The 222,084-nt window shown below is 65.2% G+C and carries 222 protein-coding genes and 8 tRNA genes (1 of these 230 running past the window's edge); 140 read left to right on the top strand and 90 right to left on the bottom strand.

The features are described from left to right. The first annotated feature begins 252 nt into the window (after positions 1-252). From JKF87_RS18620 to JKF87_RS05405, 21 genes are all read left to right on the top strand, one after another. Entirely contained in the window at positions 253-801 is a 549-nt protein-coding gene (locus tag JKF87_RS18620) for an HNH endonuclease signature motif containing protein (protein WP_370874362.1), read from the top strand. After that, entirely contained in the window at positions 798-1,229 is a 432-nt protein-coding gene (locus JKF87_RS05500; RefSeq protein WP_201098064.1) for a hypothetical protein, read from the top strand. Before JKF87_RS18620 ends, JKF87_RS05500 begins: the two co-directional genes overlap by 4 nt. Further along, a complete protein-coding gene (locus JKF87_RS05495; RefSeq protein ID WP_201098062.1) occupies positions 1,226-1,606 on the top strand; it encodes a hypothetical protein in 381 nt (126 codons plus the stop codon). The genes JKF87_RS05500 and JKF87_RS05495 overlap by 4 nt, the downstream gene beginning before the upstream one ends. Then, positions 1,603-1,914 (top strand): hypothetical protein, encoded by a 312-nt coding sequence (locus JKF87_RS05490; RefSeq protein WP_201098060.1) that lies wholly within the window; start codon positions 1,603-1,605, stop codon positions 1,912-1,914. Before JKF87_RS05495 ends, JKF87_RS05490 begins: the two co-directional genes overlap by 4 nt. Next, positions 1,911-2,741 (top strand): hypothetical protein, encoded by an 831-nt coding sequence (locus JKF87_RS05485; RefSeq protein WP_201098058.1) that lies wholly within the window; start codon positions 1,911-1,913, stop codon positions 2,739-2,741. Before JKF87_RS05490 ends, JKF87_RS05485 begins: the two co-directional genes overlap by 4 nt. After that, entirely contained in the window at positions 2,741-2,971 is a 231-nt protein-coding gene (locus tag JKF87_RS05480) for a hypothetical protein (protein WP_201098056.1), read from the top strand. The genes JKF87_RS05485 and JKF87_RS05480 overlap by 1 nt, the downstream gene beginning before the upstream one ends. 89 nt (positions 2,972-3,060) lie before the next feature. Further along, a complete protein-coding gene (locus tag JKF87_RS05475) occupies positions 3,061-3,744 on the top strand; it encodes an ERF family protein (protein WP_201098055.1) in 684 nt (227 codons plus the stop codon). After that, on the top strand, positions 3,744-3,956 hold the full coding sequence (locus JKF87_RS05470; RefSeq protein ID WP_201098054.1) for a hypothetical protein: 213 nt from the start codon (positions 3,744-3,746) through the stop codon (positions 3,954-3,956). The genes JKF87_RS05475 and JKF87_RS05470 overlap by 1 nt, the downstream gene beginning before the upstream one ends. Then, positions 3,953-4,702 carry a hypothetical protein gene (locus JKF87_RS05465; RefSeq protein ID WP_201098052.1) on the top strand — a complete coding sequence of 250 codons (750 nt, stop codon included), beginning with the start codon at positions 3,953-3,955 and terminating at the stop codon, positions 4,700-4,702. Before JKF87_RS05470 ends, JKF87_RS05465 begins: the two co-directional genes overlap by 4 nt. After that, positions 4,702-5,208, top strand: coding sequence for a hypothetical protein (locus JKF87_RS05460; RefSeq protein ID WP_201098050.1), 507 nt, complete (start codon positions 4,702-4,704; stop codon positions 5,206-5,208). Before JKF87_RS05465 ends, JKF87_RS05460 begins: the two co-directional genes overlap by 1 nt. Then, positions 5,205-5,567, top strand: a complete 363-nt coding sequence (locus tag JKF87_RS05455) for an HNH endonuclease (protein ID WP_201098048.1) — start codon at positions 5,205-5,207, stop codon at positions 5,565-5,567. Before JKF87_RS05460 ends, JKF87_RS05455 begins: the two co-directional genes overlap by 4 nt. A 3-nt stretch (positions 5,568-5,570) precedes the next feature. Further along, positions 5,571-5,825, top strand: coding sequence for a hypothetical protein (locus JKF87_RS05450; RefSeq protein WP_201098046.1), 255 nt, complete (start codon positions 5,571-5,573; stop codon positions 5,823-5,825). Between the two features lie 531 nt (positions 5,826-6,356). After that, entirely contained in the window at positions 6,357-7,211 is an 855-nt protein-coding gene (locus JKF87_RS05445) for a hypothetical protein (protein WP_201098044.1), read from the top strand. Beyond that, a complete protein-coding gene (locus tag JKF87_RS05440) occupies positions 7,208-8,827 on the top strand; it encodes a hypothetical protein (protein WP_201098042.1) in 1,620 nt (539 codons plus the stop codon). The genes JKF87_RS05445 and JKF87_RS05440 overlap by 4 nt, the downstream gene beginning before the upstream one ends. Further along, on the top strand, positions 8,824-9,561 hold the full coding sequence (locus JKF87_RS05435; RefSeq protein WP_201098040.1) for a Lar family restriction alleviation protein: 738 nt from the start codon (positions 8,824-8,826) through the stop codon (positions 9,559-9,561). The genes JKF87_RS05440 and JKF87_RS05435 overlap by 4 nt, the downstream gene beginning before the upstream one ends. Positions 9,562-9,801: 240 nt before the next feature. Continuing rightward, positions 9,802-10,113 (top strand): hypothetical protein, encoded by a 312-nt coding sequence (locus JKF87_RS05430; protein WP_201098038.1) that lies wholly within the window; start codon positions 9,802-9,804, stop codon positions 10,111-10,113. 1 nt (position 10,114) lies between these two features. Next, complete coding sequence (locus JKF87_RS05425) at positions 10,115-10,597, top strand: hypothetical protein (RefSeq protein ID WP_236261120.1); 483 nt, start codon at positions 10,115-10,117, stop codon at positions 10,595-10,597. Next, positions 10,594-10,875, top strand: a complete 282-nt coding sequence (locus tag JKF87_RS05420; protein ID WP_201098036.1) for a hypothetical protein — start codon at positions 10,594-10,596, stop codon at positions 10,873-10,875. Before JKF87_RS05425 ends, JKF87_RS05420 begins: the two co-directional genes overlap by 4 nt. Beyond that, positions 10,872-11,291 carry a thermonuclease family protein gene (locus JKF87_RS05415; protein WP_201098034.1) on the top strand — a complete coding sequence of 140 codons (420 nt, stop codon included), beginning with the start codon at positions 10,872-10,874 and terminating at the stop codon, positions 11,289-11,291. Before JKF87_RS05420 ends, JKF87_RS05415 begins: the two co-directional genes overlap by 4 nt. After that, positions 11,288-11,494: a hypothetical protein gene (locus JKF87_RS05410; protein ID WP_201098032.1), complete on the top strand. Its 207-nt coding sequence runs from the start codon at positions 11,288-11,290 to the stop codon at positions 11,492-11,494. Before JKF87_RS05415 ends, JKF87_RS05410 begins: the two co-directional genes overlap by 4 nt. A gap of 121 nt (positions 11,495-11,615) precedes the next feature. After that, positions 11,616-12,572, top strand: a complete 957-nt coding sequence (locus JKF87_RS05405; RefSeq protein ID WP_201098030.1) for a site-specific integrase — start codon at positions 11,616-11,618, stop codon at positions 12,570-12,572. 16 nt (positions 12,573-12,588) lie between these two features. On the opposite strand, the gene JKF87_RS05400 is transcribed toward JKF87_RS05405, so the two are convergent. Continuing rightward, positions 12,589-12,662: transfer RNA gene (locus JKF87_RS05400), tRNA-Cys, on the bottom strand. A gap of 134 nt (positions 12,663-12,796) precedes the next feature. Between JKF87_RS05400 and JKF87_RS05395 the strand changes: the two genes are divergently transcribed. The 5 genes from JKF87_RS05395 (at position 12,797) to JKF87_RS05375 (ending at position 19,359) form a co-directional block, all read left to right on the top strand. Next, positions 12,797-13,426, top strand: a complete 630-nt coding sequence (locus tag JKF87_RS05395; RefSeq protein WP_201098029.1) for a protein-L-isoaspartate O-methyltransferase family protein — start codon at positions 12,797-12,799, stop codon at positions 13,424-13,426. Positions 13,427-13,560: 134 nt separating this feature from the next. Continuing rightward, positions 13,561-15,066 (top strand): TolC family outer membrane protein, encoded by a 1,506-nt coding sequence (locus JKF87_RS05390; protein ID WP_201098027.1) that lies wholly within the window; start codon positions 13,561-13,563, stop codon positions 15,064-15,066. 126 nt (positions 15,067-15,192) lie between these two features. Next, positions 15,193-15,807, top strand: coding sequence for a DUF2497 domain-containing protein (locus JKF87_RS05385; RefSeq protein ID WP_201098025.1), 615 nt, complete (start codon positions 15,193-15,195; stop codon positions 15,805-15,807). Positions 15,808-15,880: 73 nt separating this feature from the next. Next, positions 15,881-18,625 (top strand): valine--tRNA ligase, encoded by a 2,745-nt coding sequence (locus JKF87_RS05380; RefSeq protein ID WP_201098023.1) that lies wholly within the window; start codon positions 15,881-15,883, stop codon positions 18,623-18,625. Then, positions 18,622-19,359 carry a TlyA family RNA methyltransferase gene (locus JKF87_RS05375; RefSeq protein ID WP_201098021.1) on the top strand — a complete coding sequence of 246 codons (738 nt, stop codon included), beginning with the start codon at positions 18,622-18,624 and terminating at the stop codon, positions 19,357-19,359. Before JKF87_RS05380 ends, JKF87_RS05375 begins: the two co-directional genes overlap by 4 nt. Before the next feature lie 141 nt (positions 19,360-19,500). Here JKF87_RS05375 and JKF87_RS05370 read toward each other — a convergent pair whose 3' ends face one another. Further along, positions 19,501-20,199 carry a glycine zipper 2TM domain-containing protein gene (locus JKF87_RS05370; protein WP_201098019.1) on the bottom strand — a complete coding sequence of 233 codons (699 nt, stop codon included), beginning with the start codon at positions 20,197-20,199 and terminating at the stop codon, positions 19,501-19,503. Between the two features lie 188 nt (positions 20,200-20,387). Here JKF87_RS05370 and JKF87_RS05365 point away from each other — a divergent pair, with 188 nt between their 5' ends. Next, a complete protein-coding gene (locus JKF87_RS05365; RefSeq protein ID WP_201098017.1) occupies positions 20,388-21,629 on the top strand; it encodes a class I SAM-dependent RNA methyltransferase in 1,242 nt (413 codons plus the stop codon). A gap of 11 nt (positions 21,630-21,640) precedes the next feature. Then, a complete protein-coding gene (locus tag JKF87_RS05360; protein WP_201098015.1) occupies positions 21,641-22,042 on the top strand; it encodes a hypothetical protein in 402 nt (133 codons plus the stop codon). On the opposite strand, the gene JKF87_RS05355 is transcribed toward JKF87_RS05360, so the two are convergent. After that, positions 22,039-23,103, bottom strand: a complete 1,065-nt coding sequence (locus tag JKF87_RS05355) for a PA0069 family radical SAM protein (protein WP_201098013.1) — start codon at positions 23,101-23,103, stop codon at positions 22,039-22,041. The genes JKF87_RS05360 and JKF87_RS05355 overlap by 4 nt on opposite strands. 398 nt (positions 23,104-23,501) lie before the next feature. On the opposite strand from JKF87_RS05355, the gene gdhA reads away from it, so the two are divergent. Together gdhA and JKF87_RS05345 are read left to right on the top strand one after the other, a co-directional pair. Further along, positions 23,502-24,851 carry an NADP-specific glutamate dehydrogenase gene (gene gdhA, locus JKF87_RS05350; RefSeq protein ID WP_201098011.1) on the top strand — a complete coding sequence of 450 codons (1,350 nt, stop codon included), beginning with the start codon at positions 23,502-23,504 and terminating at the stop codon, positions 24,849-24,851. Between the two features lie 114 nt (positions 24,852-24,965). Further along, positions 24,966-25,550, top strand: a complete 585-nt coding sequence (locus JKF87_RS05345) for a DUF2239 family protein (protein WP_236261119.1) — start codon at positions 24,966-24,968, stop codon at positions 25,548-25,550. On the opposite strand, the gene JKF87_RS05340 is transcribed toward JKF87_RS05345, so the two are convergent. Then, positions 25,528-27,324 (bottom strand): response regulator, encoded by a 1,797-nt coding sequence (locus JKF87_RS05340; protein ID WP_201098009.1) that lies wholly within the window; start codon positions 27,322-27,324, stop codon positions 25,528-25,530. The two genes, JKF87_RS05345 and JKF87_RS05340, sit on opposite strands and share 23 nt — an antisense overlap. Before the next feature lie 125 nt (positions 27,325-27,449). Between JKF87_RS05340 and JKF87_RS05335 the strand changes: the two genes are divergently transcribed. Next, positions 27,450-27,731 carry a type II toxin-antitoxin system RelE/ParE family toxin gene (locus JKF87_RS05335; RefSeq protein WP_201098007.1) on the top strand — a complete coding sequence of 94 codons (282 nt, stop codon included), beginning with the start codon at positions 27,450-27,452 and terminating at the stop codon, positions 27,729-27,731. Continuing rightward, positions 27,706-28,041 (top strand): HigA family addiction module antitoxin, encoded by a 336-nt coding sequence (locus tag JKF87_RS05330; protein WP_201098005.1) that lies wholly within the window; start codon positions 27,706-27,708, stop codon positions 28,039-28,041. Before JKF87_RS05335 ends, JKF87_RS05330 begins: the two co-directional genes overlap by 26 nt. Here JKF87_RS05330 and JKF87_RS05325 read toward each other — a convergent pair. Genes JKF87_RS05325 through JKF87_RS05310 form a run of 4 tightly spaced genes read right to left on the bottom strand, consistent with a single transcriptional unit; the run spans position 28,022 to position 31,311 of the window. Beyond that, on the bottom strand, positions 28,022-28,738 hold the full coding sequence (locus tag JKF87_RS05325) for a DUF4145 domain-containing protein (RefSeq protein ID WP_201098003.1): 717 nt from the start codon (positions 28,736-28,738) through the stop codon (positions 28,022-28,024). The two genes, JKF87_RS05330 and JKF87_RS05325, sit on opposite strands and share 20 nt — an antisense overlap. Continuing rightward, positions 28,738-29,742 carry a cobaltochelatase subunit CobS gene (gene cobS, locus JKF87_RS05320; RefSeq protein ID WP_201098001.1) on the bottom strand — a complete coding sequence of 335 codons (1,005 nt, stop codon included), beginning with the start codon at positions 29,740-29,742 and terminating at the stop codon, positions 28,738-28,740. Before cobS ends, JKF87_RS05325 begins: the two co-directional genes overlap by 1 nt. Before the next feature lie 9 nt (positions 29,743-29,751). Further along, entirely contained in the window at positions 29,752-30,852 is a 1,101-nt protein-coding gene (locus JKF87_RS05315) for an FAD-dependent oxidoreductase (protein ID WP_201097999.1), read from the bottom strand. Between the two features lie 30 nt (positions 30,853-30,882). Then, positions 30,883-31,311 (bottom strand): organic hydroperoxide resistance protein, encoded by a 429-nt coding sequence (locus JKF87_RS05310; RefSeq protein ID WP_201097997.1) that lies wholly within the window; start codon positions 31,309-31,311, stop codon positions 30,883-30,885. 95 nt (positions 31,312-31,406) lie between these two features. Between JKF87_RS05310 and JKF87_RS05305 the strand changes: the two genes are divergently transcribed. Both JKF87_RS05305 and prfB read left to right on the top strand, forming a co-directional pair. Continuing rightward, on the top strand, positions 31,407-33,881 hold the full coding sequence (locus JKF87_RS05305) for a PBP1A family penicillin-binding protein (protein ID WP_201097995.1): 2,475 nt from the start codon (positions 31,407-31,409) through the stop codon (positions 33,879-33,881). A gap of 106 nt (positions 33,882-33,987) precedes the next feature. Then, a protein-coding gene (gene prfB, locus JKF87_RS05300; RefSeq protein ID WP_201097993.1) for a peptide chain release factor 2 occupies positions 33,988-35,110 on the top strand; the annotation gives its coding sequence in 2 pieces (ribosomal slippage) (positions 33,988-34,056 and positions 34,058-35,110; 1,122 coding nt in all). 77 nt (positions 35,111-35,187) lie between these two features. On the opposite strand, the gene JKF87_RS05295 is transcribed toward prfB, so the two are convergent. From JKF87_RS05295 to tyrS, 4 genes are all read right to left on the bottom strand, one after another. Beyond that, on the bottom strand, positions 35,188-35,739 hold the full coding sequence (locus JKF87_RS05295) for a bactofilin family protein (RefSeq protein ID WP_236261118.1): 552 nt from the start codon (positions 35,737-35,739) through the stop codon (positions 35,188-35,190). After that, positions 35,723-36,871, bottom strand: coding sequence for a M23 family metallopeptidase (locus tag JKF87_RS05290; protein WP_201097991.1), 1,149 nt, complete (start codon positions 36,869-36,871; stop codon positions 35,723-35,725). The genes JKF87_RS05295 and JKF87_RS05290 overlap by 17 nt, the downstream gene beginning before the upstream one ends. A 168-nt stretch (positions 36,872-37,039) precedes the next feature. Then, a complete protein-coding gene (gene bcp, locus JKF87_RS05285) occupies positions 37,040-37,507 on the bottom strand; it encodes a thioredoxin-dependent thiol peroxidase (RefSeq protein ID WP_201097989.1) in 468 nt (155 codons plus the stop codon). Further along, on the bottom strand, positions 37,507-38,760 hold the full coding sequence (tyrS, locus tag JKF87_RS05280; protein WP_201097987.1) for a tyrosine--tRNA ligase: 1,254 nt from the start codon (positions 38,758-38,760) through the stop codon (positions 37,507-37,509). The genes bcp and tyrS overlap by 1 nt, the downstream gene beginning before the upstream one ends. A 63-nt stretch (positions 38,761-38,823) precedes the next feature. Here tyrS and JKF87_RS05275 point away from each other — a divergent pair, with 63 nt between their 5' ends. From JKF87_RS05275 to ahpF, 5 genes are all read left to right on the top strand, one after another. Continuing rightward, a complete protein-coding gene (locus tag JKF87_RS05275) occupies positions 38,824-39,117 on the top strand; it encodes a hypothetical protein (protein WP_201097985.1) in 294 nt (97 codons plus the stop codon). An 80-nt stretch (positions 39,118-39,197) separates the two neighbouring features. Further along, on the top strand, positions 39,198-39,761 hold the full coding sequence (locus JKF87_RS05270) for a DOMON-like domain-containing protein (RefSeq protein WP_201097983.1): 564 nt from the start codon (positions 39,198-39,200) through the stop codon (positions 39,759-39,761). After that, positions 39,758-40,960 (top strand): exo-beta-N-acetylmuramidase NamZ family protein, encoded by a 1,203-nt coding sequence (locus JKF87_RS05265; protein ID WP_201097981.1) that lies wholly within the window; start codon positions 39,758-39,760, stop codon positions 40,958-40,960. The genes JKF87_RS05270 and JKF87_RS05265 overlap by 4 nt, the downstream gene beginning before the upstream one ends. Positions 40,961-41,065: 105 nt before the next feature. Further along, positions 41,066-41,629, top strand: coding sequence for an alkyl hydroperoxide reductase subunit C (ahpC, locus tag JKF87_RS05260; RefSeq protein ID WP_201097979.1), 564 nt, complete (start codon positions 41,066-41,068; stop codon positions 41,627-41,629). 135 nt (positions 41,630-41,764) lie between these two features. Then, on the top strand, positions 41,765-43,351 hold the full coding sequence (gene ahpF, locus JKF87_RS05255) for an alkyl hydroperoxide reductase subunit F (RefSeq protein WP_201097978.1): 1,587 nt from the start codon (positions 41,765-41,767) through the stop codon (positions 43,349-43,351). A gap of 3 nt (positions 43,352-43,354) precedes the next feature. On the opposite strand, the gene JKF87_RS05250 is transcribed toward ahpF, so the two are convergent. From JKF87_RS05250 to JKF87_RS05230, 5 genes are all read right to left on the bottom strand, one after another. Further along, positions 43,355-43,633 (bottom strand): hypothetical protein, encoded by a 279-nt coding sequence (locus JKF87_RS05250; protein ID WP_201097976.1) that lies wholly within the window; start codon positions 43,631-43,633, stop codon positions 43,355-43,357. Positions 43,634-43,640: 7 nt separating this feature from the next. Beyond that, positions 43,641-44,150, bottom strand: a complete 510-nt coding sequence (locus tag JKF87_RS05245) for a GNAT family N-acetyltransferase (protein WP_201097974.1) — start codon at positions 44,148-44,150, stop codon at positions 43,641-43,643. A gap of 73 nt (positions 44,151-44,223) precedes the next feature. Beyond that, entirely contained in the window at positions 44,224-45,051 is an 828-nt protein-coding gene (locus JKF87_RS05240) for a transporter (RefSeq protein WP_201097972.1), read from the bottom strand. An 83-nt stretch (positions 45,052-45,134) separates the two neighbouring features. Continuing rightward, positions 45,135-46,409 carry an NAD(P)/FAD-dependent oxidoreductase gene (locus tag JKF87_RS05235; protein WP_201097970.1) on the bottom strand — a complete coding sequence of 425 codons (1,275 nt, stop codon included), beginning with the start codon at positions 46,407-46,409 and terminating at the stop codon, positions 45,135-45,137. Between the two features lie 34 nt (positions 46,410-46,443). Continuing rightward, complete coding sequence (locus JKF87_RS05230; RefSeq protein ID WP_201097968.1) at positions 46,444-47,094, bottom strand: alpha/beta hydrolase; 651 nt, start codon at positions 47,092-47,094, stop codon at positions 46,444-46,446. A gap of 157 nt (positions 47,095-47,251) precedes the next feature. Here JKF87_RS05230 and JKF87_RS05225 point away from each other — a divergent pair, with 157 nt between their 5' ends. From JKF87_RS05225 to JKF87_RS05180, 10 genes are all read left to right on the top strand, one after another. Beyond that, positions 47,252-47,740: an Rrf2 family transcriptional regulator gene (locus JKF87_RS05225; RefSeq protein ID WP_201097966.1), complete on the top strand. Its 489-nt coding sequence runs from the start codon at positions 47,252-47,254 to the stop codon at positions 47,738-47,740. Beyond that, on the top strand, positions 47,737-48,876 hold the full coding sequence (locus JKF87_RS05220) for a cysteine desulfurase family protein (protein WP_201097964.1): 1,140 nt from the start codon (positions 47,737-47,739) through the stop codon (positions 48,874-48,876). Before JKF87_RS05225 ends, JKF87_RS05220 begins: the two co-directional genes overlap by 4 nt. Next, positions 48,876-50,342, top strand: a complete 1,467-nt coding sequence (sufB, locus tag JKF87_RS05215) for a Fe-S cluster assembly protein SufB (RefSeq protein ID WP_201097962.1) — start codon at positions 48,876-48,878, stop codon at positions 50,340-50,342. The genes JKF87_RS05220 and sufB overlap by 1 nt, the downstream gene beginning before the upstream one ends. 152 nt (positions 50,343-50,494) lie before the next feature. After that, entirely contained in the window at positions 50,495-50,824 is a 330-nt protein-coding gene (locus JKF87_RS05210; RefSeq protein ID WP_201097960.1) for a GIY-YIG nuclease family protein, read from the top strand. 94 nt (positions 50,825-50,918) lie between these two features. Further along, positions 50,919-51,668 (top strand): Fe-S cluster assembly ATPase SufC, encoded by a 750-nt coding sequence (gene sufC, locus JKF87_RS05205; protein ID WP_201097958.1) that lies wholly within the window; start codon positions 50,919-50,921, stop codon positions 51,666-51,668. Continuing rightward, complete coding sequence (sufD, locus tag JKF87_RS05200) at positions 51,665-52,687, top strand: Fe-S cluster assembly protein SufD (RefSeq protein ID WP_201097956.1); 1,023 nt, start codon at positions 51,665-51,667, stop codon at positions 52,685-52,687. The genes sufC and sufD overlap by 4 nt, the downstream gene beginning before the upstream one ends. Continuing rightward, entirely contained in the window at positions 52,687-53,904 is a 1,218-nt protein-coding gene (locus tag JKF87_RS05195) for an aminotransferase class V-fold PLP-dependent enzyme (RefSeq protein WP_370874292.1), read from the top strand. The genes sufD and JKF87_RS05195 overlap by 1 nt, the downstream gene beginning before the upstream one ends. A gap of 4 nt (positions 53,905-53,908) precedes the next feature. Further along, the gene (locus tag JKF87_RS05190; protein WP_201097951.1) at positions 53,909-54,298 is read left to right on the top strand and encodes an SUF system Fe-S cluster assembly protein; all 390 of its coding nucleotides are present in this window, start codon (positions 53,909-53,911) and stop codon (positions 54,296-54,298) included. Between the two features lie 136 nt (positions 54,299-54,434). Beyond that, positions 54,435-54,824: a HesB/IscA family protein gene (locus tag JKF87_RS05185; protein ID WP_201097949.1), complete on the top strand. Its 390-nt coding sequence runs from the start codon at positions 54,435-54,437 to the stop codon at positions 54,822-54,824. A gap of 1 nt (position 54,825) precedes the next feature. Further along, positions 54,826-55,179, top strand: a complete 354-nt coding sequence (locus tag JKF87_RS05180; RefSeq protein WP_201097947.1) for a TfoX/Sxy family protein — start codon at positions 54,826-54,828, stop codon at positions 55,177-55,179. A gap of 26 nt (positions 55,180-55,205) precedes the next feature. On the opposite strand, the gene JKF87_RS05175 is transcribed toward JKF87_RS05180, so the two are convergent. The 4 genes from JKF87_RS05175 to JKF87_RS05160 all read right to left on the bottom strand — a co-directional run bounded on the left by JKF87_RS05175 (position 55,206) and on the right by JKF87_RS05160 (position 60,060). Further along, the gene (locus tag JKF87_RS05175) at positions 55,206-55,958 is read right to left on the bottom strand and encodes a lysophospholipid acyltransferase family protein (RefSeq protein ID WP_201097945.1); all 753 of its coding nucleotides are present in this window, start codon (positions 55,956-55,958) and stop codon (positions 55,206-55,208) included. A gap of 32 nt (positions 55,959-55,990) precedes the next feature. Continuing rightward, the gene (locus tag JKF87_RS05170) at positions 55,991-57,040 is read right to left on the bottom strand and encodes a GGDEF domain-containing protein (RefSeq protein ID WP_201097943.1); all 1,050 of its coding nucleotides are present in this window, start codon (positions 57,038-57,040) and stop codon (positions 55,991-55,993) included. 71 nt (positions 57,041-57,111) lie between these two features. After that, positions 57,112-58,680, bottom strand: a complete 1,569-nt coding sequence (locus JKF87_RS05165) for a DEAD/DEAH box helicase (RefSeq protein WP_201097941.1) — start codon at positions 58,678-58,680, stop codon at positions 57,112-57,114. Positions 58,681-58,890: 210 nt separating this feature from the next. Beyond that, entirely contained in the window at positions 58,891-60,060 is a 1,170-nt protein-coding gene (locus JKF87_RS05160) for an MFS transporter (protein ID WP_201097939.1), read from the bottom strand. Between the two features lie 118 nt (positions 60,061-60,178). Here JKF87_RS05160 and JKF87_RS05155 point away from each other — a divergent pair, with 118 nt between their 5' ends. After that, positions 60,179-61,075 carry a LysR family transcriptional regulator gene (locus tag JKF87_RS05155; protein ID WP_201097937.1) on the top strand — a complete coding sequence of 299 codons (897 nt, stop codon included), beginning with the start codon at positions 60,179-60,181 and terminating at the stop codon, positions 61,073-61,075. Here the strand turns inward: JKF87_RS05155 and JKF87_RS05150 are convergent, their stop codons facing one another. After that, entirely contained in the window at positions 61,076-61,258 is a 183-nt protein-coding gene (locus JKF87_RS05150; protein WP_047413801.1) for a DUF3606 domain-containing protein, read from the bottom strand. Between the two features lie 117 nt (positions 61,259-61,375). After that, entirely contained in the window at positions 61,376-61,930 is a 555-nt protein-coding gene (locus tag JKF87_RS05145; RefSeq protein WP_201097935.1) for a hypothetical protein, read from the bottom strand. A 187-nt stretch (positions 61,931-62,117) separates the two neighbouring features. On the opposite strand from JKF87_RS05145, the gene JKF87_RS05140 reads away from it, so the two are divergent. Continuing rightward, positions 62,118-62,984, top strand: coding sequence for a 50S ribosomal protein L11 methyltransferase (locus JKF87_RS05140; RefSeq protein WP_201097933.1), 867 nt, complete (start codon positions 62,118-62,120; stop codon positions 62,982-62,984). Here JKF87_RS05140 and JKF87_RS05135 read toward each other — a convergent pair whose 3' ends face one another. Then, positions 62,985-63,743: an SDR family NAD(P)-dependent oxidoreductase gene (locus tag JKF87_RS05135; RefSeq protein WP_201097931.1), complete on the bottom strand. Its 759-nt coding sequence runs from the start codon at positions 63,741-63,743 to the stop codon at positions 62,985-62,987. Positions 63,744-63,859: 116 nt separating this feature from the next. Between JKF87_RS05135 and JKF87_RS05130 the strand changes: the two genes are divergently transcribed. From JKF87_RS05130 to JKF87_RS05120, 3 genes are read left to right on the top strand one after another with little or no spacing between them, the layout of a single operon-like run. After that, positions 63,860-65,665, top strand: a complete 1,806-nt coding sequence (locus tag JKF87_RS05130; protein WP_201097929.1) for an aminopeptidase P family protein — start codon at positions 63,860-63,862, stop codon at positions 65,663-65,665. Positions 65,666-65,678: 13 nt separating this feature from the next. Continuing rightward, positions 65,679-66,047: a CidA/LrgA family protein gene (locus tag JKF87_RS05125; protein ID WP_236261117.1), complete on the top strand. Its 369-nt coding sequence runs from the start codon at positions 65,679-65,681 to the stop codon at positions 66,045-66,047. After that, entirely contained in the window at positions 66,044-66,736 is a 693-nt protein-coding gene (locus tag JKF87_RS05120) for an LrgB family protein (RefSeq protein WP_201097927.1), read from the top strand. Before JKF87_RS05125 ends, JKF87_RS05120 begins: the two co-directional genes overlap by 4 nt. Here JKF87_RS05120 and JKF87_RS05115 read toward each other — a convergent pair. Both JKF87_RS05115 and JKF87_RS05110 read right to left on the bottom strand, forming a co-directional pair. Further along, a complete protein-coding gene (locus tag JKF87_RS05115; protein WP_201097925.1) occupies positions 66,702-68,468 on the bottom strand; it encodes a patatin-like phospholipase family protein in 1,767 nt (588 codons plus the stop codon). The two genes, JKF87_RS05120 and JKF87_RS05115, sit on opposite strands and share 35 nt — an antisense overlap. A gap of 47 nt (positions 68,469-68,515) precedes the next feature. Continuing rightward, positions 68,516-69,988 (bottom strand): D-alanyl-D-alanine carboxypeptidase, encoded by a 1,473-nt coding sequence (locus JKF87_RS05110; protein ID WP_201097923.1) that lies wholly within the window; start codon positions 69,986-69,988, stop codon positions 68,516-68,518. A 293-nt stretch (positions 69,989-70,281) separates the two neighbouring features. On the opposite strand from JKF87_RS05110, the gene JKF87_RS05105 reads away from it, so the two are divergent. Beyond that, positions 70,282-70,776: a phasin family protein gene (locus tag JKF87_RS05105; protein ID WP_201097921.1), complete on the top strand. Its 495-nt coding sequence runs from the start codon at positions 70,282-70,284 to the stop codon at positions 70,774-70,776. A 109-nt stretch (positions 70,777-70,885) separates the two neighbouring features. Here JKF87_RS05105 and JKF87_RS05100 read toward each other — a convergent pair whose 3' ends face one another. Next, positions 70,886-71,398: a nuclear transport factor 2 family protein gene (locus tag JKF87_RS05100; protein WP_201097919.1), complete on the bottom strand. Its 513-nt coding sequence runs from the start codon at positions 71,396-71,398 to the stop codon at positions 70,886-70,888. A 175-nt stretch (positions 71,399-71,573) separates the two neighbouring features. Between JKF87_RS05100 and clpS the strand changes: the two genes are divergently transcribed. The 3 genes from clpS (at position 71,574) to JKF87_RS05085 (ending at position 76,010) form a co-directional block, all read left to right on the top strand. Next, on the top strand, positions 71,574-71,903 hold the full coding sequence (gene clpS / locus JKF87_RS05095) for an ATP-dependent Clp protease adapter ClpS (RefSeq protein WP_201097917.1): 330 nt from the start codon (positions 71,574-71,576) through the stop codon (positions 71,901-71,903). 13 nt (positions 71,904-71,916) lie between these two features. Beyond that, positions 71,917-74,223: an ATP-dependent Clp protease ATP-binding subunit ClpA gene (gene clpA / locus JKF87_RS05090; protein ID WP_201097915.1), complete on the top strand. Its 2,307-nt coding sequence runs from the start codon at positions 71,917-71,919 to the stop codon at positions 74,221-74,223. A gap of 101 nt (positions 74,224-74,324) precedes the next feature. Next, entirely contained in the window at positions 74,325-76,010 is a 1,686-nt protein-coding gene (locus tag JKF87_RS05085; RefSeq protein WP_201097913.1) for a class I SAM-dependent methyltransferase, read from the top strand. Here JKF87_RS05085 and JKF87_RS05080 read toward each other — a convergent pair. Together JKF87_RS05080 and JKF87_RS05075 are read right to left on the bottom strand one after the other, a co-directional pair. After that, on the bottom strand, positions 76,007-77,140 hold the full coding sequence (locus JKF87_RS05080; protein WP_370874299.1) for a GNAT family N-acetyltransferase: 1,134 nt from the start codon (positions 77,138-77,140) through the stop codon (positions 76,007-76,009). The two genes, JKF87_RS05085 and JKF87_RS05080, sit on opposite strands and share 4 nt — an antisense overlap. Before the next feature lie 8 nt (positions 77,141-77,148). Then, positions 77,149-77,607, bottom strand: coding sequence for a RidA family protein (locus JKF87_RS05075; RefSeq protein WP_201097911.1), 459 nt, complete (start codon positions 77,605-77,607; stop codon positions 77,149-77,151). Positions 77,608-77,716: 109 nt separating this feature from the next. Here JKF87_RS05075 and JKF87_RS05070 point away from each other — a divergent pair, with 109 nt between their 5' ends. Beyond that, positions 77,717-78,607, top strand: a complete 891-nt coding sequence (locus tag JKF87_RS05070) for a hypothetical protein (RefSeq protein WP_236261116.1) — start codon at positions 77,717-77,719, stop codon at positions 78,605-78,607. A gap of 145 nt (positions 78,608-78,752) precedes the next feature. Here the strand turns inward: JKF87_RS05070 and JKF87_RS05065 are convergent, their stop codons facing one another. Genes JKF87_RS05065 through JKF87_RS05055 form a run of 3 tightly spaced genes read right to left on the bottom strand, consistent with a single transcriptional unit; the run spans position 78,753 to position 82,105 of the window. Beyond that, positions 78,753-79,496, bottom strand: coding sequence for a polysaccharide deacetylase family protein (locus JKF87_RS05065; RefSeq protein WP_201097907.1), 744 nt, complete (start codon positions 79,494-79,496; stop codon positions 78,753-78,755). Between the two features lie 36 nt (positions 79,497-79,532). Further along, positions 79,533-80,828 carry a nicotinate phosphoribosyltransferase gene (locus tag JKF87_RS05060; RefSeq protein ID WP_201097905.1) on the bottom strand — a complete coding sequence of 432 codons (1,296 nt, stop codon included), beginning with the start codon at positions 80,826-80,828 and terminating at the stop codon, positions 79,533-79,535. A gap of 8 nt (positions 80,829-80,836) precedes the next feature. Further along, the gene (locus tag JKF87_RS05055) at positions 80,837-82,105 is read right to left on the bottom strand and encodes a DNA polymerase IV (protein WP_201097903.1); all 1,269 of its coding nucleotides are present in this window, start codon (positions 82,103-82,105) and stop codon (positions 80,837-80,839) included. Positions 82,106-82,210: 105 nt separating this feature from the next. Between JKF87_RS05055 and JKF87_RS05050 the strand changes: the two genes are divergently transcribed. Both JKF87_RS05050 and JKF87_RS05045 read left to right on the top strand, forming a co-directional pair. Next, a complete protein-coding gene (locus tag JKF87_RS05050) occupies positions 82,211-82,576 on the top strand; it encodes a response regulator (RefSeq protein ID WP_201097901.1) in 366 nt (121 codons plus the stop codon). Continuing rightward, the gene (locus JKF87_RS05045) at positions 82,573-83,934 is read left to right on the top strand and encodes a PleD family two-component system response regulator (protein WP_201097899.1); all 1,362 of its coding nucleotides are present in this window, start codon (positions 82,573-82,575) and stop codon (positions 83,932-83,934) included. Before JKF87_RS05050 ends, JKF87_RS05045 begins: the two co-directional genes overlap by 4 nt. A gap of 98 nt (positions 83,935-84,032) precedes the next feature. On the opposite strand, the gene rpmG is transcribed toward JKF87_RS05045, so the two are convergent. Then, on the bottom strand, positions 84,033-84,200 hold the full coding sequence (rpmG, locus tag JKF87_RS05040; RefSeq protein WP_008262536.1) for a 50S ribosomal protein L33: 168 nt from the start codon (positions 84,198-84,200) through the stop codon (positions 84,033-84,035). 125 nt (positions 84,201-84,325) lie between these two features. Between rpmG and JKF87_RS05035 the strand changes: the two genes are divergently transcribed. Continuing rightward, positions 84,326-84,892 carry a hypothetical protein gene (locus JKF87_RS05035; RefSeq protein ID WP_201097897.1) on the top strand — a complete coding sequence of 189 codons (567 nt, stop codon included), beginning with the start codon at positions 84,326-84,328 and terminating at the stop codon, positions 84,890-84,892. A 1-nt stretch (position 84,893) separates the two neighbouring features. Here JKF87_RS05035 and JKF87_RS05030 read toward each other — a convergent pair whose 3' ends face one another. Genes JKF87_RS05030 through rnr form a run of 3 tightly spaced genes read right to left on the bottom strand, consistent with a single transcriptional unit; the run spans position 84,894 to position 88,321 of the window. Then, positions 84,894-85,307 (bottom strand): DUF5990 family protein, encoded by a 414-nt coding sequence (locus JKF87_RS05030; RefSeq protein ID WP_201097895.1) that lies wholly within the window; start codon positions 85,305-85,307, stop codon positions 84,894-84,896. A 3-nt stretch (positions 85,308-85,310) separates the two neighbouring features. Then, the gene (locus JKF87_RS05025) at positions 85,311-86,015 is read right to left on the bottom strand and encodes an NUDIX hydrolase (protein ID WP_201097894.1); all 705 of its coding nucleotides are present in this window, start codon (positions 86,013-86,015) and stop codon (positions 85,311-85,313) included. Further along, the gene (gene rnr, locus JKF87_RS05020) at positions 86,012-88,321 is read right to left on the bottom strand and encodes a ribonuclease R (RefSeq protein WP_201097892.1); all 2,310 of its coding nucleotides are present in this window, start codon (positions 88,319-88,321) and stop codon (positions 86,012-86,014) included. Before rnr ends, JKF87_RS05025 begins: the two co-directional genes overlap by 4 nt. Before the next feature lie 105 nt (positions 88,322-88,426). Between rnr and JKF87_RS05015 the strand changes: the two genes are divergently transcribed. Together JKF87_RS05015 and JKF87_RS05010 are read left to right on the top strand one after the other, a co-directional pair. Continuing rightward, complete coding sequence (locus tag JKF87_RS05015) at positions 88,427-89,827, top strand: pyridoxal-phosphate dependent enzyme (RefSeq protein ID WP_201097890.1); 1,401 nt, start codon at positions 88,427-88,429, stop codon at positions 89,825-89,827. A 4-nt stretch (positions 89,828-89,831) separates the two neighbouring features. Next, positions 89,832-90,995 carry a cystathionine gamma-synthase gene (locus JKF87_RS05010; RefSeq protein WP_201097888.1) on the top strand — a complete coding sequence of 388 codons (1,164 nt, stop codon included), beginning with the start codon at positions 89,832-89,834 and terminating at the stop codon, positions 90,993-90,995. Positions 90,996-91,051: 56 nt separating this feature from the next. On the opposite strand, the gene JKF87_RS05005 is transcribed toward JKF87_RS05010, so the two are convergent. The 5 genes from JKF87_RS05005 to JKF87_RS04985 form a co-directional block, all read right to left on the bottom strand. Further along, a complete protein-coding gene (locus JKF87_RS05005; protein WP_201097886.1) occupies positions 91,052-91,306 on the bottom strand; it encodes a hypothetical protein in 255 nt (84 codons plus the stop codon). Continuing rightward, positions 91,290-91,532: a S1 domain-containing protein gene (locus JKF87_RS05000; protein WP_201097884.1), complete on the bottom strand. Its 243-nt coding sequence runs from the start codon at positions 91,530-91,532 to the stop codon at positions 91,290-91,292. The genes JKF87_RS05005 and JKF87_RS05000 overlap by 17 nt, the downstream gene beginning before the upstream one ends. Before the next feature lie 45 nt (positions 91,533-91,577). Continuing rightward, positions 91,578-91,790, bottom strand: a complete 213-nt coding sequence (locus JKF87_RS04995) for a cold-shock protein (RefSeq protein WP_201097883.1) — start codon at positions 91,788-91,790, stop codon at positions 91,578-91,580. A 177-nt stretch (positions 91,791-91,967) separates the two neighbouring features. Then, entirely contained in the window at positions 91,968-92,663 is a 696-nt protein-coding gene (locus tag JKF87_RS04990) for a TorF family putative porin (RefSeq protein ID WP_201097882.1), read from the bottom strand. Between the two features lie 38 nt (positions 92,664-92,701). After that, on the bottom strand, positions 92,702-93,634 hold the full coding sequence (locus JKF87_RS04985) for an NAD(P)H-dependent flavin oxidoreductase (protein WP_201097881.1): 933 nt from the start codon (positions 93,632-93,634) through the stop codon (positions 92,702-92,704). 317 nt (positions 93,635-93,951) lie between these two features. On the opposite strand from JKF87_RS04985, the gene queF reads away from it, so the two are divergent. Continuing rightward, a complete protein-coding gene (gene queF / locus JKF87_RS04980; protein ID WP_201097879.1) occupies positions 93,952-94,413 on the top strand; it encodes a preQ(1) synthase in 462 nt (153 codons plus the stop codon). A gap of 65 nt (positions 94,414-94,478) precedes the next feature. Here the strand turns inward: queF and JKF87_RS04975 are convergent, their stop codons facing one another. Continuing rightward, positions 94,479-94,838: a hypothetical protein gene (locus JKF87_RS04975; protein ID WP_201097877.1), complete on the bottom strand. Its 360-nt coding sequence runs from the start codon at positions 94,836-94,838 to the stop codon at positions 94,479-94,481. A 315-nt stretch (positions 94,839-95,153) separates the two neighbouring features. On the opposite strand from JKF87_RS04975, the gene JKF87_RS04970 reads away from it, so the two are divergent. Beyond that, positions 95,154-95,978 (top strand): DUF817 domain-containing protein, encoded by an 825-nt coding sequence (locus JKF87_RS04970; protein ID WP_307417467.1) that lies wholly within the window; start codon positions 95,154-95,156, stop codon positions 95,976-95,978. Here the strand turns inward: JKF87_RS04970 and JKF87_RS04965 are convergent. Both JKF87_RS04965 and JKF87_RS04960 read right to left on the bottom strand, forming a co-directional pair. Further along, a complete protein-coding gene (locus JKF87_RS04965) occupies positions 95,950-96,612 on the bottom strand; it encodes a DedA family protein (RefSeq protein ID WP_201097872.1) in 663 nt (220 codons plus the stop codon). The genes JKF87_RS04970 and JKF87_RS04965 overlap by 29 nt on opposite strands. Before the next feature lie 71 nt (positions 96,613-96,683). Next, a complete protein-coding gene (locus tag JKF87_RS04960) occupies positions 96,684-97,292 on the bottom strand; it encodes a nitroreductase family protein (RefSeq protein WP_201097870.1) in 609 nt (202 codons plus the stop codon). Positions 97,293-97,337: 45 nt separating this feature from the next. Here JKF87_RS04960 and JKF87_RS04955 point away from each other — a divergent pair, with 45 nt between their 5' ends. Together JKF87_RS04955 and cysE are read left to right on the top strand one after the other, a co-directional pair. After that, positions 97,338-97,976 carry an NUDIX domain-containing protein gene (locus JKF87_RS04955; RefSeq protein ID WP_201097868.1) on the top strand — a complete coding sequence of 213 codons (639 nt, stop codon included), beginning with the start codon at positions 97,338-97,340 and terminating at the stop codon, positions 97,974-97,976. Between the two features lie 20 nt (positions 97,977-97,996). Further along, positions 97,997-98,818, top strand: coding sequence for a serine O-acetyltransferase (cysE, locus tag JKF87_RS04950; RefSeq protein WP_201097866.1), 822 nt, complete (start codon positions 97,997-97,999; stop codon positions 98,816-98,818). Between the two features lie 7 nt (positions 98,819-98,825). Here the strand turns inward: cysE and JKF87_RS04945 are convergent, their stop codons facing one another. Next, positions 98,826-98,984 (bottom strand): hypothetical protein, encoded by a 159-nt coding sequence (locus JKF87_RS04945; RefSeq protein ID WP_201097864.1) that lies wholly within the window; start codon positions 98,982-98,984, stop codon positions 98,826-98,828. Positions 98,985-99,237: 253 nt separating this feature from the next. Between JKF87_RS04945 and JKF87_RS04940 the strand changes: the two genes are divergently transcribed. Further along, a complete protein-coding gene (locus tag JKF87_RS04940) occupies positions 99,238-99,447 on the top strand; it encodes a DUF3126 family protein (RefSeq protein WP_017504669.1) in 210 nt (69 codons plus the stop codon). A 247-nt stretch (positions 99,448-99,694) separates the two neighbouring features. Continuing rightward, positions 99,695-102,187, top strand: a complete 2,493-nt coding sequence (locus tag JKF87_RS04935; RefSeq protein WP_201097863.1) for a glycoside hydrolase family 3 protein — start codon at positions 99,695-99,697, stop codon at positions 102,185-102,187. A gap of 151 nt (positions 102,188-102,338) precedes the next feature. Here the strand turns inward: JKF87_RS04935 and JKF87_RS04930 are convergent. From JKF87_RS04930 to JKF87_RS04900, 7 genes are all read right to left on the bottom strand, one after another. After that, positions 102,339-102,428: transfer RNA gene (locus JKF87_RS04930), tRNA-Ser, on the bottom strand. Positions 102,429-102,514: 86 nt separating this feature from the next. Beyond that, positions 102,515-103,456 carry an NUDIX hydrolase gene (locus JKF87_RS04925; RefSeq protein WP_201097862.1) on the bottom strand — a complete coding sequence of 314 codons (942 nt, stop codon included), beginning with the start codon at positions 103,454-103,456 and terminating at the stop codon, positions 102,515-102,517. A 3-nt stretch (positions 103,457-103,459) separates the two neighbouring features. Continuing rightward, entirely contained in the window at positions 103,460-104,101 is a 642-nt protein-coding gene (locus tag JKF87_RS04920; protein WP_370874291.1) for a YfbR-like 5'-deoxynucleotidase, read from the bottom strand. Between the two features lie 90 nt (positions 104,102-104,191). Next, a complete protein-coding gene (locus tag JKF87_RS04915; protein WP_201097859.1) occupies positions 104,192-104,992 on the bottom strand; it encodes a methyltransferase type 11 in 801 nt (266 codons plus the stop codon). A 73-nt stretch (positions 104,993-105,065) separates the two neighbouring features. Then, a complete protein-coding gene (locus JKF87_RS04910; RefSeq protein ID WP_201097858.1) occupies positions 105,066-105,926 on the bottom strand; it encodes an AAA family ATPase in 861 nt (286 codons plus the stop codon). Between the two features lie 62 nt (positions 105,927-105,988). After that, on the bottom strand, positions 105,989-106,183 hold the full coding sequence (locus JKF87_RS04905; protein ID WP_201097857.1) for a hypothetical protein: 195 nt from the start codon (positions 106,181-106,183) through the stop codon (positions 105,989-105,991). Positions 106,184-106,208: 25 nt separating this feature from the next. Further along, positions 106,209-106,634, bottom strand: coding sequence for a hypothetical protein (locus JKF87_RS04900; protein WP_201097855.1), 426 nt, complete (start codon positions 106,632-106,634; stop codon positions 106,209-106,211). Between the two features lie 158 nt (positions 106,635-106,792). Here JKF87_RS04900 and flbT point away from each other — a divergent pair, with 158 nt between their 5' ends. Then, positions 106,793-107,215 carry a flagellar biosynthesis repressor FlbT gene (gene flbT / locus JKF87_RS04895; protein ID WP_201097853.1) on the top strand — a complete coding sequence of 141 codons (423 nt, stop codon included), beginning with the start codon at positions 106,793-106,795 and terminating at the stop codon, positions 107,213-107,215. Continuing rightward, positions 107,175-107,537: a flagellar biosynthesis regulator FlaF gene (gene flaF / locus JKF87_RS04890; RefSeq protein WP_201097843.1), complete on the top strand. Its 363-nt coding sequence runs from the start codon at positions 107,175-107,177 to the stop codon at positions 107,535-107,537. Before flbT ends, flaF begins: the two co-directional genes overlap by 41 nt. A gap of 104 nt (positions 107,538-107,641) precedes the next feature. Here the strand turns inward: flaF and JKF87_RS04885 are convergent, their stop codons facing one another. From JKF87_RS04885 to JKF87_RS04850, 8 genes are all read right to left on the bottom strand, one after another. Next, positions 107,642-108,442: a hypothetical protein gene (locus tag JKF87_RS04885; protein WP_201097841.1), complete on the bottom strand. Its 801-nt coding sequence runs from the start codon at positions 108,440-108,442 to the stop codon at positions 107,642-107,644. A gap of 1,043 nt (positions 108,443-109,485) precedes the next feature. After that, on the bottom strand, positions 109,486-110,286 hold the full coding sequence (locus JKF87_RS04880) for an exopolysaccharide biosynthesis protein (RefSeq protein WP_236261115.1): 801 nt from the start codon (positions 110,284-110,286) through the stop codon (positions 109,486-109,488). Between the two features lie 65 nt (positions 110,287-110,351). Then, positions 110,352-110,537 carry a DUF3008 family protein gene (locus JKF87_RS04875; RefSeq protein ID WP_201097839.1) on the bottom strand — a complete coding sequence of 62 codons (186 nt, stop codon included), beginning with the start codon at positions 110,535-110,537 and terminating at the stop codon, positions 110,352-110,354. Between the two features lie 30 nt (positions 110,538-110,567). After that, on the bottom strand, positions 110,568-111,737 hold the full coding sequence (locus JKF87_RS04870) for an isovaleryl-CoA dehydrogenase (protein WP_201097836.1): 1,170 nt from the start codon (positions 111,735-111,737) through the stop codon (positions 110,568-110,570). Positions 111,738-111,780: 43 nt separating this feature from the next. Beyond that, positions 111,781-113,184, bottom strand: coding sequence for a lysozyme (locus tag JKF87_RS04865; RefSeq protein ID WP_201097834.1), 1,404 nt, complete (start codon positions 113,182-113,184; stop codon positions 111,781-111,783). A gap of 81 nt (positions 113,185-113,265) precedes the next feature. Continuing rightward, positions 113,266-114,684 carry a magnesium transporter gene (gene mgtE, locus JKF87_RS04860; RefSeq protein WP_201097832.1) on the bottom strand — a complete coding sequence of 473 codons (1,419 nt, stop codon included), beginning with the start codon at positions 114,682-114,684 and terminating at the stop codon, positions 113,266-113,268. 65 nt (positions 114,685-114,749) lie between these two features. Further along, a tRNA-Leu gene (locus tag JKF87_RS04855) sits at positions 114,750-114,834 on the bottom strand. 95 nt (positions 114,835-114,929) lie between these two features. Further along, positions 114,930-115,193: a FliM/FliN family flagellar motor switch protein gene (locus tag JKF87_RS04850; RefSeq protein WP_201097829.1), complete on the bottom strand. Its 264-nt coding sequence runs from the start codon at positions 115,191-115,193 to the stop codon at positions 114,930-114,932. A 54-nt stretch (positions 115,194-115,247) separates the two neighbouring features. Here JKF87_RS04850 and lipB point away from each other — a divergent pair, with 54 nt between their 5' ends. The 4 genes from lipB (at position 115,248) to JKF87_RS04830 (ending at position 118,826) form a co-directional block, all read left to right on the top strand. Beyond that, positions 115,248-115,964, top strand: coding sequence for a lipoyl(octanoyl) transferase LipB (lipB, locus tag JKF87_RS04845; RefSeq protein ID WP_201097826.1), 717 nt, complete (start codon positions 115,248-115,250; stop codon positions 115,962-115,964). 130 nt (positions 115,965-116,094) lie between these two features. Beyond that, the gene (locus JKF87_RS04840; RefSeq protein ID WP_201097824.1) at positions 116,095-117,579 is read left to right on the top strand and encodes a hypothetical protein; all 1,485 of its coding nucleotides are present in this window, start codon (positions 116,095-116,097) and stop codon (positions 117,577-117,579) included. A 98-nt stretch (positions 117,580-117,677) separates the two neighbouring features. Further along, positions 117,678-118,172 carry a peptide-methionine (R)-S-oxide reductase MsrB gene (msrB, locus tag JKF87_RS04835; protein WP_201097822.1) on the top strand — a complete coding sequence of 165 codons (495 nt, stop codon included), beginning with the start codon at positions 117,678-117,680 and terminating at the stop codon, positions 118,170-118,172. A gap of 48 nt (positions 118,173-118,220) precedes the next feature. Further along, on the top strand, positions 118,221-118,826 hold the full coding sequence (locus JKF87_RS04830) for a hypothetical protein (RefSeq protein ID WP_201097821.1): 606 nt from the start codon (positions 118,221-118,223) through the stop codon (positions 118,824-118,826). A gap of 42 nt (positions 118,827-118,868) precedes the next feature. Here JKF87_RS04830 and JKF87_RS04825 read toward each other — a convergent pair whose 3' ends face one another. Beyond that, positions 118,869-119,792, bottom strand: coding sequence for a zinc-binding dehydrogenase (locus tag JKF87_RS04825; protein ID WP_201097819.1), 924 nt, complete (start codon positions 119,790-119,792; stop codon positions 118,869-118,871). 135 nt (positions 119,793-119,927) lie between these two features. Between JKF87_RS04825 and JKF87_RS04820 the strand changes: the two genes are divergently transcribed. Then, entirely contained in the window at positions 119,928-120,308 is a 381-nt protein-coding gene (locus JKF87_RS04820; RefSeq protein ID WP_201097817.1) for a winged helix-turn-helix transcriptional regulator, read from the top strand. Positions 120,309-120,339: 31 nt separating this feature from the next. Here JKF87_RS04820 and JKF87_RS04815 read toward each other — a convergent pair whose 3' ends face one another. Both JKF87_RS04815 and JKF87_RS04810 read right to left on the bottom strand, forming a co-directional pair. Beyond that, the gene (locus JKF87_RS04815; protein WP_201097814.1) at positions 120,340-120,492 is read right to left on the bottom strand and encodes a hypothetical protein; all 153 of its coding nucleotides are present in this window, start codon (positions 120,490-120,492) and stop codon (positions 120,340-120,342) included. A gap of 169 nt (positions 120,493-120,661) precedes the next feature. After that, positions 120,662-120,736, bottom strand: a tRNA-Thr gene (locus tag JKF87_RS04810). Between the two features lie 110 nt (positions 120,737-120,846). Here JKF87_RS04810 and JKF87_RS04805 point away from each other — a divergent pair. The 14 genes from JKF87_RS04805 (at position 120,847) to JKF87_RS04740 (ending at position 129,504) form a co-directional block, all read left to right on the top strand. After that, positions 120,847-121,041, top strand: coding sequence for a hypothetical protein (locus JKF87_RS04805; RefSeq protein WP_201097812.1), 195 nt, complete (start codon positions 120,847-120,849; stop codon positions 121,039-121,041). A 117-nt stretch (positions 121,042-121,158) separates the two neighbouring features. Then, on the top strand, positions 121,159-122,448 hold the full coding sequence (gene murA, locus JKF87_RS04800; protein WP_201097810.1) for a UDP-N-acetylglucosamine 1-carboxyvinyltransferase: 1,290 nt from the start codon (positions 121,159-121,161) through the stop codon (positions 122,446-122,448). Then, positions 122,438-122,923, top strand: a complete 486-nt coding sequence (locus JKF87_RS04795) for a DUF2948 family protein (protein ID WP_201097808.1) — start codon at positions 122,438-122,440, stop codon at positions 122,921-122,923. The genes murA and JKF87_RS04795 overlap by 11 nt, the downstream gene beginning before the upstream one ends. Then, positions 122,920-123,387, top strand: coding sequence for a UPF0262 family protein (locus JKF87_RS04790; RefSeq protein WP_201097806.1), 468 nt, complete (start codon positions 122,920-122,922; stop codon positions 123,385-123,387). Before JKF87_RS04795 ends, JKF87_RS04790 begins: the two co-directional genes overlap by 4 nt. Positions 123,388-123,490: 103 nt before the next feature. Beyond that, the gene (gene infA / locus JKF87_RS04785) at positions 123,491-123,709 is read left to right on the top strand and encodes a translation initiation factor IF-1 (RefSeq protein ID WP_008261544.1); all 219 of its coding nucleotides are present in this window, start codon (positions 123,491-123,493) and stop codon (positions 123,707-123,709) included. A 12-nt stretch (positions 123,710-123,721) separates the two neighbouring features. Next, positions 123,722-124,297: a Maf family protein gene (locus JKF87_RS04780; protein ID WP_201097804.1), complete on the top strand. Its 576-nt coding sequence runs from the start codon at positions 123,722-123,724 to the stop codon at positions 124,295-124,297. After that, entirely contained in the window at positions 124,294-125,337 is a 1,044-nt protein-coding gene (locus JKF87_RS04775; RefSeq protein ID WP_236261114.1) for a ribonuclease E/G, read from the top strand. The genes JKF87_RS04780 and JKF87_RS04775 overlap by 4 nt, the downstream gene beginning before the upstream one ends. 3 nt (positions 125,338-125,340) lie before the next feature. Beyond that, positions 125,341-125,505, top strand: a complete 165-nt coding sequence (locus tag JKF87_RS04770; RefSeq protein ID WP_201097802.1) for a DNA gyrase inhibitor YacG — start codon at positions 125,341-125,343, stop codon at positions 125,503-125,505. Between the two features lie 63 nt (positions 125,506-125,568). After that, a tRNA-Phe gene (locus JKF87_RS04765) sits at positions 125,569-125,644 on the top strand. A gap of 521 nt (positions 125,645-126,165) precedes the next feature. Further along, positions 126,166-127,050, top strand: coding sequence for a tonB-system energizer ExbB (exbB, locus tag JKF87_RS04760; RefSeq protein WP_201097800.1), 885 nt, complete (start codon positions 126,166-126,168; stop codon positions 127,048-127,050). Between the two features lie 5 nt (positions 127,051-127,055). After that, positions 127,056-127,490: a biopolymer transporter ExbD gene (locus JKF87_RS04755; RefSeq protein WP_201097798.1), complete on the top strand. Its 435-nt coding sequence runs from the start codon at positions 127,056-127,058 to the stop codon at positions 127,488-127,490. 14 nt (positions 127,491-127,504) lie between these two features. After that, on the top strand, positions 127,505-128,218 hold the full coding sequence (locus JKF87_RS04750; RefSeq protein WP_201097796.1) for an energy transducer TonB: 714 nt from the start codon (positions 127,505-127,507) through the stop codon (positions 128,216-128,218). A gap of 123 nt (positions 128,219-128,341) precedes the next feature. Then, positions 128,342-128,418, top strand: a tRNA-His gene (locus tag JKF87_RS04745). A 99-nt stretch (positions 128,419-128,517) separates the two neighbouring features. Further along, positions 128,518-129,504, top strand: coding sequence for an aldo/keto reductase (locus JKF87_RS04740; RefSeq protein WP_201097794.1), 987 nt, complete (start codon positions 128,518-128,520; stop codon positions 129,502-129,504). Positions 129,505-129,579: 75 nt separating this feature from the next. Here the strand turns inward: JKF87_RS04740 and JKF87_RS04735 are convergent, their stop codons facing one another. Both JKF87_RS04735 and JKF87_RS04730 read right to left on the bottom strand, forming a co-directional pair. Continuing rightward, entirely contained in the window at positions 129,580-130,002 is a 423-nt protein-coding gene (locus JKF87_RS04735; RefSeq protein ID WP_201098203.1) for a DUF2147 domain-containing protein, read from the bottom strand. Positions 130,003-130,149: 147 nt separating this feature from the next. After that, the gene (locus JKF87_RS04730; protein ID WP_236261113.1) at positions 130,150-131,394 is read right to left on the bottom strand and encodes an acyltransferase family protein; all 1,245 of its coding nucleotides are present in this window, start codon (positions 131,392-131,394) and stop codon (positions 130,150-130,152) included. Positions 131,395-131,417: 23 nt separating this feature from the next. Here JKF87_RS04730 and JKF87_RS04725 point away from each other — a divergent pair, with 23 nt between their 5' ends. Then, entirely contained in the window at positions 131,418-132,347 is a 930-nt protein-coding gene (locus JKF87_RS04725; protein WP_201097792.1) for a LytTR family DNA-binding domain-containing protein, read from the top strand. 190 nt (positions 132,348-132,537) lie between these two features. On the opposite strand, the gene ligA is transcribed toward JKF87_RS04725, so the two are convergent. After that, on the bottom strand, positions 132,538-134,868 hold the full coding sequence (ligA, locus tag JKF87_RS04720) for an NAD-dependent DNA ligase LigA (protein ID WP_201097790.1): 2,331 nt from the start codon (positions 134,866-134,868) through the stop codon (positions 132,538-132,540). Positions 134,869-135,010: 142 nt separating this feature from the next. Here ligA and JKF87_RS04715 point away from each other — a divergent pair, with 142 nt between their 5' ends. The 3 genes from JKF87_RS04715 to JKF87_RS04705 all read left to right on the top strand — a co-directional run bounded on the left by JKF87_RS04715 (position 135,011) and on the right by JKF87_RS04705 (position 137,502). Beyond that, positions 135,011-135,979 (top strand): M28 family peptidase, encoded by a 969-nt coding sequence (locus JKF87_RS04715; protein WP_201097788.1) that lies wholly within the window; start codon positions 135,011-135,013, stop codon positions 135,977-135,979. After that, the gene (locus JKF87_RS04710; protein WP_201097786.1) at positions 135,976-136,488 is read left to right on the top strand and encodes a hypothetical protein; all 513 of its coding nucleotides are present in this window, start codon (positions 135,976-135,978) and stop codon (positions 136,486-136,488) included. The genes JKF87_RS04715 and JKF87_RS04710 overlap by 4 nt, the downstream gene beginning before the upstream one ends. Positions 136,489-136,821: 333 nt before the next feature. Further along, on the top strand, positions 136,822-137,502 hold the full coding sequence (locus tag JKF87_RS04705) for a sugar transferase (RefSeq protein ID WP_201097784.1): 681 nt from the start codon (positions 136,822-136,824) through the stop codon (positions 137,500-137,502). A gap of 4 nt (positions 137,503-137,506) precedes the next feature. Here the strand turns inward: JKF87_RS04705 and JKF87_RS04700 are convergent, their stop codons facing one another. Continuing rightward, positions 137,507-138,400 (bottom strand): siderophore-interacting protein, encoded by an 894-nt coding sequence (locus JKF87_RS04700; protein WP_201097782.1) that lies wholly within the window; start codon positions 138,398-138,400, stop codon positions 137,507-137,509. A 188-nt stretch (positions 138,401-138,588) separates the two neighbouring features. Between JKF87_RS04700 and JKF87_RS04695 the strand changes: the two genes are divergently transcribed. The 4 genes from JKF87_RS04695 to JKF87_RS04680 are packed head-to-tail and all read left to right on the top strand — an operon-like array spanning position 138,589 to position 143,886. After that, positions 138,589-140,697 (top strand): TonB-dependent receptor domain-containing protein, encoded by a 2,109-nt coding sequence (locus JKF87_RS04695; RefSeq protein WP_201097780.1) that lies wholly within the window; start codon positions 138,589-138,591, stop codon positions 140,695-140,697. Beyond that, positions 140,697-141,629, top strand: coding sequence for an alpha/beta hydrolase (locus JKF87_RS04690; RefSeq protein ID WP_201097778.1), 933 nt, complete (start codon positions 140,697-140,699; stop codon positions 141,627-141,629). The genes JKF87_RS04695 and JKF87_RS04690 overlap by 1 nt, the downstream gene beginning before the upstream one ends. Continuing rightward, a complete protein-coding gene (locus tag JKF87_RS04685) occupies positions 141,626-142,747 on the top strand; it encodes an ABC transporter substrate-binding protein (RefSeq protein WP_201097775.1) in 1,122 nt (373 codons plus the stop codon). Before JKF87_RS04690 ends, JKF87_RS04685 begins: the two co-directional genes overlap by 4 nt. Before the next feature lie 26 nt (positions 142,748-142,773). Next, the gene (locus tag JKF87_RS04680; protein WP_201097773.1) at positions 142,774-143,886 is read left to right on the top strand and encodes a YncE family protein; all 1,113 of its coding nucleotides are present in this window, start codon (positions 142,774-142,776) and stop codon (positions 143,884-143,886) included. A 42-nt stretch (positions 143,887-143,928) separates the two neighbouring features. On the opposite strand, the gene JKF87_RS04675 is transcribed toward JKF87_RS04680, so the two are convergent. Continuing rightward, on the bottom strand, positions 143,929-144,699 hold the full coding sequence (locus JKF87_RS04675; protein WP_201097771.1) for an ABC transporter ATP-binding protein: 771 nt from the start codon (positions 144,697-144,699) through the stop codon (positions 143,929-143,931). Further along, positions 144,696-145,763, bottom strand: a complete 1,068-nt coding sequence (locus JKF87_RS04670) for a FecCD family ABC transporter permease (RefSeq protein WP_236261112.1) — start codon at positions 145,761-145,763, stop codon at positions 144,696-144,698. Before JKF87_RS04670 ends, JKF87_RS04675 begins: the two co-directional genes overlap by 4 nt. A 79-nt stretch (positions 145,764-145,842) precedes the next feature. Between JKF87_RS04670 and JKF87_RS04665 the strand changes: the two genes are divergently transcribed. Next, positions 145,843-146,586: an alpha/beta hydrolase gene (locus tag JKF87_RS04665; protein ID WP_201097769.1), complete on the top strand. Its 744-nt coding sequence runs from the start codon at positions 145,843-145,845 to the stop codon at positions 146,584-146,586. Here the strand turns inward: JKF87_RS04665 and JKF87_RS04660 are convergent. Further along, on the bottom strand, positions 146,583-147,950 hold the full coding sequence (locus JKF87_RS04660; RefSeq protein ID WP_201097767.1) for a sigma-54-dependent transcriptional regulator: 1,368 nt from the start codon (positions 147,948-147,950) through the stop codon (positions 146,583-146,585). The genes JKF87_RS04665 and JKF87_RS04660 overlap by 4 nt on opposite strands. After that, positions 147,947-149,773 carry a sensor histidine kinase gene (locus JKF87_RS04655; protein ID WP_201097765.1) on the bottom strand — a complete coding sequence of 609 codons (1,827 nt, stop codon included), beginning with the start codon at positions 149,771-149,773 and terminating at the stop codon, positions 147,947-147,949. Before JKF87_RS04655 ends, JKF87_RS04660 begins: the two co-directional genes overlap by 4 nt. Positions 149,774-150,016: 243 nt before the next feature. Here JKF87_RS04655 and JKF87_RS04650 point away from each other — a divergent pair, with 243 nt between their 5' ends. The 4 genes from JKF87_RS04650 (at position 150,017) to JKF87_RS04635 (ending at position 157,719) form a co-directional block, all read left to right on the top strand. Next, a complete protein-coding gene (locus tag JKF87_RS04650; protein WP_201097762.1) occupies positions 150,017-151,318 on the top strand; it encodes an MFS transporter in 1,302 nt (433 codons plus the stop codon). Between the two features lie 153 nt (positions 151,319-151,471). Next, complete coding sequence (locus JKF87_RS04645) at positions 151,472-153,949, top strand: TonB-dependent receptor plug domain-containing protein (RefSeq protein WP_201097760.1); 2,478 nt, start codon at positions 151,472-151,474, stop codon at positions 153,947-153,949. 60 nt (positions 153,950-154,009) lie between these two features. After that, positions 154,010-156,193 (top strand): acylase, encoded by a 2,184-nt coding sequence (locus JKF87_RS04640; protein ID WP_201097758.1) that lies wholly within the window; start codon positions 154,010-154,012, stop codon positions 156,191-156,193. Next, positions 156,190-157,719, top strand: coding sequence for a CRTAC1 family protein (locus JKF87_RS04635; RefSeq protein WP_201097756.1), 1,530 nt, complete (start codon positions 156,190-156,192; stop codon positions 157,717-157,719). Before JKF87_RS04640 ends, JKF87_RS04635 begins: the two co-directional genes overlap by 4 nt. Positions 157,720-157,798: 79 nt before the next feature. On the opposite strand, the gene JKF87_RS04630 is transcribed toward JKF87_RS04635, so the two are convergent. Together JKF87_RS04630 and ggt are read right to left on the bottom strand one after the other, a co-directional pair. Further along, positions 157,799-160,270 (bottom strand): zinc-dependent metalloprotease, encoded by a 2,472-nt coding sequence (locus tag JKF87_RS04630; RefSeq protein WP_236261111.1) that lies wholly within the window; start codon positions 160,268-160,270, stop codon positions 157,799-157,801. Positions 160,271-160,298: 28 nt separating this feature from the next. Beyond that, entirely contained in the window at positions 160,299-162,059 is a 1,761-nt protein-coding gene (gene ggt, locus JKF87_RS04625; protein ID WP_307417442.1) for a gamma-glutamyltransferase, read from the bottom strand. Positions 162,060-162,398: 339 nt separating this feature from the next. On the opposite strand from ggt, the gene JKF87_RS04620 reads away from it, so the two are divergent. Both JKF87_RS04620 and JKF87_RS04615 read left to right on the top strand, forming a co-directional pair. Beyond that, on the top strand, positions 162,399-165,419 hold the full coding sequence (locus JKF87_RS04620) for a TonB-dependent receptor plug domain-containing protein (RefSeq protein WP_201097752.1): 3,021 nt from the start codon (positions 162,399-162,401) through the stop codon (positions 165,417-165,419). A gap of 73 nt (positions 165,420-165,492) precedes the next feature. Beyond that, positions 165,493-166,944, top strand: a complete 1,452-nt coding sequence (locus tag JKF87_RS04615) for an amidohydrolase (protein ID WP_201097750.1) — start codon at positions 165,493-165,495, stop codon at positions 166,942-166,944. Positions 166,945-167,016: 72 nt separating this feature from the next. Here the strand turns inward: JKF87_RS04615 and JKF87_RS04610 are convergent, their stop codons facing one another. Next, positions 167,017-169,050 carry a TonB-dependent receptor gene (locus tag JKF87_RS04610; protein ID WP_201097747.1) on the bottom strand — a complete coding sequence of 678 codons (2,034 nt, stop codon included), beginning with the start codon at positions 169,048-169,050 and terminating at the stop codon, positions 167,017-167,019. 302 nt (positions 169,051-169,352) lie between these two features. On the opposite strand from JKF87_RS04610, the gene JKF87_RS04605 reads away from it, so the two are divergent. Beyond that, complete coding sequence (locus tag JKF87_RS04605) at positions 169,353-170,078, top strand: DOPA 4,5-dioxygenase family protein (RefSeq protein WP_201097745.1); 726 nt, start codon at positions 169,353-169,355, stop codon at positions 170,076-170,078. A 91-nt stretch (positions 170,079-170,169) separates the two neighbouring features. On the opposite strand, the gene JKF87_RS04600 is transcribed toward JKF87_RS04605, so the two are convergent. Next, positions 170,170-171,483, bottom strand: coding sequence for a dipeptidase (locus tag JKF87_RS04600; RefSeq protein ID WP_201097743.1), 1,314 nt, complete (start codon positions 171,481-171,483; stop codon positions 170,170-170,172). 332 nt (positions 171,484-171,815) lie between these two features. On the opposite strand from JKF87_RS04600, the gene JKF87_RS04595 reads away from it, so the two are divergent. Together JKF87_RS04595 and JKF87_RS04590 are read left to right on the top strand one after the other, a co-directional pair. Further along, entirely contained in the window at positions 171,816-172,178 is a 363-nt protein-coding gene (locus JKF87_RS04595; RefSeq protein ID WP_201097741.1) for a DUF3088 family protein, read from the top strand. Positions 172,179-172,748: 570 nt separating this feature from the next. After that, the gene (locus tag JKF87_RS04590) at positions 172,749-173,969 is read left to right on the top strand and encodes a dipeptidase (RefSeq protein WP_201097739.1); all 1,221 of its coding nucleotides are present in this window, start codon (positions 172,749-172,751) and stop codon (positions 173,967-173,969) included. Between the two features lie 51 nt (positions 173,970-174,020). On the opposite strand, the gene JKF87_RS04585 is transcribed toward JKF87_RS04590, so the two are convergent. Beyond that, positions 174,021-176,261, bottom strand: coding sequence for an acyl-CoA dehydrogenase (locus tag JKF87_RS04585; RefSeq protein WP_201097737.1), 2,241 nt, complete (start codon positions 176,259-176,261; stop codon positions 174,021-174,023). Positions 176,262-176,486: 225 nt separating this feature from the next. On the opposite strand from JKF87_RS04585, the gene JKF87_RS04580 reads away from it, so the two are divergent. The 4 genes from JKF87_RS04580 to JKF87_RS04565 all read left to right on the top strand — a co-directional run bounded on the left by JKF87_RS04580 (position 176,487) and on the right by JKF87_RS04565 (position 179,838). Then, on the top strand, positions 176,487-176,636 hold the full coding sequence (locus tag JKF87_RS04580) for a hypothetical protein (protein ID WP_201097735.1): 150 nt from the start codon (positions 176,487-176,489) through the stop codon (positions 176,634-176,636). Positions 176,637-176,694: 58 nt separating this feature from the next. Next, complete coding sequence (locus JKF87_RS04575; RefSeq protein WP_201097733.1) at positions 176,695-178,065, top strand: class II 3-deoxy-7-phosphoheptulonate synthase; 1,371 nt, start codon at positions 176,695-176,697, stop codon at positions 178,063-178,065. A gap of 151 nt (positions 178,066-178,216) precedes the next feature. Further along, positions 178,217-178,798, top strand: coding sequence for a prephenate dehydratase domain-containing protein (locus JKF87_RS04570; RefSeq protein WP_201097731.1), 582 nt, complete (start codon positions 178,217-178,219; stop codon positions 178,796-178,798). 317 nt (positions 178,799-179,115) lie between these two features. Beyond that, positions 179,116-179,838 (top strand): chorismate mutase, encoded by a 723-nt coding sequence (locus JKF87_RS04565; RefSeq protein WP_244999672.1) that lies wholly within the window; start codon positions 179,116-179,118, stop codon positions 179,836-179,838. Positions 179,839-179,896: 58 nt separating this feature from the next. Here JKF87_RS04565 and panC read toward each other — a convergent pair whose 3' ends face one another. After that, entirely contained in the window at positions 179,897-180,763 is an 867-nt protein-coding gene (gene panC, locus JKF87_RS04560; protein ID WP_201097727.1) for a pantoate--beta-alanine ligase, read from the bottom strand. A 75-nt stretch (positions 180,764-180,838) separates the two neighbouring features. On the opposite strand from panC, the gene JKF87_RS04555 reads away from it, so the two are divergent. From JKF87_RS04555 to secF, 10 genes are all read left to right on the top strand, one after another. Beyond that, positions 180,839-181,495: an SPOR domain-containing protein gene (locus JKF87_RS04555; protein WP_201097725.1), complete on the top strand. Its 657-nt coding sequence runs from the start codon at positions 180,839-180,841 to the stop codon at positions 181,493-181,495. A gap of 118 nt (positions 181,496-181,613) precedes the next feature. Beyond that, positions 181,614-182,450 carry a division plane positioning ATPase MipZ gene (locus JKF87_RS04550; RefSeq protein ID WP_201097723.1) on the top strand — a complete coding sequence of 279 codons (837 nt, stop codon included), beginning with the start codon at positions 181,614-181,616 and terminating at the stop codon, positions 182,448-182,450. 19 nt (positions 182,451-182,469) lie between these two features. Next, entirely contained in the window at positions 182,470-182,892 is a 423-nt protein-coding gene (locus tag JKF87_RS04545) for a J domain-containing protein (protein WP_201097721.1), read from the top strand. A 107-nt stretch (positions 182,893-182,999) separates the two neighbouring features. Further along, positions 183,000-184,430 (top strand): serine--tRNA ligase, encoded by a 1,431-nt coding sequence (serS, locus tag JKF87_RS04540; RefSeq protein WP_201097719.1) that lies wholly within the window; start codon positions 183,000-183,002, stop codon positions 184,428-184,430. After that, complete coding sequence (gene surE, locus JKF87_RS04535; protein WP_201097717.1) at positions 184,430-185,224, top strand: 5'/3'-nucleotidase SurE; 795 nt, start codon at positions 184,430-184,432, stop codon at positions 185,222-185,224. Before serS ends, surE begins: the two co-directional genes overlap by 1 nt. Further along, positions 185,221-185,865, top strand: a complete 645-nt coding sequence (locus JKF87_RS04530; RefSeq protein ID WP_201097715.1) for a protein-L-isoaspartate(D-aspartate) O-methyltransferase — start codon at positions 185,221-185,223, stop codon at positions 185,863-185,865. Before surE ends, JKF87_RS04530 begins: the two co-directional genes overlap by 4 nt. Before the next feature lie 109 nt (positions 185,866-185,974). Continuing rightward, positions 185,975-187,051 (top strand): M23 family metallopeptidase, encoded by a 1,077-nt coding sequence (locus JKF87_RS04525; protein ID WP_307417436.1) that lies wholly within the window; start codon positions 185,975-185,977, stop codon positions 187,049-187,051. Between the two features lie 104 nt (positions 187,052-187,155). After that, entirely contained in the window at positions 187,156-187,473 is a 318-nt protein-coding gene (gene yajC, locus JKF87_RS04520; protein ID WP_201097713.1) for a preprotein translocase subunit YajC, read from the top strand. 35 nt (positions 187,474-187,508) lie between these two features. After that, a complete protein-coding gene (gene secD / locus JKF87_RS04515; protein ID WP_201097711.1) occupies positions 187,509-189,101 on the top strand; it encodes a protein translocase subunit SecD in 1,593 nt (530 codons plus the stop codon). Then, on the top strand, positions 189,101-190,090 hold the full coding sequence (gene secF, locus JKF87_RS04510; protein WP_201097709.1) for a protein translocase subunit SecF: 990 nt from the start codon (positions 189,101-189,103) through the stop codon (positions 190,088-190,090). The genes secD and secF overlap by 1 nt, the downstream gene beginning before the upstream one ends. Before the next feature lie 71 nt (positions 190,091-190,161). Here the strand turns inward: secF and JKF87_RS04505 are convergent, their stop codons facing one another. Then, positions 190,162-191,367, bottom strand: coding sequence for a pyridoxal phosphate-dependent aminotransferase (locus JKF87_RS04505; protein ID WP_201097707.1), 1,206 nt, complete (start codon positions 191,365-191,367; stop codon positions 190,162-190,164). 122 nt (positions 191,368-191,489) lie between these two features. Here JKF87_RS04505 and JKF87_RS04500 point away from each other — a divergent pair, with 122 nt between their 5' ends. The 8 genes from JKF87_RS04500 to JKF87_RS04465 all read left to right on the top strand — a co-directional run bounded on the left by JKF87_RS04500 (position 191,490) and on the right by JKF87_RS04465 (position 199,238). After that, positions 191,490-192,203 (top strand): TVP38/TMEM64 family protein, encoded by a 714-nt coding sequence (locus tag JKF87_RS04500; RefSeq protein ID WP_201097705.1) that lies wholly within the window; start codon positions 191,490-191,492, stop codon positions 192,201-192,203. 109 nt (positions 192,204-192,312) lie between these two features. Next, entirely contained in the window at positions 192,313-192,723 is a 411-nt protein-coding gene (locus tag JKF87_RS04495) for a hemerythrin domain-containing protein (protein WP_201097703.1), read from the top strand. 203 nt (positions 192,724-192,926) lie between these two features. Further along, positions 192,927-193,967 (top strand): rod shape-determining protein, encoded by a 1,041-nt coding sequence (locus tag JKF87_RS04490; RefSeq protein ID WP_201097701.1) that lies wholly within the window; start codon positions 192,927-192,929, stop codon positions 193,965-193,967. Positions 193,968-194,115: 148 nt separating this feature from the next. After that, complete coding sequence (gene mreC / locus JKF87_RS04485) at positions 194,116-195,267, top strand: rod shape-determining protein MreC (protein ID WP_201097699.1); 1,152 nt, start codon at positions 194,116-194,118, stop codon at positions 195,265-195,267. Next, positions 195,264-195,782, top strand: coding sequence for a hypothetical protein (locus JKF87_RS04480; RefSeq protein WP_201097697.1), 519 nt, complete (start codon positions 195,264-195,266; stop codon positions 195,780-195,782). The genes mreC and JKF87_RS04480 overlap by 4 nt, the downstream gene beginning before the upstream one ends. Further along, the gene (gene mrdA, locus JKF87_RS04475) at positions 195,779-197,767 is read left to right on the top strand and encodes a penicillin-binding protein 2 (RefSeq protein WP_201097695.1); all 1,989 of its coding nucleotides are present in this window, start codon (positions 195,779-195,781) and stop codon (positions 197,765-197,767) included. The genes JKF87_RS04480 and mrdA overlap by 4 nt, the downstream gene beginning before the upstream one ends. Beyond that, positions 197,764-198,921 carry a rod shape-determining protein RodA gene (gene rodA, locus JKF87_RS04470; RefSeq protein WP_201097693.1) on the top strand — a complete coding sequence of 386 codons (1,158 nt, stop codon included), beginning with the start codon at positions 197,764-197,766 and terminating at the stop codon, positions 198,919-198,921. The genes mrdA and rodA overlap by 4 nt, the downstream gene beginning before the upstream one ends. A 65-nt stretch (positions 198,922-198,986) precedes the next feature. After that, positions 198,987-199,238, top strand: a complete 252-nt coding sequence (locus JKF87_RS04465) for a hypothetical protein (RefSeq protein WP_201097691.1) — start codon at positions 198,987-198,989, stop codon at positions 199,236-199,238. A 101-nt stretch (positions 199,239-199,339) separates the two neighbouring features. Here JKF87_RS04465 and JKF87_RS04460 read toward each other — a convergent pair whose 3' ends face one another. After that, positions 199,340-200,692 carry an MFS transporter gene (locus JKF87_RS04460; protein ID WP_201097689.1) on the bottom strand — a complete coding sequence of 451 codons (1,353 nt, stop codon included), beginning with the start codon at positions 200,690-200,692 and terminating at the stop codon, positions 199,340-199,342. A 210-nt stretch (positions 200,693-200,902) separates the two neighbouring features. Between JKF87_RS04460 and cyoA the strand changes: the two genes are divergently transcribed. The 8 genes from cyoA (at position 200,903) to JKF87_RS04420 (ending at position 208,818) form a co-directional block, all read left to right on the top strand. After that, complete coding sequence (gene cyoA / locus JKF87_RS04455; protein ID WP_236261110.1) at positions 200,903-202,132, top strand: ubiquinol oxidase subunit II; 1,230 nt, start codon at positions 200,903-200,905, stop codon at positions 202,130-202,132. 13 nt (positions 202,133-202,145) lie between these two features. Continuing rightward, the gene (cyoB, locus tag JKF87_RS04450; RefSeq protein WP_201097685.1) at positions 202,146-204,149 is read left to right on the top strand and encodes a cytochrome o ubiquinol oxidase subunit I; all 2,004 of its coding nucleotides are present in this window, start codon (positions 202,146-202,148) and stop codon (positions 204,147-204,149) included. 3 nt (positions 204,150-204,152) lie between these two features. After that, on the top strand, positions 204,153-204,779 hold the full coding sequence (gene cyoC, locus JKF87_RS04445) for a cytochrome o ubiquinol oxidase subunit III (RefSeq protein WP_201097682.1): 627 nt from the start codon (positions 204,153-204,155) through the stop codon (positions 204,777-204,779). Beyond that, on the top strand, positions 204,776-205,171 hold the full coding sequence (cyoD, locus tag JKF87_RS04440; RefSeq protein ID WP_201097680.1) for a cytochrome o ubiquinol oxidase subunit IV: 396 nt from the start codon (positions 204,776-204,778) through the stop codon (positions 205,169-205,171). The genes cyoC and cyoD overlap by 4 nt, the downstream gene beginning before the upstream one ends. 64 nt (positions 205,172-205,235) lie before the next feature. Further along, a complete protein-coding gene (locus tag JKF87_RS04435) occupies positions 205,236-205,928 on the top strand; it encodes an SURF1 family protein (protein ID WP_307417433.1) in 693 nt (230 codons plus the stop codon). Continuing rightward, positions 205,925-207,253, top strand: coding sequence for an ATP-binding protein (locus tag JKF87_RS04430; protein WP_201097678.1), 1,329 nt, complete (start codon positions 205,925-205,927; stop codon positions 207,251-207,253). Before JKF87_RS04435 ends, JKF87_RS04430 begins: the two co-directional genes overlap by 4 nt. After that, the gene (locus JKF87_RS04425; protein ID WP_201097676.1) at positions 207,243-207,779 is read left to right on the top strand and encodes a response regulator transcription factor; all 537 of its coding nucleotides are present in this window, start codon (positions 207,243-207,245) and stop codon (positions 207,777-207,779) included. The genes JKF87_RS04430 and JKF87_RS04425 overlap by 11 nt, the downstream gene beginning before the upstream one ends. Positions 207,780-208,131: 352 nt before the next feature. Further along, entirely contained in the window at positions 208,132-208,818 is a 687-nt protein-coding gene (locus JKF87_RS04420) for a YciC family protein (protein ID WP_201097674.1), read from the top strand. 22 nt (positions 208,819-208,840) lie between these two features. Here JKF87_RS04420 and JKF87_RS04415 read toward each other — a convergent pair whose 3' ends face one another. The 8 genes from JKF87_RS04415 to JKF87_RS04380 all read right to left on the bottom strand — a co-directional run bounded on the left by JKF87_RS04415 (position 208,841) and on the right by JKF87_RS04380 (position 219,114). Then, positions 208,841-209,467, bottom strand: a complete 627-nt coding sequence (locus tag JKF87_RS04415) for a response regulator transcription factor (protein ID WP_201097672.1) — start codon at positions 209,465-209,467, stop codon at positions 208,841-208,843. Further along, the gene (locus tag JKF87_RS04410; RefSeq protein WP_201097670.1) at positions 209,464-210,522 is read right to left on the bottom strand and encodes a sensor histidine kinase; all 1,059 of its coding nucleotides are present in this window, start codon (positions 210,520-210,522) and stop codon (positions 209,464-209,466) included. The genes JKF87_RS04415 and JKF87_RS04410 overlap by 4 nt, the downstream gene beginning before the upstream one ends. A 61-nt stretch (positions 210,523-210,583) precedes the next feature. Beyond that, on the bottom strand, positions 210,584-211,282 hold the full coding sequence (locus JKF87_RS04405) for an MgtC/SapB family protein (RefSeq protein ID WP_201097668.1): 699 nt from the start codon (positions 211,280-211,282) through the stop codon (positions 210,584-210,586). Between the two features lie 16 nt (positions 211,283-211,298). Further along, a complete protein-coding gene (locus JKF87_RS04400; RefSeq protein ID WP_201097666.1) occupies positions 211,299-212,102 on the bottom strand; it encodes a hypothetical protein in 804 nt (267 codons plus the stop codon). Between the two features lie 139 nt (positions 212,103-212,241). Next, complete coding sequence (locus tag JKF87_RS04395) at positions 212,242-212,499, bottom strand: hypothetical protein (protein ID WP_201097664.1); 258 nt, start codon at positions 212,497-212,499, stop codon at positions 212,242-212,244. Between the two features lie 69 nt (positions 212,500-212,568). Then, positions 212,569-215,265, bottom strand: a complete 2,697-nt coding sequence (gene mgtA / locus JKF87_RS04390; RefSeq protein WP_201097662.1) for a magnesium-translocating P-type ATPase — start codon at positions 215,263-215,265, stop codon at positions 212,569-212,571. Positions 215,266-215,474: 209 nt separating this feature from the next. Further along, positions 215,475-215,645, bottom strand: a complete 171-nt coding sequence (locus JKF87_RS04385) for a hypothetical protein (protein ID WP_201097660.1) — start codon at positions 215,643-215,645, stop codon at positions 215,475-215,477. Between the two features lie 331 nt (positions 215,646-215,976). Next, a complete protein-coding gene (locus JKF87_RS04380; RefSeq protein ID WP_201097658.1) occupies positions 215,977-219,114 on the bottom strand; it encodes an autotransporter domain-containing protein in 3,138 nt (1,045 codons plus the stop codon). A gap of 326 nt (positions 219,115-219,440) precedes the next feature. Between JKF87_RS04380 and JKF87_RS04375 the strand changes: the two genes are divergently transcribed. Continuing rightward, a complete protein-coding gene (locus JKF87_RS04375) occupies positions 219,441-220,691 on the top strand; it encodes a glycosyltransferase (protein WP_201097656.1) in 1,251 nt (416 codons plus the stop codon). A gap of 142 nt (positions 220,692-220,833) precedes the next feature. On the opposite strand, the gene JKF87_RS04370 is transcribed toward JKF87_RS04375, so the two are convergent. The 3 genes from JKF87_RS04370 to JKF87_RS04360 all read right to left on the bottom strand — a co-directional run. Further along, a tRNA-Asp gene (locus tag JKF87_RS04370) sits at positions 220,834-220,910 on the bottom strand. An 81-nt stretch (positions 220,911-220,991) separates the two neighbouring features. Continuing rightward, positions 220,992-221,068, bottom strand: a tRNA-Asp gene (locus JKF87_RS04365). 172 nt (positions 221,069-221,240) lie between these two features. Beyond that, positions 221,241-222,084 carry the 3' portion of an AbgT family transporter gene (locus JKF87_RS04360; RefSeq protein WP_201097654.1) on the bottom strand. It continues 713 nt past the right edge of the window, so the window shows 844 of its 1,557 coding nt (coding positions 714-1,557); the start codon falls outside the window, past its right edge — the gene reads right to left on this strand; the stop codon is at positions 221,241-221,243.

The following is a 222,084-nucleotide window of genomic DNA, read 5'->3' as shown; positions in this document are numbered from 1 at the left end:
AAATCCGCTTCCGGTGACCCCGTCACGCGATAAACCACCACGCCCGCCGCCATGCCCTTGCATGCCTGGGCTGCGCGGATAGCTGCGTCCCGGCTCAACAGGCGGCGCATGTGGCCCTGCACCAGCCTCCCGGCTGACCTCTGGTAGGGCTGAACGCAGTAAATCGTTCGCATCATGCACAGATGGATTGCCGTTCGGCGGGCAGTTGTCGAGTCTTGAGGCATAGGCCTACGTCCGCTTTTGTCGGGCCGGATGTGCACCACGTGCAAATATTGTTTGACATCAAATGTGCATGTCGTGCACAATGTCTCCATCAACGGAGACAGACACGTGGCAGACGCCGTCACCAAGGAATGGATCGAAAGTCGCTCGGAGCCTGAGCTAAACACAGGCTGTCTGCTTTGGAGCGGGCCGACGTTTCGTAACGGCTACGGCCGGGCCAAAGGCGGGCTTGCGCATCGCGCGTCTTGGGTTGCTTCGCACGGACCAATCGCCCCAGGCCTTCACGTCCTGCATCGCTGCGACACCCCTGCATGCGTCAATGTAGGTCACCTTTCCCTCGGAACTCACCGCGACAACATGCGGGACATGACGCGGAAAGGGCGCGCCCGTCGTGCTGGAATCTTGGGACGTCTTGGTGAGAGCCACCCCCGCGCCCGGCTGGATGTCCGGCTAGTTCGTCTCATTCGAGCCCGGCAATCAGCGGGCGAGCAGATGAAGGCAATCGCCTCCGACCTCAACGTCCACAAGGACACCGTCCGGTCAGTAGTGACTGGACGCACGTGGAGCCACGTCAAATGACCATGTCGCTTCCCACCACCCAACGCCGCCCCGGAAAGCACGAAGCCGCGCTTCGTCTCCTGCCGGAAGGCGCACAGATTGCCGATCAGGTCTGGTCCGGATCGAATGGCCCGGCTGACACCGACGCCCGCCGTGCCGCCCTGCATCACGGTTCAGCCGCCGCCGCGCTTCGCTACTTCGAAGAGGTAGGGGGCAGGGCAGGGCATCAGCCCGGCGACGCTGACTATCGCGCCGCCCTTCGTCGCCTGATGTCGCTGGAAGACGGTTCGGCCGCTTCGAACTGCGACCAGTATATCGCCATCGCCAAGGGCGAGGCCCTGACTTCGTGGCTGGCCCGCAAGGAGATCGGTGAGCGCAAGGCTGCTGAATGGCGCCGTGAGCTGACCGTCTCCAAGGCCGCCATGTTCTCGACGGCGGTGGCGGCATGAGCGCGCAAGCCGACGCCAAGAATTACGCATGGAGCGGCGGCAAGTGCCGCGTTCCAATGTGGATGGGTGGCTGCCCTGCCGGTTTCTGCGGCGAACCTGCAAACGGGCCGCAGTTGCCGCGTGAGGTCCTGTGCCGGGAGCGTGGCTGGCAGAGGGGCGACGCTCCGTATTGCCACGGCCCCTGCTGCCCAAACCATGGCGGTCCCAAGGATGGCGATCCGATCCTGTTTCAGGACGGTCAGACGCCCCGAGGCTACGTCATGTGGTGCGCCGTGTGGTCCGACTTCGAAAACCTTCAGGAGTCTCCAGCCGGTTTCGACGGAAACGCAAACGTCGCCATCCAGAACCTGCGTGCAGCGTCGGCGGTGGCGGCATGAACCGCGCCCAATGCATCAACACCCTGAAAGAGGGCGCGGCCATGTCGGCAATCGACGCGGCCATTGAGGAAATCCGCAACGAGCAGCAGCTCTGGGGCCACCTCAACCACCCTGAAGAAGACGCCTTCACCCGCGAAATCCTCGGGACGTTGATCGAGCTTCAGGTCCGCTCCGTCGAACGCGCCGTCCGTCTTGGCGAGGCCATGAACTGCCGCCTCCGCGCAACGAACGACGACAGCTTTTCCCCTGACAACAATCCATCCGGTTCGGCCCTGGCTGTTCCGGCGCAGCAGGAGCTTGCCGCGTGACCAAATCCACCATGACCATTGATGAGTTCGCCTATTCACTGGATGCGCAGGGCGTCAGCTACGAGCGTGAAGGCTCCACCTTTGTCGTGAAAGGCTCCCTCGACCTCAGCAGCCTGACGACCCTGCCGGAAGGCGTGTCCCTGTCGGCGGGCGGCTCCCTCTACCTCAGCAGCCTGACGACCCTGCCGGAAGGCGTGTCCCTGTCGGCGGGCGGCTCCCTCTACCTCCGCAGCCTGACGACCCTGCCGGAAGGCGTGTCCCTGTCGGCGGGCGGCTACCTCGACCTCCGCAGCCTGACGACCCTGCCGGAAGGCGTGTCCCTGTCGGCGGGCGGCTCCCTCTACCTCAGCAGCCTGACGACCGAGGAGCAGATCTACAAGCGCCAGACCATCCGCCTTCGCGATATCGACGGCTACACGATGCGGCTGATCACAAGCCGCGCTGTCGGCGGGGTCACGCTCTGGAGTGCCCAGTATTTCAAGGGCGATCCTGATGCTGACCCCCGATGCTATGTGGCTCAGGAGGGCGAGACCTACGCGCACGGCGAAAGCGCCGAGAGCGCTTTGCGAGACCTGCGCTTCAAGATCGCACAACGAGACTTCGACGTTGACGATCTCGTGTCGAAGATCAAGGCGCGCGGCACTGTCGAGTTCAACGACTATCGCCTGCTGACCGGCGCCTGCGAGGCGGGCACCAAGGCTCATCTGCTGTCCTTCGGCATTGATCCGGACAAAACTGAATCCCTTCCGCTCGCGCAGGCACTGGAGATCAGCCGGTCGGGATATGGCGGCGAGACATTCGCCCGCCTGGTCGCGGAGGCTGCGTGATGGGCCAAGTTCTCCCTTTCCGCCGACCGGCCCACGCCGAGAGCCTGATCAAATACACCGCCCGCCTGTCGTGGCTGGACCGTAATGGCCACCAGCACGTCGAACGGTTTGCCGCTTGGACTTCGGTCGAGGCGACCCGATCAGCATGGCGTCGGGCCCGGTCCCTTCGCCTTTCCGGCGAGGCGCTGACCTTCCGCACCCAGCACACCGAACAGGCCTTCGTCGCATGACCGAAGCCGCAACCCTTTCCCCAGCAGCCAAGGCCTCCGTGACCGCCAATAACGGCGCGGAGGGTGCTGCCGACCATTCGGAGCAATCCATGAGCACCCTGACCATTGAGCGCGACTATGGCCTGATCTGGGAGGGCGACCGGCCCGCCATCGCCAAGGCCTATGTCGCCGCGCAGAAGTCGATGGAGGCCATCAAGAAGGCCGCCAAGAACGAGCACTTCAAGACAAAGTACGCCGACCTCGCCGAGGTGGTGGAGGCCGTCGTGCCTGCGCTGAACGAACATGGCATCGGCGTCATCCAGAACGCAGTCAATGACGGGGAGTGGGTGTCGATCACGACGACCCTGCTCCACGAGGGCGGTTCTTCAGTCAGCAGCACTCTTCGCCTGCGTCCGTCCAAGACCGACCCCCAGGGCGTCGGCTCTGCGATCACCTACGGTCGTCGCTACTCCCTGCTGGCGATGACCGGCGCCGCGCCAGAAGACGATGACGGAAACGCATCGTCAGGCCCGCGCGAAAAGCAACAGCAGCGCGAGCCAGACTTCCCCAGCGCAGCAGCTCAGTTCGCCGCTGACCAACTGCGCCAGTGCAAAACGAAAGACGAGTTCACCCACTTCTGGGAGAGCCAGAAGACCGGCCTTCGCGAGGCGTTGGACGACGGCAACTTCGCCCATGTGATCGGCGTCATGCGCACCGAGGCGAAGCGATTTGCCGACGCCCCGGCTAACACCAGCACCGAAGAAACACCCTTCGATCAGAAGGAAGCCGCCTGATGTTCTACGTGAACTCCAAGGGCCAAGACGTTGTGATTGCCGACATGGCTTACCCGCATCTCGCGAGCGCTCTGGCTAAGCTGGTCCGTGAACAACGCGACGGCCTGCGTCAGACGGAAATCGACGCGATGACGGCTGAGCTGGAACGCCGCGACGAAGCATATGCCGCCGAACAGGCAGAGCAGGCCGCGAAATCGGAGGCGGCAGCATGAGCGCCGAACCCATCCATCTGAGCAACAATCCGCCCGTCGAAACGCCCTTCGACATCATCGTCGAGAGCATCAATGACGCCCTGATCGAGGCCAAGAACTGGGCTGATGGCACGGTCGCCGAAACCCAGGAACAGGTCGATGAAATCGCCCGCCTTATCGACGACCTGACGGGCAACGCCAAGGCGCTGGAAGCTGAGCGGGTCAAGGAGAAGAAGCCGCTCGACGACCAGATCGACGCCATCCAGAGCCGCTACAACGTCTATCTGGCACCGCTGAAGAACAAGGCACCCGGCAAGGTTCCGACCGCCATTGATGCTTTGAACGCCGCCAAGCGTCCGTTCCTGATCAAGCGCGAGCAGGAGATCGAGGCCGCGCGTGTGAAGGCTGCAGAGGAGGCGGCCGCCAAGGCGAGAGCCGCCGCTGAAGCGCTCGCCGCCGCCCGCGCCTCCGATCTCGAATCCCGCGAGGTCGCGGACCAGGCCGTCAAGGAGGCCGAGGACGCCCAGAAGGTCGCCAAGATCGCTGCGAACGACAAGGCGCACGCCCATGGCGGCGGACGCGCTCAAGGGCTGCGGACCCGCACGGTCGCAGACATCACCGACCTGAACGCCGCCGTCCGCCACTATTGGCTGGAGAACCCCGAGCCCTTCCGCGCCCTCGTGCAGAAGCTGGCGGACGACGACGCTCGCCAGAACCGGCGCGGGGCAGAAGACAAGGGCGTGGCCTTCCGCGAGGAGCGCTTCTGATGGCTTCTCACCCCACAGCCTTTGAATGGACCGGCGAAGTTCTGGCCCCCACGCATCCGGTGCTGGCCAAGAACCGTTTCGTCCAAGGTCAACGCTACCTCATGGCCGAGGTGGAGCATCGCTCGGGCAAGTCGCACGATCACGAGTTCGCGTGGCTGGCCGAGGCGTTCAAGAGCCTGCCGGAACATGTGGTCGAGGCCTTCCCAACGGTCGAACACCTGCGCAAGCGCGCTCTGATCGACGCCGGATATTTCACAGAGACGCAGATCGACGCCGGAACCAATGCGGCGGCACTTCGTGTTGCAGCACACCTGCGCACCAAGTCTGACTTCGCCGTTGTCGTCGTTCGCGGACCTATGGTCGTGGAGCGCGTCGCCAAGAGCCAATCCCGCCGCTCTATGGACAAGGCCGAGTTCCAGGCCAGCAAGACGGCCATTCTGGAAATCGTGTCGGACCTGCTGGGCGTTGATCCTGACGTTCTGGTTCAGCAGCGAGAAGCCGCATGACCCGCACCGTTGATGAGTGGGTCGGCAAAAGCCCTGACAGCCCGATCCCGGCCCGCGTCCGCGCCCGAGTGTTCGAAGCACATGGAGGTCGCTGCTACCTGAGCGGCCGCAAGATCGCAGCCGGTGAAAGCTGGGAGTGTGATCACGTCATCGCCCTGGTGAACGGCGGCGAGAACCGTGAGTCCAACCTCGCCCCGGCCCTTCGCGAACCGCACCGTCAGAAGACGACCCGCGATGTCGGTATCAAATCCAAGATCGCCCGCATTCGGGCCAAACACATCGGGACCTGGCCAGAGAGCCGTTCGAAGCTGCGTTCGCGCCCCTTCGCTCAGTCCCGCCCCACAGATGGAGGCCGCTGAACCATGCGCGTCGTAACCTTCACGAGCGCCGCAGATGGCGCCATTGCCCGTATCGAAATGCCGATGCCGACGAAGGGCGGCAAGATGAAGCTGACCTGGAGCCCGGTCGTCATCCACGCCCCGACCGAGGACGAGGCCCGCACCAAAGCCGAGGACTTCTACGCCTCTGAGCTGGAGCGTCTGTCCACCAAGGAACAGAACATCGCCGCCGGTCGCGTCAAAGCCGCCGTCTCTCGCGCCAATGGTGCAGACCAATGAGCGGGTCGTCTCTCATTCAATCGCTTGAAGCGGCAGAGGGTGGGTCGCGGGAGTTGGATATCGCTTTCGGTCAGGCGCTCGGCATCATCGATGCTGACCTCGTCTACACTGCTCCGGATGGTTCTCGGATAGCGCGCGGGAACTGCGACCCTTGGCCTAACTGGACAACCAGCCTGGACGCGGCTGTGGCGGTGGCTGAGCGGGTGCTGCCCGATTACGAAGCGTCAGTCGCCCAACGCAAACCGCGCCATGGGGAGACGTGCGCAGAGTGGTGGCACGCCAGTTTGTTCAAAGTCCGAACGGGTGTTGTCTTCGGCTCTGGTCCGGACACTGTCTCGTTCAAAGCCAAAACCCCAGCCCAAGCCCTCTGCATCGCCATCCTTCGCGCAAAGGAGGGCGGACAGTGATCTACGGCTCCGTCTGCTCCGGGATCGAACCCGCCTCCGTTGCCTGGCATCCGCTGGGCTGGAGGGCCGCCTTCCTGTCCGAAGTCGAGGCGTTCCCTCACTCTCAGAATGAAAAGGTCGCCGCATGACCACCCAACCCCCTGTCGGCCCTCTGGATAGCGAGAGCGTTAAGCTGCTCGTGAAGGGGGATGTGCTTCGGTGCATCAAAGGCTCCGATGAGAGCCCCGCCATCGTTACCGGAGAAGTCGTCTCATTCATCCGCCCCTCGGGATCGGGTGGCGTTTCGAACTGCATCGTAACGACCGCCGACGATAGTTTCGGATATCGACCCGGACGCTTCACCTTCATCGGTCGCCCTGACGCAGACGGTTGGATGCTGTGGAGCGGCGGCGTGAACCCGGTGCCGGGGATGCGCGTGGAACTGAGGCTGAGGTCAGGAATAACCTCGGGCGCGTACTTGCCTGAGGAAATCGACTGGGAGCATCCGCGCTTTCTCGCCTTCCGCTTCTCATCGCAGGCGGGTGAGGGGGCTGTTGAACATGGATGGCAAAGCCCCCTTCTTGATACCGCCGCTGAGTACCTAAAGCTGCAGTACGGCGCATCGCATGGTCTAGACCATCCAATCGACAGGGCGCGTATTCTGTCAGCCCTCACCACCACCCCTCCGACCGATCCGCGCTTGGATCGTTTGAAGCTGGCGATCTGCGGCGGTGAAGACGTGCCGGGCGCAATCGCAGCGGTGACGGTCGAGGACTGCGAGCGGTTCCTTGTTGAAGAGCGCCAGCGTCACGAGTGGTCGGACACCAAGCAGGCGCGCTTGGATAGGGCGATAGAGGCGTTGGAGACGATTGACGCGGGCGGCCCCAACGCCGGTCCGGTCATCAAGAAAACTTACGCCCACGGATTCGACCAAGGAACCGCATGGGCCGGTCGTGTCGCTCGCCAAGCCCTCGCTGCCATTCGTGGAGAAGCACAATGACCACCACTGAAACGCGCCTGGTGCCGGAAGACCTGAAACTGGTCATCGCGCACACAATCATCGAAGAACTGCGCGCCCAGCATCCCGGCATCGAGCAGATCGACAACGAGCGCGGCGATCTCTGGATTCCTGGTGGTTCAACGCCTCAGTCGTCTGGCTGCATCGTTGATATCCATTCGATCGCACAGTCGGTCGAAGGCGAACTGAGCGCCATGCTGTCCGCCCTCCCACCCCGCGAGGAAGCCTCGGAAGGTTCGGGCGCATGGTCGAAAGACGACATTGAGGACCTGATTTCCGACGCACTGTCGGACAGCTTTGATTTGGACTGGGATGCTGGGGACGGCGCCAAGGCAGTTCTGAAAGCCATTGAGAGAGAGGGGCTGCTCGCCGCCCTCCGCGCCCATCCGCAGCCGGAACAGGGCGAGGCGCGCGGAGAGACGCGGGAGACGGTGGCGCTTCATTTGAAGCTGCTCGACACACTCAAGCCCTTTGCTGAGGTAGCTGAGAAGCTGAAGCATTGTCATGTGGTGGAGATTTGCGAGCCCACGCCCGACAACCCGTCGCGCAACATCATGCCTATGCCGCGTGAGTGGTTCGAACGCGCTGGTGACGACTTAGAGGCCATTGCTATCCGTCTTCACGCTGATGGCGCGCTGTCCGAAGGTCAGGCCTCAAAGCTGACCGGCATGGGCCGCATCGAAATCCGAAGGGAGGTTGATCGCCTCGCCCCTGTTGCCGGGGAGGGGGAGGTCACGCTTAACTGGCGCAAGGTCGAAACGAAGGCCTTGGAGGAATGGCGGGCCGAGTTCGGTGATTATGCTGTCATAGTCACTCACGGACACGACAACGTCTGGTCCTACCGGGTCAACAATGCAGGGCATCTTGGCTTCGCGTCGGCTGATGAAGCCAAGGGCCAAGCCCATGCCGCGTTGATGAAGCACCTTTCAGCCCGCCTCGCCAAGGCGCGGAAAACAGTCGCCCTCTATGACCGCCCATCTGCCCCAGCCCGATCCGAGGCCCTGGACGAAGGGGCGGCGGGGGAGCCTGTGGCGGGCTGGCGCTATCGCAGAAAGGGGCGCTCTGACACGCGCTGGACGCTCTGCGATGGAGAGCCGCGCATCAGGGACACGCACGACGTTCAGCCCCTCTACACCCACCCATCCCCGACACCCGCCGCCGATGCCATGCACTCGGAGCCTGACGATCCGACCGAAGAAATGATCCAAGCGGGGCTGAAGGTAGATTTCAGCAACGAAGACGAGCGCGGCGCGGTCATCAATCTGTGGCACGTCATGAAGGCTGCGGCTCCGCCAGCCGCCGATGACGACAGGGTGAGGGTGGCGGTCGAGGCGTTGGAGAGCATTGTTCAGCAGGCTGAGATTGCCGACGACCCGAACCATCACACGCTTGGCTTCATATTGAATCGCGCCAACGTCGCACTCAACACCATCTCCCACGATGGTGGGATGGCCCTCACAGTTACCGAAGAGGAAGTCTCTGTTCTCCTCGAAGTGATGTCCTACGCAGGAGATGAGGTCACCAATGCCAGCGCGGCAAATAGCCTGTTCCTGAAGGCCGAAGCCCTCGCCGCCCTGAAAGCGGGGGTGATCCAATGACCCCGCGCGAGAAGGTGGAGTTGAAGCCGTGCCCGTTCTGTGGCGGTCCCGCTGAGCGGGTGACGATCATGTCCCGTGTGGGCGTTCGCTGCGCCGACGCATTGTGCGCCGGTTCGCATCGGCTCCCCACTGAAGGAGAGGATTCGGCGGACCTCTGGAACCGACGCACCGCCCTCGCACCCGGCTCCGGCGATCCGATTTCTTTGCAGAAAGTGCAAACAAATGCTGGCGATCCTGATTTGCAAAAAATGCAATTCGGCTCCGGCGATCATGCTGAACTGGCGAGGCTGGCTGAGGCGGCGACGCCGGGGCCTTGGTCGTGTGTTGAGGGTTCTACCGCCTACCCAGAGTGCGACGACAGGGACTTCTGGGCAGCGATCCTCTCGCCAGCCGGAAAAGAGGTCGTCACTCTACATGAGCGAAGCGTCCTTGATGACCGCCGCGACTACGACTTCGACGCCGCCTTCATCTCCGCCGCCAATCCCGCCACCGTCCTAGCCCTCCTCGCAGAGATCGCGGCGCTGCGGGGTGATGTGAAAGTGGCGCGCGCTGACCTTGATCACCTGGAGGCGCATTTCCGTCAGCGCGACTTCGAAGCCGCCGAAGCAGAGCGCAAGCTGGCTGAGGCGAGGGGATGGATCAAGAAGCTGGACTGCGAGTGCGATCCGGCGTGGTCAACGCGTCAATGTGGACGCTGCACCTTCCTTTCAAGCACGGAGGCCGAACGTGGGTGAGGCAAACACATCGTTCGGCTGGGCGGTCCTTTACCCTCATGATCGCGGGTTCGGATCGCCGGGCGCGCCCGCAGTAGATAGCGTATCGCTCACGCGGGAATATGCCATGCAGCAGTTTGTTGCTGCTTGGCGGACATCAAATCACGACGGGATGACGCCATCTTCTGTCTGGCAGCGCGCCTATCGTCGTGGCTGGCGGCTGTCCCGTGTCGCGATCACTCCAGCCTTCGGAGCTGTCCAATGACCGACCCTATGGAACTGGTTGAGCGGCTGGAGAAAATCACGGCTAAGCCAGCTGGACCGGGCGGAATCATTCGCGCGAAGAAGCGGGATTTGATCGAAGCCGCCGCCTGCATCCGCGAGTTGGTGGAGTGGAGGCCGATTGAAACCGCGCCTCTCGACAGAACAGAGGTGGTCGTGATGGACGGGCTAGGCGTCTATGGCGGTGCGTGGTTCCACCCACGCGAGGCTGAATGGATCGACTGCGGCGGCTGCGTGCCCACCCATTGGCTCCCGCTCCCGCCCCCTCCCGCTGACAGAGGAGGGGTGTAGGATGGCCCGATACGCAGCAGACACGACCGTCAGCCAAGACCGCAGCCGGAACGAGATCGAGGCCACGCTGAAGCGCTACGGCGCCACCTCGTTCATGTATGCGACCGAGGAACAGGCCGCCATGATCGGATTTCGGATCAGCGACCGGCTGGTGAAGTTCGTCTTGCCGATGCCGGACCCCAAGGCGCGTGAGTTCACCCATACGCCTGCAAAGGGACAGGTCCGCAGCCAGGCCGAGGCTACGAAGGCGTGGGAGCAGGCCGGACGCCAACGCTGGCGCGCGCTTGCTCTTGTGATCAAGGCGAAGCTGGAAGCCGTCGCGGCGGGCATCACGACCATCGAAGACGAGTTCTTGGCGCACACGGTTCTGCCTGACGGCTCGACCGTGGGCCAGTTCATGCAGCCCCAACTCGCGATAGCCTATGAGCGCGGATCTATGCCGACGACTCTCATGCTCGCCAACCCAGACAGGAGCAAGCTATGAGCGCCGCACAACGCGAAATCCAAGCCGTCGTGATCATGAAGTACGACGCCGCTGGCGACCTCAGCGTTCACATTGCTGATCCGAACGGATCGATCGTAGTCCTGACCGTGGACGAAAGGACGCCTGACGACCTCGTGTATGAGCATCTTCATCGTGAGGAACCGGCAGACGTGCTTGCACATGCGCCGCGCCCCTGGGGCAGCTCTCAGGACGACTTCCACCAGCAGGCCGAAGTGAAGTTCCATCACGCGACCCACGGCCTACAGGTGGTCGAATGATCTCCACCGTACTGATCTGCGTGACGCTCGCGATGTCAGATGGGGATAGCGGGCGTTGTGTCACCTCAGACGGCGAGCGTCACCGCGTCCGCCTGGCTGGGATTGATGCCGGTGAGGTCGCGCCGTTCACCCGGTGCCGCCAGCGCCCCGACGTCTGGGCCTGCTCGCCGGTCGCCCGCGCGTCAGCGGATCGGGCAACCCAGCGCGCCCGTCGTCTCGCCGCCAACGGGGCCCGGTGTTCCGTGACCTCGACCGATCGATACCGGCGCAACGTCGCAGTCTGCACGGTCAACGGTCGTGACCTGGGCCGAACCCTTGTGCGTGAGGGTCTGGCCATCAGCGAAACCAACTTCGGCGATCCTTACCGACGTGAAGAGGATCAGGCCCGTCGAGAGAGAAGGGGTGTTTGGGAATGAGCGCTCGTTTTCGGAAAACAGAACTGACCCGCGCCGCGCTTGCCATGCGTGAGGCAGGGGTGGAGAACTATGAAATCACCTTCGATGACGATGGAAAACCCGTCGTGAAAGTCCGGCCGATGACGGCTGCAAATGACGCCGGCCATGACGTGGCAAGCGAGATAGAGGCGTGGGCGCGTGAAAACTCGAGCGACGCTGCCTAAGGGCGTCTGGTTTACCAAGAAGCGCCTCGCGAGCGGGGAGGTGGTCAGATACGGCTATCTTGGTCGGGGTCCTGGCATGGAGGCTTTAGGCCGGGAGGGTTCGCCCGACTTCCATATTCGCTTGGCTGAACTGCTGCGCCGCACGCCGACCGAGGGGAAAGTCGCTTTCCTGATCTGGCGCTACAAGTCATCGGCTGAGTTCGAAAAGTTGCGTCCGTTGACTCAGCGCGACTATCGCCGCCAGTTGGACAAGGTCCAGGCGAAGTTCGGCAAGCTGTCGATTGGCGCAATGAACGCGCCGCAGATCAGCGATCACATCTATCGTTGGCGGGACGATATGGCCAAGGCGTCTCCCCGCCAGGCGGACTATGCGATCTCGGTCCTTGCTGCGATGCTGACGTGGAGCGTTCGGCGCGGGCTGATCGACCATAACCGGGCTGCGGGCGTCAGTGACGTGTATGCCGCCAACCGGCGCGAGAATGTCTGGACGCCTGAACAGGAGGCCGACCTGCACGCCAAGGCGTCTGACCCGTTGCGATGGGTCGCGACCGTCGCGGTCGAGACGGGACTATCTCAACAGGATCTGTTGGTCCTCCCTAAGTCAGCGGTTCAAGGCGAGGTGCTTGTTTCGCGCAGGTTGAAGAACGGAACGCCGGTCGCGATCCCGATCTCCCCCAGGCTACGGACCGTCCTGAACGAGTTTCCCGCGACTGATTCGGTGATGCTGCTCAACAAGGCGGACGGAAAGCCATGGGACTTGAAGGGCAACGGCCTCCGCGCCGCCTTCCGTGATTCGTGCGCGGAGGCCGGGATTACAGGTCGGACCTTCCATGATCTCCGGGGCACATTCATCACTCGCAGGCGCACCTTGGGCTGGACCGCCGAAGAAACTGCCCTGTGCAGCGGACATAAAGTGAAGGGGGAGGAGGGGGCCCAGAGCGCTTATGTCGACCGCCTGAGTGTCGCTATCGCCAACGCAAATCGGCTCTGGCGCAGATATTACGGGCCGAACGGCGAACAAAACCTGCAAACTGAATTGCAAACTGAAAGCAAGAAAGCCGCCCCGAAGGGCGGCTAACTCGTTGAAATCGCGATGGAGGCCTGACCGGGAATCGAACCCGGGTGCAAGGATTTGCAGTCCTCTGCGTCACCACTCCGCCATCAGGCCGCTTTGTTCCCCGTTTTTTGCGGGGGCGGTCATCGCGAGGGGCGTTCGCTATCAGATCGGATTGTCCGCTGCAACGCACGGACCTATAAGCGCGGCAGAATTCCTCCCGGATCATCGTCAAAGGCTGTTTACAGATGGATTTCACCGCAGAGCGCAAGGCTATGGTCGACTCGCAGGTGCGGGTGAACGACGTGACTGAGCGCGCGATTCACTTGGCCATGCTGGCCGTGCCGCGCGAATCATTCTGTGCGTCGGACCGCGCCTTCGCCGCCTATTCCGAAGAAGCCGTCGTCATCGCGGGCGAGCGTCGCTTGATGCCGGCGCGTGATGTGGCCAAGCTGCTGCAGGCCGCCGATGCGCGCGAAGGCGAGAAGGCGCTGGCCATCGCGGCCCCTTACGCCGCCGCCGTCCTGGCCCGCATGGGCCTGAGCGTCACCGCGCAGGAAGCCGATCAGGCCGTATTCGATGTCGTGGGCGAGGCCCTGGCCGCCGAAGGCGTGGCCACGGTGGTTGCGCCGTTGGACCAGCCGACGGGCGAGGGCTGGGACGTGATCGTCTGCGAGGGCGGCGTCGCCGCCCTGCCGGAAAGCTGGGGCGCGGCGCTGCGTCCGGGCGGTCGTATCGTGGCGGTCGAGCGTCGCGGCGCCATCGGCAAGGCGGCCCTGTATGTGAAGGGGCGTGAAGGCCTGTCACGCCGTGAACTTTTCGATTCGTCGCCTGCGGTTCTTGCAGCCCTGACGCCGGCTCCTACCTTCGCGCTGTAATCGTTTTTGCAGCCGCGAAGGAAATCGCGGCCGCGAGCGTGAAAAAAACTTAACTGGCGTATGGTCGAGTGAGGCCGCAGTTACGCTGGCGTAACATCGGGCGCTCCTGGGGGAGCGTCAGGCAAGGACGGACAATGTTGAAACGCTCGCGTGTGCTGGCCTCGGCCGCTGTGGTGGCTCTTGTGAGCGGATTGGGCGCGCCTGCATGGGCCGAAACCCTGCAGGAAGCGATTGCTCTGGCCTATCGCACCAATCCCAACCTGTTGGCCCAGCGCGCCAACCAGCGCGCTCTGGACGAGACGGTGGTGCAGGCGCGTTCGGGTCTGCGCCCCACGCTCAGCGCCTCGGCCGGCGCCAATTACACCCGCACCTGGGCGCCGGACACGACCGTCAACGGCGTGACCATTGCGGGCGACACCGACACGAACGGCGGCAACGTCGGCGTCAGTGTCTCGCAGAACCTGTGGACCGCAGGCCGCACCACCCGCGCCATCGACCAGGCCCGCGCCAATGTGCTGGCTGGCCGCGAGAACCTGCGTGATATCGAACAGACGGTCCTGCTGTCGGTGATCCAGGCCTATGTGAACGTGTCGCGCGACATGGAGATCCTGCGCATCCGCCAGGAAAACCTGACCGTGCTGCAACGCCAGCTTCAGGAAACCAGCGCCCGTTTCGAAGTGGGTGAGATCACCCGCACCGACGTCGCCCAGGCCGAGGCCTCGCTGGCGCAGTCCGAGGCCGACCTGGCCAACGCCCAGGCGCAACTGTCGTCGTCGCGCGCGGCCTATGCCGCCGTGATCGGCCAGTCGCCGACTGATCTGGAGGCGGCTCCGGCCCTGCCTGCAGTGCCGACGGACTTCGACGCCGCGATGGAGACGGCGCTGGGCCGCAATCCGGGTGTTCTGGCCGCCATCTACAACCAGCAGGGCGCCGAGGCCGCTGTCGCCGCCGCCCGTTCCGAGTATCTGCCGTCGGTTCGCGCCACCGCCTCCTACGGCGGTTCGACCAATGATCTTGGCGATCTGGGCGAACTGACCGACCGTCGCAGCTTCCAGGCGGGGGCGACCCTGTCGGTGCCGCTGTTCACCGGCGGCCTGAACCAGTCGCGCGTCGCCCAGGCGCTGGAGCGCGCCAACGCGGCCCAGATCGGCGTTGAGGGTCAGCGTCGTGCGGTGTTGCAGGACGTCAGCACGGCCTATGCGCAGGTTCTGTCGACCCGCTCTGGCGTCGCGGCGGGCAACGAAGCGGTTCGCGCCGCATCGGTCGCCGCCGAAGGCGTGCGCCAGGAGGCCCAGGTCGGCCTGCGCACCACGCTGGACGTGCTGCAGCAGGAAGTGACCCTGCGTTCGGCCCAGACCGCTTTGGCCAACGCCAAGGCGGCCGAATATGTCGCGCGCGCCTCGCTGTTGAAGGCCATGGGCCAGTTGGAAGGTCCGAACCTGAATGCGGATCTGGACGTCTATGACGCGAAGGCGAACTATGACCACGTCCGCAATCGCGGCGCACTGCCTTGGGACGGCGTGATCGAGGCGCTGGATCGCGTGGCCTCGCCCCCGATCGTCGCCGCCAGCGACGCGCCGGACGCCCCGATCGACACCCAGTTGAAGGGCGAGGTTGTGCGGACCGCCCCGCGCAACTGAAGCTTTGGGGGCTGAAGTCCCCTAAAACGCCCGTTGATTCTGACGGGCGTTGATGCGACGACAACAGATCGGCGTCGGGTTTTCGCCCGGCGCCGTTTTTCTTCCGGCCTTCCACAAGGTTTAGACATGACCGATCAGTCCGCTCAGGAACCCACGATGGAAGAGATCCTGGCGTCGATCCGCCGGATCATTTCTGAAGACGAAGCCCCGGCTGAAACCCCGCCTGCAGCCGTGGCGCCGGAACCCGCGCCCGAGCCGGTCGCACCTGCTGAACCCGCGCACGAGATCGCGGCCGAAGCCATCGAGGACGATGTGCTGGACCTGACGGACCGTTATGAGGCGCCCGCTGCGGAAAGCATCGGCGATCTGGACGTTGTCGACGTCACGCCTGAACCGGAGCCCGAACCTTACTACGCCGAGCCCGAGCTGGCGCCCGTCTATGCCCGCGAGCCTGAGCCTGCGCCCGCCCCGGAACCCGCGCCGACTTATGACGCCCTGGTCGGCGAAAGCGCCGCCGCCAGCGCCGCGTCGGCCTTCGCCGGCCTGGCCGCCAGCTTCAAGAAGCCGGAACCCGCGCCAGCCGCAACGAGCGATCTGCCCTTCGTCAGCGGCAACACGGTCGAGGCCATGGTCGGCGAAATGCTGCGCCCGCTGTTGAAACAGTGGTTGGACGCCAACCTGCCGGGGATCGTTCAAGACGCTGTGCAAAAGGAAGTCGAACGCATCGCGCGCAGCGCCTAGCCCTTCAGTTGACCGCAGACTATTTGAGGGGCGGCTCCCGCAGGAGCCGCCCTTTCTCATTCGAGACCAGATGATGCTTGAGAAGACCTTCGAACCCCAGGCCGCCGAGCCACGCCTTTACGCCCAATGGGAGGAAAGCGGCCTGTTCGCGCCGCGCGCCGCCGCCCAGACGGACGGAGCGGCCGACGCCTATTCGATCGTCATTCCTCCGCCGAACGTGACGGGCAGCCTGCACATCGGCCATGCGCTGAATAATACGCTGCAGGACATCCTGGCGCGTTATCACCGCATGAAGGGCAAGGCCGTGCTGTGGCTGCCCGGCACGGACCATGCGGGCATCGCGACCCAGATGGTGGTCGAGCGCCAACTGGCGGCGGGCGGCAATATCGGCCGTCGCGACATGGGCCGCGACGCCTTCATCGAGAAGGTGTGGGAGTGGAAGGCCGAATCGGGCGGCACCATCGTGCGCCAGCTGCGCCGTCTGGGCGCGTCATGCGACTGGTCGCGTGAACGGTTCACGCTGGACGAGGGGCTGAACGCCGCCGTCCGCAAGGTCTTCGTGCAGTTGCACAAGGACGGCCTGATCTATCGCGACAAGCGTCTGGTGAACTGGGACCCCCATTTCCAGACCGCCATCTCGGACCTGGAGGTCGAGCAGCGCGAGGTGGACGGCGCCTACTGGCACTTCGCCTATCCGTTGGCCGATGGCGTGACCTATGAACACCCCGTCGCCTTCGATGAGGGCGGCAAGGCCACCGAGTTCGAAACCCGCGACTTCATCGTCGTGGCCACGACCCGGCCCGAGACCATGCTGGGCGACACCGGCGTAGCGGTTCACCCTGAGGACGAGCGTTACGCAGGTCTGGTGGGCAAGTTCGTGACCCTGCCGATCACCGGCCGCCGCATCCCCATCGTCGCCGACGACTACGCCGATCCGACCAAGGGTTCGGGCGCGGTGAAGATCACGCCTGCGCACGACTTCAACGACTTCGGCGTCGGCAAGCGGGCAGGGCTGGCGGCCTTGAATATTCTGGACGCCTTCGCCCGCATCGTCGCTGATGACGTGCCGGAAATCCCTGCTGAACTGGTGGGGCTGGACCGCTTCGCTGCGCGCAAAGCCATCGTCGCCCGCGCTGAAGAAGACGGCTGGCTGCGCGAGATCGAGAAGACCAAGCACGTCGTCCCGCACGGCGATCGCTCCGGCGTGGTCATCGAGCCGTGGCTGACGGACCAGTGGTACGTTGACGCCCACACCCTGGCCCAGCCCGCGCTTGCCGCAGTCGAGACCGGCACGACGGTGTTTGAGCCGAAATCCTACGAGAAGATCTACTTCGAGTGGCTGCGCAACATCGAGCCGTGGTGCATTTCGCGCCAGCTGTGGTGGGGCCACCGCATCCCGGCCTGGTACGGTCCGAACGGCGAAATCTATGTCGCCGAGACGGAAGCCGACGCCCGCGAACAGGCGATGGCCGACTATGACTCCGAAGTCGTCCTGACCCAGGACGAGGACGTTCTGGACACCTGGTTCAGCTCGGCCCTGTGGCCGTTCTCGACCATGGGCTGGCCCGAGAAGACCGAGGATCTGGAGCGGTTCTATCCGACCAGCGACCTGGTCACGGCGGCGGACATCATCTTCTTCTGGGTCGCCCGGATGATGATGATGGGCCTTCATTTCATGGACGGCGAAGTTCCCTTCAAGCGCGTGATCATCAACGGTCTGGTCCGCGACGAGAAGGGTCAGAAGATGTCGAAGTCCAAGGGCAACGTCATTGACCCGCTGGGCATCATCGACGAGCTGGGCGCCGACCCGTTGCGCTTCACCATGGCCATCCTGTCGGGCACGCGCGACATCAAGCTGTCGAAACAGCGGATCGAGGGCTACCGCAACTTCGGCACCAAGCTGTGGAACGCCGCCCGCTTCAGCCAGATGAACGAGGCGCGCCGCGTCGAGGGCTTTGATCCCGCCGCCGTGGAACAGACGATCAACCGCTGGATCCGTGGCGAACTGACCAAGGCCGAACGCGCCGTGTCCGAGGCCATCGAGGGCGGCCGGTTCGATGACGCAGCAGGGGCGCTTTACCGCTTCGTCTGGAACGTCTTCTGCGACTGGTATCTGGAACTGGCCAAGCCGGTCTTCAACGGCGCCGATGAAGCCGCCAAGGCCGAGACGCGGGCCATGACCGCCTGGACGCTGGACCAGACGCTGAAGCTGCTGCACCCGGTCATGCCCTTCATCACTGAAGAGCTGTGGGCGGAACTCGGCAAGGAAGGCCCGGCGCGCGACGGTCTGCTGATCGGCGCCGAATGGCCGGTGCTGCCGGACGCCTTCGTCGACGCCTCGGCCGAGGCCGAGATTGGCTGGCTGGTCGATCTGGTCGGTGAAATCCGCGGCCTGCGGGCGGAGATGAACGTGCCGCCGTCGGCCAAGCCGCCGCTGGCCTTCGTCGCACCCGACGCCGCGACCGCCGAGCGGATCACCCGTCACCGAGACCTGATCCTGACTCTGGGCCGTGTGTCCGAGGTCGGTTCGGCGGATGCTGCGCCGACGGGCGCCGTGACCTTCGTGTCCGGCGGTTCGACCATCGCCCTGTCCTTGGCGGGCATCATCGACCTGACCGCCGAACGGGCGCGTCTGGAGAAGGAAATCGCCGCCTTCGACAGCGATATCGGCCACGTGAACAAGAAGCTGGGCAACCCCAACTTCGTCTCGCGCGCCGCACCGGAAGTGGTGGACGAGCAGCGCGCCAAGCTGGCCGAAGCTGAGGCCGGCAAGGTCAAGCTGCAGGCCGCGCTGGCGCGTCTCAGCGAGATCGGGTGAAGACCCGTATCGACCAGCTTCTGGTCACGCGCGGTCTGTTCGACAGCCGCGCGCGGGCCAGGGCGGCGATCGAGGCCGGTCTGGTCGTCGCCGATGGCGTTACGGTGCAAAAGCCGTCCGAGCAGATCGCCGAGGACGCGGTGCTGGAGGCCCAGCCCGCGCATCGCTGGGTCGGGCGCGGCGCCTTGAAGCTGGATCACGCCCTGGGTCTGTGGCCGATAGTGGTCGAGGGCCGCGTGGCGCTGGACGTCGGGGCCTCGACCGGCGGCTTCACCGAGGTCTGTCTGGATCGTGGCGCGGCCAGGGTTTTCGCCGTCGATGTCGGCTTTGGCCAGATGCATGACCGGGTCGCCAGCGATCCGCGCGTCGTCAATCTGGAGCGGACCGATGCGCGGGACCTGACGAATGAGGTGATCCCGCAGGCGCCGTCCCTGATCGTGTGCGACGCCAGCTTCATCAGTCTGTCGAAAGTGCTGCCTGCGGCCTTGGCTCTGGCGGCGGACGACGCCGATCTGGTGACGCTGGTCAAACCTCAGTTCGAGGCGGATGGCCCTGGCGGCGTCGGCAAGAAGGGCGTGGTCAAGGACCGTGAGGCCCAGACGGCGGCGGTGCAGCGCATCGCGGACTGGCTGGAAGGCGTCGGCTGGGCCGTGCAGGCCACGACCGAAAGCCCGATCACCGGAGGCGACGGCAATGTCGAGTTCCTGCTATGGGCCAAACACGGCCTCAAGTAGCGCGACCACGCGGTAGGCCCAGCAACATGCGCCTCAAGCAGCGCGTCCGCGCGATAGGCGCCCACAAAAATGGAGAAACCGCCGAAGGACTGATCCTCCGGCGGTTCCCGTCACGTCGTCGATCGACAGGGGGGCTGATTATTAATCGACGACGCGATAGCGGCCGTACTGGTCGGGGCAGGTCCGCACATAGCGGGTGTCGCGACGACCATCCGGCAGACGGATTTCGCTCTCGGCGAGACGGCATCCATCTGAGTTCTGATAGGACTGAACCGGCTGCGACCGGTCGTTGTAATAGCCGCGGTCATCGCGGGCGTAGTCGTTACGGTCGTACTGGTCGTAGCCGTAGCTGTAGCCCTGATCGCCCGCGTAACGGTTGTCGTAATAGCCGTAGGTCTGCTGGCTGTAGCCATACTGGGGCTGGGTGTAGACCGGCTGGCGGTTGTAATAGCCGCCGCCCTGATAGCCCTGGTTATAGTAGCCGTCCTGACGATAGTCGCAGTTGTCCGCGCTGCTGCGGCCTACTTGAGAGCCGATCAGGGCGCCGACGACGCCGCCCAGGACGCTGCCCTCGGTGCGGCGGCCGCGTGCAGCCAGTTGCGAGCCGATGACGGCGCCCGCGCCGCCGCCGATGACGGCGCCCGCGCCGGTGCGGCCCTGACGTTGGGTCTGGCACGGATCATACTGATAGCCGCGGTTGTCATAGTTGTACGGGCGGCCATAGGCGCCGGTGCCGTAGTTCTGGGTGTAGCCGTAGTAGCTCTGGGCTTCGGCGGCCATCGGCGCGGCCAGGCCTGCGAAGGCGAGGGCGGCGGCCAGTGAGACAATCTTCGTGCGCATTTGGTTTGAACCCCTTCGAGGATCGGACGCGTTCCGTAACCGGAGAACGGCTGAACCCCGTGTCTGTTGCAGTGAGATGTAGATGACCGAAGCTGAACGCTATTTGAGCGGATTGTTCATCTTCGTTCATCTTGCGGGTGAAATTGGCTGGGTTGGCGTGATGGGGCGGGACGGCTAGAAGCCCGCCGATGGAAATCTTGAGCATCGACCGCGTCGGCGGGCAGGGCGACGGCGTCGCCAATACGCCGAACGGCCCGGTCTTCGTGCCCCTGACGCTGCCGGGCGAGAGCGTCCGGGCGGTGGTGACAGACGGCCGCGCCGAACAGATCGAGATCGTGACCGCCAGCGCGGACCGGATTGCGCCGGTCTCGCCCCAGTATGGTGATTGCGGCGGGTGTTCGCTGCAGCACTGGGCGGCTGAACCGTATCTGGGCTGGAAGCGCGAACAGGTCCGGCTGGCCCTGGCGCGCGAGGGTATCGAGACCGAGATCGAGGCGACGGTGGCGACGCCAGCGGGTACGCGTCGCCGGGTGGCGCTGCATGCGCGGCGGATGCCGGACGGACGGGTGGCGTTGGGCTTCAAGGCGCGGCGGTCGTGGCGTCTGGTCGAGGTGACGGCCTGTCCCATCGCCGATCCGCGTATCGTGGCGGCCATCCCGATGCTGGCCGAGGTCGCGGCGCCCCTGCTGGAGCATCCGAAATCCGCGCCGACCCTGCATGTGACCTGGACCCTGTCGGGGCTGGATGTGGACGTGACGGGGGTGGAGCGTCGCACGGGCGGCCTGTCCGGCGACGCACAGATGCGGGCGATTGCGGCGGCGCAGCGGGCCGATCTGGCGCGGCTGAGTCTGGCGGGCGACGTCATGATGATGACGCGCCAGCCCAAGGTGGCGTTCGGTCCGGCGACCGTGCCCCTGCCTGCGGGCGGCTTCCTGCAGGCGGTGCCGGAGGCCGAGGCGGCGATGGTGTCGCGCGCTCTGGCGGCGGTGAAAGGGGCCAAAAAGATCGCCGACCTGTTCTGCGGGGCGGGCACCTTTACCTTCCCGTTGGCGACCGTGGCGCCGGTGATTGCGGCGGATGCGTCCAAGCCGGGTATTGACGCGCTGAAGATCGGCGTCGGTTCGGCCAAGGGGATGAAGGCGATCACGGCGGAGGCGCGCGACCTGTTCCGCCGTCCGCTGACGCCGTTTGACCTGAAGGGTTGCGACGCCATCGTGTTCGACCCGCCACGCGCCGGAGCGATCGAACAGACGGCCCAGATCGCCGACACCAAGGCCAGCGTGGTCGTAGGCGTGTCGTGCAATCCGCAGACGTTTGCGCGGGATGCCCGGGTGCTGATCGACAAGGGTTTCCGTCTGGAGACGGTGACGCCGGTGGACCAGTTCCTGTGGTCGGCGCACGTCGAACTGGTCGGTGTTTTCAGACGATAGGCGATGAGCACATGAGCGATCAGGATTTCGAAGAGGACGGCGGCGGGTTCGACGCCGACGACTGGAGCCGGCTGAAGCCGTTCACGGGCGCGGTGGCGACGCTGGACGATGTGCAGGCGCGCCGGGCGGTGTTCGCCCTGGGCGAGACGGACGATCCGCGCGTGATCGACATGGACCTGCCCCAGCCGGTGATCTGGTGGGAGGAGGACGGCGAACAGGCGGCGGTCATCGTCCAGGCCGAGACCCATCTGGGCAATGACGGCGAGGAGATGCAGGTGCTGGGCCTGATCCTGCCGGATGGGGAGGGGGCCGTAGCCCTGATGGAGGACGTCGATCTGGTCGATGACACCGACCCGACCTGGCGCGACCTGGTGACCCGGGCCATCGATCCGTCGGCGGCCGACGAGGACTAGCCGAAAAGCTCCAACTGAGGCCGGGCCTCGGGCGGGACGCGGAACTGGGTTTCGTCCAGCAGGGGGCGGGGCGTGTCCAGACCATAGCGTTTGATCGCAGCCTTGAAGCGAGCGGCGATCAGGTCGGCGACGGGGCCTGAGCCCTTCATCCGCTGCGAGAAGTCGGGGTCATAGTCGCGGCCCCCGCGCGTCTGGCGGACCAGTGACATGACGCGGGCGGCGCGGTCGGGCCGGGCGTCGGCCAGCCATTCGCGGAACAGATCCTTGATCTCCAGCGGCAGGCGCAGGGTGACATACATGGCCGAGGTCGCCCCGGCCTTGGCGGCGGCCTCAAGCACAGACTCCAGCTCATGATCGTTGAGGCCGGGAATGACGGGGGCGAACCCGACCCCGACCGGACAGCCTGCGTCGGCCAGCTTGCGGATCGCCTCCAGCCGTTTGGCGGGGGTTGAGGCGCGCGGCTCCATCGTTCGGGCCAGACTGCGGTCCAGGGTGGTGATGGAGACCATGGCGGAGGCCAGTCCCTGTTTGCCCATCGGTCCCAGAATGTCGGCGTCGCGCCCGATCAGCACCGACTTGGTGATGATGGTGAAGGGATGGTTGTAGCGCCGCATGACCTCAAGGATCGAGCGGGTGGATTTCAGTGTCCGCTCAACCGGCTGATAGGGGTCGGTGTTGCCGCCTATGTGGATTCGCTTGCATCGATATTTGGGTGCGAGGAACGCCTGTTCCAGCAGACCTGCGGCCTCGGGCTTGAAGAAGATCCGGCTCTCGAAATCCAGGCCCGGGGATAGGCCCATCCAGGCATGGGACGGACGGGCGTAACAGTAGATGCAGCCATGTTCGCAACCTTTGTACGGGTTGATGGAGCGGTCGAAGCCAATGTCCGGACTGTCGTTCCGGGCGATGATGGTACGCGCGTGTTCGGGGGTGAGGACGGTGCGCAACGGCGCGGGCGCGGCGTCGTCGCCGGTCCAGCCGTCGTCGAAGGCCTCGGACTGATTTGTCTCGTAGCGGCCGGTCGCATTCGAACGCGCGCCTCTTCCCTTTGCGGCTTCCATGTCCTGACGATGGAACGAGTTTCAGAACAAATCAAGAACATTCTAGACGTGCAGAGGCGAGCCCTCCGGGCGAGGATGACGGGTTGTGGTGTGTGCGTTGTTTGCTTTCGTCATTCCGAGTCGTCGCTGCGCCCTGAATGACGAAAGAAGCGAAGCGACACCGATCTTTCCGCCGCCGCACGTTGATTCGACGGTGCGCCCATCAGTCTCAAACTGTGCCCCGTTTTTGCCGCGCTGCACCTAAGGTTTTTCGCAGCTTCCGACCGACTAAAGCGCGGGTTTCGGCATAAAATCTCGTTTCAAGTCAAAAAAAGACGGGAAGATCGAAATTTTTTAGCTATGCAGCACGCCGAACGGCGTCGGCTCCCCCTGACGCCGCCAGCCCTACGGAGTGTGACTTGACCCAGATCGACGAAAAGCTGGAGCCCATCCTGGCGGAAGTGCTGCGCCGGAACGCGGGCGAAGCCGAGTTCCATCAGGCGGTGCGCGAAGTGCTGGAAAGCCTGGGCCGGGTCGTCGCCAAACATCCGAACTATGCCGACGACGCCCTGATCGAACGCATCTGCGAGCCGGAACGCCAGATCATCTTCCGCGTGCCGTGGGTCGATGACGCCAACCAGGTGCAGATCAACCGCGGCTTCCGGGTGCAGTTCAACTCGGGCCTGGGTCCGTACAAGGGCGGCATCCGCTTCCACCCGTCGGTGAACCTGGGGATCATCAAGTTCCTGGGCTTTGAGCAGATCTTCAAGAACGCCCTGACCGGCCTGCCGATCGGCGGCGGCAAGGGCGGATCGGACTTCAATCCGCGTGGCCGTTCGGACGGCGAGATCATGCGCTTCTGCCAGTCCTTCATGACCGAGCTGTACCGCCACCTGGGCGAATACACCGACGTGCCCGCTGGCGACATCGGCGTTGGCGCACGCGAGATTGGCTTCATGTTCGGTCAGTACAAGCGCCTGACCAACCGCTATGAGGCCGGCGTCCTGACCGGCAAGGGTCTGGTCTATGGCGGATCGCGCGCCCGCACCGAGGCGACCGGCTATGGCACGGTCTATTTCGTCGAGCGTATGCTGGGCACCAAGGGGATCGCGATGGAGGGCAAGCGCGCCATCGTCTCCGGCTCGGGCAACGTGGCCATCTATGCGATCGAGAAGGTCCAGGCGTTCGGCGGCACGGTCGTCGCCTGCTCGGACTCCAACGGCTATATTGTCGATGAGAACGGCGTCGATCTGGACCTGGTCAAGCAGATCAAGGAACAGTCGCGCGGTCGGATTTCCGAATACGTGACCTTGCGCGGCGCGGGCGCCCACTATGTCGAGGGCGGCTCCATCTGGGACGTGCCGGGCGACATCGCCCTGCCTTGCGCCACCCAGAACGAGCTGACCGGCCACGACGCCCGGCAACTGGTGGCCAACGGCGTGCTGGCGGTGGGCGAGGGGGCGAACATGCCCTGCACGCCGGAAGCCGTGCGCATTTTCCAGGAAGCGGGCGTCATGTTCGCGCCGGGCAAGGCCGCCAACGCCGGCGGCGTCGCCACCTCGGCCCTGGAGATGCAGCAGAACGCCTCGCGCGACAGCTGGAGCTTTGAGGACACCGAGGCGCGTCTGGCGGGCATCATGCATTCGATCCACGACCGCTGCGCCGAGACGGCGGACGAATACGGCGTGCCGGGCGACTATGTGCTGGGCGCCAACATCACCGGCTTCGTGCGGGTGGCCGAGGCCATGCGCGCCTTCGGCGTGATCTGATGAAAAGACGGACGGCGGTGCGTCATGGCGCCGCCGTCCTTGCCCAGTCTGCCGGGCTGATTTGACGGCATGATTTTATCCGGGCAATTCGGAGCCTCGAACGAGGAGCCGAACATGATCCCCACTTTCGACATGCAGTGCGCGGCCTTTGCCGGCCAGCGCCTGATCGCCGAAGGCCGGCCGCAGGAGGTGCTGGCTGCAGTCAAGGCGGCGACGGACGCAGGCGAGGACGTGCTGGTCTTCGACCTGGCGAGCGGTCATGCCGTCGAGTTCGATCTGCGCGGCGATCTGGAGACGGCGTTGGCGCGGCTGCCTGGCGCGGCGCCTGAGCCCAAGAAGGGGCCGGGGCGGCCCCGGCTGGGGGTGACGGCGAGGGAGGTGACCCTGCTGCCGCGTCACTGGGACTGGCTGGCCGGTCAGCCGGGCGGCGCCTCGTCGGCCCTACGCAAGATGGTCGAGGCGGCGATGCGCGAGGCCGAGGGGCCGGATCGGGCGCGCCGCGCGCAAGAGGCGGCCTATCGGTTCATGACCGCGCTGGCGGGCGACCTGGCCAACTATGAAGAGGCTGTGCGGATGTTGTTCGCAGGCGACCGCACCGGGTTTGAGGCCGCGACAGTCGACTGGCCCCAGGGCGTGCGCGAGACAGCGCGGGGCTTGGCGGAGCCCAGCTGGGCGGTCAGGCCGCCAGAGGCTGTCTGAAGCTCTGCTGCACCACGCGGTGGAGGTCGTCGATCTCTATGGGCTTGCGCAGAACCCCGTCGGCCCCCGCCTGCATGTAGCGGGCGACGTCGTCCTCGAACACATTGGCCGTCAGCATATGGACCAGGGCGCGGGGGCGACCAGCGGCGGCCTCGGTCGCGCGGATGGCGGTCAGGGCCGTGATGCCGTCCATGACGGGCATCATCGCATCCATCAGCACCAGGTCGAATGAGGCTTCGGACAGGGCGTCCAGCGCCTCCTTGCCGTTCTCGACAAAGGCCAGGTTGATGTCGAACGGCTCCAGCAGCAGGGCCAGCAGCTTGCGGTTGGCGGGGTGGTCCTCGGCGATCAGGATGGACGGGCGGTCGTCCGCAGGCAGGTTTGCGGACCGGTGCGGCGCCGGGGGCAGGTCGATCTCGACAGGCAGGGGGACGGCGTGGACCGTCGCGCGCTCCGCCGTGAAGCCGAACCAGAAGACGGCGCCGTGCGGCTGGGCGGCGCGGACGCCCAGATCGCCGCCCAGGGCCAGGACGCTGGCGCGGCAGATGGCCAGCCCCAGACCTGCGCCGCCGACGGCGCGCCCGGCGTCAAGCTGCTCGAACGGCTGGAAGATGCGCTCGCGCTGGTCTTGCGGCACGCCCGGACCCTGATCGTGAACCTCGAAGCTCAGGGCGACGGCGCCGTCCGATGCGGGCTGGGCCTGTGCGACGATGCGGATCACGCCGTTCGGCGTCAGCTTCAGCGCGTTGGACAGGAAGTTGATGATCACCTGTTCGACCTTGGCCACGTCCGTTTGGACGACGAAGTCCTCGGGGCGGCCCAGCAGCTCCAGCTCCAGCGACAGGTTCAACTCCTCGACGCGGGCGCCCCAGACGCGGACGATGGCCGTCAGGGTCTGGGCCAGATCGGCGGGCGCCATCTGGACCTCGGACTGGCCGGATTCGATCTTTGAGATGTCCAGCGCGCCATTCAGCAGCCGTAGCAGCATGCCGCCCGCATCCGCCATGTCGTCGATCATGCCCGCCTCCGCCGAGGGCAGGCGGCGGCGTTTCAGAACCTCGGCCAGACCCAGGACGACGTTCAGGGGCGTGCGGACCTCGTGGCTGATCATGGCCAGAAAACGGGACTTGGCCTGATTGGCGCGCTCGGCGGCGGCGCGGTCGATCTCGGACTGGGACAGGGCGGCCTGAAGCTGCTGCGACTGTTCGGACATCTCCAGCATCAGCCGGACGGTCTCGCGGTCGGTGCGCCACTGGCGCCAGGCGGCGCTGACGACGCCGAGCGTCAGCATCAGGACCGGCATCTGCAGGGTGGCGCTGACGCCGGGTTCGATGAAGGTGATCCAGAAGATGGCGGCCATGGGGGGAACCACGGCGGCGGCGAAGCTGAGGCGGCTGGCGTGGGCCTGCAGGGCGCCGACCATCAGCACGCCCGAGATCAGCAGGATCAGGTGGATATGAAGGTCTGGCAGCAAACGCCAAGCGGCCAGCACGAACAGGCTGTTGTGCACCGCCAGCGCCAGGGTGATCGCCTCGGTCCAGCGCTTGAGCCTGAGACCGCCGCCCGGCGCATCCGGCTGCGCCAGACTGCGCCGGGTCACACGCCACAGCATGACATAGAGCGGCCCTTGCACGGCGAAGAAGCCGATGCCCCAGACCCAGCCGCTGAGCCATACGGTCAGAAAGATGACTGCAGCGACCGACGCCAGCCGCACTGGAAACAAGTCTCTGTACCGCTCCGCGTAGGCGCGAACGTACTCAGTGCTGTCAATCATGAACCAGGCCCCACTCGAACAGTGTCGTAGGGCGGGAGTCCTTAAAGAGCGATCAATCGCGGTGTGATGTTGAAGGTGAGGTGACAGGTTGTCCTGCGTAACGTTATGCGTTATATTCGCCCTCTATGATCCGCAGTTTCCGTGATCGCGAGACGGAAAAGGTCTGGACCGGCCAGCGGTCGCGGCGGCTGCCTGCTGATATTCAGGACGCGGCGTTGCGAAAGCTGCGTGCGCTGGACGCCGCCGAGGTTGTCGACGACCTGCGTCTTCCGCCCGGCAACCGGCTTGAGGCGCTGTCGGGCGATCGCAAGGGGCAGCACTCGATACGGATCAATCAACAATGGCGGATTTGTTTCCGCTGGAGTTCAGGAGGTTGCGACGATGTTGAAATCTGCGACGACCATTGACCGTCAGGACGGCCGTTCGGACGATTGGCTGAAAAACCCGACGCCCGGCGATGTGCTGTTGGAGGATTTCCTCAAGCCGTTGGGCATGAGCCAGACCGCTCTGGCCAAATCCATCGGCGTGCCGCCGCGCCGGATCAACGAGATCGTTCTGGGCAAGCGCGCCGTCACGGCGGACACCGACCTGCGCCTGACGCGCTATTGGGGGCTGAGCGAAGGGTATTTTCTGCGGCTGCAGAACAGCTATGACCTGATGGAGCAGCGCCGGAAGATGGGCGATGCGCTGGAGATGATTACGCCGAGGGCAGCGTAATTTCTGTTGGATCAACTTCGCCTTCGTGAGACGCGAGAGCAATTCTTGCGGGTAGGCCGAAGGCCACTTCAAAAAACAGCTTTAAGAACTCGACATGCTCAATCGCTCGATCAATTTCGGCATCTAAATCGTGAACAGCATCAGAACCTTCTTCCCATAGGCTTTGAGCCCATGCCGCGATCGAAGTTGTAATAATGCCGCGCGACAGGAGTTTGTTGATGCGAGTTCGTCGCCCTCCATCTGATTCACCTAGGTTCTTTAGTGCAACATCTAGGCAAGCGCGGGCGCCGCTCATAATACCCGCAGGGTTTCGTTTATTTATCGCGTCTTCTTGTATGAAAACAAAAGCATTCCGGATTTTTGAAGGGAGGTTTTTGTCGTGGGTAATGTCAGACTTATTTTTGGGGAATGTCGTTACCGAAGTGTCGTAAAGCGATCTGTCTACTTCGGCCGATGAAGTTGACTTTAATATTCTATCTATAGTTCCGGCTGACTTGGATTGTATTTTAAGTCCAAATGAAATTTTGCAATTGGGGCAAACGGCGGCGGCTGCAGCTATTGAAGCGGATGTAGTGGAGGTCTCGACTCGTAAGGTAAAGTTATTTGGCATTGACCACATCGCCAAAGGTGCTGTGACATCCATACGTTCTATATGGCTGCAGTTTGGGCACCGTAGACGAATTGGGATGTTGGCCATCACCCCACCTTCACCCGCGTCGCCGCTTCGGGCAGGTCTTCGCCGAAGGCGCGCTGGTAGAACTCCGCGATGGTGGGGCGTTCCAGTTCGTCGCACTTGTTCAGGAAGGTCAGGCGGAAGGACAGGGCCACGTCGCCGCCGAAGATGATGGCGTTCTGGGCCCAAGTGATGACCGTGCGCGGCGACATGACGGTGGAGATGTCGCCGTTCATGAAGGCGTTGCGGGTCATGTCGGCGACGCGGACCATGGCGGCGATGCGGCGCTTGCCCTCGGCGTCCGACCACTCGGGCACCTTTGCGGCGACGATCTCGGCCTCGACGTCGTGGTCGAGGTAGTTCAGCGTCGTGACGATGTTCCAGCGGTCCAGCTGGGCCTGATTGATCTGTTGCGCGCCGTGATACAGGCCCGTGGTGTCGCCCAGACCGATGGTGTTGGTCGTGGCGAAGAGGCGGAAATGCTTGTTGGGGCGGATGACGCGGTTCTGGTCCAGCAGGGTCAGGCGACCCTGCGCCTCCAGCACGCGCTGGATCACGAACATGACGTCCGGGCGGCCCGCATCATATTCATCGAAGACCAGGGCGACGGGGCGTTGCAGCGACCAGGGCAGGATGCCCTCGCGGAACTCGGTGATCTGCTTGCCGTCCTTCAGGACGATGGCGTCCTTGCCGATCAGGTCGATGCGGCTGACGTGGCTGTCCAGGTTCACGCGCACCAGCGGCCAGTTCAGGCGGGCGGCGACCTGTTCGATATGGGTCGACTTGCCGGTGCCGTGATAGCCCTGGACCATGACGCGGCGGTCAAAGGCGAAGCCTGCGGCGATGGCGATGGTCGTCTGGGGATCGAAGCGATAGGCCTCGTCGATCTCGGGCACATGGCTGTCGCGCTCGTTGAAGCACGGCACGGTCATGTCGCTGTCCACGCCGAACGCTTCGCGAAGCGTCACGCGGCGGTGGGGTTCAAGCGTCAGCAGCGGATCGGGGGAGGCGTCGAGCGGCGAGGTCATGGCCCCCGATTAGCGCAGTGGGATCGGGTGGTCGAGGCCCATGCCGACACGAAGCGCACGGTTGATCAAACCGGGGAAACGCGTGGCGATGGGCGGCAGGGTTCGCTTGGCCGTATTGGCGAGGAAACCGTCGTCCGTGACGAACCGGGTGATGGCGCGGATGGTCTTTACGACGGCGGCGTCGGCGGGACGGCGCAGGCGGTCATAGTCGTCGATGCGGCTGGTTTCGCCATTCAGGAAGTCCGCCGCGCAGGCTGAGAAGACCCAGGCGTCCTCTATGCCCAGGTTCATGCCGCGTCCGCCGATGGGGGAATGAATATGGGCGGCGTCTCCGCCCAGAGCGATCCGACCGACGGACAGCCGATCTGCGATGCGGTGCGACACCGTGAAATCGCTGCGCCAGCGGATTTCACCCAACCGCCAATGCCTGGGGATGCTGTCGATCAGCGGCTGGCCGAAGGTGAACAGCCGCACGGTCTTGCCCGCATAGGGCAGGCAGATGAAGGCGCGGCCGACGCCGAAATTGACCCAGACCTGATCCGTGGGCGGCCCCTCGATCTCTGCATCCATCAGATGCCAGGCCTGGGACGCGCTGTCGCCGGGGAAGCTGATGTTCAGGGCGTGGCGGGTGACGGAATGGGCGCCGTCGGCGGCGAACAACAGCGGGGCGGTCAGCGCCTCTCCATCCGCCAAGACGGCGGTGACGGCGTCGTCGGTCCGGCGGAGGTCGGTCAGGACGCGCCCGCGTTCGACGGCGACACCCAGAGCAGACAGAGCCGCGATCAGGTGCGCCTCCGACCGGGCCTGGGGCAGGATGGTCATGGGATAGGCCGACCCCATCCGGCTCCAGTCCGGCGTGACGGTCGCAAGCGGTCGGCCGTCGTAGAACAGGCGGATGCCATCGACCCTGTTGCCCTCGGCGACCATGGCGGCGGCGACGCCGCTGTCTGTCAGAAGTTCAAGGGTGCGCGGGCTGACGGCGAGCGCGCGGGAGGTGGCGTGCGGCGCGGCGTCTGCGTCCAGAATGCGCACGGAGACGCCGCGACGGGTCAGGAAGAGGGCGGCGGCCAGTCCCACGGGACCGGCCCCTATGATCAGCACTGGCGGCATGGCGGGCCTCCGCTCTTCCTGAGGGGCGTGTCAGACCGCCGTCAGCTTCACATCGACATTGCCGCGCGTGGCGTTGGAGTAGGGGCAGACCTGGTGCGCCTTCTGGATCAGGTCGTCGATGACCGCCTGCTCCAGACCGTGATCCGAGATCTCCAGTTCGACATCCAGGTTGAAGCCTTCGCCCCGGGTGTTCTTGCCGAAGCCGACGCCTGCGGTGACCTTGGTGTCAGGGCCGACGGGCGTACCCGCCTTGCCGCTGACCAGACGCAGGGCGCCCAGGTAGCAGGCCGCGTAGCCGGTGGCGAAAAGCTGTTCCGGGTTGGTCCCGTCGCCGCCCTTGCCGCCCATTTCCTTGGGGGTGGACAGTTTTACGTCGATCTTGCCGTCGTCGGTCGCCGAACGGCCGTCTTCGCGGCCGCCGCCGGATGCAGTGGCGTGGGCGCGGTACAGAACTTCCATGGTCTGGCTCCTATCAATGGGAATGACTGAGATGGGCGTCTAACGACCCAGCGGAAGGGGCGTTGCAAACAAGGCGCGGCGCGGGCTCTAGCGGAATGGCCCCGACGCGGGCTAAAGCAGGCTTTCGAGACGCGTCGTCGGAGTACGAAGTGAAGATTGCGGAACGCTGGTTCGTATGGGCGGGCATGGTCTTGTTGGGCGGCATCGCCCTGGCGGGGCTGGTTGTCGCCGTCTATGCGGCGTGGCTGTTCCACGACCTGCCGGATGCGTCGGAGCTGGCGGACTATACGCCGCCGACCGCCACGCGGGTCTATGCCGGCGACGGCACCCTGATCGGCGAGTTTTCAGACGAGCGGCGGATTTTCGTCTCCTACGACCAGATCCCGGCGACGGTGGTTCACGCCTTCCTGGCGGCGGAAGACAGCAACTTCTTCCAGCATGGCGGCATCGACGTGGGCGGCATCGGCCGGGCCTCGATCAAGAACGTCTTCAACCTGGCGTCCGGTCGGCGGCTTGAGGGCGGATCGACCATCACCCAGCAGGTGGCCAAGAACGTCCTGCTGACCAACGAATCCAGCCTTAACCGCAAGCTGAAGGAAGCCATCCTGGCCAGCCGCCTGGAGGCCAGCCTGTCCAAGGAGCGGATCCTTGAGCTGTATCTGAACGAAATCTTCCTGGGCTATCGGTCGTACGGCATCGCCTCGGCGGCCTATAACTATTTCGGCAAGTCGCTGAACCAGCTGACGCCGGACGAGGCGGCCTTCCTGGCGTCGCTGCCCAAGGGGCCGAACAACTATCATCCCAAGCGTCACCCCGAAGCGGCCTTGGGCCGTCGCAACTGGGTGCTGGGCGAAATGGGCCAGAGCGGCTGGCTGACCCCGGCGCAGGTCGCCGAGGCGCGCGCTCGGCCCCTGACGACCCAGGATGCGCCCAAGCGGGCCGAATATCAGGACGCCGACTTCTTTGTTGAAGAGGCCCGTCGTCAGGCCGCCGCCAATCCCAAGTTCGGCGAGCAACTGCGCGCGGGCGGCTTCTATATGCGCACGACGCTGGACCCGACGCTGCAGACGGCGGCGCGCGAGGCCCTGATGCAGGGGCTGGAGAACTATGACCGCCGCCACGGCTGGCGCGGGGGATGGGGCACTACCGACTTCGCCGACGGCTGGCAGGCCGCCGCGCTGAAGGAGCAGGCGCCGCCCGAACGCCGCACCTGGGAAGCCGCCGCCATCGAGAGCGTCAGCGGCAACAGCGTGCGCATTATCACGGCCAAGGGTAATGAGACGGGTAATCTGATCCCCGGCGACGCCGCCTGGGCCAACGCCAATCGCCAGCTTCGTCGCGGCGAATTGATCTTCGTCGAGAAGAAGGGCAGCCAGTTCGCCCTGAAACAGGTGCCGCGCGTCAACGGCGCCCTGGTGGCGGTCGAGCCCCAGTCGGGCCGGGTGCTGGCGATGGTCGGCGGCTATTCCTATGCGCTGTCCAGCTTCAACCGCGCGACCCAGGCCAAGCGCCAGCCGGGTTCGGCGTTCAAGCCCTTCGTCTACGCGACCGCGCTGGAGGGTGACTTCAGCCCGGCGTCGATCGTGCTGGATGCGCCGATCAGCTTTGCGGGCGGTCCGAACGGCCAGCGCTGGACGCCTGAAAACTACAGCCGCCAGTATTATGGCCCGCAGACCCTGCGGCGCGGGCTGGAGCTGTCGCGCAACGTCATGACCGTGCGTCTGGCCTCGACGGTCGGCATGAATAAGATCGTGGCCCTGTCGGACAAGATGGGCATTCCCGGCCTGACGCCGAACCTGTCGGTGTCGCTGGGCGCGGGCGAGGTGACGCCGCTGGAGATCACCACGGCCTACGCCGCCTTCGCCAACGGCGGGCGCCGGGTGAACCCCTATCTGATCGACTACGTTCAGGACCGTCACGGCGAGACGATCTTCCGCGCCGACGACCGCACCTGCCGCGAATGCGGCCGCGGCTTCTCGGGCCAGGAATCGCCGCGCCTGCAACCGCGTGGAACCCAGGTCATCGACCCCATCACCGCCTATCAGATGAGTTCGATGCTGGAAGGCGTGGTCCAGCGCGGCACCGCCGCCAGCGCGCGCGGCCTGGGCCGCTGGGTCGCGGGCAAGACGGGCACCACCAACGAGTATCGCTCTGCCTGGTTCGTCGGCTTCACGACCGACATCGTGGTCGGTGTCTTCATCGGCTTTGACGACAACCGTTCGCTGGGGTCCGGGGAAGCGGGCGCCTCGGCGGCTGTGCCGGTGTTCACCCAGTTCATGCAGACGGCGCTGAAAGAGCGTCCGGCGCGTCCGTTCGTGCGGCCCAAGAATGCGATCTTCCGCGTGGTGAACGGCATTGAGGAAGCCTTCCGTCCTGGCACAGAGCGTCAGGCCCCGGCGGTCGAGGCGCCGACCGCGCCGGTCGGTCCGCAGAATTACAACGACGTCATCCGGCGCGAACAGGAGGCGCGCACCAACGCGGGTGCCTCGGCCCCGCCGCCGACCCAGGCCGCCCCGCCGCCCATTCCTCAACGCCGCGAACCGGCCGAGGACTTGAGCGGATTGTATTGAGGCCTTAGGTAGGGATTTCGAACGGCGCGTCTTCGGGCGCGCCGTTTTCGTTCTTTGTCGCCCTGTCGCACAGACCTCAGGGCTTTTTCTGTCGCTGGAGATTGCGATGAGACCGGATGTCGAGGCCATGAAGGCCGACATCGAGCAGAGCGTCGCTCTGCTCAGGAGGCGTCTTTGACTGGGATGTCGCTCTAAGGAAGCTCGATGAGCTGAACGCGCGGGTCGAAGACCCGACGCTGTGGGACAAACCGGACGAGGCCCAGGCCGTCAGCCGCGAACGCTCGCAGCTGGAAGGCAAGATCAACACCGTCAAGGCGATGGAGCAGGACCTTGAAGACGGGGTCATGCTGGCCGAAATGGCGGACGAGGAAGGTGACGAAAGCGCGCTGGAGGACGCCCGCGAATCCCTGCGCGGCATCAAGGAGCGCGCGGCCCGCGCCGAACTGGAAGCCCTGCTGTCCGGCGAGGCTGATTCCAACGACGCCTATCTGGAAGTGAACTCCGGCGCAGGCGGCACCGAGTCCAACGACTGGGCCGGAATGCTGCTGCGGATGTATTCGCGCTGGGCCAAGGCGCACGGTTATGAGGTCACCATCGAGGCCCACGAAGAGGGTGAACAGGCGGGCGTGAAGTCGGCCACCATCCTGATCGAAGGGCCCAACGCCTATGGCTGGCTGAAGTCGGAATCGGGCGTGCACCGTCTGGTCCGCATCAGCCCCTATGATGCGGCGGCCAAGCGGCACACCAGCTTCGCCTCCATCGGGGTGTCGCCGGTCGTGGACGACACGATCGAGATCGACATCAATCCGTCGGACGTGCGCACCGACACATATCGCGCCTCGGGCGCAGGCGGTCAGCACATCAACAAGACGGACTCGGCGGTGCGCCTGACCCACACCCCGACCAATACGGTCGTGGCCTGCCAGGCGGGCCGGTCGCAGCACCAGAACCGGGAAATGGCCTGGAAGATGCTGCGGGCGCGCCTGTACGAACTGGAGCTGCAGAAGCGTGAAGCGGCGGCCCAGGCTCTGGCCGACGCCAAGACCGACATCGGCTGGGGCCACCAGATCCGATCCTATGTCCTGCAGCCGTACCAGATGGTGAAGGACCTGCGCACCGAGGTCGAAACCTCGGACACCCAAGGGGTTCTGGACGGCGATCTGGACCAGTTCATGGGGGCGGCCCTGGCGGCGCGTGTTGGCGAGACGCGCGGCTCCAGCGTCGATTGATCGACGTACAGGCTGAACGAAAAAAGAGGCGGCTCGGAAACGGGCCGCCTCTTTCAATTCGCGCGCCGGATGGCGGCCTATTCAGCGGGAACGGGCGCTGGCGTGTTCTGGGCGGCGGGCGTAGTCAGGACGGGCGTAACCACGGGGCCAGATGGGGGGCCAGACGCGGGCGCTGGGGTTGGGGCAGCGACTGTAGCCGGTCGCTGAGCCTGGGTGACACGGCCTTGAAAGTAGGCGCCGACGTCGATCGACAGCTGTTCCGCCGTGATGTCGCCTTCCAGATGGGCGGTGGACACCAGCTTGACCTGCTTGCCCTTGACGCCGCCCAGAACACGACCCCGCACCTCGATGGCGTCGGCGGCGATGCTTCCCTCGACCTGGCCGGTCTCACCGACGATCAGATGGGCGACGCGCACATCGCCCTTGACCTGACCGTCGATCTGGAGATCGCCGCCGCCGGTGATCTGGCCTTCGAAGACCAGGTCGGCGGACAGGGTGGACAGGCTGCGCGGCGACGCCTCGGCGACCTCTGCGCTGGGCGGCGGCGGCATGTCGGGCAGGGGCGGGATCACCGTCGGGCCGGGACGAAAGGCGCGGTCGCTGGCGGGTTTGCTAGTCTTGTTGAACAAGTTGATCTCCTGCTCTGAGGAAGCGTGCGGGATTCTGGGGACGGCCGTTAAGCCAGACTTCGTAGTGAAGATGGACGCCTGTTGAGCGCCCGGTGGTGCCCATGGCGCCCAGCCGCTGGGCCAGGGCGACGGGCTGGCCGGTTTCGACGCCCAGGGTGTTCAGATGGGCGTAGCGGGTCTTGACGCCGTTGCCGTGGTCGATCTCGACCGTATTGCCATAGCCTGAGCGCACACCGGCGAAGGATACGACGCCCGGCGCGGTCGAATAGACCGGCGTGTTCAGCCCGTCGGCGAAATCCTGGCCCTCGTGGATGGCGGGGCGGCCGTCGAATGGGTCGATGCGCACGCCGAAGCCGGATGTGGTGCGCGAGCCCGTGGGGCGGTTGAAGGGCAGCGTGTCTGCGGCCTGGGTCAGGTTGCGCAGGTTGTGCAGGGACCGGGCGGCGTAACGGATTCGCACGGCGAACGGTTCGTCCACATCCAGAATGGCGGCCAGGGCGCGGGGATCGCGCGCCTCGATCAGGGGGCCGCCCAGAGCCTGATTGGCGTCGGGCGTATAGGCGGCGGGGTTCAGGCCGGCCAGGCGAAAGGCCAGGCGCAGGCGCTCGCCGCGCGTCTGGGCGAAGGTTTCGGCGCGGTCCAGCAACCGTTCCTGATCCATGCGGACGGCGATGAGGCGTTGGATCGGATTGGCGCTGGTCGAGGGCGGCGCCGGGGCCAGCGCCTCAGCCGCGCCTTCGACGCCGTTGAGGTTCTGCATCACCAGGGTCAGGGCCGCGTGACGCCGCTCTATCAGGTCCAGCGACTGCTCCATGCCGCCGCTGGAGGCGGACATTCGCGCCACAGCGCTTTCCAGACGGGCCTGAAGGTCGGCGTTCAGCCGCTCTGACGCCGCACGCGCCTGCATCACCTGGGCGTCGGCGCGCTGAGCGCTGATCAGATTGAAGATGAAGCCGCCGGAAGCGATCGCCAACCAGATCAGGCCCGCTAGAGCCGCAACGCCGATGAGAATCTGGCGCCGAGTGGTCAGCGCCCAGGCGCGGATGTCGTCATGGGTGCGCAGATAGAGATAGCGAATAGGCAGCCGTCGCTCGACAAACGACCCCTGCTGCGGCTGTTCCGTCTCTTGCATGTGCAACGCCCCCACGTTGAGAGGCGCAGTTATTCAGGCAAACGTGACAGCTGCAATATGGTTTGCGCGCCGCACAGGCGGAAACCGGCGTCGGCGGGCCGTTCCGGGGCGTAATTCTTCTGATCGACAGCCAGAGAAACTGTCGCCTGACCTGTTCCGACGCAGATGTCAGGCCAGGGTGCGGGCGGCGTCTAAAACGGCCTGGGCGTGGCCTGCGACCTTCACATTGCGCCAGACGCGGGCGACCTTGCCCTCGGCGTCGATCAGGAAGCTGGCGCGCTCGATGCCCATGTATTCGCGGCCGTACAACTTCTTCTGCACCCACACGCCCCAGGCCTCGCAGGCCGCGCCGTCCTCGTCAGAGGCCAGGATCAGGTTCAGGTCGTGCTTGGCTTTGAACCTGTCGTGCTTCTTCACCGTGTCCTTGGACACGCCAATGACGGACACGCCCAGGGCGGCGAAATCAGCGGCCAGGGCGGTGAAGTCCAAGGCCTCGCGCGTGCAGCCGGTCGTGTCGTCCTTGGGGTAGAAATAGACCACGGCAGGCTTGCCTTTGAGGGCAGCAAGCGAAACCTGCCCACCGTTGTCGGCGGGCAGGTCCAGGGCAGGGGCGGACTGTCCTTCGGTTGCAGCCATCAGACGGGCTTCACCAGAACGATCTTCTTCTTGCCCGCCGCCAGTTTGATGAGCCCGTCCGTGACATCGGCTTCGGTCAGAAGCTGGGCGCCGTCGGCGATGGCGACGTCGTTCAGGCGAAGGCCGCCGCCTTGGGCCAGACGCCGGGCCTCGCCGTTGGAGGCGGTCAGGCCGGCCTTGGTGACGACCGCGGCGATCATGGCGCCGAAGACTTCGGACGCAGGCAGTTCAACGGTCGGCAGGTCGGCGGACAGCTTGCCCTGTTCGAAGGCGGTTTCAGCGGCCGCGCGCGCGGTGGCGGCGGCCTCTGCGCCGTGCAGCAGGGTGGTGGCGGCGTCGGCCAGGGCCTTTTTGGCGTCGTTGATCTGGGCGCCTTCCAGCGCTTCGAAGACGGCGATCTCTTCCAGCGTCAGATCAGTGAACAGGCGCATGAAGCGACCGACGTCGGCGTCCTCTGCGTTGCGCCAGAACTGCCAGTAGTCATAGGGGCTGAGCTGTTCGGCGTTCAGCCAGATCGCACCCTGCGCCGTCTTGCCCATCTTGCCGCCCGAGGCGGTGGTCAGCAGCGGTGTAGTCAGGCCGAAGGCGGCCTTCTGGTCCACGCGTCGCACCAGATCGACGCCGGAGGTGATGTTGCCCCACTGGTCCGATCCGCCCATCTGCAGGGTGACCTTCAGGCTGCGGTTCAGCTCAAGGAAGTCGACCGACTGCATCAGCATGTAGTTGAACTCGAGGAAGGTCATCGGCTGCTCACGCTCAAGGCGCAGCTTGACCGAGTCGAAGCTCAGCATCCGGTTGACGGTGAAGTGCGTGCCGAAGTCGCGCAGGAACTGGACATAGCCGTAGCCCGACAGCCAGTCGTCGTTGTTGACCATGACCGCATCGGTCGGGCCGTCGCCGAAGGTCAGGAACTTGGAGAAGACGGTCTTGATCGTGTCGATGTTCGACTGGATCGTTTCTTCGGTCAGTTGCGGACGCGAGGCGTCCTTGCCGGTCGGGTCGCCGACCTTGGTCGTGCCGCCGCCCATCAGGACGATCGGCTTGCCGCCCGCCTGCTGAAGCCGACGCAGCATCATGATCTGGATCAGGCTGCCGACGTGCAACGACGGCGCCGTCGCATCAAAGCCGATATAGCCCGCCACCACGCCGTTCGCCGCCGCTTCGTCGAGTTCGACGGGGTGGGTCACTTGATGGATATACCCGCGCGCCTGGAGGGTGCGGAGGAATTCGGACTTGAAGGCAGGCTCGGTCATGGTCGATTACATGTAGGAGAGGGAGCGGTCGTGTAGCACGCTCGACGAGCGGAGCGAATGAAGATGGCCGGCCAAATCAGAAATCCCGCAGCCCTGCGCCTGTTGATCGGCTGGGCGGTGGTCGCGGTGGTGATCTTCGGCGGGCTGGCGGCGGCTGGGTTTTTGCCGCCTCACCCCGGGTTCGGACAGGTGTTCATGCCGGCGGCCGCGGCGGTCCTGCTGCAGGGCGTCGTGGCCCTGATGGCGGCCAAACGCGGGCGGGCCAGGCTGGGCTGGATCATCCTTCTGGCCCCGCCGCTGGCCATGCTGGTGATCGTGATTCTGTTCGTGGCCCTGTTCGCCTTCGGCGTCAGCTGAGGTTCTTGCCCCGGTCATGATGTCGCAGTCGGCGCACATCGGGGCTGGATAGGGGGCGGGCCGCGTGGCAGTCAGGCGGCATGAGCACAGCCGCCGCCACCTTGACGCCGCACGCCGCATCCCAGGCGAACGTGATCCGCAAGATCACAGTCGAACTGAACCGCACAGATCCCAAGCATCTGCATCTGCGGTATCTGCTGGAGGGCGATATCGCGCGCTTGTTTGTGCCGCGAGACGATGAGCCGATCCGCACGGACGAGCTGTGGAGACGGACCTGCTGCGAAGTCTTTGTGCGGGCCGAAACGGGCGAGCGGTATTACGAATATAATCTGGCGCCCTCGACGCGCTGGGCGGCCTATCGCTTCAACGGCTATCGCAACGAGATGGCCGATGTCGAAGTGGCGAGGCCGGTGATTTCGACCGAGGTCGAGGACTGGGGGTTCGTGCTGAGCGCCGATCTGGACATGGACCAACTGCCCCATCTGCCCGGCGATGCAGCGTGGCTGATTTCTTTGTCGGTGGTGGTCGAGGACCTGGACGGGAACGTCGCCTGGTGGGCGCTGACGCATCCGTCGCTTGAGCCGGATTTCCACAATCGCGCGTCGTTTGTCCTGACCCTGCCAGAAGCCGGAGCATCGGCATGAATTTCGGTCTCGACCGCCTGCTGTCCGATGACGCCCTGCGGGCTGAGCTGAAGGGGCGGCGCGTGGCGCTGCTGGCGCATCCGGCGTCTGTGACAAAGGACCTGACCCACGCCATCGACGCCCTGGCCGCCTGTCCCGAGATCAGGCTGAGCGCCGCCTTTGGACCTCAGCACGGCATGAAGGGCGACCTGCAGGACAATATGATGGAGAGCCCGGATTATCGCGATCCGGTCCACAACATTCCTGTGTTCAGCCTGTATGGCGAGGTGCGCAAGCCCCGCGACGAGTGGATGGAGACGTTCGACGTCATCCTGATCGACCTGCAGGACCTGGGCTGTCGCATCTACACCTTCATCACGACCCTGCTTTACGTGCTGGAGGCGGCCGAGAAGCACGGCAAGACGGTGTGGGTTCTGGATCGGCCCAATCCGGCCGGACGGCCGGTCGAGGGGCTGACGCTGCTGCCCGGATACGAAAGCTTTGTCGGTGCGGGGCCCATGCCGATGCGACACGGCATGACCATGGGCGAACTGGGCCTGTGGTTCGTCGATCACTTCAAACTGGACGTCGACTATCGCGTGATCGCGATGCAGGGCTGGGCGCCGGTGCAGGGGCCGGGTTTCGGCTGGCCGCTGGGCGAACGGTCGTGGGTCAACCCCAGCCCCAATGCGCCGAACCTGTCGATGGCGCGGGCCTATGCCGGGACAGTGATGCTGGAGGGGGCGACCCTGTCGGAAGGGCGCGGCACGACGCGGCCGCTGGAATTGTTCGGGGCGCCGGACATCGACGCGCGGGCGGTGATCGCAGAGATGCAGTCGCTAGCGCCTGAATGGCTGGAGGGCTGTACCTTACGGGACATGTGGTTCGAGCCGACCTTCCATAAGCACGTCGGCAAGCTGTGCAGCGGGGTGCAGATTCACGTCGATCAGCCGTCCTATGACCATGCCGCGTTCAAGCCGTGGCGGGTGCAGTCGCTGGGCTTCAAGGCGATCCGGCGGCTCTATCCCGACTATGATCTGTGGCGGGACTTCCCCTACGAATATGCGTTCGGCAAGCTGCCCATCGACGTCATCAACGGCGGCCCCGGCCTGCGGGAATGGGTGGACTCAGCGACGGCGACGCCTGCCGATCTGGATGCCGCAGCACTGCCGGATGAGGCGGCGTGGAAAGAGACGCGCAGGCCGTTCCTGCTGTACTAGGGCTATAAGTAAAATCTATTGATCATTAGAAAATAAGTGATTGGGCTTATTTGGTGCGGTGCGGTAGGTAGCGAGTCTCCTAACCACCCAGCCGATGGATTTCACATGGCCCTCATCAACACGACGATCAAACCCTTCGCGGCGACCGCTTACAAGGAAGGCAAGTTCGTCGACATCACCGACGCCGACGTAAAGGGCAAATGGGCCATCTTCTTCTTCTATCCGGCCGACTTCACCTTCGTCTGCCCGACCGAGCTGGAAGACCTGGCTGACTCCTATTCGACCCTGCAGGGCCTGGGCGTGGAAGTCTTCTCGGTCTCGACCGACACCCACTTCAGCCACAAGGCCTGGCACGACACCTCGCCCGCCATCGGCAAGATCAACTACTACATGGTCGGCGACCAGTCGGGCACGATCACCAACAACTTCGACGTCATGCGTCCGGGCGTCGGCCTGGCCGACCGCGCGACCTTCCTGGTCGATCCGGAAGGCGTGATCCAGTTCATGGAGATCACGTCGGAAGGCGTGGGCCGTAACGCCGCCGAACTGCTGCGCAAGGTCAAGGCTGCTCAGTACGTCGCCGCTCACCCCGGCGAAGTCTGCCCGGCCAAGTGGGAAGAAGGCGAAGCCACTCTGGCGCCGTCGCTCGACCTCGTCGGCAAGATCTAAGCACTAAGCCTATCTGGGTCCGGCCTCGCGCCGGACCCAACCGGCCCGTGATCGGGGCCGCATGATCCCGCGACCGCCTCGCCGTGACGGCTTGCAGGCGTCGCATCCTTCCCAACCGATTTCGAGGAGCCCGCCATGCTGGACGCCAATCTGAAAACTCAGCTCGAGGGCTACCTCAAGAACATCGTCCACACGGTCGAACTGGTCGCCTCGCTAGGCGCCGGGCCGAAGTCGCAGGAACTGAAGGCCCTGCTGGAAGACATCGTCTCGGTCTCGCATGGCAAGGTCGAGATGGGCCGCGACTATGACGACGGGCGCCAGCCCAGCTTCCTGATCCGCCGCAAGGGCACGGACATCGGCGTGCGGTTCGCGGGCATACCGCTGGGCCACGAGTTCACCTCTCTGGTGCTGGCCCTGCTGCATGTCGGCGGCCACCCGTCCAAGGCCGCGCAGGATGTGATCCAGCAGGTCAAGGACCTGGAAGGCGACTATGTCTTCGAGACCTATTTCTCGCTGTCCTGCCAGAACTGCCCTGACGTGGTGCAGGCGCTGAACCTGATGAGCGTGCTGAACCCGCGCATCAAGCACGTCGCCATCGAAGGCGGCCTGTTCAAGGACGAGGTGGACGCGCGCAAGGTCATGGCCGTGCCGACCGTCTTCCTGAACGGAGAGTTGTTCGGTCAGGGGCGGATGGAGCTGGAGCAGATCGTCGCCAAGATCGACAGCGGCGCTGAGAAGCGCGCGGCCGAGAAGATCAAGGCTAAGGACCCCTTCGACGTTCTGATCATCGGCGGCGGACCCGCTGGCGCCGCCGCGGCCATCTACACCGCGCGCAAGGGCATCCGCACCGGCATCGCCGCCGAGCGTTTCGGTGGCCAGGTGCTGGACACCATGGCGATCGAGAACTTCATCTCTGTGCCCCATACCGAAGGGCCGAAGCTGGCGGCTCATCTGGAACAGCATGTCCGCGAGTACGAGGTGGACATCATGAACCTGCAGAAGGCGGCCAAGCTGGTGCCGTCCAAGGTTCCGGGCGGCCTGCATGAGGTGGTGCTTGAGAACGGCGCGTCGCTGAAGTCGCGCACGGTGATCCTGTCGACGGGCGCGCGTTGGCGCCAGATGAACGTGCCGGGCGAGGACCAGTACAAGAACAAGGGCGTGGCCTATTGCCCGCACTGCGACGGGCCGCTGTTCAAGGGCAAGCGCGTGGCGGTGATCGGCGGCGGCAACTCCGGCGTCGAGGCGGCCATCGACCTGGCGGGCATCGTCGCCCATGTGACCCTGATCGAGTACGACAGCGAACTGCGGGCTGATGCGGTGCTGCAGCGCAAGCTGGCGACCCTGCCGAACGTGCGCATCGTCACCTCGGCCCTGACGACCGAAGTGCACGGCGACGGCGAGAAGGTGACGGGCCTGTCCTACAAGGACCGCAACTCGGACGCCCAGCATGACGTCGACCTGGAAGGCGTCTTCGTCCAGATCGGCCTGGTGCCGAACACGGAATGGCTGCACGGCGCGGTCGCCCTGACCACGCGCGGCGAGATCGAGGTCGATCATCGCGGCGAAACCAGCCAGCCGGGCGTCTTCGCGGCGGGCGACGTGACGACTGTCCCTTACAAGCAGATCGTCATCGCCATGGGCGAGGGCTCCAAGGCGGGGCTGTCGGCCTTCGACTACATGATCCGCACCGAACCGGCCGTCGAGGCTGTCGAGGCGGCCTGAGGCCTAGTCGGGCCGTGCGAAACGGTTTCGCACGGTCCGAAAGATTTCGACCCCGATGGCCCAGGCCAGGGTGACGACGAAATAGACCCAGCGCAGCGTCAGTACGATCAACAGCGGCGCCGCCCACAGCACGGCCCAGATGTTGTAGGGCAGGTCGGAGTGGGTGACGGCGGCCAGAATTAGCGCGATCACGAACATCGGCAGGGTCAGCAGCAGATAGTTAAAGACCGTGATCTTGCGCCGCAGCCTGGCCCATGGCCGGTTGGGTGTGGTTTCGGTCATTGCGCGCTCAGGCCGTCGGCTTGATGAGAGCATACATATGGCTGGGGCCCGCGACTTCGCCCAGTTGAGGGCGCGCCTCCCAGTTGGCCAGGGTGGCCTCAAGATGCAGCCCGGCTTTGCGCAGAACGGCAGCAGACCCGAGGTTGCCCGGATGGCATGTCGCCCAGACGCGATAGATGTCGGGCTGGGCGATGGTCCATGCGACGACAGCAGACGCCGCCTCTGAGGCGAAACCCTGGCCCCAGAAGGCGTCGCCGAAGATATAGCCGATGCTGGCCTGAGGCGGCGACAGCTTCAGCTCCACATTGCCCAGCATCCGCCCTGAGGCCGTCTCTATGACGGCCCACGGAAATGCGGCGCCGGATCGCCAGCAGTCCTGACAGCGCACGGCGAACGCGAGGCTGTCCGCGACGTGCTGATGCGTCTTGAAGGGCATGAAATGGGTTGCCCGCGCACTGCCCGCATAGGTGTGGAAAATCGCATCGGCGTCAGACCGAACAATGGGACGAAGACGCAACCGCTCCGTTTGGATTTCGTCTGGCGCGCGCATTCGATGATGATGCGCTTTGGAAGCGTCTGTCCGCAACGTCTCAGAAGCGCCGGGCGACCCCGACGCCGAACTCCACATCCGGGCTGTCGTTGTTCAGGCCGAAGTTGAGGCCGAAGTCGATCTGGGCGTCGGGCAGGGACGGGGGCGTCCAGACGGCGGTCAGGTCGAAGGTGGACTGGGTGACGGCGTCGATGGGATCGTCGTCATGGCTGAACCAGACCTCTGCGCCCAGGTTCCATAGGCCGAAGCCGCGCCCGACGCCCGCGACCATCGTATAGGCGGCGTGGCGGCCGTCACCGTCACTGTTGGAGACCCAGTCGAACTCTGGCGTCAGGCTGAGGCTCCAGTCGTCGTTCAGAGGGATGGAGACGGGCAGGAGGACTCCGCCTTCGAAGCCGTCTGCACGGATGGCGCGGGCCCCGGTCGGGGCGGTGACGAAGCCGGAGAGGGCGACCGACAGGCCGGAACCGTCAGGGTTCTTCAGTGAATGACGCAGGCCGATGCTGAGGTCGCCGATGCCTTCCGCCGTATCACGCGCGCCGGTCGCCCGGTCAGTCGTGCGCTCGCGATTCCAGGTCGTGACGCCCAGTTGCAGCTCGGTCAGGCTGGTCAGGCCATAGCGGATGAACAGGTCGCCTGCGTCCCAGGTTTCGGTTTTGGTCGTCGCATCGCTTTGAAGCGCGCCGTCGAACAGGCCCAGTTCGACCTGCCAGCGACCTTGATCGAGGACGCAACTCGGCGTGCCCTTGCCGGGGCGATCGGCGCAGAAATCGCGCAAAGGGGCGTCTTGTTGAGCCGATGCAGGCGAACTGGCCAGATTCAGCGCGGACGCCGCCAGAATCGAAACCAGAAGCAGGTGTGTCGCCATCACACAGGGTGATCACGTCGAACCCTGATATTGCAAGCGTCGCCATTTCAAAAATCAGGGGGGGCTTCGGGCGCCACTGACGATCAATGCAGCTTGAGGCGCCCCGAGACCCGACGGTGAAGCAGGCGCGACAGAGCCAGAATGGCGGTACGGCTGACGCCTAGGATCGCCCGGTGGTGGTCCAGATGCAGCGCCATATAGGCCCATTTGGCGATCAGGCCCTCGATCAGGAAGTTGGTGCCGCCCAGCCCGCCCATCAATGAGCCGACGCCCTTGTCCCCGCCCAGTGACACCAGCGAGCCGCGATCCTGATAGACATAGGGACCGGGATCGCGCGACGGATTGGCCAGGGCCTTGGCCAGATAGGCCGCCTGCTGCGCCGCCGCCTGGGCGCGGGCGGGGACGGGCTTGCCGCCGGGGCCGGGCGCCTCCGCGCAGTCACCCATCGCATAGATGTCGGGCGCGGATGTGCGCAGACGGTCGTCGACGATGAACTGGTTCAGGCGGCCGATGGTCAGGCCCAGGTCGCGGTTATGATCCGACGCCTTCACGCCGGCGGCCCAGACGATCAGGTCGGCCGGGACTTCGCCCTTTGAAGTGTCCAGACGATCGGCGCGGACGGCGTTGACCTTGGCGTCGGTCAGCAGATGCACGCCCTTGGCCTCCAGCGCCTTGGCCGCCTTGGCCGAGACGCGTTCGGGCAGACCGCCCAGGATGCGGGGCGCGGCCTCGATGATGGTGACGGCGAGATCGAACCTCTGGTCCGGCGTCAGACCGGCGGACAGTTCGTCGTGGCCCTCGATCAATTCGGTGGACAGCTCCACCCCCGTCGCGCCTGCGCCGACGATGGCGATGTTCAGGGTCCGCTCGTCCGAATAGGCGGTGGACAGGAAGGCCGAGGTCAGGCGCTTGTTGAAGGCCTCGGCGTCCGCGACGTTTTCCAGCAGATGGGCGTGCTCGGCGGCGCCCGGCGTATTGAACAGGTTGGAGCCGCTGCCGATGGCCAGCACCAGCGTCTGGAAAGACAGGGTGCGCGGCGCGACCAGCACGGCGCCGTCCTCGTCACGGATTTCGCCCAGGGTCAGGCTCTTTGCCGCAGGATCGAGGCCCGTAAGTTCGCCGAATGCAAAGCTGAAATGATTGCGGCGCGCCAGCACCGGATAGGACAGGCCTTCCTGGTGCGAATCCAGCGAACCTGCGGCGACTTCGTGCAGGCTGGGCTTCCACAGATGGAAGATCGAACGGTCGATCAAAAGGACGCGGCGGCGTCCCTCGCGCGGGCCGAACCTGCGGCCCAGGCGGGCGGCGAGCTCAAGCCCGCCAGCGCCGCCGCCGATGATGACGATGTCATGTTGCATCCGGGCCTCCTGAAGGGATGACCCGGATGTGGGGTCAGGCCGGGTTTTCTTCCAGCCGCTTGTCCAGATAGGCGCCGACGCGACGTTCGACCGCGCCCATGTGGTCCTGCCAGAAGTGGCTCGCGCCTTCTTCCAGTTCGTAGTCGATGACGATGCCCTTCTGGGTGCGCAGCTTGTTGACCACGCGCTCGACCTCGACCGGGGGGACGATGGTGTCGGCGGTGCCGTGCAGGAACAGGCCGGACGCCGGGCAGGGGGCCAGGAAGCTGAAGTCGTACATGTTCGACGGCGGCGAAACCGAGATGAAACCGTCCGTCTCCGGGCGGCGCATCAGAAGCTGCATGCCGATATAGGCGCCGAACTGATAGCCCGCGACCCAGGTTTGGCTGGCGGCCGGGTTGTTGGCCTGCAGCCAGTCAAGGGCGGTGGCGGCGTCCGCCAGTTCGCCGATGCCGCTGTCGAACTCGCCCTGCGACTTGCCCACGCCGCGCGAGTTGTAGCGCAGGGTGGCAAAACCGCGTTGCAGGAACAACTGGTGCAGCGTCACCGCGACCGGGTTGTTCATATGCCCGCCCGCCTTGGGGTGCGGGTGCAGAATCAGGGCGATAGGCGCGTTGGCGCGCTTGCCGGGGGAATAGCGGCCTTCGATGCGACCGGAGGCGCCGGGCAGGATGACTTCAGGCATTTTGGCTCTGGAATCCGTTCAACTGTCATTTCGCGGCTGCGCAATACTTGACTACTGGGGTAGGACTTTCTAGGTCCATCCGGCGCGCGCCGCCTTCGCGAAGGCGCGGGTTCTAGCACAAGAGCCCCGAAAAGCGCGTAATTTTTAAGGGTGCGATATGCGTCTGTCGACCAAGGGACGATACGCCGTAATGGCGATGGCCGATCTGGCGAAAAACGGGCGCGGCGAAAGCGGCGAAACCCGGGCTGTTTCGCTGGCCGAAATCGCCGCGCGCCAGGAAATTTCCCTGAGTTATCTGGAGCAGTTGTTCGCACGGCTGCGAAAGAGCGATCTGGTCAAGAGCGTGCGCGGACCCGGCGGCGGCTATCGTCTGGCCAAGGGCGCGCATGAGACGGTGGTGGCGGAAATCGTTCTGGCGGTCGATGAGCCGATCCGGGCGACCCGCTGCGTGGCGCATGGCTCGCCCAAGGGCTGTATGCTGGCCGGCGAACGCTGCATTACCCATAATCTGTGGGAAGACCTGGGCGACGAGATCCATCGCTATCTGGCGGGCGTGTCGCTGGAAGACGTGGTGATGAACCGCACGGGCCAGCGCCGCCGCAATGTCGAAGCCCCGACACCGGATGCTGTGAGCGTGGCGGCATGACCGGCGTCTATCTGGATTATAATGCGTCGGGTCTGGTGCGGCCCGAGGTCCTGGATGCCATGACCAAGGCTCTGGCCGACAACGGCAATCCGTCGGCGGTCCATGCAGCGGGACGACGCGCCCGTGCGCGGGTCGAGACGGCGCGGGCGCAGGTCGGCGAACTGGTCGGGGCGGACCCGACGGCGGTGGTCTTCAACTCGGGCGGCACCGAAGCCAATGCGCAGGGCATCGCCAGCGCCCTGGCGGCGGGTTGCGAGCGTCTGATCGTCAGTGCGACCGAACATCCGTGCGTGGCCGAGACGGCGGCCAATGCGGGGGCGCCGGTCGAGGTGCTGCCTGTCGATGAAAACGGCGTGGTCGATCTGGACTGGCTGGCAGCGGCGCTGTCGCGTCCGGGCCGGGCCGTGGTCGCCATCCATCATGCAAACAATGAAAGCGGCGTCATCCAGCCGATCGCCGAAGCGGCGGCCCTGGTGCGGGCGGCGGGCGGCTGGCTGCACGTCGACGCCATTCAGTCTGCGGGCAAGATCGCGGTCGACATCCGTGTGCTGGACGCCGACAGCCTGACGCTTTCGGCGCACAAGCTGGGCGGGCCGCAGGGCGTCGGCGCGCTGATCCTGAAGGAAGGCGTGTCGGGCGTTCGCATCCTGCACGGCGCCGGACAGGAGCGCGGCCTGCGCGCCGGCACCGAGAACGTGCCGGGCATCGCGGGCTTTGGCGTCGCCGCCGACTGCGCCGCGCGTGATCTGGAGGCGATGGGGTCGCACGTCGTTTGGCGTGATGACGCCCAGGCCAAGGTGGCGGCGGCGGGCGCCGTCATCATCGGCGGCGGGGCGCCGCGTCTGCCCAACACCTTGTTCATGGCGGTCGAAGGCTGGGACAGCCCTCAACAGTTGATCACGCTGGACCTGACGGGCGTCATGGTGTCGGCGGGTTCGGCCTGTTCGTCGGGCAAGGTGAAACCGTCCAAGACCATCAGCGCCATGGGGCTGAACACCCTTGCGACCGGGGGCGTGCGCGTCTCTGGCGGCTGGGGAACAAGTGAAAACGACTGGGTGCGGTTCGCCGACGCCTGGGTCGCTGCGTACAACAAGCATAAGACACGCGCCGCTGAGCGCGTGAGAGAGGTCGCCTGATGGCCGCCGTCAAGGAAACCATCGACGCCGTCGCCGCACTGGAAAAGTACGAGCACGGCTTCACGTCGGACATCGAGACGGAATACGCGCCCAAGGGCCTGAACGCCGACATCGTGCGCTTCATCTCAGAGAAGAAGGGCGAGCCGGAGTGGATGCTGGAATGGCGTCTGGCCGCCTATGAACGCTGGCTGGCCATGGAAGAGCCGACGTGGGCGGCGGTGAAGTATGAGCCGGTCGATTATCAGGACCTGTTCTATTATGCGGCGCCCAAGCAGAAGGAAGGGCCCAAGTCTCTGGACGAGGTCGATCCCGAGATCCTGGAAGTCTACAAGAAGCTGGGCATCCCGCTGAAGGAGCAGGAGGTGCTGGCGGGCGTGCAGGGTGCACCCAAGGTCGCCGTGGACGCCGTGTTCGACAGCGTGTCGGTGGTCACCACCTTCAAGGAGGAACTGGCCAAGGTCGGCGTGATTTTCATGCCGATTTCCGAGGCCTTGCGCGAATATCCTGACCTGGTGCGTCAATATCTTGGGTCGGTGGTGCCGGTCTCGGACAACTATTTCGCGGCCCTGAACAGCGCGGTCTTTTCGGATGGATCCTTCGTTTACATCCCACCGGGCGTACGCTGCCCGATGGAGCTGTCGACCTATTTCCGCATCAACGCCAGCCAGACGGGCCAGTTCGAACGCACCCTAATCATCGCCGACAAGGGCGCTTACGTCTCCTACCTTGAGGGCTGCACGGCGCCGATGCGCGACGAGAACCAACTGCATGCGGCGGTGGTCGAGATCGTGGCTCTGGACGACGCCGAGGTGAAATACTCCACCGTCCAGAACTGGTATCCCGGCGACGCCGAGGGCAAGGGCGGCATCTACAACTTCGTCACCAAGCGCGCGGATTGCCGTGGGGATCGGTCGAAGGTGTCGTGGACGCAGGTGGAGACGGGGTCTGCCGTCACCTGGAAATACCCGTCCTGCATCCTGAAGGGCGAGGAAAGCTCGGGCGAATTCTACTCCATCGCCATCACCAACGGGCATCAGCAGGCCGACACCGGCACCAAGATGATCCACCTGGGCAAGAACTCGAAGTCGCGGATCATCGCCAAGGCCGTGTCGGCGGGCAAGTCGGACTCGACATATCGCGGCCTGGTTTCGGTGCATCCCAAGGCGACGGGGGTGCGCAACTTCACCCAGTGCGATTCCTTGCTCATCGGCAAGGAGTGCGGCTCACACACCATCCCCTATATCGAGGCACGCAACGGCTCGGCCCAGCTGGAGCACGAGGCGACGACGACGCGCCTAAGCGACGACCAGTTGTTCTACGCCCAGCAGCGCGGTCTGTCGGAGGAGGAAGCGGTGGCCCTGCTGGTCAACGGCTTCGTCCGCGACGTGATGCAGAAGCTGCCGATGGAGTTCGCCGTCGAGGCGCAAAAACTAGTGGCGATCAGTCTGGAGGGATCAGTTGGCTGATCCTTTACACCGTCACCCTCGGGCTTGTCCCGAGGGCCTATTTGTCCATCGCGTGAACGCAAGAGATTCCGCCCCCATTGCCAAGCTTCGGCGCATCGCTTCTTTTCGGCGATGGACCCTCGGGACACCCCCGAGGGTGACGGAGGATTGGGATGGAGCGTCCGTTTATCGCCGTTTATATCGTGACGAACAAACCGTACGGCACCTTGTACGCGGGCGTCACCAGCGACCTGTATCGGCGCGTGCGGCAGCACAGGGACGGAACCTTCGACGGTTTCACCAAGGAGCATGGTCTTTCGCAATTGGTGTGGTTCGAGCCATTCGAAATGATGATTGCCGCGATCAAGCGAGAGAAGGCGATCAAACGCTATCTCCGCGACTGGAAGATCAATCTGATCGAACGAGACAACCCGCACTGGGCGGACCTTTCTCTGGAATGGGATCGACCAGCGGTCTGGATGCATGGTCCGGCGAAAGAGTAGTCGCACCGCCCAGTCGCGCTGCGGATAGATGGGCCCTCGGGACAAGCCCGAGGGTGACGGATTTTATTGCGGCGGCGTCGCCGAGAGTTTTCGAATGCTGAAGATCAACAACCTCCACGTCTCCGTCGGTGAAAAGCCGATCCTCAAGGGCCTGACGCTCGATGTTCCGGCGGGCGAGGTGCACGCCATCATGGGACCGAACGGCGCGGGCAAGTCGACGCTGGGCTACGCCCTGTCGGGACGGCCCGGCTATGAGGCGACCGAGGGCTCGGTTGAATGGGCGGGCGAAGACCTGCTGGAGCTGGACCCGGCTGAACGCGCGGCCAAGGGCGTCTTCCTGTCCTTCCAGTATCCGATCGAAATCCCCGGCGTCCCGGCCCTGACCTTCGTGCGCACGGCGCTGAACGCCCAGAGGCGCGCGCGGGGCGAGGAGGAGGTGGCGGCCCCTGCCTTCCTGAAGCTGGTCCGGGAAGCGTCCAAGGCGCTGAAGATGGACTTCGACATGCTGAAGCGGCCGCTGAACGTCGGCTTCTCGGGCGGCGAGAAGAAGCGGATGGAGATTCTGCAGATGGCCCTGCTGGAGCCGTCGCTGCTGATCCTGGACGAGACGGATTCCGGCCTCGACATCGACGCCCTGCGCATCGTGTCGGAAGGCGTGAACGCCCTGCGTTCGCCCGACCGCGCCATGCTGGTCATCACCCATTATCAGCGCCTGCTGGACTACATCAAACCGGACCGGGTGCATGTGCTGGCCGGGGGCCGCATCGTGGCCTCGGGCGGGCCGGAACTGGCGCTGCAGCTGGAGGCGGAAGGGTACGACAAGTATCTGCCCGAAGCCGCATGACAGCCGTTTCCCGGATTGACCTGACGGACGCCTCCACCTTCCCGACACGGCGGGTTGAGGCATGGAAATACAGCGACCTGAAACGCTGGCTGCGCGAGGCGCCGCCGGCGTCACCGCAAGCCGAAGTGTCGTCGCCCGGCGCGTTCGACGCCCTGGGCGGCGAGGCGATCCTCTTCGCCAACGGTCGCGCTGTGGGCGTGACGGACTTCATCGCCTCGGGCGAACAGACGCTGCGCCTGCGCTATGTCAGCGACGCCGTCGGCACGGGCCACACCGCCAGCGCACGGGTGTCGGCGCGGGCGGGGGCGCGGCTGCTGCTGCTGGAAACGCATGAGGGCGCGGGCTCAGCCTATGTCGCCCACAACCGGCTGGAGCTGGATGTGGCGGCGGGCGCGGAAGTGACGCGGGTGGTTCTGGTCGAGGAGCCGGAGGACGCCATCTCCATCACCGAGGCCGATGTGCGCGTCGAGGCGGGCGGCGTGTTCCGTCAGACGGTCGTCACGACCGGCGCCAAGTTGCAGCGGCTGGAAACCCGGGTGAAGCATTTCGCTCAAGGCGCCCACGCTCAGGTCGACGGCCTGTATCTGCTGAACGGATCGCGTCATGCGGACCTGACCTCGGTCGTCAGCCATCTGGCCGCCGACGGCACGACCAGCCAGTTGATCAAGGGCGTGGCGCGCGAGACCGCGCGCGGCGTCTTCCAGGGCAAGATCGTGGTTGAGCGCGGGGCCGACGGCACCGACGCCCGCATGGCGCACAATGCCCTGATCGCCTCCGAACGGGCCGAGATCGACGCCAAGCCGGAGCTGATCATCTATGCCGACGACGTGCAGTGCGCGCACGGCAATACGGTGGGCACGCTGGACGAAAGCGCCCTGTTCTACATGCAGCAGCGCGGCATTCCGGCCGACGAGGCGCGCGCCCTGCTGACGCAGGCCTTCCTGATCGAGGTCATCGACCGCATCGACCACGAGGGCGCGAGAGAGGTGGCGAGGGAATGGCTGACGGCTCGCCTATAATGACGTTCGACCCCTACGCCGTCCGGGCGCAGTTCCCGATCCTGTCGCGACAGGTGAACGGCAAGCCGCTGGTCTATCTGGACAACGCCGCCTCGGCCCAGAAGCCGCGCGCGGTGATCGACGCCTTGGTCGCGACGATGGAGGGCGGCTACGCCAACGTCCATCGCGGTCTGCACACCCTGTCGAACGAGGCGACCGAGGCCTTCGAGAAGGCGCGCGAGATTGTCGCGCGGTTCCTGAACGCCGAGACATCCGAACAGGTCGTCTGGACCAAGGGCGGCACCGAGGCGATCAATCTGGTGGCCAATGGTCTGGGCCTGTCGATCCAGCCGGGCGACGAGATCATCGTCACCGAGATGGAGCACCACTCCAACATCGTGCCGTGGCATTTCCTGCGCGAGCGGTACGGGGCGGTGCTGAAATGGGCCCCGATCAAGGACGACGGTTCACTGGACATGGCGGCCTATGCCGACCTGCTGGGGCCAAGGACGCGCATGGTCGCGGCCACCCACATGTCCAACGTCCTGGGCACCATCAATCCGGTCGCGGAGATCACGCGCCTGGCCCATGAGGCGGGCGCGCAGGTGCTGATCGACGGCTGTCAGGGTGCGGTCCATGGGACGCCGGACGTGCAGGCCATCGGTTGCGACTTCTATGTGATCACGGGCCACAAGCTGTTCGGCCCCACCGGCATCGGTGCCCTGTATGGCAAGGCCGAGGCGCTGGAAGCCCTGCCGCCCTATCAGGGGGGCGGGGAGATGATTGAGCGGGTCGAGCAGGACCGCATAACCTACGCAAAGCCACCCCATCGGTTCGAGGCGGGGACGCCGCCGATCCTGGAAGCCATCGGCCTGGGCGCGGCGCTGGACTGGCTGTCGCAATACGACCGCGCGGCGGTGCAGGCGCACGAACATGCCCTGTATCAGCACGCGCTGGACCGGCTGCAGGGTCAGAACTGGCTGCGGGTTCTGGGGCAGGCCGAGGGCAAGGGCGCGCTTCTGACCTTCGCCGTCGAGGGCGCGCACGCCCATGACATGGCCCAGATCATGGACCGTTACGGCGTCGCCGTGCGGGCCGGGACCCACTGCGCCGAGCCGCTGGCGAAAAGATTGGGCGTGACCTCAAGCACGCGCGCCTCCTTCGCCCTATATAACACCATGGAGGATACGGATGCCTTCGTGGACGCGCTGATCAAGGCGCGGAACTTCTTTGTGTAACGCCATGACCGATAACACCATTCAGGACAGCGACGCCTTTCAGGCCGCCTGGGATGAACCCCAGAAGAGCGCCCTGTCACAGGCCGAGCTCGACAGTCTGACCGAGAACCTGATCGAGGCGCTGAAGTCCGTCTATGACCCCGAAATCCCGGTCGATATCTATGAACTGGGCCTGATCTATCGCGTGGACGTGTCGGATGACCGCGACGTGGTGGTCGACATGACCCTGACGGCGCCGGGCTGCCCGGTGGCGGGCGAGATGCCGGGTTGGGTCGAGACGGCGGTGGAGAAGGTCGAGGGTGTGCGCAGCGCCAAGGCCAATCTGGTGTTCGACCCACCGTGGGATTCCTCCAAGATGAGCGACGAGGCGAAACTTGCGCTCAATATGTTCTGATGTTTGTCACCAATAACGCCGTCACCCTCGGGCTTGACCCGAGGGCCGGGTTGTCCGCCGCTCATACGCAAACGCCGTGCGACGGCGCATCCGATCCTCGGGTCAAGCCCGAGGATGACGGAGAAGGGAAGGCCCGATGACCGAACTTCAAGCCACATCCCGCCCGCGCCGTCCGCGCCCCAAGGCCGTCACCCTGACCGACGCCGCCGCCGACCGCGTGCGCGAAATTCTCGATAATGCCGAGAACGACCACATCGGTCTGCGGATCGGCGTCAAGAATGGCGGCTGTGCGGGCCAGGAATACACCTTCGCCTATGCCGACGAGATCGGGCCGCTGGATGAGGTGGTCGAGGACAAGGGCGTCACCATTCTGATCGAGCCCAAGGCTGTGCTGTTCCTGATCGGCACCGAGATCGATTACGAGACGACACGCCTGGCCTCCAAGTTCGTGTTCAACAATCCGAACCAGACCGACGCCTGCGGCTGCGGCGAGAGCGTGACGATCGTGCCGGTCGCCAGCGCCTGAGGTGGCGTTCGATCCCGACTTCAACGAATGGGTGCGCGAGCATTTCGATGCGTTGGGGCAGCTTGAGATCAAGCGATTGTTCGGCGGGGCAGGGGTCTACGCCGGCGGCCTGATGTTCGCTCTGCTGGACGACGGCGTGGTCTGGCTGAAGGCGGATGACGATCTAGCCGAGATGTTCGAAGCGACGGGATCGCGTCTGTTCACCTATCCAGCCAAGGATGGACGCACGCTATCGCTGGGCTATTGGAGCCTGCCGGAGACGGCGCTGGACGATCCCGACGAGGCGGTGATCTGGGCGCGACGTTCTCTGGACGTGGCGCTACGCAAGGCGGCGGGCAAGAAGCGGAAGAGGTGACCCTGCCTGCTGACTGATCGGCGCAGCTATTTCTTCGGCGCATCCATCAGGACGGCGGGCGTGACGGGATTGCCGGTGGCCTGGGCGACCAGTTCGGCGGTGCGGGCCTCGACGACGGCTTCCAGACGTTCCAGGAACTCCTCCTTTTTCAGACCGACCGGGATCGGGTCGAGGAATTCCAGCGTCGCCACGCCGGGGTGTTTCTCATACTTCTCCTCGGGCCAGAACAGGCCCAGGTTGGTCGCCAGCGGCACGACGGGCATGTCGAAGTCGCGGTACATGTGCCAGACGCCGGAGCGGTATTTGTACTTCTGGCCGATGGGGGCCAGGTGGCCCTCGGGGTAGATCAGGATCTTGCGGTTCTCGGCCTTGGCTTCGGCGGCGCGCATGGCCAGCGCCTTGCGGGCTTCGTGGCCGCCGCAGGAGTTGACGACGATGGCGCCCAGCTTCTTCAGCACCCCGCCCAGCAGCGGAAACTTCTCCAGATGGTCGCCGGTGACGAAGGCCAGGTCGTCGAACTGGTCATAGGTGGCGAAGCCGTCGCCCCAGCTCTGGTGTTTTGACGCGACGATGAAGGCACCCTGCGGCAGACGCTCCTTGCCCCGCACGTCCAGCTTGATGCCGGCAAAGACCGACATCGCCTGCACCATCCGCTTCACATAGCGGCGGATGACCCAGCTGGCGGGCCCGCGTCCGGGCGCAAGGGCCGCGAAGGCGGCAGTCAGCCCGTAGCTGATCGACAGGATCCAATAGACGATGTTGAAGACGAGGCTGCGCATAATTGAACTATGCTCAGAAAAGTTCGCTTTTGTCAGGCGGCATTTTTCAGCGGGGGAGCGCTGCTGACCTTATTTCGTCCACCGCGCTTGGAGGCGTACAGGGCGGCGTCGGCCCGTTCCAGCAGGGAGGCGGCGCTTTCGCCCGCCTGACGCTCTGCAAATCCTGCGGAAATGGTCACCGCGCCCAGATCATCATTGGTCGAGCGACGGCGCAGGCCACGTGATGAGACCTCCTGGCGGATGCTTTCCAGTGCGGACATGACCGCACCGCTGCTTTCGCCCGGGAAGATGATGGCGAACTCTTCACCGCCGAAACGGGCGGCGAAGCGACGGCCGACGCAGATGCGCGACAGGACGGTGGAGACATAACGCAGCACCTGATCACCGGTCTGGTGGCCCCAAGTGTCGTTGAACCGTTTGAAATGGTCGATGTCGAGAACGGCCAGACACAGCGGCGTCTTGGCCTCCACTGCGCAGACGGCGGCCAGTTGCTCGTCGAAGGCCTTGCGGTTGGCCAGATTGGTCAGGGCGTCGGTCATGGCGTCGCGCCGCACCTGGTCCAGATGTTCGCGCAGACGGGCGACTTCCTGATTGGAGTTGGCCAGACGTTTTTCGAGAATGGCCGTTTCGCGGCGCACGCGGCGGGTCGCGGTGCTCAGATCGCCGACAATATCTTTCAGCACCGTGGCCTGATCAGCCGCCTCCAGCGATTCAGATGCGCCAGCCAGGGTCTGACCATAGTCGAGTTGGGTCTTGTGAGCCTTGGTGATGGCCTCGGCGACGCTGGACAGTTCGCGATCCAGTACGGCGCCGGCGTCGCGGATTTCTTCCGACAGGCGCCCGCGCGGCAGGAACTGCGCCGCCAGCATTTCGGATGTCTCGTCTGAAATAGGCGTCGCTTCGGCCAGCAGTTTCTGGATCGCCAGGCCCAATGGCCCTTCGGGATCGCCCAGATAGTGCAGCCAGAGTTCGAAATTCAGCGGCGTCGGCCAGACGCCCGACTTTTCCATCTCGACGATGACGTTGCGCGCCAGAGCATAGGCCTCGGGCCCGCGCACAACAGTCTCGACCTGATTAGACATTCGTCTCTTCCCCACGGGCCCCATTCTGAGGCCCCTGGGGAAAGTTCTAATCCGCGAAACGTAACGCCGGGTTAAGCGGGAATGACGACCGGGCGGCGCAGGAAGGCCGGGATGTCATCGCCGAAACCGCGGACGCCCTGGCGTTGAGCCTCTTCCTTGGCGGGCTTGCGGTCGCCGCGGCGGTCCGATTGCAGCAGTTGCGGTTCGCGGTCGGGACGGGGGGCGCGCGCCTCCGCCGGTGCGACAGCTTCCGCGACGACAACTTCCACGACGGCGGGGGTTTCGACCACGGCTACGGCAGCCACATCCGGCTTGGCTTTGCGGCGGCTGCGGCTGCGGGGCGCTTCGATGGCGGGAGCTTCAGCCTGGGCGGCGGCGAAGGGGGCGGCTTCGGCCTGAGCCGGTTCCGCAGCGCGCGAACGGCTGCGACCGCTGCGTTCGCCGGAGCGTTCGCGCCCGCCGGAGCGTTTGTCGTCGCGACGGTAGTTGTCCTTGATCGCGGCGAAGTCGATGCCGTCCAGAACCAGTTCTTCCGGGTCCTTCTTGATCAGCTTCAGCACCTTATCCAGCGACTTGTCGTCGGACGGGGTCACGATCATGAAGGCCTGACCCAGACGTCCTGCGCGGCCGGTGCGGCCGATGCGGTGGACGTAGTCGTCGGCGTGGTGCGAGACGTCGTAGTTGAAGACGTGGCTGACGTCGGGGATGTCCAGACCGCGTGCGGCGACATCAGAGGCGACCAGAATCTTCAGATTGCCGGCGCGGAAGTCGGCCAGGGTCTTCATCCGGTGCGCCTGGTCCAGGTCGCCGTGGATGGCGGCGGCGTCAAAACCGTGCGTCTGAAGGGACTTGGCGACGATATCGACTTCGGATTTGCGGTTGCAGAAGACGATGCCGTTCTTGACGTCAGAGCGTTCGATCAGGGCGCGCAGGGCGGTGCGTTTGGCCTTGGGATCGCTGGTCGGGATGCGGACCAGATACTGGGTGATGGTGTCGGCGGTCATCGCCGGACGCGAGGCCTCGATCCGGGTCGGATCCTTGAGGAAGGCGGTCGTTAGGCGGGTGATCTCCGGCGGCATGGTGGCCGAGAAGAAGAGGGTCTGGCGACGCGGCGGCGTCAGTTTGAAGATGCGCTCGATGTCAGGGATGAAGCCCATGTCCAGCATGCGGTCGGCTTCGTCCACGACCATGATCTCCACGCCCGTCAGCAGCATCTTGCCGCGTTCGAACAGGTCCAGCAGACGGCCCGGCGTGGCGATCAGGACGTCCACGCCCTTGTTCAGCGCCGCCACCTGGTCGCCCATGGAGACGCCGCCGATCAGCAGCACCCAGGTCAGCTTGGTGCCCTTGGCGTATTTGGCGAAGCTTTCGGCGACCTGGTCGGCCAGTTCGCGGGTCGGGGCCAGCACGATGGCGCGCGGCATCCGGGCGCGAGCGCGGCCCGTCGACAGGCGGTCAACCAGCGGCAGGGTGAAGGCGGCGGTCTTGCCGGTGCCGGTCTGGGCGATGCCCAGGACGTCGCGGCCTGCCAGGGCGACCGGAATCGCCTGTTCTTGAATGGGGGTGGCGGTCGTATAGCCGGTATCGGCGACGGCCTGCAGCGTCGTGGGCGAAAGGCCCAGTTGGGTAAATTCGGTCATGAATCCTTAGGGAGAGAAAAGCGTCTGCGTGCATCAAGCAACGGAACCGCCCCTCTGTGGGCGAGCGGGCGGCGCGTATCGCAGACCTGTCCCGAGGCTGGGTGCGATATAGAAGTCCCTTCGCCAAAGTCAAGTATTCATGGTTTTTGCGCCTGCTGAGCAGCGCAAAAGACCGCACGATCTGCGCGAGCAGACCGTGCGGAACCTGGGTCAGCAGGCGGCGGAGGCCGCAACAGGCGCGCGTTTGCGGCTGAGGATCAGGACCAGCGCCAGACCTAGTCCCGCCGAGACGGCTCCGGCGATGGCGACCGCCGGATAGCCCAGCCCGCCTGCGATCACGGCACCGCCGACCGCTGCGCCGATGGCGTTGCCGAGGTTGAAGGCGCCGATGTTGACCGATGAGGCCAGATTGGGCGCGTCCGCAGCGGCGGCCATGACCCGCACCTGTAGCGGCGGCACCAGGGCGAAGCTGGCCACGCCCCAGATGAAGATGACCACCGAACTGGGCGCCGCGAACGGCATGATGAAGGCGAAGACGACCAGAATGGCGGCCAGCGAGGTCAAGGTGATGATCAGGGTGCGGTCGACTGACTTGTCCGCGAACTTGCCGCCCAGCCAGTTCCCGACCGTCAGGCCCAGGCCATAGATCACCAGCATGGCAGTGATGAAGCCGATGGAGGCGTGGGTGACGTCCCGCAGGATGGGGGCGATATAGGTGAAGACGGTGAACATGGCGCTGGAGCCGATTACGGTCAGGACCAGGGCCGACAGCACGGGGCCGCGCCCCAGAACCTTCAGTTCCGCCAGCGGATTGCTGTCCGTCGGCGCCGGCAGTTTCGGCAGTGTCAGGCGAAGCGCAATCATGACGATCAGGCCGATGGCGGCGATGGCCCAGAAGGAGGCGCGCCAGCCCAGCACGTCACCGGCCCAGGTTGATAGCGGCACCCCCAGGACGGTGGCGATGGTCAGACCCATGAACATGGCGGCGACGGCGCCCGCCTGACGGTTCGGCGGCACGAGGCTGGCGGCGACGATGGAGCCGACGCCGAAGAAGGCGCCGTGGTTCAGCGAGGTGATGACCCGTGCGATCAGCAGGGTGTTGTAGTCGGTGGATATTGCGGACAGCAGATTGCCCAGGGTGAAGATGGCGACCAGCCCGATCAGCAGGGCACGGCGCGGCACACGGCCCGTCGTCAGGGTCATCAGCGGCGCACCCAGCATGACGCCCAGGGCATAGGCGCTGATCAGCAGACCTGCCGTAGGAATGGAGACGCCCAGATCGGTGGCGATGACGGGCAACAGGCCCATGGGCGCGAACTCGGTCACGCCGATGCCGAAGGCCCCGGCGGCGAGGGCGAGAAGGGGAGGGTTCAGCTTCATATGTGGCAACCTTGGCGGAAAGGCCGGGGAGGGGTTCATCTAGGCCGGACAGATGGACGCAGGGCCGCATCGGCGGTAGGTCGTCATCAGGCCAAGGATTTTTGATCTGGACGCAAAGATGCAGACGAATGGAGCGGATCGGGCGCGGGAACTGGAGGTTTTTGCGGCCGTGGCGCAAAGCGGCAGCTTCTCCGCCGCGGGGCGCGCCCTGGGGCTGACGCCGTCAGCGGTCAGCCGGACGATCGACCGGATCGAGGCTCGGCTGGGCGTGCGGCTGATGTTGCGCACCACGCGGGTGCTGACCCTGACGGCGGAAGGCCAGGCCTATCAGAGCGCGGCGCGTCGAATTCTGGCGGATCTGGACGACGCGGAGCAGAGCATCGCCGATCAGGGGGCGCCGCGCGGCCGCATCCGGGTCAGCGCGGCCCTGGCGCACGGGCGTCTGGTCGTTGTGCCGCTGCTGGGCGAGTTCGTCAGGCTTTTCCCGCACATTCTGGTCGACATCAATCTTACGGATGCCGTGGTCGATGTGGCGGCGGGGCAGGCGGATGTGGCGATACGGTTCGGGCCGCTGGCCGACAGTCCCCTGACCGCGCGGCGACTGGGGGAGACGGGACGGATCATCGTCGCCTCGCCCGAATATCTGGCCCGACGCGGCGTGCCACAGGTTCCGGAAGACCTGCTGGATCACGACTGTCTGAACTTCAACTTTCGCCGCACCGAACCCGTCTGGCCCTTCCGCAGGGACGGGCGCGACTATGCCCTGACGGTCAGGGGATCGGTCGAGGCCAATAATGGCGAGACCCTGACCCAGTTGGCGATGGACGGCGTGGGGGTGACGCGCGTTGGCGCCTTCAGCGTGGGGGATGCGGTCGAAAGCGGGCGGCTGGTCCCGCTGCTGGAGGCGTTCAATCCCGGCGACCGCGAACCGATCCACGCTGTCTTCGTCGGCGGCGCCAACATGCCGGCGCGGGTGCGGGTGTTTGTCGACTTCCTGGCCGAACATTTGCGCTGATCAGCGCTTCTTGCCCAGTTCGGCGGCGATGTCCTTGGTCATGCGGCCGACCTTGCGGTGGGCGGCGGTGATCTGGTCGCGGGTCACGCCCCAGCGCTTCATCCAGTATTCGACGGCCTGACGCTCGGACAGGTCCAGGCGGTCCTTGTCGATGAAGCCGCGTTTGTCTTTCAGTCCCGCCATATGTCGTCTCCGTCTCAATCTGTCTTGCGGCCCATTGCAGCCGCCTGCGTGGACCTTAAACGCAAATCGCCGGACGGAGTGCTCCGCCCGGCGATCCGGTTCGTCGGTAATCTGAAATCAGCGCTTGCCGAAGATCCAGTCGCCCAGCTTGGCGAACAAGCCCTTGCTTTCGGTTTGGGGCGCAGGCGTCGCAGCGGCAGGGGCTGGCTTGGGTGTTTCGACGACCGGGGCCGGCGTCGGCGCAACAGGCGCGGCTGCGGCGACGGCGGGCGTGACGACAGGCTTGGGCGCCTCAACGACGGATTTGGGCGCAGCCGGGGCGGCGGGAGCAGCCTTGACGGCTGCCTTGGGCTTATCCGCCGTGGGTGCAGCGGCCTTTACGGACTTGGGCGCGGCCGTTTTCGGCGCGGCTGGTTTTGCAGCAGGCTTGGCGGCGGTTTTCGCAGCGGCCGGTTTCGCAGCGGCCGGTTTCGCAGCAGCCTTCGGCGCGGCGGTCTTGGCCTCAGCCTTGGGTTTGGCTGGCGCCTTCGCAGCGGCGGCCTTTGCAGGCGCGGCCTTGGCGGCGGTGGTCTTCGCAGCGGCGGGTTTGGCCGCAGCAGCCTTGGGCGCAGCCTTCACAGCAGCCGGTTTCGCCGCCTTGGGCGCCGCAGTTTTCTCAACAGCAGCCTTCACAGCGCTCGACTTCGGCGCGGCTTTAGGCTTGGAAGCGGCAGGCGCCGCCTTAGGCGACGCAGGTTTAGACGTAGTTGGTGACTTAGCCATGTATTCCCCGACCCCTCGGTTTGATCAAAAACGCGGCGGCGACGGTAGGACCATGCGCCAGTTCGCAACGATTCGTCATATTAGCGGTGTTTGAGAAATGTCCGAGTCTGCAGTTCAGATAATCGCACGCGGTGCGCGAGCCGCGGCTGAAAGCGCCGCCGAGGCGGTTGACGCCGACGTGCTGCTGGAAGGGGCGACCTATTCCATCCTCGAGGAAGACGAGGACAAGGGAATCTGGCGCATCGACGGCTTCCCGACCACGAATGACGAGGCCGAACGCATGGCCGCCATCCTGCGGGATCACGGGGGGCTTGAGGTTGTGGTCGAGAAGCTGGCCGACGCCGACTGGCTGGCCATGTCGCTGTCCGGGCTGCCGCCGGTCGAGGCCGGACGCTTCTTCGTCTATGGCGCTCACGATCAGGGCAAGGTGCCGGAAGGGCGCGTGAACCTGAAGATCGATGCGGGTGCCGCCTTCGGCACGGGCCATCATGGCACCACCGTCGGCTGCCTGGAGGCCTTCGACAATCTGTTGAAGACCGAGAGCTTCCAGAAGGTTCTGGACGTCGGCTGCGGCACGGGCGTTCTGGCCATCGCTGCGGCCAAGACGGGCACGCCGATCGCCGTCGGCACCGACATCGACGAACCCTCGGCCCGCATCGCCAATGAGAACGCCGAGATCAACGACGCCAGGTGCGACTTCTATTTCGCCGACGGCCTGAGCGATCCGCGGATCGCCCAGCACCTGCCGTATGATCTGGTGTTCGCCAACATCCTGGCCGCCCCCCTGGTCGAACTGGCCCCCGAGATCGGCGCCGCGCTGAAGTCGGGCGGGGTCGCCATCCTGTCGGGTCTGCTGCGCACGCAGGAGGAGCGGGTGCTGGACGCCTACCTGCCGCTGGGCTTCGTGGTCGAACAGACCATCCACCATGACGCCTGGAGCGCCCTGCAACTGCGCAAGGGCTGATCAGAACTCGCTCGAGTCGGGTTGGCCGTTCGAGCCGTTCAGGCCGCCGTCCACGGGCATGACGTGTCCGTGGACGAAGCTGGCGTCGTCTGACGCCAGGAAGGCGATCACCGCAGCGATCTCTTCAGGCTGTGCGCCGCGTCCCAGAGGGATGGCCTTGGCGAAGGCGTCCATCAGCGGTTTGTCCTCGTTCATCTCGGCGGTCAGGTTGGTGTGGACCAGGGTCGGCGCCACGGCATTGATCCGAACGCCGTCACGTCCGCTGTCGCGCGCCAGGGCCCGGGTCAGCTGGGTCACCGCGCCCTTGGACATGTTGTAGCCGACCATCGAACCATCGCCGCCCAGACCGGAGATGGAGCTGGTGTTGACGATGCAGCCCTTGGTCTTCTTCAGTTCGGGATAGGCGGCGCGACAGCCATAGAAGACGCCGTCGACATTGATGTTCATGACCTTGCGATAGTCATCAAGAGAGACTTCGGTGACCGTCCCCTCGCACAGGACGCCCGCGTTGTTCACGATAACGTCCAACTGACCGAACCGATCGACGGCGGCCTTCACCATGGCCTCGACCTGATCCAGTTTGGACACGTCGACCTGGTGGGCGACGACGTTGTCGCCGTAGAAAGCCGTCATGGCCTCAGTGTTCAGATCCGCGGCCAGCACATTGGCGCCTTCCGACGCAAACCGCTGAACGGCGGCCTGGCCGATGCCTGAGCCAGCGCCAGTGACAATTACAGTTTTTCCGGTGAAGCGAGCCATCGCTTTGTCCTTTCGTGTTTTGGGATGCCCAAGGTCAACAGGACGGGCGGCAGGCTGTTCCAAGACAAGTTGTCCCATGTCTTGAGCAGAAGGCGGCAGGGGCCTAGGGGATGGCCATGCGCCAGACCTTTGACGAAACCACCGATCCGTCCTTTGGAGCCAAGCACCTGCCTCTGCTGCGGGCCGAAATGGCCAAGCAGGGCCTGGACGGCTTTTTGATCCCGCACGAGGACGAGCATCAGAACGAATATCTGCCCGACGCCAACGAGCGTCTGGCCTGGGCGACGGGCTTCACTGGCTCGGCCGGGGCGGCGGTGGTGTTCCAGGATCGGGCCAGCATGTTCACCGATGGCCGCTACACCGTGCAGGTGAAGGCCCAGACCGATCCGGCCCTGTTCGAGCGGCGCGACCTGAACGATGTCGCCGCCTATCTGGAGACGGCGGCCAAGGGGGCTGTGATCGGTTATGACCCGCGCCTGCACAGCCCCGACGCCTTGATCCCGTTGAAGCGCGCGGCGCAGAAGGCAGGTGCGGAACTGAAGGCCGTCGCGGTCAACCCACTGGATCTGGCCTGGGGCGATGCGCGCCCGGCCCAGCCGACGGCCCCCGTCGTGCCGCATCCGGATGTCTATTCCGGCGAGAGCCACGCCTTGAAACGGGCGCGGATCGGCGAGGCCGTGGCGGATGCGGGAGCGGACGCGGTTCTGCTGACGGCGCCGTCCTCGATTGCGTGGCTGTTCAATGTTCGCGGGGGCGACGTGATCCGTTCGCCGCTGCCGATCGGTCAGGCCCTGCTGGCGACGGATGGCACGGCGCGGCTGTTCCTCGACCCGGCCAAGGTGACCAATGAACTGCCGGAATGGCTGGGCGACGCGGTGCAGATCGTGGCGACCGAACGTCTGGCCAAGGCGTTGGAGGGTCTGAGCGGCCAGAAGGTGCTGGTTGATCCGGCCCTGTCGTCCGCCTGGTATTTCGACCGTCTGGAGCAGGCGGGGACGACGGTGGTGCGCGGGGCGGACCCCTGCGCCATTCCGCGCGCGTCCAAGAACGCCGTTGAGATCGAAGGCAGCCGCAAGGCCCATATCCGCGACGGCGCCGCCCTGACGCGGTTCCTGCACTGGGTCGATACGGTGGTGCAGGACACCCTGCCGGACGAGCGCACGGTGGTTAAGGCGCTGGAGCGGTTCCGCGAAGAGACCGGCGCGCTGAAGGATCTCAGCTTCGACACCATCGCGGGCGCAGGGCCGAACGGCGCCCTGCCGCACTACAAGCCCGTCGGCGGCACGATCCGCCATGTCGAAAAGGGCTCGCTGCTGTTGGTCGACGGCGGCGGCCAGTATCTGGACGGCACGACGGATGTGACCCGCACCATGGCTGTGGGAGAGCCGACGGCGGACCAGAAACGCATGTTCACCCTGGTGCTGAAGGCGCACATCGCCATGGCCACCATCCGCTTCCCCGCGGGGACCAGCGGCATGGCCCTGGACGCCATCGCTCGCGCGCCGATGTGGAACGCCGGGCTGGATTACGACCACGGCACCGGCCACGGCGTCGGCTCCTATCTGGGCGTCCATGAAGGGCCGCAGCGGATCGCGAAATGGGGCACGGCCCAGCCGCTGCTGGAAGGCATGATCCTGTCGAACGAGCCGGGCTATTACCGCGAAGGCCACTGGGGCATCCGCATCGAGACCCTGCAGGTGGTGACGCCTGCGACGGTTCCCGAAGGCGGCGAGCGGCCCATGCACGGCTTCGAGCAACTGACTTTTGCGCCGCATGATCGCCGCCTGATCGACGCGGACATGCTGACGGCGGACGAGCGGGCCTATGTCGACGCCTATCATGCCGAGACCCTGGCCAAGGTCGGGCCTCTGCTGGAGGGCGAAGTCCTGGCCTGGCTGACGCAGGCCTGCGCGCCGCTGTGACCGGCCTGAGCGCATGACCATGATCGGCGCCATCGCCCTGCTGCTGGTGTGCCAGTTGGCGGGTGAGGCGATCCATCGGCTGACGGGTCTGCCCCTGCCGGGGGCGGTGATCGGCATGGTGCTGCTGGTCGGGTGGCTGGCGTTGGTGCGCAAGGAACGTCCGACGCTGGAGGCGGTCACCGGCTGGCTGACGGCGCATCTGTCGATCATGTTCGTGCCGGCGGCTGTGGGCCTGATCGACGAAGGCGCGGCCCTGTCGCGTTATGGCGTAGGCATTGTCGTGGCGACGGTGATTTCGGTTCTGCTGACCCTGTCCGTGACGGCGCTGGTGTTCCGCTGGGCCGTGCGGCGGTTTGGCCCTGACGAGCAGGAACAGGCATGAGCGGCCTGATGTCCTCGCCGATCCTGTGGCTGACGGCGACCCTGATCGTGTTCGAGGGGGCGGACAGGCTGTCGCGGCGCAGCGGGCGGCATCCGCTGTGCCATCCGGTCCTGCTGGCGACGCCGGTACTGATCGGGGTGCTGTTGCTGACGCGCACGCCCTATTCGACCTATTACAGCGCGACCCAGATGCTGGTCTTCCTGCTGGGACCGGCGGTGGTCGGGCTGGCGGTTCCGATCTGGGCGCAGCGGGCCGTGATCCGGCGGCTGGCCGTGCCGATCGGACTGGCGCTGGCGGCCGGGGCGGTGACGGCTGTGGTCAGCGCGGTGGGCATACTGGCCCTGTTCGGCGCGCCGCGTGAAATCCTGGCCTCCATCGCCCCGCGCGCCACCACGACCCCGGTGGCGATGGAGATGGCGCAGCAGTTGGGCGGCGTACCGGCATTGGCGGCGGTGATCGTCCTGTTCGCCGGCGTGTTTGGCGCGATGGTCGCTACGCCCCTGCTCAACGCCCTGAAGATCGACGATTTCCGCGCGCGCGGGTTCGCCACCGGCGTTTCGGCGCACGGCATTGGAGCGGCGCGGGCGTTTCAGGTGGATGCGACGGCGGGCGCCTTCGCCAGTCTGGGCATGGCGCTGAATGCAGTGGCGACCGCTACGCTTCTGTCGGTTCTGGCGCTTCTGATCTGACCGTCTTGTTGTCGGCGCAGTGCCGTAGCTCCGTCACACGGCAGGGCAGGTCGGCCAGCGCCGCCTTGGTCGCCTCATAACCCGACGCGACGGGCGCATCATAGGCCTTCCAGTCGCGGATGTCGGTCGTGCCGGTCTTGGGCAGGATCAGCACATCGGCGTCGGCGCGAGACTGCTCCATTTCGGTGTCTGTGGTGATGGTGGCTGACCGCATCAGGATCGAGACGATGGGCGGCCCTCGCTTCCAGGCGCCGGACGCGATCCATTTCCACCAGGACGGCGGGTTCTCCAGCGATTGAGGATCGACCCCGCGCGTCTGGGACATGTCCACGCCGATGATGGGGCCGCTGTTCAACTGGCGCATCACGCTGGTGGGGAAGTTCTTCAGCACCGCCCCGTCCACCAGCACCTGTTCATCGATGACGACCGGCGGCAGGACGCCCGGAATGGCGATGGAGGCGCGCATGGCCTTGCGCATCAGGCCGCTGCGGTGAACCACGATCCGACCTGAAGTCAGGTTGGACGATACGGCGAAGAAGGGCAGGGGCAGGTCGGCGATGTCCACGTCGCCATAGGCCCGCTCCAGCAGGCCCGCGACCTTGCGCGCCCGCGACATGGCGATCAGCGGCAGGGTGATGTCGGCCAGGGGGTCAGACTCAACAAAGGCCCGGCGGATTTCGTAGTCCAGCCGCTCGAACGACCAGCCCAGCGCCGGGCCCGCCGCCACCACGGCGCCCATGGACGAGCCGCCCAGAAAGTCGAGCGGCACCTTGGCCTCTTCCAGCGCCTTGACCGCGCCGATGTGGCAATAGGCGCGCGCGCCGCCGCCCGACAGGACCAGACCGACCGCCGTGCCGGTGACGACGCGGGCCATGCGTTCGGCGTCAGACGCCAGCCCTTCGACACAGTGGAACCAGCGATCCGGCTCCAGCGCATTCAGCCAGACACGGGTGTTGGCCGGCTTGGTCATGCGCGGGTCGCGCAGCAGGATCAGGTCGGTCAGGCGGCGGTTGTCGCCAAACCCGACGCGGCGCGGCAGATTGGCGGGCGGGGCCATGAGGGCGCTGCCGACAATGAACAGCCGGTCCACCTGACGGGTGCACAGATTGGCCCAGGCGGGCTGATCCTGTTCGGCGACGTAGAGGACATAGTCGTGGTCGTCCTCGACCCGGCTGAACCATTCGGAGGCCGAGGACAGGGCCGACTGGTCGATGACCTTGCAGGTGAAGCCCAGCGCCTGGATGGCGGCGGCGATCCGTTCGACGAAGGCGCGGATCGGCTGGGGGCGGGCGGAAACGAAGCCGAAGACGCTGGGTTCGGTCGCGCCGCCCGCACGCTCGCGCGCGCGATGGATCATCAGGCGTGACAGTTCGACCATCAGGTCAGGTTCGCTGCGGGCCGCCTCGAAGAAGGCTTCGCGCGGCAGGGACAGGATTTCGGTGTCGCGAAGGGCCACGACGCTGGCCGTGTGGGGCGTTCCCGCCAGCATGGCCATTTCGCCGACCGGCTCGCCGGATCGGACCACGCCCAGGAACTGTCCCGGTTGGCCCTGCTCCATGCGGAAGACGCCAAGGCGTCCGCTGCGGACCAGATACAGGGTGTCGGACTCGTCGCCCTCGGCGAACAACTGCTCGCCGCCAGTCAGGGCGAACCAGCTGGCGCGCCCCATCATCTTGCCCTCGAATATGCGCGAGAGGGCGGCTTCCAGGGTGTCGGGACGAAGCGTGGCCATGCGCCTATCTAGGGCCGATTCCGCCGCCTCGCCACGACCTGCGCCAACTAATCGGGCCGCACGACCATGCAGGTGACGCGGCGTTCAGCCAGGGCCTCACAAGCCGATTTGGCCGAGGCCTCGGTCAGGCCGGTGAAGCGCGACCGATACCAGTCGCCCGCCGTCTGGACCTTGCGCTCGGCGCCGGTGAACTGCGGGCGGAACCGGCGGTTGATTTCGGTCAGCCAGTCCTGAGCCAGACGTTCTTCGCGGAAGGCGCCGACCTGCACGGACCAGCGACCGGCGGGCGCGGCGCGGGTTGCGGCCGCACGGGCTGGCTCGCGCGCAGGCGGCGGGACCGCGCGGGCAGGGGCGCCGTTCAGGGCGGCGGTGACATTGGCGGGCGATCGGTTGGCCTGGGCCTGTCCCTGAGCCTGGGCGGTGGCGGCGTCGCGCTGGCGGGCGGCGGCCAGCTCGGACGGCGAGGGGCTGACGCGCGTCGGCAAATTGGCGGGCGCGGGCGCCGCCGTATAGGCCACGGCGTTGTAGGGAATGGCGTTGCTGGAGCTGTTGGAGCCGATGCCGTCTTCATCGTTGCTGTTCAGCGAGGCGTAGGCGATGGGGGCGTCGCCGGTCGTATCGTTGCTGATGCCGAAGCCGCGTTGTTCGAAGAAGGTCTGGGCGACCTGAATGGTCTCCCCCTGGGCGCGACGGCGCTCAACCTCAAAGCCGGTGTCCATCAGTTCGGCGACGTGGGCGTTGCGGCTGGCGGTCGAACGGCCGCCCATGACCACGGTGATGATGCGACGACCGTCGCGCACGGCGGTGGCGGCCAGATTATAGCCCGAGGCGTTGGTGTAGCCCGTCTTCAGTCCGTCATAGCCGCGGCCCGTCGCCAACAGGCCGTTGGTGTTGCGGTATTCGCGACCGTTGTAGGCCCAGTCATGCAGGCCGAAATAATGATAATACTGCGGATAGTCGCGCATCAGGGCGCGGGCCAGGATCGCCTGGTCGCGGGCCGAGGTCAGTTGGCGCGCATCGGGCAGGCCGTTGGCCGTGGCGTAGCGGGTCTGGGTCATGCCCAGTTGCTCGGCCTTCAGCGTCATCATGTTGGTGAAACGAGCTTCGGAGCCGCCGATGTGTTCGGCGATGGCCACGGCCATGTCGTTGGCGCTGCGCACGGCGGTGGCGCGCATGGCGTTGTCCAGGGTGATCGTCTGGCCAGCAGGCAGGCCCAGTTTCGACGGCGGCTGCGAGGCGGCGCGTGACGAGACGGTCAGGACGTCGTCCGCCTTGACCCGGCCCTGCGACAGGGCCTCGAACGTCAGATACAGGGTCATCATCTTGGTCAGGGACGCCGGATAGCGGCGGCTGTCGGCGTGGCGGGCGAACAGGACCTCGCCTGTTGTGGCGTCAAGAACGATGGCGGCGTAGCGCGCGCTCTCTCCAGATTGAGCCTCGATCGGTCGAACGTTCGTGCCGAATGCAATCAGGCTGAACGCCAGAACGGCGAAGAAACCACGACGGAGATAAGCAACCATGAGCGTGTACGACCCTCAATGAGCAGGGTTTGCGAAAAGGCCCCCAGCCCTACGCGAAGCAAACGCTAGCATAGGCTGTGCGGGTTTCGCGGTGGTTAACGGTCCGTCAACGGGAATTTGAACCAGCGAGCAGGGTTATCAATGATCATATTGTGCATTGCACAAACTGAGGTTGACCTTTCTTCGCACTTGCAGCATAAGGCCGGTGCGCGGGGCGTCGCCTCGCAAGAATTTCGTGACGATCCCTTCCGCAACAGCCTGCCCCCGCAGGCATTCATACCGGAGAGACTTCCATGGCTGACACCGCCGCTGACACCGTGAAGAAGACCGCCGATCAAGCCGCCGCCGCTGCCGCATCTGTCGGCGCCAAGGTCAAGGCTCAGGCTGAAAGCGCTCAGGCCGCTGGCGCACAGGCCTTCCGTGAAGGCATCGACAAGTCGGTCGCCTCGCTGACCGAACTGAACGCCCACGGCAAGAAGAACCTGGACGCCTTGGTCGAGTCCGCGACTGTCGCCCAGAAGGGCGCCGAAGCCCTGTCGCAACAGGCGCTCGGCTTCGCCAAGACCGCCTGGGAAGAAAACCTGGCCGCCGGCAAGGAACTGTCGACCGCCCGTTCGGTGCAGGAGTTCTTTGAACTGCAATCCGCCTGGGCCAAGAAGTCGGTGGAGCGTTACGTCGCTGAACTGGCCAAGACCAACGAGATCGTGACCGCCACGGTTAAGGACAGCATCAAGCCGATCAACGAGCGCGTCACCGCCTCGGTCGAAACCTTTCAGGCTGCCCGCTAAGTTCTGATCTTTTGGGCCTGGATCGGTTTCGATCCACCCCAGTTGATCGACTGATTTAGTAGCGTACCAGAAGCCCCTCGGAGCAATCCGGGGGGCTTTTGTCTGGCCGCTATTCGCTGGCGGGCGCGTGGTCGATGCTGAAGGCGCGGGCCAATCGCCACTGATCGCCTTCCAGACGCCAAAGCACCGAGAAGCGGGCGCGGCCCACAAGTTGCTCGGGGCCGTCGCCGTGACGTTCGTAGAAGACGTGACTGCCTTCCTCGACCGCGCCGACGCCGGGGATGGCGTAAACCCGCATCGTGCCGGGGACGAGTTCGCGCCTCGAACGATAGGCGTCCGGCGCCTTGGCCGCTTCGCAGCCCTTGGCATAGCCGTCGACGAAGGTGGTGCGCGTGGCGGTCAGACCGCCCCTGTCGTGATAGAATTCGAGATCCTCGGTCACCAGATCAGCCAAAGCGGCGGGATCGCAAAGGTCGAACATGGTGGTGAACAGGGCCGTGTCGCGCGCGGCGATGATCGTGGTCAGTTCAGGCTGGTCGGGGATCCGGATCGCCTCAGTGGCAGCCGGAGTCTGTGCCCCGCTCAAGGACAGGGCGGTTGCGAACAGTGCGGCGATAAGCATCGGCGGCGTCTCATACAGCAGGGATCAAGCCCTTTTGGTGCGTCTGGAACGCGCGAAAGTCCCGTGAATCTTTGGTCACTTCCGTTCGTCACGAAAGCCGTGACTGGACGCCGCTTCAATTCAGTTCATCATTCCCTATCTGATAGCCAAGACGACTCCCCATTACGGAATACGAATGCCCATACAAAGGCCCGGTGAAACCGGGGGCGGTCAAGGAACCGCCACCGTCACCGAAACAAAGCCGAAGCTTCAGAAGCCCTCGCTGTATCGAGTGCTGATCCTGAACGACGATTATTCGCCGATGGAATTCGTCGTCTATGTGCTGGAGCGGTTCTTCCAGAAGAGCCGAGAAGAGGCCACCCGCATCATGCTGCATGTGCATCAGCATGGCGTGGGGGTGTGCGGCGTCTTCACCTACGAGGTCGCCGAGACCAAGGTCGCGCAGGTCATCGAAACTGCGCGCCGCCACCAGCACCCTCTGCAATGCACGATGGAAAAGGACTGAGAGGAGCTTCCCAATGCCTTCATTTTCCCGTCCTCTCGAAGAAACCCTGCACCGCGCGGTGGGCTACGCCAACGAGCGGAGGCATGAGTATGCGACGCTGGAGCACCTGCTGCTCTCGCTGATCGACGACCCGGATGCGTCCGGCGTCATGCGCGCCTGCAACGTCGATCTGACCGCGCTCAAGGCTGCGCTGACCCTGTATGTCGACAATGATCTGGCCGCTCTGGCCACGGCTGACGGCGAAGACGCCAAGCCGACCGCGGGCTTCCAGCGCGTGATCCAGCGCGCCGTGATCCACGTCCAGTCGTCAGGCCGTGAAGAAGTGTCCGGCGCCAATGTGCTGGTCGCCATCTTCTCCGAGCGCGAGAGCCACGCCGCCTATTTCCTGCAAGAGCAGGACATGACGCGCTATGACGCGGTCAACTTCATCGCCCACGGCATCGCCAAGAAGGCGGGCGCCACAGAGGCCCGTCCGGCCAAGGGCTCCTCGCCTGAAGAGGCCGAGGATGCGTCCGCCGTCAAATCGGGCGGCGAGGCGCTGGAAGCCTATTGCGTCGACCTCAATGAGAAGTCGCGCCAGGGCAAGGTTGATCCGCTGATCGGTCGTCAGGCCGAGGTGGACCGCTCGATCCAGATCCTGTGCCGCCGGACCAAGAACAACCCGCTGCTGGTCGGCGACCCCGGCGTCGGCAAGACCGCCATCGCCGAAGGCCTGGCCCGCAAGATCGTCAATGGCGAGGTGCCCGACGTCCTGAAGGACGCCACCATCTACAGCCTGGACATGGGCGCGCTGCTGGCCGGCACCCGCTATCGCGGCGACTTCGAAGAACGCCTGAAGCAGGTGGTCAAGGAGTTGGAGAACCACGAGAACGCAGTCCTGTTCATCGACGAGATCCATACGGTGATCGGCGCGGGCGCGACCAGCGGCGGGGCGATGGATGCGTCCAATCTGCTGAAGCCCGCCCTGGCTTCCGGCACCCTGCGCTGCATGGGTTCGACGACCTACAAGGAATATCGCCAGCACTTCGAGAAGGACCGCGCCCTGGTGCGCCGCTTCCAGAAGATCGACGTCAACGAGCCGACGGTCGAGGATACGGTGAAGATCCTGAAGGGGCTGAAAACCTATTACGAACAGCACCACAAGGTCCGCTACACCGACAGCGCCATCCGCACGGCGGTCGAGCTTTCGGCCCGCTACATGACGGACCGCAAGCTGCCGGACAAGGCGATCGACGTGATCGACGAGGCTGGGGCGTCACAGATGCTGCTGACCGAATCCAAGCGGAAAAAGGTCATCGGCCAGAAGGAGGTCGAGGCCGTCATCGCCAAGATGGCCCGCATCCCGGCCAAGTCGGTGTCCAAGTCCGACACCGAGAGCCTGCGCGAACTGGAAACCGACCTGAAGCGCGCGGTCTTTGGTCAGGAGCAGGCCATCGAACAGGTGTCTGCGGCCATGAAGTTGGCGCGGGCGGGTCTGCGTGACCCGAACAAGCCGATCGGCAGCTTCCTGTTCAGCGGTCCGACCGGCGTGGGCAAGACCGAGGTGGCCAAGCAGCTTGCCGCCACCCTGGGCATCGAGATGCAGCGGTTCGACATGTCGGAATACATGGAGCGCCACACCGTCAGCCGCCTGATCGGGGCGCCTCCGGGCTATGTCGGCCATGACCAGGGCGGGCTTCTGACCGACGCGGTCGACCAGCACCCGCACTCTGTCGTGCTGCTGGACGAGATCGAGAAGGCGCACCCGGATGTGTACAACATCCTGCTGCAGGTGATGGACAACGGCATGCTGACCGACGCGGTCGGCAAGAAGGTCGATTTCAGGAACGTCATCCTGATCATGACCACCAACGCCGGGGCCGCCGACAACGCCCGCGCCTCCATCGGCTTCGGCCGGGGCAAGGTCGAGGGCGAGGACGACAAGGCCATCCAGCGCCTGTTCGCGCCCGAGTTCAGGAACCGCCTGGACGCCATCGTGGCCTTCAAGCCGCTGGGCGCCGAAACGATCCGCTCGGTGGTGACCAAGTTCGTGCTGCAGTTGGAAGCCCAACTGGCGGACCGCAACATCACCATCGAACTGACCGACGAAGCTGCCGACTGGCTGGCCAAGAACGGCTTCGACGAACTGTATGGCGCGCGTCCCCTGGCGCGGGTCATCCAGGACTCGATCAAGAAGCCGCTGGCCGACGACATCCTGTTCGGGCGCCTGACGCGCGGCGGGCACGTCAAGGTGCAGTTGAAGGACGGCAAAATCGACTTCGACATCTCCAGCGCCAACGGCGTTCCGGCCAAGTCGGAAGAGGAAGAAGAGACGGCCTGAGTTCGGCCTGACCCAACCTTCACGCAAAGAAATCAGGCCCGGGCGGAAACGTCCGGGCCTTTTTTCATGCGCGACGCGGCGGCGGGCGGCATAGTGGGCGGATGGGGGAAACGATCCAAAGAAATCAGGCCGCTGATGCGCTGGTCGCGACGGCGGAGCGGGCGCTGGCGGCGGGGGACCTGAACGGCGCCTTTGCGGCTTACAAGGCCTGTCTGGCGCAACACCGGGACCATCCGGGGGCAGTGGCGGGCATGGGGCTGTTCCTGGCGCGGCATGGCGAGGCGGCGACGGCGACGCAGTTGCTGAGCCGGGCGATGGAACTGGCGGATGCGGATTTGCGGGCGCGGGTTGCGCCTGCGCTGGCGGGTCTGCTGGCGGAGTTGTCGCCGCGCGCCTGGCATCGGCAGTTGGACGTCGACCTGAACGCGTGCTTCGCCGCGACGACAGTGGAGCCGCAGGGACTGGCGCGGGTGACGGCTGAAACCCTGTTGCGGAAACAAGGCGGATTTGACGGATCGGCAGCGGCGCTGGCGGTGATGGGGGGCGATCCGCTTTGGCTGGCCTTCCTGTCGCGATGCGTAAACGTCAGCGCGGAAATGGAGGCGCGGCTGAATGCCGTGCGCGCGGCCCTGCTGGCGGCGGAGGATATGGAAGGCGAGACGCTGCGTGCCCTGGTCTGCGCGCTGGGGCTGAGCGGGTTTGCGTCGGAATATGCCGCCCAGGTGCCGTCTCGCGCGAGTGATGCGGTCGGCCTGATCGCCTCAATGTTCCGCCCTCTGTCAGTGATTGAGGCCACGGCGCTGGGGCAGGATGGGCCGATGCAGGCTCAGTTGGTTCTGCGCACCGTCACCGAACCGGAGAGGGAGCGAACGCTGCGCGAAACCCTGCCGACTCTGACGCCGGAGGGGGAAGACGCCGTCTCCGTCGCCGTGCGCGAACAGTATGAGGCCAATCCCTATCCGCGATGGAGCGCGCCGCCCGCGCCATCGCCGCGCGCCCTGCGTGATGCGGTCGTCGCCTTGCCGGGGCTGGACCGGCGGGCGTTCGGCGGACAGACGGAGCGCCTGCTGGTCGCGGGCTGCGGCACGGGGTTCGAGCCGATCGACCTGGCCCGCATGGACCGATCCCTGAACATCACGGCGATGGACCTGAGCCGCGCCAGTCTGGCCCACGGCGCGCGGGTGGCCGATGAACTGGGGCTGACGAATGTCCGCTTCGTGCAAGGGGACATTCTGGCCCTGGACTTGGTCGAGGAACGGTTCGACATCGTCACTTCGACCGGGGTGATCCATCACATGGCGCGGCCACAGGATGGTCTGGCGAAGCTGGCGTGCGTCACGCGGCCGGGCGGGGTGATCCGCCTGGGCCTCTACAGCGAGCGGGCGAGGGCTCTGGTGCGGCTGGCCCATGACGTGATCGCGGAGAGGGGCTGGCGGGCGACGGATGGGGACATTCGCGCGTTCCGCACCCATGTGCTAGCCCTGCCGGATAGTGAACCGTTGGCGGCGCTGAAACAGAGCGCGGACTTCTACAGCCTGAGCGGCTGTCGCGATCTGGTCTTCCATGTGCAGGAGCATCGCTACACCCCGCCGCAGTTGGCTGAACTGGTCGAAGGCGCAGGGCTGCGTCTGGTCGGGTTCGAGGCGCCGCCCGAGGCCGTCGGGCGGTTTCGCGAAATGTTCGGGGCGGCGGATCCGCTGGATCTGAATCTGTGGGACCGGCTGGAGGCGCAGCATCCGACCCTGTTCGCCGGCATGTATCACCTGTGGGCGCAGAAGCCCGTTTAAGCGCGCTTATAGGGCGACAGATCGTCGGTCATGGCCGCCATTTCCGCCTGCATCGCCGGACGTTCGCCGTCCAGATAGCGGGCGACGGGTTCACGCAGCGCCGGATCGGCGATGAAGTGGGCGGAATAGACGGGGGAGGGCAGATAGCCGCGTGCGATCTTGTGCTCGCCCTGCGCGCCCGCCTCGACGCGGGACAGGCCGCGTGAAATGGCGAACTCGATGGCCTGATAATAGCACAGCTCGAAATGCAGGAAGGGCACGTCCTCCAGCGTCCCCCACTGGCGGCCATAGAGGGCGTCGCGGCCGATGAAGTTCAGTGCGCCCGCGATGGGCGTGTCGTCGCGGAAGGCCATGACCAGGGCGATGCGGTCGGCCATCGTCTGGCCCACGCGGGTGAAGAAGTCGCGCGTCAGATAGGGCTGGCCCCACTTGCGCGAGCCGGTGTCCATGTAGAAGGCGAAGAAGGCGTCCCAGTGCGCCTCGGCCAAGGCGTCGCCGGTCAGGACGCGGATATCCAGATCGGCCTGGGCGTCGCGACGCTCGCGCTTGATGGTCTTGCGCCGGTTGGCCGACAGGGCGGCCAGGAAGTCGTCGAAGGTCTGATAGCCGTCGTTGCGCCAGATGAACTGGATGTCCTGGCGTGGCAGCAGCCCGGCCTCGGCCATGGCCGACCATTCCGTCTCCACCGGGAAGTTGACGTGCAGGGACGAGACGCCCAGCCGTTCGACCAGGGTCAGGGCGCCCTGCAGCAGGGCCTGACGCACGGTCGCGGCGTCGATGTCGGGATGATTCAGGAAGCGCGGGCCGGTCGCAGGCGTGAACGGCACGGCGCCCAACAGCTTGGGATAATAACGCCCGCCCGCCCGTTCGTAGGCATCGGCCCAGCTGTGGTCGAAGACGTATTCGCCCTGGCTGTTGCCCTTCAGATAGAGGGGCATGACGCCGAGCACGGCGTTGTCTTCGTCACGCAGGGCCAGATGGCGCGGGGCCCAGCCCTGACGCGGCGCGGCGCTGCCTGACGCCTCGCAGGCGTGCAGGAAGTCGTAGGAGACGAAGGGATCGCCGGTGGGACGCGCGCACGCGTCCCAGGCCTCGCGGCCTATGTCGGCGATCTGGTCGTGAACCGAGATCTGAAAGATCAGCGGATCTCCACGATCGCGTCGATCTCGACGGCGAAGCCCAGCGGCAGCTTATAGACGCCGACGGCCGAACGGGCGTGCTTTCCCGCGTCGCCGAAGACCTGGACCATCAGGTCCGAGCAGCCGTTGATGACGGCGGGGATGGCTTCGAAATCAGGACCGGCCTGAACAAAGGCGCCCAGTTTGACGATGCGGACGACGCGCTCCAGGTCGCCGTCCACGGCGGCCTTGATCTGGGCGATCAGGTTGATGCCGCACAGGCGGGCGGCCTCGGCGGCCTGCTCCGGGGTCACGTCGACGCCGACCGTGCCCTTGATCCCGCCATTGGCGTCGTTCGACAGCTGGCCCGAGATGGTGATCTGGTTGCCCGAACGGACGAAGGAAACATAGCTGGCGACCGGCTTGGCCGGTTCAGGAAGGGTGATGCCGAGTTCGGCGATGCGGGCTTCTACGGTCATGGGGGCTCCTTTTATCTGTTCGCGGTTTAGCGCGGGGCAAGGGCGGCGTCACCCGTTTGACGGGTTAAAGCTTCGCCAACCGTCATGTGCGATGTTGGCGAACATGGATATGCACCTGACCCCCGACGTTGCTGCCTTCCAGGCCGTGCTGGACAGGCTCTCTCCTGAAGATCGCGCCCGCGTGGACGCCGCTCTGGTCCCCGCCGCCGCAAAGGCCGTGGAGGCCGCGCCGCACTGGGACTTCGAGCTGCCCGCCAAGGCGGTCGATCTGGTGCTGGGGGCGGATGCGTCCAACGACGTACGACGGGGGCTGGTGGCGGCGTGGACGCTGCAACTGCCTGACCGTGTGCGGGCCATGGCCCTGCCTGCCGAGGTGATGGCCCAGTATCCTTACTGGATCGAGCAACTGGCCGCCTTCCTGACCAAGGCCCAGGGCGACTATGACTTCGACCACTGGTCAAAGGATGTGCGCTTCTCCTTGGCCCTCAGCGTGCCTGCGGCCAAGAGCCAGGTGATCGATCTAAGCTCGCCGGTCGGACCAGGCCAGATCATCACCCATGTCCGTGAGGGCTGGGGCCTGAAGCCCCTGTTCCGTTATCTGGCGGCGGGCGCCAAGCGCGAGCCGTGGCTGGAGGTGCATACCGAAAGCCGGTGGCTGCGCGGCTTCAACGAGGACGGCTGGAACGAGGCCTGGGCCACGGCGGCGGAGCTGTGCCGCGGACGGCCTGAACTGGCGGGAATGATTGGCTCCAGTTGGTTCTATGATCCGCCCCTGACCGAGATCAGTCCGCGTCTGGCGCACCTGCGCCTGAACCCTCTGAACGGCGGCGCCTTCATGGTGCATCAGGGCCCGGCGCCGATCCACACCGAACGTGCTGGCACGGCCTCGGCGTCGCGGAAGGCGCTGATCGACAGCGGCGAATACACCGCGCGGTCGTGGCTGATGGTCTGGCCAAGGAAGGAACTGATCGCCTGGGCGGACAGGCGCAAGGCGGTCTAACTCCTTGATCCAAACTGCGCTGCATCGTCATCCTCGGGCTTGACCCGAGGATCAGGCGTAGTTCGAATTCTGTGGGCCTCATGCGCAATGCGGCGGACGACCCGGCCCTCGGGTCAAGGCCGAGGGTGACGATGTTTTCGTGTGGTCAACCCGCCGTCGCCAACCGCCACGCCGCCGCAACAGGCTGGATATCCAGATTTGCGGCCTTGGCTAGCCGGATCAGACGATCGAGGTTCTCAGGGCGGCAGCCGTAGGGGGTCGGGGCGTCGCTGACGTCGTGGCCATAGGCGATCAACCAACCCTTTGACGCCGCCGTCTCCTCGATTAGCTTCTCAAGATCATAGCCTGGCAGGCGGCGGCTCTCCAGGCCGATGGCCTGAAGCAGGTTGCGGTCCGCTGTCCCTGCGTTGACGCCATCACGCACCCCGCGTCCGCACAGGAAACGGTTGTCTATGACCGGTTTGGCCTTCAGGGCGCAGTCGCCGAACGGATAGGCGAAGGTCTGCATCTCATAGCCGTCCAGACGCTCGGCCACCCAGGCGGCGTTGCGGGCCAGACTGGCGTCCAATTCGACGGGCGACAGGGTCAGGGTCGAGACGTGCTCATAGGTGTGGCAGCCGACCTCGTGCCCGGCCTCATAGAGGTCTTGCAGGTGTTCGACCTCGAACTGCGGCAAGGCCATGTTGCGACCGCCTGCCAGACCGCCGCAGACATAATAGGTCGCAAGCACCCCGTGCTCGGCCAGGATCGGCCCGGCCTCGGTCCAGGCGGATGCGGGGATGTCGTCGAACGACAGGCTGAGCACGCCGCGCGCAGGTCGGACGGTCATGGGCCGCACGTCGAGATAACGGCCTGCGCGACGACGCATCTTGTCGATAAAAGCGTTCATGATGCCCTTATGCATCGTTGAGCTTAAGGCCGGGTTTCAGACGGTGACGGGCTGAGCCGTCAGTCCCCGCACGCCGAAGACGCGGCGATAGCGTTCGATCTCGGCCGGATCGCCCACCGCCTTTTCCGGATTGTCCGACAGTTTGACGGCGGGGCGGCCACCTGCCGCGACCACCTTGCAGACCAGGGAGATCGGCTCAAGTTCGGGCGCGAAGGCTGGCGAGCAGTCGCGGAAGTCATTGGTCAGATTGGTGCCCCAGCCGAAGCTGAGACGCGCGCGGCCGTGGAAATGGGCGTGGGTCGCCTCGATGCCGTCGATGTCCATGCCATCCGAGAAGATCAGCAGCTTCTCGCGGGGATCACGGCCATGCGATTTCCACCAGTCGATCAGGCGCTCGCCCGCCGGGATGGGCGGGGCGGAATCGGGACGGAAGCCGGTCCAGTCGGCGACCCATTCCGGCGCCTGCTCCAGAAACGCCTCGGTGCCGAAGGCGTCAGGCAGGACGATCAGCAGATTGCCCGCATAATGCCTGCGCCATTCGTCCAGCACGGCGTAGGGGGTCTGGGCCAAAGTGGCGTCGTCCGGGGCCAGCGCGGCCAGCACCATCGGCAGTTCGTGGCCGTTGGTGCCGATGGCTTCCAGATCATTCTCCATTGCGTGCAGCACGTTCGAGGTGCCGATGAAGGACGATCCCAATCCTTCTTTCAGGGCCTGAATACACCAGCGTTGCCACAGGAAGCCGTGACGCCGCCGCGTGCCGAAATCCGACAGGGCCAGATCGGGCAAGAGCCGCAGACGCTCGACCTTGGACCACAGCCGGGTCTTGGCGCGCGAATAGAGGATGTCCAGCTCGAACCGCCCCAGACGCCGCATCCCGACCCGGCAACGCAGTTCGTTCAGGATCGCCAGCGCCGGGATTTCCCACAGGGTCACGTCGGCCCAGGCGCCAGAGAAGGTCAGCACATACTGCCCATCCTCCACCGACAGGTCATACTCGGGCAGTTGATAGTCGGTCATCCAGGCGATGAAGTCGGGCGAGAAGATCTGTTTCACGCCATAGAAGCTGTTGCCTGCCAGCCAGACCAGCTCCTTGTTGGTGAACCGCAGGGTGCGGGCGTGATCCAGATGGTCGCGCAGCACGCCGATGTCGATCTCTTCCGCCAGCCTCACGCGCTTGGTGCGGTTGATGACCTGAAAGGTGACCGGCACGTCGCGATGCTCGCGCCAGATCATCTGCAGCATCAGCAGCTTATAGAAATCCGTGTCCAGCAGGCTGCGAACAATCGGGTCCAGGCGGAAGCCGTGGTCATAGGCGCGTTTGGCGAGGTCCATGATGCTTCCTATGACTTCAGCGCGCGTCCCGCCACCACGGCCTTGTCGCCGAACTTCTCGCGCAGCTTGTCGATGGCGCGTTCGGTCTTCAGGGCGCGGGTTTCTGTGGTCTGGAACAAGCCGGAGGGCGCGTCGCCAGCGTCCTGAATGTCGGCCATGCCGATGCCGATCAGGCGGTAGGGCAGGCCCAGTTCGGGTTTCAGCAGGTCACGCCCGGCGGCGAACAGGGCGCGGGCGGTCTGGATCGGCTCAGGCAGGCTGATGCGGCGGGTCAGGATCTTGAAGTCGGTGCGGCGCAGTTTCAGCACCACCACGCGGCTGGCCACCCCGTCGCGTCGCGCCTTGGATGCCAGCTTCTCGCACAGGGGCCAAAGCTCGGCCTCCAACGCCTGCGCCGCGATCAGGTCTTCGTTGAAGGTGGTTTCGGCGCTCATGCCCTTGCGGTCGTGGGTCGGGTTCACGGCGCGGGCGTCGCGGGCATGGGACAGGTCGTGAAGGCGCAGGCCGGATTCGCCGTACCGCTTGACCAGATCGCGCACGTCGGCCCGCGCCAGATCGCCGATGGTGGCGTAGCCGTCGCTGCGCAGGGCCTTGCCGAACACCGGGCCGACGCCGGGCAGCGCGGTGACGGGCTTTGGGGCCAGCAGGGACTGGGCGTTGGCCCGGCCCACGACCGAGAAGCCGCGCGGCTTGTCCATCTCTGACGCCATTTTCGCCAGGAAGCGGTTGGGGGCCAGTCCGATGGAGACGGTCAGGCCGGTCTCATCCTCGATCTGTTTCTGGAAGCGGATCAGCTGGAAGGCGGGCGGGCCGCCGTTCAGCCGCTCGGTCCCGGAAAGATCGACCCAGGCCTCGTCCAGCGACAGGGGCTGGATCAAGGGCGTCAGCTTGCCCAGCGCCCCCAGGATGCGTTCAGATTCAAAGACGTATTTGGTGAAGTTCGGCTTGATGACCACAGCATCGGGGCAGGCCTTCAGCGCCTTGAACATCGGCATGGCCGAGCCGACGCCGTACTGGCGCGCGACATAGCAGGCGGTGGAGACGACGCCGCGCTTGCCGCCGCCGATGATGACCGGCTTGTCGCGCAACTCGGGGCGGTCGCGCTTCTCCACCGAGGCGTAGAAGGCGTCGCAGTCCATGTGGGCGATGGACAGCTGGTCCAGTTCGGGGTCGGCGACGATCCGGCGCGATCCGCACAACGGGCAGCGGCGATCAGGCGGGCCAGCAGGGTCTTCGCCGGTCCACAGGCAGTCGCGACAGATGGCCTTTATGGCCACGCTTAAGGTCTCCGTAAGGTTGGCTTCATCCCAACTTAAGACTGCTTGTCCACTATCGCATCCAACGAAGCGTTCCGCGTATGGGGGAGCGCAGGTCAGGTGATGATGTCCAAGAAAGTCCTCATCGTCGAGGATAACGAGCTGAACATGAAGCTTTTTCATGATCTGCTCGATTCTCAGGGGTATGAAACCCTGCAGACCCGCGAGGGACTGCAGGCTTTGGCGCTGGCGCGCGCGCATCTGCCCGATCTGATCCTGATGGATATCCAGTTGCCCGAGATATCTGGTCTGGAGGTCACCAAGTGGCTGAAGGATGACGAGGAGCTGCACCACATCCCCGTCATCGCCGTGACCGCCTTCGCCATGAAGGGCGATGAGGAACGCATCCGCCAGGGCGGGTGCGAGGCCTATATCTCCAAGCCGATTTCCGTGATGCATTTCCTCGAAACAGTCCGGCAGCACCTGGGATGAGCGCGCGGGTCATGGTCGTGGACGACGTTGAGGCCAACGTCCGTCTGCTGGAAGCCAAGCTGACGATCGAATATTTCGACGTGGTGTCCTGTCACGACGGTCTGACCGCGCTGACGCTGGCGGCGGAGACCCAGCCGGACCTGATCCTGCTGGACGTGATGATGCCGGGCATGGACGGATTCGAAACCTGCCGCCGCCTGAAGGCCCAGGCCGAGACGCGCCATATTCCTGTGGTGCTGGTCACCGCCCTGGATGGTCGGGAAGACAAGATACGCGGACTTGAGGCAGGCGCCGACGACTTCATCACCAAGCCGCTGGATGATGTGATCCTGTTTGCGCGGGTGCGCTCGCTAAGCCGCCTGAAACAGGTGATGGACGAGCTGCGCGAGCGTGAGGAAAACAGCCGCCGCATGGGCGTCAGCACCGACGGCGACAGGCGTCTGCGCGCCGAGGGCGGTCGGGTTCTGGTCGTCGATGACAATGAAGCCCAGGCCAAGAAGATCGCCGACCAGTTGGGCGTCGAGCATCGCGTGGCGATTGAGGCGAACGCTGACGCGGCGATAAAGGCCGTGCGCGGACCGCTGGACCTGGTCATCGTCAATGTGGCGGCTGACACCTTCGACGGCCTGCGAGTGCTGGCCCTGTCCAAGTCAGGCGATGCGCGCCGGGCGCCGGTGCTGGCCGTTGTCGATCCGATGGATCGGGCGCGCATGGTCAAGGCGCTGGAGCTGGGGGCCGCGGACGTGGTCAACCGGCCCATCGACCCGGACGAGCTGTCGGCGCGCGCGCGCACGCAGATCCGCCGCAAGCGCTACACCGACTTCCTGCGCGACAAGCTGGATTCCAGCCTGGAGCTGGCCGTCACGGACGCTCTTACCGGGCTGCATAACCGCCGCTACATGACTGGCCAGTTGGACGCCCTGGTGAACCGGGCCGTGCATGGCGGCAGTTCTGTCGCCCTGCTGGTGCTGGACATCGACCACTTCAAGCTGGTGAACGACGGCTTCGGTCATGATGCGGGCGATGAGGTTCTGATCGAGTTCGCCGTGCGTCTGGCCACCAATGTGCGAGCCGTGGACCTGCCGTGCCGTCTGGGCGGCGAGGAGTTCGTGGTCGTCATGCCGGGCGCAGATCTGGAGGACGCAGGACGCGTCGCCGAGCGGATTCGCCGGGACGTAGCCTCTCAGCCGTTCCGCATCATGGGCGGAAAGGAAATGCTGACCATAACCATCTCAATCGGCGTGGCGGCCACCTGCGGGCCTCATGACACGCCGGAACTGCTGCTGAAACGCGCCGACGAGGGCGTGTATGAGGCCAAGGCCAAGGGCCGCAACATCGTCATCGCCAAGGCCGCCTGAAGTCCCTTCGGCGGCCACGACCACAGCCCATGTCGGACAAAGAAAAACGCCCGGCTGAGTGATCAGCCGGGCGTCGTATTTTCTAGCAGATCAAGTGCTTACTTGATCTTGCCTTCCTTGAAGTCGACGTGCTTGCGCACGACCGGGTCGTACTTCTTGACGACCATTTTCTCGGTCATGGTGCGGGCGTTCTTCTTGGTGACATAGAAGAAGCCAGTGTCGGCGGTGGAGTTCAGACGGATTTTGATGGAAGCCGGTTTGGCCATCGGAATACCTCTACGACGGCGACAGCCGCTTAAAATAAGAGGCGCGGAACATACTCAGACACGGCCTAAAGTCAACGGGCGTGATGCCACGTTGATAGGGGATTTCGCACATATAGGCTTGGAGCATGAAATTAGCATACGCGCTGGCCGCGACGGCCCTGGGTTTCGCCCTTTCATCCTGCGCTGGCGGGGCTGAATCCCCGAATCCGCAAGACGCCTTCTTCTCAAACCTGACCGCCCTGTGCGGCCAGCGATTCGAAGGGCGGGTCGTCACGACCGATCCCGCCGACGCGGATTTCGCCAACAAACGGCTGTTGATGCATGTCCGCGACTGTTCCGACGCAGAGATTCGCATTCCGTTCGCCGTGGGTGATGACCGCTCGCGGACCTGGGTTGTGACCAGGGGAGATGTCGGCCTGCGCCTGAAGCATGATCACCGACATGAGGACGGCACGACAGACGTGCTGCACTGGTACGGCGGCGATACGGTGAACGAGGGCACGGCGAAACGGCAGGAGTTCCCGGTGGACGCGGAATCCATCGCGCTGTTCAACGCCAATAACGCGACGGTTTCGACGACCAACACCTGGGCCATCGAGGTCCATCCACATGAGACCTTCGCCTATGAACTGCGCCGTCCGAACCGGCATTTCCGGGTCGAGTTCGACCTGACCAAGCCGGTCGCAAGCTAGGTCAGGCAGCGCGCCAGGGCTGGAGGGGACGCACCGTCGCACAGGCGGGCGTCCCATCCTTGCCGCGTCCCGGCAGAACGATCTCCAACACGACGCCGTCACGCGCCTGAGCCAGCAGCGCGGCGGGGATGTCGTGAATGTCGATCTTGGCGCGGCGGCTCCATTCGCTGCCGTGCTGGCCCGCCGAGGCACCGATGCAGATATAGACGAAGCGGCGGGTGGGGCCTTCACGCCGCACGAACGGGCCGGTGAAACGGTTGTCGTCCGTCAAGGTGATCGGCGCGTCGAAGCTGAGCGGGGCGTCGCCGGCGATCCGGACCTCGACCGGGGCGTTGGTCTTGTCCTGCAGGCTGTAGGCGACGTCGGGGACCGGGTCCCGGATCGTCAACCGAAGCGTGATGGGCTGGCCCGCCATGTGTCAGTCCCTGTGTTCGACCACATGCTGGCCGCGCACCATGCGAACGAAGGGCAGGGGGCGGTCGGGATGCTCAAGCCGTTCGGCCAACTCCCCCAGCACGAAACGGGTGATGGCGGGCAGGTCCAGCGTGCGGGCCTCGTCCAGAGGCAGCCAGGCGATCTCGTCCAATTCGCCAGAGCCTGACGTCGGTTCAGGCGTCAGCAGGGCTTCGGCGGGGGCCATGAAGAAACGGGCGTCAAAGCGGCGCGTGCGGCCCGGCGGGGTGATGGCGCGGGCGATGTAGGACAGGACCGACAGATCGGGCAGGGCGCCCGCCTGGCGGTATTCCCGCCAGGGCCCGGCGACGGCGGCGGGCGGGGCGGGGCGGCCCAGGATCAGGCCCGTCTCCTCGAACGTCTCGCGCACCGCCGTCAGGGCCAGGGCGCGAGCGCGGCGTGCGGGGGTCTCGGCAGCCAGGCGGCGCGCGGCATCGGACGACAGGTCGCCAGCGGATGCGGCGGTGAAGTCCGACCGGTCAATTCGTCCGCCGGGAAAGACCCATTTCGATGCCATGAAGACATGGCCGGGCGCACGCCGCCCCATCAGAACCTCAGGCTTCGATCCGCCGCGCGTCAGGATCAGGGTGGCGGCGTCCTTCGGGCGCTGGGCGCCGCCGACGCGCGGGGCGTCGGCCAGATCCTGTGCAGCGTCGAAGGGCCGGTTCATTTCCGCTTGCCCTTCCTGACGCCCTTCAGGCCGCCAGAGGGTTTGGAGCCGTTGCGGGGCTTGGGGCCGCCAGGACGGTTCTTGCCGCGCATGGGCGGCCCGTCGCCGCCCCTTCCACGGATGCCGTAGCGCGGGGCCGGGGCGTCGGGATCGCGGGGTTCGGGCTCGCTGAGCATTTCAAAGACCAGTCCGCCGGTGACGGGCGTGGCCTCGCGCAGCTTGACCTCGACCATCCGGCCCAGGGTGAAACGCTTGCCGGTGCGTTCCCCGACCAGGGCGTGGGCGCGGTCATCGTGGGTGAAATATTCGCTGCCCAGGGTCGAGACGGGGACCAGACCATCGGCGCCCGTGTCCTCCAGCCGGATGAACAGGCCGAAACGGGTCACGCCGGTGATGCGCCCGGCGAAGGTCGCGCCGATATGCTCCTCAAGGAAGGCGGCGATATAGCGGTCCATCGCATCGCGTTCAGCGGCCATAGAGCGCCGCTCGGTCGAGGTGACCTGTTCGGCGATGGCGGGCAGTTCGGCGATCTCGCGATCCGTCAGCCCATCCTTGCCCAGATTCAGGGCCCGGATCAGGCCGCGATGCACAATCAGGTCGGAATAGCGCCGGATGGGCGAGGTGAAGTGGGCATAGCGGTCCAGGTTCAGACCAAAGTGGCCCACGTTCTCCGGCGAATAGATGGCCTGCATCTGGGTGCGCAGGACGACCTCGTTGACCACGTCGGCGTGTTCGGTGTCGCGCGTCTCGTCCAACAGCTTGTTGAACCGCTTGGTCGTGCCCGGCTCGCCCTTGTTCCACGGCTTGCCGATGGTGTGCAGGAAGTCGGCCAGGTTGAAGATCTTCTCCTGACTGGGCGCATCGTGGATGCGGTAGATCAGGGGCGTCTTTTTCTGCTCCAGGGTCTCGGCGGCGCAGACATTGGCCTGGATCATCATTTCTTCGATCAGCCGGTGCGCCTCAAGCGAGGTGCGCTTCTCGATGGAGGCGATGCCGCCGTCAGGGGCCATGCGGATGCGGCGCTCGGCGGATTCGATCTGCAGCGGGCTGCGCTTCAGGCGGCCCTTCAGCATGGCGTGATAGGCGTTCCACAACGGATAGAGGATGGCCTCCATGATCGGGCCGGTGGCGTCGTCTGTCTGGCCGTCGATTGCGGCCTGGGCCTGTTCGTAAGACAGTTTGGCATGCGACCGCATCAGGCCGCGCACGAACTTGTGGCCCGTCTTTCGTCCGTCCTTGTCGAAGACCATGCGCACGGCCATGCAGGCGCGGTTCTCGCCCTCCTTCAGGCTGCACAGGCCGTTTGACAGCACCTCCGGCAGCATCGGTTCGACGCGGTCGGGGAAATAGGTCGAGTTGCCCTTTTCGCGGGCCTCGCGGTCCAGTTGGGAGCCGGGGCGCACGTAGGCGGCGACGTCGGCGATGGCGACCCAGACGATCCAGCCGCCGGGGTTCTTGGGATCTTCGTCGCGGGCGGCATAGACGGCGTCATCGTGGTCGCGCGCGTCGGCGGGGTCGATGGTGATGAAGGGAACCTCGCGCAGGTCCTCGCGGCCCTTCAGCGTCGGCAGTTCCTGATCCTCGGCCTCACGCTCGACGGCCTCGGAGAAGCCGGTCGGGATGCTGTGGGCGTAGATGGCGATCAGGGAGGCGGCGCGGGGGTCGTCCTCCTTGCCGATGTTCTCAAGAATCTTGCCGCGCTTGGGGCCATAGCGATGCTCGCCCTTTTCGATGGCGGCCAGGACCAGATCGCCGTCGCGCAGGTCGCCGGACTGGGCCTGGGGCACCAGCAGCACATCCTTGGAGCGGCGGTCGACCGGCTCGACCCGCGTCTCGCGCGCCGATTTGCGGATCACGCCCAGAACACGGTTCGTGCCGATATCGAGTTTCTTGATCAGCCGGGCCTCCCAGCCTTCGGCACCGCGCTGGAACTTGACCAGCAGACGGTCGCCCATGCCGGGGGCGGCCTTGGTCTTGTCGGGGATCAGCAGGGCCTGGGGCGCATCGGGGCTGGCCTCGACCAGGCGGACGTAGAGTTCGCCGTCCACATCGCGTTCGATCACATCGGCGACGCCGACGGGGGGCAGGGCGCCGGCTTCGGAAAAGCCCTTGCGGCCGCGTTTGCCCAGCCTGCCTTCGGCCTCCAGCTCGCGGATCATTTCGCGCAGGGCCCGGCGGTCGCCGCCCTTTAGCCCGAAGTGGCGTGCGATATCGGTCTTCTCGGCCGATCCGGCCTCTCGCAGGAAGGCGACGAGGGTGTCTTTGTCGGGGAGACCGGCGGGCGGCCTCTTGGGTGATTTGCTCATTATGTCTTTCGTAGCGCGGAACCGCGCCCTTGGGTCAAATCTTGCATGAGTTGACCGAGTGATTGCGGAGCTTCAGCTTCCGCTGAACCCCGAATGGAGTCGTTGATGTCCCTATCCGCCCCCGCCCTGAGCGCGCCTGTGAAGTCGCCGCTGGATCTGATCGGCAAGACGCCGATGGTGGAGGTGACGAAGATCGACACCGGGAAATGCCGGCTGCTGCTCAAGCTGGAATCCCAGAACCCCGGCGGATCGATCAAGGACCGGATTGCGGTCGAGATGTTGGATGCGGCGGAGAAGGAAGGCTTCCTGAAAGAGGGCGGCACCATCGTCGAGGCGACGGCCGGCAATACGGGCCTGGCGCTGACACTGGTCGGCCGGGCGCGGGGATATAAGGTGCTTCTGGTCATTCCTGACAAGATGTCGAAGGAAAAGATCCAGCATCTGCGGGCCATGGGCGCCGATGTACGCCTGACGCGCTCGGACGTTCCGCACGGGCATCCTGAATATTACACCGACATGGCCGAGCGTCTGGCCCAGGGCATTCCCGGCGGCTTCTACGTCAACCAGTTCGCCAATGACGCCAACGCCGAGGCCCATGTGAAGACCACGGGGCCGGAAATCTGGAGCCAGACGGGCGGCGACATCGACGCCCTGGTTGCGGGCATCGGTTCGGGCGGCACGATCACAGGCACGGCGCGCTATCTGAAAAGCGTCGGCTCCAAGGCCGAGATCATTCTGGCCGATCCGGTTGGTTCTACCCTGGCAGGCATCGTCAACGACGGCGTGCCGGGGCCGGAGGGCGGTTACACCGTCGAGGGCATTGGTCAGAATTTCGTGCCGGACACGGCGGACATGAGCCTGATCGACAAGGCCTATTCGATCTCTGACGCCGAGGCGATCAGCACCGCGCGCGAACTGCTGTTGAAGGAAGGGATTCTGGCGGGCTCGTCGTCGGGCACCCTGATCGCCGCCGCCCTGCGCTGGTGCCGCGAGCAGACCGAGGCCAAGACCTGCGTCACCTTCGTCTGCGACACCGGCGCCAAATATCTGTCCAAGGTCTACAACGACGCCTGGCTGGCCGATCAGGGCCTGGGCGAGCGTGAAATCCACGGCGACCTGTCGGACCTGATCAACCGCAAATACGAAAAGGGCGACGTCGTGGTCGCTGGGCCGGACGACACCCTGGACACCGCCTTCAAGCGGATGAAGGGTGCGGACGTGTCCCAGCTGCCGATCATCGACGACGGGCGTCTGGTCGGCATTCTGGACGAAAGCGACCTGATCCAGGTGATGAACACCGACGAGATCACGCGCAAGGAACGGTTCGCCAAGCCGGTCGCCTCGGCCATGACGCGGGATTTGGACACGGTGCAGGTCAAGGAGTCGCTCGACGCCCTGATCCCCGTCTTCGACCGTGACCGCGTGGCCATCGTGCTGGACGGCGAGAAATTCGTCGGCCTGATCACCCGCACCGACCTCATCAACCACCTCAGCCTGAATCGCTAAGTCGATGACTGACAAGAAGAACAGCCAAGGGTTTTCGACCCGCGCCATCCATGCCGGTCAGCATCCCGACCCGACGACGGGCGCAGTGATGACGCCGATCTACGCCACCTCGACCTATGCCCAGGAAAGCCCGGGCGTGAATAAGGGGTATGAGTATGCGCGGGGCAAGAACCCGACGCGCGAGGCGTTTGAGGTCTGTATCGCGGACTTGGAGGGCGGGACGCACGGGTTCGGCTTCGGCTCGGGCATGGCGGCGACCTCGACCGCGCTGGAGTTGCTGGATGCGGGCGATCACATTGTCACAGGCGACGACCTTTACGGCGGCTCGTGGCGGCTGTTCGAACGGGTGAGGCGTCGCACCATGGGGCTGGACTTCGCCTATGTGGACCTGAGCGACATCGCGGCGGTCGAGGCGGCGATCACGCCCAGGACGAAGATGCTGTGGGTCGAGACGCCCACCAACCCGCTGATGAAGCTGGCCGACATCGCCGCCCTGTCAAAGGTGGCCAAGGCCCATGGGCTGCTGCTGGTCGTGGACAACACCTTCGCCACCCCCTTCTGCCAGCAGCCGCTGAGCCTGGGCGCGGACGTAGTCATGCACTCGGCGACCAAATATTTGAACGGCCATTCGGACATCATCGGCGGGGTGCTGGTCACCGGCGATGCCGACCTGGCGACGCGGATCAAGTTCCTGCAGAACTCGGTCGGCGGGATCATGGGGCCGTTCGACGCCTTCCTGGCCAATCGGGGTCTGAAGACCCTGGCGCTGCGGATGAAGGCGCACTGCGAGAACGCCCTGACCATCGCTCGCTGGCTGGAGACGCGGGCAGGGATCGCGAAGGTCATCTATCCCGGCCTGATCGCCCACCCGCAACATGAGCTGGCCGCACGCCAGATGAGCGGCGGCTACGGCGGGATGGTGACGGTGATCCTGGACGGGGATCTGGAGCGCACCAAGCGTGTGCTGGAGCGGGTTCAGGTCTTCACTCTGGCGGAGTCTCTGGGCGGCGTCGAAAGCCTGGTGAACCACCCGGCGATCATGACCCATGCCAGCGTGCCCAAGGAAGTCCGCGAGGCGGGCGGCGTGACGGATAATCTGATCCGTCTTTCGGTCGGCGTGGAGAATGTCGAAGACCTGATCGCGGATCTGGATCAGGCGCTGGGCTGACAGTGCTTCAGGTCGTCATCCTGGCCGCGTGGCGAGGATGACGACGGAGTGCAGCCTCAACCCGGAAGCGCGGTCTGGTGGCCGGTGACGGGCGGCAGCTTCTTCTTGGGAGCGGCGCGCTTCACCGGGGCCTTTGCGGCCTTGGGCAGGGCGGCGCGACGCGCGATTTCGGTATCGATGACCGGGATGATGTCGGAGGCGGCGATCACCTGCGTCGAGGCGCCATGCTCGACCAGACGCGCAGCATTGGCGCGCAGGGTCACAAGGTCTGCATCGGTCATTGCGGGGATCATGTCAGCGAGCGGGGTCATGGCGGCATCCGTTTTGAAAACGGCGTCGGGGCCGGCGCGACAGGCGCCAGCCCTTCAGCTGATTGAAGGCGATTTCCACCGTCACACGGTCACCCAGCAGCGAGACGCCCGTCTGGGCGCCCAGCGAGGGCAAGACCGTGATCAGATGGCCGTTGTCCAGGCGGACACGGCGACCGCCAAGCGGCAGCAGGCGCGTGATCTCGCCGTCAAAGGCGATGGCGCCCATCCGGGTCGTGGGCGGTTCGTTCGTGTTGGACGCCTGGAGCTTGTCCTACTCCGCCGCCTTGAGACGGCCGGCGGATTCCTTGCCCGAGCGCGAGTCGCGCTCGATTTCGTAGGCGATTTTCTGGCCTTCGTTCAGCGAACCCACGTCGGAGGTTTCGACAGCCGAGGCGTGGACGAAGACGTCCTTGCCGCCGTCATCGGGTGCGATGAAGCCGTAGCCTTTGGTGGGGTTGTACCATTTAACAGTGCCGGTAGCCATTTGGAGACCTCCGTCTGGCGTTGACCGCAGGGAGGGATCCCTGGTCGGCCTGTCGGGTCTGAATGGGATCGGCTTTTGGACCTCGGTGCGTAGATGCAAAGGGAGCAGCGGCGTTACGCAGTGAGATCGACCAGCCCTAGATGGGAAGCCGACAACCCATGCGCAAGGGGGCGCCGCTCAGAACGCGTATGAAATCTTGGCGACCAGGGCGTCGCCGTACTGTTCCCCCGCCGAATGGGCCGAGGTGTCGTAGTAGCGCAGGTCCAGATCCAGCTTTTCGGTCAGGGCGTAGGTCACGCCCGCGTTCCAGCCGGTGTAGTCGGGGCCGTTGTCCTGTTCACGGCGGCCCACGGCCAGGGTGCCGTCCAGTTTCGGCGTGAAGGTCCAGCCCACGCGGCCCTCGACCCAGACGAAGCCCTCGTTCGATCCGGCGGCGTCGGGCGAATACTGGACCTGCAACCGGGCGCGGGCAGGGCCTATGGAGCGGCTGATGTTGCCCGTGAACTCCCAGGTGTCGTCGTCATAGCCGTCGTCGGCGCCCGCGCGGTTCTTGTAGGCGACGTTCAGATCGAACTGATAGCCGAAGGCCTCGGGCTGATAGCCTGCGACCATGTTCAGTTCGACCTTGGAGCCGCCGGCCTTGATCGTTTCAAAGCCCGGACCGGCGTAGAACAGGCCGTTGGCGCTTTCCCATGTCGCCGAACCGAAGGCGTAGGGGTCTGTCTGCGACTTGGAGACGTTCTTGGACCGGTTGTCCGAGCCTGCGCCCACCTGGAAGTCCCAGTCGCCGCCCGCCTGCGCCAGGGCAGGCGTGGCGAAGGCGGCCAGCACAAGAGCGAAACCGAGCGGGGCGGGCGAGGCGATGCGGATCATGAGGGCTCCAACGCGCGGCGGGCGTGTCAGGCTCCCTCTTAGCGAGCGGGCGCCTTTTTCGCGAATTCTTCCGTCGCCTGAGCGAACTCTTGCCGCAGACGGCCCACCAGTTCGGCGGTCGGCAGGACGTCGTGGATGGCGCCTGCGCCCTGGCCCGCGGACCAGACGGTCTTCCACGCCTTGGCCTCGTCGCCCATGTCCAGCTTGTGCTCGGGCAGGTGTTTGGGGTCGATGCCGTTCTCGACCAGAGACTTGCTCATGAAGTTGGCCGGGATGCCGGAAACGGCGGGTGTGTGGACGATGTCGGTCGAGCCGCTGTCGATGATCATCTGCTTGTAGGCCGGCGCCGCCAGGGCCTCGGTCGTGTTGATGAAGCGGGTGCCCATATAGGCGAAGTCGGCGCCCAGCATCAGGGCCGCCGCCACGTCCTGGCCGGTCGAGATGGCGCCCGACAGGATGATGGTTCCGTCAAAGAAGCTGCGGACCTCGTTGACCAGAGCGAAGGGGTTGATGATGCCCGCATGGCCGCCCGCGCCGTTGGCGACCAGGATCAGGCCGTCGACGCCCGCCTCTACGGCCTTACGGGCGTGGCGGATGTTGGCGATGTCGTGGAAGACCTGACCGCCATAGCCATGCACCGCATCGACCACGTCGCGCACCGCGCCCAGCGAGGTGATGATCAGCGGCACCTTCTCCTCGACCGACACCATCATGTCCGCCATCAGACGGGGGTTGGTCGGGTGGACGATGTGATTGACGCCAAAGGCGGCGGCGTCCGGCGTCAGCCGCGCCTTGATCTCGTGGATCCACTCCCGATAGCCCTCGGTCGTGCGCTGGTTCAGGGACGGGAAGGTGCCGATGACGCCCGCATTGCAGGCTTCGACCACCAGGTCCGGGCCGGAGACCAGGAACATGGGGGCCGAAATGATCGGCAGGGTCAGGCCCTTTTGCAGCGATGCGGGAATAGCCACGAGCGTCTCCTTGGTTTTCTTTCGCTACGGATAACCGGCTGTCGCCGGGTAAGGCAATGGATTGCGTGCGCCAAGAAAAAACACAGTCTGAATAGTCTGAATCGTCTGAAATGCGCGGCCTTGCAGACTGGCGCGGCCAGCTTAACCCAGGTTCGCGCCGCCGTGCGTTGATTGGGGTGTCGTGAAATCAGGGGGCTGAAATCGAAAGGCTAAATCTTCGCATTTCCGCGTCTTGAGGCGGGTTTCGGCGCGGACCTGGCCCATCCGCCGCGCAAAGGAGGATTTTCATGGATGACGCGAACGCCTAAATGGCGGGCATGACGCATTACACCGACAACCTGAGCCAACTGGGCGCCCAGACCGCGGCCCCGACCAGCCCCGAAACCGCCGTGCTGGAGCGGGTGCCGAACCCGCACGCGGACACCCTGTATCTGGCCCGGTTCACGGCGCCGGAGTTCACCAGCCTGTGCCCGGTGACCGGCCAGCCCGACTTCGCCCACATCGTCATCGACTATGCGCCGGGTGACTGGCTGGTCGAGTCAAAGAGCCTGAAGCTGTACCTGACCAGCTTCCGCAACCACGGCGCCTTCCACGAGGACTGCACCGTCGCCATCGGCCGCAAACTGGCCGACCTGCTGCAGCCGAAATGGCTGCGCATCGGGGGCTACTGGTACCCGCGCGGCGGCATCCCCATCGACGTCTTCTGGCAGACGGGCGTGGCGCCGGAAGGCCTGTGGCTGCCCGATCAAGGCGTGCCGACCTATCGCGGGCGGGGGTGAGGGGCGGCGTCTGTTCTGTACGGGGCGATGCTTTCACATTGAAACGCAACGGCATTTCGAATTGGTTATTGTCGATAGGCAGGCATTGTCCAGTTTGGCGACAAAGGCTCGAAATACCCAAGGCGGCGCCACTGCTTAAGTGCTCTATCAAACTCGGCCAGTTCCCATTCCGGCTCTTCCCATCCGCGGGGAACGACGAACAGTAGTTTGGAGCCCTGCTCAGAGACGTATCCATATCCCCAATGTCTGGCGTGAGCGAACTCGCCGCCGATGGGTTTTGAGGGCCAGTCTTCTGGACGGGCCCGGCGCCATTCGATGGCTAAATGCCAGTGCTTTTCGATCTGTCGCTTCAGGTAGAACCACCTGAAAAGCCCTGCTGGACTAAACGGCGCTACCCAATAGAGGCCCGGAGCTTGTCTGGTCATCGAGCGAGATGATGGTTCGTAATCGATTTGGCCGCAATAATAATACCGCTGTTCGTGGAGGCGGCGAAGCGAAGTCGGATGATGGGATTTCTGTTCCTGCCGATGACCGCCCCCTCATCCGGCCCATCGGGCCACCTTCTCCCGCAAGGGGAGAAGGGAAATGACTCCGACTTTGCGTGAGCGGCATCAGACCCTAGGGTTTGCGGCATGCATGACCCTACGCCTGATGGTCCTCGTTCGCCGAAGCCTGCCTCGAGAGAAAGCGCGCGCAATCGGCTACCGCTCGAAACCTGGGGGCGCGACCTTCTTGAGCGGGTGCAGGCGCGCGCGGATCAGAGGACGTGGAGCCGGTACGGGCTGGAGTTCCTGTGGTTCGGGCTGAAGCAGGGGTGGGCCTGTCTGTTCGGCGGGCTGATGCTGGTGCTGATCATGGGCACCTGGCTGCTGTGGCCGGAGGGGGCGGTGGTGTCGCGCTATGACTTTCTGGTGGTCGGAGCCCTGGTCATTCAGGCGGCGATGCTGGCCTTCCGGCTGGAGAGTTGGGAGGAGGCGCGGGTCATCTTCCTGTTCCACATCGCCGGCACGATCATGGAGCTGTTCAAGACGGCGCATGGGTCGTGGGTCTATCCCGAGGATAGCCTGCTGAGGATCGGCGCCGTGCCGCTGTTTTCGGGCTTCATGTATGCGGCGGTCGGCAGCTACATCGCGCGGGTGCAGCGCATCTTCCATATCCGGGTCAGGCGCTATCCGCCGCTGTGGACGACCTGGGTGCTGGCGGCGGCCATTTACGTGAACTTCTTTGCGCACCACTGGCTGCCGGACGTGCGGCTGGGGCTGTTCGTGGCGACGGCGCTGCTGTTCGGGCGGGGCTGGTTCTATTTCACGGCGGACCGCAGGCGCAGGTCGATGCCGCTCCTGCTGGGCTATGGGCTGGTGGCCCTGTTCATCTGGTTCGCCGAGAACCTGGGCACCCTGGGCCGGGCCTGGACCTATCCGGGGCAGGCCGACGGCTGGGAGATGGTGTCCCTGGCCAAGCTGGGCAGCTGGTTCCTGCTGATGATCATTTCGGTGGTGCTGGTGTCGATCGTGCACCGACCGGAAGAGGAGGCGGTCAGCGGCTCTCCAGCGCCCCGCGCATGACGGCCGACTTGCGGCTCATGCGCGATTTCACCGCACGATAGACGATGGCGACCACCAGAATGGCCACGGCGATGGCGCCGATCAGCAGGGTGGGGCCGTGGGCTTCGCTGAGCAACTCCATCTTCGCCAGGCCCTGGGCCGCCAGATAGCCCGGCGCCAGCATGGCCAGAACCCAGACGATGCCCGAGGTCACATTGCCGAACTGGAACGACCGCTGGCGCATCCGCAGCATCCCCAGCGTCAGCGGCACGAAGGCGCGCAAGGGGCCGAAGAAACGGCCCACGAAGATCGACAGAACCCCGTAGCGGCGGCAGTACAGACGCGTCCAGGCGATGCGGCGGCGGTGCGGCTTGAACATCGGGCGCTGCAGGAAGCGGATGCCCAGGTGGCGGCCCGCCCAATAGCTGACGGCGTCGCCCAGCACGGCGCCGACGACGCAGCCGATGATGACATTGGCCGGGTCCAGAACCCCCGCCGCAATCAGACCGCCCGCCGCGACCAGCAGACCGGTCGCCGGCACGAAGGCGCCGATGACCGCCAGGGACTCTAGAAAGGTGATCAGGCCCAGGAGTACGCCGGCCCACATATGATTGCGGGCGATGAAGTCGCCCACGGCTTGCAACAGGGAATCCATACTGAGGCCTTGGGGGAGGAGGCGGCGGCGGTCGAGACTAAACCGACGTGAAGCGACTTTATGCCGCCGAGTTACGGCAAGCGTGTGACCTTCGTGGCGATTTCTGGGCGGGGACGCTCCAGAGGTGGTTCGGTCAGGGTTCCGATGTGGATGAAGCCGGCGACCTTTTCGCCGTCCTTGACGCCGAACAGGGCGGAGCCTTCAGCGTCATAGGCGTACCAGTCCGTGATCCAACTGGCCGAATAGCCGAAGCCGCTGGCGGCGTGTTCCAGGTTCATGCAGACGGCGCCCGCCGACAGCTCCTGCTCCCAGATCGGCTTGGCGTCGGGGATGGGGGTGGAGATGACCAGGATGGTGACCGGCGCCGTCGTCAGCTTGGCCAGCACGGCCTGATCCTTGGCGGGCTTGTTGCGGACCTCGGCCAGGACCGCCAGGCGTTCAGCGATTTCAGCACGCGTCTGCGGACCCAGAACCACGAACCGCCACGGGAACAGCTTGCCATGATCCGGCGTGCGGGCGCCCAGCAGCAGGATCTCGTCCAGTTCGGCGTCGGTCGGGCCGGGGGCGGTCAGGGACTGCGCCGGGGCCGAACGGCGCTGGGCCAGTCGCCGACGGAACTCAGGCGACGGGACGGGCAGGGGAACGGCGTCGTTCAGGGCGTAAACGGGCAACTGGGTCATGCCGCCTAGCTAGGCTTTTGACCCCCGATCCGCCATACCCGCAGCATGAACAATACGCCGAAACCCGTCGACGAACCGCAGTGGGCCAAGGGGCTGGTCAAGCCGCCTGCATGGCGTCGCGAGAGCGAGCGGACGGTGTTCGAGAACCCCTGGATGCGCCTGACCCAGCATCAGGTCGTGGCGCCGACGGGGCTGGCCAGCGACTATACGATCATGCAGCCCAAGAATGTCGCTACCGGGGTGCTGCCGATCCACGACGACGGCACGGTGGTTCTGGTCGGCCAGCAGAGGTTCGCCCTGGGCACATACTCCTGGGAAATACCCGAGGGCGGCGCGCCGGTGGGCGAGGATCCGTTCGACGGGGTGCGGCGGGAACTGGCCGAAGAGGCCGGGCTGGAGGCCGCCCACTGGGCGCCCGCCCTGACGATGGAGGTGTCGAACTCGGTCACGACCGAGATGGCCTACACCTGGCTGGCCTGGGGGCTTGGCCCCGTGCCGGTCGCGCCTGATCCCACCGAGGTCATCACCATCGTGCGTGTTCCATTTGCCGCGCTGCTGGAGGAAATCGGGCGGGGGACTGTGCGCGACGGCCTGACGGTGGCGACGGCTTACCGCGCCTACCATATGGCCCAGAACGGGGAACTGCCCGAAGCGCTGGCGCGCGCCCTGCTTGGGCGCGTATGATGACCCCGAAGGAGCCGATCATGGCCAAGCTGGAAATCGTCGCGGAAAACGACAGCGTGTGGCGCCAGTTGCGCGCCTCGGCCGAGGCTGCGTCGCGCGAAGAACCGCAGTTGGGTTCCCAGATGAACGCGGTCGTCCTGTCGCACGATGACCTGTCCGGCGCGCTGAGCTTCCAGATCGCGCGCAAGCTGGCCGATGGCGAAATGAGCGCCATGTCGGTGCGCGAAGTCTGCCTGTCTGCCTTCAAGGCTGATCCCAGCATTGTCGAGGCCGCCGAGGCCGATCTGCAGGCCGTCGCCGAGCGCGACCCGGCGATCCGCAACCTGTTGCAGCCCTTCCTTTATTTCAAAGGCTTCCAGGCGTTGCAGGGCTGGCGCGTGGCGCATTGGCTTTGGGGGCAGGGGCGCGAGACGCTGGCCTTCCACTTCCAGAGCCGCATCTCCGAACTGTTCCAGCTGGACATCCATCCGGCGGCGCGTCTGGGCAAGGGGCTGTTCCTGGACCACGGCACCGGCATCGTCATCGGCGAGACGGCGGTGGTCGGCGACGACGTCTCCATGCTGCACAATGTGACCCTGGGCGGCACCGGCGCCGAACGCGGCGACCGTCACCCCAAGATCGGCAATGGCGTCCTGCTGGGCGCGGGGGCCAAGGTGCTGGGCAATATCCACGTGGGCGATTTCGCCAAGGTGGCGTCCGGTTCGGTGGTGCTGAAGGACGTGCCGACGGGCTGCACCGTCGCAGGCGTTCCGGCCCGTCTGGTCAACTGCCCCACAGGCGCAGAACCCGCCCGGACGATGGACCACACCCTGGCCGAGGTCGTGTACGACTTCGTGATCTGAAGGCCGTTTATGGCTTCCTGCGGCTGAACGTCACGACGCCGAAGCCCAGCGCCAGGCCAACGATGATGCCGATGGCCATGTTGTGGATCAGGGCGCCGAAGATGATGCCCAGGCACAGGCCCAGCGGAAAGCCGATGGCGACCTTCACTCTCTCGTTTTTATTCATGTCGCGCTTCTCGAAAATCGACGGGTCTGTGGATCAGCAGATCGCAGACGCCTTGGTCAAGCGGATCGTGGCGAGAGTCGTGCAGTTGCGCCGTCCTGACCGTCTGGGCTTCGCCATTGCCATGGCGCCATTATAGGCGCTCTGTCGGCAGGGGATGGCATTCCAGGTGCTGCGGAAAAATTCATCTGCCAGTTCCCCTGAAGGCCCGACTTCTCTAGGGTCCGCCGCCAATCCAAGGACTATGAGGCCACCCGTGAAAGACACCGACCTGAAGCGCATCGAGGCCCACCTCAAGCGCACCTTCAACACCGGCGGCATCATTGTGAAGGCCCGTCCCAAGCAGAACGACTCGGCCGAAGTCTACGTCGGCGACGAGTTCATCGGCATCGTCTTCGAGGACGAGGACGAAGAAGGTTCGTTCATGTTCGAAATGGCGATCCTGGCTGAGGACCTGCCGGCCTAAGCCGCTCAAAAATCTGATGATCCTTCACCGTGCGTCAAATGGCGCGGTGAATGTTTGAGAACGTTCTCAAAAATCGCTTGACGATACCCCCGTTCGCCGCCCTTATCGTAAAGGTAAGGGCGGCGGATCGATCGCTCGGGAGCAGACGCGCCGCGTGGTCGGGCAGGGATGGGAGCATTCCGCCGCTGCGGGCCTGTGCCTTCCGACACAGTCCGCACGTCCTCGTTCTGAAACACGAGGAATATTCATGCGTCGCACAGCCGCTTCCCTGATTGCCCTGACGATCGCCCTGGGCGGCGCCTCTTCGGTGCTGGCCCAGACCATTCCGGTGCCCGAGGCCGCCCGCGCCAATCCCGCCATCTGGCCGCGCGCCGCCACGCCGGACGCCATCAGCGACGCCCAGACCGACGCCTTCGTCACCGACCTGATCCGGCGCATGACGCTGGAGGAGAAGGTGGGGCAGCTGATCCAGGCGGACATCTCCTCGATCACGCCGGAAGACCTGAAGACCTATCCGCTGGGCTCGATCCTGGCGGGCGGCAGCTCCGGCCCGTGGGGCGACGACAAGGCCGCGCCGCCGAAATGGCTGGAGCTGGCCCAGGCCTTCCGCGCCGCCAACGCCGCGCGCGGCGGCACGGTGATCCCGCTGATCTACGGCATCGACGCCGTTCACGGGCACAACAATGTGCCGGGCGCGACCATCTTCCCGCACAACATCGGCCTGGGCGCCGCGCGCGATCCTGACCTGATCCACCGCATCGGCGTGGCCACCGCGCTGGAAGTCGCCGTGACCGGCGCCGACTGGACGTTCGGCCCGACGCTGGCCGTGCCGCGCGACGACCGCTGGGGCCGCACCTATGAGGGCTATGCCGAGAACCCGGAGGTGCAGCGCGCCTATGCCGGGCCGATGACCCTGGGCCTGCAAGGTCCGCTGGTCGCCGGTCAGCCGCTGGCGCCCGGCCATATCGCGGGCTCGGCCAAACACTTCCTGGCTGACGGCGGGACCAACGGAGGAAAAGACCAGGGTGATTTCACCGGCACGGAGCAGGAGCTGATCGACATCCACCTGGGCGGCTATGTCCAGGCGATCGATGCGGGCGTTCTGTCCATCATGGCCAGCTTCTCCAGCTGGAACGGATACAAGCATTCGGGCAACGACACCCTGCTGCGCGACGTGCTGCACGGGCCGCTGGGCTTCAAGGGGTTCGTCGTCTCGGACTGGAACGCCCACGGCCAACTGCCGGGCTGCACCAACGAAAGCTGTGCGCTGGCGGTCAATGCGGGCATCGACATGCTGATGGCGCCCGACAGCTGGAAGCCGCTGTACGCCAGCACTCTGGCGCAGGCGCGCTCGGGCGAAATCCCCGCCGCCCGCATCGAAGACGCCGTGCGCCGCATCCTGACGGCCAAGGTCAAGGCCGGCCTGTTCAACGCCGAACGCCCCGTCGAAGGCCGGTTCGAAGAGCTGGCCTCGCCCGCCCACCGCGCCTTGGCGCGTGAAGCGGTGCGCAAGTCGCTGGTTCTGCTGAAGAATGAAGGCGTCCTGCCGATCCGCGCCAATGCACGGGTTCTGGTCGCCGGAACCGCCGCCGATGACATCGGCCAGGCCTCGGGCGGCTGGACCCTGAGCTGGCAGGGCACGGGCAACACCAACGCCGACTTCCCGCAGGGCCAGTCGATCTGGGCGGGTATCAATGAGGCCGTCAGCCAGTCGGGCGGTACTGCGGCCCTCAGCGCCGACGGATCGTTCACGACCAAGCCGGATGTGGCCATCGTCGTCTTCGGCGAGAGCCCCTATGCAGAGTTCCAGGGCGACGTCGACAATCTGGCCTATGTGCCGACCGCGCCGCTGGAGACGTTGAAGCGCCTGAAGGCGGCGGGCATTCCGACCGTCTCGGTCTTCCTGTCGGGCCGCCCGATGTGGACAAATCCTGAGATCAACCAGTCCGACGCCTTCGTCGCCGCCTGGCTGCCGGGCACGGAAGGGGCGGGGGTCGCCGACCTGCTGATCGGCGACCGTGCGGGCAAGCCCCGCCACGACTTCACCGGCAAGCTGTCATTCAGCTGGCCCAAGGACGCCAAGGGCGAGCCGTTGAATGTCGGCCAGCCCGGCTATGACCCGCAGTTCGCCTATGGCTATGGCCTCAGCTACGCCCATCCTGCGCGGGTCGGGCGTCTGTCCGAGGATAGCGGCGTCGCCGTCGCAGCGGCCAATCTGGACCGCTATTTCGTCGATGGCCGGTTCGTGTCGCCGTGGGGTCTGCTGCTGAACGATGCAGGCGGCCAGACGCGCCCCGGCACGGCCAAGTCCGCCTCCAGCCCGCGCAGCGGCGTCACCTCGCGCCCCATCGACGATCTGGCGCAGGAAAGCGGCCAGCAGTTCGCCTATGCCGGAACGGGTCCCGCCAGCGTCGAGATCTGGGGCACGCCGGTCGACCTGATCCGTCAGGCCAATGGCGCGGTGGCGCTCAGCTTCCGCTACCGCATCGACGCGGCGCCCAGTGATACGGTGCGTCTGTCGCTGGGCGGCGGGGCGGTCGATGTGACTAATCTGCTGAAGTTGGCCCCGGCCGCCCGCTGGCAGGTCGCGCGCATCCCGCTGACCTGCTTCCGCACCGACGGCGGCGACCTGTCCCGCGTCGAGGTGCCCTTCCATCTGGCCACGCCCGGCTCGCTGACCATCTCGGTCTCCGAGATCAAGCTGGACGCCAGCCAGACCGAGACCCGCTGCCCGACTTAAGCCGCAGCAGATTCTGACATGAGACGGGCCGCGCAGACGACTGCGCGGCCCGTTTTCATATGAAACAGCGCACGCTCAACCTTGCCTGCGACGCTGGGCGAGAGGCCGCGCGGACGGTGGTGCGGCGATCAGTTTTACGGGATTGGTTGAATGGCGGAGAGGGTGGGATTCGAACCCACGGTACCCTTCCAGGCACGCCGCATTTCGAGTGCGGTACATTCGACCACTCTGCCACCTCTCCGCGGTGTTCAAGTCGCTTGGTCGAGCGAGGGGCTTCTCTAATCGGAGCCGTGGCGTATCGCAACCCGTTCTTGAAAGAAATCCGAACTATCTTTGTGCGGGCAATGACAGGCCCGGCGCCGCGCCGGTTTGAGGGTCCACGCCCTTGAATCGAAACAGTTCGGCGGGGCGGCCGCCGGTGGCCGAAGTGACGTGTCCGGTCGGTTCGACCAGGCCCGTGCGCTCGACCCCGCGCCGGAAGTTCTGTTTGTGCAGGGTCAGGCCGGACACGGCCTCTGCGGCGGCCTGAAGCTCGGACAGGGTGAAGGCGCCGGGCGTCAGTTCGAACAGGACCGGGCGGTATTTCAGCTTGCTGCGCAGCCGTCCCAGGCCGGTGGCCAGGATGCGGCGGTGATCTGAGGTCATCGGGCGGCCTGCGGTGTCTGCGGGCGCCGCCGCGTCGCGGTCGCGGAAAGCCTCGGCGACCAGGCGCGCCTCGTAAAGCAGCTCATGGCGCTCCAGCACCCGCTCCTCGTTCCAGCGGTGTTCGGGCGTCAGGGCGAACAGGGCGCGGGCGCGGGCCAGGCGCTGGGCGTCGCCGGCGGCCCAGGCGGTCAGGCCCTCGCTGATGTAAGCGTTCAGGGCGGGATCGACGGCGCGACGGTCCTCCCACGGGAAGAAGTCGAACAGCGCGTCCCAACGCGAGTCGTGGGTCTGGCCCTCTGCGGCGTCGGGCGTCAGGGCCAGATAGCCGACTGAGACTTCGCGCTTCTGGTCCGGGCCGGGGGTGGCGCGGGGCGAGGCGCGGCCCGCGTCGCCGAAGGTGTAGAGCTGTTCGACGAACCCCAGCGGGAAACCCGTCTGGTCGGTCACAAAGTCCCTGAGGGCGCGCTCGAACGTGCGGTCGCGCGCCGGATCGAACGGGCCGAAGGGCAGGGCGCGGGCGCCATCTTCGCCCGCCGTGGTCAGGACGACGGCCCGGCGGTCCCTGAGCGTCATGACGACGACCGACAGGCCGATCCGCACGCCCTGTTCCGCCGAGCCCGCCATGATCTATTCCGTGTGCCAGGCGTCGTCGGCGGGGATCAGTCCGACCGCCTTGGCCAACACATTATAGCGCTCGAGATAGAGCGTCTGGGCCTGGGAGGCGGGCAGGGGCTTGATGGTCAGGCTGTAGCCTTCGGGCGGGGCGCCGAAAAAGCCGAGCGATTCCTTTTCGGTGAAGCCCGCCAACTGTGTGGCCTCGAAGAAGGCGCAGGCCTTGTCGGCCTTCTTGATCAGGGTCTTGATCGTCTGCGGCGTCTTGGGCGGCAGGCCGTAGCGAACGTGGATGGCCGCCTCAAGCCGCGCCTCGAAGTCCTTGTAACCCGAGCCCAGCGCCGCCTTGAACGGCGAGATCATGTCGCCGATCACATATTCAGAGGCGTCGTGCAGCAGGGCGGCGAGACGCCATTTCGGATCCAGGCCCGGCTTGATGTGGGCGGCGATCTCTTCGACCACGACGCTGTGCTGGGCGACCGAGAAGGCGTGTTCGCCGATGGTCTGTCCGTTCCACCGGGCGACGCGCGCCAGGCCGTGGGCGATGTCCTCGATCTCGATGTCGAAGGGCGAGGGGTCGAGCAGGTCCAGGCGACGGCCGGACAGCATCCGCTGCCAGGCGCGGGGTTCGTTTTTCTTCCTGGGGCGCTCGGCCAATGGTTCGATCCTGTTCGCTTTCGGGTCGGTCAGGTGACGCAAACAGGGGACAGGATCAAGGCAAGACGCCCTTTTGGAGTGGAAAACCCTCTATTCGCCGACGTTCTGGGTCACCAGATCCTTGGCGGCCTCGAACACGCCCTCGTCACGGGCCTTGGTGCGGACAGTGGCGATGACCAGAGGGCCGCCGGCGGGGCCGCGGGCCTCAAAGCCGACCCGGCGCCAGGGGCCGGTGTCCCCCGAGTCGTCGGCCAGAACGAAGGTCATGCGGGTGGCCTCGCCCGGCGCCTGGGTGCGGACCAGGGTCCGGTCGCCGTGGGCGTCGATGTCCACGATGGGGGCTTCGGCGCGTTTGCCCTGACCATCCTTGGCCGCGATGTTGATGCCGCCGATGCGGACCGTGGCGTTGTCGCCCTTGGTCTCGATGTGCAGTCCCGGCAGGCTGACGGTTGCGTCCTCGCCCTTGGCCTGAATGTTCACGCCCGGCGCCTGGACCGAAGCGTCGTTCGAGCCATTGTCGGCGACCCGGACGTTGGCGCGGGCGTTGGCGTTGGGGATGTCGGCCGACAGGCGGGTTTCGTAGTCGCGCAGCACCTCGGGCGCGGTTTTGCCGTCCAGACGCGCCAGGTACAGGACCACTTCAGCGCCGCGCGGCCCGCCATAGGTGCAAGAGCCGCCGCCGGGGTCGGCCGAGCCCTTGCGGGTCAGCACGCCGACCGCGTCCGGGCATTTCAGCGTATCGACCACCTTCAGCACGCCCTTGGCGTCCGAATTGGTGGTGGTCGCGGTGATGCGGATCGAGTTTTCACCGTCGCAGGCGGTCAGACCGGCCGCCAGCCCCAGGGTCATCAGGGCGGGGATCAGAAGACGAGTCGGTTTGGTGACGTCCATGGTTGCTATTTCGCGCTTGAACGACGTTCGATCCAGTGAAATCGCGGTAATGCCGGGGGCGGATTTGCGTGTTTCAGGCGCCGGGACGACCGCCTTCGCGACGGCCCAGGAAGGCCAGGCGCTCGAACAGATGGATGTCCTGTTCGTTCTTCAGCAGGGCGCCATGCAGGGGCGGGATCAGCTTGTTCGGCGTCTTTTCGCGCAGGGTCTCGGGGTCGATGTCTTCGACCAGCAGCAGCTTGAGCCAGTCCAGCAGTTCGGATGTGGACGGCTTTTTCTTCAGGCCCGGCGTGTCGCGGATTTCGTAGAAGGTCTTCAGCGCCTCCGACACCAGGCGCGGCTTGATGCCGGGGAAGTGGACGTCGACGATGGACGACAGGGTCTCGGCGTCGGGGAAGCGGATGTAGTGGAAGAAGCAGCGGCGCAGGAAGGCGTCGGGCAGCTCCTTTTCGTTGTTCGAGGTGATGATGACGATGGGGCGCACCTCGGCCCGGATCGTCTCGTCCGTCTCCTGAACATAGAACTCCATCCGGTCGAGTTCCTGCAGCAGGTCGTTGGGGAACTCGATGTCGGCCTTGTCGATCTCGTCGATCAGCAGCACGGGGCGAACGGGGGCGGTGAAGGCCTCCCACAGCTTGCCCTTTTTCAGATAGTTGCGGACGTCGTGGACCCGCTCGTCGCCCAGTTGGCTGTCGCGCAGGCGGCTGACGGCGTCATATTCGTACAGGCCGTTATGCGCCTTGGTTGTGGATTTGACGTGCCAGGTGATCAGGGGGGCGTCGAAGGCCTTGGCGATCTCATAGGCCAGGACCGTCTTGCCGGTGCCGGGCTCACCCTTGATCAGCAGCGGGCGTTCCAGCGCCACAGCGGCGTTGACCGCGACCTTCAGGTCATTGGTGGCGATATAGCGGTCGGTGCCTTCGAAACGGCTCATGCAAACCCACTCCGTCTGTTTCAGCGGAGTGGGTAGCGGATCAAAACGATCCTGAACAGCGATCAGGTGATCCGTTTGGCCGATACGGGGTCGCTGGCCGGGAAGGTTTCTTCGATGCCTTCGTCAAGAAGGGCCTCCTGGCGGCTTTCGCACTTGCGGGTTTCCTCGTTCAACTGGTCCGGTTTGCCGCCTTCATCCTTGGTGCGCGAGGCGTGGGGCGTGTCCTGGTTGGAGTCGCGTTTGGTGTGGGAATCCATGGTTCGTCTCCTTTTAGGTGGGTTGTTAGGGTGTTTCGTCGGGGCCGTAGCCCAGGTCCTCGATGTCGTCGTCCGACAGGCGTTTTGATTCCCAGTGGGCCGCGCTGGCCTGGGCGCCGCGCTCGTTCTCCATCAGGCCGGAATAGACCAGTTCGACCTCCTCCGGCCCGCGCAGGTCATTGCTGGCGGCGTCCGACTGGTTGCGGCGTTCGCCGTCCACGCCCAGCAGGGCGTCGGCCTCCGCCTCGATGCCGTCCAGAGCGAGCTGATCGTCCAGCTCGATATCGTCTTCGTCGAACGGTTCTTCGTCCGCGTCGCCGTCGGCCTGGGTCACGTCCAGAACCTGATCGGCCTCGTCCAGCAGGAAATCGCCGTCGCCTTCATCGTCCAGATGGGTCTCGTCGAAGGTCTCCGACTGTTCCTGATCGTCCTGATAGTCATTGTCCGACATGGCGTGTTCCTCTCCTGTTGAGGAAACGTGTCGTCCGCCCGCGGCGTTCCAGCGTAGCTGTTAGACAAGAGATGGTTAACCCTGTCTGTTTAAGGTGGATTCGTTCTGGCGGCCCTAAACCGGGGGCGACTTAAGCCAGGTCGTGAGGGCCGCCATCCATGGCTTTGAAACTATCTCTGAAGCCGGGCGAAAAGTTCGTGCTCAACGGCGCTGTCGTCCAGAACGGCGACCGGCGCGGCGTGCTGGTTCTGCAGAACAAAGCCAGCGTCCTGCGCGAGAAAGACATCATGCAGGTCGAGGACGTGAACACGCCCGGACGCCGCATATATTTCCCGATCATGATGATGTATCTGGATGAGGCGGGCGCCGCCAAATTCCACGATGAGCTGGCCCTGCGCCTGAGCGAATTCATGGGCGCCACGCGCAACACCGACATCCTGGCCGAATGCGTCTCGGTGTCGCGTCACGTGCTGGCGCGCGAATACTACAAGGCCCTGATGGCCGCCCGTAAGATCGTCGACTACGAAGAAAAGGTGTTGGATGTCGCTTCAAGCGTACACCGCAGCGGCGACCAGGGCTGAGACCCCTCGCGACCTGGAATACCGGCTGTTCGGCCAGGTGACGCGCGCGCTTGTTCATGCCGCCAGCGTCGATGCGACCGATATCGCGACGCGCATCGACGCCCTGGACTGGAACCGCCGCCTCTGGTCGGTGCTGGCCAACGACTGCAGCGACCCCGGCAATGTGCTGGGCAAATCCATGCGCGCCCAGATCATCTCGCTCAGCCTGTTCGTGAACCGCCATTCCTCGGCGGTGATGCGCGGGGAAGAGAGCTTTCAGGACCTGATCGACATCAACCGCATGATGATGCAGGGCCTGTCAGGATCTCAGCAGGCGGCGTGAGGCCGACGGGCGGCCGTTTCGATCTACGCTAAGGTTGGAACGGTGCGCTGGGCTCTTCGGCCCGGGAGGCTCTACGTCGCCGCGGCCCTAACGCCAGTTAGGGGCTAGCGGACTTCGCCATCCCGTTGCGGCGCCACAGCGCGGTAGAGACGATCCTGTTGTCCAAAGATGACGCTGATGCTGCGGGGGGCGCTGCGCTCGCTGCAGTCGAGCACTACGGCGCGCTCGCCAACCCACAGTGCGCGACCTTTGCAGGAAGGGATCGCGGACTGAAGATAGAGCTGGGCGTCGGCGGAATAGCCGCGCACCTCATACCTCTTCACGGTGTATGCGACTGTCTGGGCCAGGGTCACAACGGCGAGGAGAGCGGCGGCGATGGCTGCGATGCCGGCGCGCAGGCTCTTTTTCGTGCGAAAACGCAGCGCGGGCTGACCGAGCAGACCGACCAGCACCAGGCCGCTTGAAGACACCGCGGCCGCTGCGCCCTGGTCGGCTTCGCCTTGGGCTAGTCCCAAAAGGCCGAGGGCGAAAATAAGGGCGGCGATGATGAACGCAATCCGGCCAATCCAACGCCAACGCCCTCCAAGGCCGCCGATGACCCAGGCGGCCAGAAGCGCCATGGCCAGCGGAATAGTGAAGAAGAGAAGCGATAGTCCCGACATTACGACGTCAGTGATCGTTGCGAGTTGGAGGAAGTTCAGACCCCAGCGATCAAATACCGCCTGATTTGCAAATATTGACAGGGCGAACGATGCGGCGGTGACGACCGAAAAATACTCAGTCAGCCGTTTGGCAAGATGAAATCCCTCAGATCTGGCAACCGGGAAATTGGTCGGCCTCGCCCGCTTCCTGTCGCCATTGTCGTCAGATTCTATTGCCCTGCCTTGCTGCAACTGGTCAGTCATGATTTCCCCGATAGATGAGGAATGGTAGCCGAAACTGCCGCAGTATGAGAAGCGTGATCGGCCGGTTCATGAAAGACAAACGGGTCTGACGATGCCTGGCTTTTTACCACGCTGAGCCGTCCCGATGAGCCGCTCGACGAAGCTGGTTTTCGCCACGCGTGGTGGACCAACTCCGAACCTTCGCAACGTCACCCGTGATGGGGGATGCCCGGCGCCAGCCAGGGGGGAGCGGCCATTGTGAAACCGCTGCTCAGGATGCATGATCAGCTAGCTTAAGGGTGAGAGAAGTTTGTCATCGCTGCTAGAATTGAACCTGCCAAAGCCGTCAGTCGCGGCAATCTGACCGTCAACGGCGCCGTCATGGCGATGATGTTCGGCGTCCCGCTGCTCGCTTTTGCCACGACCCTGCTCCTTGGGTTTGATGGGCAGACGGCCGTGCCGGTGGCGGGGCTTGTTTTCTTAGCAAGTTGGCCCTTGGCTTGGCTCACATGGTCCCTCCTCATAGTTCGGTGGAGGGTTTGGGCTTACGAGCGAGTTGACGACCTAGCCGAGCTAAAAATGCGCGCGGTAGCTGCTGGTTTGATCTGGCGCGATGGGCATTTCTTCGAGCGAACGGAAATCCGCACAGAGCATCAGCGAAAACGTATTCGCGAACTTGAGCAGGCTTGGGCAGCTAAGAGCGGCGACCGGGGTTAGACGTCTTCTCTCTATGAAAGCGGACGCAAGAGCTTTGCGAAATACGCAATGCTGATCCGTCGTCCCGACCGGTTGACGAGCGGCCCGTGGCGTCCCACCTTCGACTTCCCTGTTCAACAGTCGAAAGGAGGTGATCCAGTGTCTCATTGTCATCAATCGCGTGCGGTGGCCGCGACTCTGGTCCTCGGAGAGGTCCGGGCCTGACCTTTTGGTGTGCGCTAACGCCCTTCGGGCTGCTTGAGCGCTTTTCAGGCTGAATGTTGCGGTCCGGCCGTTCGCGGTCAGACAATGGAGGGCTGCTGCGGCGACGCGGCGGCCCTTTGTTGTATCTGGAGCCGATCAGCCGATCAGCCGATCAGCCGGGTGACCCAATGGGCCAGGTGGTGGACGCCCTCGACGACCGTGGTCCAGATCAGGATCATATAGAGGGCGCAGGCGCCCGTCATGGCGGCGCCCAGCAGGATGGCGACGCCGTCGCGCTGCATCATGCCTAGGGCGAACAGCACCAGGGCGACGCCGGGCAGGGCGTCGCCGAACGGGATCGGCAAGGCCATGATCAGCGCCAGAACCACGCAAACCAGCCCCGTGAAGGTGTCGGCGACATCGCCGGTCAGCAGGGCCAGGCGCGGGCGGGTCAGGCGCTCAATCCCCTGAACCATCTTCAGCACGCTGAGGCCGTGCGGACGACGGCGCACCATGCGGCGGACGCGGTTGGTGAAGACGTAGCGACGGCGGCCGATCCTGATCTTGAAGGTCAAGACCCAGCGACGCAGCCACTCGGGCGCGGCGAAAGGCTTGACGATCAACGATGCGAAGGCGGCGCGCGATACTGAGGATTGGAGCATCCAGCGCGGCAGCCAGACGCTCTTGCGCTGAAACGCCAGTTCCAGCGACATCAGGATGATCGGAATGGCGAAGACCGCCTTGCCGCCGGGCGGCCAGGGCAACAGGGCCAGAAGCGACAGGATCAGGATCATGGCCCCGAAGCCGCGCTCTCCGAACGCCGCGACCAGTTCGGCCATGGTCAGCTTGGCGCCGGGCGCGGAGCCAAGGTCTTCCAGCACGTCGGAAAACCGCCTCAGGTCGTCAGTAGGGGGCGGCGGGACGGCGGACATCAGACGGGGCGCTCTGCTAGGGGTGGCGCCCATCTAGGCTGTCGTGGACTGCGCCGCCACTTACAGAACCGCAACAAAGTCAAATAATTCGCGGTGTGTCAGTTCGACACATGATCGGGCTTGCCCTTTCGTTTGGTCGACGCGAGGTCTTCCAACTCGGCCTCGGTCATGGATTTCTCCATGGATTTGGAGGCGCCTTTCAGGTCTGACTTCGGCGTATCGCCGCGCTTGGCCGACAGGGCGGCGCCGGCGGCCTTCTGTTGTGCTGCGGATTTGGCGGGCATGGGATTTCTCCTTCCGCCCGGAACAAGCCCTCAGCTTCCCAGCAGTTCCCGACCGATCAGGAAGCGACGGATCTCGTTGGTGCCGGCGCCGATGTCGTAAAGCTTGGCGTCACGGACAAGACGCTCAACCGGCCATTCCTTGGTGTAGCCCGCGCCGCCCAGGGCCTGAACGGCCTCAAGCGACACCTTCACGGCGTTTTCGGAGGCCAGCAGGATCGCCCCTGCTGCGTCATAGCGGGTGGTCTTGCCCTGATCACAGGCGCGCGCGACGGCGTAGACATAGGCCCGGGCGCTGTTCAGGGCGACATACATGTCGGCGACCTTGGCCTGCATCAGCTGGAACGAGCCGATGGGCTTGCCGAACTGCTTGCGGTCGCGGACGTAGGGCAGGACCACGTCCAGCGCGGCCTGCATGATGCCCAGCGGTCCGGCGGACAGGACCGCGCGCTCATAGTCCAGGCCGCTCATCAGCACGCCTGCGCCGCCGCCCAGCGGGCCCATGATGTTCTCTTCCGGCACTTCGCAGTCCTCGAACACCAGTTCGGCGGTGTCCGAGCCGCGCATGCCCATCTTGTCGAGCTTCTTGGAGACGCTGAAGCCCTTCATGCCTTTTTCGATCAGGAAGGCGGTGCAACCCTTCGATCCGGCGTCAGGATCGGTCTTGGCGTAAACGACCAGAGTGTCGGCGGAGGGGGCGTTGGTGATCCAGAACTTGGTCCCGTTCAGGACGTAGCGGTCGCCCTTCCTTTCGGCGCGGGTGCGCATCGACATGACGTCCGAACCCGAACCGGCCTCTGACATCGCCAGCGAGCCGACGTGTTCGCCGCTGATCAGCCTGGGCAGGTATTTGTGCTTCTGCTCGGGCGTGCCCCAGCGGCGGATCTGGTTGACGCACAGGTTGGAGTGGGCGCCGTAGGACAGGCCGATGGAGGCCGAGGCGCGCGAGACCTCCTCCATCGCCACGACGTGTTCGAGGTAGCCCAGGCCCAGGCCGCCGAACTCTTCCTCGACCGTGATGCCATGCAGGCCCAGGCCGCCCATCTCGGGCCAGAGTTCGCGCTTGAACTCGTTCTTCTCGTCGATCTCGGCCGCCAGCGGGGCCAGGCGATCGGCAGCCCAGCGGGCCGTGACGTCACGAATGGCGTCGGCGTTCTCGCCGAGACCGAATTCCATGGATTGGGGCGCGAAGGGAATGCTCATGCCCAAAGCCGTAGCATCGAGCATTCCTTTTCGTAAAGCGCGCTTATCGGCGCTCGGCTCGGCCCCAGCGTTGATACAGGTTCCAGCCCGCCACACCGACGCAGGCCACGGCGATCAGGGCCAGAACCCAGCCGATGGTGGCGGAATCGCGCGCTTGCGTAACCGACGCGCGGCGAAAGGCGGCGATTGCGGTCCCCAGAGCGATCAGGCCCAGCCCGCCCATGGCCAGGAAGGTCCATGTCTCGCCCAGGCCCGACCGACGAGGCAGGGCCTTGCGGGGATTATAGGGGCGCTCCGGGCTCTTGGGGGCTGCAGCCTGAGTGGCGGGATCGAACCGGGCCGCCTGTCCGCCGGTGGAGGTCTCTGCATCGTCAGGCGCCGTCAAGGCCAGTGCGGGGCTGTCCAGCGATGCGAGCGGCGAGGCGACGATCGGCGACTGACCTTCGACGGCGTTCTGGAAGCTGTTCAGGGTGTCGTTCGACGTCGAGGCCGCCTGGGCGGTCACGGCGTTTTGAACATCATTGGCGGCGACCAGGTGCGGGGCCGCAGCCTCATCCTTGACGGTCGGCGGCACGCCGGACGGATCACCCGCCAGAATCCCTGACGGCTGGTCGAAATGCGGCAACGGCCCAACGACCTTCTGACCGAAGGGGGAATAGCTGTGGAAGGCGGACTTGGTCGAAATCGTCGTCGCCTCGACCGGGTCAATCGCGAGGGGGGCGGGTTCAGCCAGATTCGATGCGGTCTCTTCCTCGACAGGCGTCGGCGCGGGGGCGTCGGGATCGAGCGGGAAGGGGGCGACGTCCTCGGCGGCGGCCGAAATGGTGCTGTCGGGCGCGTGGGGCGCGGCCTCGTCCAGAGGGAAGGCGGCGGCCTGCGGCGTGTCGGACGACAGGGCCAGGGGCGTGGAGACCAGGGTTGCGGGCGCCGCGTCGAAACGCACCACATGCGGCAAATGCGGGACGGGGACGGCCAGCAGGTCGGCCAGGGCAACGGGGGCGCCGGGGCGGGCGAAGAACAGGGCGCGTTCGGCGGCGCGACGGCGCGGCGGGCCTTCTGCTGCGGCGTCATCGGCCCAGCCGGTCATGGCGTCGGCGGCCTCGGCAGGCGCGCCTGCATTCAGCCGGGCCAGGACGTCAGAGGTCTTGAAACGCTCGACCCCGACCGAGAAGGCGAAGCTGGCGATGGAATCGAACTGATGCTGGTTCAGCGGCGTCTGGATGGCTTTGACCGCGCGGACGACCGGGATCAGGTCGTGCTGCAACAGCAGTTCGGCGTCGCTCTCGGAGATCGTCAGGCCTTCGCGGGCGGATTGGGTGTGGCCATAGCCGATCATCCAGCGGCCGTCGTTGCGCTGAACCGCACGAGGACGGAAGCCCTCGAAGCTCTTGATCAGGATCACGCCCTCGCGGGACACCTTGGTTGGTTTCTGGACGACGTCGGACACAGTTGACCCAATTCGAGACGGGCGCGCAGCCCCCGTAGCGAACACAGCAAGGAGGGCGCCTCTGCTCCGCGCCCGCCCGGATCAGAGCAGGACCAGCGTGGCCAGACCGAGGAAGATCAGGAAGCCGAAGAAGTCCGTCGTTGCTGTGACAAAGACAGCCGAGGAAACGGCGGGGTCGAACTTTAGTTTCGACAGGGTTAACGGCGTCAGCACGCCCACGCTGGCCGCGACTAGCAGGTTCAGCACCATGGCCACCGCGATGACGACGCCGATGCGCCAGTCCTCGTCACGGAACCAGACGGCGGCGGCGACGCCGATCAGGGGCGCCAGGACCAGGCCATTGGCCAGGCCCACGACCAGTTCGCGCAGGAAGGTCCGCATGGCGTTTGCCGAGTTCAGCTCGCGCGTCGCCAGGGCGCGCACGGTCACGGTCAGGGCCTGGGTGCCTGCGTTGCCGCCGATGGCGGACACGATGGGCATCAGCACGGCCAGGGCGACGATGGCCTGGATAGTGCCCTCGAACAGGCCGATGACGCTGGCGCCCAGGGCCGCCGTGGCCAGGTTGATGGCCAGCCAGGGCACGCGGCTGCGCACGATCTCGGTGACCGACGAACCCCGGTCCTCGTCCGAAACACCGGCCAGACGCAGGATGTCCTCGCGGTTTTCTTCCTGAATGATGTTGACGATGTCATCGACGGTGATCTGGCCCACCAGACGCCCGCCAGCATCGACGACCGGCGCCGAGATCAGGTGATATTTCTCGAAGATGTAGGCGACTTCTTCCTGATCCTGATCGACGGCGATCACATTGACCGGCTCCATCAGGTCGGTCAGCTTTGCGATGCGCGGCGCGCGCAGCAGGCCGCTGACCGAGACGCCGCCGACGGGGCGGTTCACGGGATCGACCACATAGATGTCGAAGAACAGTTCGGGCAGGTCGTCGCCCTGACGGCGGATGTGGTCGATGGTGTCGCCCACTGTCCAGAACTGGGGCGCGGCCATGACCTCGCGCTGCATCAGGCGGCCGGCGGACTCTTCCTCGTAGCCCAGGCTGCTCTCGATGGCGGCGCGGTCGTTTTCCGGCATGGCGGCCAGAACCCGCTCGCGCTGGTCGTCCTCCAGGTCCTCGACCACGGCGGCGGCGTCGTCGGAATCCAGTTCCTGAAGCGCTTCGGCCAGGGTGCCGTGCGGCACGCGCTCCAGCACCTCTTCGCGAATGCCGTCGTCGAGTTCGGGCAGGGTCTCGGCCAGCAGCTCCGGCGGCAGCCACAACACCACGACGGTGCGGTGCTCCGCCGTCAGGAAGCCCATCAGGTCGGCGACGTCGGCGGGGTGCAGGTCTTCCAGCAGCGAACGCAGCCGCATGCCGTCGCCGTCGTCAGCGGCGTCCACGACTTTTTCGACGAATGAAGGTGTGAGGACATAGTCCTCATCCAGGGCGGCGTGGTCTTCGGTATCAGGCGCTTCGGCTGGATTGAAGGCGTTGTCCGTGGTGCTCACGTTGTCGCCTCCGTTGGTAGAATGTCCAGCCGTAGTTAGCCGATGAATCGCCCTGTTTAGCCAGATGGTGCGGTCGAGAAGACTCGAACTTCCACGGGTTGCCCCACAGCGACCTCAACGCTGCGCGTCTACCAATTCCGCCACGACCGCTCGCATCGGAGGGCGGCGAATAGACGAAGCCGCCGGAAAAGAAAAGCGGCTTTATTGCGCTTATCGTTGTTAGTTTGGTCGAAAGGCGCGCCGAACTAGACCGCACCGGCCATGAAGTCATACAGATCGGCCGGTCGGGTGACCGTGATTGCGATGCGGTCGTCGCGAATTTCGATCTCGCCGCGCGCAACCGGGTGGTTGTTGGCCAGAATCCAGACCTCGTCATGTTCCGAGGCGTCGAGTGGAATCACCGCGCCGCGACCCATGCGCAGAAGCTGGGACATGGGCAGCACCGATCGGCCCAGCACGACAGAGATTTCAACGTCTACGGCTTCGATCTGGCTCAAGGTCTTGCTCATTCAGGCGAACGCCGCACCCTTGCGCAATCGCCGTAGGGTGCACATTGAAGCGTCATGCTTGCCGACCCGTTAAATTCCGAGCTTTTAAAGCTGCACCGCGACGACGATCGACCCGCCGAATGGGCCGTGTCGCGCGACTATGTCCCCTATGACGCCGCCGAGGCCTTCATGGAGGCGCGCGTGGCCGCGATTGCGGCGGGCGAGGCGTCCGAACTGGTCTGGCTGCTGGAGCATCCGCCGCTCTACACTGCCGGGGTTTCCGCACGGGACGAGGACCTGCTGGATGCGGGGCGGTTCCCGGTTCATCGCACGGGCAGGGGCGGGCAGTTCACCTATCATGGGCCGGGCCAGCGGGTGGCCTATGTGATGCTGGACCTGAACCGGCGCGGCAAGGACGTGCGCGCCTTCGTGCGGGGGCTGGAGCAATGGTTGATCGGCGGCCTGTCCGAGTTCGGCGTCGAAGCCGATGTGCGCGAGGGCCGCGTCGGCGTCTGGGTCGAACGCAAGGGGCCGGGCTGGGCGCGTGAGGACAAGATCGCCGCCATCGGCGTGAAGGTCCGCAAATGGGTCAGCTTCCACGGCATCAGCCTGAACGTCGAACCGAACCTGGAGCATTTCGGCGGCATCGTGCCGTGCGGGATCCAGGAGCATGGCGTCACCAGTCTGGTGGACCTGGGCGTGCTGGCGACGCTGGATGAGGCGGACGCGGCGCTGAAGACCAGCTTCCGCCGCCTGTTCGGCGATGTGCAAGAGGCCGCCGCGCCCTTCTGACGCGCGTTTCATCGCCGCAGATCGGGTGACATTCCGGCGAAAACGCGGCGGCGGACTTGGCAAGGCGGCGACGCATGAGGTTTAACGGCTCCACCAAAGCTTCCCCCAAGCAGGCTCAGGAGACCGACCTATGAACCGCATGACCGCCGCCGCATCGGCTGCCGTTCTAGCGCTGACGCTCGCCGCTGGCGCCGCCGTCGCGCAGGATTTCCGCGCTTTGGCGCAACAGGACCTTCAGGCTGCGCACGACGCCCTGGCCGCCAACCACCCTGCCGCCGTCATTCCCGGCCCGGCCAGCGAAACCTTCCGCAGCTGGATCGACGCGGGTCTGCAGGACGCCCAGTCCAAGGCGCCGCGCGTCAACAGCGGCGACAGCCACGCCTATCTGATGCGCTACTACGCCAACGGGTTCCGCGATTCGAACATCGCGATCCGCCCGACCTATGAAGGTCTGGGTCCGTTCTTCGCCACCGGCTGGCCCGGATTCGCGACCGCCTGGCGCAACGGAGAATATGTCGTCTCCTATGTGAAGGAGGGCGTGCGCAACGCCCCGCCGCTGGGCGCGGTTCTGGTCAGCTGCGGCGATCAGAGCGCGGCCGACATGGCCAGCACCCGTCTGGACAAGTGGGAAGGCGACCTGACCACCGAGGCCGGCCGCGTCCGCACCGCGCCCTATCTGCTGTGGAACCGCAACAACCCGTTCACGGGCGGCGTGCCGACGGTTCAGTGCAAGTTCAAGCAGGGCCGCCGCGACCGCGACTACACCCTGGCCTCGCAACCGGCTGACGCCGCCTCGCTGGAAGCCGCCTATCGCGCCAGCGTCTATACGCCGGGCTCGGTTCCGCTCTCGATCGAGACCGTCAACGGCCGCCCGTGGATCAGCGTGCACAGCCTGGCGGACAACGCCGGTTGGGACGCCTTCTTCGCCGCCATCGAAGGTCAGCTGAGCACGATCCGCGGCCCGCAGGGCTTTGTGCTGGACCTGCGCGGCGCCAGCGGCGAGTCGATAAACGCCACCTCGCGCGGCTATGGCCTGGCCAACCGCATCTGGACGCCCGAGTTCACCGTCAGCCGCCAACCCCCGGCGGGCTCCATCACTTATCGCGCCACCCAGGCGAACCGCCAGTGGTACGCCGACACCCTGGGCCGGATGCAGTCAGACCCGCGCTTCGTGCAGGAATCGGGTCCGGTCATCGAACAGACGGCGGCCATCGTCGCCGCCTTCGACTCGGCCCTGGCGGCGGGTCAGCAGACCTTCACCCTGCCGGGCCGCCCGTCCGTGCCGGATGAAGGCGTCGCCAATCCAGTCGCGGGGCCAGTGGTCGTTCTGGTCGACGGCGGCTGCACCAGCGGCTGCCTGGACACGCTGGACCTGCTGACGCGGCTGCCCAACGTGCGTCTGGCCGGTTCCGTCACGGCGCAGGACACCATCTTCATCGAACCGACCGTGCAGCGCCTGCCGTCCAACTACGCCGACCTGTCCTATGGGCATAAGGCCTGGACGACACGCGCACGCGCCAACAACACGCCCTTCACCCCGGCCGCCGGCCTGGCCTACACCGGCGTGACCACGGATGAAGCGGCTGTCCGCACCTGGGTCGGAACCCTGTTCTAGGGGGCGCTGGTCCGCCCTGAGCGGATCGGGTTTGAACTTCAGCCAATCCGGGCCGGGCAGGGGTGGAACCTCGGCCCGGCCCTTCCCATTTGAGAACCATGACCGACACCGCCACACCCCACGACGATCTGCGCTCGCCCTCGGGCTTCGACCTGACGCCGCCCAATGACGAAGAGCGTGCGCGGCTGGAAGCGGACTTGGACGCCGAAGAGAAGCGCGTGCTGCTGTCTCACGGCACCGAGGCCCCCTTCTGCGGCACCTTGCTGGGCGAAAAGCGCGTCGGCGTCTTCTGCTGCCGCGAATGCGGTCTGCCGCTATTCCGCAGCGCGACCAAGTTCGAGAGCGGCACAGGCTGGCCCAGCTTCACCAAGCCGGTGGACGAGAGCCATGTTCATGCGATCCGGGACACCAGCTACGGCATGATCCGCGTCGAGACCCAGTGCGCCCGCTGCGGCAGCCACCAGGGCCATGTTTTTCCTGACGGCCCCCCGCCGACAGGAAATCGCTACTGCATCAACTCGGTAGCGCTGACTTTTGTTGCAGAAGGTGAGGCGTTGCCTGATCCGCTGCATCGGGGTGACGGAACGGCCTGACCTTGGCCTTAATCGCTGTGCTAGGATGCGCCTGAAGGAGACGTTCCCATGTTGATCGCCGGCCTGCTTGCAGTTGTGGCCCTGACCGACCCTGACGGGGTGGTGGCCACCGCGCCTTCGAACGCCCTGGACGTGGCGGCGGCGATGGCCGCGCCTTCCGCTGTCGCCGTGGCGGTTCCGACCGCCCAGGATGCGGCGCCGCACGGCCTGACGACAGAACAGCAGATCCAGAACTGGATCGCCTCGCGTACGCCGGGCGCCAGCTTCGACGAACCGGTCGATTCCGGTCCGGCGCCTGAGCGCAAGATGCACGGCATGGTCGAAGCGGGAATCGGCACCGGCGGCTATCGCAACTATGGGGCGGCGGTTTCTCTGCCCCTTGGCGAGAATGGTCGTCTGGATCTGGCCTATCGTGAGGGCAAGAACGACTATTGGGGCATGCCGGGGCTGTATGGTTCGCCGGGCTTGTATGGTTCGCCGGGCTTGTATGGCGCGCCGGGCTGGTATGGACGCCCAGGCTACTATCCCGGCTATGGCATGGGCCGTTACCGCGTCGAGGACTCCACCAGCCGCACCGTGTCGGTGGGCCTGAGCTGGAGCAAGGACGGCGACAAGGACGAACGCCGCGACCGGCCGTTCTTTCCGCCCTATTGAGCATCCAGGGATGGCGGCCGTGACGTTCGTTGCGGGTTGATGTCACGTCTTGACTGTCAGAACCGCCTTGCCGGTCAGGGACCCTGTTTGAATTGATTTCAGGACTTCGCTGGTCTGGCTCCAGTCCTCGATCCTTGAGATGTGTGGGTTCAACACGCCCTTCGCGACCAGGGTGACCAGCTCTTGCAGGTCTGCGGCGTCGTCGCCCTCGACCTCGCTGTAGACGAAGTGTTTGAGCGTCATGCTGGATCGATCAGGGAAGAAGCTGAAAAAGTCGATCTGGGCAGGCTGGCCGCTGGCGGCGCCGAACCACAGAATCGTGCCCTTGCGCGTCAGTTTGGCGAAGGCCTGCGTCAGCACGCCGCCCCCGATCGATTCGAGAATGGTCTCGAATGGCTCAGTCGTCTCATCGAGCGAATAGATCACCTGGGCGCCGCGCTGGATCAGGGTGTCGACCGGTTCTCCGGGGCGGGCCAGTGCGGTGACGGACGCTCCCGCGTTCAACGCCAGTTCGACAGCGAAGTGCCCCACGCCCCCGGTTGCGCCGGTGATCAAGACGCGCTGGCCTTTCCTGATGGCGGCCTCACGCACCAGGCGCAAGGCGACCAGACCCGCTAGGGGCAGGGCGGCGGCGGTTTCTGAACTGACATTGGCGGGAATCGTGGTGGTGAACTGCGGTTTTGCGGTCGCAAGCTCTGCGCCGCCGCCGCCATCAGGCGCGTGAACCATGACCCGTTCGCCAACGGCTGGCCCATGGCCGTCGGCCGCCGCCTGGATCACCTTGCCAGCGAAGTCGATGCCGACGCGCCATTGCGGGTTAGGGACGGATAGCCACAGGAAATCGGGTCGGTTGAGGGAGAAGGCTTCGACGGAAACCAGCAGTTCGTCGTGGGCGAGCGCAGGCTCATCGGCATTGGTCAGTTCAACCAATCGATCCGCATTTCCGGTCGCAACTAAGGCACGCATCTCATTACATCCTTATCGGTCAAAAATGTCGCCAATGGAGATAGAGTATCCATTGGTGGTGTCTGTAACCGTAGGAGAGTGAGTTTCTTCTAGGAAGAAGGCACTTTGAAGTGGTACTGTTTCCACGTGGAAACCATGCGCCCCATCAACGAAATTCCCGTGCAGATTGGCGACGAAGACCGGGCTCTGGCCCGCGAGATGATCGACCGGATCGGTGATAAATGGACCCTGCTCATCATCGCCACCTTGGGGCAGAGCGAGCAGATGCGGTTCACGGAACTGCGCGATTCCATCGAGGGCGTCAGTCAGAAGATGCTGACCAAGACCCTGCGTCAGCTGGAGCGTGACGGACTGATAAGCCGAAAGGTCTATCCAGTGGTGCCGCCCAAGGTCGAGTATCGACTGACGCCGCTTGGCCATAGTCTGCTGGCGCTGGTTACGGGCATCTGCAGCTGGGTGAGCACCCATCTGCCTGAGATCGAAGAGGCCAGGCGCGCGTTTGCCTCGAACGAGTAAACGCCCACGGAGTCCTGGGGCGCCGCTGGTTTCAGGGCACCAGTCCTGTCACGCTTCCTACGCCGTCGCCCTTGGCTTCTTCGTCGGGCAGGATGCCGTCGTGTTCGGCGCGGTCTTCGAGATCGTCCGCCTCGTGCTGAAGCTCTTCGATTTCGGCGGGCGAGGGGGTGTCGGGCTGGGTCATCGTGTTCTCCGTTGCCCAAACAAAACAATCGACGCCAGCAGCCGTTCCAAACGCAATCTCGGCTGAGATCGCCGTTGAGACGACGGGCGCGCCCTGATGCGCCGCACAGCAACCTTGGCCCGGAAACGCAAAAAGACCCGGCGAATGCCGGGCCTTTTCAGTTCTCAGATGGTGCCGCCGGGGGGAATCGAACCCACGACCTCAGCCTTACCAAGGATGCGCTCTACCACTGAGCTACGGCGGCCCCGACTGAGGAAGCGGCCGTATAGCCAAACAGATCGGGGGAGGGAAGCGGCTTTTTGATCTTACGAAAGAAAGTTTGGAAATAGCCCGTCATCGCGGCATCATCCGGCCATGACTCAACCTCCGCATGACGCCGATACGCCCCTGAATCCCGTTTCCGGGGCGCCTGGCGATTCGACTCCCCAGACTGAAGTGGCGCGCGCCAAGGCGGAGAAGGCCATGCGTCTGGCCGCCGCCCTTCGCGACAACCTGCGTCGTCGCAAGGCGCCGCAGCGCACGCCGTCAGCGCCCAAGCCGCGTAACTGAAGTCGGCAACGCAAAGTCATCGCCGCAGGCCCACGCATCCCTTTGGCAAGCGGCTGACGGCTTGCTAGAGAACGATCCCCCCCGAGGCGTTTCCTTCGGGCGCGCTTCAAGGACGTCATGGACAGCATCGCCATTCAGGGCGGCGCCCAGCTTTTCGGGGACATCCCCGTCAGCGGCGCCAAGAACTCCGCCATCAAACTGATGGCCGCCTCGATCCTGACGGATCAGCCGTTATTGCTGACCAATATGCCGCGTCTGGCGGACACCCGGTTCCTGGGGCAGTTGCTGCGTCAGTTCGGCATCGAGGTGACCGAGCGTGACGGCGCGGACGGTCAGGAGAGCCTGTTCCACGCCAAGGACCTGACCTCGACCTTCGCCCCCTATGATCTTGTTCGCCAGATGCGGGCCTCGTTCAACGTGCTGGGGCCGCTGCTGGCCCGCACGGGAGAGGCCAAGGTGTCGTTGCCCGGCGGCTGCACCATCGGCGCGCGTCCGGTGGATCTGCACCTGCAGGCGTTGACGGCGCTGGGCGCCGAGATCGAACTGGAAGAGGGCTATGTGACCGCCCGTGCCCCCAAGGGCCTGAAGGGCGCCGAGATCGAGTTCCCGTTCGTTTCCGTGGGCGCCACCGAACACGCCCTGCTGGCGGCTGTGCTGGCGCAAGGCACGACGGTTCTGCGCCGCGCCGCGCGTGAGCCGGAAATCGGCGATCTGGCCCACTGTCTGACGGCGATGGGCGCCAAGATCGAAGGCATCGACACGGACGTTCTGACCATCACCGGGGTGTCGTCGCTGAACGGCGCGACCTGGTCGGTGATTCCCGATCGGATCGAAATGGGCTCCTACGCCGTTGCTGCGGCCATGGCGGGTGGGGAAGTGCGTCTGACCAAGGCGCGTCCCGAGTTGATCGGCTCTCTGACCGACAAGATGATCGAGGCGGGCGTCGAGGTGTCGCCCACCGCCGACGGCGTGCTGATCAAGCGTGACCCGAAACAGCGGCTGAAGGCCGTCGATGTGGAGACCGCCATCTATCCCGGCTTCGCCACCGATCTTCAGGCCCAGTTCATGGCTCTGATGACGACCGCCGAGGGCGTCAGCACGGTCCGCGAGACCATCTTTGAGAACCGCTTCATGCACGTGCCGGAGCTGGCGCGCCTGGGCGCCGACATCTCGGTCCATGCGGGCGAGGCGCACGTCACAGGCGTCGAGGTTCTGCACGGCGCGCAGGTCATGGCGACGGACCTGCGGGCGTCGATGTGCCTGGTGATTGCAGGGCTGGCGGCCCAGGGCGAAACCACAGTCGGACGCGTTTATCATCTGGATCGCGGTTTCGAGCGTTTGGAAGAAAAGCTCGGCGCCTGCGGGGCTGAGATTCGCCGGATAAAGGGAACAGGTGATGAGCACTGATATCGACGGCGTCCCGCCTGTTCCCAGCACGCCGGTCGAGCCGCTGCGTCTGCTGGCGGAGGACGCCGACGATCTTCAGATCATTTCCGCCGCGCTTCAGGACGCCATCCTGCGGCCTGTCGACATCGTCTGGGAGAAGCAGGCCCGCACCCTGACCATCGCCTTCAGCCGCTTCTGCTGGGAGTGCGGAGGCACGCGCGTCATGTGCGCCATGCAGTTCGGCGACGTGCAGGGGGTCAAGAGCCGCCGCCTGTCGCGCAGCCCGGACGCCTCGCTGGAACTGCTGGCGCTGGATTTCATCCCGACCGAGACGCCCGGAGGCAAGGTCATCCTGATGTTCGCGGGCGGCGGCGACCTGCGGGTCGATGTCGAATGCCTGGACGCCGTGGTGACGGATATTTCGGAACGCTGGCCGGCGCGGATCGCCCCGACCCATCTGGATGAGGTCCATCTGGATAATGGAGATGCAGCATGAGCGGTCCTCACAGACTTTCCTCGGTCGAACTGGACGCCGCGACGCTCCCGGCGGCGACCGCAGAGATCGAGCATGAGCGCCGCGTGGCCATCTTTGATCTGGTGGAAAAGAACAGTTTCGAGCCGGTCGGCGCCGAGGGCGGCCCGTATCAGCTGAAGCTGTCGCTGCAGGACAACCGGCTGGTGTTCGACATCACGGCGACCGAGTTCACCCGCACCTACGCCATCAGCCTGACGCCGCTGAAGCGGGTGGTGAAGGACTATCTGCTGATCTGCGACAGCTATTACGAGGCCCTGCGGGGCTCGTCCGCCAGCCAGATCGAATCGGTCGACATGGGCCGTCGCGGCCTGCACAACGAAGGGGCCGAACAGCTGGAGACACGGTTGGAAGGCAAGATCGTGGTCGATCATGAGACCTCCAGGCGGCTGTTTACGCTGCTCTGCGCCCTCTACCGTCGCGGCTGACCTCGACTATCTCTACGTTTTCGGGCATTAGGCCCCTCCATTCCGCCCCACGCGCCCGCCCGGCATGGGGTTGAACGCATTTCAGACGGGCGTGAGAGGCCGCATGGCTAAGGAAGAACTGCTCGAGTTTCCCGGCACCGTCAGCGAACTGCTGCCGAACGCCACTTTCCGCGTGACGCTCGAGAACGACCACGAGATCATCGCTCACACCGCAGGCAAGATGCGCAAGAACCGCATCCGCGTGCTGGCCGGCGACAAGGTCCTGGTTGAGATGACGCCGTACGATCTGACCAAGGGTCGCATCACCTATCGCTTCAAGTAAGGACAGGCCGAGTTGGCCCGTCCTGAACTTGTGCTGGCGTCGTCAAGCCCGCGCCGCATCGAACTGCTGGCGCAGGTCGGCATCAAGCCCGACCATATCGACCCTGCCGATATCGACGAGACGCCGCTGAAAGGCGAAACGCCGCCGCGTCTGGCGGAGCGTCTGGCCACGTCCAAGGCGCAGGTCGTGGCGGCCCGTCGTCCTGAGGCCGTGATCATCGCCGCCGATACGGTCGTGTCGGTCGGCCGCCGCTTTCTGGAGAAGGCGGCCGATGAGGCGGAGGCGACCCGTTTCCTGAAACTGCTGTCGGGCCGCAATCACCGCGTCTTCACCGGCGTGGCGGTCATTCGGGACGGCAAGCTGTCGTCGCGGGTCAACGAAACGCGCGTGACCTTCAAACCCCTGTCCGACCATGAGATCGCCGCCTATGTCGCCAGCGGCGACTGGCGCGGCAAGGCGGGCGGGTACGGCATCCAGGGGCCTGCGGGCGCCTTTATCCAACGCATCGTCGGCAGCCATCCCTCCGTGATGGGCCTGCCGGTCTATGAGGCCGTCCAACTGCTGAACGGCGTCGGCTGGCGGGCATGACCCCGCTGAGCGGCGATCTCGAGGTCTTCCTCGACGAAACGCCGGGTGAGACGCGCGGCGCCGTGATGCGGGACGGCCGCTACACCCATCTTCTGATTCATCGTGAGGGCGATTGCCCGCAGACTCGCCTCGGCGCCCGATCCGTCGGGCGCGTGACCGAGGTCAATCCGGCCCTGCGCGGCGCCTTCGTCGACATCGGCGCCGATTCGCCGGTCTTCCTGCCCTTCCCCCGCAACGACCGCCTGACGCAGGGGCAGCGTCTTGAGGTTGTCGTCACCGCCGAATCGCGCGGCGGAAAGGGTGCGGCGGTTCGTCGCCTCGGGCCGGGGGAGGGGACGCCGCGTCTGCTGGAGCCCGCCCCCTCCATTGCGCTCCAGTTGCAAAGCTTCGCGCCCGGCGTGGAATCAGTGACGGGAATCGAAGCGATCGACGCCGTGCTCGAGGCCGAAGACGAGGCTTTGAGCCGCGCGCACGCCTTCGCCGGCGCCGGAATCGACCTGTCGATCGAGCGCACGCGCGCTTTGGTCGCGGTCGACATCGATTATGCGCCGACGGCGGGACGAGACCCGAAACAGGGAAGGGCGATCGCGAATCGCGAAGGCCTGCGCCAGGCCGCGCGGCTGACCGAACTCAGGAACTGGGCCGGGCTGGTCGTGATCGACCTGGTCGGCGACGGGCAGGACGGCGAGGCGCAGTTGAAGGCCGCGCGGGCTGTCTTCGCCCATGAACCTCAGGCGGTGTTTGCGCCGATCAGTCGTTTCGGCCTGTTGCAGATCGCCTTGCCCTGGCGGCGGACGCCGATTGAAGAGCGGCTGCTGGGCGCGGATGGGCGCCCCACGGTTCAGACGCGCGCGATTTCCCTGGCGCGCCGTCTGCGTCGTCAAATGCTGGCGGACACGGCTTCGCCGCGTTTGTTGATACGTTGCGCCCCGGAAGAGGCGGCCATCGCTGGACCGTTGGCGGCGCGGCTGGGGCCGCGTGCGGGCGTTCTGGGCGACGCCGCCGTCGCCGCGGGCCGCGGACATATAGAAGAGAACTGACCCATGGCTTCCTGCCCCATCTGCCGCAAGGCCGAGCCCGATCCCAAGTACAAGCCCTTCTGCTCGCGCCGTTGTTCCGAGGTCGACCTGCAGCGCTGGTTCACTGGCGCCTATGCTATTCCGGCCGCTCTGGACGAGAGCGCTGAAGATGATGTGGAAAAGGATTGAAACGGCGCTGGACAGGCCGAAAAGCCTCGCCTATAGACCCGCCTCTCGCGACGACGCGTCGGCGCCTGGATAGCTCAGCTGGTAGAGCAGCGGATTGAAAATCCGCGTGTCGGTGGTTCGAACCCGCCTCCAGGCACCATCTCTCAACGACTTTTGAGGTCGTTGCGTTTTTCCTAAAAATCGTAGCAGAAATGGTCGCCCTCCCGCCACGCTTGGGGAAGGCGATTGCCGCTATCTGACGCCATGGGGAACGATTTCTCCGGTATCAGGCGTTTTCGAACATCCTTGCTCCGAAGTTCGGCCAAACATCATTAAAATGTCGCGTGATGCTGCTCAGATAGGCCTGTCGCGCACGACTTCACTCCATGTATCCCGTTAAGTGAAATCGGGCGCTTCGCCCTTGACGCTCCGGTAAGGGTTCGTCAAAGGGGTTGAGACGCCTTATCAATAGGGCGTCACGGATTTCAGGAGGCGTGCTCTCCGACGGTTCGACATCGGAGGCTGGACGGGCAACCGCCCACGTCTCTTCTAAAAGATTTCAGCTCCCATGCTCCCGAGCGGACAGGGGGGCTGAAGGAAACATTTCAGGTTGGGATGCGGTCGCTGACTATGGCCGCATCTTTGGTTCCACGAGTCAGACCAAGCAGGAACTGGCGAACTATGCTGAACAGCAAGAAGACGAATATCCTCCTCGCCATGGCCGGCGCCGCCGCCCTTATGGCGAGCTCGCCGGTTCTGGCCCAGGCCCCGGCCGAGCCGACCCCGGCAACTGCACCCGCCGCTGGTGCAGCAACCCCCGAAGCTGCTCCGGCCGCTGACGCTGCTCCTGCTGAAGAAGCAGCTGCCTCGCACCACGGCGGCGGCATCACGCCGATCTCGATGTTCATGGAAGCGACCGTGATCGTTAAGGTCGTCATGATCGGCCTGCTGCTGGCGTCCATCTTCTCGTGGACCCTGCTGCTGATCAAACTCTTCGAGTTTGGCTCGCTGAACCGCAAGACGGACAACTTCCTCGAGACCTTCCGTGGCGCTCGCACGATCTCGGACATGCGCGCCATCGCGACGCAAGAAGAGTTCGACGGCAACCCGCTGGCTGACATGGCCGCCGCCGCCACCGAAGAAATCGAACTGTCGCGTCAATCGGGCCTGTCGGTCACCGGCGATCACCTGGACTCGGCCCTGGGCCGCGCCACCGCCGCCGTGAACGCCGTTCAAGCCGGCCTGGCCAAGCGCCTGTCGGGCGGCCAGCAGTTCCTTGCTTCGGTTGGTTCGATTGGTCCGTTCGTCGGTCTGTTCGGCACCGTGTACGGCATCATGAACTCCTTCATCGGCATCGCGGAATCCAACACGACCAACCTGGCCGTCGTTGCTCCGGGTATCGCTGAAGCTCTGCTCGCCACCGGTATTGGTCTGTTCGCCGCTATCCCGGCCGTTGTGTTCTACAACTACTTCAACACCCGCATCGCTGGTTACGGCACGCGCGCCGACGGCTTTGCTGCTGAACTGTTGAACGGCATCTCGCGTCAGCTCGACAAGGGGGCGTAATAGGCATGGCCGCCAAGATCAAAACGGGCGGCGCTGGCAACCAGGTTGAGGCAAACAGCGATATCAACGTTACGCCTTTCGTTGATATCATGCTCGTCCTCCTCATCATCTTCATGGTTGCGGCACCGCTCGCCTCCGTGTCGGTGCCGGTGGAACTGCCTATCGCTGTCGCCAAGGCGGCGCCGAACCCGCCCAAGCCGGTCTATATTTCGATCCAGACAGACGGTTCCGTCTATGTGGGCGACTTCCAGACCAGCGTCGGTTCTCTGGGTGCGGATCTGAGCGATCAGATCGGCGCGCGGAACCCGGCTGATGAGCGGATCTTCATTCGTGCCGACCAGAACACCCGCTACGGCGATTTCATGCAGGTCATGAACGCTCTGCAGGATAACGGCTTCTACAGCGTCGCCCTGGTCGGCGAAGACCAAGCGACGAGTTGAGGTGCGGAGATAGTATGACAGACGTCGAATATCATCGCAGTCGTTACGACATCCCGAAGCAGAAGGGCTTCATGGGGGTTTCCTACCCCGTGCTGATCGTCTGCCTCCTGATCGTCACCATTCTGTTCGCGCTTCTTCTGTTCTTCCTGCAACAGTCGAAGTTCAAGCTGAAGGAGTTCAACTACGTCGACGAGGCCGTGAAGGTTGAGTTGGTTGCGCCGGTTCCGCCGCCGCCGCCACCCCCGCCGCCGCCGCCTCCGCCCGACACGCCGCCGCCGCCGAAGCTTCAGGTGCGTCCGCCCGTGGTCAACACGCAAGCGCCGCCGCCTCCGGTCACGCTGCCGATCGAGCCGACGAAGAAGGAAGACCGCGTCGAATATACGGGCCCGCCCGTTATCGTCCCCGGACCTCCGCCTCCGCCCGCTCCTCCGGCTCCGGCCCGGCCGGCCACGATCACGAACGTTTCGTGGTCGCGTCAGCCTCGCCCGGAATTCCCGGCTCGCGCTCAAGAGCGTGGGATCGAGGAAGGCACCGTGGTTCTGCTGTGCTCGGTTGAAGCCAATGGCGCCGCGACCAACTGCAGCATCGTGTCGGAAACGCCGTCCGGTGCAGGCTTCGGCCGCGAAGCTCTCTCGTCCATGCGTTCGGCTCGTTTTGCGCCGGGCACCGTGGATGGTGTGGCTCAAGGTGGACAAGCGCGCTTCACGGTTCGCTTCCGCCTCGGATAAGACTGATCGAAAGATCGCGAGAACGCCCCGGTTTCGGCCGGGGCGTTTTTGTTTGTATAAGGCGCACTCTGTGCTTGATCGGGCCGTAAGGCCTCGCTACAGAACGCGCCTCGCGATGAGCGGGCCGCCTTAGCTCAGTTGGTTAGAGCGCCGGTTTGTGGAACCGGAGGTCCTCAGTTCAAGCCTGAGAGGCGGTACCATCTCGAAGCGTCCACGGGCCTTGTCAGGCACAGGGTGGACGCCCATCTCCTGATCGTCGGCATGATCGCCGATCCCCCACATCGACAGGAGAGCGCTTCATGAAGACGCGCAAACTGGGCCGCAACGGTCCTGAGGTTTCAGCCATCGGCCTGGGCTGCATGGGCATGAGCGCCTTCTACGGCGGCTCTGACGAAGCCCAATCCATTGATGTCATTCACCGGGCGCTGGAACTGGGCGTCACCCTGTTCGACACAGCGGAAATGTATGGGCCGCACACTAACGAGGTTCTGGTCGGCAAGGCGTTGAAGGATCGGCGCGACCAGGCCTTCATCGCCACCAAGTTCGGCATCAACTACAACGAGGATCGCTCGCGGCTGCTGGTGGACGGCAGCCCAGGCAATGTGCGCCGTGCGGTCGAAGGCAGCCTGCAGCGCCTCGGCGTCGATCACATCGACCTGTATTATCTGCACCGCGTCGACCCGGACACGCCGATTGAGGAAACGGTCGGGGCGATGGGCGAACTGGTCGCCGAGGGCAAGGTGCGCTTCCTGGGCCTGTCGGAGGCCGCGCCGGATACGCTGCGCAAGGCCCATGCGGTCCACCCGATCACCGCGCTTCAGACCGAATACTCGCTGTGGAGCCGTGAACCGGAGGACGAACTGTTCGCCACCGTCCGCGAACTGGGCATCGGTTTCGTACCCTACAGCCCGCTGGGCCGTGGCTTCCTGTCCGGCGACATCAAGTCGATCGACGATCTGGCTGCGGATGATTTCCGTCGCACCAACCCCCGTTTCGTCGGGGAGAACTTCCAGAAGAACCTCGATCTGGTCGACGCCGTGAAAACCATCGCCGAAGACAAGGGCGTGACGGCCGCGCAACTGGCCCTGGCCTGGGTTCTGGCGCAGGGCGAGGATCTGGTTCCGATCCCCGGCACGCGGCGGGTGGCGACGCTGGAGCAGAACGCGGCGGCGGTCGATCTGGTGCTGACGCCTGAAGATCTGGCGCGCATCGAGGCGGTGTTCCCCAAGGGGGCGGCGGTGGGCCATCGCTATGCCGAGGCGGCGCGGGCGGCCCTGAACCGCTGATCATCGGTCAACAGGCATGAAAAAAAGGCCCGGTCGGATCGCTCCGGCCGGGCCTTTGTGTGTCCGGTGTGCGGCCTACTGGATGCGAGTCCAGGTCTGGTTCTTGCACAGAGGGGCGACGATGCAGCCGCGCAGGCGCAGGCTGTTGTCGCCGGTCATGGTGATGGTGCCGCGGTATGTGCCGCCGTCAGCCGGATTATAGACCGAACCGCCGCGCCATTCCGTCGGGCCTCCCGTGAATCCGGTCAGCATGGGCAGATTGCGAAGGGTGCGGCCGCGCTGGGCTGCATCACGGTTATGGACATCCAGGGTGTTAGGATCGGCCCGAATGTGGTCGGAGGTCACCAGCGTGCCGCACAGGGCCTGTCCGCAGTGCGCGATGCGGACCTGGCCGCCATTCGTCGGCGTCTGCCACAGGCCGGTCGGATCGCCAGCCAGGGCAGGCGAGGCGAGCGCGGCGGCCAGTGCGGCGGCGGCCAGCATGATCTTGGTCTTCATGGTCATTCCCTTTCCTGGACCGGTCTGCGCCGGGCCTGTTGAAGAACACGCTGATCCTGGTTTCGGTCCAAAACAAGACGGAAATGGCGACCGGAAATCACGAATTGACGGGACGTTACGTCAACTTTCCAGTCGCCATTCAAGGCGTCAGGCCGTGACCGCAGGCGAGGATCTGGCGGCCGCGCCCGGCTTCACGCCCAGCAGCAGCCCCAGCCAGCCGAGCCGCCGTGCGACCTCATAGGCGGCCAAACATCCCAGGGCGGTGATCAGGATGACCAGAACAGCCTCCAGACCCAATGGCAGCTTGAGCAGGGCCAGATTGTGCGCCGCAACCACCGCCACCGTCTGGTGCACGATGTAGAAGGGGAAGACGCCGATCGACAGATAGCGCAGGACAGGACCGCCATGGTTCAGCCAGCGGGCGCCGAAGCCCAGTATGGCGGCCATGAAGCCCGCCTGATCCAGCACATAGACGAACCGCATGGCCTGACGCAGCTGCTCGGGCGGCGTGGCGTCGCCCCGATAGACCCAGGCGTAGGTCGCCCAGCCGGCCCATCCGCACAGGCCGACGATCAGGGCGGGCCAGCGAATGCGGATCAGCGTCTGACGCACCTCTTCAGAGCGGGCGATCAGATAGCCGAACAGGAAGGCGCCGAAGCTGAGGGCGTGGTTGTACCAGTCGTCGGTCAGCGCGTGGGTGATGTCGAAGCGGGGCGCCAGGAACCAGCGGATCGCGAACAGATACAGGATCGGCCAGACGATCACGCCCCAGCCGCTGAACAGCCGCTCCGTCCCCGCCAGAAGCCCCGGCCGCACGCCAGGAATGGCGATCAACGCCGCCAGGATCAGGCTATAGGGCAGCAGATAGGCGATGAACCACAGATGGTTCCAGGTCGGCGTCGTCAGGCACCCGTCCGCATCGCACCAATGGCCGGTCGATGTGGCGTAGCGGATCCAGAAGTCCTTCAGCACGGCGCTGTGTGCGGGGTCGGCCATGCCCAGGCCCTTGGCGGCCTCCACGACCTCATAATAGCTTTGGGGCGGAACGATCACGAACATGCCGAACAACAGGGGTGGCAGCAGGCGCAGGGTGCGTGATCCCGCCAGCGCCCATCCGCTTTTGCCGCGTGCCTGAAAACCATCGGCCAGGAACCGTGTGGCGCAGCCAGACACCAGGAACAAAAGCGTCAGCCGCCACGGGCTGGTCAGCATCATGATCGGCTTCAGCACCTCGATCTGACGCGGGCTGTTCACATGCCAGTCCCAGGGCACATAGAACATGCCGACGTGATAGAGGATCAGCAGCATGAAGGCGCCGACGCGAATCCAGTCCAGATCGTATCGCCGGTCCGACATGCCGGGCGGCGACGCGAGCAGGGGCGGTGAAGACATGCGAGAGTTCCTTGGCCAATGATATGAGCCGCGTACTCGCGGATGAGCGGGCGGATCAGCAATCGTCAGGGGGCGCGCGGCCGTCTGGCCGGGATGATGTCGGCCTTGCGGGGACGAACGGCGCGCCTGCCGTGACGAGCGGCTGGGGGCGGATCAAGGGGCGACTGGATGCGCGTGTCTTTTGGGCCTGCGCCTTGGGGGTGCTGGCCTTCTCGCTGGTGGATACGACGGTCAATGTGTTGAGCGCCCAGGCCGACAACCCGAACATCGCGAGTTGGAAGCCGATGCTCTGGGAGGTGTCCAGCAGCATCGCCATTCTTGCGACCATGTGGATTCCCTGGGGCGCGATCAGTCTGGCCCCGCCGGATGAGGCGGCTGGCGAGGGGTGGCGGCCGAAGGTGCGGTTCGCCCTGATCCATCTGGCGGGCGTGCTGACGTTTTCCGCCCTGCACGTCATCGGTTTCGTCATGCTTCGAAAGCTGGGTTACGCCCTGATGGGGGCGGGTGAGTACGAATTCGGCGACGCCTTCATTTATGAACTGCGCAAGGATCTGGTGACCTATGGGCTGCTGGCGGGCGCATTCCTGCTGAGCGCCTATCTGCGGCGACGGCGCAATGAGGCGGTGCGGCCGGTCAGCTTCGACATCCGCGACGGCGCCCGGATCATCCGCGTGCCTCTGGCCGACATTCTGGCGGTCAGTTCAGCGGGGAACTATGTCGAGTTCCGGCTGGCGGACGGACGGCGTCCGTTGATGCGGGCGACGCTGGCGGCGGTGGAGGCGGAACTGTCGCGGTTCGGTTTTGTGCGGGTTCACCGCTCATGGCTGGTCAATACTGAGCGCGTCACGGGCCTGCGCCCCGACGGATCAGGCGACTGGACGGTGGAGCTGGGCGCCGTTGAGGCCCCGCTGTCGCGACGGTACCCGGCGGCGCTGGAGCAGTTGCGCGGCTGAATTTGATCGTCGATCAGGTGGCCAAACTCACACTGGTCGTCATTCCGGGGCTGCGCGGAGCGAAGAACCCGGAACCCAGGGCCGCGACCGTGCCGCTGAACGCATCCATGCCGGATGCGAGCCTCCTGGGTTCCGGGTTCGTCCTTCGGACGCCCCGGAATGACGGCTCAGAGCTGACTGTCGATTTAATCTAAGCGATCAGGGCCAGCCACTCGTCTTCGGTCAGCACCTGGACGCCGTGTTTTTCAGCGTCCTTCAGCTTTGACCCTGCGCCGGGGCCGGCGACGACATAGTCGGTCTTTTTCGACACTGAGCCCGACACCTTGGCGCCCAGGCTTTCGGCCCGAGCCTTGGCTTCGTCGCGGGTGAAGCGTTCCAGCGAGCCGGTGAAGACCACGGTCTTTCCCGCGACCGGGGTGTCCGCCTTGGGGCGTTCCGCGTCGACGATTTCGGTCATCTCGGCTTCCAGCGCGGCGACGACTTCCAGATTGTGTGGCTCATGGAAGAAGTGGGCCAGCGCCAGGGCCGCCACAGGCCCGACGCCGGTGACGGCGCTGATCTGGTTCAGCATCTCCGACGGGCCTTCGTTGCGCGCGATCCCGGCCAACCGCACCAGACCGGCCCAGTCGTTCGTCATGGTCGCCAGAGAGCGGCGGGCGGGGGCGGCCATGCCGGGGAAGGCGAGGGCGATCTTCTGGTCCATCGGGGCATCCGGCCACGGATCATCGGCGGGCGGCGTCGCCTCGGCCATCAGGGTCAGGACACGGGGCGATATGGCGTGCGCGCCCGCAAGCTCGGTCCAGGCATCGGTCTGTATGCCGTTGGCGGCCTGCAGACAGGCGGCCTTCAGCGCAGCCCAGCTTTCGAAGGCGCGGGCCAGGACGATGGAGGTCTGTTCGCCGATATCGCGCACGCCCAGCCCGAACAGGAACCGGTCCAGTGAAATGGTGCGGCGCGCGTCGATGCCCGCGATCAGGTTGCGGATGCTGGTCTCGCCATAGCCGTCGTCCTTCTCCAACTGCTTCAGGCGCTCAGGGTCGCGAGCCAGACGGAAGATGTCGGCGGGCTCCTTGATCCAGCCGCGGGCATGGAAGGCGATCAACTGCTTCTCGCCCAGTCCCTCGATGTCGAAGGCGCGGCGGCCGACGAAATGCTTCAGGCGCTCAACGATCTGGGCGTCACAGATCAGACCGCCTGTGCAGCGGCGCTTGACCTCGTCACCTTCGCGCACGGCCTCTGATCCGCAGACCGGGCATTTGTCTGGGAAGACATAGGGAACCGCGTCTGCGGGGCGCTGGTCCAGCACGACGCCCAGAATCTGCGGGATGACATCGCCGGCGCGTTGCAGGCGCACGGTGTCGCCGATCCGCACGTCCAGACGTTCGATCTCGTCCTCATTGTGCAGGGTGGCGTTGCGCACGACCACGCCGCCGACCGTCACCGGGTGCAGGCGCGCGACCGGGGTCAGGGAGCCGGTGCGTCCGACCTGGATGTCGATGCCTTCCAGCACGGTCGTGGCCTGCTGGGCCGGGAATTTGTGGGCGATGGCCCAGCGAGGGCTGCGGGCGACGAAGCCCAGGCGGCGCTGCCAGTCGATGCGGTCGACCTTGTACACGACGCCGTCGATGTCATAGCCCAATGCGGCGCGGTCGCGCTCCAGTTCGCGATAGACGGCGATCAGCCCCTCAGCGCCCTCGACCCGTTTCGAACGGGCGTTGACGGGGAAGCCCCAGGCTTTCAGCTTCTGCAACGCCTCCCACTGGGTTTCGGCGAAGTCGCTGGAATGCTCGCCCCAGGCATAGGCGAAGAAGTTCAGCGGGCGGCCCGCCGTGATCTTCGCATTCTTCTGACGCAGCGAGCCGGCGGCGAAATTGCGCGGGTTGGCGTAGGTGCGACGGCCCTCGGCCTCGGCGTCGGCGTTGAAGGCCGCAAAGGCGTCGTTGGGGGCATAGACCTCGCCCCGCACCTCGATTCTGTCAGGCCAGTCGTCGCCCGCCAGCGTCTGTTTGACGTCGGCGATGGTCTTCAGATTGGCGGTGACGTCCTCTCCCGTGCGACCGTCTCCGCGCGTGGCGCCAATGGTCAGCTTGCCCTTTTCATACAGAAGGTTGGCGGACAGACCGTCGATCTTGGGTTCGGCGACGAAGGCGATGGGCTCGTCGGCGGGCAGTTTCAGGAAACGCGCGATCCGGGCCACGAAATCGCGCACCTCGCCCTCGTCGAAGGCGTTGTCCAGCGACAGCATCGGCACGCCGTGGCGGACCTCGGTGAACTGGCTGGAGGCGACGGCGCCGACCTTGTTCGACGGCGAGTCCGGGCGCACCAGATCGGGGAACCGCGCCTCGATCTCCAGATTTCGGGCGCGCAGGGCGTCATAGTCTGCGTCGGAGATCTCGGGCGCCGCCTCGGCGTACAGGCCGTCGTGCCGGGCCATCTCTGAAGCCAGCCAGGCCAGTTCGTCCGCCGCCGTCTGAGGCGTCAGGTCATCGAGGGGAATGATGTCGGGAATCGCGCGGGCCATGATTTCCCCTGTCTAACACCAGCACGAACGCACGCGCAGGCTCGGCGATCCGCCAGCGCGATTTCTGCGTTTCATGACCGATCCGTATGCTGACGCCGCCGTGTCGGGCGGCTAGGTTCGCGGAACTGGTTCTGGAGGCTGCATGAGACATTCCGCCCTGCGACTGGCCCTGACGGGCTGTGCTGTTCTTGCGCTGTCGGCCTGTGTCACCGAATCGCCGAAGGTGGCCGTGGTTGAACAGCCCGCAGTGATCGCCGAGGCGTCGCATGAGCAGTTGCTGGCCGATGTCCGCATCCTGTCGGCCGACGACATGGAGGGGCGCGACACCGGGTCGGCGGGGGGCGAGAAGGCGCGCAACTATATCGTCAGCCGTCTGGACGCGATGGGCGTGCAGCCCGCGCCCTTCGGCCGCTTGCAGCGCTTCGAGGCGCCGGGACGCACGCGCGAAGGCGTGAAGACCTTCAATGGCGTCAACATCATCGGCTTTATTCCCGGCACGCGGGTGGCGGATCGCTACATCGTCATCACGGCCCATTATGACCATGTCGGGATCAACGGCGGTCAGATCTTCAACGGCGCAGACGACAACGCCTCGGGCGTGGCGACCATGCTGGAGCTGGCCGCGCGGCTGAAGGCGAACCCGCCGGAGCACAGCGTTCTGATCGTCGCTCTGGACGGAGAGGAGCGGGGCCTTCTGGGCGCGCGTGAGTTCGTGGCCTCGCCGCCCGTGCCGCTGGCGGCCATGAGCCTGAACCTGAACTTCGACATGATCTCACGCGCTGAGACGGACGGGCATCTGTGGGTGACGGGGACGTATCAGAACCCGAACCTGCGCCCGATACTAGAGGCCTTGCCCGCCAATGGCGCGGTGTCGCTGGCCTTTGGCAAGGATACGCCCCAGGACAAGGAAGAGGACAACTGGGTTGACGCCTCCGACCATGCCGCCTTCCACGAGAAGGGGGTGCCGTTCCTGTATCTGGGCGTCGACTATCACCCCGATTATCACCGCCCGTCTGATGATTTCGAGCGGATCACGCCCTCTGTCTTCATCAGCGCCAGCGAACTGGCCATCGCCGCCTTCCACGCACTCGACAAGGCTCTGGACCGATGAAGCGTCGACTTCTACCCGTACTGGCCCTGGCGTTGCTGGCGGCCTCTTGCGACCGGTTTGGCGGGCCTAAGCCGGATAAGGCAGCGGCGCCCGCGGCCCAGCAGGCCTATCGCCATGCGCTGTCGGGCGATGTGTCAGGCGAGTACCGACCTCTCCAGCCGATTCAACTGGGTGATGCGGAGTTGGAATCCATCTTCGTCGGCCAGGTGTCGGCGCTGAAGGCGTGGGAAGAGGGCAAGGGCGGCGCATCGCCGGTTACGGTCACCTTCAAGACGGCTCAGGGCGCGGTCCGCGTCGGGCCGGAATCCTATCAGATCACGGATGACGTCTTCCGGTTCAGCGGCGTCTCAGCAGGCGGGCAGACTGTCGCCTTTGTCGGCAAGCTGGATCAGGGCGACCTGGCCACGGCACGGCGCAACCTGGGTGACCAGACCGCAGTGCTGACGGGCACGCTGACCGTCGGAAAAACCGGTATTCCGGTGCGGCTGGGCCTGTGGGGCGGCGACTGAAGTCAGGCGACGAGGCGGGCGGTCAGATAGGCCGCACCTGCGACAAGGCCCCATAGCAGCAGGCTGATGACGATCAGGACGGCAAGGGTGGTTCGCGCAGACCATTTGGCGCCGCCTGCGGGGTTGCCCCGAGGTGGTTGTGATTGAGCGGTCCGGCGCGGGTCGCGCTGGCGTGGGACACGACCTGATTTCAAAATGCAACCTGGAGTGTGATGCTGTTTAGCACCTCCAGGCAGGACTACAAAGGGTCTTGGCGAATCGCATCGCCACAGTTGCAAATCTGTCAACCTTAATGAGATAGTGGCCTGACGTGGGGTAGGTCGGGAGTGTGACATGCCATCGGTGGGGGCGATACGCACGGGGATCTGTGCGCCTGCAGGTGCGTCGCCGCGCCGGATCGTGTGGTCCGATGTGCTGATGCGGGCGCTCGATATCGCCATTGCGACGCTGGCGCTGGTGCTTGTGGCCCCGACGATGGTGTTGATCGCCATTCTGGTCCGTCTGCAGGATGGCGGTCCGGCCCTGTATCATCAGCCGCGGATTGGGCGCGGCGGAGTGGTGTTCGAGTGTCTGAAGTTCCGCAGCATGAGCGTGGGGGCCGAGCGGAAGCTGGATCAGCTGATCACCCGCACCGGCCTTCAGCAACTGGAATGGTCGTTGACGCACAAATTGCGGGACGACCCGCGTGTGACGCCGCTGGGGCGGCTGTTGCGGGTGTCCAGCCTGGACGAACTGCCCCAGCTTCTGAACGTGCTGCGCGGGGACATGTCACTGGTCGGGCCGCGTCCGATCGTAGCCGACGAGATATGGCGTTACGGCAAACGCATCCGTCATTACGCCGCCGTTCGCCCCGGTTTGACCGGCCTGTGGCAGGTGAAGGGGCGCAATGACGTGCCGTACAGACGGCGGGTGGCGATGGACGTCACCCTGGTGCGGAGGCGCTCGGTCCGCACCTATTGCGTCATTCTGTTGCTGACCATTCCGGCGGTGATCCGGCGGCAAGGCGTCTATTAGGGCCTCACTCCAGCACGCGGCCTTCGCGCCAGTAGCCCATGGCCGCGACGCTGCGCTTTGACAGGCCGCGCTCGTTGACCAGACGGCGCCGGATGTCACGCACGACGGCGGACTCGGCGGCGATCCAGACATAGAGACGGTCTTCAGCCGCCAGGGTTGCAGGCAACCAGTAGATTTCCGTGTCCACGTCTGGATCGGTTTCGGCGGGCGCGGCGTCGGGCTGGGCGGCGGTCTGCAGGTTCAGGGCTTCGACGCCGTCGATCAGGGTCTGGCCGACACGCGCGACGTGGCCGTTTTCGCGTGAGGTCCAAAGGGCCTCGACCCAGTCCGGCAAAGTCTGGCGGTCGGCGGCGAGAGGCGTTTCGAAAACGGCGCGGACGCGGGGTTTGACCGGGCGGGCGTCCAGTTTCTCGATGATGCCGATAGCGGCGGGCAGGCCGGTTTCGTCGGCCACCAGGACGACATCGTCGATGTGGGGCGACGGCTTCCACTCGAATCCGACCAGATCCCCGCCCAGGACCGGGGCGCTGATCGACAGGCTGTCGCCCGCTTGAGCAGTGGTGGCCCAGCGTGTCGCAGGCCCGCTGTCGCCATGCAGGACAAACTCGATGTCCACCTCGACCGGATCGCGGCGCACGGCCCGGATCGTATAGGTCCGCATCGCAGGGCGTTCATCGTCCGACAGTGCGCGATAGGCGGGGTACCAGTCGTCCTGGCCGGCCAGACGCTGGGCCAGACGGGGCGCCGCGCGATCTGCGGCGAAGAACAGTTTGACGCGCTGATCCGGCGCGAAGGTGGTCAACGGCTCGATATCGCCGCCGAATGTGAAGCAGGCGAGGGAAGGGCTGACATCCCGCCGGGACTTCAGCGTGATGTCAAACAGGGCATAGGCGGACATGGCGGGCCTCTGGATACGCAACTTCTAATGCGAGTAATAATCAAAAGCAGATAGGCTGTGCTGAATCCCAGCGCAACTCTTCTCGTCTTACTGATGGCTGTCGCGGGCATGAGGAGGCTGAGACGATCTGCCAGGTTGCAGATGCGAACCATTTGCAGTACCGCAAGCGCCTCTGTTGGGAACACGCCATGATCTCCGCCTTCCGCACCCTGCTTCTCGCCAGCGCCTGCGCCGCCGCACCGACCTTGGCTTTTGCGCAGAGCCAGCAGGCGTCACAGGTGGATGATGTGGTCGTGACCGCCTCTACCCGAGCGCAATCCGTGGCCAGGGCGCCAGCCTCCATCTCGGTCGTGACCAGCGAACAGCTGGAGAACAAGGCCTATGTCGATCTGTTCGACGCAGTGCGCGACGTTGAGGGGGTTTCCGTCAGCGGCGGATCCAACTTTCAGGACATCCTGATCCGGGGCTTGCCGGGGGCCTACACCCTGACGCTGGTGGATGGACGACGCCAGTCGACGCGTGAGGCGCGGGTCAACGGCAATGGGGGGCTGGAGCAGAGCTTCACGCCCCCTGTCGGTGCGATCGAACGGATCGAAGTCGTGCGAGGTCCGATGTCGTCGCTCTACGGATCGGACGCCTTGGGCGGCGTGGTCAACATCATCACCAAGAAGGTGCCTGCCCGCTGGGGGGGCTCTGTCGGCGCCGACTATGTGTCGCAGGAAAGCGGCCGGAGCGGCGACTGGCATCAAGGACAGTTCTATCTGGCAGGACCCGTCGTGTCCGAGAAACTGGGCCTACAGTTCTGGGGGCGGTCGCTGAACCGGGACGAAGACCACATCTATAATGCGCCCAGCAGCACGGGTTCGATGGGGTCGGATGAATATAATCTGGCAGGCCGCATCGCCTGGACGCCGACGACCAGCCAGGAAATCCTGCTGCAACTGGATACAGCCAAGATCGAGCGCACCAGCACGGCGGGTCTGACGGTGGCTCCGACAGGGCGCAGCGTCCGCAACAACCACAACCGCGACAGCGCCTCACTGAGCTGGAACGGCGACTGGAGCTGGGGAACCAGTGCGGTTTCCGTCATGCGTGAAGAGGCCCAGCGTGTGACCTACACGGCGGATGCCACGGGCAGTCTGATCCGAGGCGGGCGTGCGCCCGAGATCACCAACACGGTCTGGGACGTCCTGTTCAACGTGCCGCTGAACGGTACGCCGTTGGGCGATCACAATCTGGTCTTCGGTGGTCAGGTCAATCAGAACAAGCTGGTCGATGTGAACCCCGGCGCCCGAAACAATGTCGCGGCCACATTCGAGGTCTGGCAACGGGCGCTGTTTGTCGAAGACGAAATCGGTCTGACGGACGATCTGGCCCTGACCCTGGGTCTGCGTTGGGATGATCATAAACGTTACGGCGATCACTGGAGCCCGCGCGCCTATCTGGTCTGGACGCCCAGCGAGACCCTGACGCTGAAGGGCGGCGTCTCCACCGGCTTCCGCGCGCCGGAAGTACGGGCCGTAGCCGACGGCTATGCCTATGAGACCGGCGGCGCCAACTGCAACTATGGCGCGGGCCTGTGCGGGGTGATCATCGGTGATCCCAACCTGAAGCCAGAGACCAGCACCAGCTATGAGGTGAACGCTCTGTGGCGGCCAAGCGCGAACCTGTCGCTGAACGCCACGCTGTTCCTGACCGACTTCAAGGACAAGATCGCCGACGACCGGGTTTGCGGGCCGGACCTGAACAACAACGGCATATGCGACGTCCCCAGCGAGGTCGCGCGCTGGGACCAGGACCCGCTGTATCAGCTCTATTACTGGTACAATGTCAGCGACGCGCGGATTCAGGGTGTCGAATTCGGCGGCGTTTGGAAGGCGACAGACGCCCTGACCGTGAAGACCAACTACACCTTCACCGATTCCGAGCAGAAGGGTGGGTTGTATGCAGGCCAGCCCCTGGGTCGGACGCCAAAGCACATGGCCAACGCCCGCCTGGACTATAAGGCGACGGACCGCCTCAATCTGTGGGGCACGGTCACCTATCGTGGCGAGGAGATCAACGCGGGCCTGCGTGTCGGCACGAATGGCCAGCCGGTGCTGGAAGGCGCGCGTCAGGTGGGGCGGCGCTATCCCGACTACACCCTGATCGACATTGGGGCGTCGTGGGCTGTGCGTAAGGACGTGACCCTGAAGTTCGGCGTCTACAACGTCGGCGACAAGGTGCTGGAGGTCCGGGACTATGACTATCAGGGCGATGGTCGTCGCTACTGGTTCGGCGTGAACTACAACTTCTGATGCGAAGCGCCCGTCTTATTCTTGCGTCGGCCCTGTTCGCCTTGATGGCGGGGGCGGCGCTGGCGCAGCCTGCGCCGCGCGCGGTGGGACCGACCATCGCCGATGTAGGTTCCGCCTATTATCGGTTCGAGCAGGTGTCGGTGACATCCAGCGACGGCGCCCGCGTCTATCGCGTGCAGATCGGCGTGCCGCGCAAGGCGCCGGGGCAGGGGGGGTATCCGGTCGCCTATCTGCTGGATGGCGATGCGGCGATGGCGCGGCTCGACGAGACGCTGCTGGGGCAGCTGAATGCGGGCGATCCGCCGGTGATCGTCGCCGTCGGCTATCAGGGGGATCGCCAGTTCGATGTTCTTGCCCGCGCCTATGACTATACGCCGCCTGCGCAGGACGGCGCCTATGTGGTCGATGCCGCGGGGCGGCCCGGCGGCGGGGCGGACGCCTTTCTGACGCTGTTGCACGACCAGATCGCGCCAGAGGTGACGGCGCGCGTCAGGACCGACCCGGCGCGCAGCCTGTTGTGGGGACACTCGTATGGCGGGCTGTGCGTGCTGCATGCAGCCCTGACCCGGCCGGACGCCTATGGTCGTTTCGTCTCCGTCAGCCCGTCTCTGTGGTGGAACTACGGGTCGGTTCTGGCCGAGGTCGATCCGTTCCTGAGCCGCCCGCATCCCACCGCCCTATTCCTGACCTTGCTGGTCGGCGAAGAGGAGGTCGCAGGCCGGGGCGGCCGCACGCGCACCAATCCCATGTGGTCCTCTGTCCCCTCGGGCGCGACGCGCGATCTGGCGCAACGACTGCATGTCGCGGGTGTCGATGTGCGCTTCGCTGAGATTCCCGGTCAGGGGCACGGCGGAATGCTGTCCGCCTCGCTGATCCCAACCCTTCTGTCCTTCGCAGGCGTCGCGCCTGCACCCGGAGATGTGCTTTCATGAACCTGTCGCGACGTTCGACGCTGGCCGCATTCGGCGGTCTGGCCTTTCTGGCCGCCTGCGGTCGTGAGCAGGCGGGGCAGGGCGCGACGGCGCTCAAGGATCTGCGGGATCGTCCGGTGCGGCCGCTTCCGCCGGGAGGCAAGCTGACCATCGATGATGGCCGCTATCTGATCGCCCTGTCGCTGATCCACCCGGACCCGGTGTCGCTGCTGGCGGCGTGGTCGGGCGACATCAACCGCATCAGCCCGGACATGTACGAGGCCTTCCTGGCCAAGTCGCCGCAACTGGCCACTCTGCCCAAGACCGCGCAATCGGGCGGCGAGTTCAATCTGGAGGCCATCCTGGCGGCCTCGCCCGCCGTGTCGGTGGTGTCGCAGGATTCGGGCCCCACCGACGCCCAGGCCGCGCAGCTGGAGGCCGCAGGCGTCTCGGTCGCATTCATCGACTTCTTCTCCCACCCCTTCGAGAACCAGGCGCGCAGCCTGAAGCTGCTGGGCGGGATCATTGGCCGCACGGCGGAAGCCGAGGCCTTCAACGCCTTCCGCCAGACGCGTCTGGACGCCATCGCCGCCAAGGTCGCGACCATCCCCGAAGACAAGCGCCCGACCGTCTTCCTGGAAGCCCACGCCATGATCACGCCGGACTGCTGCAGTTCGCCGGGCAAGGGCAATGTCGGCGACTACATCGCCTTCGTCGGCGGGCGGAACATCGGCGCGGACGTGCTGAACCAGCCGTTCGGCAAGCTGAACCTGGAATATGTCATCCAGCGCGACCCCGACGTCTATATCCCGACCGGCGGCCCACACCTGGCCAAGGCGGGCGGCTTTGTCGTCGGACCCGGTTTCACGCCTGAGCAGTCGCAGGCGGGTCTGCGCCGGGTTGTGTCGCGCCCCGGCATCTCGACCCTGAAGGCGGTGCGCGAGGGCAGGGTCCACGGCCTGTCGCACCAACTGATCAACTCGCCCATCGACGTGGTCGCCGTTCAGGCGCTGGCCAAGTGGATCCACCCCGAACTGTTCGGCGATCTGGATCCGCGTGCGACGCTGAACGAGATCAACAGCCGCTTCCTCGCCGTTCCCTATCGCGGCGACTACTGGGCCGATCTGAAGCCCGCATGACCGCTATTTTCCCAAGGAGATCGACTATGACCTTCCACAGAAGCCTGCTGACGGCGGCTGCCGCCGTCGTGCTGATGGCCGCAGCGGCGCCTGCCGTCGCCTACACCGTCCAGGGCGCGCCGGCTGCAACCGCGACCTCGGCCCCGACCATTGACCGCTCGGTCAAGGTCGCGCCGGGCGGCGTCTATGAGATCGTCTTCAACCCCGCCGACAAGACGGTTCTGGTCGCCGCCGTCGGCCCGCGCGGCGAGAACCGCGCCGCCATCGCGCGCCTGGACGCCACGACCCTGGCGCCCGGCGCCTCCATCGACGTGTCGTCGGACGCCCTGTACGGCCTGGGCTTCAACAGTCGCACCCAGACCCTGTACGGCACCGCGACCCGCACCGGCACGGTGGCCGCCATCGACGTGCGCGCCAACCGCGTGATCGCCACGATCAAGGATGGCGACGAAGACTCCGCCCACGTGCGCGAGGCCATCGTCGATGAGGTCAACAACAAGGTCTATGTCACCATCGTCGGCGGCGACGCGGGCGACGCCAGCCGCCCGAACCAGGTCTGGGTCATCGACGGCGCGACCAACAAGCTGGAACGCAAGCTGGACGTCACCGTCGGCAGCCTGACCGGCGCGGCCATCGATAACACCCACAACCGCCTCTATGTCGTGGGCATGGGCTCCAACACGGTCGGCGTCATCGATCTTGCCACCGGCGCGACCACCGCCACCTATCCGACCGGCAGCGACCGCGCGACCAACGTCGCTGTGGACGAGGCGGGCAGCCGCCTGTTCATCGCCAGCCAGGGCAGCGGCGACCTGACGGTGATGAACGCCAATACCGGCGAGATCATCCGCAAGGTGCCGACAGGCGAGGGCGCGCTCAGCGTCGCCTACAACCCCGGCAACGGCCAGATCTATGTGTCCAACCGTCAGGCGGGCACGGTCACCGTGGTGAACGGCGCCGACTATTCTGTGCTGGCCAACCTGGCGACGGGCACCTTCCCCCAGACCATCGCCATCGATCGCGCCACCAACGCCGTCTATGTGACGAACAAGGCGCGCGGTCTGCCCCGCAACGCACCGGAAGGCACGCCTGTGCCGGTCGATCCGAACGGCGACACGGTGACGATCATCCGCCCGTAAGAGGGGTTCAGGAGGCCGGGGAGACCCGGCCTCTTTTGCGTTTCAGAGGACCGCGTCGACCATGACCTGGATCAGGCCGCGTCCGCAGTTCTCGACGCGGGCCTGAACCTGCCACACGTCAGCCAGGACTTCTGGCGTGATCGCCTGCTGAGGGGCGCCCTCGATCTTCACGGCGCCATCCGACAGGACGACGATGTGGTCTGAGGCGCGGGCGGCGGATTGCAGGTCGTGCAGCACCATGATGACCACGGCGTCGTTCTCGCGCGCATAGGTCCGCGCCAGGGTCAGCACATCCAGTTGGTGGCGCAGGTCCAGGGCGCTGGTCGGCTCATCCAGCAGCAATACCTTGGGCCGCCGCACCATGGCCTGGGCCAGGCCGGCGATCTGACGCTGGCCGCCCGACAGGCGATCCAGCCGCCGCGACGCCAGCTCCGCAGCGCCGACCTTGACCAGGGCCTGCATGGCCTGGTCCGCCGAATGGGCGTGCGATCCGGCGACGGGTGACGCCTCCAGCGCCGCGATCACCGTCTCCAGCACCGTCAGGGCGACATCCTGCGGCAGGGTCTGGGGCATATAGGCGACGTGGCGCGCCCGTTCGCTGATCGACATGGCGCCAAGGTTCAGGTCGCCCAACCGCACATCGCCCCGGGCGGGCGTCAGGCCAGCGATGGCGCGCAGCAGGGTGCTCTTGCCCGCGCCGTTCGGGCCGACCAACGAGACCACCTGTCCGGCGGCTATGGGCGCCAGCGACAGGCCGTTGATCACCGTGCGGTCGCGATAGCCGACCGTCAGGTTCTGCACCGAAAGGCTCACCCCTTGGCTCCATTGCGGAAGATCAGCAGCAGAAAGACCGGCACCCCGATCACCGCCGTCACGATGCCGACCGGCAGCAGGGCGCCGGGCACAAGCGTCTTGGACGCCGCCGACGCCAACGACATCAACAGCGCCCCGCTCAGGATGCTGGCGGGCAGGAAGACGCGGTGATCCTCGCCGACCAGCAGGCGCGCGATGTGCGGCGCCACCAGACCGACGAAACCGACCACGCCGACGAAGGCCACCGCCGTCGCCGACAGCAGGCTGACGCGAAGCAGCGACAGGAACCGCAACCGCCCGACATTGACGCCGAAGCTCATGGCGCGATCCTCGCCCAGCCGCAGGGCCGTCAGCGCCCGCGCCGCCAGCACCGAAAACGGCGTTGTCAGGATGATCACAACCGCCATGAAGGCCACGGACCGCCAGGTGGAGCGCGACAGCGACCCCATGGTCCAGAACACCAACTGCTGCAGCGCCTCCTGCGACGACACATATTGGACCAGCGCCGTCAGGGCGTTGAAGGCGAAGACCAGGGCGATGCCGAACAGGACAATGCTCTGCACCCCGCCGCGCTGCGCCCTGGCCAGGGCCTGCAGGGCCAGCACCGATCCGAAGGCGAAGACGAAGGCGTTGATGGTCGTCAGGGTGTCGTTCGAGACGAAGGGCAGGCCCAGGCCCAGCACGATGGACAGGGATGCGCCGAACGCCGCCGCCGCCGAAACGCCCAGGGTGAAGGGGCTGGCCAGCGGATTGTTCAGCACCGTCTGCATTTCCGCCCCAGCCAGCGACAGGGCGGCGCCGACCATGATGGCCATCAGGGCGTAGGGCAGGCGGATCTGCCAGATGATCGCCGTCTCTGACGGCGACAGGACCGAGGGCCGCACCAGGCCCTCAAGAATGCGCCAGGGCGACATCGACGACGGCCCAACCATCACATCCAGCGCAAGCGCAGCGACGCAGCCGACCGCCAGCGCCAGCAGTACCATACGGCGTTTGGCCTGCAATCGGCCATGATGGGCGACGGCTTCGACGGGCGTTGTCAGATGAGCGGTGATGGGGGTCAATCGACTGCGACGCCGTCCTGCACGAGATTAATAGTGCGTCGCATTACAGCAGTGGGCCGTCTTGGGCTAGAACGACCTCATGACACAGACCGCCGATCGCGAATGGACACCCCATCAACCCGCCCGCCAGCAGGCGCGGGACATCGTGACCGCCGATGGGCGCCGCTATCGGATTGTCGTCTCGACGCCCGAGGCGCCTGCGCCCGCACAGGGTTATCCGTCGATCCTCGTGCTGGACGGGGTGCAGCATTTCGCAGCCATGAGCGACGGCGCATCGGCCCTGAGCCGTCGTCCGCAGAAGACCGGGGTCGAGCCGATGGTCGTCATCGGCGTCTTTCATGGTGATGGTCAGGCGTTGGACGCCGACGCCCGGTCGCGCGACTACACCTCGGTCGCGCCGCCGCAGGGGGAACTGGTCGGCAAGGCGTTTGGCGGGGCGGACGCGTTTCGACGGACGCTGAGCGACGTGGTGCTGCCGCTGGTCAGCAACTACCTGCCGCTTGATCCCAGCCGCCGGGCCCTGTTCGGTCATTCGCTGGGCGGGCTATTCGTGCTGGAGGCGCTGGCGCAACAGCCTGACCTGTTCACCCGCTGGGTCAGCATCAGCCCGTCGTTGTGGTGGCGCGACGACCTGCGGCTTGAGGGCGGCGACGCCCTGCTGCTGGGCATCGGCGAACGGGAGCAGCGCCGCGACATGGTCGGCCGGACTCAGGCCTTCGCCCAGAGGTCGTCGGCCCGACTGCTGATTGCGCCTAACGCCGATCATGGTTCGGCGCCTCTGGCCCTGTTGCCTGACGCGCTCAGGCACGCAACGGCGCGTTAGCTGCTCCTGGTCGGGCGGCGATAGTCGTTCGGGTCGATGTCGTGGCGCTTCAGCTTGTCGTACAGCGTCTTGCGCGCCACCCCCAGCAGGGCCATGGCCTCAGTCATATTGCCTAGCGTCGACTGCAGCGCCTCGCGGATCACCATGGCCTCGAAGGCGTCGACCCGCTCCATCAACGGCGCCTGGGGCTGGGTCGGCTGGACGCCGCCTGCCGAGGGCAGGTCCAGCACGGCGCTGACGGCGAAGTTTCTCAGTTCGCGCACATTGCCCGGCCAGTCGTGCTCGACCAGCCGCCGCCGCACGCTGTCGGACATGGCGTAGTCCTTGACGCCGATCCGCCTGGCCGCCTGTTCCGCGAAATAAGCGAACAGGAGCAGGACGTCGGAGCGTCGCTCTCGCAACGCCGGCACCCGCAGCCGCACCACGTCCAGCCGATAGAACAGGTCCTCGCGGAAGCTGCCTTCCTTGACCGCCTCATGCAGGTCGCGCTTGGCCGCTGCGACGACGCGCAGGTCCACCGGGCGCGGTTCGCCGCCGCCCAGCGAGGTGACCTCGCGTTCCTCCAGCACCCGCAGCAGTTTGACCTGCAGATTGGGGCTCATGCTGTCCACCTCGTCCAGGAACAGGGTGCCCTTGTCCGAGGCTTCGATGCGGCCAGTGTGCTGGGGCTGGCGATAGCCGGAGCGGTCGGGCGCATGGCCGAACAACTCAGCCTCGGCGAAGGCGTCCGGCACCGCGCCGCAGTTGACCGCCACGAAGGGCCGTCCGCGCCGCCGTCCCAGCCGATGCAGCAACAACGCGACCAGTTCCTTGCCGGTGCCTGTCTCACCCTCGATCAGCACGTCCAGGTCGGCCTTGGCGACGTGGGAGATGGTTTCGCGCAGCCGCACCATGACGGGGCTGTCGCCGATCAGGGGGCTGTCGGTGTTGATCAGGGTGGCGGTTGCGGCGCGAAGCGCGCGGTTCTCCATGACGCTGCGCCGCGTCTCCAGCGCCTGTCCTACGGCGCCGACCAGCCGTTCCAGCGGGAAGGGCTTGGTCAGGAAGTCGAACGCACCGTCCTGTAACGCCTGCACAGCCATCGGGATATCGGCATGGCCGCTGATCAGGATGACGGGGATCTCGGGGTCGATGGCGCGGATGCGGGCGAACAGCTCCAGCCCGTCCATGCCTTCCATGCGGATGTCGGACGCCACCACGCCGGGGAAGTCGGGCGTCAGCGACGCCAGACCGCGTTCGGCGTCAGGGCAGGGCAGGACGGCAAGGTCTGCAAGCTCCAGCGCCTCGGTGATGGCGCGGCGCAGTTCGGCGTCGTCCTCGACAAACAGGACGGGCGCAACAGGCGAGGGCAGGGTATCGGTCATGCGCGTCTCAGGGTGATGCAGAAGGCGGCGCCGCCCAGCCGCGAGGGAGCGATGTTCAGGGCGCCGCCGAACTCGCGGGCGATGTCCCGCGCGATGCCAAGGCCCAGTCCCAGACCGTCCGGCTTGGTGGTGACGAAGGGGGTGAAGATGGTGCGGGCGATGTCCGGCCCCAGGCCGGAGCCATTGTCATGGACGGTGACGTAGATCCGCTCTGGATCATCTGTGCGGACATCAATGGCAACCCGCGCTTCAGTCGTGTCGGTCAAGGCGTCGCGGGCGTTCTGGATCAGGTTGATCAGAATCTGCTCCAGCCGGATGCGGTCGGCGGTCACCTGAACATCCTGGGCCAGACCCGCCCATTCCAGCGTCACGCCATTGGCCCGCAGACTGTCGGCGATCAGCAGCAGGGCGCCGTCCACGGCCTCGGTCAGGCTGACCGCCTGTATGGCGGGGGTGCCGCGTCGGGCGAAGCGGCGCAGTTCGGTGGTGATCTTGCCCACACGGTCCACCAGTTCGACGATGCTGGTCAGATTGCTTTTGGCCCGGTCAACGTCCTTGCGGTCGATGAAGCGGCCGGTGTTTTCGGCGAAGGCGCGGATGGCGGCGATGGGCTGGTTGATCTCATGCGCGACGCCGGTGGTGACCTGGCCGATGGTGCTGAGGCGGTTGGCCTGGGCCAGTTCCTCGCGCGCCGCGCGCCAGCGGCTGTCGGCGGCCATGCGGCGCTGGGATTCCGACTTCAGCCGATCGTTGGCCTGGCGCAGTTCGGCGGTGCGGGCCGACACCTGATCCTCCAGCATCTGCCGCATGTCGGTCTGGGCCAGACGGCGCATATGGATGCGCCAGAAGACCGCGAAGGCAAGAGCGCCTGCGCCGATCAGGCTGAACAGCGTCAGTCGCGCATTGCTGGCCGCGCGGGCGCGAGCGGGCTCCAGCGGTTCGAAATGCATCAGACGCGCGCCGTGCAGGGCGGCAGGCGTCTCTGCAATCCGATAGGGGCCGTCATGGTCCGGCAGGGTCAGATAGCCCTCGGCATTCGGGTCCAGGTCCACCTGATCCAGCGACAGGCTGCCGAATTGCATGGTGCGGTGGATTTCGGCCTGTTCGGCGGGCGTGGTCGGACGGGTGGCGCGGAACCGCCACGGGTCATGACCGGTGATGATGACGACCCCGTGGGATTCGATGATGGCGGTGCGGCCGCTTTCTCTGTCCCATAGGGTCTCCAGCTTGGCGAAGTCGATCTTGACCACGATAACGCCCAACGCCCGACCGTCCTCGTCGATACGGCGGGCGATGAACAGGCCGGGACGTCCGGTCACGGCGCCGACGGCGAACAGTTCCGCCTCGCCATGCGCCATCGCGCCCTGGATATATGGGCGGAAGCTGAAGTTCTCGCCGACGAAACTGCCTGGCTCGTTCCAGTTGCTGGCCGCCAGGGTGTCGCCGTGGCTGTTGGTGACATAGATGGCGGCGGCGTCCGTGCGCTGGGCCAGAAGCTCCAGCTTGGTGTTCAGGCTTTGCACGGCCCTGGGTGATCCGCCGGACAGGGCGGCGTGAACATCGGGGTATTCGCTGAGCACCAACGGCAGCAGCCTGAACTTCTGCAGTTCGCTGGCCAGCATCTGGGCGTGTTTTTCCGCCTGGTCCCGCGCGGCGGCGTCGGTCTGCTGCTGTGCGGCGGTGTGAACCCATTGCGCCGACATCCAGATCGCCAGGGCTGCGGCCGCCGCCAGCCCGAGACCGGTCAGCGTCAGGAGGCGATAGCGGGCAGCCAGGGCGCGCCGCAGGATGTGTATGGGAATACGCACAGTGTGCGGGAGCATATGCGTGTCGTTCCACACAGTCTATGACCGTAATGTGGCGGGTCTATGGGGGAAAAGCTGAGCTAAAACAAAGAGATCGCGCCTAAATCGGCGGCATGCAGAGTTTTATTTCGAGGCGTAGGCGTTTCCGCGCACAGTGATGGTCGATCAGCGGCCCGAACGTGCCGCGCCATCCGCAAAGGCGCCGAAGCTTCGCATGACCATTGTTCCTCAGTCCGCCGTCGTTCAGTCCGGATCGCCCGCATGAGCGGCGCGTCATCGATTGTCGCCATGACCCCGGCGCGGCGGCTGCGCAACATCGTCGGCGGTTCGGCGGGCAATCTGGTCGAGTGGTTCGACTGGTACGCCTATGCGGCCTTCGCCCTGTATTTCGCACCGATCTTTTTCCCGAGCGAAGACCCGACCGCCCAGTTGCTGAGCGCGGCGGGCGTTTTCGCCGTGGGCTTCCTGATGCGTCCCGTCGGGGCGTGGATCATGGGCGTCTATGCCGATCGCAAGGGCCGCAAGGCGGGCCTGACCCTGTCGGTCAGCCTGATGTGCGCCGGATCTCTGATCATCGGCTGCACGCCGGGCTATGCGGACATCGGACTGGCCGCGCCTGCGCTGCTGCTGTTCGCGCGCCTGCTTCAGGGCATCAGCGTCGGCGGCGAATATGGGTCGTCCGCCACCTATCTGTCGGAGATGGCCACGGCCAGGAACCGCGGTTTCTGGTCCAGTTTCCAGTATGTGACCCTGATTTCCGGCCAGCTTCTGGCGCTGATCCTGCTGATCGTGCTGCAGCAGGTGATGGATAAGGAGGCCCTGGCCAGCTGGGGCTGGCGCATACCCTTCTTCGTCGGCGCCGCTCTGGCCGTGGTGGTCTTCTGGCTTCGTCGCCGTCTGGACGAGACCAACGCCTTCAAGGCCGAGGACACCCAGGCCGCCCCGCGCTCCAGCGCGACCCTGTTGATCCGCAAGCATCCGAAGGAAGCGTTGCTGGTGTTCGGCCTGACCGCCGGCGGCACCTTGGCCTTTTATACCTACACGACCTATCTGCAGAAATTCCTGGTCAATACTTCGGGCTTCTCGAAGGAGTCCGCGACCCAGATCAGCGCGGCGGCCCTGTTCATCTTCATGCTGCTGCAGCCCGCTGTGGGGGCGCTGTCGGACAAGATCGGGCGACGGCCGGTGATGATCGCCTTTGGGGTGACGGGTCTGCTGTTCACCGTGCCGATCATGTCCGCACTGGCGACGGTCGATAACGCGTGGGCGGCGTTCGGCCTGGCCCTGGCCGCCCTGGTCATCGTGTCCGGCTACACCGCCATCAATGCCGTGGTGAAGGCCGAGCTGTTCCCTGCGCACATCCGGGCCCTGGGCGTCGCCCTGCCGTACGCCCTGGCCAACGCCATCTTCGGCGGGACCGCTGAGTATGCGGCCCTGTGGTTCAAGTCGATCGGGAATGAAAGTATTTATTTCTGGTACGTGACTGGAATGATCGGTCTTTCTTTAATTATCTTCGTTTGCATGCGTGACACCAAGCATAACAGCAAGATTACGCATGAGTAGAAATTCTATAGGCGCTTATAGTTATATCTGAGTTGCAAGTTTCGTCTTGAGTGTGGATTTGACGCTCCCGCCAATCAGTATTTGGCCTGAGCATTCCTGGGGGAAAGAACTATGTCGAGTCGGTGCAGTAACGCGTATCTGAAGTTGTTTGCATTGGGGTCGGTCAGCAGCCTGACCCTGATGGCGGGCGCCGCCATGGCGCAGGACCAGTCGGCTGCGGAAGTGGGCGATGTGGTCGTCACCGGCATCCGGGGCGGCGCGCCGCGCACCGCGATCGAAAGCCCCACCCCCATCGACGTGTTCAACGCCGAACAACTGAGCCAGGGCGCCCAGACCGGCGTGTTCGAGTCGATCCGTTACCTGGTGCCCTCGTTCAACCTGCCGACGCGGGCAGGGGGCGGCAGCGCCACCGTCATCGCCACCGGCTCGCTGCGGGGTCTGAACCCGGATCAGACGCTGGTTCTGGTGAACGGCAAGCGCCGCCACCGCACCGCCCTGATCAACTCGGTCTCGACCCTATACAATGGTTCGGTCGGCGTCGACCTGAACATGCTGCCGTCGTCGGCCATTTCGCGGGTCGAAGTTCTGCGTGACGGAGCCGCGGCCCAGTACGGCTCGGACGCCGTCGCAGGCGTGATCAACGTCATCCTGAACAAGAGCGCAGAGGGCGGCCAGATCTCGGTCAGCCATGGCCAGAACTTTGATCGTCAGGACGGCAAGTTCGTCAACGTCGACGCCGACATCGGCTTTGCGCTGGGTGAGAACGGCTTCGCCAACCTGTCCTACAGCTACATGGACCGCGGCGCGTCCAACCGCGCCGTGCCGATTGCGGATTCGGTGCGCCTGTACCCGCTGGTCAACGGTCAGCCTGACCCGCGCGAAAAGACCATCGACCGTCTGGTCACGACGAACTACGGCCAGATGCCGCAGGAATCGAACGTCTTTGGCATCAACGCCGAATACCGTCTGAACCCGGATGTCGAGCTTTACGGCTTCGGAACCTATGGCAAGCGGGTGTCGGATCTGAACTGGACCTTCCGTCCGGCGACGGATGTTCTGGCCCTGCCGGAAATCGCGCCTGACGGTTTCCGCGCCCAGACCGTCATCAAGGACGAGGATTATGAACTGGTCGGCGGCGCGCGCGGCACGCTGCGAGGCTGGGACTGGGATCTGTCCACCAGCTACGGCACGAACATCTCCGACTGGGAGAACAACAGCTTCAACGCCAGCCTTGGTCCGAGCAGCCCGCGCCACTTCTACATCGGCCAGCTTCGTTCGGCGGAATGGGTCAACGCCCTGGACGTGACGCGCGGGTTCGAACTGGACAATGCAGGCGATCTGCAGGTCTCGTTCGGCCTTCAGCATCGCCGTGAAAACTACCAGATCAAGCAGGGTGACGAGGCCAGCTGGATCCAGGGAACATATGTCCGTCCGGTCGGTCAGCCCGGCGCAGGTCAGATCCTGGCCCCCGGCAGCCAATCCACGCCGGGCTTCCGTCCCGAAGACGAGGCCGACGTCAGCCGCAACAACTACAGCGTCTATGGCGAACTGGGCTGGAACCCGAATGAGCGGCTCTATCTGGGCGCCGCTGTCCGCTACGAGAACTTCGACGACTCGGCGGGCGACACGACCATCTACAAGCTGAGCGGCCGTTACGAGTTCAACGACTGGTTCGCCGTTCGCGCCTCGTACAACACCGGCTTCCGCGCGCCGAGCCTGGCTCAACAAGCCTATTCGGCGACGACCAGCCAACTGCGTGACGTGGTCGGCAACGGGATCCTGGTGCCGCTGTTGCTGAAGAACCTGCAGGTCAACTCGCCCGAGGCCATTGCGCTGGGCGCCAAGCCGCTGACGCCGGAGCTGTCGAAGAACCTCAGCGCAGGCTTCACCCTGACGCCGTGGCGCAACTTCGCCCTGACCCTGGACGCCTATCAGATCGATGTTGATGACCGGATCGCGGTGACCTCGACCTTCTCCCCGCTGGACACCCGTCTGTCGGCGGACGGCGTGACCACCATCGGCAAGCAGATCCAGAACATCCTAGTCGCCAACGGTCTGTCGCCGGAAATCAGCGGCCAGTATTACACCAACGCCATCGACACCCGCACCCGCGGCGTGGATCTGGTCGTCACCTACAAGCTGCCGACCGACAGCTATGGCCTGTTCGATTTCAGCCTAGGCTATAATCACAACAAGACAGAGATCACCGGCATTGTCGCCAACCCGCCCCAACTGGCGGCCTTGGGCAATATTGAACTGTTCGACCGCAGCAAGCGCGCCGCCCTGACGGAATCCCTGCCCAAGTCCAAGGTCTCGGCCAACGCCAACTGGTCGCTGGGCCGTGTCAGCGCCAACCTGCGGGCCACGCGTTTTGACAGCTTCGTCACGCGCAACGCCACCAACCCGGCCCAGGACCGCAACATTGATGCGGAGTGGATCGTGGATGCGCAGGTCAACTATGACCTGAACGAGCAGGTGCGGTTGAGCACGGGGGTGAACAACCTGTTCAACAAATATCCGACCCAGGTGGATGCGCCGTCTGCGGCGTTGGGCACCAACCAGTACAGCGGCCTTGCGCCGTTCGGCTTCACCGGCGGATCATGGTTTGTCCGCGTCGCCTACAAGTGGTGATGAATGGGGGCGCGGCCGTTCGGCTGCGCCCCTCTTCTTAGTGTTCGGGGAGAGTAGAATATGATGATCATTCGCCGCACCTTCATGGGGCTGGCCGCCGCCGCCCTGGTTAGCGTGGCCTCAGGCCCGGTGCTGGCCCAGACCGGCGCACCCACGACCGGCGCGGCGACGACGCCTGCCGTGGCGGCCTACAAGCCGACCACCAACGAGATCCTCTGGGACACCTATGGCGTTCCGCACATCTACGGGACTGACCGGAACGCGGTCTTCTACGGCTATGGCTATGCCCAGGCGCAGAGCCACGCCAGCGCGATCATCCGTCTGTATGGCGAGGCGCGCGGCAAGGGTTCGGAATACTGGGGCCCGGAGTATGAGGAAACCTCTGTCTGGCTGCTGACCAACAGCGTCCCGGCGCGCGCCAAGACCTGGTACGACCAGCAGACGCCAGCGTTCCGCGCCAACCTCGACGCCTTCGCCGCCGGCATCAACGCCTATGCGACCGCCCATCCCGAAGCCATCGCCGAGGACGTGCGTCAGGTCCTGCCGGTCACGGGCGTCGACGTGGTGGCCCATGCGCACCGTCTGATGAACTTCGTCTATGTCGCCTCGCCCGGCAAAACCCTGGGGGAGGGTGATCCGCCCGATCTGTCCGAGCAGGGATCAAACTCCTGGGCCGTCGCGCCCAAGAAGACCGCTGACGGTCACGCCCTTCTGCTGCAGAACCCGCACCTGCCGTGGGCGACGGACTATTTCATCTATTATGAAGCTCATCTGACCGGCCCGGATTTCGAAATCTACGGCGCCACTCAGATCGGTCTGCCCATCGTTCGTTTCGCCTTCAATCAGCAGATGGGCATCACCAACACCGTCAACGGCATGGTGGGGGCGACCAACTACAAGCTGACGCTGCAGGACGGCGGCTATCTGTATGACGGCCGCGTGCGCCAGTTCCAGACCCGCCGCACCAGCTATCGCGTGCGTCAGCCGGATGGTTCGGAGTTGGAGAAGCCGCTGGTCATCCGCTCCAGCATTCACGGCCCGGTGTTCGACCGGGCGGATGGAACGGCTGTGGCCGTGCGGGTCGCGGGCCTGGACCGGCCCTATATGCTGCAGCAGTATTTCGACATGGTCACGGCCAAGGACTTCGGCGCCTATGAGACGGCGCTGAAACGCCTGCAGGTGCCGACGTTCAACATCGTCTATGCCGACCGCGACGGCCATATCGACTACACCTTCAACGGCATCGCGCCCAAGCGCAGCGAAGGCGACATCAACTTCTGGTCCGGCCTCGTTCCCGGCGACAGCTCGCGCTACGTCTGGACGGAGACGCACCCGCTGGAAGACCTGCCGCGCGTGACCGATCCGGTCGGCGGCTTTGTTCAGAACGCCAATGATCCGCCCTGGGTCGCCAGTTGGCCGGTGACGATCAAGCCGGACGACTATCCGTCCTATCTGGCCCCGCGCACGCCGGAATCCCTTCGCGCCCAGTATGCCGTGGCGGCCATCGCCGAGAACAACGGCATCACCCTGGATCGTTTCAAGGAACTGAAGCTGGGGCAGGACGCCGTCATGGCGGACCGTGTGCTGACCGATCTGGTTCCCGCCGCACTGGCCGATCCTGATCCAGAAGTTCAGGCGGCCGGGCGTCTGCTAGCCAACTGGAACCGCACCTTCGACGCCGACAACCGTGCGGGCCTGTTGTTCGAGGAATGGGCGCGTCTGTTCGCCGGGCCGAACTTCGCCGGGCATGGCGGGTTCGCCGTACCGTGGTCGGAACAGCGTCCGATCAGCACCCCCTACGGCGTGCGCGACACCACCGCCGCCGTGGATCAACTGAAACGCGCCATCGCCACGACGAAGCAGAAATATGGCGCCATCGACCGCCGCTACGGCGATGTGTCCCGCTTCATCCTAGACGGCGTGGACGTGCCCGGCAGCGGCGGCTTCGGCAATCTGGGCGCCTTCCGCGTCATGACCTGGTCGGACCTGAATGCTCAGGGCGTCCGCACCCCGAACCACGGCGAGACCTGGGTGGCGATGATCGAATTCTCCACACCCGTGAAGGCTTATGGCCTGATGAGCTACGGAAACTCGCGCCAGCCCGGCACGACGCACCACAGCGACCAGCTGCAGGCCCTGTCGGATCACCAGTTCCGCGAACTGTGGCTGCGCCGCGAACAGGTCGAGGCCCATGTCGAACAGCGCGCGCCGTTCACACCCACCCGTGGAGGAAGCCGTCGATGAGCAATGATCGCAAGCGTAACTGGCGTCTGTACGGCGCCACTTTGCTGACGCCGATGGTCCTTGCGGCGACGGGGGCTCAGGCCCAGGAGCCCGCCTTCACCTCGATCCAGCCCGAGACCTTCGGCGTCGTCGGTTCGCTGTCGACAGCCTGGGCCGATTTCGACAACAGCGGCAGCCTGGGCTTCGCTGTCTCGCTGAAAAGCGGCGAGGTGCGCCTGTACCGCAACGACAACGGCGTCTTCACCAACATCGGGGCGGAAGTCGGCCTGCCTCAGGCGGGCAGTGATGAAATCCGGGGCCTCAGCTGGGGCGACTACAACGCCGACGGCTTTGTCGATCTGCTGGGCGGGTCCAACGTCGTGCCGGTCGTTCCCGGCCAGAACCGCTCCTACGTCTGGAAGAACGAAGGCGGCAAAAAGTTCGTCGAGGTCGCCGCCGAAATCGGCCTGACCATCCCCGAGCGCGTCAGCCGCCAGGCCAACTGGATCGACTTCGACAACGACGGCAAGCTGGACCTCTATGCGTCCAACCGCTCGGGTCCGAACCAGCTTTACCGCAATGAAGGCGGCCAGTTCGTCAAGGTGGGCGGCGGGGGTGGGGTGAACGATCTGCGCCCCACCGTGGGAAGCTGCTGGTTTGACTATAACCGTGACGGGCGGCTGGACCTGTTCCTGGCCAACCAGTCGGGTGCGACCGACGCCTTGTGGCGCAACGACGGAAATGGCGTTTTCGTCGATGTCGCGCCGGCGCTGGGGCTGGATGCGCCCGGACGCGATCGCAGCGAGGGCGGCGTCGGCTGCGCCATCGGCGACTATAACAATGACGGTCTTTTCGACGTCTTTGTCGCGGTTTACGGGGCGAACCTGCTGTATCGCAACAATGGCGACGGCACCTTCACCGAGGTGGCGGCGCAGGCGGGCGTGAACAATGACGGACACGCCGTCGGCGCGGCCTGGGGCGACTATGACAACGACGGATACCTGGATCTGTTCGTCGCCACCTATGAAGGCGAGCCGGGATCGCAGACGCCGCTGAACCTGCTGTATCACAACAACGGCGACGGCACCTTCACGCAGGTCCTGACCAAGGACAGCCTGCTGAACGCCGCCGACCACAGCGTTGAATGGGTCGATTACAATGGCGACGGCGCGCTGGACCTGTCGGTGACGCGCGGTTACGGGCCGGTTGGCGGGCACTTCCTGTTCCGCAATGATCTGCCGGCTGAAGCGCGCGCCCGCAGCCTCAGCGTCACGGTTCTGGACGCCGCGGGACGCACCATCGTGCCGGGCGCTGAGGTCCGGTTGTACGACCAGACGGGCAAGATCCTGGCTTTGCGTCAGGTCCCCACAGGCGGCGGCTATAACGCCCAGAGCGCCATCCCTGTCCACTTCGGTCTGAAGACGCTGGAGCCGGTGACTGTCGAAGTCACCTATATGAGCAATGACGGGCCCAAGGTGCAGCGCGTCAACGGCGTTGATCCTCGCGACTATGCGGGCAAGAGCCTGCGGGTCACGCGTCAGGACTGATCAGTCGGTTCAGACAACAAGAAAGGCCCAGGTGTTCGCCTGGGCCTTTTTCGTTTTCGGCAGGGAAACCGAGAGGCGGCTACAGCCAGTCTCCGCCGCCAATTGGCGCGCCGGGCGGCACGGGCTGGGCCGCGGGCAGGGTGTCGATCAGTGCCTTCAGGCTTTCAGGCGACCCGTTCAGGGCGTCCGCCAGATAGGCGCACTGGGCGGTTTCCAGCCGATCGCCCCGGCAGCGTTTCAACTGGTCGCTGAAGCGGCGCGCGCTGTCGCGGACGGCGCCCTGAGCCGTGGACGACAGGTCCTTGCTCTGCATCAGATTGGCCAGATAGGCGGCGTAGCGGGCGCGGGCGACGCGGCGCAGTTCGGCCTCTCGCGGTGACAGTTGTGCGCCCGCGCCGACCGTGGCCGACACACGGTCCAGCACCTCAGTGAGACCCAGCTGGCCGGGATCGCGGCGCTGCTGCTCCACCAGCCGGTTCAGCCGTTCGGGCGCCAGCAGCGTCTCCAGCACGACCTCCACAGCGGCTGCGGCGGCCGAGGATGGGTCGAACACCGCGTCCGTCTTGCCCTCGAACAGCTCGATCTGGGTCTGCCGGTCGCTGACGCCCGATTGGGCCGAGGACAGCAGGTCGATCAGGTCGTCGCGCAGATCCAGCGTCTGGGGCGACAGGGCCGTCATCAGGGCGTCCAGGGCCGCTCGTTGCTGGGCGGCAGGCGTGGGCTCGGCGCGTTCTCGCCCATCGCCATTGACCGAGTAAGCGTAATCCACCCCGCCGATCTGACGTCCGACCGCCGTGGTCTGATAGCGGTGATACAGATAGATGGGGACGATCACGCGGCGCAGATCAGAGGTCGGTGCGCCCGCCGGCAGATTGTTCAGGCCGAACCGCGCCAAGGCTATGCGGCGCACGGCCATGACATTGGCGAACTCGGCCACCGGGTCTTCGCCGTTGTCCCACATGGCGCTGTAGGGTTGCAGGCTGCCCAGCGGGCGGGTGTCGGTGTCGTTCAGGAAGCGATAGCCCTTGGCTTGGGCTTCAGATGCAAGGGCGGCGCGACGGGCGTTGGCGTCTTGTCCCGGCGCGTCGCCGTACAGCCAGTTTACGACGTAATCGTCCCAGGCGCCGACGCCGGTCGTATAGGCGCGGCTGAAGTCGAGACGGTCGCCGTCTGCGATCACCCAGGGGGCCGGATAGTCCATGACCGAGGCGCGGCCCTCGAAACGCGAGGCGGCGAAGTTGTGGGCGATGCCCAGGGCGTGGCCGATCTCGTGCGCCGCCAGTTGGCGCAGCCGGTGATAGGCGAGGCGGTCGGGATCATCCTGCGCGCCCGTGCCGCTGCGGTCGGCGCCGACCAGACCTTCGAAGATCATCTTGTCCTGGCGATCGCGCAGGGAGCCCAGCTGGACCACGCCGCGCACGATCTCGCCGGTGCGCGGATCATTGACGCTGGTCCCTGTGGACCAGCCGCGAGTCTCGCGGTGGACCCAGGAGACGATGTTGTAGCGCGCGTCCATCGGATGCACGCCCTCGGGCAGAAGTTCGACCCGGAAGGCGTCGATATAGCCGGCCTTGTCGAAGGCTTCGGTCCACCATCCACCGCCTTCGATCAGGGCCTGGCGAATGGCGGGCGGAGCGGCGCGGTCCACATAGAAGATGATGGGCTTCTTGACCGTAGATCGGGCGGCGGTCGGGTCGGTCTTTTCCAGACGGAAGCGCCGCGACAGTCGGCTGACGACGGCCTGATCCAAGTCGGCGGCGAAGTCGGTCACCATCACCTGGGCCGAGGTGCCTGAGCGTGGGTCGTGGGGGACGGGCTGGAACCCCTCATCCGGCAGGCGGATGAAGGAGTGTCGGACGGCCAGCGTCACTGACCGGGGGTCCGGCGTGACGCGGTTCAGGTCTGCGCCGGGCTCATCGCTGGTGAAGGTCTGAACCGTTTCGAACTCGACATTGTCCGGAAAAATCAGGGTCTGGCCGATGTCCACGTAGCTGAGGGTCGGGGCCAGTTTGAAGGCGCCCAGCCGCGCGCGCTTGAAACGTGCGACGGCGTTGACCGCATCCCGCTCCAGGAAGGACGACAGATCCACGGACACCGATCCATCCGTGCCGGTGTCGGTGATCTCGCCGGACCAGATGACGGAGGCGGCGAAGGAGGCCGTGACCGCGTTGACCTGATCAGCATCAGCATCAACCGCGCGATAGCGGGTGTTCTCGAACCGCGCGAAGACGCGGGCGCCGATCTTCTGGAAGACGATGATCTGCGCCTGGCCCAGGCCTGCGCGGTCCAGACCGACCCCGTCCATGCCCAGGCCTGCGGACAGGCCCGGCTGGTACAGGTATCGGCCCAGGGTTCCGTCAGCCTGCGGCGCGGGGAAGCGAACGGCCACCTTGGCCTTCTGCTGGTCCAGACGGACGCCGAACAGGCCGTCCTGCCATGCCGATGATGTGGTCGCCGTGGCGGCTGGCGGGCTGGCGGCTGCGGCCAGAACGGATGTGGCCCCGGTCGCTGCGATGCAGCCGGCGACACTGGCCATCAACAGTTTACGCATCATCGGCATGTCTCCAGTCAGGCGGGATTCAGCGGACGCCCAGCGCCAGGGCGTCGGGACGGCGCGTGTCCACGGCGCCGAGGAAGCGATCCCCTTCGATCATGATGGACTGGGTGCTGCCCATGGTCATGGACGGGCGCACCGTATGACCGCGCTCACGCAGCAAACGCTCCACGTCAGGCGAGAAGCCGCCTTCCAGCTCCAGCGGACTGTCGCCGCCGCCCTGGTTCAGGCGTGGGCGCATCGCCGCCTCTGCGATGTTCAGGTTGTGGTCGATGACGTTCGAGATCAACTGCACCATCGTGGCGATGATATAGCCGCCGCCCGGCGTGCCGGTGACCAGCCAGGGCTTGTCATCCTTGAACACGATCATCGGGGTGATGGTCGAGCCCAGCCGCTTGCCGGGGGCAGGAGAGTTCGGCTCGTCGCGCGTGCCCCAGCTGAAGTTGTCCAGGTGGTTGTTCAGCAGGATGCCGGTGCCGACCGGCGCGACGTGCGCGCCGTAGGAGTTGGACAGTGTGTAGGTGTTCGACACCGCGTTGCCGTGGGCGTCGGCGACTGAGAAATGGGTCGTGTCGCGGCTTTCATACGGATAGGGATTGCCCTCGGGAATGTCCTCGGCCTTCAGGCTGCGGTCCAGGGCGATCAGCTTGACGCGCTCGGCGGCGAAGGCCTTGCTGGCCAGGCCCTGGGCGGGGGTGTTCCACTGCGGCGCGCCGCCGATCAGGCGACGGTCGGACGAGGTGATCTTCATCGCCTCGGAGATCAGGTGCAGGGTGTCGACGCTGCCCCAGCCCATCGACTTCAGATCGAAATGCTCAAGCAGGTTCAGGGCCTCGGCGACGCTGACGCCCGATGCGGTGGGGGGCATGAAGGCGATCGGGGCGCCGCGATAGCTGCCCATGATCGCTTCGGACACATCGGCGCGATAGGCGGCCATGTCGGCCAGGGTGATCACGCCGCCCTGGGCCTGGATTCCCGCCACGATCTGGTGTGCCAATTCGCCCTTGTAGAACTCATCCGCACCGCCGCGCGCCACCTTGCGCAGGCTTTCCGCCAGCAGGGGTTGGCGGAAGACTTCACCCGCCCGATAGGGGCTGGCGTCGGGTTTCAGATAGGCTTCGCGTGCGCCGGGATCGGTGGCCAGAACGCGGGCGCGCCCGCCGGTTGCATCGGCTTCGCCGTCAGTCAGGACATAGCCGTCTTCGGCCAGGCGGATCGCCGGGGCGATCAGTTGCGCCCAGCTTAGCGAACCAAAACGCTGGTGGGCTTCCCACATCCCCATGACCGTGCCGGGCACGGCGACATTGATGAAGCCCGAGGGTTTGGTGCGGTCGAACTTGCCATCGGCCGCCAGCAGCAGTTCCGGCGTCGTCGCAGCAGGCGCCGTGCCGTAGTAGTTGATGGCGATGTCTTGAGCCGGTCGGTCGGCGGTCGCCGCCATATGGACCAGCATATAGCCGCTGCCGCCGATATTGCCGGCGCGGGGCAGGGTGACCGCCTCGGCGAAGGCGATGGCGATGGCGGAGTCCACGGCGTTGCCGCCCTGGCGCAGGATGTCCACGCCGACGCGCGTGGCCAGATCGCTCTGGCTGGCGACCATGCCGCCGCGTCCAACAACGGGGCTGTGAATCTGGCCATAACCAACGATATCGCCGCCGCTGCCAGCGCCGGGATGGACAACGGCGCCAGCAACCTGGGCCTGAGTTGGCCCGGTCAGCAACATTACTGAAACAGAGATCGCCGTCGCGGTTTTCACCGCCCGGTCAAACAGTACGCGTTTCGTCACAATACGCCCTCATTGTCTCGTGCATGGCCATGCTTACGCGGCAAAGCTGTGGAGCTCAAATTTGCAAATTTAGCGATAGCATTGCTGAAAAAGTCGATTTAAGCACAGTTCGCGAAATCCTGCTGCGCTCTTTATCGTATAACGACAATATTTATTCTGCAAAGCTTGACGCGGCAAGTGTGACACATTCTAGTCCGAAATGAGGCAATTCACTCGGGTGGCGGGCTCCACAATCCCTCGTTGCTTTAAGTTTACTGTCCTTTGAAAACGACATTTCAGAACGGTCGCGGGCATCGAGGGGATACTGCGGGCGGTTCACAGTTTGGGGGTTCCTAGTTTATGCGTTCATTCAACGTGCGTTGCGGCGTCAAGGCGGCCATGCTCGCCACGACCGCCCTGTTCGGCTCAGGCGTCGCCATGGCTCAGGAAGCGGACTCTGGCCCTGTCAGCCAGGTCGATGAGATCGTCGTCGTCGGCTCTCAGATTCGCGGCGCCAAGGTCACGGCGGCCCTGCCGGTCACGGTCGTCGGCGAAGAACAGATCCTGGCCACCGGTGCGACTTCGGGCGATGAGCTGCTGCGCTCCATCCCGCAGATGGGCGACGTGACCTTCAACTCCAGCTATCTGCCTGCGACCTCCAACTCGGCGCGCGGCGACACCGGCTCGGTCAACCTGCGCAACCTGGGCATCGGCAACACGCTGGTGCTGTTGAACGGCCGCCGCGTCGTCGGCCACCCGACGTCTCAGGCGAATGAACACCTGGTTCCGGTTCTGACCTACAACACCAACGCGATCCCGGTTTCGGGTCTGAAGCGTCTTGAGGTCCTGCGCGACGGCGCCGCCGCCATCTATGGCGCGGACGCGGTTGCGGGCGTGGTCAACACGGTGCTGCGCGACGACATGAACAGCTGGACCGTCTCCAGCCAGTACGGCGCCGCCGAAGGCACGGGCATGCGGGAGTTCAACTTCTCGCTCTACGGCGGCAAGGACATCGACGACGGTCGGGGCAATGTCTCGTTGTTCTTCAACTATGACCATCGCGACGAGATGACGACGTTGGACAAGCCCTACACGGCCTCTGATGACAAGAGCCCTCTGTTTGCCGGAACCGGGTTCGAAAACAACTCCAGCCTAAACGGCCTTTCGCAACTGACGCCCTGGGGCCAGTTCACCCTGGCCAACAAGGCGACGGCTCAGTTCGGCGGTCAAAGCTTCACCACCTTCACAATCCAGCCTGACAATATTGCGGGCTGCGCTGCCGCCCTTGGCGATGGCTTGTGCCTGAAAAAGACAACCACGGTGGACCCGGCGCTTCGCGCTGACACCGCGCAGGAAGATCTGACCGTGATTCCGGAGGTTGATCGCTTCAACCTGTTCCTGACAGGGCGTTACAAGATCAATGACTCGGTCGAGGCGTTCGGCGAACTGGGCGTCTATTACGCCAAGTCCCATGCACGTCAGGCACCGATCAACACCCTGTCGTCAGTCGTCATGACCATCCCGGGCTCGAACTACTACAACCCCTTCAAGCAGGACGTTCTGCTGACGGGGTACCGGTTCAACGACATGGGCCCGATCAATGTCGATGTGACCAACCAGCAGTATCGCTTCCTGGGCGGTCTGCGCGGCGAATGGCGCGGCTGGAACTGGGAGTCGGCGCTTCTGTGGTCCGAAGCCTCGGCCAAGGACGTGTCCGACAACATCTCGACCACGCGTCTGGCGGAATGGGCGGCCAAGTCGACGGCCGACGCCTACAACTTCTTCAACGGCGGTGATCGCACCCATCCGCGTTACGGCGACGCGACGCCGTCGAACCAGGCGGCGCTGGATGCGATCCGGGTGGATATGGTCCGCAAGACCAAGACCGAGCTGGGACTCTGGGACTTCAAGATATCGCGTCCCGATCTCTTCACCCTGCCGGGCGGCCCGGTCGGGGCTGCATTCGGCATCGAAGCCCGCACCGAAACCCAACTGGATGATCGCGACAGCCGCATCGACGGCACGATCCGCTACACCGACAAGTCGGGCGCTGTTTACAGCGACCTGATCAACTCGGCGGAAAATCCGGACACCTATGGCGAGCGTGACGTCTTCTCGGCCTATGCTGAGTTTGCCGCACCTCTGGTTTCGCCGGAGATGAACGTGCCGTTCGTGCACAATCTTGAGGTCCAGGTGGCCGGCCGGTTCGAGCACTATTCGGACTTCGGCGACGTGGCCAAGCCCAAGATCGCTGCGGCCTGGGACATCGTAGACGGCTTCCGGCTGCGTGCATCGTGGGCGCAAGGGTTCCGGGCGCCGAACCTGGAGCAGATCAACGCCACGGTCATCACGCGTTCGAACAGCTCGAACGACTACGCCTACTGCGAGGCGCTGATCCGTCGCGGCGCGATGACCGGCATGAATCAATGCGGCGCCTCTTATACCCCGCCAAAGGCCTTTGCGGACGCGGCCAGCATCAACACCAACCATGTGCGCAAGCTGACGGCAGAGCGGCGTTCGGGCAATCCGAACCTGCAGCCGGAAGAGTCTGAAACCACGTCGTTCGGCGTCGTGATCCAGCCGCGCTTCCTGCCGGAGCAACTGGGCAATTTCACCTTCACCGCCGACTGGTGGAAGGTTGAACAGACCGGCATGGTCGGCCTGTTCCGTGGCCAGAACGCCCTGATCCTGGACTATCTGCTGCGCAAGAACGGCAGCTTCAATCCGAACGTCGTGCGCGCCGATCCCACGGCGGCCGACAACATCATCTTCGCAGGTACGGGCCTGACAGCGGCAGGTGAAGTCCAGTACATCACGGACGCCTACACCAATCAGCAGCCGCAGACGGTTGAGGGGCTGGACCTGGGGGCGATGTGGAACCTGCGCGGCACCAAGTACGGCGATTTCAGCCTGAACCTGAACGTATCCCACCTGATCAAGTACTACCTTGAATCAGCGCCGGGCATGCAGGAGCTGATGGCGGCAAAGGCGTCGGGCGCGATTGATCCGGCCATCACCTTCGGCGGTCGCACGGGCAATCTGATCGGCGATTTGGGCCGGCCGGAATGGAAGTGGTCGCTGTCCGGCAGCTGGCGTTATCAGAACGTCACCGTGGGCGCCTTCACCCAGTACATCTCGGACCTGAACGATACGTCTCTGGTCAACTCGGCGGGTGATTTCTGGACTGTTGAATCGACGCTGACGGCGAACCTGTACGGTGAATACGAGTTCGATGGCGGTCGTCTGTCGAACACGGCTGTGCGGGTCGGCGTGCGCAACATCACCGATGAGCAGCCGCCGCTGTCCGGCGCGGGCTATGTCGGCACCGTGTACCAGCCCTATGGGCGCTACTGGTACGTCAGTGTCCGCAAGTTCTTCTGATCCGAACTGACTGTCTCGGGCGGAGAGCGGTGACGCTCTCCGTCCCATCTGCCTGTGTTTTCTGGAGTTCTCGATGAAACCTGTTTCGATGCGCGCACTGGCGCTCGCCGCCGCTCTCGCCGGACTTGCCGCTCCGGCGGTCGCCGCCGAACTGACGCCTCAAGCCAAGACTCAGATCGTCGCCGCCGTTGATCGCAACCAACCCGCGCTCGACCACGCCGCGCTCGAAATCTGGCGTTTCGCCGAGTTGGGGTATCAGGAAGTCCAGAGCACGGCCTTGTTGCAAGGTCAGCTGCGCGAAGCGGGGTTCACCGTGACGCCCGGCATCGCAGGTGAGCCGACGGCCTTCCTGGCCAGCTTCAAGAACGGCGCCGGACCCGTCATCGCGGTTCTGGCCGAGTTCGACGCCCTGCCAGGCCTGTCCCAGACCCTGAGTCCGGTGCAGGAGTCGGCTGGCGCGGCGGGCGGTCATGGCTGCGGCCATAATCTGTTCGGCGCGGCCTCGGTCCAGTCGGCCATCGCCGTCAAGGAGTGGATGGTCGCCAACAACATCAAGGGCGAACTGCGCGTCTATGGCACGCCGGCGGAAGAGGGCGGCTCGGGCAAGGTCTATATGGTCCGCGACGGCCTGTTCAATGACGTGGACGTGTCGATCCACTGGCACCCGGGCAACGTCAACAGCGCCCGTCAGGGCGACACCATGGCCAATGTTTCGGGCAAGTTCCGCTTCTACGGCACGGCGGCCCACGCGGCGGCGGCGCCGGACAAGGGGCGGTCGGCGCTGGATGGCGTCGAGGCCATGAACAACATGGTCAACATGATCCGCGAGCATATTCCGGACCGCACCCGCATCCACTACGTCATCACCGACGGGGGCAAGGCGCCCAACGTCGTGCCAGCCTATGCCGAAAGCTATTATTACGTCCGTCACACCGATCCCAACATCGTTCGCGATGTGCTGGAGCGGGTGAAGGCGGCGGCTGAGGGCGCGGCCATGGGCACCGGCACGCGTGTCGAGTTCGAAGCCATCGGCGGCGTCTATTCCATGCTGCCAAACGAGGCCCTGATGCATGTGATGGACCGCAACCTGCGCAGCGTCGGCGGCATCACCTGGACGCCCGAAGAAATCGCTCTGGCGACGGAGATCCAGAAAAGCTTCCCGGTACGTCCGCCGCTGTCCAGCGTCGGCGAGATCGAGCCTGCTGTGATCGGCGGCGACTTCGGCGGTTCCACCGACGTGTCGGATGTCAGCTGGGTCACGCCGACGGTCGGCCTGTCGACAGCGACCTTCGTCCCGGGCTCGGCGGGTCACAGCTGGCAGAATGTCGTGGCTGCGGGCTCGTCCATCGGGCTGAAGGGCGCGCACTTGGCCGCCAAGACCCTGGCGCTGACGACGGCGGAACTGTTCCAGAGCCCTGATGTGATCGCCCAGGCCAAGGCTGAGTTCGAACAGCGTCGTGGCCCGAACTTCCAGTACCGCGCCCTGCTGGGCGAGCGTTCGCCTGCATTGAACTATCGCGACTAGCACCGGGGCCATCGTGAATTAGAAAGGGCGGCGTCGATTTCTCGACGCCGCCCTTTTTGTTTCGCCTGAGGGTCAGAACCGGTAGGCGACGCCGACACGCAGGTTGCGACCGGCCATCGGGGCGATGTCTTTCAGGAAGGACACGTGTTCGCGCGCCTCTTCGTTGGTCAGATTTCTGGCTTCGGCGAAGATCGTCACGTTGTGATCCGTCAGCGGACGCCAGGCGGCGGCCAGGTTCAGCAGCGTGTAGTCGTCGGTTGGCAGTTCGTAGGCGTTGGCGACCCTATCCTGTTCGCCGACATGGCGAACTTCAACGCTGGCGTCGAACGGCGTGGAAGTCCAGGCCAGACGTCCGGTGACGGAGTAGGGCGGGATGCGCGCCGCCGGACCCAGGTCCGTCTGGGCGTGGACGAAGTCCGCCGCGCCTTCCAGCGACAGCTTGCGGTCGCCGCTCTCCCACAGGGCATAGGCGCCTTCCAGTTCGAAGCCATAGAAGCGGGCGTCGGTCTGGACGAACTGGAAGATCGGGAATTCTTCGCCTTCGTAGAGGTAGTCCGCGCCGGTGGCGCGCTCGTCGATGAAGCCGTTGTACCAGGAATGATAGATGTGCAGGTCGCCGATGAAGCGTCCGCGGTCATAGTGGACGGTTCCCTCCAGCGTATTGACCTTCTCGCTGTTCAGATTGAGGTCGCCGGTCTCGTAGGCGGCGGTGGCGATGTGAACGCCGTCCGCGAACAGTTCAACCTCGCTGGGCGCGCGTTCGTTGTGGGCCAGGCTGAGGCCCAGGAACAGACCGGGGGCGGGGCGCAGGAAGCCGGCGACCGACGCGGACCAGTTGTTGAACTCGCGGTTCACCTGACTGACGCCGCCGATGGGTGTGGCGCTGAGTTCGCGGCGGTCGTAGCGCAGGCCGCCCTCGAAGCCGTAGTGGGCGCGGTCCAGGCGCTGAACCGTATAGACGCCTAGTTCGTCGATATCGACGGTGGGCACGAAGGCCTCTTCGCCGATGGCCTGGAAGTTGCGCGACAGGCCCTGAACGCCGACGGCGCCGTTCCATCCGTTGCGTTGGCGCTGGACCAGATCGGCGCGGCCTTCCCAGCCGTCCGAGTTGAAGATGGTGCCGGGTTCGCCGACGGACTCGAACTCGGTGTGGGTGTATTTGGCATGGCCGTAGGAGCCGCGCAGGGCCGAGAACGGGCCGTCGTCAAAACGGTATTCGCCGCGTACGTCGTAGCGCTCCTGGTTCAGTTTGATGAAGACGTTCTCTTCCGCGACCGTGCCGTATTCGCTGTCGGTGTCCTTGTAGGAGGCGCCGATATAGCCCTTGTCGGTGATGTAGGAGCCGCCGACGCCCCAGGCGGTCAGGTCGGTGTAGCTGTTGGGCTGGGTTCCGCCGGGACCGCGATCGATGCCGTCCGCCTCGGCCTTGCGGGCGGATATGGCGGGTGAGGGGATGTCGTAGTCGCTGGTCTGGCGCTTCACGCCATCCAGGTTGAAGGCGAAATGGCCGCTTCCGACAGTGACGCGGCCAAAGCCGCTGCGCCCGTCATCGACGCTGGAGACCTGGGTTGAAACGACGCCCGACAGGCCGCCTTCGGGGATCTTGGTCGGGATGCGGTCGTCGATCACGTTCACGACGCCGCCGATGGCGGAGCCGCCGTAAACCAGTGTCGCCGGTCCACGGATGATCTCGATCCGACTGGCTTCGGCCGGGTCGGTGGCGACGGCGTGGTCGGGCGAGACTGAGCTGGCGTCGATCAGGCCGATGCCGTTGGTCAGCACCTGAACGCGCGGGCCTGACAGGCCGCGAATGACAGGACGGCTGGCGCCCGGCGCGAAGTCTGTCGAACGGATGCCCGGGCGGTTGCTGACCAGATCGCCCAGCGAAACGGCGGGCGAAGTCGAGAGCGCCTGCTGGTCGATGACGTCAGTGGCGATGGTGGTCGCGCGCTGGCTGATGCCGTAGGGCGCGCCGGTGACGATCACGTCGTCGACAGTCGCTGTCTGGGGCGGCGGCGTTGCGGTCTGTGCGGTGGCGGCGCCCGATAGCAGGGCGGATGCGGCGACGCCGAGAAGAAGTGCGCGCGAGGGGGAGGTCATACGCATGAGGAGGAGGACTTTCACCAGAAGGTGTGTCAGTTATGAGATAACATCACATATCGTCAAGCGTCCCCGACACGCCAGCGAAGCTTTTCTTATTTCATGTGTCGATCAAGCCAGGCGGCTGACAGTTTTCCTAAAGTCAGGTCAGAAGTTCTGCATTGCAGCATGGCGCCCAGCGCCTACTTAGGAACCCTTGTTTTCTCGGGGGCTCATATGCGTATGAGCAATGAACGGACGCTTGTTAAGGCTGAAGTTTTAACGGTATCGCACCGCCCTGACAGCGGCCGCTAAGCCAGAAGAAGCTCATGTCAAAATCATCCGATACTCGCAGATCCGCCGAGGCAGAAACTGATCAGGACTGGGCGGATCTGCTGTCGCCTGGTCGGCGTAATCTGCTGGTCGGCTCCGGTTTGGCCGTGGCCGCCGGTCTGGTCGCTTCTGCCGGCGGCGCTCAAGCGCAGGCGCAGGCCCAGGGGCGTGCACCGCGAAGCGGCGCTGCGGCTGCGCCGTCGACGCCTCGCAACGCCACGGGCCGCAGCCCCTGGGGGTATGAGACCTACAAGGAACCGGCCGCTCAGCCCGTCAGCGTTCGTCCCGGTGAGCAGACGCTGCCGTCGCTGCCGCGCGCCTATACGGACATCAAGAGCTATCACGCCCACATCTATTTCGACGAAGACACCTACGAAAAGGCGGCGCTGCTGCGGAAGTGGGCGACCGAGCGTTTCCCCGTCGAACTGGGCAACTGGAACCTGGAGCCGCGCGGCCCGCACGTGACGCCGTCGTTCTACTTCGGTTTCAGCAATGAACTATTGCCGACGCTGGTGCCGTGGCTGCAGCTGAACAGCCTGGGCCTGACGATCCTGCTGCATCCCAACACCAGTGATCCGCGCGCCGACCATCTGTACTATGCGCTGTGGGTCAACCGCGCGCAGCCGGTGAACGCCTACAGCATGGCCTCGCATGTCAGTGATGACCGGATCGAGGTCATCTTCCCCAATGTGACGCCGTCGGTGCCGCTGGAGACGACCTGATCCACAAATAGAAAAGCGCCGCTGCATCACTGCAGCGGCGCCGGAATGTTCAGAGCCGGGGCGTCGGATGCGACGCCCCGGCTTTTCCGTTCTAGCGACGGGGTGCGGGCTTCACGGATGCGGCATAGTCCTCGGCCTGTTTCAACAGACGCAAGGCGTTGCCGGACCAGATGGCGGCGAGGTCGGTTTCTGAATAGCCCTCGGCCAGCAGGCGCTCGGTGATGCGGGGCAGGGCGGCGACGTCGTTCATGCCGGTCACGCCGCCGCCGCCGTCCCAGTCGGCGCCGATGCCGACATGGCGCGGCCCCGCGACCGCCAGAATGTGCAGCAGGTGCAGGATGTAGTCCTCAAAGTCCGCCTGGGTCGCCGGATGGACGCGATTCAGTGCGCGCAGGCGTTCGACATAGGCTGTGCTCTGCGCGGGAGTGCGATCTGCTGGCGCGCCGAACTCGGTGCGCAGGGCGGCCAGAGCGGCGGCGCGCTCCGGCGTGTCCGGCAGGGCCTTCAGATAGGCGCCCAGCGCATTGACCTGGATCACGCCGCCTGACGCCGCCAGCCTCCGCAGACGTTCGTCGTTGATATTGCGGGCATGGTCATAGATGTCGCGCGCGCCCGAGTGGGACAGGATGATCGGCGTTGGCGAATAGGCGATCAGTTGGTCGAACACTTCGTCCGAGGCGTGGGAGGCGTCGATCACCATGCCCAGCTGATTGGCTTGAGCCACCATGCGGCGGCCTGCGGGGCTGAGGCCATGCCAGCGCGGACCGGCAGGATCGGTGGCGGAATCCGCCAGCTCATTGTTGGCGAAGTGAACCAGACTGATCATGCGCAGACCCTGATCATAGAAGGCCTGAACCTGATCGGGACGGCCCGTCAGGGGGTAGGCGTTCTTCATCGAGATGAAGACGACCCGCTTGCCTGCCGCAGCGATCGGAGCAGCGTCCGACGCCTTCAGCGCCAGGCCGAATTTGTCTGGATGGTCGGTCGCCAGGGCGCGAATGGCGCGGATGCGTTCCTGGGCCACGGCCAAGGAGGCGGCGGTGGCTTCTGGCGTCAGCGGGCCTTGCGATGAATAGACGGCCCACCAGCCGCCATCCAGGCCGCCCTCGACCATGCGCGGATAGTCGACCTGCGACCCATCCTCGACGCTGTGGCGATCCAGAATGCTCCAGCCCGGCTTGACCAGGTTCATCGGCGTATCGAGGTGGGTGTCCAGCACCAGCAGGCGTTCATGCAGCGCATGAACCTCGGCGGACACAGGCGTCGCCGTCGCCTGGGCCGATGCGGTTCCGCCTGCCGCCAAAATAAGACCGCCCAGGGCGGCCCCGATAAGGGCGGCCTTCCGAGAGGTTCGGGCAGGCGCATGCAAGGCGTGGCGAAGTGACGGAGATTTGGATCGGATCATCGGAAACTCGTTTTAAGCGAGACCTGCGCCGTGCGGTGCGGGCCGGGACAGAAGGCGGCTGGCATGATCGCCATCTTGATGATGGCGCAAAATCCTAGTCGTCATTGAGCAGATTATCGATGGGGAAGCGTAGCCTTAAACGACGCGTGGACCAATCGATCAGGGGCTAAGGCTGTGTTGCCGTTAAAGTTGTCGTGGCGTCGATCTCACAGACGTGGCGTTCGACGGAAGTGTCCAGCGCGCAGCGTTGGTGGGGCAAATGAGATCGCTGCACGGGCGGTATAGATTTTCTGAGGTTGAGCGATGCGCCCGCCTTGGGGAGAGATGCAGTCATGACAGACGCCATCCCCCAGCGCGCCGATCTCTTTCTTCTCACGCCCGGGTTCGAGGACCCGGCTTTTCCGGGTGCGGTCTATTTCGACCGCTACTCTGCATTGCTGGAGGGGGTGCTGCACTCCTATCCGCATCTGGAGGAGCGCATCCGGGTGCATCGGATTGCATTTGAACGTCCGCGTGCTGCGGTGGCGGCCATAGCCGGCGAACAGCATCAGACCCTGCCGCGGCTGGTGCTGCCCGTGGGCGTCGCAACGGAACAGCCGGGGCCGACCTATGCCGACAGGCGTTCGGTGGCGGGCGCGGGTGCGATCATCGCCTGCCTGGTGGAGTTGTATGGGATTGCGCCGCCCCATCCGTGACGGGGCGGCGCTGAAATCAGGCTGATTGTTCTGAAATCAAGCTGTGGCCTGACTAGACTGCCGTTGTTGGCCAGTGGTCCTGGGGACGTGAATCGTCCAACCGCCGCGGGCCGCACAGGACACCGGAACCCGAATGCGGTCGCACGGCTGCTGGCTTGTCGAACGGTCGGAGGTGGCGGTGTTCTGGATGCGCATAAGGGGCTCCCAATGGCTGTGGCGCACCCATATCAAGAGCGGGTTCAGGCCTTTGGGCAATGGAGATCGTTTTGATAGGGCGTCAGCAAAACTAAAATCATCAGGGTGCGGGTCGGGCAGTCTTTCTGTGTGCCGTAGCAGGGTTTCTATCATGGCTTGGTAAGCTTGAATGTGTATCAAGAGTTGTGTTCGTCTTTTGACGTTCATTCTCGCAACTGGGCCGCGCTCACTATCCCCGGGCGCGGTCTTTTTGCTTTTGCGACCGGGCGTAAGCGCAGCAGAAAGCCTAAAGGTCCCCTGCATCCTTCTGGCGCGCCAAGCGAGCGGCCTCACGCCTAACCTTCAAATCGAACCTGGTTTTTGGAGGAGGCTGTAATGGCGATCACACGGGCGATATCATTGGTGACAGCAGTCAGTGCTCTGGCGTTGCTTGGCGGCGCGTCGGCCTGGGCGCAGGCGCAGAATGCCGAGGCGGTGCACAGGGCGGCGCTGGTGCTGGATGGGCACGCCGACGTGCTGCTGCCCAGCACGCCCGAGCGATACTATCTGCCCAATCACGGATCACGTGTGGATTTGGATCATCTGACGCGCGGCGGGGTGGACGCGGTGGTGTTGTCGGTCGCGGTGGGTCCGGGACCGCGCGATGCGGCAGGCCAGCGCGCGGCGAGGGCCGAGGCTGATGAGAAGCTGGCCAAGATCAAGGCGTTTGCAGCCGACAATCCGCAGCGCGTCGGCATCGCCCTGAGCGCGAACGACGTCACGCGTCTGGTGGGGCAGGGCAAGGTCGCCGTGATCATCGGTTTCCAGAACGCTCGGTCGATCGGTGACGATCTGAGCCAGATCGACGCCTTCTATCGCGAGGGCGTGCGGGTGTTCGCCTTCAATCACGCGGGTCACAACGCCTTCTCGGACTCGTCTCGGCCTGTCGATCAGCCGGTGGCGGAGCATCACGGCCTGTCGCCCGTGGGTCGAGCAGCGGTCGCCAAGCTGAATGACCTGGGCGTCCTGATCGACGTCTCGCAGCTTTCCAGCGAAGCCCTGGCTCAGACCCTGGCCCTGACGCGGGCGCCGGTCGCGGCGACCCATTCGAATGTGCGGGCCTTGATCGACAGCACCCGCAACCTGTCTGACGCCGAACTGGACGCCATCAAGGCGAATGGCGGCATTGTGCAGCTGACGCCGTTCAACTCGTACCTGACGCAGGTGGATGGCCGCACCCGCCCGGCCATCAGCGCCTTGCGGGTTCAGTATGGTCTGTCGCCGGAGTTTTCTGCGCCGAACGACGGTTATGGCGGACTGGGCGACCGTCAACAGGCCTTCCTTGATGCGCTGAACCCGCTGTTGCCGCGCGCGACCGTCAGCGATTATGTCGACCAACTGGACTATGTCGCCAAGCGGATCGGCTGGAATCATGTCGGTGTCGGCACCGACTTCAATCACGGCGCCGGGATCATTGGCTTCGACAGTGAGGCCGAGGCGCCGAACGTGACGCGTGAACTGCTGCGTCGCGGCTATACGCAGGAGCAGATCAACGCGATCTGGAGCGGAAACTTCCTGCGCGTGCTGCGCGCGGCGGAGGCGGCGCGGCGCGCCTGATGCAGAATGGCGGGGCGCACGGCAGACTGCCTATGCGCCCCTGCCTTCGGCCTATTCGGCGGCTGCGGCCAGGCCCGGCGAGCGGCGGACCCGCGCGAGTTCGTCCGGCGCAAAGTCGTCGACAGCGATAATCTCAGCGACGGCTTCATCGGCGGCCTGAAGCTGTTCGATCTCACTCTTCGACAACAGGCCCTGATCCAGCGCATCGCGCCAGTCGCGAATGCGCTGGCGTTTCAGGCGGTCGTGGATCGGTTGAGTCTGGACCACCATTTCAAATGCGTGCTCCAGGCGGCCGACGGCCTGTTCGCCGATATAGACGTTCTCGGTCAGACGATCCCGCGTTGCGGACGGCTCCATCAGCAGGGCGGCGCAGGCGCGCACGGTCGCGTCGCGCGGACTCGAGCGGATGACCCCGAACGGCAGCACGAACACCTTCAGCAGCCAGGCGGCAGGACGGCTGGGGAAGTTGTCAAGGATCTCCTTCAGCCGACGCTCGATGGTCAGGAAGCCGTCCTGCATCACATAGTCCACAAGGGGCAGGTCGGCGGTCTGGCGTCCTTCGTCCTCCCAGCGCTTTAGCGCGGCGCTCATCATGTAGAGCTCGGACAGGATGTCGCCGAACCGGGCGGACAGCATCTCCTTGCGCTTCAGTTCGCCGCCCATGGTCAGCATCGCCATGTCTGACGCCAGGGCGAAGGCGGCGGCGTAGCGGCCCATGCGGCGATAGTAGCGACGCGCCGGTCCCGACTGGGGCGCGGCGCCGAAGCGACCGTCCGTCCAGGCGCTGGTGAAGGCGCGGCGGGCGGTGCGCAGGCTGTGGACGACGTGGGTCCAGAAGACGGCGTCGAACTGGGCGAGGCCGCGCTCCATGTCCTGATCGGCCAGCGCCTCCATTTCCTTCAAGATGTAGGGATGAGCCCGAATGGCGCCCTGACCGAACACGATCAGGCTGCGGGTCAGGATATTGGCGCCCTCAACCGTGATCCCCACCGGGACGGACCGATAGAAATTGCCCAGATAGTTGCTGGGGCCGTCAATCACCGCCTTGCCGGCGTGGACGTCCATCGCGTCATTGGCGGCGGTGCGCATCCGCTCGGTCGCGCCCTGTTTCATGATGGCGGACACCACGGACGGATGATGGCCAAGGGCCAGGCCGGAACAGGTGAAACGGCGCGCGGCGTCCAGCAGATAGGCGTTGGCGGCGATGCGGGCCAGGCGTTCCTGCACGCCCTCGAATTGACCGATGGGGATGCGAAACTGCTGTCGGACGCGGGAATAGGCGCCGGTGGTGCGGGCGGCCAGGGCTGCGCCTGCCGCAGACAGGGAGGGCAGGGAGATGCCGCGCCCGGCGGCCAACGCGGCGTTCAGCATCATCCAGCCCTGGCCGATCCGTTCCGGGCCGCCCAGAATGGCGTCCAGCGGCAGGAATACATCCTGTCCCTCGTTCGGCCCGTTGATGAAGGCCTGCATCGACGGCAGGTGGCGGCGCCCGATGGTGACGCCAGGCGTGTCCGTCGGGATCAGGGCGACAGTGATGCCCAGGTCTTCCTCGCCGCCTAACAGGCCATCGGGGTCGCGCATCTTGAAGGCTAGGCCAAGGACGGTGCTGATGGGCCCCAGGGTGATGTAGCGCTTCTTCCAGTTCAGCCGCATGCCGAGAACCTTGCGGCCGTCATATTCGCCTTCGCAGATGACGCCTTCGTCGGTCATCGACGCGGCGTCTGACCCGGCCTCAGGACTGGTCAGGCCGAAGGCGGGAATGTCGCGGCCGTCGGCGAGACGCGGCAGCCAGCGTTCGCGCTGTTCCTCCGTGCCGAACTTCATCAGCAGCTCGCCAGGGCCGAGCGAGTTGGGAACCATCACCGTCACCGCAGCCGCGACCGACCGCGTGGAAATCTTACGCACCACCTCCGAATGGGCGTAGGCGGAAAACTCAAGTCCGCCATAGGCCTTGGGGATGATCATCCCCAGGAACTTCTCGCGCTTGATGAAGTCCCAGGTTTCCGGCGACAGATCCATGTCCTCCCAGGTGATCTTCCAGTCATCCAGCATGGCGCACAGCTGTTCGGTCGGGCCGTCCAGGAACGCCTGCTCCTCTGCGGTCAGGGTGGCGGGGGGAATGGCCAGAAAGGCGTCCCAGTCCGGCGCGCCGGTGAACAGCTCGGCATCCCACCAGACATCCCCCGCCTGAATGGCCTCGGCCTCTGTCGCCGACATCTCAGGCAGGACGGTTTTGGCCCAGGCGTACAGGGGGCGGCTGAGATATTCGCGTCGGATGGATGTGGCGGACATGTTCGGCTCCATTTCGATGGAGAGACAACGAGTCCGGCGACGGGAAGGTTCAGGCGTCAGGCCTGCGACCTATCGCGTAGAGGGCGATGCGCGCCGTCCGCCGGGCTTTTCACGCCGATGTTGAGAAATATCGATGCGTACAGTCGCGTGGTGCGGCGAATCCATCCGTTGTGTACGGATGTTCCTGTCGCCATCTTGCGATCAGACCAACGAATGGAGACGCCGATGGCCCGTAAGCCGAACTACAGTTTTGAGCGCCAGGAACGTGAGCGGGCGGCGGCGAAGAAGGCGGCGGAGAAGGCGGCCCTGAAAGCCGAGCGAAAAGCCGAGGCGGCGGGCGAAAAATCACCGCCAGAGGACCAGTCGGCGGATTAAAGCAATATCTGTCCCTGTTTCCGTTGTTTGATGCGCTGCGAAGCCTTATTCTTGCGCGATGACACGCTGGACCCCCGAAAGTTGGAGAACGAAGACCGCCCTGCACATGCCGGCGGACTATCCGGATCCTAAAGCGCTCGCAGTCGTCGAGGACGAGCTGCGCGCCCTGCCGCCCCTCGTTTTCGCAGGCGAAGCCCGCCACCTGACGTCCAAGCTGGCGCAGGTTGAGCGGGGCGAGGCCTTCCTGCTGCAGGGCGGCGACTGCGCCGAGAGCTTCAAGGAGTTCTCGACCGACAATATCCGCGACACCTTCCGTCTGATCCTTCAGATGGCGGTGGTGCTGACTTTCGCCGGCCGCAAGCCGGTGGTGAAGGTCGGCCGCATCGCCGGTCAGTTCGCCAAGCCGCGCTCGTCGCCGCTGGAGGAGATCGGCGGGGTGGAGCTGCCCAGCTATCGCGGCGACATCATCAACGGCATGGGCTTCACGCCGGAAGAGCGGATGCCTGATCCGCAACGCCTGATCCGCGCCTACAACCAGTCGGCCTCGACGCTGAACCTGCTGCGCGCCTTTGCGGGCGGCGGCTATGCGGACCTGTACAACATCCACCGCTGGACCTTGGGTTTCGCGGGCGATAACGCCGCGGGCGCCCAGTACCGCGAACTGGCCGACAAGATCACCGAGGCCCTGGCCTTCATGGAAGCTGTCGGCGTCACGCCTGAAACCCACCCGGATCTGAGCCGGGTCGAGGTCTTCACCAGCCACGAAGCCCTGCTGCTGAACGTCGAAAGCGCGCTAACGCGTCTGGACGGTGGTTCTGGCGAATGGTTCGACACCTCGGCGCACATGCTGTGGATCGGCGAACGCACCCGTCAGCTGGACGGCGCCCATGTCGAGTTCATGAAGGGGATCAAGAACCCCATCGGCGTGAAGTGCGGACCGACGATGACGGCAGACGATCTGCTGCCGCTGATCGATGCGCTGAACCCGGACAATATCTCGGGGCGTCTGACGCTGATCGGCCGCTTCGGCCACGACAAGGTCGGCGAGCGTCTGCCCAAGCTGATGCGCGAAGTGAAGGCCTCGGGCCGCAAGGTCATCTGGTCCATCGACCCGATGCACGGCAATACGCTGAAGGCGGGCAACGGCTACAAGACCCGTCCGTTCGACCGCATCCTGGGCGAAGTGCGCACCTTCATCGACGTGGCTGAGGCCGAGGGTGTTCACCCAGGCGGCGTCCACCTGGAGATGACGGGCCAGAACGTCACCGAATGCATCGGCGGCGCCCAGGCAGTGACCGAGGACGACCTGTCCAACCGCTATCACACGCACTGCGACCCGCGCCTGAACGCCGATCAGGCGTTGGAGCTGGCCTTCCTGGTGGCGGAACGCCTGAAATCTGGCCGTGTGAACCAGTCGGCTGCGGCCTGACGAACGGAAGAAAACCGCCTGACTTCGGTCAGGCGGTCATCCCGCTCCGCTTGTCGCGACCGAGCGGGCGCCGCAAAGGCAATCTGTTGTGGACGCGATGCGGCCACAACGTCGGTCCTTTGTAAGGACTGGCGCGCATCCAGGACCGATCATGACCGATACGCCTTCACCTGCTGATGAACCCGCCTACGCCCGCGTGGCGTTTCAGGGCGCGCTGGGCGCCTTCAGTCATGAAGCCTGCCTTGCGTTGCGCCCCTGGGATGAACCTGTGCCCCATGCGACCTTTGCGGAAGCTTTGGCGGCCCTGACGTCGGGCGATTGCGATATGGCCCTGATCCCGGTCGAAAACTCCAGCATCGGGGCGGTTGAGCCAGCGGCGACGCTGGTGCGGGAATCTGGACTGGCCGTGCTGGCGGATGTCTGGCGGCCCATCCGTCATGCCCTGATGTCGGTGGAAGGCGCGCGGCTGGCCGATATCCGATCGGTCGAAAGCCACCCCATCGCCCTGGCCCAGTGCGCCGCCACGCTGAAGGGCATGCACCTGAAGATCATTGAGCATTTCGACACGGCCGGCGCCGCGCGAGATGTCGCCGAAGCAGGCGACGCCACGCGGGCGGCGATTGCGCCTGTCGGCGCGGCTGAGGTGTATGGTCTGTCGATCCTGCGCAACGATTTGCAAGATTCGAGCGATAATCGGACGCGTTTCCTGCTTTTGGGCGTGTCGCAGGGTTGACTGCGCATAGTCTTTGCGTCCTTTAAGGCCGCTCGGATCGCAAACGATCCTGAATAACCGGACCCGGACCCATGTCCCGCCAGCGCGCTCTTTCTGTTTCTTCCGACCGTATGCGCGCGGTTGCCGGCTATTATTTTGGCTACGGCTTTTACGGCTTTCGATACGCCGGCTGAGGCGTCGGGCTTACTTCGCTCCTGACAGTCTCACCGGCGACCGTTCTGGATCAGAGCGGCTGTTCGCCCCTGCACATCGAAATTCCCCCATGCTGAAAGCCCAATCCAATGCTGAATTCCAACGTCCAACAAGTGTGGCCTGACGTGGCCGATCTGACCCCCGAGCAACAGGCTCTGGCCGCCCTGCGCGCCGAGATCGACAGCATCGACGACCAGATCCTGAACCTGTTCGAACAGCGTCTGGCCGTCGCCGCCACTGTCGGTCGCGCCAAGGACGCTCCTACCGGCCCGCACACCAAGCTGAGGCCTGACCGCGAGCAGACCGTGCTGGCGAGGATGCTGTCCAAATGCCAGCCCGAGAACGCCGAGGCCGTCGAGCATCTGTGGCGTGAGATCGTCGGCTGGGGTCTGGCCCGCCAAGGCCGTCTGCAGGTCCAGGTCTGGGCGCCGATAGAGCCGACCCGCGCCTATGACGGCGCCCGCCTGCGTTTCGGCGCCGCCGCCGATATTCGCATGGTCCGCGATCCGCAGAAGGCGCTGGCCTTCGCGGCGGAGGGGCATGGCATTGCTGTTCTGGCCATCAACACCGAAGACGCCTGGTGGATGGGCCTGCGTCGCGAATGGTCGATGCTGAGCGTATTCGACGGTTACGGCGGCGAGACGCCGACGTCTCTGGCGGTGGGCAAGATTGATCCTCCGGCCCTGCCGACCGGCCGCCGCGTTGTGGTCACCGCTGGCGGGGACGCAGGCGACGGCGGCGGCGCACGTCGCTGGGGCCTGAACACGCACCACGGCTGGACCATCGCCCTGACCGACGCAGAACTGGCGCCGGGCGATGCGGAAGGCTGCGTCGGCGCAATCGGCTAAGCCGCGCCTTTGAACTGGAAAAGGGCCGCATCCGGCGACGGGTGCGGCCCTTCGGCTGTCAGGCGCCGACGGCCATATTGTCGATCAACCGCGTCTTGCCCAGCCAGGCGGCGGCCAGGATGCGGGCCGGGGCGTCGACGATGTCGTCCCTGAACGGCGTCAGGTCTTCGGCGTGGCGGATGGTGGCGTAGTCGACGCGGTCGAACCCTGCCTTCAGCAAGGCGGAATAGGCCTCACGCTCGACGCCAGGCAGGGGGCGGCCCGATGCGGCCTCATCCGCCGCCTTGCGCAGGATCAGGTTCAGACTGCGCGCCGTGGCCAGTTCCTTTCCGCTGAGATAGGCGTTGCGCGAGGATAGGGCGAGGCCATGTTCATCCCGCTCGGTCGGGCTGCCGATGATCTCGACGGGCAGGTCCAGGTCACGCACGAAGCGGCGGATGACCATCAGCTGCTGGAAGTCCTTCTCGCCGAACACGGCGACGTCCGGCTGGGCCTGATTGAACAGTTTGGTGACCACCAGAGCCACGCCGCCGAACATCTGGGGGCGGGCGTCGCCTTCCAGGCCCAGCGCCGGGCCAGAGACGGCGATGCTGGTGGCGAAACCTTGCGGATACATCTCCTCCACCGTGGGGGCGAACATCAGGTCGCAGCCCGCGCCGGCCAGCAGGCGGGCGTCTTCTTCCTGTTGGCGCGGATAGCGGCCCAGATCCTCGTGCGCAGCGAACTGGGTCGGATTGACGAAGTTGGAGGCAAGAACCCTGTCTGCGCGGCGCGCCGCTTCGCGCACCAGGGTCAGGTGGCCTTCATGCAGGGCGCCCATGGTGGGGACCATGCCGACCCTAAGCCCCTGTCGTTTCCAGTCGCCGACGATCTGACGCAACTCGGCGACGGAGCGGGCGACGGGCAGGGACGTGGCGTCAGTCATGGTGAAGCGATTAACCTTCAAGTTTAAGCCTGTTCATGCACCAGACTTCAAAGTCTGGAGACTAGGGTCGTGCTTATGACGCCCGCACAAGCGACACGTCCAGTTCTGATCGCCCTGGCCATGACCTGGGGGGCGATGCTTGCCGGTTGCGGCGTAGTTGAAAACCCGCAGCGCTTTCACGCCATGGCCGAACAGGTGGCGGCGATTGACGTGTCACGGGGCGGCAAGGCCGCGCCGCACAGCAACTCAGCCGCAGAAGCGGGGCTGCGGCCCGCCCGGTTCTCGCCGCTTCAGGTGTCGCTGATGGACCCGCATGAAATGTGGGATGCGCGCGACGCCCAGTCCGACGGACTGCGCAGTGGTTTCAGCCCGTCGCAGCGCGTGATCACAGCACCAGCCGAGCCCCTTGTCGAACAGGCTGAAATCGTCCGCGCGGTGATCCGCGAGCCGGTCCGGCCCCTAGAGGAGCCCGTGCTTCGCCCTGCTGTTGCAAAGGTTGAAGGCCGCACCATCCAACTGGGCGCCTATTCCAGCGAGGCTGGCGCGCGCGAGGCGTGGGCGCGGCTGAGGACCAGGGATGAACTGGCGACCCTTTCGCCTGTGTTTGAAGGGGTTGAGGTCAACGGGCGCAGCCTGACACGGCTGAAGGTTGGGCCGATCCCGGCGGAAACGGCTGTGGCTGTCTGTCACGCGGCGCAAGTCGCCGACGCCTGGTGCGCGCGTCAGGGCTGACATCGTCCACAGGCTGGCGTTAAGGTTCCGTTGACGTTTGCCGCCAGGAAGCCGAATCTCCGCCCATTGAGGGTCGCGCCGAATTTGAGTCGCGTCGACCGGCACAGAGGATTTCCTCATGACGCAGCCACATGTGATCGTTCTGGGCAACGAAAAGGGCGGGGCGGGCAAGTCCACCCTGGCCATTCACATTGTGACGGGCCTGCTGCACGCGGGCCGGACGGTCGCCATCATCGACCTGGACCTGCGCCAGCGGTCCATGCAGCGCTTCTTCACCAATCGGCTCAGCTGGGTGGAGGCCAACGGTCATACGCTGCCGCAGCCGATGATCCCGGACATGGGCGATGGCAAGGCGCTGGCCAAGGCGTCGGTTGATGAGCAGATCATCGCCTTCGAGCGGGCGTTTGACGAGGCGGTGGCCCAGGGCGTCGAGTGCATACTGATCGACACGCCCGGCGGCGACACGGCTGTGTCCAGCGCCGCGCACGCGCGGGCTGACCAGATCGTCACGCCGATGAACGACAGCTTCGTCGATTTCGACCTGCTGGGCGAGGTGGATCCGGTGTCGCTGGAGCTGTTGAAGCCGTCGATCTATTCCGAGAGCGTCTGGGAGGCGCGCAAGGTCCGCGCCATCAGCCAGGGCCGCAACGCCACCATCGACTGGCTGGTCGTCACCAACCGTCTGGCCGTGGCCGAGGCGCGCAACCGCAAACGTCTGGAAGAACGCATGAACAAGCTGGCCAAGCGGGTCGGCTTCCGCGTCGGGCCGGGCCTGCGCGACCGGGTCATCTATCGCGAACTGTTCCCCTTCGGCCTGACGGTGGCGGACCTGTCCAACGACATCCGCCCTGTGGCGGTCTCCCTGGCCCACGTCGCCGCGCGCCAGGAGCTTCGCAACCTGATGAAGGCCATGGGGCTGGAGCAGGCGATGCAGCCGCTGGACGTCGCCGCCTGAAAGGCGGACTGAACCGTTCATGGGATTGATCTGGGTCGCCCTGGCGGGGATTGCCGTCTGGGCGCTGGTGCGGCTGGGCCGACAGACTGAGAAGCCGCGTCGCGGGCACTGGCGCGTGACAGCGACCCTGCTGGGCGCGGTGATGGTGGCTGGCGCGGTGCTGGCGGCGTCTCATGGCGCATGGCTGACGGCGGCGGGACTGGCGGGCGCGGGCCTCTATGTCATCTGGTCATCGCGGATGCGGCCGGTCGTGCGGTCTGAGCCGATCAGCGAGGCGGACGCACGGTCCGTGCTAGGCGTCGGGCGCAACGCCACAGAGGCGGAAATCCGCACCGCCTGGAAACGCGCCATGGCGCGCGCGCACCCCGATCAGGGCGGCACCGAGGGGCTGGCCATGCGGGTCAACGCCGCGCGGGACCGGCTGCTGGGCAAGACCCGCTGACCCTGATCGCCTTGCGTCAGAAGGATTTGGCTTCTGTCGCGCGTTGCCCGACTCTGCCCATCCGGGTAGAGCGTTCGGCTTCTCCCGCCTGACCAAGGTTTAGAGCCATGCATGACATCAGAGCCATTCGCGAAAACCCCCAGGTTTACGTGGCGGGCTGGTCGTCGCGCGGCGTTGACGAAGCCGATGGTCTGGTCGCCGATATTCTGCGTCTGGATGCCGAACTGCGTCTGGCCCAGACGACGGGCCAGGACGCCCTGTCCAAGCGCAACGCCGCCTCCAAGCTGATCGGCGCCGCCATGGGCAAGAAGGACATGGCTGAGGCCGACCGTCTGAAAGCCGAGGTCGAGAGCCTGAAGGGCGACATCGCCGCCGCTACCGAGGTCGAGAACCGCGTCGGCAAGGAACTGCGTGACCTGCTGGCGGGTCTGAAGAGCCTGGCCGCCGACGATGTGCCGGAAGGCGAGGACGAGGCCCAGAACGTCGAGGTGTCCCGCTGGGGCGCGCCGCGCGAGGGCGGTCCTGCCAAGGATCACGCCGATCTGGGCGAAGCGCTGGGCCTGCTGGACTTTGAAGCAGCGGCTAAGATGTCCGGCGCGCGGTTCGCGGTGCTGAAGGGCCAACTGGCGCGTCTGGAACGGGCTGTGGGCCAGTTCATGCTGGACCTGCAGACGGACAAGCACGGCTATCTGGAAGTGAACCCGCCGCTGTTGGTGCGCGACGAGGCGATGTTCGGTACAGGACAGTTGCCGAAGTTTCGAGAAGATTTGTTCTTTGCTTCGTCTGTGATGCCGTGGGGCGAGGATTGGGAGAGCACTGGGCGCCAAGCTGCTGGTATCATGTTGAAACCGGACAGGCGTCTTAATTGGGATCAGAGTGCAGACCTAGTGACAGTGGCAGGTGATGACACCGAAGTTGTTGATTCTGCGCGCTACCTCATCCCCACCGCCGAAGTCTCTCTGACCAACCTCGTCCGCGAACAAATCCTGCCCGAGGACGAACTGGCGACGCCGATCCGCATGACGGCGCTGACGCCCTGTTTCCGGGCCGAGGCCGGTTCGGCGGGGCGGGATACTCGCGGTCTGATCCGCCAGCACCAGTTCACCAAGGTCGAGATGGTGTCGATCACCCGCCCGGAGGACTCTGAGGCCGAACACGAGCGGATGGTCGGCTGCGCCGAGGCTGTGCTGCAGGCGCTGGAGCTGCCGTATCGCAAGATGCTGCTGTGCAAGGGCGACATGGGCTTTTCGGCCAGGAAGACCTACGACCTGGAGGTCTGGCTGCCTAGCCAGAACACCTATCGCGAGATCAGCAGCTGCTCGAACTGCGGCGACTTCCAGGCCCGGCGCATGGAGGCCCGCTTCAAGCGCGCAGGCGAGAAGAAAACCGAGTTCGTCCACACGTTGAACGGTTCCGGTCTGGCGGTCGGCCGCACGCTGGTGGCGATCATGGAGAACTATCAGCAGGAGGACGGAAGCATCGCGGTGCCTGCCGTGCTGCAACCCTATATGGGCGGCCTGAAGGTGGTCGGCGCCTAATGCGTATTCTGCTTACCAATGACGACGGCATCGAAGCCGAGGGTCTGGCCTGTCTGGAGCGGATCGCCCGCACCCTGAGCGACGATGTCTGGGTGTGCGCGCCTGCTGTCGAACAGTCGGCCAAGGGACGGGGCATCACCCTGACCGAGCCGCTGCGGGTGCATCATCTGGGGGAAAAGCGGTTCGCGGTGACGGGCACGCCGACCGACTGCGTCGTTCTGGCGGTCAACGACCTGATGCCGGAGCGGCCCGATCTGGTGCTGTCGGGCGTCAATCGCGGCCACAACATCGGCGAGGACGTCAGCTATTCCGGCACGGTGGCGGGCGCGTTGCAGGGCATGGCCTTCGGCATCCGCTCCATCGCCCTGAGCCAGAGCCTTGAGCGGTTCCATGACGAAGTGGTGGCCCACTGGGAGACGGCGGAAGCCTTCGCCCCCGCAGTCATCGCCCGCCTTCTGGATCAGAAATGGTCGCCGGGCGTGGTCATGAACCTGAACTTCCCCAACTGCCGCCCCGAACAGGTCGAACAGGTCGAGGTGACGAAACAGGGGTTCCGCGATGTCGGCGAAATGCACGCCGTGCGCCGCACCGACCTGCGCGGCCGCGACTATTACTGGATGAGCTTCCGCGGCGAGAAGCAGGAGCATCCCGAGGGCACCGACCTGCGCGCCATCGACGAGGGCCGGATCTCGGTCACGCCCCTGCATATCGACCTGACGCACATGCAGAGCGTCAATGATCTGAAAAAGGTGCTGGGCGGCGCCCCGCCCAAGAAGACGGACCGGGCCGCTTGAACCTGCACGACGACCGCGCCGGACGACTGATCCTGTCGCTGCGCCAGCAGGGGGTCACGGACCCGCGCGTGCTGGCGGCGATGGAGAGCATCGACCGCGCGGTCTTCGTGCACGAGAAGTTCCTGGATCAGGCGTGGGAGGATCAGGCCCTGCCGATCGACTGCGCCCAGACGATCAGCCAGCCCTATATCGTCGGCCTGATGACCCAGGCGCTGGACGTCCAGCCGCGCCACCGCGTGCTGGAGATCGGCACCGGCAGCGGGTACCAGTGCGCGGTGCTGTCGCGGCTGGCGCGCTATGTCTATTCGGTGGAACGCTATCGCAGCCTGCTGGTCGAGGCTGAAAGCCGCCTGCGGACGCTGGATATCGACAATGTCATCACCAAGCACGGCGACGGCGGTCTGGGCTGGATCGAGCAGGCGCCGTTCGACCGGATCATGGTGACGGCGGCCTCGCCTGCGGAACCGACGGAACTGCTGAAACAGTTGAAGCCCAACGGGGTTCTGGTCGCGCCGGTCGGCCGCACCTCGGTGCAGATGCTGCATCGCTATGTGGGGCAGGGCGACGGTTCGTTCCGCCGCGAAAGCCTGACGGAAGTGCGGTTTGTGCCGCTGGTCGAGGGCACGGCCAAGGAAATCTGAAGGGCCTGTTAACCTTCACGCCCCAATTCTGCGCGCATTGAAGGGTTGGATTCAAGGGCTTGAGCGGGCAAACCGCAGGGGCCGGTCTTAACCATGTGAGGAGTTGCGGGTGGCGATACAATCGGCCTTGATGAAAGCGGCGTTGATCGCAGGGGCGTCGCTGACGGCGGTGGCCTGTACGAGCTACCCGTCCGAGCCGCGCTATTCGACCCATCCGACACAAGGGGCAGGGCAGGCGGGGCCGTACCCGCAGGGCGGTTATCCCAATACGCCGCCGACCCAGCCGTATCAGACCGCGCCCTACGAATCACCGCCGCCAGCAACGGCGCCGGTCGGGTCTGTGGAAGGCGGGGCCTTGCCGCCGCCCGTGGTCGTGCAGCCGCCCGTCCAGCAGCCCTACACCCCGCCGCGTGACGAATATTCGCCGCCGCCGCCGACACGCACGCCCACGCATGTCTCGCCAGGCGCTGCCTATGTGATCCAGGCGGGCGACACGATTTCCGGCGTCGGTCGTCGTTTCCAGACGCCCGTGCAGACCTTGATCGACCTGAACGGCCTGGGTCCGCGCGGCGCCATTACGACCGGGCAGCGAATCATCCTGCCGGACGCAGCCGTCGACACGGGCCACGATCCCTATGCGACCGGCCCGTCCCCGGTCGGCGTTCTGGTGCCGAACAATGGCGTCGCCCCGCCGCCGCCGCCGCCGCGCTCAGGCAATGCAGCCCTGCCGGCGCAGACCCGGCCTACGGCCCCCGTTCCGCCCGTGGCGTCCGCCGCCCCGCCGACATCGACCGCCGCGATCGCCCTGCAATGGCCTGTGCGCGGCGAAGTGCTGCGCCGGTTCGGGCCGGTCGGCATGGGTGAACGCAACAACGGCATCAATATCGGCGCCGCTGCAGGCGCAGCCGTGGCCGCCTCTGCGGCTGGGCGCGTGGCGTATGTCGGTGACGATCTGGTGGGGCAGGGCTTGACGGTCCTGATCGTCCACAATGGCGGATGGCGCACGGTTTACGGCCATCTGGGCTCTGCGACGGTCAAGGACGGCGACGATGTCCGCGCCGGTCAGCAGATCGGGACTGTGGGCCTGACCGCTGGCGACGGCCGTCCGTCGATCCATTTCGAGACCCGACAGATGCGCGGCGACGACCCCGTGGCGGTTGATCCGTTGACGGTATTGCCGCGCTGACGCCGCGCCACATTGCATTCGTCGAGGCGCGGCCCTAGGTTCCGCGCCTCGTTTTTAATGGGGGGCGCCGACGAGGGCAGCCTTCCTCGTGTTCGGAGACTACCATGGGCGCTCAAGCTGACGGCGGCATCATGGCCGTGATCGTGCAGTTCCTGCCGATCGTCGCCATCTTCATCCTGTTCTATTTCCTGCTGATCCGCCCGCAGCAAAAGCGCGCCAAGGAGCATCAGGCCGCCATCAGCGCTGTGAAGCGTGGCGACACCGTCGTCCTGGGCAGCGGCATGATCGGCAAGGTGACCCGCGTCGAAGAGGCCGAGGTCAATGTCGAGATCGCGCCCAGCGTCAACGTCCGCGTCGTCAAGGCGATGATCGCCGAGGTCCGCAACCGCACCGCCATCGCCGCCAACGATTCCAAGGCCTGATACCCTTCCGGTATCGCTGAACCGAGACCGCCCGCATGATTCAGCTATCGCGCTGGAAGATCATCCTCGTTGTCGCTTCGGCGATCATCGGCTGCTTCCTGGCCTATCCCAATCTGCTGACGCCAGCGCAGCGTGAGGCCTTGCCTGGGTGGCTGCCCAAGCATGGGCTTAACCTGGGCCTGGACCTTCAGGGCGGCTCCTACCTGCTGCTTGAAGTCGACGTGCCGCAGATGCGCGAGAAGCGGGTCACGAACCTGATCGAAGACGTGCGCGTCACCCTGAACGGCGATGGCATCGCCACCAGCGGCCTGCAGCGTGAAGCGGGCGGCGTCGTGGTGACGCTGGCCAACCCGTCCCAGACGGATGCGGCGTTCAAGGCGCTGCAGCAACTGGGCGGACAGGTCGGACCGGGCGGTCAGGCCGAGCGCGTGGCGTCGCGCCTGGGCGATGGTCGTCTGCGTTTCGCCTATACCGAAGCGGCGATGAACGGTATGGGACCGGCGGCGGTTGACCAGTCGATCACCGTGGTTCGCCGACGCATCGACAGTCTGGGTACGCGCGAACCTTCGATCACCCGCCAGGGCGCGGACCGCATCGTGGTCCAGGCGCCGGGCGAGAGCGATCCGACCAAGCTTGAGGAAGTTATCGGCCAGACGGCGCAGCTGACCTTCCAGATGGTCGATACCGAAAACTCGGTGAACGACGCTGTCGCAGGCCGCGTCCCGCCGGATTCCGAACTGCTGCAAGACCAGCAGGGCGTGCCCTATCTGGTGAAGAAGCGCGTTCTGGTTTCGGGTGAGAACCTGACCCGCGCAGGCGTCGGCTCGGACCAGAGCGGTCGTCCCGCCATCGACTTCCGCTTTGACGGCGCCGGCGCACGCCGGTTCGGCGAAGCGACCGCCGCCAACCTGGGCAAGCCCTTCGCCATCATTCTGGACGGCAAGGTGATTTCGGCGCCTACGATTCAGAGCGCGATCACCAGCGGTTCGGGCCAGATCACCGGCAACTTCTCCATTCAGGAAGCCTCGACCCTGGTGAACCTGCTGAACGGCGGCGCCCTTCCTGCGCCCCTGAAGGTTGAAGAACGCCGCGTCGTCACCGCCGAACTGGGCGCCGACGCCGTGGCCGCAGGCGCCCTGTCGACCGCTCTCGGCTTTGTCGTGATCGTGGTCTTCATGATCCTGGCCTACGGCTTCCTGTTCGGCGGCATCTCGGTCATCGGCCTGGCGCTGAATGGTCTGCTGATCGTGGCGGCCATGTCGCTGACCCAGGCGACGCTGACCCTGCCGGGCATCGCCGGTCTGATCCTGACCTTCGCCGTCGCCGTGGACGCCAACGTGCTGATTTACGAGCGGATGCGTGACGAGGCCCGACAGGGACGTTCGGTGATCGCCTCCATGGACGCCGGCTTCAACCGCGCCATGGGCACGATTGTCGACGCCAACCTGACCACGCTGGTCGCGGCAGGCATCATGTTCCTGTTCGGTGAGGGCCCGGTGCGCGGCTTCGCCTGGACCCTGACCATCGGCGTCTTCACCTCCGTCTTCTCGGCGGTGCTGACGGCCCAAGTCCTGCTCGGCTATTGGCTCAAGGTGGCCAAGCCCAAGAAACTGCCGATCGCGGAGTGATGTCGATGAACGGTTGGCCCATCATCAAACTGCTGCCGCACAAGACGAACTTCCAGTTCGTCAAATACGCCAAGGGATTCGCCATAATGTCGGCGATCCTGACTGTGGCGGCGATCGTCGGCTGCTTCTATCCCGGTCTGAACCTGGGCATCGACTTCCGGGGCGGCGCCTCCATGGAGGTGTCCAAGCCTGCGGGGCAGGTTCTGGAGCTTGATCGTCTGCGCGGGGCTGTGAACGGCCTGAGCATGGGCGACGTCCAGGTTCAGGGCATCGCGCGACGCGACACCAACGCCAATGACGGTTCGACCGCCATTGTCCGCTTCCAGGTCCCGGCCAACGCCGACCAGACGGAAGTTGTCCAGAAGGTCGAACACGCCATCGACCAGGCGGTGGGGCAGGTGACCTATTCTGGCGTCAGCGTCGTGGGTTCGAAAGTGTCCGGCGAACTGCTGACCAACGGCGTTCTGGCCCTGGTCATCGCCGTGGTGCTGATGTTCCTCTACATCGCCTTCCGCTTCCCCTGGCAGTTCGGGATCGGCGCCGTTGCGGGTCTGTTGCATGACGTGGCGCTCACCTTTGGTCTGATCGTCCTGCTGCGGATGGAGTTCAGCCTGAACCTGGTCGCGGCGCTGCTGACCGTCATCGGCTATTCGATGAACGACACCGTCGTGGTGTTCGACCGCCTGCGCGAGAACCTGCGCAAGTACAAGGTCATGCCGCTGCGTGAAGTGATCGACCTGTCGATCAACGAAACGTTGTCGCGAACGATCATCACCGGCGTCACCACGGTTATCGTCTTGATCGTTCTGGCCGTCTTCGGCGGCGAGGCCCTGCGCGGCTTTTCGATCACCCTGGCCTTCGGCGTCGTCATCGGCACCTTCTCGTCGATCTATGTAGGCGCGCCGATCATCCTGCTGTGGGGCGTGAAGCGTGGCGGGGCGTCGGATGACGCCAAGCCCGTCAAGCTGGGTATGGCCAGCCGTCCCTGATCCTGGGCTTCAGGCAAAAAGAAACGGCGGCTCGAAAGAGCCGCCGTTTTTGTTTCAGCCTGTTGTGCGGATCAGCGCAGCGATGCGGCGAAGCGCTGGATGCGGGTGCAGGCTTCTTCCAGCACGGCGTCCGAGGTGGCGTAGCTGATGCGGAAGTAGGGGCTGAGGCCGAAGGCTTCGCCCTGCACGACCGCGACGCCTTCGGCGTTCAGCAGTTCAGTGGCGAATGTGCTGTCGCCGTCGATGACGACGCCCGTCTCGGTCGTCTTGCCGATCAGTCCAGCAATGGACGGATAGACGTAGAAGGCGCCTTCAGGCGTGGCGCAGGTGATGCCGGTCGCCTGGTTCAGCATGGAGACCACCAGGTCGCGGCGCTTTTCAAAGGCGTCGCGGCGTTCGGCCATGAACTCCTGCGGTCCATTCAGAGCCTCGACGGCCGCCCATTGGCTGATGCTGGCGGGGTTGGAGGTCGTCTGGCTGGCCACCTTGCGCATCAGGTCGATAAGCGGCTTGGGGCCGCCTGCATAACCGATGCGCCAGCCGGTCATGGCATAGGCCTTGGACACGCCGTTGACCGTCAGGGTGCGTTCGTAGAGATCCGGCGCGACCTGGGCGATGGTGGTGTATTCGAAGTCGCCATAGACGAGGTGCTCGTACATGTCGTCGGTCAGCACCCAGACGTGGGGGTGACGACGCAGAACCTCGGCCAGGGCTTCCAGTTCGGCGCGCGTATAGGCGGCGCCGGTCGGGTTGGACGGGCTGTTCAGGATCAGCCACTTGGACTTGGGCGTGATCACAGCTTCCAGCACTTCCGGACGCAGCTTGAAGCCGTCCTTCTCTTCACCGACGACGGTGACCGGCTCGCCGCCCGCCAGCAGCACCATGTCCGGGTAGGACACCCAGTAGGGCGCGGGCACGATGACTTCATCGCCGGGGTTCAGCGTGGCGACCAGGGCGTTGAAGATGACGGGCTTGCCGCCCGGCGCGACATGGATCTGGGCCGTCGTATAGTCCAGGCCGTTTTCGCGCTTGAACTTGGCGACGATGGCGGCCTTCAGCTCAGGCATGCCGTCGGCGTCGGTGTACTTGGTCTCGCCGCGATTGATCGCGTCGATGGCCGCCTGCTTCACATTATCGGGCGTGTCGAAGTCCGGCTCGCCGGCGCCGAGCCCAATCACGTCGCGACCCTCGGCTTTCAGCTTTCGCGCCTGGGCGGTGACGGCGATGGTCGCCGAAGGCTTGACGCGGGAGAGGGCGGAGGATTGCAGGCTGGACATGATTATCCCGTGGGTTTTGGAAGTTTTTGCCGGGGAGGCGAGGTTCCTTACGCGTGGTCGCCCCCGGGGACAATGCGTGGATGCTCGCTAATGCGCGGGCGGAGTGATAAGCGGCGCTTCTGATGCGCTGGATCATCGATTTCCTGTCGAACATGGAGGCGCGCCGTTGGCGCGCTGTGCTGGCGACCGCCTTGCTGCTGGGCGCGATGATCGGCTTGTTCGCGATCGGCAAGAGCCAACTCGGTCTGGAGGCGGAAGACCAGCTTGAGGCGTGGCTTGCGGGGTTCCGGCATGGCCCCTGGGGGCTGGTCGCCGCCATCGCCGTGTTTACGATCGCGGCCTTCTTCGGCGCGCCGCAGTTCATCCTGATCGCGGCCTGCGTGGTCGCCTTCGGGCCGTGGTTCGGTTTCCTTTACAGTTGGATCGCCACTGTGGTGTCGGCAGGCGTGACCTATTGGCTGGGCCGCGGGCCGACCGCCCGGCTGCTTGAGCGGCACGGCGGAAAGACCGTGGGGCGCCTGACGCGGTTCGTCGGCAAGAACGCCTTCTACGCCAGCTTCATGATCCGCAACGTCCCGTCTGCGCCCTTCATCGTGGTCAATATGGCGTTCGGCGCCGCGCGGGCGTCGTTCCCTGGGTTCTTGGCGGGCTGCGCCCTGGGCGTGCTGCCCAAAACGGCCCTTGTGGCCTTCTTCGGCGGATCCTTCATGACGGCCGTCAGCGGCGACGGCGTCTGGACCTCGGTGATCCTGGCTGGTGTCGCTCTGGCCTGGCTGATTCTCATGCTGTGCGTTCGTGAACTGGTGAAGCGTCGAGAGGCGTCACGGGGCGAATAATCACAAGATTCATCAGGGATTTTGCGTACCGATGAATTCAATCCTCATTCATGGCGAGCGCTCAGGCTGTGCATAAGTGTACGGAGCGCCGCCTATGGACTTGCGAAGGTTGCATCAGGACCATCGCGCTATCATTCGCATAGCCAGCGACCTGATCGGCGTGTCGCGAGAGGTGCGCAGTCGGGACGACGCCGAAGACGCGCGCTTCCTGATCGAGCAACTTGACCGGGTGCTGGGCCTTCATCTGGAGCTTGAGGACATCGAGCTTTATCCCACCCTGATGGGGTGCGACGATGCCCGCGTCGTTGAAATCACAAAAGACTGCGCTGAAGACATGGGCGGTCTGGCCGAAGCCTGGTGTGATTATCAGCGTCAATGGCCGGTCGAAATGATCCACCGGAACGCCGATAGATTTGCTGTCGTCAGTCGTGTGTTGATGGAGGCGGTCGCCCAGCGCGTGGATCGAGAAGAGCGGGAACTCTATCCGTTGGCGGAATGTCTGGAAACGCGCGCGGCTTAGCCTTGACCGCTGTCGTTCATGTCACGCTAACGAGGCGGTGATCAGGGCTTGTAATCCCAGAAACATACAGGCAAACGGGCCTGAGTAGGCGTGGCGAAGACGATCAGGACGCTGTCCGGCACGGGGATGCCGTGACAGTTAGGGCGTCGCCAAGTCCACTGCAGAACAGACGCCCTCGGTCAGAACAAACGGTATCATTTTCCATGAGCTTTTCCCTTTTCGGCGCGATCTCGAACGACATCGCGATGGACCTGGGCACCGCCAACACCCTGATCTACCAAAAGGGCAAAGGCATCGTCCTGAATGAGCCGTCAGTCGTTGCGCTGCGTAATGTCGGCGGACGCAAGATCGTCCACGCTGTGGGCATCGAGGCCAAGCAGATGCTGGGCCGCACCCCGGGTCATATGGAAGCCATCCGCCCGATGCGTGACGGCGTCATCGCCGACTTTGAAGTCGCCGAGGAAATGATCAAGCACTTCATCCGCAAGGTGCATAACCGCAAGGGTTTCGTGAACCCGAAGATCATCGTCTGCGTGCCGTCGGGCGCCACGGCGGTCGAGCGTCGCGCGATCAATGACTCTTGCCTGAACGCCGGCGCGCGCCGCGTCGGTCTGATCGACGAGCCGATGGCGGCTGCAATCGGCGCGGGCCTGCCGATCCACGAGCCCACGGGTTCGATGGTCGTCGACATCGGCGGCGGCACGACGGAAGTCGCCGTTCTGTCGCTGTCGGGCATCGTCTATTCGCGTTCGGTCCGCGTCGGCGGCGACAAGATGGACGACAGCATCATCAGCTACATGCGCCGCAATCATAACCTGCTGATCGGGGAAACGACCGCAGAGCGCATCAAGAAGGATATCGGCACCGCCCGCATCCCCGCCGACGGCGAAGGCCTGTCGATCGAGGTCAAGGGCCGCGACCTGATGCAGGGCGTGCCGCGCGAAGTCCGCATCTCGGAGCGTCAGGCCGCCGAGGCCCTGGCCGAGCCGGTCACCCAGATCATCGAAGCCGTCAAGGTGGCGCTGGAAGCCACGCCGCCTGAACTCGCCGCCGACATCGCCGACAAGGGCATCATGCTGACGGGCGGCGGCGCACTGCTGCGCGGTCTGGATGTCGAAATCCGCGACCACACCGGCCTGCCGGTTTCGGTCGCTGATGATCCGCTGTCCTGCGTTGCTGTCGGTTGCGGTCGCGTGCTCGAACATCCGCGTTGGATGAAGGGCGTGCTTGAGTCCGCACTCTGATTAAAATCGCGGCGCAGGCCATCTGCGCCGCGATAGTTTTCCCGGTTGCATGATCGACGGTTCCATTCCCGCCTCGATTTTGCGATAGGCAGGCTTAATGGCGGGCACGGTCCCGCCGATTCCAAACCCCTTGTGTGGAAGGTCGCCCGTGGCGTTTCGCGACGGCCCTTTTGAAAACCTGAAGGTGCCGCTGGCTTGGACCGCCGCGGTCGTGGCTGTGGTCGCCATAATCGGCGCCGTGCTTCTGCTCATCAGCGACCGTCGCACCGCGGACGCCGAGTCCAGCTACAGCACTCTGCGCGGCGGGTTTGAGACTGTTGTCGGGCCGGTCAGCAATGTCCTGGCTGCCCCAGTTCATTGGTTCGGAGACGCCAGCAGCTTCATCGGCGGCTATTTCTTCGCCGTGTCCGAGAACCGCCGATTGAAGGCCGAGATTGCAGACCTGCGGTCATGGCGTGACGAGGCGATCGCCTTGAAGAACGTCAACGGTCGTTACGAAGCCATGCTGGGCCTGCGTAGCGAGCCTGCCGTGGCTATGGTCGCCGGACGGGCGATCTCGGATGCGCGCGGTCCCTTCAATCGCGCCAAGCTGTTGGACGTCGGTTCATCCAAGGGCGTTCGCGTCGGCAATCCTGTGCTCAATGAGGATGGACTGGTGGGCAGGATCAGCGGCGTGACCGGCGGCGTCAGCCGCATGATCATGCTGACCGATGTGGCTTCGCGCTTGCCGGTTCTGATCGACCGCACGGATGCGCGGGCTGTCATGACGGGTGACGGCAGCGGCAATCCGCGCCTTGAGTTTGTTCGCGGCACGGGGTCGGTCCAGCCGGGTGATCGCATCCTGTCGTCGGGCGACGGCGGCGGTCTGCCACGCGGCATTCCCATAGGCGTCGCCGCCAAGGGCGTCGACGGCAGCTGGCGCGTCAAGCTGTTCAGCGACCGGGGCGCCATCGACTATGTCCGTGTGCTGCTGTTCCAGGACTTTGGCCAGTTGATTAATCCGGACGCCTTGAACGCGGCGCCTCTGGCGGGTTTGACCACGGCGCCTGAGCCGAATGCGGCACAGGCTGCGGCCATTGCGGATGCGGCGGCGCGCCGTCGTGCAGCGGCGGAAGCTCAGGCGGCGCGGGCTGCTGCGGCGGCGAATGCCCCAGCACCGACGCCTGCGCCTGCGACTCCTGCCGCAAGTACGCCGACGCCGCGCCCCGTCGCACGCCCGGCCCAGCCGTCGGCGGCTGCTCCGGCCCCCACGACGCCTGCGCCTGCGCAACCTGATCCAGCACCGGCAGGCGCCCCGTGAAACGGTCTACCGCGGTCCGCGTCGTTGGGCCTCTTCAGTGGATTGTCTATCCGGCCCTGGCGGTTGTAGCCGCCACCATCATCCTCGGCATGCCGGTCCAGCTTTTCGGCCTGCACTTACCCGAGCCGGTGATCCCGATGGTGCTGGCCTTCTGTTGGCCCTTGATCCGGCCGTCGATGATCGCACCGGCGGTTCTGTTCGGCCTGGGGGTGTTTCTGGACCTGTTCTGGGAAGGGCCTCTGGGCCTGTGGTCGTTGGCGCTGATGAGCGTGTACTGCACGGTCCTGTTCGCCAGGAACCTGATCGCCGGACATGAAGGACTGATCCGCTTCGCCTGGTACGCCGCCTGCACATTGGGCGCCTTCCTGATGGCCTATCTGATCGTGGCCATGCGTTCGGGCAATCCGCCGGCCATCCTGTCGCTGGTGCTACAGGTGCTGCCCACGCTGCTGCTTTACCCGGCGGTCGATTGGCTTCTGGAGCGTTTCGACGACAGCGACACGAGGTTCCGATGAGCGAACCGTCAATCTTCTTTTCCGATGTCAATGAACGTCAGGGCTCGTTCCTGCGTCGGACATTCGTGTTTGGCGGTTTCAGCGGTCTGGGCATTCTGGCCTTGGTCGGACGGCTGGCGCAGCTTCAGATCGTTCAGGCGCAGGAATATGCGACCCTGTCGTCGCAGAACCAGTTCAACTTCCGCATGGTCCCCCCGCCGCGCGGCGTGATCAAGGATCGGAACGGGGTGGTCATCGCGGGCAACCGGCCCAGCTTCCGCGTGCTGGTGGTGCGTGACGAGACCAAGGACCTGGACCAGACCCTGGATCTGCTGGGGCAGCTTCTGCCCGACACGATGGATCGCCGCCGCGCTATCATTCGCGAGGTCAACGCCGCGTCCAAGTTCAACCCGGTGCCGGTCAAGAGCGACCTGACCTGGGAGGAGTTCGCCAAGGTCAATCAGTACGCGCCGGAACTGCCGGGCGTGATGGCCGACATGAACGAGGCGCGATATTACCCGTTCGGCGGAGCCTTCGCCCATGTGATCGGCTATGTGGCCAAGGTCTCGGATCGGGACGTCCAGGCCATTCGCGACAAGGGGCAGCAGCCTCCGGCCCTGTTGTTCAATCCCAGCTTCCGCATCGGGCGTCAGGGCATCGAAAAGGCGCTGGATCAGGATCTGCGCGGCCAGGCGGGGGGGAACCGCGTCGAGGTCGATGCGCGTGGCCGTGTTGTCGCCGAGGACATCGGCGGATCACGTCCGGCGGTGCAGGGGCAGGAAGTCATCCTGACGCTGGACGCCGACATCCAGAACCGCGCCCTGGAGGTGTTTGGCGAAGAATCCGGCAGCTGCGTCGTCATGGATGTGCGCAACGGCGACATTCTGGCCATGGTGTCGTCGCCGTCGTTCGACCCGAACCTGTTCGTGTCGGGCATACCCTCCAAGGCTTACCGCGCGCTGGCCGACTATGAGCGCCGCCCCCTGCTGGACAAGGCCCTGGGCGGCACCTTCGCTCCGGGCTCGACGTTCAAGCCCGTTGTCGGTCTGGCGGCCATGAAGCGCGGTTGGGACCCCAGCCGCCGCGTGGTGTGCAACGGCAGCTTCTTCCTGGGCCGCCGGTTCGCCTGCCTTGGACGGCATGGCGCGCAGGACCTGCGCGGCGCGATCAAGAATTCCTGCAACGTCTATTTCATGACGATCGCCACCGAGTTTGGCCCCGACGCCATCGCTGAGACGGCGCGCGACCTGGGCTTCGGCCAGACCTTCGACATCGGTCTGACCGGACAGAAGGCGGGGCTGGTGCCCGATCGCGAATGGCGGCGTCGGAACCCGGTGCGCGGGGACGGCAAATGGTATCCCGGCGAGACGCCCAGCTATGGGATCGGGCAGGGCGCCTTGAACGTCAATGCGCTGCAGTTGGCCGTCTATACGTCGCGCATCGCCAATGGCCGCCAGGCCGTCATGCCGCGCCTGATCAAGTCGATCGGCGGCGTCGAGCAGAAGGCGGGCACGCCGTTTGGCGAACTGCCCTATGACCCGCAAATGCTGAAAGTCCTTCGCGACGGCATGGAGGCGGTGACGGACGTCGGGGGCACGGGCTTCCGCAACAGCCAGCTGGGGCTGGGCGCCGTGCGCATGGCCGGTAAGACCGGCACCGCTCAGGCCCAGAACTATGGCGCGGGATCACGCAAGGGCGCAGGCCGCCCCTGGGCCCAGAAGGACCATAACCTGTTCATCGCCTATGCTCCGACCGACAATCCCCGCTACGCCGTGTCCGTGATTGTTCAGCACGGCGGTCTGGGCGGCGGCACGGCTGGCGCGCCGCGCGCCCGTGAGGTGATGAAGGTCGCCCTGCTGAAGGACCCGGACATCCGCGCCCGTATCGAACACGCAGGCTTCGAAGCGCCCGAAGACGCCGGCGTGCGTGAGGCCGAGGCCCGCGGAGAGCCGATCGACGCGCCAGCAGTCGATGTCGCCGCACCGCCGCCAGAGGTGACACAGTGACCGCTTCCGCCATTTCAAGACCGGGCGAGCGCGAGCGGTTTTCGACCAAATTGACCCAGATCGACTGGCGTCTGGCGGCCTTGATCTGCGTCGTCGCCGGTACGGGCGGGCTGATGCTGTATTCGGTCGGTGGCGGATCCTGGTCGCCCTGGGCTGCAAAACACATGATCCGCTTCGGCATGTGTCTGGCGCTGATGCTGGTCCTGTCGATGATCAACATCCGCTACTGGTTCTCGATGGCCTATCCCGTTTATGGGGTGGCGCTTCTGATGCTGGCGCTGATCGAGATTCCGGGTCTGGGCTACACGGCCATGGGCGCGACGCGTTGGCTGAACATCGGTTTTACGCGCATCCAGCCTTCCGAAATCATGAAGATCGGCGTCGTGCTGGCCCTGGCGCGCTGGTATCACGGGGCCTCGGCCAAGGAGGCCAGTTTCCATTGGAAGCTGATCTTCCCGATCGGCATCATCGGACTGCCGTTCCTGCTGGTGGCGCACCAGCCCGATCTGGGGTCGGCCATGCTGATCGGCCTGACCGGCGCCGCCATCATGTTCATGGCGGGCCTGAGCTGGAAGATCATTGGCGCCGTTGTGGCGGCGGGCGTCGCCTTCGTGCCGCCCTATGTCATGTTCGGCATGCATGAGTACCAGCGACACCGGGTGCTGACCTTCCTGGATCCAGAGGCCGATCCGTCCGGAACCGGCTATCACATCATGCAGTCCAAGATCGCGCTTGGGTCTGGCGGCCTGCTGGGCAAGGGGTTTGGTCTGGGCAGCCAGAGCCAGCTTGAGTTCCTGCCTGAGAAGCAGACGGACTTCATCTTTTCGGCCGTGTCCGAGGAGTTTGGATTCCTGGGCTCCTTCACCCTGTTGGCCTGTTATGCGGGGATCATCCTGATTTCTCTGCGTATCGCCTCGCTGTCGCACAGCCATTTCGGGCGGCTGGCGTCGTCGGGCGTGACGGCGACCTTCGCCCTCTATGTGCTGATCAATGGCGCGATGGTGATGGGGCTGGCGCCGGTCGTGGGCGTGCCCATGCCGTTGTTGTCCTATGGCGGCACGGTGATGCTGACGGTGATGATCGGCTTTGGCCTGGTCATGGCGACGCGCGTGCACCGCTATGCCGAACTGCCCAAGGGCCATGGCCTGATCTGAGGCTGAGCCCCGGATGTTCGGGGCGGGCGGTTGACCTTTGCCCCGAACAGGCCCCTTGGATGCGGATGGCCACCGAAACCGTTTACATCATCCAGTCCTATGTGCAGGGCAGGGGAAAGTCCCTGCGCGCGGAGCCGCAGGTCGGCTGCAAGGATGCAGAGGAGGCGCGTCGCAAGGCCGAACGTCTGGCGCCTTTGCGTCTGGGCGTCGTGGCCTTCGCTGTATCTGCTGACACCGAGTTGGGCGACTACGACGAAGAACCCACGATCATCTTCAAATCTGGCCAACTGCCGCCGCCCTTTGCCGATGAAGAGTAGGCGGCTTTCCAGCGCGTCGCTGACGTCACATTCGAACACACACGAAAACGCCGCCCGCTGGATCAGCGGGCGGCGTCGTCATTTCAGCTTGTCGCTGGGGCTCAGGCCGCGCGTTTGCGAGGGCGGTCAGAGGCGCTGCCCGCCAGTTCGCGGTTCAGCCACAGGGCCAGCAGGGTGAAGACCGCGCCGGAAAGCAGATAGGCGCCTGCGGCGATCAGGCCGAAGTGGCTGGAGATCCACAGGGCGGCCAGAGGCGCGAAGCCCGCGCCGAACAGCCAGGCCAGGTCCGACGTCAGGGCGGACGAGGTGTAGCGGTTTGTCAGGCTGAAGCTGGAGGCCACGGGGCCCGACGCCTGGCCGAACGACAGGCCCAGCAGGATGAAGCCCGAGATCATGAAGGTCAGCTCGCCCGCCGCGCCGCCGTTCAGCAGTTGCGGCGCAAAGCCCGAGAAGGCGGCGATGCCGGCGGCGGTGATCGCCAGCAGAGTGCGGCGGCCGTAACGGTCAGCCAGCACGCCGGACGCCAGGATGGCGATCAGGCCGAAGACCGCGCCGACCATCTCGATCAGCAGGAAGCGAACCGGCGTTTCGTTGGTGAACAGGAAGACCCACGACAGCGGGAAGACGGTCACCATGTGGAACATGGCGAAGCTGGCCAGAGGGGCGAAGGCGCCGATCCAGATGCGCGGACCTTCCTCGCGAATGGCTTGTGAAACCGGCGTCGGCTGCAATTCCTTGGTTTCGAACGCCTTCTGGAAGGCGGGCGTCACCACAATGCGCAGGCGCGCGAACAGGGCTACGACGTTGATCGCAAAGGCCACGAAGAACGGATAGCGCCAGCCCCAGTCCAGGAAGTCAGCCGCCGACAGGGTGTTCAGGAAGAAGGCGAACAGGGCCGAGGCGACCAGCAGGCCGAACGGCGCACCCAGTTGCGGGATCATGGCGTACCAGCCGCGGCGCTTCTCAGGCGCGTTCAGGGCCAGCAGAGAGGCCAGACCATCCCAGGTGCCGCCCAGCGCGATGCCCTGGCCGATGCGGGTGATGGCCAGCAACACCGGCGCCCACATGCCGATGCTCTCGAAACCAGGGATGAAGGCCACGGACACAGTCGCCGTGCCAAGCAGCAGCAGCGCCGCCGTCAGCTTCGTGCCGCGGCCGAACTTCCGGTCGATGGCGATGAAGATCAGGGTTCCAAGGGGGCGGAACAGGAAGGCGAGCGCAAAGACCGCAAATGAAAGCAGGGTGCCTTCAACCGGCGAAACGAACGGGAAGATCAACTGCGGGAACACGACCACGGAGGCGATCGCGTACACAAAGAAGTCGAAAAACTCGGAGGTTCTGCCAATAATGACGCCGATGGCGATTTCGCCTGCATCCACTTTGCCGTGATGCGAGTTGATAGCGGCGGCGTCGCGTTCCAGCGACTCTGACGAAGGGGTCGTCGAGGCGGACATGGGCTTAGTCGCTCCGTTTGAAACTAGGGTTTAGACTCGACGGCGTATTGCCGCATTATGATCGCGCGGCCTTTGCGACGAAAGTCGCGCTGAGAGGATAGGACAGATTGTCCAATGTCGTTCCAGATCGAAGCTGACTATCGCCGCCAATTCGAACGCCAACCGTCGCGGCGCCTCCCCCTTGCCCGACGCTTTTCGATTGGATCCGCCTTGCGCCGTCTGCGCCTACTCCTGCTCGCGCCCCTCGTGGCCCTGCTGTCGGCCTGCAACATGGTCGTGCTTCATCCTGCGGGCGATATCGCCACGCAGCAGCGTGACCTGCTGGTCTTCTCCACGCTTCTGATGCTGGTCATCGTCATCCCTGTGATGGGGATGGTGGTCTTCTTCGCCTACAAGTATCGGGAATCGAACAAGGCCGTTGAGAAGGAATACGATCCGGATTGGGATCACTCCACGTCGCTGGAAGTGGCGATCTGGGGCGCGCCTCTGCTGATCATCGTCTTCCTGGGCGCTGTCACCTGGGCCGGAACCCACCTTCTAGACCCGTATCGCCCGCTGGATCGGATCAAGCCCGGTCAGGCCGCCAGCGAGCAGGTCGAGCCGCTGCAGGTCAATGTGGTCGCGCTGGATTGGAAATGGCTGTTCATCTATCCAGAGTACGGCATCGCCACGGTCAATGAACTGGCGGCGCCGGTTGATCGGCCGATCCGCTTCCACATCACCTCGTCGTCGGTGATGAATTCCTTCTACATCCCGGCCCTGGCCGGTCAGATTTACGCCATGCCCGGCATGGAGACGAAGCTGCACGCCGTGATCAATCATCCGGGCGAATATGTCGGCTTCTCGGCCAACTATTCCGGCGACGGCTTCTCGAACATGCGTTTCAAATTCCACGGCCTTGATCAGGCTGGCTTCGACCAGTGGATCGCCGGGGTCCGCAGGGACAGCCGCTCGCTGGATCGTGAAGGCTATCTGGAACTGGAGAAGCCCAGCGAGAAGGTCCCGGTCATGCACTTCGCGAACGTCGACGGCGCGCTGTGGGATTCGATCCTCAACATGTGCGTCGAGCCGGGCAAGATGTGCATGGGCGAGATGATGGAGATCGACAAGCGCGGCGGTCTGAACATGGCCTCGGTGCGCAACACCATGCCGCTGGTGTACGACAAGTACGCCGGACGCGGTAAGTCGCCTGCCTATTTCGGTTCGAACGACAGCTACGTCATGACGATCTGCACGCCGCTGCAGGCTGAAGCCGCCGCCGCCGACCGCATCCGCCGCGCCGAACTGGACAACATCTCTGCGCCGGTCAGCCTGGCGCGGATCACCGGGCAGGGCCTGACGCCGCAGGGCGTGCCGATGGCCTCCCTTTCCTCAATCGTCCGCAACCCAGTCGCCACGGGGCCGGTTTCGACCGACGTCCGTTCCGCCCCCACCGCCTGAGCGAACAGAGTCTATGAACGCTGACCAACTCATTCCGCTGATCTTCGGGCGTCTGACGCTCGAAGCTCTGCCCCTGCACGAACCGATCCTGGTCGTGACCATGATCGTCGTCGCCCTGGGCGGCGTCGCCCTGCTGGGCGCGCTGACCTATTTCAAACTGTGGGGTTATCTCTGGAAGGAGTGGTTCACCACGGTGGACCACAAGAAGATCGGGATCATGTACATGATCCTGGGCATCATCATGCTGCTGCGCGGTTTCGCCGACGCCATCATGATGCGCATCCAGCAGGCCATGGCCTTCGGCGGGTCTGAGGGATACCTGAACGCGCACCACTACGACCAGATCTTCACCGCCCACGGCGTGATCATGATCTTCTTCGTGGCGATGCCGCTGATCACGGGCCTGATGAACTATGTCGTGCCGCTGCAGATCGGCGCGCGCGACGTGTCCTTCCCCTTCCTGAACAATTTCAGCTTCTGGATGACCACGGCCGGCGCCGTGATGGTCATGGCCTCGCTGTTCGTGGGCGAGTTCGCCCGCACCGGCTGGCTGGCCTATCCGCCGCTGTCGGGCATTGGCTACAGCCCCGGCGTCGGGGTCGACTACTACATATGGGCGCTTCAGATCGCGGGGGTGGGGACAACTCTGTCCGGCATCAACCTGATCGCGACCATCGTGAAGATGCGCGCGCCGGGCATGGGCATGATGAAGATGCCGGTGTTCACCTGGACCTCGCTGTGCGCCAACGTCCTGATCGTGGCGTCCTTCCCCGTCCTGACGGCTGTTCTGGCTTTGCTGACGCTGGACCGCTACGTCGGCACCAACTTCTTCACGAACGACTTCGGCGGCAACCCGATGATGTACGTGAACTTGATCTGGATCTGGGGTCACCCGGAGGTTTACATCCTGGTCCTGCCGCTGTTCGGGGTCTTCTCTGAAGTCGCCTCGACCTTCTCGGGCAAGCGTCTGTTTGGCTACACGTCGATGGTCTATGCGACCGTGGTCATCACGATCCTGTCGTACCTGGTCTGGCTGCACCACTTCTTCACCATGGGGTCGGGTGCATCGGTGAACTCGTTCTTCGGGATCACCACCATGATCATCTCGATCCCGACAGGGGCCAAGATCTTCAACTGGCTGTTCACGATGTATCGTGGCCGCATCCGCTTCGAACTGCCGATGATGTGGCTGATCGCCTTCATGCTGACCTTCGTGGTCGGCGGCATGACGGGCGTCATGCTGGCCGTGCCGCCCGCTGACTTCGTGCTGCACAACAGCCTGTTCCTGATCGCCCACTTCCACAACGTGATCATTGCAGGCGTGCTGTTCGGTCTGTTCGCCGGCATCAACTTCTGGTTCCCGAAGGCGTTCGGCTTCAAGCTGGACCGCACCTGGGGTCTGGTCAGCTTCTGGTGCTGGGTTGTCGGCTTCTGGCTGGCGTTCGCCCCGCTCTATGTGCTGGGCCTGATGGGCGTCACGCGTCGCATGCGGGTGTTTGATGATCCGTCGCTGCAGATCTGGTTCGTCATCGCCGCCGTCGGCGTCGCCGTCATCGCAGTGGGCATCCTGGCCATGCTGGTCCAGTTCGCTGTCAGCTTTAAGAACCGCGACAAGCTGCGCGACGAAACGGGCGATCCGTGGGGTGGCCGCACTCTGGAATGGGCGACGTCTTCGCCTCCGCCGGACTACAACTTCGCCTTCACGCCGGTCGTCTATGACACCGACGCCTGGTGGGACATGAAGCGCCGCGGATACAAGCGTCCAAAGACCGGCTTCGCTGCGATCCACATGCCCAAGAACACGGGCACGGGCATCATCATCTCGGGCCTGTCCCTGGTGATGGGTCTGGCGCTGGTCTGGTACATCTGGTGGCTGGCGGCGCTGAGCTTCCTGGCGGTGATCGCCGTCGCGATCGCTCACACCTTCAACTACAACCGCGACTACTACATCCCGGTGGAGGAAGTGCGCGAAACAGAAGATGCGCGCACCCGCGCCCTGGCCGGAACGGAGGCCTGATCCATGAGCGCGACCGCGATCAAGACCGACGAACCTGTCGTCTTCCACCTGCCGGAAGAGCCGCATCACCCGGAGGGCTCCAGCACCGGGCTGGGCTTCTGGATGTATCTGATGAGCGACTGCCTCATCTTTGCGATGCTGTTCGCCACCTTCGGCGTCCTGGGCGGCAACTACGCCGCCGGCCCAGGACCCAAGGAGCTGTTCGACCTGGATCTGGTGGCGGTGAACACCGCCATGCTGCTGTTCTCGTCGATCACCTATGGCTTCGCCATGCTGGCGATGGGCAAGAACCGGATCAACCAGACCCTGGTCTGGCTGGCCGTCACGGGCCTGTTCGGCCTGGCCTTCCTGGGGATTGAACTCTATGAATTCGCACACCTGATCCATGAGGGCGCGACGCCCCAACGCAGCGCCTTCCTGTCGTCCTTCTTCGTCCTGGTGGGCACCCACGGCCTGCACGTGACCTTCGGCATCATCTGGCTGGTGACGCTGATGGTTCAGGTCAAGTTCAAGGGCCTGATCCCCGCCAACAAGCGCCGCCTGATGTGCCTGTCGATGTTCTGGCACTTCCTGGACGTCATCTGGATCGGCGTCTTCACCTTTGTCTATCTGCTGGGCATGCTGCGATGAGCGCTGACAATCACGCCGCCGAGGCGCACCACGACGACCATCACGGTCACGACGCGCACGACGACCACGATCACGGCTCGTTCAAGAGCTATATGATCGGTTTCGTCCTGTCGGTGATCCTGACGGCCATTCCGTTCGCCCTGGTCATGACCGGCGCTCTGCCTGCGCAGGCGACCGCCCTGATCGTGATGGCCTTCGCCGTCGTGCAGATCGTGGTTCACATGATCTACTTCCTGCACATGAACACCAAGTCGGAGGGCGGCTGGAATATGCTGGCCCTGATCTTCACGATCGTGATCGTGTTCATCTGCCTGGCGGGTTCGCTGTGGGTCATGCACCACCTGAACACCAACATGATGCCGACGCACGACATGACGCAGATGGTCGGCTGACGGGGGCGGGATCATCGACCCCCAACCTGACAAGGTGCCGCGTTCGCGACTGACACGGACCATCGTGTCGGTCGCAGCGCTGGTGCTTTTCGTCGGCTTTCTGGCGTTGGGCGGCTGGCAGGTTCAGCGCCTGATGTGGAAGACGGCCTTGATCGCCCAGGTCGACGCCCGGGTCCACGCCGCCCCTGTTCCCGCGCCGGGACCTGCGGAATGGGCGACGGTGACGCGCAGCAATGATCAGTATCGCCGCGTGTCGGTCCACGGCGTCTTCCAGAATGACCGCGAGACATTTGTGCAGGCGGTGACTGACGCAGGCGCGGGCTTCTGGGTCATGACGCCTCTAGCGGACGCCCGTGGTTTCACGGTTCTGGTCAACCGGGGCTTCGTTACGCCCGAACGTCGTGATCCGCCGTTGCGCGCGGACGGTCAACTGACGGGTGAGCAGACGGTCGTCGGCCTGTTGCGCATCAGCGAGCCGAAAGGCGGTTTCCTTCGTGCGAACGAGCCGCAAGCCGACCGCTGGCGCTCACGCGATGTGGCGGCGATTTCGGCGCGACGCGAACTGTCGAACGCCGCGCCTTATTTCGTTGATGCGGACGCGACGCCCAATCCCGGCGGCTGGCCGCTGGGCGGGCTGACGGTGATCCGTTTCCCAAACAGCCATCTGATCTACGCCTTGACCTGGTTCGGCATGGCCTTGCTGACAGTCGTCGGCTTCGGCCTGTTTCTGCGCGAAGAGCGTCGGCGCAGGTCATGACAACCAATCTGCAGCGGCTGTTGGGCCTGGGCGGCTGGAATGTCGCCATGCTGTCGCACGACGGCGCCAACCGCCGGAACATGCTGCTGCTGATCCAGTTGCGATGGCTGGCGGTGGCGGGGCAGGTGGCGACCATTCTGCTGGTCCATTATGCGATGCGCATTCCGCTGCCGCTGTTCTGGCTGTTGGTGGCGCCGACTGGACTGGTTCTGGTCAATCTGGTCAGCGCGCCGATCACCGCCCGGCGCAACGGGGTTGAGGACCAGGAGTTGATGGTCGCCTTGCTGACCGATGTGGCGGCCCTGACCTGGCTTCTGTACCTGACGGGGGGCGCGGCCAACCCGTTCGCCGCGCTTTATCTGATGCAGGTCGTAATGGGCGCCGTGCTGCTGGCGCCCGTTTATGCCTGGGCGCTGATCGCCATCACCAGCGCCTGTTTTGCGGGTCTGGGCCTTCATAATCTGCCGCTGAACCTGCCGCCGACGCGAGAGAATGCGCTGTTGAGCCTGTATCTGCAGGGCAGCCTGATCTGTTTTGTGCTGATGGCGGTCCTTCTGGTGCTGTTCGTGACGCGGATCAGCCAGAACCTGCGTGAGCGCGACGCCTCGATGGCGGCCCTTCGCCAGCAGACGGCAGAGCATGACCACATCGTCCGCATGGGTTTGCTGGCGTCCGGTGCGGCGCATGAACTGGGCACGCCGCTGGCGTCGCTGTCGGTGATCCTCAGCGACTGGAAGCGAATGCCGACCCTCACCAATGACGCAGACCTGGCGCAGGACATGGCGGTGATGCGGGCCGAGGTCGAACGCTGCAAATCCATCGTGACCGGCATTCTGATGTCGGCGGGAGAGGCGAGGGGCCAGGCGCCGGAACGCACGACTGTCCGCGCCTTTGTCGCCGACGTGGTCGAAGCCTGGAAGGGCGATGGCGTGGTCACCGAAATCCATGACCGCCTGAGCCAGAACCCGGTGATCATCGCCGACCCGGCCCTGCGTCAGGTGATGGGCGTCCTGTTCGACAATGCAGTGGAGGCAGGCGCCAGACGTGTCGGCCTGACGATCAGCCTTGTCGGCGACAGCCTGGACATCATCGTGCGCGACAATGGGCCGGGCTTTGCGCCGTCGATCCTGGCTGACCTGGGAAAACCCTATGCCTCGACCAAGGATCGCCCTGGCGCGGGCTTGGGCCTGTTCCTGCTGATGAACGTGATCCGATCGCTGGGCGGCAAGGTCGAGGCGTCCAATCCCGCCGCGGGCGGGGGCGAGGTGCGGCTGACGTTGCCGCTGGCGGCGCTGGCGCCGAAGGAGAGCCTTGATGACCGATGACACGCGACTGCTGCTGATCGTCGAGGACGACGAATCCTTCTCCACGACCTTGCGACGATCATTCGAACGCCGGGGCTACATGGTCGTCAGCGCGGCCAGCCCCGAACAGATGGCCGACGTACTGAAGGTGCATCGGCCGGGCTATGCCGTGGTCGACCTGAAGCTGGGCGGCGCATCTGGCCTGAACTGTGTGGAGACGTTGCACGCGTTCGACCCCGAAATGAACATCGTGGTTCTGACGGGGTTCGCCAGCATCGCCACGGCGGTGGAGGCGATCAAACTGGGCGCGCGGCATTATCTGGCCAAGCCCGCCAGCACCGACGACATCGAAACCGCGTTCGGCCGGGCCGACGGCGACGCCGAGACTCCTCTGGGCACACGTCCCACCTCGATCAAGACGCTGGAGTGGGAGCGTATCCACGAAACCCTGGTCGAGACGGATTTCAACATCTCCGAGGCCGCGCGCAGGCTGGGGATGCATCGACGCACCCTGGCGCGGAAACTGGAAAAGCGTCGGGTGACCTGAAGGCGGCTTGCTCCGCGCATATCGCTGGTCATTATAGCCGCAGGACGACAGTGCGGCTGGAGCGACGATGCGCGGTGAAGTGTTGGGGATCGATGAGGCCGGAACTGGCAGCATCGTTGGCGATGATGGTGCGCGTTATCGATTTGAGCCTTCCGCCGTCCGTGCGACCTCGCCCTTGAAGGTGGGGCAGCGCGTGGATTTCATCGCCACCGACGACCGCCAGGCGCAGGATATCATGGCCCTGGCGACGCCGCCGATCGCGAGCGCAACCCCTCGAACGTCGTCCAGTTTTGGAGGATTTGATCTTGGGCGGGTGATTGGGCGGACGTTTTCGACCATCAGGGGCAACTGGATGGCCTTCTTTGCCGCCGCAGCCCTGTTCGTCGGCATCCCGAGCGCCTTGATGGCCTTCGGTCAGGCCGATCTGACCACCAGTGAGGCAAGCGCCACGGCGTTTCTTGCCATGATCCTGGGCTGGGCCTTGTATTTGGTGGGCGCCTATGTGGTGCAGGGTATGGTCGTCAAGGCGGCGATCAACAGCTTCAACGACAAGCAGACCACCTTTGGCGAGGCGCTGAGCGCGGGTGCGAAAGTGTTCCTGCCGCTTTTGGGGTTGGCGATCGTCGCGGGCGTAGCGACAGGATTCGGCTACATCCTATTGATTGTGCCGGGCATAATGTTGACGGTCCTGTGGTCCGTATCGGCGCCTGCTGTCGTCGCTGAAAAGCGCGGCGTTTTCGAAGCCATGCAGCGCAGTCGCGACCTGACGCGCGGCTATCGCTGGCACATATTCGGCCTGCTGGTGATCTATCTGGTCCTGTCGATGGTCGTGGGCATGTTGGTGGGCGGGGTGAACCTGGCGGCTGGTGGGACCTTCGGCGGCGGCGCGCCCGGTACAGTCGTGACCATGATCACCAACGCCCTGACCAACACCCTGACCAGCGTGGTGGCCTCGGCTGGCGTGGCGGCGCTTTATTACGAACTGCGCGCAATCAAGGAAGGCGCGGGGCCAGAACAACTGGCGTCCGTGTTCGACTGATCTAATTCTTCTGGTTTTGCATTTATCCCTCTAACGCCGTCAGTTCGTCGGTCATTCGCACCAGATCGGTCAGTGAGGCGGCGCCCATTTTCTTCATGGATTTGGCGCGGCGGACTTTGACGGTGATTTCCTTGACGTCCAGTTCGGCGGCGATCTGCTTGTTCAACTGGCCCCGCACGACCAGACGCACGACCTCGCGTTCACCAGGGGTCAGGCTGCGCCAGCGGTCTTGAAGGGACGAGGTCGAGACGGCTTGCGCCAGTCGCTGGCGGTCACGCTCTAGGGCGACCTGAACCGCGTCCAGCAGGTCCTGATCGCGGAAGGGCTTGGTCAGGAAGTCGACGGCGCCGTCCTTGATCGCCTTGACGCCCATGGCGATGTCGCCGTGACCGGTGATGAATATGACCGGCAGGCGCACGCCCAGCCGCTCCATCTGCTGATGAAAGTCCGTTCCGCTCTGGCCCGGCATCCGCACGTCCAGGATCAGGCAGGCGGGCCCCTCGCCGCGCGGCGCGGTCAGAAAGTCCTGCACCGAGGCGAAGACGCGGGTGTGCAGGGACACGGAATCCAGCAGGTCCGCCAGGCTGGCGCGCAGCGAGGCGTCGTCGTCGATCACATAGACGGTGGGCGCTGGCTGATCCGGGGTCATGGCTTGTCTCCGGCGACGGGCAGGTCGAAGGCGAAACGGGCGCCGCCCATAGGCGAGGCCTCGGTCCAGATGCGCCCGCCATTGGCCTCGACGATGGTGCGGCAGATGGTCAGGCCCAGGCCGAAACCGCCGGTCTTGGTGGTCCAGAAGGCGTCGTAAAGATGCTCCGCCGCCTCGGCTGACAGCCCCGGGCCGTTATCGGCGACGGCGACCGTCAGGCGGTCCTGGACCAGACGGGTGGTGACGGTCAGTCGGGGGCTGAGTTTCGGGACGGCGGATGCGGCCTCGATCCCGTTCAGCAGCAGGTTGCTGACCACCTGCTGCACCTGCACCCGGTCGGCGAAGGCGGCAGGCAGGCTCTCAGACAGGTCCGCATTGATCACCGCACCGCTGGCGCCCGCCGCTGACGACGACAGGGCGATGATCTCGGTCACGGCGGCGTTCAGATCAAAGATGGACGAGGCGGGCGCCTCGTTGCGAGCCAGACGCCGCACGCGGTCCAGGATCTCGCTGGCCCGGTCGGCGTCGCGGGTGATGCGGTCGACGGCGGCCAGGGCCTTTTCGGTGTTGGGCTGGGGCTGGGTCAGCCAGCGGCGTCCGGCTCCGGCGCTGGCTGCGATGGCGGCCAGGGGTTGGCTGACCTCATGGGCGATGGAGGCGGTCAACTGGCCCAGCGTCGTCAGACGGGCGATGCGGGTGATGCGTTCGCGGGCCTCGTGTATCTGGGCTTCGGCGCCTTTCAGCTTTAGGCCCAGATAGGCGGTGACGCCGATGGCGACCACGCTGATGCCGGTGTTGATCAGGCCGATCTTGTAGTCGCCCGCCGGCGTCAGCACGAAGCTGAGACAGGTCAGGACCACGCAGGCGACAGCCAGCGCCGCCACCGCCCGAACACCCAGGAACCGCGTGGCCACCAGCATGACCGCCGTGTGGAAAATGGCCACGGCGACGGCGTAGTCGGTCAGGGTGTCGGCGATGAAGATGGCCGCTACGGCGAACACCAGGGCGGCCAGCACGACGGCGTAATTCGATCTGATCCGTGCGGCGCTTGGCAAGCCCGTCATCTCCGTTGCTGCGCCCAGCTTAGGTCAAGGCGCAGGTCTTGTCGCCCGCCTGTCAGGCTTCGACGATGCGCCAGCGGGCGGCGGTGATGCGGGGTTCAAGGCTGAGGCGGCCGACGATCTGTTCGACCAGACGGTCCTGCCGGCTTTCGGCGTGGATGGCGGCGCGCACCTCGACATTTGTTGAACCTTCCAGATCGGCGCTGACCAGTTCGCGGATGTGAAGCGTCTCGCCCAGTCCGCCCAGCAGCAGGGCGCGGACATGGGCCTCGGCGTCGCTGCGGCAGACCACGCTGACGGCGTAGCAGCTTTCCAGTTCGGTGTGGCTGGCGGGCTGGCGGTCCAGCAGGCGCACCAACGGGCGCAGCAGGGCGTTGACCGCGATGAGGAAGGCGGTGGCGACGGCGGCGTGGAAGAAGAAGGCGGCCCCGCACATGGCCCCCACCGCCGCCGAACACCACAGGGTCGCCGCCGTGTTCAGGCCGCGTACGTTCAGCCCTTCCTTGAAGATGATGCCGCCGCCCAGAAAACCGATGCCTGACACGATCTGGGCCGCCACGCGGGTCGGGCTGGCGTCGCCGTCGAACTGCGCCGAGAACTGCACGAAGGTGGCGGCGCCCAGGGCGACCAGAGTGTTGGTCCTGAGGCCCGCCAGCCGTTGCCGCCATTGCCGCTCGAACCCGATCAGTCCGCCCAGCAGGAAGGCGCCGCCCAGCGCCAGGACCGCCTGTCCCAGAGTGTTGAAATCGGTCATGTCTCGTCCTTTCGTCTCAGTTCCAGCCAGGACCGGCGCCCCGGAAGGTCAGCCCCAGCGTCAGCGTCGTCTCACGCCCCCTGTCCGGCAGGCCGACCAGCAGGTCGACGTCCACCGGCCCCCGGCGCGGGGTCCACCGCAGCCCCGTCTGGACGCCTAGGGGCTCTGCGTGACGTTGATACGTCTCCGTCATCAGCAGCAGGCCGGGGCGCAGGTCGTATTCGATCTGGGCGCCATAGAAGGCGGCGTTGCGATGCTGGGCTGACGGATCGTGGTCCCAGGCCAGGTTGGCGTTGAAGCGGGCGCGGTCGCTGATCCTGATCGTAACTGGCAGAGTGACGGCGGCGCCCTCCAGCGCGCCGGTGCGGAGGCTGTAATGAGCGGCGGCGCCGACGGCCCAGTCGACGCGCGCGCCTTCGGTCCCAAGGTTCAGCTTCAGCGCCGGTCCGACGGTCGTGTTCCAGCGGCCGCCTTCGCGCACGCCGATCAGGTCGCCGCCGACCTCCAGACGCGGCAGGGCCTCCAAGGTGCAGGCGGGCGAGGCGTTGACCAGTCGGCTGTTGCGGCTCCAGGTCGTCCAGCTTTCGACATGGCACTGACCGGGCGTCTCGACCCCGGCGTCGTCGATGACGTGCGGCCCGGCGCCCGCATTGGCCCGGGGAACCCCGATCAGGAAGAAGGCGCCCAGCAGGGCCAGATAGACGCCAAGCGCGATCAGCCGACGCCAGACGAGGCGCAGGATGGACAGGGAGGTGTAGCGGGTGAAAACCGTCTTTCGAACGAGGGAAGGACGGGCGAAGGAAGGCAAGATGCAGGACATGAGAAACGCTTTCGGCAGGGCGACGGCAGGCAGCCGTCATCGGGCCGAAACCGCGCTCAGTCGGTGTCGGCCGGGTTTAACGGGGCGGCCTTTCGACCGCCGCGACTGGATGGGTCGTCCATCGGATCTGGCTCCGTGTTCAGCGAGGGAGGATCAGTCTGGACAGGGCCAGATGATTGAGGCGGCGGACCGCACGAAGCAGGGCCGCCGTCTCTGCGGCGTTGAGGACATTGGCCCGCGTCAGGATCAGGACGACCCTGAGCAGCAGGCGGGCGGCGACCGCAGAGGGCCAGCCGATGCGACGGGACAGGTCCAGCCGCTCAGTCACCCTTTGCAGCAGCGACGGGGTGAAGTTGACGGGCAGGGCGGTGGGGCGGTGACGGGCAAGATCACGCATGGGCGCATCTCCTGTCGGTGAAAGGGGCGGTCGGGGTGAAGCCGCGACCGCCCGCCTGTTCAGCTCAGGTCAGAACCACTGGCCAAAGCGGCGCACATAGAGGGTCTTCATACCCTGCGTCAGGACGCAGTAGGCCAGCAGGGTTCCGACCAGCCATGGGAAATAGGCCAGCGGCAGAGGCGTCAGTCCGACCATCGCCCCGACCGGCGAGAAGGGCAGATAAATGCCCAGCGCACAGACCAGACCCGTCGCCAGCAGAACCGGCAGGGCCGCCGTGCTCTGAACGAAGGGGATCTTCTGTGTGCGCAGCATGTGCACCACCAGCGTCTGCGACAGCAGCCCCTCGACGAACCAGCCCGACTGGAACAGCGACTGCATTTCCACCGAGTTGGCCGCGAACACGAACCACATGACCGCAAAGGTCGTGATGTCGAAGATCGACGACGTCGGCCCCATCCAGACCATGAAACGCCCGATGTTCTTGGCGTCCCACTTGCGGGGCGTCTTCAGGAAGGCCTTGTCCATGCGGTCCCACGGCAGGGCCAGTTGCGAGAAGTCGTACATCAGGTTCTGGATCAGCAGATGGATGGCCAGCATCGGCAGGAAGGGAATGAAGGCGCTGGCGACCAGAACCGAGAAGACGTTCCCGAAGTTCGAGCTGGCCGTCATGTTCAGGTATTTGATGATGTTGCCGAAGGTCTCGCGCCCCTTGATGACGCCTTCCTCCAGAACCATCAGGCTCTTTTCCAACAGGATGATGTCGGCGGATTCCTTGGCGATGTCCGTGCCGCTGTCGACCGAGATGCCGACATCGGCGTCGCGCAGGGCCGGAGCGTCGTTAATGCCGTCGCCCAGGAAGCCGACCGTGTGGCCATTGGCCTGAAGGCTTTTCAGCACGCGGGATTTCTGCAGCGGCGTCAGCTTGGCGAAGACGGTGCGTTCCTCGACCACGCGGGCCAGGGTTGCGTCGTCCATCACCTCAATGTCGCGCCCCAGAACCGGCTGGCCCGGCTCCAGGCCCACCTCGCGGCAGATCTTGGCGGTGACCACCTCGTTGTCGCCGGTCAGCACCTTCACCGCCACCCCATGTTCAGCCAGGGCGGCGATGGCGGGTCGGGCCGTCTCCTTGGGCGGGTCGAGGAAGGTCAGGAAGCCCTCGATCACCAGATCAGCCTCGTCCTCGACCACATAACGGATGCGGGCCTGATCGGCGGGCACGGCGCGGGTGGCCACGACCAATACGCGGAATCCGTCGGCGTTGTAGCCGCGCGCCATCTGTTGCAGGCGTTGGCGCTCGGCGTCGTCCAGCGGACGGGTCGCCTGACCGTCGCGCACGGCGGTGGAGATGGTCAGCATCTCCTCGACCGCGCCCTTGCAGATCAGCATCTGGCCGCCGTCGCCATTGTTCTCGACCACGATGGACAGGCGGCGACGCACGAAGTCGAACGGCAGTTCGTCGATCTTGCGATAGGCGGCCGCGGCGGTCAGGGCGACGGGACGGCGGTCGGCGAAATCGACGACGGCCCGGTCCATCAGGTTCTTGACCCCGCTTTGATGACGGCTGTTCAGCCAGGCCAGTTGCAGCACACGGTCATCGGCTGCGCCCGACAGGTCGAAGTGATGCGCCAGGATGATCCGGTCCTGGGTCAATGTGCCGGTCTTGTCCGTGCACAGAACATCCATTGCGCCGAAGTTCTGAATGGCGTTCAGGCGCTTCACCACCACCTTGCGGCGCGACATGGCCATGGCGCCCTTGGCCAGGTTGGACGACACGATCATCGGCAGCATTTCCGGGGTCAGCCCGACCGCGACGGCCAGGGCGAACAGGAAGGCGTTCATCCAGTCGCCCTTGGTGAAGCCGTTCACCAGCAGCACGATGGGAACCATCACCAGCATGAAGCGGATCAGCAGCCAGCTGACGCTGTTGACGCCCCGGTCGAACGCCGTCTCGGCGCGGGACCCGACGATGGCCTTGGCCAGTGATCCGAAATAGGTGCGCGGACCGGTCGCGACGACCAGGGCCGTCGCCGTGCCGCTGACGACATTGGTGCCCATGAAACAGGCGTTGGGGTGATCCAGAGGGTCGCCGTCGGCGGTCGCCACGGCCTCGGCGGACTTGGCCGACACTGCGCCCAAGGTGTCGTATTTCTCGACCGGAATGGCCTCGCCGGTCAGGGCGGCCTGACTGATGAAAAGGTCGCGGGAATCGAGCAGACGCACGTCCGCCGGGACCATGTCGCCCGCCGACAGATAGACCACGTCGCCGACGACGATCTCGGCCATCGGGATTTCGCGCAGTGCGCCGGGCGTCGCGGCGTCGGCGCGGCGCATGACGGTGGCGGAGTTGCCGACCATCGCCTTCAGCGCCTCGGCCGCCTTGGCCGAGCGGAACTCCTGCCAGAAGCGCAGCACGGCGCTGAGGCCCACCATCACCAGGATGATGACTACGCCGATATAGTCCGGTGCCTCGCCCGCCCGCATCGGCAGGATGATGTCGGTGACGCTGCTGATGGCGGCCAGCGCCAGCAGCACGCCGATGAAGGGGTTCTTGAAGGCCAGCACGAACTGAACCAGCGGCGACAGGCGGCGTTCGCGCGCAACGACGTTCGCCCCGTCCTGCGCCAGACGGCGCGCGGCGACTTCGTCGGTCAGGCCGTCGGAGGAAATCGCCATGACGCCGATGTCTGTCGGGGGCCAGGCAGGGGCCAGTCTGCTCGCGTCGAGCGAACGGGCCTTCGAGCCAGTGAGGTTCACATTGATGTTCATGATGCAGATCTCCTGCTGTCGAGACGACAGGCAGCGGCGACCCGCCACACGCCACAGACGTGCAGACGGGCTGGACCGTGCAGGCACGGTCAGGTCGGGGGAACGGGTTGGCTCAGGCCCGTGCAGGGCCGATGCAGGGCGCTAGGGCGCGCGCTCTCGGGGCGGGTGCAGCAGGACCGGATGCAGTGCGGGGATCAACCGGTTCACGGTCACCGCGCTCCGTCGACGCCGCGCGCCTGATAGGCGGCCAGCAAAAGCCCGGTCCGCACGAACCACGGGCGGGCCAGGGGAAGGGCGCGCGTCCGAGCGCGGACCTTGTCCGCTAGTCCGGAATTTCGGGCGAATGCGGCAGTCCGCCGCGCATGGATTGCGAGGTTCATGTCTCTACTCCTTGACGGCCGCACAGCCATCAAGACGAGACCGATCCCTCAGCCTCGTCTCAAAACCCTGTGCGTCGCCATCTGTCGACTACTGTCGTCTGGCATTTCGGGTTTCCTGTTTGCGTCCAGCCGGATTACCGACGGGACAGGATCTATCTAGCAAATCCGGGCATTTAAGCCATGCCGCACAGGTTTACGGCGGCGGCTCTTTAGGATGCGTTGCTTATACCAAGGTATAAGCAACGCTACGCACCGCCATGGCGGTCGTGGAGGCAAGAAAAAAGGCCGCCAGCTGAAACTGGCGACCTCTAATTCTATGATTGTTCGGTTCTCAGAACCGGAAGCTGGCTCGCAGCAGAAGCGAGTAGCGGACGTAGTCTTCCAGCAGTTCGGCGTCTCCGGTCAGTGACAGCATGCCAAGGTTGTTGCCGAAGTTGACACGGAAGCCCAGGATCAGACCGCCGCCTTCAATGGCGTCGGGCGTCAGGGTGAAGGACTGACCGCCGCTGGCGAAGCGGGCGATGGTTTCACCGGCGTCGACTGAGATGTTCTGGCGATAACCGATGCGCAGTTCGGGGCGCAGCCAGCCGTTCTGGCCGAAGCCGTAGCCGATGTTCATCGCCGCCACGGCCGAGAAGATGTGGCTGTCGCGCGAGTCGATGTCGAGGTCGAAGCCGTCGCCGCCGCCCTGCTCGGTGCGGCCATCCTCGGACAGGCGGAAATACTCGGCATAGACTTCGGGACGCACGTTCAGGCGGCCGAAGTTGCGCTCATACGAAGCGCCGCCAGCCGCAGCCGCGGTCCAGCCGTGCCAGTCGGACTTGTTGTTCAGATAGAGGCCTTCGGCCACCAGCGAACGCTTGGCGTTGAAGCTGGCGTAGCCGCCGGCGGCGCGAGCCCAGGTTGTCCAGTATTGACCCTGCGCGCGCCAGTAGAGGCCCAACTCCAGCAGGCTGGCGGACAGGGTTTCCTCGGCCTTGGACTCCGGCTCCTTGATGTCGGAGGAGGTGAAGGCCGCCGAGATGCCGAAGGCGCCGAGATTGGTGCCCTTTTCGACGCCGCCCGCGATGCCGAAACCTTCCGAACGGAAGCCGTAGCTGTCGGTCTTGTCCTTGTCGGCGTAGAAGTTGATTTCCTGCACCCAGGCGCTGGTTTCGCCCGGGGCGGCTGTTGCGTTGCGGCCTGTCAGCGCGCGCGTCACTGCATCTACGCCAGCGGACAGAGACATCAGCGGGCCGCCCGAATGGTCGGGAAGCATTTGCTGATAGACGTCCATGAAGTCGTCGCGATTGGTGCGCGAAAGGAAGAGATTCTTCAGCGCCTCGTTCGAGCCGAGCGCGCCATATACGGCGTCGAAGGCTGAGGCTTCCACGGGGATGAGATTGGCTTCGGCTGCGGTGCGGCGGCGAGCGTCGACATACAGCTGACCGGCGGCCTGATCCACGCCAGCGTTGACGACATAGAGGTATGGCGAATTCGAGTTGAGAAGGGTCTGGTCGATGGTGCCGACATTGATCGACCCGGCCTCGATTATCGTGAAACGCTCTGGTGCGGCGAGAAGAGAGTTGAACCGCACGCCAAGCGCCGCGCCGTCAGCCAAGGTGGCGTTGCCGCTGACGTTGAAGCCGCCGGTCTTGTTTGCGGCCGGGTCGAGCATGACGACCAAGGTGCCGTCGGCGCCGATGTTCAGATTCGAAATCGATGATGCTGTTGTCTGGGTGGCGTTCAGCGTGCCCTTGGACACGTTGATGTCGAGTTGACCGTCGCTGGCCGTGATTGCACCGCTGACTGTCGAGCCGCCCGAGATGTTCAGCCGGTCCGCGCCAGCACCGAAGGCGATATCGCCGACAACTGTGCCGTTCTCGATGCTGACGAGGTCATTGCCGTCGCCCAGTTTGATGTTGCCGACGATGGAAGCTGATTTCTTATCTTCTTCCTTGGTGTCCGCTGGTTGATCTGGGGCGGTCTGGCGGATCGTTACGCCCGTTGTATTGGCGGACAGATCAATGGCTGTGGCCTGACGGTCCGCCGCTGTGGAGTTATCTGCGTTCGAGACAAAGCCGACGACCAAGTTCCCCTTGTTGGTGAATTCGGTCAGCGACCCGGAAAGATCGCGAATGCCGTAAACAGTACCCTTGTCGCCGTTGATTGCGGAACTGATGGAGCCAGAGTTGGTGAACGAGGGCAGGTTGGCGCCAGCGCCGATCTGAACAGCGGTCGCTGTATGGTCGCCGGTGCCAACCACCCCAGCCTGGATTGTATTGGTGTTGATCAGGGTCGGCGTCGTTACGCCGGAATTGATCCAGATGGTTGTCGCATCGGCGTCCTTGGCTGAGGCTGTGATCGTGCCTTCGTTTCGTACGCCGCCATCGACGGTGACGGACTGGCCGCTGGCCGTGCCCAGTTGAAGGGCGCGGGCGTTGACACCGGCATAGACGCCGCTGCCGGTCACTGTGCCGCGGTTGACGAAACCATAGGCGTCATTGCCGGTTCCGGCGACGCCGAGCGTAATCGCTTGGGTGTCGGAGCCGATCTGAATCGCTGGGGCGCCGCCGAGCGAGATGATTGAGGGCGCGGTCTGGCCTGCTACAGGCTCGCCCTTGTCATCATAGTCGACCGCTAGAAGGACGCCCTTGGCGATATTCGCGGCGATGGTTAGCGCCGGACCGCCTTGAAGCAGATCATTGGCGTCGAGGTCTTCAAGATAAGTGTTCTTGTCCTCGGACGTCCATCCAGTGGGGCGGGCCGGAGGAGGGGTGGTGTAGCGGTAGCCCGTCGTGGCGATGGATGAGCGAACCTTCACGCCGCCGCTGATGTCGCCTTCCAACGATGCGCCACGGGCGTTCAGACCCGTCGCCGCGATGCTGCCTGCAAGCGTGACGTTCCCGTCGATGGCGCCGGTCGTGCGCAGGCCATAGGTGTTGTCACCCACGACGGACAGCGCGCCCAGCATCGACAGATTGCCGTTCAGGGCGGATTCGATCGACATGGCGTAGCTGTTGTTGCCTTCGACCTTGATCGAGCCGCTGGCGCCCACCTCCACGTTGCCGATGAAGGCGCCTGGGCCGGTGACCCGGACGCCGTAGCGATCTGTTCCTGTGGCGAAGGGCTTGTGCAACTCGCTGGTTTCAAGCGTGTCGGTGATGTTGATGGCGCCGTCCACCTTGACGCCGCCCGTGCGTCCGCCTTGGGCGAGGATGGCGGTGGCGCCGTCGTCGGACTTGAGCATCGAGATCGAACCGCCAGCATCGACGGTGACCGTATTGTTCGAATCCAGAGTGACGGCCGTGCCGCTGGTCAGGGTGATGCTGCCGCCGCTGGCGATTCGGATATTGTCCGCCGCTGTGCCGGTGGCGTTGGATGTACGGATCGGCGTGGTGCGGTCAGACGAGATGACGATCTCGGCCTGAGCGCCAGCAGCAGCCAACAGGGGGGCGATCGCTACGGCGGTCGCAAGCAGAATACGCATTCGAAAGAAAACCCCTGGTGGTCACACGATCACAAGATGGGCGACCCTTTAGCAGGGTATGCGCCAGCCTTCCTCAAGTTTATCGAATTTGAGGCGAATGCAAGGCCATAGGATTTTCAACGCGGACCGACATGCCGTCGAAAGCGGTCTTCCAGCGCATTTACGCCTATGATCTTGCGTCGGGATCGGACGGATTTCTCGTTGCTCCTATTGAGCTTTGCAACGCGTGGGTTTACGGGCGGCGAAATGGTCAAGCGCATATCCGCGCCACGCATCCAAACGACGCCTCTGGCGTTCGGCAGGCCCGACCAGGCGAGACGATTTTCATGAGCATGACCGACCTTGAAGTTCAGGAAAGCGAGCTGCGGCTTATTCCTGGGCTGGATGTAGAGGTCGCTGAGACGCTGAGGGCGTTGAAGATTGCGTCTCATGATGACCGTCCCCGCTTGGTGGACACGACCATGCTGTTCGCGCCGCGTTCCGGCGGCGTGAAGCGTTACCTGCTGTCGAAGAAGGCGTGGCTGGCGGAAAACCGTCCGGGCGTCGCCCATTCACTGATCGTCCCCGGCGCGCGCCACAGGGCGGCGGCCGATGGGATCGTGCGGTTGCGGGCGGCCAAGCTGCCGTTCGGGGACGGCTATCGTTGGCCCAGCTCTGTCCGGCGCTGGAGCGCCTGGGTGGCGGCGAGCAAGCCGTCGATCATCGAGGCGGGCGATCCCTATACAGCAGGGCAGGGCGCGCTGGAGGCCGGGCAACGTGTCGGCTGCCCGGTTGTCGGTTTCTGCCACTCGGATCCCGCAGGCCTGGCCGCGCTGCATTTCGGCGAATGGGCCAAGAAGCCCGTTCAGAAACGCTGGGCCAAGCTATTCTCTCAATTCGATCGCGTCGTGTCGCCCAGCCGCTTTATTGCGCGGCGGCTGGAAGAGGCGGGCGTAGGCAATATCGTCATTCGTCCGCTGGGCGTTGAAATCGACACCTTCCGTCCCGAACGCAGAGATCGGCAGTGGCTGCTGAACGAGTTGGGCCTGGGCGCCGATGCGCGCCTGCTGTGCTTCGCCGGGCGGCCCGCCAAGGAAAAGAATGTCGATGTCCTGATCGAGGCGGTCCAGAATCTGGGCGCACCCTATCATCTGGTGTTGGTCGGCGCGGGTTCAGGAATGCCGGCGGAAGATCGAGTGATCTCGATGCCCTATGAGACGGACCCCAAGGCGGTCGCCAAGATCATCGCCAGCTGTGACGCCTTCGTTCATGCGAATGACAAGGAGCCGTTCGGCCTGATCGTGCTGGAGGCCATGGCCTGTGGGCGTCCGGTCGTCGGCGTGAATGCGGGCGGCGTGGCTGAGACGGTGGATGAGACAGTCGGGCAACTGGCGACGCGTGCAGACGCCGACGCCTATGCCCAGGCGATCGAGGCCTTGTTTGAGCGGGACATCGAAGCCATCGGCCGCGCAGCGCGTGAGAAGGCCGTCAGTCAGTTTGCATGGAATCGCGTCTTCGAAGACCTGTGCATGGTCTATGGCGATCTGACCGGCGACGCAGCCTTCGTCAGGTCTGGTGACGCCCACGCCACCCACTGAGGTGGCTGCTGCAAACCTGCGCGATGCCGCGCAGCCTTTTAGCTTGCCTTTGATTCTGATTGGGCGCGGCGCACGATAAGGGGCTGCGATCTCCGCTCAGGCGGGGCGCGCCACTTCTTTATCTTGTTGAACTGAAAAGAAGTGGCGCGAGTGACGGGGCTCGAACCCGCGACCTCCGGCGTGACAGGCCGGCACTCTAACCAACTGAGCTACACCCGCGTACAGGTCGAAACTTTTGAGCTGTTTCGAAAGCTATGATGGGAAGGCGGTGTGCGCCACTCTTTCTATTTCTAGAGAGAGTGGCGCGAGTGACGGGGCTCGAACCCGCGACCTCCGGCGTGACAGGCCGGCACTCTAACCAACTGAGCTACACCCGCGTTTCCCTGCCGAAGCAGCAGTGCGCCCCGGCGAGGGGCGTCGTTTAGGCGGGCTGACCCATCGCGTCAAGCGACCTTTTTCGAGAAAGATGCGACATGGTCGAAAGGCTGTTGAAACAGAGGCTTCGGGGCGGTCCCAGGTTCAGGTTTGCGCATCGGTCTGCGGCGTGGCTCAAGGTGCGGGCGAGGCCACGATATGGGCGGGCAGTTCGTAGTGAACGCCCACGCCTGGCCCAAGCGGCAGATCGAACGCCACCCATCCTGCGACCATGATCAGGCCCGCGATCAGAAAGGCGCCGGCATAGGGCAGCATGGTCGCCATCAGCGAGCCCAGGCCGAACTTCGGGTCCCATCGCTGGGCAAAGGTCAGAATCAGCGGGAAGTAGCTCATCAGCGGCGTAGCGATGTTGGTGACGGAATCGCCCATCCGGTAGGCTGCGGTCGTCATCTCAGGCGAAATGCCCAGCAACATGAACATCGGCACCACGACCGGGGCCAACGCCGACCATTTGGCCGAGGCCGAGCCGATGAACAGGTCAAAGAAGCAGGAGATCAGAACGACGCAGATCAGCAGAAGCGGAGCGGGCAGGGACAGGGTCTGGAAAGCAGCCGCTGCATTGACCGCCAGGATCGGTCCCAGGCCCGACCAGTTGAACATCGCCACGAAGTGGGCGGCGAAAAAAGCCAGGACGATATAGGGGGCCAACTGCTCGATGCCCTCACGCATCATCCGCACCAGGTCGTGGTGCGACTGGATGGATCGTGAACCAACGCCATAGGCCCCGCCCGTGATGAAGAAGGTGGCGGCGAAGAAGGCGACCAGCGAGCGATAGAGCGGATTGAAGCGCTGCTCAGGCTCGGCGGCCGGATCAACGAAAGGCGAGTTTGGCAGCAAGGTGATCAACGTCCACAGGGCGATCATGCCGAGCAGGGCAAGGCCAGCGAACTTCAGGCCTCGCTTCTCGTCGACCGTAAGAAGCTGCTTTTCCGAAGTGGCGGGGGCTGCGACCCCGGCC

The organism is Brevundimonas nasdae (assembly GCF_016654005.1).
Classification (GTDB): domain Bacteria; phylum Pseudomonadota; class Alphaproteobacteria; order Caulobacterales; family Caulobacteraceae; genus Brevundimonas; species Brevundimonas nasdae.
This window is presented reverse-complemented; position numbering and strand designations above follow the sequence as displayed.

Coding starts and splice junctions, on each gene's coding strand:
- JKF87_RS18620 (WP_370874362.1), top strand. CDS start 253: ATGTGCACCACGTGCAAATATTGTTTGACATCAAATGTGCATGTCGTG.
- JKF87_RS05500 (WP_201098064.1), top strand. CDS start 798: ATGACCATGTCGCTTCCCACCACCCAACGCCGCCCCGGAAAGCACGAA.
- JKF87_RS05495 (WP_201098062.1), top strand. CDS start 1,226: ATGAGCGCGCAAGCCGACGCCAAGAATTACGCATGGAGCGGCGGCAAG.
- JKF87_RS05490 (WP_201098060.1), top strand. CDS start 1,603: ATGAACCGCGCCCAATGCATCAACACCCTGAAAGAGGGCGCGGCCATG.
- JKF87_RS05480 (WP_201098056.1), top strand. CDS start 2,741: ATGGGCCAAGTTCTCCCTTTCCGCCGACCGGCCCACGCCGAGAGCCTG.
- JKF87_RS05475 (WP_201098055.1), top strand. CDS start 3,061: ATGAGCACCCTGACCATTGAGCGCGACTATGGCCTGATCTGGGAGGGC.
- JKF87_RS05470 (WP_201098054.1), top strand. CDS start 3,744: ATGTTCTACGTGAACTCCAAGGGCCAAGACGTTGTGATTGCCGACATG.
- JKF87_RS05465 (WP_201098052.1), top strand. CDS start 3,953: ATGAGCGCCGAACCCATCCATCTGAGCAACAATCCGCCCGTCGAAACG.
- JKF87_RS05460 (WP_201098050.1), top strand. CDS start 4,702: ATGGCTTCTCACCCCACAGCCTTTGAATGGACCGGCGAAGTTCTGGCC.
- JKF87_RS05455 (WP_201098048.1), top strand. CDS start 5,205: ATGACCCGCACCGTTGATGAGTGGGTCGGCAAAAGCCCTGACAGCCCG.
- JKF87_RS05450 (WP_201098046.1), top strand. CDS start 5,571: ATGCGCGTCGTAACCTTCACGAGCGCCGCAGATGGCGCCATTGCCCGT.
- JKF87_RS05445 (WP_201098044.1), top strand. CDS start 6,357: ATGACCACCCAACCCCCTGTCGGCCCTCTGGATAGCGAGAGCGTTAAG.
- JKF87_RS05440 (WP_201098042.1), top strand. CDS start 7,208: ATGACCACCACTGAAACGCGCCTGGTGCCGGAAGACCTGAAACTGGTC.
- JKF87_RS05435 (WP_201098040.1), top strand. CDS start 8,824: ATGACCCCGCGCGAGAAGGTGGAGTTGAAGCCGTGCCCGTTCTGTGGC.
- JKF87_RS05430 (WP_201098038.1), top strand. CDS start 9,802: ATGACCGACCCTATGGAACTGGTTGAGCGGCTGGAGAAAATCACGGCT.
- JKF87_RS05425 (WP_236261120.1), top strand. CDS start 10,115: ATGGCCCGATACGCAGCAGACACGACCGTCAGCCAAGACCGCAGCCGG.
- JKF87_RS05420 (WP_201098036.1), top strand. CDS start 10,594: ATGAGCGCCGCACAACGCGAAATCCAAGCCGTCGTGATCATGAAGTAC.
- JKF87_RS05415 (WP_201098034.1), top strand. CDS start 10,872: ATGATCTCCACCGTACTGATCTGCGTGACGCTCGCGATGTCAGATGGG.
- JKF87_RS05410 (WP_201098032.1), top strand. CDS start 11,288: ATGAGCGCTCGTTTTCGGAAAACAGAACTGACCCGCGCCGCGCTTGCC.
- JKF87_RS05395 (WP_201098029.1), top strand. CDS start 12,797: ATGGATTTCACCGCAGAGCGCAAGGCTATGGTCGACTCGCAGGTGCGG.
- JKF87_RS05390 (WP_201098027.1), top strand. CDS start 13,561: ATGTTGAAACGCTCGCGTGTGCTGGCCTCGGCCGCTGTGGTGGCTCTT.
- JKF87_RS05385 (WP_201098025.1), top strand. CDS start 15,193: ATGACCGATCAGTCCGCTCAGGAACCCACGATGGAAGAGATCCTGGCG.
- JKF87_RS05380 (WP_201098023.1), top strand. CDS start 15,881: ATGCTTGAGAAGACCTTCGAACCCCAGGCCGCCGAGCCACGCCTTTAC.
- JKF87_RS05370 (WP_201098019.1), bottom strand. CDS start 20,199: ATGCGCACGAAGATTGTCTCACTGGCCGCCGCCCTCGCCTTCGCAGGC.
- JKF87_RS05365 (WP_201098017.1), top strand. CDS start 20,388: ATGGAAATCTTGAGCATCGACCGCGTCGGCGGGCAGGGCGACGGCGTC.
- JKF87_RS05360 (WP_201098015.1), top strand. CDS start 21,641: ATGAGCGATCAGGATTTCGAAGAGGACGGCGGCGGGTTCGACGCCGAC.
- JKF87_RS05355 (WP_201098013.1), bottom strand. CDS start 23,103: ATGGAAGCCGCAAAGGGAAGAGGCGCGCGTTCGAATGCGACCGGCCGC.
- JKF87_RS05345 (WP_236261119.1), top strand. CDS start 24,966: ATGATCCCCACTTTCGACATGCAGTGCGCGGCCTTTGCCGGCCAGCGC.
- JKF87_RS05340 (WP_201098009.1), bottom strand. CDS start 27,324: ATGATTGACAGCACTGAGTACGTTCGCGCCTACGCGGAGCGGTACAGA.
- JKF87_RS05335 (WP_201098007.1), top strand. CDS start 27,450: ATGATCCGCAGTTTCCGTGATCGCGAGACGGAAAAGGTCTGGACCGGC.
- JKF87_RS05330 (WP_201098005.1), top strand. CDS start 27,706: ATGTTGAAATCTGCGACGACCATTGACCGTCAGGACGGCCGTTCGGAC.
- JKF87_RS05325 (WP_201098003.1), bottom strand. CDS start 28,738: ATGGCCAACATCCCAATTCGTCTACGGTGCCCAAACTGCAGCCATATA.
- cobS (WP_201098001.1), bottom strand. CDS start 29,742: ATGACCTCGCCGCTCGACGCCTCCCCCGATCCGCTGCTGACGCTTGAA.
- JKF87_RS05315 (WP_201097999.1), bottom strand. CDS start 30,852: ATGCCGCCAGTGCTGATCATAGGGGCCGGTCCCGTGGGACTGGCCGCC.
- JKF87_RS05310 (WP_201097997.1), bottom strand. CDS start 31,311: ATGGAAGTTCTGTACCGCGCCCACGCCACTGCATCCGGCGGCGGCCGC.
- JKF87_RS05305 (WP_201097995.1), top strand. CDS start 31,407: ATGGCCCCGACGCGGGCTAAAGCAGGCTTTCGAGACGCGTCGTCGGAG.
- JKF87_RS05290 (WP_201097991.1), bottom strand. CDS start 36,871: ATGCAAGAGACGGAACAGCCGCAGCAGGGGTCGTTTGTCGAGCGACGG.
- bcp (WP_201097989.1), bottom strand. CDS start 37,507: ATGGCTGCAACCGAAGGACAGTCCGCCCCTGCCCTGGACCTGCCCGCC.
- tyrS (WP_201097987.1), bottom strand. CDS start 38,760: ATGACCGAGCCTGCCTTCAAGTCCGAATTCCTCCGCACCCTCCAGGCG.
- JKF87_RS05275 (WP_201097985.1), top strand. CDS start 38,824: ATGGCCGGCCAAATCAGAAATCCCGCAGCCCTGCGCCTGTTGATCGGC.
- JKF87_RS05270 (WP_201097983.1), top strand. CDS start 39,198: ATGAGCACAGCCGCCGCCACCTTGACGCCGCACGCCGCATCCCAGGCG.
- JKF87_RS05265 (WP_201097981.1), top strand. CDS start 39,758: ATGAATTTCGGTCTCGACCGCCTGCTGTCCGATGACGCCCTGCGGGCT.
- ahpC (WP_201097979.1), top strand. CDS start 41,066: ATGGCCCTCATCAACACGACGATCAAACCCTTCGCGGCGACCGCTTAC.
- ahpF (WP_201097978.1), top strand. CDS start 41,765: ATGCTGGACGCCAATCTGAAAACTCAGCTCGAGGGCTACCTCAAGAAC.
- JKF87_RS05250 (WP_201097976.1), bottom strand. CDS start 43,633: ATGACCGAAACCACACCCAACCGGCCATGGGCCAGGCTGCGGCGCAAG.
- JKF87_RS05240 (WP_201097972.1), bottom strand. CDS start 45,051: ATGGCGACACACCTGCTTCTGGTTTCGATTCTGGCGGCGTCCGCGCTG.
- JKF87_RS05235 (WP_201097970.1), bottom strand. CDS start 46,409: ATGCAACATGACATCGTCATCATCGGCGGCGGCGCTGGCGGGCTTGAG.
- JKF87_RS05230 (WP_201097968.1), bottom strand. CDS start 47,094: ATGCCTGAAGTCATCCTGCCCGGCGCCTCCGGTCGCATCGAAGGCCGC.
- JKF87_RS05225 (WP_201097966.1), top strand. CDS start 47,252: ATGCGTCTGTCGACCAAGGGACGATACGCCGTAATGGCGATGGCCGAT.
- JKF87_RS05220 (WP_201097964.1), top strand. CDS start 47,737: ATGACCGGCGTCTATCTGGATTATAATGCGTCGGGTCTGGTGCGGCCC.
- sufB (WP_201097962.1), top strand. CDS start 48,876: ATGGCCGCCGTCAAGGAAACCATCGACGCCGTCGCCGCACTGGAAAAG.
- JKF87_RS05210 (WP_201097960.1), top strand. CDS start 50,495: ATGGAGCGTCCGTTTATCGCCGTTTATATCGTGACGAACAAACCGTAC.
- sufC (WP_201097958.1), top strand. CDS start 50,919: ATGCTGAAGATCAACAACCTCCACGTCTCCGTCGGTGAAAAGCCGATC.
- sufD (WP_201097956.1), top strand. CDS start 51,665: ATGACAGCCGTTTCCCGGATTGACCTGACGGACGCCTCCACCTTCCCG.
- JKF87_RS05195 (WP_370874292.1), top strand. CDS start 52,687: ATGACGTTCGACCCCTACGCCGTCCGGGCGCAGTTCCCGATCCTGTCG.
- JKF87_RS05190 (WP_201097951.1), top strand. CDS start 53,909: ATGACCGATAACACCATTCAGGACAGCGACGCCTTTCAGGCCGCCTGG.
- JKF87_RS05185 (WP_201097949.1), top strand. CDS start 54,435: ATGACCGAACTTCAAGCCACATCCCGCCCGCGCCGTCCGCGCCCCAAG.
- JKF87_RS05175 (WP_201097945.1), bottom strand. CDS start 55,958: ATGCGCAGCCTCGTCTTCAACATCGTCTATTGGATCCTGTCGATCAGC.
- JKF87_RS05170 (WP_201097943.1), bottom strand. CDS start 57,040: ATGTCTAATCAGGTCGAGACTGTTGTGCGCGGGCCCGAGGCCTATGCT.
- JKF87_RS05165 (WP_201097941.1), bottom strand. CDS start 58,680: ATGACCGAATTTACCCAACTGGGCCTTTCGCCCACGACGCTGCAGGCC.
- JKF87_RS05160 (WP_201097939.1), bottom strand. CDS start 60,060: ATGAAGCTGAACCCTCCCCTTCTCGCCCTCGCCGCCGGGGCCTTCGGC.
- JKF87_RS05155 (WP_201097937.1), top strand. CDS start 60,179: ATGCAGACGAATGGAGCGGATCGGGCGCGGGAACTGGAGGTTTTTGCG.
- JKF87_RS05150 (WP_047413801.1), bottom strand. CDS start 61,258: ATGGCGGGACTGAAAGACAAACGCGGCTTCATCGACAAGGACCGCCTG.
- JKF87_RS05140 (WP_201097933.1), top strand. CDS start 62,118: ATGTCCGAGTCTGCAGTTCAGATAATCGCACGCGGTGCGCGAGCCGCG.
- JKF87_RS05135 (WP_201097931.1), bottom strand. CDS start 63,743: ATGGCTCGCTTCACCGGAAAAACTGTAATTGTCACTGGCGCTGGCTCA.
- JKF87_RS05130 (WP_201097929.1), top strand. CDS start 63,860: ATGCGCCAGACCTTTGACGAAACCACCGATCCGTCCTTTGGAGCCAAG.
- JKF87_RS05125 (WP_236261117.1), top strand. CDS start 65,679: ATGACCATGATCGGCGCCATCGCCCTGCTGCTGGTGTGCCAGTTGGCG.
- JKF87_RS05120 (WP_201097927.1), top strand. CDS start 66,044: ATGAGCGGCCTGATGTCCTCGCCGATCCTGTGGCTGACGGCGACCCTG.
- JKF87_RS05115 (WP_201097925.1), bottom strand. CDS start 68,468: ATGGCCACGCTTCGTCCCGACACCCTGGAAGCCGCCCTCTCGCGCATA.
- JKF87_RS05110 (WP_201097923.1), bottom strand. CDS start 69,988: ATGGTTGCTTATCTCCGTCGTGGTTTCTTCGCCGTTCTGGCGTTCAGC.
- JKF87_RS05105 (WP_201097921.1), top strand. CDS start 70,282: ATGGCTGACACCGCCGCTGACACCGTGAAGAAGACCGCCGATCAAGCC.
- JKF87_RS05100 (WP_201097919.1), bottom strand. CDS start 71,398: ATGCTTATCGCCGCACTGTTCGCAACCGCCCTGTCCTTGAGCGGGGCA.
- clpS (WP_201097917.1), top strand. CDS start 71,574: ATGCCCATACAAAGGCCCGGTGAAACCGGGGGCGGTCAAGGAACCGCC.
- clpA (WP_201097915.1), top strand. CDS start 71,917: ATGCCTTCATTTTCCCGTCCTCTCGAAGAAACCCTGCACCGCGCGGTG.
- JKF87_RS05085 (WP_201097913.1), top strand. CDS start 74,325: ATGGGGGAAACGATCCAAAGAAATCAGGCCGCTGATGCGCTGGTCGCG.
- JKF87_RS05075 (WP_201097911.1), bottom strand. CDS start 77,607: ATGACCGTAGAAGCCCGCATCGCCGAACTCGGCATCACCCTTCCTGAA.
- JKF87_RS05070 (WP_236261116.1), top strand. CDS start 77,717: ATGCACCTGACCCCCGACGTTGCTGCCTTCCAGGCCGTGCTGGACAGG.
- JKF87_RS05065 (WP_201097907.1), bottom strand. CDS start 79,496: ATGAACGCTTTTATCGACAAGATGCGTCGTCGCGCAGGCCGTTATCTC.
- JKF87_RS05060 (WP_201097905.1), bottom strand. CDS start 80,828: ATGGACCTCGCCAAACGCGCCTATGACCACGGCTTCCGCCTGGACCCG.
- JKF87_RS05050 (WP_201097901.1), top strand. CDS start 82,211: ATGTCCAAGAAAGTCCTCATCGTCGAGGATAACGAGCTGAACATGAAG.
- JKF87_RS05045 (WP_201097899.1), top strand. CDS start 82,573: ATGAGCGCGCGGGTCATGGTCGTGGACGACGTTGAGGCCAACGTCCGT.
- rpmG (WP_008262536.1), bottom strand. CDS start 84,200: ATGGCCAAACCGGCTTCCATCAAAATCCGTCTGAACTCCACCGCCGAC.
- JKF87_RS05035 (WP_201097897.1), top strand. CDS start 84,326: ATGAAATTAGCATACGCGCTGGCCGCGACGGCCCTGGGTTTCGCCCTT.
- JKF87_RS05030 (WP_201097895.1), bottom strand. CDS start 85,307: ATGGCGGGCCAGCCCATCACGCTTCGGTTGACGATCCGGGACCCGGTC.
- JKF87_RS05025 (WP_201097894.1), bottom strand. CDS start 86,015: ATGAACCGGCCCTTCGACGCTGCACAGGATCTGGCCGACGCCCCGCGC.
- rnr (WP_201097892.1), bottom strand. CDS start 88,321: ATGAGCAAATCACCCAAGAGGCCGCCCGCCGGTCTCCCCGACAAAGAC.
- JKF87_RS05015 (WP_201097890.1), top strand. CDS start 88,427: ATGTCCCTATCCGCCCCCGCCCTGAGCGCGCCTGTGAAGTCGCCGCTG.
- JKF87_RS05010 (WP_201097888.1), top strand. CDS start 89,832: ATGACTGACAAGAAGAACAGCCAAGGGTTTTCGACCCGCGCCATCCAT.
- JKF87_RS05005 (WP_201097886.1), bottom strand. CDS start 91,306: ATGACCCCGCTCGCTGACATGATCCCCGCAATGACCGATGCAGACCTT.
- JKF87_RS05000 (WP_201097884.1), bottom strand. CDS start 91,532: ATGGGCGCCATCGCCTTTGACGGCGAGATCACGCGCCTGCTGCCGCTT.
- JKF87_RS04995 (WP_201097883.1), bottom strand. CDS start 91,790: ATGGCTACCGGCACTGTTAAATGGTACAACCCCACCAAAGGCTACGGC.
- JKF87_RS04990 (WP_201097882.1), bottom strand. CDS start 92,663: ATGATCCGCATCGCCTCGCCCGCCCCGCTCGGTTTCGCTCTTGTGCTG.
- queF (WP_201097879.1), top strand. CDS start 93,952: ATGACGCATTACACCGACAACCTGAGCCAACTGGGCGCCCAGACCGCG.
- JKF87_RS04975 (WP_201097877.1), bottom strand. CDS start 94,838: ATGACCAGACAAGCTCCGGGCCTCTATTGGGTAGCGCCGTTTAGTCCA.
- JKF87_RS04965 (WP_201097872.1), bottom strand. CDS start 96,612: ATGGATTCCCTGTTGCAAGCCGTGGGCGACTTCATCGCCCGCAATCAT.
- JKF87_RS04960 (WP_201097870.1), bottom strand. CDS start 97,292: ATGACCCAGTTGCCCGTTTACGCCCTGAACGACGCCGTTCCCCTGCCC.
- JKF87_RS04955 (WP_201097868.1), top strand. CDS start 97,338: ATGAACAATACGCCGAAACCCGTCGACGAACCGCAGTGGGCCAAGGGG.
- cysE (WP_201097866.1), top strand. CDS start 97,997: ATGGCCAAGCTGGAAATCGTCGCGGAAAACGACAGCGTGTGGCGCCAG.
- JKF87_RS04945 (WP_201097864.1), bottom strand. CDS start 98,984: ATGAATAAAAACGAGAGAGTGAAGGTCGCCATCGGCTTTCCGCTGGGC.
- JKF87_RS04935 (WP_201097863.1), top strand. CDS start 99,695: ATGCGTCGCACAGCCGCTTCCCTGATTGCCCTGACGATCGCCCTGGGC.
- JKF87_RS04925 (WP_201097862.1), bottom strand. CDS start 103,456: ATGGCGGGCTCGGCGGAACAGGGCGTGCGGATCGGCCTGTCGGTCGTC.
- JKF87_RS04915 (WP_201097859.1), bottom strand. CDS start 104,992: ATGGACGTCACCAAACCGACTCGTCTTCTGATCCCCGCCCTGATGACC.
- JKF87_RS04910 (WP_201097858.1), bottom strand. CDS start 105,926: ATGAGCCGTTTCGAAGGCACCGACCGCTATATCGCCACCAATGACCTG.
- JKF87_RS04905 (WP_201097857.1), bottom strand. CDS start 106,183: ATGGATTCCCACACCAAACGCGACTCCAACCAGGACACGCCCCACGCC.
- JKF87_RS04900 (WP_201097855.1), bottom strand. CDS start 106,634: ATGTCGGACAATGACTATCAGGACGATCAGGAACAGTCGGAGACCTTC.
- flbT (WP_201097853.1), top strand. CDS start 106,793: ATGGCTTTGAAACTATCTCTGAAGCCGGGCGAAAAGTTCGTGCTCAAC.
- flaF (WP_201097843.1), top strand. CDS start 107,175: ATGTCGCTTCAAGCGTACACCGCAGCGGCGACCAGGGCTGAGACCCCT.
- JKF87_RS04885 (WP_201097841.1), bottom strand. CDS start 108,442: ATGACTGACCAGTTGCAGCAAGGCAGGGCAATAGAATCTGACGACAAT.
- JKF87_RS04880 (WP_236261115.1), bottom strand. CDS start 110,286: ATGGGCGCCACCCCTAGCAGAGCGCCCCGTCTGATGTCCGCCGTCCCG.
- JKF87_RS04875 (WP_201097839.1), bottom strand. CDS start 110,537: ATGCCCGCCAAATCCGCAGCACAACAGAAGGCCGCCGGCGCCGCCCTG.
- JKF87_RS04870 (WP_201097836.1), bottom strand. CDS start 111,737: ATGAGCATTCCCTTCGCGCCCCAATCCATGGAATTCGGTCTCGGCGAG.
- JKF87_RS04850 (WP_201097829.1), bottom strand. CDS start 115,193: ATGAGCAAGACCTTGAGCCAGATCGAAGCCGTAGACGTTGAAATCTCT.
- lipB (WP_201097826.1), top strand. CDS start 115,248: ATGCTTGCCGACCCGTTAAATTCCGAGCTTTTAAAGCTGCACCGCGAC.
- JKF87_RS04840 (WP_201097824.1), top strand. CDS start 116,095: ATGAACCGCATGACCGCCGCCGCATCGGCTGCCGTTCTAGCGCTGACG.
- msrB (WP_201097822.1), top strand. CDS start 117,678: ATGACCGACACCGCCACACCCCACGACGATCTGCGCTCGCCCTCGGGC.
- JKF87_RS04830 (WP_201097821.1), top strand. CDS start 118,221: ATGTTGATCGCCGGCCTGCTTGCAGTTGTGGCCCTGACCGACCCTGAC.
- JKF87_RS04825 (WP_201097819.1), bottom strand. CDS start 119,792: ATGCGTGCCTTAGTTGCGACCGGAAATGCGGATCGATTGGTTGAACTG.
- JKF87_RS04820 (WP_201097817.1), top strand. CDS start 119,928: ATGCGCCCCATCAACGAAATTCCCGTGCAGATTGGCGACGAAGACCGG.
- JKF87_RS04815 (WP_201097814.1), bottom strand. CDS start 120,492: ATGACCCAGCCCGACACCCCCTCGCCCGCCGAAATCGAAGAGCTTCAG.
- JKF87_RS04805 (WP_201097812.1), top strand. CDS start 120,847: ATGACTCAACCTCCGCATGACGCCGATACGCCCCTGAATCCCGTTTCC.
- murA (WP_201097810.1), top strand. CDS start 121,159: ATGGACAGCATCGCCATTCAGGGCGGCGCCCAGCTTTTCGGGGACATC.
- JKF87_RS04795 (WP_201097808.1), top strand. CDS start 122,438: ATGAGCACTGATATCGACGGCGTCCCGCCTGTTCCCAGCACGCCGGTC.
- JKF87_RS04790 (WP_201097806.1), top strand. CDS start 122,920: ATGAGCGGTCCTCACAGACTTTCCTCGGTCGAACTGGACGCCGCGACG.
- infA (WP_008261544.1), top strand. CDS start 123,491: ATGGCTAAGGAAGAACTGCTCGAGTTTCCCGGCACCGTCAGCGAACTG.
- JKF87_RS04775 (WP_236261114.1), top strand. CDS start 124,294: ATGACCCCGCTGAGCGGCGATCTCGAGGTCTTCCTCGACGAAACGCCG.
- JKF87_RS04770 (WP_201097802.1), top strand. CDS start 125,341: ATGGCTTCCTGCCCCATCTGCCGCAAGGCCGAGCCCGATCCCAAGTAC.
- exbB (WP_201097800.1), top strand. CDS start 126,166: ATGCTGAACAGCAAGAAGACGAATATCCTCCTCGCCATGGCCGGCGCC.
- JKF87_RS04755 (WP_201097798.1), top strand. CDS start 127,056: ATGGCCGCCAAGATCAAAACGGGCGGCGCTGGCAACCAGGTTGAGGCA.
- JKF87_RS04750 (WP_201097796.1), top strand. CDS start 127,505: ATGACAGACGTCGAATATCATCGCAGTCGTTACGACATCCCGAAGCAG.
- JKF87_RS04740 (WP_201097794.1), top strand. CDS start 128,518: ATGAAGACGCGCAAACTGGGCCGCAACGGTCCTGAGGTTTCAGCCATC.
- JKF87_RS04735 (WP_201098203.1), bottom strand. CDS start 130,002: ATGAAGACCAAGATCATGCTGGCCGCCGCCGCACTGGCCGCCGCGCTC.
- JKF87_RS04730 (WP_236261113.1), bottom strand. CDS start 131,394: ATGTCTTCACCGCCCCTGCTCGCGTCGCCGCCCGGCATGTCGGACCGG.
- JKF87_RS04725 (WP_201097792.1), top strand. CDS start 131,418: ATGAGCCGCGTACTCGCGGATGAGCGGGCGGATCAGCAATCGTCAGGG.
- ligA (WP_201097790.1), bottom strand. CDS start 134,868: ATGGCCCGCGCGATTCCCGACATCATTCCCCTCGATGACCTGACGCCT.
- JKF87_RS04715 (WP_201097788.1), top strand. CDS start 135,011: ATGAGACATTCCGCCCTGCGACTGGCCCTGACGGGCTGTGCTGTTCTT.
- JKF87_RS04710 (WP_201097786.1), top strand. CDS start 135,976: ATGAAGCGTCGACTTCTACCCGTACTGGCCCTGGCGTTGCTGGCGGCC.
- JKF87_RS04705 (WP_201097784.1), top strand. CDS start 136,822: ATGCCATCGGTGGGGGCGATACGCACGGGGATCTGTGCGCCTGCAGGT.
- JKF87_RS04700 (WP_201097782.1), bottom strand. CDS start 138,400: ATGTCCGCCTATGCCCTGTTTGACATCACGCTGAAGTCCCGGCGGGAT.
- JKF87_RS04695 (WP_201097780.1), top strand. CDS start 138,589: ATGATCTCCGCCTTCCGCACCCTGCTTCTCGCCAGCGCCTGCGCCGCC.
- JKF87_RS04690 (WP_201097778.1), top strand. CDS start 140,697: ATGCGAAGCGCCCGTCTTATTCTTGCGTCGGCCCTGTTCGCCTTGATG.
- JKF87_RS04685 (WP_201097775.1), top strand. CDS start 141,626: ATGAACCTGTCGCGACGTTCGACGCTGGCCGCATTCGGCGGTCTGGCC.
- JKF87_RS04680 (WP_201097773.1), top strand. CDS start 142,774: ATGACCTTCCACAGAAGCCTGCTGACGGCGGCTGCCGCCGTCGTGCTG.
- JKF87_RS04665 (WP_201097769.1), top strand. CDS start 145,843: ATGACACAGACCGCCGATCGCGAATGGACACCCCATCAACCCGCCCGC.
- JKF87_RS04660 (WP_201097767.1), bottom strand. CDS start 147,950: ATGACCGATACCCTGCCCTCGCCTGTTGCGCCCGTCCTGTTTGTCGAG.
- JKF87_RS04655 (WP_201097765.1), bottom strand. CDS start 149,773: ATGCTCCCGCACACTGTGCGTATTCCCATACACATCCTGCGGCGCGCC.
- JKF87_RS04650 (WP_201097762.1), top strand. CDS start 150,017: ATGAGCGGCGCGTCATCGATTGTCGCCATGACCCCGGCGCGGCGGCTG.
- JKF87_RS04640 (WP_201097758.1), top strand. CDS start 154,010: ATGATGATCATTCGCCGCACCTTCATGGGGCTGGCCGCCGCCGCCCTG.
- JKF87_RS04635 (WP_201097756.1), top strand. CDS start 156,190: ATGAGCAATGATCGCAAGCGTAACTGGCGTCTGTACGGCGCCACTTTG.
- JKF87_RS04630 (WP_236261111.1), bottom strand. CDS start 160,270: ATGCGTAAACTGTTGATGGCCAGTGTCGCCGGCTGCATCGCAGCGACC.
- JKF87_RS04620 (WP_201097752.1), top strand. CDS start 162,399: ATGCGTTCATTCAACGTGCGTTGCGGCGTCAAGGCGGCCATGCTCGCC.
- JKF87_RS04615 (WP_201097750.1), top strand. CDS start 165,493: ATGAAACCTGTTTCGATGCGCGCACTGGCGCTCGCCGCCGCTCTCGCC.
- JKF87_RS04610 (WP_201097747.1), bottom strand. CDS start 169,050: ATGCGTATGACCTCCCCCTCGCGCGCACTTCTTCTCGGCGTCGCCGCA.
- JKF87_RS04605 (WP_201097745.1), top strand. CDS start 169,353: ATGTCAAAATCATCCGATACTCGCAGATCCGCCGAGGCAGAAACTGAT.
- JKF87_RS04600 (WP_201097743.1), bottom strand. CDS start 171,483: ATGATCCGATCCAAATCTCCGTCACTTCGCCACGCCTTGCATGCGCCT.
- JKF87_RS04595 (WP_201097741.1), top strand. CDS start 171,816: ATGACAGACGCCATCCCCCAGCGCGCCGATCTCTTTCTTCTCACGCCC.
- JKF87_RS04590 (WP_201097739.1), top strand. CDS start 172,749: ATGGCGATCACACGGGCGATATCATTGGTGACAGCAGTCAGTGCTCTG.
- JKF87_RS04585 (WP_201097737.1), bottom strand. CDS start 176,261: ATGTCCGCCACATCCATCCGACGCGAATATCTCAGCCGCCCCCTGTAC.
- JKF87_RS04580 (WP_201097735.1), top strand. CDS start 176,487: ATGGCCCGTAAGCCGAACTACAGTTTTGAGCGCCAGGAACGTGAGCGG.
- JKF87_RS04575 (WP_201097733.1), top strand. CDS start 176,695: ATGACACGCTGGACCCCCGAAAGTTGGAGAACGAAGACCGCCCTGCAC.
- JKF87_RS04570 (WP_201097731.1), top strand. CDS start 178,217: ATGACCGATACGCCTTCACCTGCTGATGAACCCGCCTACGCCCGCGTG.
- panC (WP_201097727.1), bottom strand. CDS start 180,763: ATGACTGACGCCACGTCCCTGCCCGTCGCCCGCTCCGTCGCCGAGTTG.
- JKF87_RS04555 (WP_201097725.1), top strand. CDS start 180,839: ATGACGCCCGCACAAGCGACACGTCCAGTTCTGATCGCCCTGGCCATG.
- JKF87_RS04550 (WP_201097723.1), top strand. CDS start 181,614: ATGACGCAGCCACATGTGATCGTTCTGGGCAACGAAAAGGGCGGGGCG.
- JKF87_RS04545 (WP_201097721.1), top strand. CDS start 182,470: ATGGGATTGATCTGGGTCGCCCTGGCGGGGATTGCCGTCTGGGCGCTG.
- serS (WP_201097719.1), top strand. CDS start 183,000: ATGCATGACATCAGAGCCATTCGCGAAAACCCCCAGGTTTACGTGGCG.
- surE (WP_201097717.1), top strand. CDS start 184,430: ATGCGTATTCTGCTTACCAATGACGACGGCATCGAAGCCGAGGGTCTG.
- yajC (WP_201097713.1), top strand. CDS start 187,156: ATGGGCGCTCAAGCTGACGGCGGCATCATGGCCGTGATCGTGCAGTTC.
- secD (WP_201097711.1), top strand. CDS start 187,509: ATGATTCAGCTATCGCGCTGGAAGATCATCCTCGTTGTCGCTTCGGCG.
- secF (WP_201097709.1), top strand. CDS start 189,101: ATGTCGATGAACGGTTGGCCCATCATCAAACTGCTGCCGCACAAGACG.
- JKF87_RS04505 (WP_201097707.1), bottom strand. CDS start 191,367: ATGTCCAGCCTGCAATCCTCCGCCCTCTCCCGCGTCAAGCCTTCGGCG.
- JKF87_RS04500 (WP_201097705.1), top strand. CDS start 191,490: ATGCGCTGGATCATCGATTTCCTGTCGAACATGGAGGCGCGCCGTTGG.
- JKF87_RS04490 (WP_201097701.1), top strand. CDS start 192,927: ATGAGCTTTTCCCTTTTCGGCGCGATCTCGAACGACATCGCGATGGAC.
- mrdA (WP_201097695.1), top strand. CDS start 195,779: ATGAGCGAACCGTCAATCTTCTTTTCCGATGTCAATGAACGTCAGGGC.
- JKF87_RS04465 (WP_201097691.1), top strand. CDS start 198,987: ATGGCCACCGAAACCGTTTACATCATCCAGTCCTATGTGCAGGGCAGG.
- JKF87_RS04460 (WP_201097689.1), bottom strand. CDS start 200,692: ATGTCCGCCTCGACGACCCCTTCGTCAGAGTCGCTGGAACGCGACGCC.
- cyoB (WP_201097685.1), top strand. CDS start 202,146: ATGAACGCTGACCAACTCATTCCGCTGATCTTCGGGCGTCTGACGCTC.
- cyoC (WP_201097682.1), top strand. CDS start 204,153: ATGAGCGCGACCGCGATCAAGACCGACGAACCTGTCGTCTTCCACCTG.
- cyoD (WP_201097680.1), top strand. CDS start 204,776: ATGAGCGCTGACAATCACGCCGCCGAGGCGCACCACGACGACCATCAC.
- JKF87_RS04430 (WP_201097678.1), top strand. CDS start 205,925: ATGACAACCAATCTGCAGCGGCTGTTGGGCCTGGGCGGCTGGAATGTC.
- JKF87_RS04425 (WP_201097676.1), top strand. CDS start 207,243: ATGACCGATGACACGCGACTGCTGCTGATCGTCGAGGACGACGAATCC.
- JKF87_RS04420 (WP_201097674.1), top strand. CDS start 208,132: ATGGCCTTCTTTGCCGCCGCAGCCCTGTTCGTCGGCATCCCGAGCGCC.
- JKF87_RS04415 (WP_201097672.1), bottom strand. CDS start 209,467: ATGACCCCGGATCAGCCAGCGCCCACCGTCTATGTGATCGACGACGAC.
- JKF87_RS04405 (WP_201097668.1), bottom strand. CDS start 211,282: ATGACCGATTTCAACACTCTGGGACAGGCGGTCCTGGCGCTGGGCGGC.
- JKF87_RS04400 (WP_201097666.1), bottom strand. CDS start 212,102: ATGTCCTGCATCTTGCCTTCCTTCGCCCGTCCTTCCCTCGTTCGAAAG.
- JKF87_RS04395 (WP_201097664.1), bottom strand. CDS start 212,499: ATGCGTGATCTTGCCCGTCACCGCCCCACCGCCCTGCCCGTCAACTTC.
- mgtA (WP_201097662.1), bottom strand. CDS start 215,265: ATGAACATCAATGTGAACCTCACTGGCTCGAAGGCCCGTTCGCTCGAC.
- JKF87_RS04385 (WP_201097660.1), bottom strand. CDS start 215,645: ATGAACCTCGCAATCCATGCGCGGCGGACTGCCGCATTCGCCCGAAAT.
- JKF87_RS04380 (WP_201097658.1), bottom strand. CDS start 219,114: ATGCGTATTCTGCTTGCGACCGCCGTAGCGATCGCCCCCCTGTTGGCT.
- JKF87_RS04375 (WP_201097656.1), top strand. CDS start 219,441: ATGAGCATGACCGACCTTGAAGTTCAGGAAAGCGAGCTGCGGCTTATT.